Raw genomic sequence first — 226690 nt, forward strand, 5'->3', positions numbered from 1 at the left:
GCTCACCGCCGCGGCGGTGCTGCTGCTCACGCTCATGGGGCAGCACGACCGGCCGCTGCTGCTCACGGTGGGCTTCGTGCTGCTCGGCTTCGGCCTGCAGACCACGCTCTTCTCGGCGTACGAGTCGATGCTCAGCGAGGCGCCGCAGCGCAGCGCGGGCGGCGCGGCGGCGATCGGGGAGACCTCGTACCAGCTCGGCGCGGGCATGGGCATCGCGCTGCTCGGCAGTGTGATGAACGCGGCGTACGCCCCCGGTCTGGCCTCGGTCCCCGGGGTGCCCGCGGAGGCGAGCCGGGCCGCGGCGAACTCGCTCGGCGAGGCCTACAAGGTCGCCGATCAGCTCGGCGGTACGGCCGGTGACGCCCTGCACCAGGCCGCCCGGCACTCCTTCGTGACCGGTCTGCACGTCACGCTCTGTGTGAGCGCCGCGCTGCTGCTCGTCGGCGCGCTGATGGCCCGGCGGCTGCCCCGGGTCATGGAATGCCCGGTGGACCCGGAGGAGGCCTTCGACGCGCTGGAGCGCGAGGGCTCGACGGCGGCCCCGGAGGGCCTGGACCGGGATGCGGAGACCCGGGCCACGGCGGGGACGGTCGGGGCGGCGGAGAGTGCACCCGCTCCGTCCGAGCGGTCCGCGTCGCCGCGCGTGCCCGCGACGCGGGAAGCGATCGAGCCCGCCGGCTCGGGGCGTCCGGCGCACTGACCCGATCCCGTCGGGAGGCGCCCGGCCGGGCCGGCGGACTCGCTCAGCTCTGGTTGAAGAAACCGTCCTGCTGACGCCGGCCCGTCTCGCCGCTGACGATCTGGGTGTCGTGGGGGGTCAGCAGGAAGACCCGCGTCGCCACCCGCTCGATCGAGCCGCGCAGACCGAAGGCGAGACCCGCGGCGAAGTCGACCACGCGCTTGGCGTCGTTCCCCTCCATCGCGGTCAGGTTCACGATCACCGGAACCCCGTCCCGGAAGAGCTCGCCGATGCCCCGGGCGTCCCGGAAACCGTCGGGGGAGACGGTGGCGATCCGGCGGCCCCGCTCCTCGGCGGTGTCCGTGGCCACCCGGACCCGGGGGTCCGTCACCCAGGCGTCGCCGCCCTCGGCACCGTCGGCGTACTCGTCGTCGTAGTAACGCTCGTCGTTGTCCTCGACGAGTCCCAGCCAGGCACTTGCCTTGCGCACCGATCCCATGGACGCCTCCTTTCAGCGCGGTCACTTGTGGTTCCGCAATCCCTATCGTCGTCCATGATGCGGATCGCGCGCCAAGTGGATAGGCGCCGCGCAGGGGATTCGTGACGGTACTGGTGCAGAACGTGAGGGCCGTTTCCTGGCGATTCGTCAGGAAACTTGCGGTATGCGGGGCCTGACGGAGGGCCATGCAGCTGAAAATATGAAAGTCATGCCACAAGGGTGACGATGGGCGCGTACGGGTGAACGCCCCCGCTCGCTACGATGCCGCGGGGCCGCTCGGCGGACCTCCGCCCGCCACGGCCCACGACTCACGGGGGAGTCCTTGTTCGGAATCGTCAGACCCTGCACGCATCGGCTCACCGACGGCCTCAGGACCGAGTGGATGGCCCACCTCTGCGGCCTCTGTCTGGCGCTCCGCGCCGACCACGGACAGTTCGCCCGTGTCGTCACCAACTACGACGGGCTCATCGTCTCCGTCCTGACGGAGGCTCAGACCGGCGTGACCGGGGCGAGCCGCCGCACGGCCGGGCCCTGCGCGCTGCGCGCCATGCGGACCGCCCCCGTCGCCCGCGGCGAGGGCGCCAGGCTCGCCGCCGCCGTCTCCCTCGTCCTCGCCTCGGCGAAGGTACGGGACCACGTCGCCGACCGGGACGGCCTGTTGGCCCGTCGGCCCGTCGCCGTCGCGGCCCGCCGGGTCGCCCGCTCCTGGGACAAGGCCGGGGCCAGAACCGGCCGCGCCCTCGGCTTCGACACCGCCGTCCTCGTCGACGCCGTCGACCGCCAGACCGGCATCGAGGCCCTCGCGGGACCCGGCACCCCCCTGCTCACCGTCACCGAGCCGACCGAGACGGCGACGGCGGCCGCGTTCGCGCACACCGCCGTCCTCGCCGGCCGGCCGGGCAACGCCGCGCCGCTCGCCGAGGCGGGCCGCCTCTTCGGCCGCCTCGCCCACCTCCTCGACGCCGTCGAGGACCAGGCCGCCGACGCCGAGACCGGCGCGTGGAACCCGCTCACGGCCACCGGCACCTCCCGCGAGGAGGCCCGCCGGCTCGCCGACGACGCCCTCCACGGCATCCGCCTCGCCCTCAAGGACGCCGAGTTCGCCGACGGCAAGCTCGCCCACGTCCTCCTCGCCCACGAGCTGCGCAGCTCGGTCGACCGCGCCTTCGGCACGACGAGCTGCGCGCACGGGGCGCCGGGGCCGGGCCAGGGTCCGGTGCCGGGGAACCCGTACGCGGGCGGGGGCTCCGGCCCGTACAACCCCTACGGCGGCGGGAACCCCTACGGCGGCGGGCCGATGGGTCCCGGTGGTCCCGGCGGCCTCCCGCCGCAGTTCGGCGGCGGTGCGCCCCAGGCGCCCAAGCCGCGCGGCTTCCTCGCCGGCTGCGCCATGTTCACCTGGCTCTTCTGCACCTGCCAGATCTGCTGCGCCAAGGAGTACGAGGGCCCCTGGTCCCGCAAGAAGCGCGAGGGCTGCTGCCGGGACTGCGACTGCCCCGACGGCGGATGCTGCGACTGCGACTGCTGCTGCCCCTGCGACGGCTGCTGACACCCCGTCGGAATCCCGTGCGCCGCTGCTACTTCGTCGGCGCCGGGATCTCCGGCGGGGAGATCTCCGACCGCTCGATGCCCGAGGCGGTCACCCCCCACTTCTTCAGGATCCGGTCGTACGTCCCGTCGGCCTTCAGGCCGTTCACCGCCGCCTGGAAGGCCGGTGCCAGCGGGGTGCCCTTCTTGAAGGCGAAGCCGACGTCCAGGCGCCGGTACTCGTTGAGGAACTTCACGTTCTTCTGCTGCGTCACGGCGTACCGCACGCCGTTGATCGTGCTCATCACGACATCGCTGCGCCCCTGCTGGAGCGCCATCCAGACCGCCCCCGTCTCGCTGAAGACGTTCACCTCGTACGGCGGCTTCCCGGCCCCGGCGCACCGGCCCTTGTTCTGCTCCAGGGTCCGTTCGAAGGTGGTGCCGGCGCCCGTCGCGACCTTCAGGCCGCACAGCTGGGTGAGGTCGGTGACGGCCTTCAGCGGGGAGTCGGACCGGGTGGCGAAGCCCTGACCGTCGTTGACGTACGTGACGAAGTCGATGGTCCTGCGCCGCTCCTCGGTCACGCCGAAGTTGCCGGTGCCCACGTCGTACTTGCCGCTGCCGAGCGCCGGCAGGATCGCCTCGAAGCCGACCACCTCGCGCTTCAGCTCCAGACCGAGGGCCTTCGCCACGGCGGCCGAGAAGTCGGCGTCCGCCCCGACGACCGTCTTGCCGTCCGGCAGATAGGCGGAGCTCGGCGGGGTTCCCACCGAGGAGGCGATCGTGAGGCTGCCGCGCTGCCGCACATCGGCGGGGAGCAGCTTCGCCGCCGCCTCATTCTTCTGCACCGCCGCCACCACGTCCTCGGTCGGCAGAGCGCCCTGCGCTCCGGTGGCCCCGGCCGGGGCGGTCGCGGGCTCCCCGCCCGAGCAGGCGGTGAGGCCGAGCGCGGCCGCGGTGATCAGGGCGAAGGCGAGGGTGGTGCGTGCGGTGCCGGAACTCGTGCGCGTACTCATGGCTTCGGGTTCTCCAGGAATTTCTCGAACGGCAGCGGGCCGATCGACTCGGGATCGGCGGACACGTCGAAGAGCGGGCGGTAGCCGCCGGCCAGGTAGAGGCCCTTGGCCTCGGGCTGGCGCGGCCCCGTCGTGAGGTAGATCCGGGAGTAGCCGCGGGCGGCGGCCTCCCGTTCGAGGACGGTGAGGACGCGGCGGGCGAGGCCGCGTCTGCGGTGCGCCGAGTGCGTCCAGATCCTCTTCAGTTCGGCGGTGTTCTCGTCGTAGCGGCGGTAGGCGCCGCCCGCCACGGGCCTGCCCTGCTCAAGGAGGAGCAGGAAGGCGCCGTGCGGCGGGGCGAACTCCGCCGCCGGGTAGCGGCTCAGATCGTGCGCGTCGCCGTACCGGGTCGTGTACTCGTGGGCCAGCTCCTCCAGGAGCGGGCGGGCCAGGGGATCGGTGGTCGTGGTCCGGTGCACGGACAGCGCGAAGGTCATGACGGTCCTTCAGGGCGAAGGAAGGCGAAAGGACGGAACGGTGAGGGGAGAGTTCAGGCGCTCACGAGGGGCCTGGGTGTGAAGGCGCCGCGGAATACAGCACGCGGGCAGGGAGAAGCAGAGGGTCGGCTCAACAGGAAGAGGACCACACGCGACCGAAGTCGATGTGGGAGCGCGTGACCAGCTGCTGCGGATGCATGGCCCCAGTGGAACAGGCATCCGTTCCCGCGTCAACCACGGTGAGACGTACGGCTCACAGTGCGGACACCCTTGACAGCGGGGCGTGTTGACCGCATAGCCTCGAAGGGCGGATCGGGCTGAGGGGCCCGGATCCGCGGCTCAGCGCGTGTGAAGGCGCACCCCGTGTTCGATCCGCCCTCTGGCATCCACGGAGCCCTCTCATGTCCGCGACCCTCGTCAGAACCCCGTCCACGGCCCCGCCGGCCGAGCCGCCCCCGCGCATCGTCCCCACCCGCCGCACCGGCCAGTGGGCCGCCGCGGCCGTCGTCCTCGTCCTGCTCGCGCTCGCGCTCGTCTCGGTCGTCCGCAACAAGGCCTTCCAGTGGGACGTGGTCGCCGAGTACTTCACCTCCGCGTCCGTGCTGCGCGGCCTCGGCCTCACCCTGTGGCTGACCGCGCTCGTCATGGTCCTCGGCTTCGTCCTCGGCACCCTGCTCGCGGTCCTCAGACTCTCCGCCAACCCCGTGCTCCGCGCGGTCAGTTGGGGTTACGTCTGGTTCTTCAGGTCCACCCCGATCCTGGTCCAGCTGCTCTTCTGGTTCAACATCGGCGTGCTCTACCCCCAGATCCTCGGCGTGAACACGGTCAACCTCCTCGGCCCCGTCGCCGTCGCCGTCATCGGCCTCACCCTGCACGAGGCCGCCTACGCCGCCGAGGTCGTCCGCGGCGGCATCCTCTCCGTCGACCGGGGCCAGATCGAGGCCGCCGAGTCCCTCGGCCTCGGCCGGTGGCGCCGGCTCACCCGGATCGTGCTGCCGCAGGCCATGCGCGCGATCGTCCCGCCCGCCGGGAACATGCTGATCGGCACCCTCAAGGGCACCTCGATCGTCTCCGTCATCGCCGTCCAGGACCTGCTCTACTCGACCCAGCTCATCTACCACCGCACGTACGAGGTCGTCCCGCTGCTCCTCGTCGCCACGCTCTGGTACGTCGCCGTCACCTCGGTCCTCGGCATCGGCCAGTACTACGTCGAGCGGCACTACGCCCGCGGAACGGCCGGTGCGCGATGAGCCGCCACCCGTCGACCGCCCCGTCGATCGTGATCGTGGGCGCCGGGCCGCGGGGGACCGGCTTCCTCGAACGGCTCGCCGCCAACCTGCCCGAGCTGTACGGGGACGAGCCCCTCGACGTCCACCTCGTCGACCCGCACCCGCCCGGCCCCGGCCGGATCTGGCGCACCGAACAGTCCCCGCTGCTCTGGATGAACTCCCTGGCCGAGGACGTCACGATGTTCACCGACGAGACCGTCGCCCTCGACGGCCCCGTCCGCCCCGGACCCACCCTCGCCGAATGGGCCGGCATCGACGGCCGCACCTTCCCCACCCGCCCCCAGCAGGGCGCCTATCTGCGCTGGGTGTACGAACGGGCCCGCGACGCCCTGCCCGCCACCGTCACCGTCCACGAGCACCGCACCACCGTCCTGCGGATCGGCGGACCCCGCGAAGGACGCCAGCGCGTCTGGCTGGAGGGCAGCGCCGTGCCGCTCCTCGCCGACCTCGTCGTCCTCACCGTCGGCCACCTCGACGCCGAACCCGACCGGGAACAGCGGGAACTCGCCGGCTTCGCCGCCCGCCACCGGCTCGTCCACCTCCCTCCCGACTTCACCGCCGACGCCGACCTCGCCGCCCTGCCCGCCGGCGAACCCGTCCTCGTCCGCGGCTTCGGCCTCGCCTTCGTCGACCTGATGGTGCTGCTCACCGAGGGCCGCGGCGGACGGTACGAGGGCGAGGGCGACGAGCTCGTCTACGTGCCCTCCGGCAGGGAGCCGGTGCTGCACGTCGGATCACGCCGGGGCGTCCCGTACCACTCGAAGATCGGCTACGTCCTCGACGGCGAACGGCCCCCGCTGCCCCGCTTCTTCGGCGCCGCGCAGACCGACGCCCTGCTCGCCCGCCCCGGGCCGGTCCACTTCCGGCGCGATGTGTGGCCGCTCATCGACAAGGAACTCGGCTGGGCCCACTACCACCGGCTCTTCTCCGCCCACCCCGAGCGGACCGCGCTCGCCCGGAGGGACTTCGAGAAGGCCTACGAGCAGGCGCCGCCCCGCTCGGCCGAGCTCGGCGCGGTCGTCGCCGCCGCCGTCCCCGACCCCGCCGACCGGCTCGACCTCGACGCCCTCGACCACCCCCTGGACGGCATCCGCTACGACTCCGCGGAAGCCCTCCAGCAGGGCCTGCGCGACTACATCACCGACGACCTGACCCGCCGCCACGACCCCGCCCACAGCCCCGACGCGGCCGTCTTCGCCGGACTGCTCTCCGTCTACGGCCAGCTCCTGCGGCTCGGCGAGCGCCTGGAGTCCGACGGCTGGTGGCACGGATTCTTCAGCTATCTCGCCTCCGGGCCGCCCGGCCCCCGGCTGCGGCAGCTCCTCGCGCTCTCCCGCGCCGGCGTCGTCCGCTTCCTCGGCCCGCAGGTCACCGTCGAGGCCGACGAGGAGCGCGGCCTCTTCCGGGCCGCGTCCGCCGCCGCACCGGGGGAGTGGACCGAGGCCCGCGCCCTCGTCGAGGCCCGGATCCCCGACCCCACCCTGGAACTCACCGCCAGCCCGCTCCTCCGCGCCCTGCACGAGGAGGGGACCCGCACCACCACCGACGGCCTCCTCGTCGTCGACCCCGCCGACGGCCGGATCCTGGGGCACGACGGACGCCCCCACCCGCGCCGCTTCGCCCTCGGCCCGCACACCACCGGCCGCACCGGCAGCGGCTTCGCCCGGCCCCGTACCGGCGCGCCCGCCTTCGGACAGAACGACGTCACCGCGCGGACCGCCCTGACCTTCCTGCGCGACCGGGAGTGTCGCCTCCCCGCCCCGCTGAGCGCCTGATCCGCGCCTCCGTCTCCTCCCCGTGTCCCGTTCCCGAGGAACCGCCATGTCTCTCACCAGCGATCCGCCCGTCACGAAAGACCCGGTCGCCACGCCGTCCACGTCCGCCGCACTCGTCGTCGTCCCGGTGCGCCACCCCTGGCGCTGGGTGGCCGTCACGGTCACCGCCGTGCTGCTCGTCCAGTTCGTCCACGGGCTCGTCACCAATCCCGGCTGGGAATGGGACGTCTTCGCCGCCTTCTTCACCACCGAGACGATCCTCCGGGCCGTCTGGGTCACCCTCCAGCTCACCTTCTACGGCACCGCGCTCGGCTTCGCGATCGGCATCGTCCTCGCCTTCATGCGATTGTCCGCCAGCCCGTTCCTGCGATCGGTCGCCTTCGGCTACATCTGGGCCTTCCGGTCCATCCCGCTCATCGTCCAGCTGCTCTTCTGGTTCAACCTGGCCTACCTCTACAAGGAGCTCAGCATCGGCATCCCCTTCGGGCCGAGCTTCCTCTCCTTCGACACCATGGGCCTCGTCGGCGAGATGAGCGCCGCCGTCCTCGGGCTCGCCCTGCACCAGGCCGCCTACGCGGCGGAGATCGTCCGGGGCGGCGTCCTCGCCGTGGACGAGGGCCAGCTGGAGGCCGCGGCCTCCCTCGGCATCCCCCGGCTCCGGCAGGTGCGGAGGATCGTGCTGCCGCAGGCGATGCGCTCGATCCTGCCCAACGCCGCCAACGAGATCATCTCGCTCTTCAAGGGCACCTCGATCGTCTCCGTCATGGCGATCGGCGAGCTCTTCTACCAGGTCCAGGTCGTCTACGGCCGCAACGGCCGGGTCGTCCCGCTCCTCATGGTCGCCACCGCCTGGTACGTCCTGCTCACCACCGCGCTCTCCGTCGTCCAGCACTACGTCGAACGCCACTACGCGAAGGGGAGCGTCCGATGAGCTCCGTCACGAAGACCGCCGGGACCGCCGGGGACGCCACCACGGCGAAGGTCGAGATCCGCGCCGTCCACAAGCGCTTCGGTCCCCTCCATGTGCTGCGCGGCATCGACCTCGACGTCCGGGCCGGCGAGGTCACCGTCGTCCTCGGCCCCTCGGGCTCCGGCAAGTCCACCCTTCTGCGGACCATCAACCACCTGGAGAAGGTCGACAGCGGCACGGTCGGCGTGGACGGCGTCCTCGTCGGCTACCGCCGCTCCGGGAACAAGCTCTACGAGCTGCGCGAGCGCGAGATCCTCAAGCAGCGCACCCGGATCGGCTTCGTCTTCCAGAACTTCCACCTCTTCCCGCACCTCACCGTCCTGGAGAACATCGTCGAGGCGCCCGTCTCGGCCCTGAAGCGACCCCGCAAGGAAGCCGAGGCCACGGCCCTGGGCCTGCTGGAGCGCGTCGGCCTCGCCGAGAAGGCGGCGGCCTACCCCAAGCAGCTCTCCGGCGGACAGCAGCAGCGGGTGGCCATCGCCCGCGCGCTGGCCCTGGAGCCGAGCCTGCTCCTCTTCGACGAACCCACCTCCGCGCTCGACCCCGAACTCGTCGGCGAGGTCCTCGACGTCATCAAGGACCTGGCCGCCTCCGGCACCACCATGATCGTCGTCACCCACGAGATCGGCTTCGCCCGCGAGGTCGCCGACACCGTGGTCTTCATGGACGAGGGCCGGATCGTCGAGCAGGGCCCGCCGGCCGAGGTGCTCGACAGCCCGCGCCACGAGCGGACCCGCGCCTTCCTCTCCAAGGTTCTCTGACCACCCCTCACCCACCGCTCGCCCGCCCCTCACCCCAAGGAGCAGTACTGCCATGAAGACCCGTCGCACCGTCCTCACCGCCCTCGCCTCGCTCACCGCCCTCGGGCTGCTCACCGCCTGCGGCTCGGGCGACGCCGCCGTCGAGCAGATCAAGCCGGAGGGACAGAAGGACACCGGCATCAACGTCGGCCCGAACCAGAACCGTGTTCACACCGCCAAGGACGACGCCGTCGCCGCCAAGCTGCCCGAGGCCGTCCGCAAGAGAGGCACCCTGATCCTCGGCGTCTCCGCCAAGAGCAACCCGCCGCTCGCCTTCCGCGCCACCGACGACAAGACGCTGATCGGCGTCGAGGTCGACCTCGCCACCCTCGTCGCCGACACCCTCGGCCTGAAGCCCGAGTTCAACCCGGTCTCCTGGGAGAACCTCTTCGTCGGCCTGGACAGCGGCAAGTACGACGGCGTCTTCTCCAACGTCACCGTCACCGAGGAGCGCAAGGACAAGTACGACTTCGCGACCTACCGGCTCGACGACCTCGCCTTCGAGGCGAAGAAGGGATCCGGCTGGACGGTGAAGGGCCCCGAGGACGTGTCGGGCAAGCGGATCGCCGTCGGCAGCGGCACCAACCAGGAGAAGATCCTCGTGGACTGGTCCCGGCAGAACGAGAAGGCCGGCCGCGAGGGCGTCGACATCAAGTACTACGACAACACGACCGACTACTACCTCGCCCTGCAGTCCGGCCGCATCGACGGCTACCTCGGCCCCAACCCCACCGTCGCGTACCACGTGGCCTCCGCCGGGCAGACCGAGGCCGTCGGCAAGTTCTCCGGGGCGGGCGCCGGACTCCAGGGCAAGATCGCGGCCACCACGAAGAAGGACAGCGGCCTCGTCGCCGCCTACGCCGCCGCGATCGACCACATCGTCGAGAACGGCACCTACGCGCAGGTCCTGAAGCGGTGGGGGCTGAGCACCGAGGCCGTGCCGAAGTCGGAGATCAACCCGCCCGGTCTGCCCCGCACCAAGAACTGACCCGCCCCCCACCTGCTCCGAGAGAGACCGCATGACCAGCACCCGACCGCTCCACCTCGCCGCCGAGCTCGCCACGGGCTCCGGCCGGGCCGGCCCCGGCCCGGACACCGCCGCCCGTACCGTCGCACTCGCCCGGATCGCCGAGGCCGCCGCGCTCGACTTCCTCACCCACGACGACTCCTTCGCCGGGCCCGGCCTCGACGCGCTCGCCGTCCTCGCCCGGGTCGCCCCCGAGACCCGCTCCGTCGGTCTCGTGCCGACCGTGACCACCACCCACACCGAGCCCTTCCACGTCCAGGCCGCCGTCGCCACCCTCGACTGGGTGAGCCGGGGCCGGGCGGGCTGGCGGATCGCGGTCTCCCCGACCGGGGCCGAGGCCCGGCTCGTCGGCCGCCGTCCCGCGCCGCCCGCCGCCGAGCTCTGGCAGGAGGCCGGCGAGGTCGCCGAGGTCTCCCGGAAGCTGTGGGACAGCTGGGAGGACGACGCCGAGATACGGGACGTGGCCACCGGACGGTTCGTCGACCGCCGCAAGCTGCACCACGTGAACTTCCAGGGCGCGACCTTCTCGGTCAAGGGCCCCTCGATCGTGCCCCGGCCCCCGCAGGGCAACCCGGTGACCGTCGTCGACGCCACCCGCCCGGCCGCCCGGGACACCGCGGCCCACCACGCCGACGTCGCCCTGATCAGGGCCGCCTCGGCGGAGGAGGCCGCCGCCCTCCGCGCCGAACTCCATCAGGGGGCCCGCGCCCACGGCCGGGACCCCGGGCAGCTGCGCGTCCTGCTCTCGCTGACCGTCGACCTCGACGCGTACGAGGGCGGGCCGGGGGCGCTCGCCGGCCTGATCGCCGGCTGGCACGGCGGCGGCGCGGTCGACGGCTTCCACCTCGTGCCGGCCGTGCCGGAGCGGGACCTGGAGCGGTTCACCGCGGTGACCGTGGCCCGGCTCAGGGAGCGCGGCCTGTTCCGTACGGCCTACGAGGGCGCCACCCTCCGCGACCACCTGGGACTCGCCCGCCCGGTCAGCCAGTACGCGACGGCGGGGGCGGGCGCATGAGCCGGGGCCGGAAGCAGATCCATCTCGCCGCGCACTTCCCCGGCGTCAACTCCACCACCGTCTGGGCCGATCCGCGGTCCGGTTCGCAGATCGACTTCTCCTCCTTCGAGCATCTGGCGAGGACCGCGGAGCGCGGGCTCTTCGACTTCTTCTTCCTCGCCGAGGGGCTGCGGCTGCGCGAGCACGCGGGCCGCGTCCACGACCTGGACGTCGTCGGCCGGCCCGAGTCGATCACCGTCCTGAACGCCCTCGCGGCCGTCACCGGGCGGCTCGGCCTGGCCGCCACGGTCAACGCCACCTTCAACGAGCCGTACGAACTGGCCCGGCGGCTCGCCTCGCTCGACCACCTCAGCGCGGGCCGGGCCGCCTGGAACGTGGTCACCTCCTCGGACGCCTTCACCGGCGAGAACTTCCGGCGCGGCGGCTACCTGGACCGCGCCGACCGGTACACCCGGGCCGCCGAGTTCCTCGGCACGGTCCGGGGGCTGTGGGACTCCTGGACCCCGGACGGCGAGTCGAGGCCCTTCGCGCACGGCGGGCCGCAGTTCCGGATCGAGGGAGAGTTCCCCGTACCGCGCTCTCCGCAGGGGCAGCCGGTCGTCATCCAGGCCGGGGACTCCGCCGAGGGGCGGGAGTTCGCGGCCTCGGCCGCCGACGTGATCTTCACGCGGCACTCGACCCTGGAGGCCGGCCGGGAGTTCTACGCCGACGTCAAGGGGCGGCTCGCCCGGTACGGGAGGGACCCCGGCGACCTGAAGATCATGCCGGGGGTGACGTACGTCCTCGGCGACACCGACGCCGACGCGCGGGAGCGGGCGAACGTGATCCGCCGGCAGCAGGTCTCCCCGCAGAACGCGATCCTCGCGCTCGAACAGATCTGGGGCCGCGACCTGTCCGGCTACGACCCCGACGGGCCGCTTCCGGACGTCGACCCCGATCCGGACTCCACGCTCGTCCAGGGCCGGGTGCGGGTCGCGGACCCCGTCGCGGTGGCCAGGAAGTGGCGGGCGCTCTCCGAGGCCAAGGGTCTGTCGATCCGTCAGACGGTCATCGAGTCGACGACCCGGCAGTCGTTCGTGGGCTCCCCGGCGACGGTCGCGGCGGCCCTGGAGGAGTTCGTCGCCACGGACGCCGCCGACGGCTTCATCCTCGTGCCGCACCTCACCCCCGGCGGCCTCGACGAGTTCGTCGACCGGGTCGTCCCGCTGCTGCAGGAGCGCGGGGTCTTCCGTACGGAGTACGCGGGCACCACGCTGCGCTCGCACCTCGGGCTTCCCGAGCCCGTATGGAAAGGTGGAACACCATGAGCACGGATCCACAGCAGGACGCGCAGGACTGGCAGCACTGGCACGAGCAGCGCGAGGCGGCGGTCGCCTCCTCGTACGGCCCGCTCTCCCTCACGGGCACCCACTGGCTCGCGGACTTCCCCGAGGGGCGGCTTCCGGCCGTTCCCGGCGAGTGGCGGGAGGACGGTGACGAGGTGGTCCTGACGGCGGGCGCCGAGGACGGGCTCACCGTCGACGGCAAGCCCTTCGCCGGCACGGTCCGGCTCACCGCCGACCACGGCCCGATCCACGAGTCCCGGGTCGAGTCGGCGGGCCGGCGGCTCGTGGTGCTGCGGCGCGAAGGGCTGTGGGCCGTACGGGACTTCGACCCGGGTTCGGAGGCGCGCCGCGCCTTCCGGGGCATCGAGGCCACCCCGTACGACGAGCGCTGGGTGGTGCCCGGCGTGTTCCGTCCGTACGCGGAGACGCGCAGCGTACGGGTGGAGAACGCCGACGGCCGGGAGCGCGGCCTCGGGCTCTCCGGGGAGCTGGTCTTCGAACTGCACGGCGGCGAGCACGTCCTCAAGGTGGCCGTCGAGGACGACGGTTCCCTGTGGGCGGTCTTCGCGGACGCCACCAGCGGCCGGGACAGCTACCGCTTCCGTTTCCTGCGGCCCGAGGCCCCGGCGGCGGACGGCTCGGTGACGGTCGACTTCAACCGCGCGCTGCTGCCGCCGTGCGCCTTCGTGGACCACTTCATCTGCCCCTTCCCGCCGCCCGGGAACACGCTCGACACCGCGGTGGCGGCGGGCGAGCGGCGGCTGAACCAGGCCTGACCAGGGTTCTTCGCCCACGCGCGTAGATGACGGACGCCCCCGGCCACGACGGCCGGGGGCGTCCGTCCGTACGGCGGTCTTGTGCGTCCGCTCAGGGAGGGCCACTATCACTGGCGGTGCATGTCAGGAACACGTCACCTGACGGCGCCTCACGGGCCCCGCACCCGGGGCCCCTCCGCTTTCCCAGAAGGATGTGAGGAGCACTGTGAGGAACAAGCGCACCCGACTGCTCGCCGTCGCCGCCGGACTCGCGGCCGCCACCGCCCTCGGCCTCCCCGCCGCGCAGGCCACCCCGGCGCCCGGCCCGGCCGGAGCCGCGCAGCTCGCCCGCGCCGAGGCCGCCGTCGACGCCGCCGGAGTCGGCGGCACCGCCTGGTACGTCGACAGCGCCTCCGGACGGGTCGTCGTCACCGCCGACTCCACCGTCACCGACGCCGGACTCGCCGAGATCCGGAGAGCGGCCGGCGCCGACGCCGGGGCGCTCAAGGTCCAGCGCACCCCCGGCGTCTTCAAGCCGCTCCTCGGCGCCGGAGACGCCATCTACGGCGGCGGCTACCGCTGTTCGCTCGGCTTCAACGTGCGCAGCGGCTCCACGTACTACTTCCTGACCGCAGGCCACTGCGGCAACGTCGCCAACACCTGGTACACCAACTCGGCGCAGTCGACCCTGATCGGCGCCACCGTCGGCTCCAGCTTCCCGGGCAACGACTACGCCCTCGTCCGCTACGACAACACCTCGCTCACCCACCCCGGCGGCTTCACCGCGGCCGACGCCTACGTGGGCGAGTCCGTCAAGCGCTCCGGCTCCACCACCGGCACCCGCAGCGGCACGGTCACCGGCCTCAACGCCACCGTCCACTACTCCAGCGGCGGCACCGTGAAGGGCCTCATCCAGACCAACGTCTGCGCCGAGCCCGGCGATTCGGGCGGAGCGATGTACGACGGCACCAAGGCGCTCGGCCTCACCTCCGGAGGCAGCGGCAACTGCTCCACCGGCGGCACCACCTTCTTCCAGCCGGTGCCGGAGGCCCTCGCCAAGTACAACGTGAGCCTCTTCTGATCCCCGGGCTCCTCCGCTCCCCAGCCTCTTCTGATCCCCGCACGGACACCCACTGATCCCCCCACAGGAGGAACACGAAGTGACCACCCCCACGAAGAAGTTCCGGCTGCTCGCCCTCGGTGCCGGTCTCGTCGCCGCCGCCGCGACGCTCGGCGTCCCCACCGCCAGCGCCGACTCCGCGCAGACGTTCAGCGCCACCCAGCTCTCCGCCGCGAACGACGCCGTCCTCGCGGCCGACGTGGCCGGCACCGCCTGGCGCGTCGACAGCGCCACCGGCCAGGTCGTCGTCACCGCCGACTCCACCGTCTCCCCGGCCGAGATCGCCAAGATCAAGCGCCAGGCCGGGGCCAACGCCGGTGCGCTGCGCATCGAGCGCACCCCCGGCACCTTCAACAAGCTGATCTCCGGCGGCGACGCCATCTACGCGAGCAGCTGGCGCTGCTCGCTCGGCTTCAACGTCAAGGACAGTGCGGGGAACTACTACTTCCTCACCGCCGGCCACTGCACCGACGGCGCGGGGACCTGGTGGTCCAACTCCTCGCACACCACCGTCCTCGGCTCCACGGCCGGGTCGAGCTTCCCGACCAACGACTACGGCATCGTGCGCTACACCAACACCTCGATCACCAAGTCCGGCATGGTCGGCAGCGTCGACATCACCAGCGCCGGCAACGCCACCGTCGGCATGTCCGTCACCCGCCGCGGCTCCACCACCGGCATCCACAGCGGCACGGTGACCGGCCTGAACGCCACCGTGAACTACGGCGGCGGCGACATCGTCTACGGCATGATCCAGACCAACGTCTGCGCCGAGCCCGGCGACTCCGGCGGCTCGCTCTACTCGGGCAGCAAGGCGATCGGCCTCACCTCGGGCGGCAGCGGCAACTGCTCCTCGGGCGGGACGACCTTCTTCCAGCCCGTGACGGAGGCACTCAGCGCGTACGGGGTCAGCGTCTACTGATCCCGGGTCCGAAACCGGTCCCTCCGGCAGCCTCACGGCGGCCGGAGGGACCGCTCTTTCCAGGACCTTCGGCCGATTGCGGGCCCTACTCGGCCCCTTCCACGATCCCGCCGTCCGGCGGGGGCCTGCTCCGGGCCGGTGCTACGCCTTGGTCCCGTCCAGCTCCCCGGCGATCGGCTCCGCCTCCGGTGCGCGCTTCAGCGAGGACATCAGCAGCGTCACGGCCGAGCCGACCACCGCCCAGGCCGAGAGGACCAGCATCGAGGCGGTCATGTCGTTGCCCTTGAAGTACGCGATCGAGCGTGCCGCCCAGGTGCCGGCGCCCGGCGGCAGGGCGGGGCCGATCGCCTTCCAGAACGGCGGCAGCATCGGGAGCGGGAAGGCGCCGCCCGCGCTGGGGTTGCCCGCGACGACGATCAGCAGGATCGCGAGGCCGATGCCGACGATCCCGAAGACGGACTGGAGGGCGAGGGTGGCGGCGCCCACGGCGAAGACCACCAGGGTGCCGAGCCCCCACAGCGCCGGGATGCTGCCGGGCAGGGCTCCCAGGATCGGCCCGACGATCACCGCGCCGCAGATGCCGCTGAGCACCGAGTAGAGCGCGAGGACACCGAGCCGGATGACCGCCCGGTGGAGGTTCGCGGGGCGCGATCCCGCGCTGATCGCCAGGATCGCGGCGCAGATGTAGCCGCCGACGCACCAGCCGACGACGAGGTAGAAGGCCGAGAGCCCGTCGAAGTCCTCGGGCGAGGCGGGGGCCACGTCGACCGTCCGCACGGCGCGCCCCTGGGTCGCCTCCAGCGTGGTGAAGATCGAGTCCAGGGCGGAGGAGAGCACGGTGCCGCCGCCGGAGGCGACGAGCAGGGTGTCGGTGCGGCCGGTGACGTCGACGACGAGGGCGCCGTCGATGTCCCGGTTCATGATCTGCTGCCGGGCCTCGGCCTCGTCGGTGACCGTCCGCGGGTCGAGCGGGTCGCCGGGGAGCTTCCCCAGCTGTCCGGTCACCTGTTCGGCGACCCGCGGGGGCGCGACCACGCCGAACGGCACGTCCGTCGGCTTCGGGTGGTGCAGGGCCCCGACGTACGAGGTGATGAAGAGGAGCTGGAGGGCGAAGACGCCCACGACGAGCAGGAAGGCTCGGGGGGTGACGGCGCTTTTCAGTTCGTCGACGAAGCTCATGCCCCCCAGGCTCCGGGGCCGGGGACGTTTCCGCAGGTGGGATGGGCCCGAACGGGTTATCGCACGAACGTTCGAAAGTGAGCTAAGGTGGGGAGCGAGGGGGTGGGAACGTACGTACGAATTGTTGGCGCGGGAGCGCGGGAGGTGTGCCATGACGGGTTTCACGCACCTGCACACCGCCTCGGGCTACTCCCTGCGCTACGGCGCCTCGCACCCCGAGCGCCTCGCCGCCCGCGCCGCCGAGCGGGGCATGGACGCCCTCGCCCTGACCGACCGCGACACCCTCTCCGGCACCGTCCGCTTCGCCAAGGCGTGCGAGAAGGAGGGGATCCGGCCCCTGTTCGGCGTGGACCTCGCGTACGAGGCCCCCGGCGCCCCCGAACCCGAAGGCCGTGACTCCGCCGACCGCGGATCCGCCCGCCGGGTCCCCGTCCGGGGCGGGGCCTTCGTCGACGAGTCCGCACCCCGCGCCCTCTTCCTCGCCCGCTCCCGCACCGGCTGGGCCGCCCTCTGCGCGATGATCACCGCCGCCCACGCCGGAGGAGCGGAACACCCCCTGCTGCCCAGGACCGCCCTGGGCGGCGACGGTCTGTTCGTCCTGCTCGGGCCCGCCTCCGACGTCGGCCGCGCCCTCGCCGCCGGCCGCCCCGACCGGGCCGCCCGGCTGCTCGCCCCCTGGCGCGAGCGGTACGGCGACGCGCTCCGCCTGGAGGCCGTCCACCACGGGCGCACCGGCACCGGGCCCGGCTCCCTGCGGCTCGCCGCCCGTACCGTCGGCTTCGCCGCCGAGCAGGGCGTCCGGCCCGTCCTCACCAACGCCGTCCGGTACGCCGACCCCGGGCAGGGCCCGGTCGCCGACGTCCTCGACTCCGCCCGCCGCCTCGTCCCCGTCGACCCCCGCAAGGAGCTCGACAGCGGAGAGGCCTGGCTCAAGGGCGCCGAAGGACCCGACGGCATGCCGGCCGTCGCCGAGCGGATCGTCGAGGCCGCGGGCTTCCGCCGGGACGCCGCCCACCGGCTCCTCGACCGGACCGCGGAGGTCGCCGCCGGATGCCTGGTCGACCCCGAGGACGACCTCGGCATCGGCTCCGCGCACTTCCCGGAGCCGTACCTCGTCGGCGCGGAGCACCGCACCGCCCAGCGCGTCCTCACCTCCCGGGCCGCCGCCGGCATGGTCCTGAAGGGGTACGAGAAGCGGCGCGACTACTGGGACCGGATGCACCGCGAGCTGGACGTCATCGCCCACCACGGCTTCGCCACCTACTTCCTGACGGTCGCCCAGGTCGTCGACGACGTCCGGTCCATGGGGATCCGGGTCGCCGCCCGCGGCTCCGGCGCCGGCTCCCTCGTCAACCACCTCCTCGGCATCGCCCACGCCGACCCGGTCGAGCACGGCCTGCTGATGGAACGGTTCCTCTCCAAACGCCGCACCGCCCTGCCCGACATCGACATCGACGTGGAGTCCGCCCGCCGCCTGGAGGTCTACCGGGCGATCATCGACCGCTTCGGCACCGAACGGGTCGCCACCGTCTCCATGCCCGAGACCTACCGGGTCCGCCACGCCGTACGGGACGTGGGCGCCGCCCTCTCCCTGGACCCGGCCGAGACCGACCGGATCGCCAAGGCCTTCCCGCACATCCGCGCCCGGGACGCGCTCGCCGCCCTCGACGAACTGCCCGAAATGCGCGAACTCGCGGGCGAACGGGAGAAGTTCGGCCGCCTCTGGGAGCTGGTCGAGGCGCTCGACGCACTGCCGCGCGGCATCGCCATGCACCCCTGCGGCGTCCTGCTCTCGGACGCCTCGCTGCTCACCCGCACCCCCGTGGTCCCCACCAGCGGCGAGGGCTTCCCCATGTCCCAGTTCGACAAGGAGGACGTGGAGGACCTCGGACTGCTCAAGCTCGACGTCCTCGGCGTGCGCATGCAGTCCGCGATGGCCCACGCCGTCACCGAGGTCGAGCGCGCCACCGGCACCCGGCCGGACATCGACGCGGTCCCGGAGGGCGACCCCGAGACGTACCGGCTGATCCGCTCCACCGAGACCCTCGGCTGCTTCCAGATCGAGTCCCCGGGCCAGCGCGACCTGGTCGGCCGGCTCCAGCCCGCCACCTTCCACGACCTCGTCGTCGACATCTCGCTCTTCCGGCCGGGCCCGGTCGCCGCCGACATGGTCCGCCCCTTCATCGAGGCCCGGCACGGCCGCGCCCCCGTCCGCTACCCGCACCCCGACCTGGAGGAGACCCTGAAGGAGACGTACGGCGTGGTCGTCTTCCACGAGCAGATCATCGAGATCGTACGGATCATGACCGGCTGCGACCGGGCCGAGGCCGACCAGGTCCGGCGCGGGCTCTCGCACCCCGAGTCGCAGGGCCGGATCAAGCCCTGGTTCGCCGGACGGGCCTCGGCCCGGGGGTACGCCGACGAGGTCGTCGCCCGCACCTGGGAGATCGTCGAGGCCTTCGGCTCGTACGGCTTCTGCAAGGCGCACGCGGTGGCCTTCGCCGTGCCGACCTACCAGTCGGCCTGGCTCAAGGCGCACCACCCGGCCGCCTTCTACGCGGGGCTGCTCACCCACGACCCCGGCATGTACCCCAAGCGGCTGCTGCTCGCGGACGCCCGGCGGCGCGGGGTGCCGGTGCTGCCGCTGGACGTGAACAGGTCCGCGGTCGCCCACCGTATCGAACTGGTGTCCGAGAACCCTGTGGTGTGGGGCCTCCGGCTCGGCCTCGCCGACGTCCACGGCATCAGCGAGACCGAGAGCGCCCGCATCGAGAGCGGACAGCCCTACGCCTCCCTGCTCGACTTCTGGGAGCGGGCCCGCCCGCGCACCCCCGTCGCCGAACGGCTCGCCCAGGTCGGCGCCCTCGACGCCTTCGGCGCCAACCGCCGCGACCTGCTCCTCCACCTCACCGAACTCCGCCGCATCCACCGGGGAGCCGCCTCCCACGGCGGCCAGCTCCCGCTCGCCCAGGGCGGGAAGACCGCCCCCGTCGGACTGCCCGACCTCGACGACACCGAACGCCTCAGCGCCGAACTCGGCATCCTCGGCATGGACGCCTCCCGCCACCTCATGAGCGACCACCACGCCTTCCTCCGCGAACTCGGCGTCGTCTCCGCCCGGCGGCTGCGCTCCGTCGCCCACGGACAGACCGTCCTCGTCGCGGGCGCCAAGGCCGCCACCCAGACCCCGCCCATCCGCTCCGGGAAACGCGTCATCTTCAGCACCCTCGACGACGGCACCGGCCTGGTCGACCTCGCCTTCTTCGACGACGCCCACGCGGCGTGCGCCCACACCGTCTTCCACTCCTGGCTGCTGCTCGTCCGGGGCGTGGTGCAGCGGCGCGGCCCGCGCAGCCTCAGCGTCGTCGGCTCCGCCGCCTGGAACCTCGCCGAACTGGCCGAACTGCGGGCCTCCGGCGGCCTGGACGCGGTGGGGGAGCGACTGTCCGCACAGTCGCAGGAGAACGGCCCGGCCGACAGCGGCCGCCGGATCACGATGTCCACCGGCTACGAGATGAACCCCTGGGCCGACCTCCGGCCGGCCGGGGAAGGCTCCGCGACGCCGTCGCGGAAGCTGTGGCACAGCAGCCCGGGGAGCGCCGGATGATCCTCTGCGTACGTTTCCGCCTGGAGCCGACGTCCTTCGAAGGCGGCGGGGCCGAGGTGATGCTGCCCCGACTGGTCGACCTGCTCGGCGAGTTCACTCCCGTCGTCGAGGCCGCCCCGCCCTGCGAGGCGCTCGCCGACGTGCGCGGCGCGCTGCGCTACTTCGGCCGGGGCCCCGCCGAACTCGCCTCGGTCATCCGGGTCCGCGCGCTCGCCCTCCACGGCGTCGACTGCGTCATCGGCGCCGGACCCAACCCGATGCTGGCCCGGCTCGCGGCCCGCGAGGCCCGGCCCGGCGTCACCCTGGTCGTCGAGGACCCGGCGGCCTTCCTGCGCGACCGGCCGGTCGTCGCCCTCGACGGCGTCGGCCGCGCCACCGCCCGTACCCTCTGCGGCTACGGACTCGACTCCGCCGGCCGCGTCGCCGATGCGCCCCTCGCCGTGCTCCAGCGGCTCGTCGGCGCGAAGGCCGGCCGCGAGCTGTGGGAGAAGGCCCGGGGCATCGACCGCACCCCCGTCGTCCCGAACGCGACCTCCCGGTCGATGGCCGCCGAGCGCGCCTTCCCGCACGACGAGACCGACCGGACCGCACAGCGCAGGGCCCTCCTCTCCCTCGCCACGGAACTGGGCGCCCGACTGCGGACCGAGTCCCAGGTCTGCCGGGGACTCGCGGTCACCGTGCGGTACGCCGACCGCAGCACCACGACCCGCAGCCGCACCCTGCCCGAAGCGACCGCCCACTCGGCGGCGCTCACCGCCCTCGCGTACACGATCCACGACTCCTTCGGCCTCCAGCGGGCCCGGGTACGGGGCATCGCCCTGCGCGCCGAGGGCCTGAGGGACGCCGAGGGGGCCGCGCACCAGCTGTCCCTGGACCCGGTGGACGAGAAGACCCGGCGGATCGAGGCGGTGGCGGACCGGGCACGGGCGAAGTACGGGCCGCGGGCGATCCTCCCGGGCTCACTGGCGGCCTGAACGCGCCCTGTCGACGGCCCTGTCGACGCCCCTTCTGACGACACGGCACTTTTTACCGACGCGTAACTTCCCCCCGTGCGCTACCCGTGCGTAACTTGGCTGAAGAGCATCCCCACTTGTGGTCCGGACCGCAGGGCACAGCACCCCCACCTTCCCCTTGAGCCGCAAGGAGATCGCCCGATGCTGTCCGCGAAGTCCTGGAAGCGCACGGTCAGAGCGCTGTCCGTCCTGCTCCTCACCGCCGCCGCCACCCTCGCCCCCACCGCCGCCGCCCAGGCCGACACCGCCCCCAGCCGCGGCTGGAACGACTTCTCCTGCAAGCCGTCCGCCGAGCACCCGCGGCCCGTCGTCCTCGTCCACGGCACCTTCGGGAACTCCGTCGACAACTGGCTGGCCCTCGCCCCCTACCTGGTCAACCGGGGCTACTGCGTCTTCTCCCTCGACTACGGCCAGCTGCCGGGCGTACCACTCTTCAACGGGCTCGGCCCCATCGCCGCGTCCGCCGGACAGCTCGACACCTACGTCGACCGGGTCCTCGCCGCCACCGGCGCCCCCGAGGCCGACCTCGTCGGACACTCGCAGGGCGGCATGATGCCCCGCTGGTACCTCAAGTTCCTCGGCGGGGCCGAGAAGGTGAACACGCTCGTCGGCATCGCCCCCGACAACCACGGCACCACCCTGTCCGGCCTCACCAAGCTCCTGCCGTACTTCCCCGGCGCCGAGGACCTCATCAGCTCCACGACCCCGGGCCTCGCCGACCAGATCGCCGGCTCGGCCTTCATCACCAAGCTCAACGAGGGCGGCGACACCGTGCCCGGGGTCCGCTACCACGTCATCGCGAGCCAGTACGACGAGGTCGTCACCCCGTACCGCACCCAGTTCCTGACCGGACCGAACGTCACCAACGTCCTCATCCAGGACAAGTGCGCGCTCGACCTGTCCGAGCACGTGGCGATCGGCACGGTGGACCGGGTCACCTTCCACGAGGTGGCCAACGCCCTCGACCCGGCCCACGCGACCCCGACCACCTGCCTCTCGGTGATCGGCTAGCCGCGGGTCCGGCGCCGCCGGGCCGTCCCGAAGAGCACCGCCGCGCCGAGCGCGAGCACGGCGGCGCCACCGACCGCGAGATACGGGGTCGTGGCGTCGCCGCCCGTCTCGGCGAGCTCCACGCCGGAACCCGAACCGGCGGCGGGCGCGGGCGCGTTGGGCGCGGGATCCGTCGTACCGCCCGCAGCCCCGTGGCCGCCGTGGCCGCCGTGCTCGACGGTGGACTCGCCCTCACCGGCCCGGATCTGCTCGTCGGTGGGCGCGGAGGCGGTGGGCGCCGAGGAAGCCGGGGCGGCCGGGGCGGAAGTGGCCGGGGCGGGAGCGGTCGACGCCGGGGCCGTACCGCCGCCGTCCTGCCCGAACACCACGTCCGAGCAGGTGTAGAACGCCTCGGGGGAGTCGGACCGCTGCCAGATCGAGTAGATCAGATGACGGCCCGACTTCTTCGGCACGGTCCCCCGGAACACGTAGTCGCCGTCCTGCATCCCCGGGTCGGTCACCGTCACGAACGGCTGCGCCTCCAGGTCCGACCACTTCAGCGGCTTCGACGGGTCGTACCCGTCCTTCGTCACGTACAGCGCGAACGAGCCCCTGTGCGGGGCGGTCCCCTTGTACCGGAAGGTGTGGGACCCGGAACTCATGCGGCTCGCCGGCCAGTCGGCCCGCGCCAGGTCGAGCCCCCGGTACTTGTCGTTGCCCGCGCTGCACAGCTTGCCGTCCGGGATCAACTGCCGGTGCTGCCCTGCCGCGTTGGCGATGTTCACGGCGTTCCAGTCGTAGAACGCCTGCGCCCCGCTCGCCGCCACGGCCGCCTTGCACGCCGCCGACCTCGGCGCCTCGGGTCCCTCCGCGTAACAGGCCGCGACCCGGCTCACCGGATCGGTCATCGACCCGTGCGCGAAGGCCCCGGGCGCGACGGCGAGCCCGGACAGGACCAGCGCGGCGGTGGTGGTGGTGACGGTGGCTGTTGCCGTACGGCGAGAGGTCATGGGGGGACAACTCCTTCACGAGGGTGTGTGGGGGGTTGCCGAGCAAACTAGCCCTGGAGGAAGCACGGATCGCGGCCTTTAGGGCGGCGTTAAGGCGCAGGTAAGAGGCGGCTGAGGAACAGCTAGCCCAGCCGTCGGTAGCGGCGCTCCGGGCGGCCCGTTCCGCCGTAGCGGAGGGTGACCTCCGCGCGGCCCGTCTCCGCGAAGTACTCCAGGTAGCGACGGGCGCTCACGCGCGAGAGGGAGCCCGCTTCGGCGCATTCCGTGGCCGAGAGGCCCTCCGGGTGGGCGCGGAGGACCGAGTCGACCAGGTCGGCCGTGTGGGGCGCGAGGCCCTTCGGGAGTTCGCGGGAGCCGCGCGGGCGGGCGCCGAAGATCTGGTCGACGTCCTCCTGGCGGGCCTCGTCGAGTTCGTCGAGGCGGCTGCGGAGGGAGGCGACATGGCGCAGCTGCTCGTGCAGGGCGGCCTGGGTGAACGGCTTGATCAGATAGTGCAGGGCGCCCGCGCGGAGGGCCGAGCGGATCGTGCCCACGTCCCGCGCCGCCGTGATGAAGAGCGCGTCCATGCCCAGACCGGCCGCGCGCAGCTCCCGCAGCACCCGGACCCCGTCCATGTCGGGCAGGAAGACGTCGAGGAGGACGAGGTCGGGGCGGAGCCGCTCGGCCTGGCGGAGCGCCTCGGCGCCGCTGTGCGCGACCCCGGACACGGTGAACCCCGCCACCGCCGACACATAGCGGCAGTGCAGCTTGGCGACCATGAAGTCGTCGTCCACGACCAGCACCTTCGTCACGCCGACCCACGCTAGGTCCCGACCACAACGACCACAACGTCCGTTGATTGCGGAAGAGAGACAGCTTCTTAACGCGAGGGCAACATGTGGGCCACCTCACACCCCCATTTCCCTTCTACCTGAGAGGCGGCACACGTGCGGTTGCGCACCCCCTTCGCCCTCCTCGGGGCGGCTCTCCTGGTGCTCGTGGGCCCGCCGCTGCTCAGCCCGGGCACCGGCTCCGACACGGGCACCGCGATACCCGGCCTGCGCTTCATGGTCCCCAACACCCCCGGCGGCGGCTACGACATCACCGCGCGCACCGCCGCGAAGAACGTCGAGGAGGCCGGCCTCACCGGCGACGTCGAGGTCTTCAACCTGCCCGGCGCGGGCGGCACCGTCGGCCTCACCCGGCTCGTCGGCGAACGCGGCAACGGCCGCCTCGCCATGTCCATGGGCCTCGGTGTCGTCGGCGCCGTCCACACCAACAAGACGCCCAGGACCCTCGCCGACACCACCCCGATCGCCCGGCTCACCGAGGAGCAGGACATCGTCGTGGTCGGCAAGGACTCCCCGTACAAGACGATCCAGGAGCTGCTCGCGGCCTGGAGGAAGGACCCCGGCAAGCTGCCCGTCGGCGGCGGCTCCTCGCCCGGCGGCCCCGACCACCTCGCCCCGATGCTGATGGCCCAGGCCGCCGGGATCGCGCCGAAGGACGTCAACTACGTGCCCTTCGACGGCGGCGGCGAGCTCCTCGCCTCCATCCTCGGCAACAAGGTCGGCTTCGGCGTCTCCGGCGTCGGCGAGTACCTCGACCAGATCAAGGCGGGGGAGCTGCGCCTCCTCGCCGTCACCGGAGCGGAGCGGGTCCCCGGCCTCGACGCCCCCACACTCCGCGAGGCCGGCCTCGACACCGAGTTCACCAACTGGCGCGGCATCGTCGCCCCACCCGGCCTCTCCGACGCCGAGCGCGACAAGCTCGTCGCCCTCGTGACCGGCCTGCACGGCTCCCCGCAGTGGCGCGAGTCGCTCAAGACCCACGGCTGGAACGACGCCTTCCTGCCCGGCGCCGAGTTCGGCACCTTCCTCACCGAGCAGGACCGGCGGGTCGGCTCCGTCCTCAAGGAGCTGGGACTGTGACCACCGAGAAGACCACGGTGCGGACCACCGTGACGCCGACCGCGAAGACCTGGCTGCACGGACGCTCCGAACTCGGCGTCGGTGCCCTCCTGTTCCTCCTCGGCGTCCTCGTCCTCACCGACGCCCTCACCCTCGACGCCGACGTCTCGGGGCGCGGCCCCGTCGGCCCCGCGACGGTGCCCCTCGTCGTCGGCTGCGGCCTCCTCGCCGTCGCCGTCCTCCTCACCGTCGACGTGCTGCGCGGCGGCCGGGGCGAGGCCGAGAGCGGCGAGGACATCGACCTGACCGAACCCGCCGACTGGCGCACGGTCCTGCTCCTCACCGGCGTGTTCCTCGCCTTCGCCGTCCTCATCGGCCCCCTCGGCTTCCCGGTCGCCGGAGCCCTCCTCTTCTGGGGCGCGGCCTACGCCCTCGGCAGCCGCCACCTCCACCGCGACCCGCTGATCGCCGCCGCCCTCTCGCTCCTCACCTACGCCGTCTTCGACAAGCTGCTCGGCGTCCCGCTGCCCGGCGGCCCGCTGATGGGAGTGATCTGACCCATGGATTCCCTGAACTCCCTCATCGAGGGCTTCGGGACCGCCCTCACCCCGATGAACCTGCTGTGGGCCGCCATCGGCGTGCTCCTCGGCACCGCCATCGGCGTCCTGCCCGGCATCGGCCCCGCCATGGCCGTCGCCCTGCTGCTCCCGGTGACCTATGGCCTCGAACCGACCGGCGCGTTCATCATGTTCGCCGGCATCTACTACGGAGCCATGTTCGGCGGCTCCACCACCTCGATCCTCCTCAACACCCCCGGGGAGAGCGCGGCCGTCGTCGCCGCCATCGAGGGCAACCCGATGGCCAAGGCCGGGCGCGGCGCCCAGGCCCTCGCGGCCGCCGCCGTCGGCCACTTCGCCGGCGGCATGATCGGCACGATCCTGCTCGTCGTCCTCGCCCCGACCGTCGCCGCCCTCGCCGTCGACATCGGCGCCCCCGACTACCTCGCCCTCATGGTCCTCGCCTTCATCGCGGTGACCTCGGTCCTCGGCTCCTCCCGCATCCGCGGCCTCGCCTCGCTGCTCATCGGCCTCACCATCGGCCTGGTCGGGCTCGACCAGATGACCGGGCAGCAGCGCCTCACCTTCGGCTCGCTCCAGCTCGCCGACGGCGTCGACGTCGTCATCGTCGCGGTCGGTCTCTTCGCGATCGGCGAGGCCCTGTGGGTCGCCGCGCACCTGCGCCGCAGCTCGGGCGAGGCCATCCCGGTCGGCCGCCCCTGGCTCGGCAGGGACGACGTGCGCCGCACCTGGAAGTCCTGGCTGCGCGGTCCCCTCATCGGCTTCCCGTTCGGCGCGATCCCGGCCGGCGGCGCGGAGATCCCGACCTTCCTCTCGTACGTCACGGAGAAGCGTCTCTCGAAGCACAAGGACCAGTTCGGCAAGGGCGCCATCGAGGGCGTCGCCGGACCCGAGTCCGCCGCCTCGGCCTCCGCCGCCGGCACGCTCGTCTCCATGCTGACGCTGGGGCTGCCCACGACGGCCGTCGCCGCCGTGATGCTGGCCGCGTTCCAGCAGTACGGGATCCAGCCGGGACCGCTGCTCTTCGAGCGGGAACCCGAGCTGGTGTGGGGCCTCATCGCCTCGCTGTTCGTCGGCATGGTGCTGCTGCTCGCGCTCAACCTGCCGCTCGCGCCCGTCTGGGCCAAGCTGCTGCGCATCCCGCGCCCGTACCTGTACGCCGGCATCCTCTTCTTCGCCGCCGTCGGGGCGTACGCGGTGGGCGGCGAGGCGTTCGACCTGATCGTGCTGCTCGTCATCGGCCTGATCGGCCTCGGGATGCGGCGCTACGGCCTTCCGGTGCTGCCGGCCGTCATCGGCGTCATCCTCGGACCGGCCGCCGAACAGCAGCTGCGCCGCGCCCTCCAGATCAGCGACGGCTCCCTGACGGGCCTGGTGAACACCCCGTTCTCGGTCACCGTCTACACGGTCGTCCTGGTGCTGCTCGCCTGGCCGCTGGTGAGGAGGGCGACGACCGCCCGGCGCGCCGCGCACTGACCGTACGACGGTATGCGTACCGGCCCCCAACTCGCCCCCGATGGAGTGAGATTCGGAGGGTCGGCGGCCGGATCCGGTATCCCTGGCGGGCAGCGACTTCCCCCCCACCCCCGAAGGGACCCCGCCCATGCGCGTCCGCCTCGTCCTCGCCGCAGCGGCCCTGCTCACCGCCGCCGTCGCCCCTCTCGCCCACGCGGGAGGGGCCGACGGCCTGACCGTCGACACGTACGGCACCCTCGCCGCCGACGCGACGGTCACCGTCTCCGGCACGTACCGCTGCCTCGACGACAGCGAAGGTCCCGTCTTCGTCAGCTCCACCCTCAAGCAGGGGAGCCGCTCCACCGGAATCGGCGGCACCCGCGCCGTCTGCGACGGACACCTCCACACCTGGGCCAACAGCGCCGTCGTGAAGGAGCCCGCCTACAAGCCGGGCGCCGCGCGGGTGGAGGCCACCCTCCTGCAGCTCACGGCCGGCGAGTCGGGCCTGCCGCTGCCCGGCTTCCTCGCCGCCGAGCAGGCGGACGTCGAACTGCGCTGACCGAGCAGTTCGATCGGGTGGACGTCGAACCGCGCTGACCGAGCAGTTCGATCGGGCGCACGTCGAACCGCGTCAGCCCAGCAGGTCGATCAGGCCCTCCCGGCCGAGCACCTCCAGCTCGTCCAGGGCCACCACGGCACGGGCCGCCGCCTCCGGGTCGGAGGCGGCGAGACCGCTCGCCGCGAACTCGTCCTCGTCGAGCCGCAGCACCTCGCTGCCGTCCGCCGACACCCACAGGTCCAGGTCCAGGTCCTCGACGACCACCCCGGAACCGTCGATCACGGCGGGCCGGGTGATGTCGCAGTACCAGCCCTTCAGCGCCCCGTCGGCCGACCACACCTCCTTGACCGTGAACCAGCGGTCGCGCCAGTAGTGCTCGACGAACACGTCACCCGGCTCGAACCGCACGAAGCCGAAGTCCCGCACCCCTTCGGCCGCCCACGGGGCGCGCACCGAGAGCCGGGCACCCTCCTCCTTCAGCACCTCGGCCGGGTAACGGATCTTCGTCCGGCCCGCCTTCGTCAGGGTGATCTCAACCGATCGTCCGGACATGCCGCACCTCCGTCGCGCCGATCTCATAACCGAACCACTTGTTGATCGCGAGCATCGGCCCGTTGCCGGCGTCGTTGCTCGTGAACGCCTCCACGCAGCCCGCGGCCCTCGCCCGGTGCAGCGAGGCGTTCTTGGCGAGCTTCGCGAGGCCGCGCCCCCGGAACGCGGGCGCGGTGCCGGTCATCCCGGAGGAGTACCGGCCCAGACCGTCGGACTGCGCCGCGCTGAACGCCGCCGGCACCCCGTCGACCACCGCGACCGTCGTCAGCGCCCGGTCGAGCAGCGGGTGGTCCCAGGTGGTCTCCCGCCAGTGCGCGTAGTCGTCCAGCTCCGCGCCGACATCGCCCGGCTCGTCTGCCGTCGTCACCGCGTCCAGCTCGAACAGCGGCCGGGGATCGGCCGCGAAGTCCTCCGCCGTGCGCAGCTCGACACCGGCCGGGAGGTCCTCAAGCGGCGGCAGCTCGGCCGTCGTCAGGTCGAGCCGGAGGAAGTGGGCGCTGCGGCTGGGCGCGTACCCCCGCCGCTCCGCCCACGCACGGTTCGCCGGCTCGTCCAGGACCCAGCTGTACAGCGTGCGCGCGCCCCGCTCGACGAGGTGCTCCTCGGCGGCGCGCAGCAGCAGCGTCCCCGCGCCGAGCCCCTGGTGCGCGGGGTCCACGTAGACGTTGACGGAGCCGATCCCGGGCTCCGGAGCGTCGTGGGCGATCCTCAGCTGCACGGTCCCGATGATCATGCCGTCCTCGGTCACGGCGACGAGCGGGCGGGCGTGGCTGTCGGGGTGGGCGTGCGCCCAGTCGAAGGCGCACTGCTCGGCGGTGGCGAGCATGAAGGGCACAGCGGCCCGGCGTAACCGGGCGAAACCCTCGGCGTCTCGGGCCTGTACATCACGGACGATCACAGTCATGTGGTGGCACGCTACGGGCGCGGGCCGCACCGCCGCCTCCCATTTTCCGGCGGGGTGGGGGCAGAATCGGCGGGGTGACACTCACCATCGCCGTGGACCACGGATCCACCACCGCTCCCTACGAACAACTGCGAGCCCAGATCTCGGAGCGGGCCCGGTCGGGCAGACTGCCGGTCGGATACAAGCTGCCGACGGTACGGGGGCTCGCGGAGCAGCTCGGCCTCGCCGCGAACACGGTCGCCAAGGCGTACAAGGCCCTGGAGGCGGACGGAGTCATCGAGACGCGCGGGCGCCACGGCACCTTCGTCGCCGCCGCGGGTGACGCGGCGACCCGCCGCGCCGCCACCGCCGCCGCCCAGTTCGCGGAGGAGGCCCGCCGGCTGGGCCTCAGCCGCGAGGCCGCGGAAGCCGCGCTGAACGAGGCCCTGAGGGCGGCGTACGACAACTGACGGCCCACCCGTCAGAGATAGAGACCCGCCCCCGCCGTACGGGGCTCCGGGAGGTCCGCCGAGGGCGTGCCGCGGCGCAGTGCGAACAGCTCCGCCAGCGTCGCGCCCTCGCGTGGCACGTCCTCCGCGCGGCCGAGCCACTCCACCGACTCGGCCCGGCTCAGCGGCCCGACCTCGATGCGGGCGAGGCAGCGGCCCGGCCGGACCACCGCCGGGTGCAGCCGCTCCAGGTCCTCGTTGGTGGTGACCCCGACCAGGACGTTGCGGCCCTGGCCGAGCAGCCCGTCCGTCAGGTTCAGCAGCCGGGACAGGGCCTGCCCCGCGGTGTGCTTCGCCCCGCCGCGGATCAGCTCGTCGCAGTCCTCCAGGAGCAGCAGCCGCCAGCGCTCCTTCGAGGTGCCGTCGTCCTCGCCGATGGCGATGTCCATCAGATAGCCGATGTCGTTGAAGAGCCGCTCCGGGTCCAGGACGCAGTCCACCTGGCACCAGTCCTGCCACGCCCGGGCCAGCGTCCGCAGCGCCGAGGTCTTGCCCGTCCCCGGCGGGCCGTGGAGGAGCAGGAGCCGGCCGGCGATGTCCTCCGGGGTGACCTTCATCAGCCGGTCCATCGCGTCGGCCACCGGCGCCGAGTAGTTGGGCCGGACCTCCTCCCAGGTCCCGGCGCTGATCCGGCGGGTCATCCGGCGCGGGCCGCGCTGCGGAGCCACGTACCAGAAGCCCATCGTCACGTCCTCGGGCTCCGGCTCCGGCTCGTCCTTCGCCCCGTCCGTGGCCTCGTCGAGGATCCGCCTGGCCAGTTCCGGGTCGGTCGCGGTGACGGTCACGTCCGCGCGCCGGTTCCAGCGGGAGGAGAGGATCGTCCAGCCCTCGCCCTCGGCGAGGACCGAGCTGCGGTCGTCGTCCTTCGCGGCCCGCAGCACCCTGGCCCCCTCGGGGAGCAGGGTCGCGTCGGGCTTCGCCCGGTCCAGGGTGGTGCTGTGCGCGTGCGGTTGTTCCCCGGTCGCGAAGCGGTCGAGGAACAGGGCGTCCAGGACGTCCCCGGGTGAGTCGCTGTCGTCGAGGTTGACGATGACGGGCAGCGACGCGGTCGTCGGCTGCCGTGGGGTGGACGGTACGGCGGGGGTGTCGGACATGACGCCCATGATCGGGCAAGCGACAAGGTGGCGCACCGGGTTTTGCGGGCGTCCCGGTTGGCCGGATATCAACGGTCCCTGACGGAGGATCAGCCGTTGTTCACCCTCACTTTTGACATGAACACTTCCGGTGGGGCGGATCCGATGCTACTACCTGGTAACGCAGAGATCCTGCTACAGGGAGGTTCCATGAGACTGTCCCGTTTTGCCGCCCTTTCGTCCTCGCTCCTCCTCGGTGCCGTCCTCGCCCTCACCGGGGCGGGCGCCGCCCAGGCCGCCGAGACCGCCGCACTCGACTACGTGGCCCTGGGGGACTCGTACTCCTCCGGTGTCGGCTCCGGGAGTTACGACAGCGCCAGCGGCGACTGCAAGCGCTCCACGAAGGCGTACCCGGTCCTCTGGAAGAACGCGAACGCCCCCTCCTCGTTCGCCTTCACCGCCTGCTCGGGCGCCCGAACGGGTGATGTGACCGCCAATCAGCTCGGCCCCCTCTCGGCCGCCACCGACCTGGTCTCCATCACGATCGGGGGAAATGACGCCGGTTTCGCCGACGTCATGACGACCTGTGTGCTCCAGTCCGAGGCCACCTGCATCAACCGCGTGAATCAAGCCAAGGCCTACGTGGACTCCACGCTCCCCGGGAAGCTCGACTCCGTCTACAACGCCATCAGCAGCAAGGCGCCCTCCGCCCACGTCGTCGTCCTCGGCTACCCGCGCTTCTACCAACTGGGCGGCAGCTGCATCGCCGGCCTGAGCGAGAACGAGCGCAGCGCCATCAACGGCGCCTCCGACTACCTCAACGCGGCCACCGCCAAGCGTGCGGCCGACCACGGCTTCACCTTCGCCGGCGTGGTCCCCGCCTTCACCGGACACGAGATCTGCTCGAGCTCGTCCTGGCTGCACAGCGTCAACTGGCTCAACATCGGCGAGTCGTACCACCCGACCGCCGCCGGACAGTCCGGCGGCTACCTGCCGACGCTCAACGGGGCGCTGTAGCCGTCCCGCCGGGTCCCGCCGGAGCGGTGCTCGTGACACCGCCCGGTCCCGGCCCGGTGCCCGGCCCCTCGTCCCGCACCGCCTGATACGTCAACGCGCCCGCGATCAGCAGCGCCCCGACCAGCCCGGCCACCAGGACGGGCCCCCGTCGGGGCGCCGTGCGTGCCGGCCCCGGCCGCCGGGAAGGCGCGGGCGACGTCCCGCCACCGGCCTCGTCGCCCCCGTCCGTGCGGGGCGGGGCCGAAGCCTCCACCGGCACCTCCCCGGTCCTCGGTGTGCCGCCCGCCGCCACGCGGCGCAGCTCCCGCTCCACCTGATCGGCCGTCACGGCGAGCTCCTCGCCCGTCAGCTCGTCGATCAGGGCCCCCGCCGGCCCGGACCGGTCGTCCGCCGCAGCCTCCAGGAGCGCCCCGACGCCGCGCAGCTCCGCCGCCGGTCCCCCGTCCTCGTCCGGCGCGCCGCCGAAGCCGGTGACCACGACCCGCCCGTCGTTCGCGAGCAGCACCTGCCGGGGCGTCACGCCCCGGTGTCGTACGCCCGCCTCCCGCGCGGCCCGCAGACCGGCGAGGACCTCGGCGCCGACGCGCGCGGCCTCCCGCGCGGGCAGCGGGCCGGCCGCGTCGAGGGTCTCGGCGAGGGTGAGGCCGCGGACCAGCTCCGTCACGACCCAGGGCCGGCCGTCCTCGGTGACCACCCCGAGGACCCGTACGACGGAGGGGTGGGCGATCCGGGCGGCGGCCCGCGCCTCCCGCTCCCGCCGCGCGTGGAACAGGGGCACCTCGTCCGCAGGGAGTCCGGCCGGGGCGCGGAACTCCTTGAGGGCCACCTCGTGCCGGTCCGTCTCGTCCAGGGCGCGCCAGACGGTGCCCGTCGCCCCCTCGGCGAGGACGTCGAGAAGCCGGTAGCGACCCGCGATCACCGTCATGGATCCACGGTAGCCGAGCTGCGTCCGCACGGCTCCGGTCCTGCGCGGGGTGCCCGGCGGGCGGTCCGGACGATCTTGGTGGTGGAGATCACACCCGCCCTCGTGTCCGCGGATGACGGTCCGGGGTGCAGGATGGTTCGTGACGGTTCGGCAGGTGTTCGAGTGCTGTCCAACTCGCCCTGGAATCAGATGGATTCGCACAGTCACCGTCAACCCCCGTACGAGTGCGGTGAATCCCGCCGCCGGGATACACGGGTGTCACGATGGGGCGATAGGGTTAACCTGCCCGGGCCGGGTGCCCTTGTACGGGTGGGGAGTGACATGGAACAGATAGCAATGCGCAGCAGGCCGCGAGTGCCTGCCATCACCTGCGGGAGCAGCGCGACCAGTTCGCGGCTCGACCGCCATCTCGCGGTGCTCGGCGGCCCCGCCGTGCCCCAGCGCGACGTCGCCGAGGCGACGCTGCTCATGCGGGAACTGACGACGCGTACGCACGAGGCGCCGGTGCACGGTCACCGCAGCCGCAGCGCGCGGGTCTCGCTCTTCGCCCCGCTCCGCCGGCTGCGCCGCTCGCTCTTCGGCACGCGCCGCTAGCCCGGACCTCCCGGCCGCCCGTACGGCCCCGACCACGACCCCGCCGGACGTGTCCCCGCCCGTCCGGCGCTCCGTCGTACCCGGAGTGCCCCGAGCGGCTCGTACAGGGGGCGCGCGTCACGACACCCGCAGCGCGCCCGTACGAAGGCCGGCCCTGCTTCCCGGCAGGCGATCATCCCCGCGCCCCTCCCGGTCGGGCGATCACGCCCGCGCCCCTCCCCGGCAGGCGATCACGCCCGCGTCCCCTCGCCGTCGGGCGATCACGCCCGCGTCCCCTCGCCGTCGGGCGATCACGCCCGCGTCCCCTCCCCGTCGGGCGATCGCGCCCGCGTCCCCTCCCCGTCGGGCGATCGCGCCCGCGTCCCCTCCCCGTCAGGCGATCACGCCCGCGCTCCGCAGCTCCTTCAGCTCCGCCTCCGGCACCCCGAGCTCGGCGAGCACCTCGTCCGTGTCCTGGCCGAGCGCCGGGATCCGGTCCATCCGGGGCTCCGGCGCGTCCGGGAACACGATCGGCGGCAGCAGCGAACGCAGCGGCCCCACCGGCGACTCCACCGCCCGCCAGCGGTCACGGGCCGTCAGCTGCGGGTGGTCCGCGAGCTCCGCGACCGAGTTGAGCCGGGCGCAGGCGATGCCCGCCGCGTCGAGCCGGGCCAGCGCCTCGCCCGCCGTCAGCGGGGCGAGCGCCGCCGCGACGACGGCGTCCGTCGCCCCGCGCCCCGCCACCCGCGCCGTGTTCGTCGCGAACTCCGGGGCCTCGGCGAGCTCGGGCCGGCCGAGGACCTGTTCGGCGAGCCGCCGCCACTCCCGGTCGTTCTGCACGGAGAGCAGGACCAGACCGCCGTCCGCCGTCGGATAGGCGTCGTACGGGGCGATCACCGCGTGCGCGAGCCCCGTGCGCGCCGGGGGAGTGCCCCCGTGCATCCCGTGGTGCAGCGGATGCCCCATCCACTCGGCCAGCGAGTCGAGCAGGGAGACCTCCACCGGACCGCCCCGGCCGGTCGTGCCGCGCCGGACGAGGGCGGCGAGGACGCCGGAGAAGGCGTACATCCCGGCCGCGATGTCGGCGGCCGGGATCCCCGACTTGACGGGCTGCTCGGGCGTGCCGGTCACCGACACGAGCCCCGCCTCGCACTGGACGAGCATGTCGTAGGCCCGCTTGTGCGCGTACGGCCCCTCCGCCCCGTACCCCGAGACGTCCACCGCGATCAGCCACGGGTGCGCCGCGCACAGGGTGGCGGCGTCGAGGCCGAGGCGGGCCGCCGCGCCCTGCGCCAGGTTCTGCACGAAGACGTCGGCGCCGGCCACCATTCTCCGGACGAGCGCCAGGCCCCGGGGGTCCTTGAGGTCGACCGCCACCGACTCCTTGCCGCGGTTGCACCACACGAAGTGGGAGGCGAGCCCCTGGGCGGCGGTGTCGTACCCCCGGGCGAAGTCCCCGCCGTCGGGGCGCTCGATCTTGACGACCCGGGCGCCGAGGTCGGCGAGCTGGCGGGTGGCGAAGGGCGCGGCGACGGCCTGCTCGACGGCGACGACCGTGACTCCGGCGAGGGGGAGTGGCTGAGTGCTCATGACCGTCCTGCCTACCGTGCCCGGCCGGTCGTTGTCATCAGGGGGTGCGTCACCCCCGGGCGTATCTGCGCACCGCGAGCGGGGCGAAGACGGCGATCAGGCCGAGGGACCAGAGCAGCGCGCCCGCGACCGGGTGGGCCACCGGCCAGGCCGCGTCCGGGAGGATCGGCGCGTTGCCGAAGAGGTCCCGCACGGCTGTGGTGACCGCCGAGATGGGGTTCCACTCGGCGACCGTCCGCAGCCAGCCGGGCATGCCGTCTGTGGGGATGTACGCGTTGGAGAGCAGCGGCAGCATGAAGGTCGCGCTGCCCAGCTGCCCGGCCGCCTCCTCGCTCTTCGAGGCGAGGCCGAGCAGGATGCCGACCCAGGTCGTCGCGAAGCGGAAGAGGAGCAGCAGGCCGAAGGCGCCCAGGGCCTCCGGGAGCGTGCCCTCGATCCGCCAGCCCATGGCGAGGCCGACCAGGATCAGCGGGACCGTGCCGACGGCGCTCGCGAGGAGGTCGGCGAGGGCCTGCCCGAGGGGGACGGCGGCGCGGCTCACCGGCATGGTCCTGAAGCGGTCCATGACGCCGCGGTGCGAGTCCTGCGCGGCCTGGAACATGCCCGTCATCAGGCCGCCCGCCGCCGTCGCGACGAGCATGCCGGGCACCAGGAAGGCCCGGTACTCGGCGCCGGGCGCGGCGAGCGCGCTGCCGAAGACGTATCCGAAGAAGAGCAGGAAGACGATCGGCATCGTCTGGGTCATGACGGTGATCGCGGGCGCGTGCCGGATCCGCTGGAGGTGGCGGCCGAGGACGGCGGTCCCGTCGTGCGCGAGGGCGCTCACGCGACGAGCTCCTTCCGGTCGGTGAGGCGCAGGAACACCTCGTCGAGGGTGGGCGGGCGCAGGGAGGCGTCGACGAGGTGGACCCCGGCGGCGTCGATCTCGCGGACGATCCGGGGGAGGGTGAGCGTGGTGTCCGTGGTCACCGCGCCGACCGTGCGCCGCTCGGTGTCGAGGACCGGCGCGGAACCGGTCAGCTGGTCGAGGACGGCGGCTGCTGCTTCGAGGGCGGACGGGTCGGCGACGACGACCTCGGCGTAGCTGCCGACGAGCGCCTTGAGTTCGGCCGGGGTGCCGCGCTGCGCGGCCCGGCCCTCGTCGATGAGCACGATGTCGTCGGCGAGCTGGTCGGCCTCCTCCAGGTACTGGGTGGTCAGCAGCACGGTCGTGCCCTGCCCGGCCAGCTCCCGTACGGCGTCCCAGATCCCGTTCCGGCTGTGCGGGTCGAGTCCGGTCGTGGGCTCGTCGAGGAAGAGCACCCGCGGCGGCACGAGCAGGCTCGCGGCCAGGTCGAGGCGGCGGCGCATGCCGCCGGAGTAGGTGCGGGCGGGCCGTCCGGCCGCCGCGGTCAGGCCGAAGCGCTCCAGGAGCTCGTCGGCGCGGGAGCGCGGGGCGCGCAGGAGCCGGGCGAAGAGCCGCAGGTTCTCGGCGCCGGTGAGGTCGCCGTCGACGGAGGCGTACTGCCCGGTGACCGCGATCCGCTTCCGTACCCCCGCCGGGTCGCGCACCACGTCGTGGCCCGCGACCAGGGCGCTGCCCGCGTCGGGCCTGACCAGGGTGGTGAGGACGCGGACGGCGGTGGTCTTGCCGGCGCCGTTGGGGCCGAGGACGCCGCAGACCGTGCCCTCGGGGACGGCGAGGTCGAGGCCGCGGAGGGCGTGGACGTCGCCGTAGCGCTTCCGCAGACCTTCACTAAGTACAGCGTACGTAGTAGTCATGGCGTGACCATACCCCACTACGTACGGCGTACGTAACTACGATGGGGAGCGAGGTGATGATCCATGGCGGGCCGAGCGGCCGAACCGGAAGTGATCTGGGCGCGGCCCGAGCGCGCGGGCCGCGGCCCGAAACCGGCCTACAGCCGGCGGGACATCGTGGCCGCGGCCGTCCGCATCGCCGACGCCGACGGCATCGACGCGGTCTCCATGCGCCGCGTCGCCGCCGAACTCGGCTGCGGCACCATGTCGCTCTACAACTACGTCCCCCGCAAGGAGGACCTGTACGAGCTGATGGTCGACGCGGTCAGCGGCGAGTACGAGCTCCCGGAGGAGCCCAGCGGCGACTGGCGCGCCGACATGACCGCGATCGCCCACCAGAGCCGCGCCATCATGTACCGGCACCCCTGGCTCGCCAGGGTGATGACCACCGCCTACGGCTTCAGCCCCAACGCCCTGCGCTTCCTGGAGTGGTGCCTCGGCTGCCTCGCCCCCCTGGAACAGCCCGCCGGGCTCAAGATGCAGCTGATCGCCATGGTCAACGGCACGGTCATGGCGACCGTCGCCAACGAGCAGGCCATCGCCGAACGGGCCCGCGGACTGCCCTGGTCCGAGGCGGAGGAGCAGGCGGTGCGCGGCGCCTACCTCATGGGGCAGGTGGCGAGCGGCCGGTACCCGCAGCTCGCCGCACTGCTCGCCGAGGCCCCCGCGGCCCCCGTCGACGCGGACGAGATCTTCGCGATGACCATCGCCCGGCTCCTCGACTCCTTCGACCCGCCGGTCGCCGGAGCGCCCGTCACAGGAGCATGAACTGGCCCTCCGGACCCTCCTCCTGATGGTCCAGCACGGAGGCGGGGCGGCGGGACCAGGGCGGCGCGGGAAGGATCCCGGCCGCGTCGAGCTCCGCCCTCCCGACGCCTCCGGCGGGCAGCGCCGCGCGCTCCGGCTCCCGCGCACCGAGGAGCGCGAGCACCGTGACCAGCTCAAGGAGTTCCGAGGTCCACTCCTGTGGCCAGGCGGCCGGTCCGATCGCCTCCAGGGAACCGGGCTCCGCCGGGGCCGTCCGGTGCGCGAACCACTGCTCCAGGACCCGCACCCCGCCGACCCGGTACTCCCAGGCCTCCGCCGGCACCGGGGAGATCAGACCCCCGCCGACGTCGAGCGCCTCGGCCTCGGAGTCGTACGTCATCGTCGCCGGCCGCGCCGGGACCGCCGCCCGCACATAGGGCCGCCGCCCGCCCGGCAGCCGGGGCCTCGTCCCGCTCAGGGCGCCGCGCAGCTGCACATCGGCGAGCTCCCGGCCCAGCGCCACGCCCGCCGCCCACACCTCCGGGTCCGCGGTGAGCGGGACACGGCAGCCGGCGGGGGAGGGGAAGGCCGCGGCCGCCGTCCACGCCAGCCAGTCATGGGCGTCGACCTCGCACCCGTACCGCCTCCCGAGGAAGTCCAGGAGGCCGGGCGCGAGATTGGGCTCCCGGCCGCCGGGGCGCCGGAACAGCGGCCGGATGCGGCCCGGACGGCCCGCGGGGGAGCGGCCCTCCGGCAGCGCCGCCGTCACCAGGAGCGCGGGTCCCGCCGCCCCCGGCACCCACCCCTGTTCGACGGCGAACAACTGCGGCTCCCCGGCGACCCGCCACAGCTCCGGGCGGGCGGTGTCGATCAGCCGGTGGTCCGGCAGCAGCCACTGCTCGTCGAACGGCCCCTGTGCCACCCGCACCGGCTCCGGGCACGGCCCCGACTCGCGCGCGAACCGCGTGGTGCCGGTCCGCTGCCCGGGCAGCGCGCCCACCGCGCTCGCCTGGGTCCGCGCCCGGCTCGGCCGGAACAGCGCCTCCCGCTCGGGACCCTCGGCGGCCACGATCCGGTCCCAGCGGGTCCGCAGGGTGCGGGCGTCGGGGGCGACGATCCAGGACCGCCCGAACCGCAGCGGGGCCACGGACCACGGCATCAGCTCGTCGAGGAGGGGTGCGTCGTCGACAGCTCCGGGGGCTTCCGTCACGCCCCGCATGCTAACGACAGCCTTCAGTGCGCTTCCACCGTGACCGTGAAGGAGAAGCGGTCGCCGCGGTAGCGGATGCGGGCCACGTCGACGACCCGGCCGTCCTCGTCGTACGTCACGCCGGTGTAGTGGAGGATCGGGGAGAGCAGCGGGACCTGGAGCAGCCCCGCCGTCTCCGGGTCCGCGAGACGGGCCTCGACCGTGTCCGTGATGCGGCTGATCCGCACCCCGACCACGTCCCGCAGCACCTTCGTCATCGGCCAGCGCTCCAGGTCGGCCGGGTCGATCGCCGCGGCGAGCTCGGGCCGCACCGCGTTCTCCGCCCAGTTCGTGGGCTCGCCGCTCTCCCCGTCGCAGCGCAGCCGGCGGTACGCCACGACCTCAGGCACGTCGGGGAAGTACTCCGCGAGCTCCCCGGGCACCGGCTCCGTGCCGTGCCCGAGGACCGTCGTCCGCTCGCCCGACTGCTGGGCCACGATCGCGTCGATCGAGCCGAGCAGCCGGCGCGGGGTGGACCGCCGCGCGCCCGGCTCGATGAACGTGCCGCGCCGCCGGTGCCGGCTGATCAGGCCCTCCTCCTCCAGTTCCTTGAGGGCCTGGCGCATGGTCAGCACGCTCACGCCGTAGTGGGCGGCGAGCTGCTCCTCGGTGGGCAGCCGCAGCGAGGCGTCGGGCGTGCGGCCCAGTATCGAGGCGCGCAGCGACTGCGAGACCTGATACCAGAGCGGCAGCTTGCGGTTCAGGACCAGCGAGTCGGGAGCGAAGGCGGTCACGGGTTCTCCGTACGAAGGCTACGGGCTTACGGCCGAGACACTACGGCCGGAAGTGGCGCTCAAGACCCTGCCATACGTCGTCGTATGCCTTCTGCAGGTGGTCGGCGGTCGCGGCCTGCGGGGTCGCGGTCACCGGCCAGCGCGTCTCGAACATGAAGGCAAGGCCGTCGTCGATCTTCTGCGGCTTCAGCTCGGCGGCGCTCGCCCTGTCGAAGGTCTCCCGGTCGGGGCCGTGCGCGGACATCATGTTGTGCAGCGAGCCGCCGCCCGGCACGAAGCCCTCCGCCTTGGCGTCGTACGCGCCCTCGATGAGGCCCATGTACTCGCTCATCACGTTCCGGTGGAAGTACGGCGGGCGGAAGGTGTCCTCGCCGACCAGCCAGCGCGGCGCGAAGACGACGAAGTCGACGCCCGCGAGCCCCGGGGTGTCGGAGGGCGAGGTGAGGACCGTGAAGATCGACGGGTCCGGGTGGTCGTACGAGATGGTGCCGATGACGTTGAAACGACGCAGGTCGTAGACGTACGGGGTGTGGTTGCCGTGCCAGGCGACGACGTCGAGCGGCGAGTGGCCGTACGTCGCCGACCAGAGGTTGCCGCAGTACTTGTTGACCACCTCGACCGGGCCCTCGACGTCCTCGTAGGCGGCGACCGGGGCCCGGAAGTCACGCGCGTTGGCGAGACCGTTGGCGCCGATCGGGCCGAGGTCCGGGAGCTGGAAGGGGGCGCCGTAGTTCTCGCAGACGTAGCCGCGGGCCGTCTCGTCCAGGAGCTCGACGCGGAAGCGGACGCCGCGCGGGATCAGCGCCACCTCGCCCGGGTGGGCGGCGAGCAGGCCCAGCTCGGTGCGGAGGAGGAGGCCGCCGCGCTCCGGGACGATCAGCAGCTCGCCGTCGGCGTCGCCGAAGACCCGCTCCATGGAGGCGTTGGCGTGGTAGAGGTGCACGGCCATGCCGGTCCGCTGGGTCGCGTCGCCGTTGCCGCCGAGCGTCCACAGGCCGGCCAGCCAGTCGGTGCCGGGGGCGGGCTCGGGCAGCGGGTTCCAGCGCAGCCGGTTGGGGTCGGGCACGGTCTCGGTGAAGGGCGAGCCGACGAGGGCGCCGTTGTCGATCCGGGTGAACGGCGGATGCGCGGCCGAGGGGCGGATCCGGTAGAGCCAGGAGCGGCGGTTGTGGGACCGCGGCTCGGTGAAGGCGCTGCCGCTGAGCTGCTCGGCGTAGAGGCCGAGGGGGGCGCGCTGCGGCGAGTTACGGCCGTCCGGCAGTGCGCCGGGGACCGCCTCCGAGCTGTGCTCGTTGCCGAAACCGGTGCTGTAGGTGAGCGCCTCGGCCGTCTTCCTGGCCTGCTCCGTGGTCATCGACCGCTCCTGTCCTGAGCCCGCAAGGGAATCCTATGGATGACCGTAGGATTCCGCGCGCCCTACGTCAACGGGGCATCGGCCCCGGCCGGCCTTTTGGTCCGTGCACGAGGGGTCCAAAAAGGTGAACATTCCTCTACTCTCACGCGCATGTCGTGGACCTCGTGGACCCGAAGATTCGTCTCCGTGCTCTCGGTCGTGCTCGTGGCGCTCGCCGCGGCCCTGTTCACCGCTCCTCTCGCCCAGGCCCACGAGGAACGGCCCGTCACCCTCCCCGACGGAACCGGCACCGTGCCGACACTCCGCACCGGCGAACCCGACCTCCTCGTCTGCAAGACCGACCGGGCCGACTTCGCACGCCGGATCTCCGGCTTCCCGACCGCCCTCAAGGCCCGCAACCTCGCCCTCTTCGCGCGCTGCGCCACAAGCGGTTACCGCCACCTCCAGCAGGCCGTCGACGCCGTCGACCGCCCCGGCATGACCATCGCGATCCTCCCCGGCCTCTACGAGGAGGAGCCCTCCCTGCCGTCGCCCACCGGCGCCTGCGCCACCCTCAAGGCCCCCAAGTCCGCACTCGGCTACCAGATCCTCAGCTACGCCCAGCAGCGGCGGTGCCCGCACAACCAGAACCTCGTCGCGATCCTCGGCAAGAAGAACCTCCAGATCGAAGGCACCGGCGCCTCCCGCCTCGACGTCGTCGTCGACGCCAAGTACCAGAAGCTCAACGCCATCCGAGCCGACGGCTCCGACGGCGTCTACTTCCGCAACTTCACCGCCCAGCGCACCACCTTCAACTCCCTCTACATCCTCGCCGCCGACGGCTTCGTCATCGACGACGTCCTCACCCGCTGGAACGACGAGTACGGCTTCCTGACCTTCGCCTCCGACCACGGCCTCTACAAGAACTGCGAGTCCTACGGGAACGGCGACTCCGGCATCTACCCCGGCTCGGCCTCGAACATCAACGACGGCCGCGGCTACGACGTCCCCCGCTACTCCATCGAGATCACCGGCTGCCGCAGCCACCACAACATGGTCGGCTACTCCGGCACCGCCGGCGACTCCGTCTACGTCCACGACAACGAGCTCGACCACAACATGGGCGGCGCCTCCATGGACTCCGCCTTCCCCGGCCACCCCGGACTCCCGCAGAACCACGCCCGCTTCGAACGCAACCTCATCCACGACAACAACCAGAACTACTACCCGTACGTCGCCGACGGCACCTGCGCCAAGCCGCCCGTCGACCGCGGCTACGAACAGGGCGTCGTCTGCCCCCAGATCTCCATGCCGCCCGGCACCGGCATCATCACCGCGGGCGGCAACTGGAACCTCTACGAGAACAACTGGGTCTACGGCCACCAGCGCGCCGCCTTCTTCCTCAGCGCCGTCCCCGCCTTCATCCGCGGCGAGTCCGCCTGGGGCAAGCAGACCGACACCTCCCACCACAACCGCTACGCCGGCAACCACCTCGGCGTCGACAAGGCCAGCCACGCCCGCCCCAACCGCACCGACGTCTGGTGGGACGGCCAGGGCGACGGCAACTGCTGGCAGTCCGACGCCGGCGCCGCCACCCCCGGCGCCCCGCCCGCCTGCGGAGCCCGCCGCGGCGAGGTCTCCGGCAACACCGACCGGCTCGTCGGCGAACCCGTCAAACTCGCCCAGCTCCTCGTCTGCGCCGACTACAACGTCCAGGCCCGCCGCCTCCCGGCCGGCTGCGACTGGTACGGCGCCCGGGGCCTCCAGCGCGTCGAGACCCAGCTCGCCCTCGGCACCGCCCTCGTCCTCGCCCTCGTCGGCGGCGCCCTCTGGTGGCGCCGACTGCGCGGCAACCGCCTCGCCGGCGCGGCCACCCTCCTCGGCCTCCTGGGCCTCGCCCTCGACGTCGCCGCCTCCACCCTCGCCCTCACGCCCACCTCCCTCCCCGCCGTCGCGCTCCTCCTCATGGGCGCCTGGTGGACCCTCATCGGCCTCGCCCTGCGCCCCACCCGTCCCGTCCTCGCCTGGACCACGGTGGCCCTCGGCGCCCTCACCCTGCTCGACGCCTTCGACAAGGCGGTCCTCATGGTCCCGGGCATCCCCGTGAGCCCCGCCTGGCTCCGCCTCCTGCTCGGCGTCGTCTGGGTGCTGTGGGCAGTCATCGCATCCGGCCCCCGCCCGGCCAACCCCGCCCGCACCGCCCGCGCCGGCCGCACCGACCGCACCACCGACCCTTCGGCCGAGCCCCCGACCGACAGCCCGGAAGCGGTGACGACATGAGCCCGCGACGGGCCACCACCTCTCGGGCCACCACCTCTCGGGCCACCACCTCTCGGGCCGCCTCCCTTCCGGCCATGAGCTCTCCGGCCACAACCCCTCCGGCCGCCTCCCTTCCGGCCACCGGCCGTCAGGTGACGGCCCGCCGCGCGGGTCCGGGCCCGGTCGCGACCGGCCTGCCAGGCCCGCGCCTGGTCGCCGCCCGCTTGGTGGCCCTGGGCCCGGTCGGCTCCCGCCTGGCTGCCCCGCGCCCGTCCGCCACCGGCTTGGTGGCCCTGGGCCCGGTCGGCTCCCGCCTGGCTGCCCCGCGCCCGTCCGCCACCGGCTTGGTGGCCCTGGGCCCGGTCGGCTCCCGCCTGGCTGCCTCGCGCCCGTCCGCCACCCGCCTGGCGACCCCGGGCCCGGTCGCCGCCCGCCTGGCTGCTCCGCGCCAGCCCGTCGCCCGCCTCGCCGCCACCCGCCTCGCCGTCGCCCCTCTGGTCGCCGCCGTGACCGCCGCCGTGCTGCTCCTCGCCGGTTGCGGCGGGCGGGCCACCACCCACCACAAGCCCGGCACCAGCCACCAGGAGGCCACCGGCAGCAGCGGCACCCTGCTCCCCGCCCGGGACGAGGGGGGACACCGGCTCCGTGAACTCCCCGCGGCGGACGCGCCCACCGTCAGGGCCGAGGCACGCCCCGACTCCGAGGGCGGCTGGAACGTCCACCTCACGGTGGAGAGGTTCCGCTTCACCCCGGAGAGCACCGGCGGCGCGGCCCTCCCGGGCCGGGGCCACGCCCGCCTCCTCGTCGACGGCCGGGAGACCTCCCGCCTCTACGGCCCCTGGGGCTACGTGCCGCCCGGCGCCCACACCCTGACCGTCCGGCTCCACGCGGACGACCACACCGTCTGGGCCGTCGCCGGCGCCCCCGTCCAGGCCACGGTCCGCCTCGACGGAACACCCGCCGCCACCTCCCCTCCCGCTTCCGCGCCGTCGAGCCCCCGGCCCGCCGACCCCGGCCGGACCGTCACGCTCACCATCACCGGAACGACCGTCGAGCCACCTCCCTCCCGCATCGAGTTGAAGAAGGGCGAGCGCCTCACCCTCCGTGTCACCAGCGACCGCGCCGACACCCTCCACGTGCACGGCTACGACCGCGAACTCCCCCTCCCTCCCGGCACACCCGCGACCCTCACCCTCACCGCGGACCGCACCGGACTCTTCGAGGTCGAGACCCACGAGTCCGGACTCGTGCTGACCCAACTCGTCGTCCGATGACCACCCCTCCCACGGCCCAGGCCCCCGCCGGTCAGCTCGGGTTCACGCTCGCCCACGGCGTGGGCTCCCGGCACGACCTCCCCCTCTCTCCCTTCTACGCCTACGCCGGCGCCTTCACCGCCCTGCTCGTCTCCTTCCTCGCCCTCGGACTGCTCTGGTCCTCCTCCCGCTTCCGCGGCGACCTCTCCGGTCGCCCGCTCCCCGCCGCCCTCCAGCAGGTGGCCGACGCCCCGGCCACCCGAACCGCCCTCCGCCTCCTCGGCGCCGCCATCGCCCTGCTCTTCCTCCTCCACCTCCTCCTCGGCCCCGACGACCCCGACCGCAATCCCGCGCCCGGCGCCCTCTACGTCCTTCTCTGGGTCGGACTCGTCCCCGCCTCCCTCCTCCTCGGCCCCGTCTGGCGCCTCCTCAACCCCCTGCGGGCCCTCCACTCCCTCCGCCCGCCCGGGAACCCCCGTCCGCTGCCCGCCTCCCTCGGCATCCGGCCCGCCGCCGCGGGACTCCTCCTCTTCACCTGGCTGGAGCTCGTCGCCCCCGACAACGCCTCCACCACCACCCTCCTGATCGCCCTCGCCGCCCACACCGCCGTCCAACTCCTGGGCGCCGCCCGCCACGGCGACCGGTGGTTCGCCCACGCCGACCCCTTCGAGGTCTACTCCTCCCTTCTCGCCCGGCTCTCACCCCTCGGCCGCCGCGCCGACGGCCGCCTCGTCCTGCGCTCCCCCTTCCACGGCCTCGACTCCACCCCTCAGACCCCCGGCCTCGTCGCCACCGTCTGCGTCCTCCTCGGCTCCACCGCCTACGACGGCCTCTCCGACAACCCCCGCTGGATCACCACCCTCCAGACCTCCGCCCTCGGCCCCGTCCCCACCGCCACACTCGGCCTCCTCGCCGCCGTCGCCCTCGCCGCCGCCTGCTACGGCCTCTGCGCCGGCGCCCTGCGTCTGATGAACCCCGGACTCACCACTCCGCTCACCTCCTTCGCCCACTCGCTCCTGCCCATCGCCCTCGGCTATCTCGTGGCGCACTACTTCTCGCTTTTCGTGACCGAAGGACCACGTACAGTCATCATGGCAGCGGGCACTGACAACGCCCCCTCGCCCGCTCCACCACTGGGTCCCGGGGGCCTCGCCACTCTCCAGGTCGCCGCGATCGTCACCGGTCACGTCCTCGGTGTCGTCGCCGCGCACGACCGGTCCGTGCGCCTCTTCCCGCCCGCCCGGGCCGTCGCCGGCCAACTCCCGCTGTTCGTGCTGATGATCGCGTACACCCTCGGCGGCATCGGCCTGCTGATCGCCTGATCGCCTCCACCGGACCGGAGCGGCATCATGGACCCCGTGCCCCAGACCCACCGCCGAACCCAGCCGGCCCTCCGTCGTGCCCCCGTGCAGCAGCGGAGCGCCGAGCGGCTGGCCCGGATCCTCGACGCCTGTGCCGTACTCCTCGACGAGACCGGGTACGAGCAGTTGAGCACCCGCGCCGTCGCCGCCCGCGCCGGTGTCCCCATCGGCTCCGTCTACCGCTTCTTCGGCAACAAGCGGGCGATGGTCGCCGCCCTCGCCCACCGGAACCTCGACCGGTACGCCGAGCGGGTCTCGGACCGCCTCGCCGGGGCGCCGATCCTCGACGCGCACCGCGCCATCGACGGTGTCCTCGACGAGTTCATCGAGATGAAGCGGACCGTCCCGGGCTTCGCGCTCGTCGACTTCGGCGTGCCCGCCGCCGCCCCCGGAGAAGCCGCGGCGGACGGCCCGGCCGAGGCCGTCGTCGAGGACCCCAACCGGCTCGTCGCCGAACGGCTCTGCGCGCTCCTCGCCACCCATCTGGGCCGCACCGCCGACGAGGACCTGCACCGGAAGGTCCTCGTCGGCGTCGAGACCGCCGACGCCCTCGTCCGGCTCGCGTTCCGCGCGGACCCCGCCGGAGACCCGGCGCTCGTCGCCGAGACGCGGTGCCTGCTCCACGCCTATCTGGCGCCCTCGCTCTCGTGACCTTCCGCAGGCCCCTCCCGCCCGTGCCTACCGGTCGGTAGGCTCGGCGTCACCCGACGCACCCAGGGAGACGCCATGCCCACCGCCCTGCGCATCTGCCCCCTCTGTGAAGCGACCTGCGGACTCACCCTGACCCTCGACGGAAGCCGCGTCACCGGGGCGCGCGGTGACCGCGACGACGTCTTCAGCAAGGGGTTCATCTGCCCCAAAGGGGCCTCCTTCCCCGAGATAGACGCCGACCCCGACCGGCTGCGCACCCCGCTGGTCCGCAAGGACGGCAGACTCCAGGAGGCCACCTGGGCCGAGGCGTTCGACACCATCGCCGCCCGAATCCGTCCGCTCGTCGAGGAGTACGGGCCGGACTCGGTGGGTATCGTCCTGGGCAACCCCAACGCGCACACCATCGCCGGCGCCCTCTACCCGCCCCTGCTGATCGGCGCGTTGCGCACCAGGAACCTCTTCACCGCGTCGACGCTCGACCAGATGCCCAAGCACGTCTCCAGCGGACTCCTCTTCGGGGACCCCTTCGCCGTCCCCGTGCCGGACCTGGACCGCACCGACCACCTGCTGATCCTCGGAGCCAACCCGCTGGACTCCAACGGCAGCCTGTGCACCGCCCCCGACTTCCCGGGCAGGCTCAAGGCGCTGCGCCGGCGCGGCGGCACCCTCACCGTGGTCGACCCCCGGCGCACCCGCACCGCCCGCCTCGCCGACCGGCACGTCGCGATCCGCCCCGGCGCCGACGCGCTGCTCCTCGCCGCCCTCGTCCACACCCTCTACGACGAGGAGCTCACCGACCTCGGCCCGCTCGCCGCCCATGTGGAGGGCGTCGAGGAGGTACGGGCCGCGGTGCGGGAGTTCAGCCCCGAGGCGGTCGCCGCCGCCTGCGACGTGGACGCGGACACCATCCGTGCCCTCGCCCGGGAGCTCGCCGCCGCGCCCAGCGCCGCCGTGTACGGGCGGATGGGCAGCTCCACCGTGGCGTACGGCAGCCTCGCCAACTGGCTCGTCGACGTCCTCAACGTCCTCACCGGGAACCTCGACCGGCCCGGCGGCGCGCTCTTCCCGCTCTCCGCCACCGCGCCCGCCCCGCGTCCCGCCGGCCCCGGCAGGGGCTTCCCCCTCGGCCGCCGGCACAGCAGGGTCTCGCACCATCCCGAGGCCAAGGGCGAGCTGCCGCTCGTCGCCCTCGCCGAGGAGATCGAGACGCCGGGGGAGGGGCGCATCCGCGCCCTGATCACCGTCGCCGCCAACCCCGTCCTCTCCGCGCCCGACGGGGACCGCCTCGACGCGGCCCTCGGCTCCCTCGACCTGATGGTCGCCGTCGACCCGTACCTCAACGAGACCACCCGCCACGCCGACGTCCTGCTGCCCCCGCCGCCGCCCTCGCGGAGCGCCCACTTCGACTTCGCCTTCAACGCCTTCGCCGTCCGCGACCAGGCCCGCTACACGCCTGCGGCCGTTCCCCTCGAAGCGGACCGCATGGACGAGTGCGAGATCCACGCCCGGCTGATCCTCGCCGTCTCGGGGATGCACGGCGCCCCACCGTCCGCCGTCGACGACCTCGCCGTGGACACCACCCTCGCCAAGGCCGTGACGCAGGAGCACTCGCCGGCGTACGGCGCGGATCCCAAGGAGTTCGCCGCCCGGCTCACCGGGGCCACCGGGGCCGAGCGTCGACTCGACCTGATGCTGCGGCTCGGCCCGTACGGCCTCACCCTCGACGAGCTGAAGGCGCACCCCCACGGCATCGACCTCGGGCCCCTGAAGCCGCGCCTGCCGGCGCTCCTCAAGACCCGCAGCGGACGGATCGAACTGTTCCCGGAGCCCCTCGCCGCCGACCTGCCCCGGCTGCGTGCCGCCCTCGACGCCGTACCGGAGCCGGGGACCCTCCAGCTCGTCGGGCGCAGGCACCTGCGCTCCAACAACAGCTGGCTGCACAACACGCCGGCCCTGGGCGGCGGTTCGAACCGCTGCACCCTCCAGGTGCACCCCGAGGACGCGGAGCGGCTCCGGCTGGCCGACGGCGGGCTCGCCCGGATCAAGGGGGAGGGCGGTGAGCTGGAGGTGCCGGTGGAGGTGACCGACGGCGTGCGGCCGGGGGTCGTGAGCCTCCCGCACGGCTGGGGTCACGACCGGCCGGGCACCCGGCTCGCCGTCGCGTCCGCGCGTCCCGGCGTCAACGTCAACCAGCTGCTCGACGGGTCCCGGATCGACCCCCTGTCCGGGACCGCCGTCCTGAACGGTTTCCCGGTCGAGGTGTCGCCCCTGTAGCCCGGCTTTGAGCACCACCACCGCCGTGACCTGGGGTTTTGCTCGTATTGCTCACGCGTCAACATCTTGTTAACGGCAGAAGAGGGCACCTACCGTCATCCGCACCGCCGCTCGGCGGCAGTTCAAGGGTGAACGTGAGGTGTCCTCCATGCTGACCGTCCTCGGCTTCGCCATGATCGCGACCTTCCTGGTTCTGATCATGCTGAAAAAGATGTCGCCGATCGCGGCGCTCGTTTTGATTCCCGCGCTGTTCTGCGTCGCGGTCGGGCAGGGGGCCCAGCTCGGCGACTACGTCATCGAAGGCGTCGGCAAGCTGGCGCCGACCGCCGCGATGCTGATGTTCGCGATCGTCTACTTCGGCGTCATGATCGATGTCGGCCTCTTCGACCCGATCGTCCGGGGCATCCTGCGCTTCTGCAAGGCAGACCCCGTACGGGTCGTCGTGGGTACGGCGGTGCTCGCCGCGATCGTCTCCCTGGACGGCGACGGCTCCACCACGTTCATGATCACCGTCTCGGCGATGTATCCGCTCTACAAGCGGCTCAAGATGAGCCTGGTGGTCATGACGGGTGTCGCGGCCACGGCCAACGGCGTCATGAACACCCTCCCGTGGGGCGGCCCCACCGCCCGCGCCGCGACCGCGCTCAAGCTGGACGCCGGCGACATCTTCGTGCCGATGATCCCCGCGCTCGGCGTGGGCCTGCTCTTCGTCTTCGCCCTGGCGTACGTGCTGGGTCGCCGTGAGCGCAAGCGCATCGGCTACCTGACCCTCGACGAGGCCCTGGCCCCGGAGACCGACGCGGTGCTGGTCACGGCGGGCGGCGGCACGGGCGACAGCAAGAGCAAGAGCAAGAGCAAGAGCAACGGCCAGGCCGGGGGCGCGGCGGCGACGGGTGCCGCGGGCGGCACGGGTACGGGCGTCGGCGTCGGCGCCGGTGAGGGATTCCAGGGGCTCGACCCGAACCGTACGACGCTCCGGCCCAAGCTGTACTGGTTCAACGCCGGGCTCACGATCGCGCTGCTCACCGCGATGATCCTCGAACTGCTGCCGATCCCGGTGCTGTTCCTCCTCGGTGCCGCGCTCGCGCTCACCGTCAACTACCCGAAGATGGCCGAGCAGAAGGAGCGCATCGCTGCCCACGCGGACAACGTCCTCAACGTCACCGGCATGGTCTTCGCCGCCGCCGTCTTCACCGGGGTCCTCACCGGAACGGGCATGGTCAAGCACATGGCCGACTGGCTCGTCGGCGCCATCCCCGAGGGCATGGGCCCGCACATGGCCCTGGTCACCGGTGTGCTGAGCATTCCGCTCACCTACTTCATGTCGAACGACGGCTTCTACTTCGGCGTGCTGCCGGTCCTCGCCGAAGCGGGTGCGGCGCACGGCGTGTCGCCCCTGGAGATCGCCCGGGCCTCGCTGGTCGGCCAGGCCCTGCACATGTCGAGCCCGCTGGTGCCCGCCGTGTACGTGCTCGTCGGCATGGCGAAGGTGGAGTTCGGCGACCACACCAGGTTCACGGTGAAGTGGGCCGCGCTGACCTCGCTGGTCGTGCTCGCGGCCGGGATCCTCTTCGGAATCATCTGACCTGGTCCGGCGCACTCCCGGCCGCTCGTGGCCGGGAGTGCGCCGGACGGGTGGAAGACGGAGGGTGGCGACGCGTCGCCACCCTCCGTGTCCATGTCGTGACGGATAGTCGGATTATCGCACTAGGCGTCCGATGAGTTCACGACTGGAGGACTTTCCTCATGACGACACCCCCCACCCGCACCCTGCTCCGCGCCACGCTCGCCACCATGGCGCTCAGCGCCGTCACCCTCGGGGGTGCACAGGCGGCCTTCGCCGCGCCCGGCGACGACGGCGACGTCAAGGTCCACCAGTCGACGACGGCCGACACCAGCCCGGTCAACGAGCCCCGCGTCGACTGCCCCTTCCGCCTCGCCGCCCTCAACTTCGACGGCCTCCCGAGCATCGACTACGCCATCTACCCGCAGCCCGGCCCGCCCGGGAACAACCAGGGCAACCCGCTGCGGTCCGGGACCGTGGTCCTCAACACCAACGGTGACGGGGCCGCGGGACCGATCTCCCTGCCGATCGGCATGTACAAGGTCGAGTGGACCTGGGAGGGCAAGCTCGGCGCACCGAAGTCGAAGGTCTTCAACGTCATCAGCAACTGCCAGAACAACGGCAACGGTGGCAACGGCAATGGCGGCAACGGCAACGGAGGCAACGGCAACGGCGGCAACGGCAACGGCGGAAACGGCGGCCACGGCGGCCACGGTCACGGCAAGCCCCCGCACGGCCCGGTCGGCGCGGGCGGCGGCGGCAGCGCGCAGCTCGCCGCCGAGGACTCCTCCGCCTTCGGCGTCGGGGCGGCCGTCGCCGCCGGCCTCGCCGGCACGGCCGGACTGGTCCTGATCCGCCGCTCGCGCCGCCGCGGCAATGGCGCCGCGTAGGTCCCGCTTCACCCGCAGGCAGCGGCGCCTGCTCCGGCTCGCCAGGACCGTGGTCGTGACCACCGTCCTGGTGACCGGGGGCGTCTGGTGGGCCGGTGACGAGGAACCGGCCGCCCCGCCGCTCGCCGCAGGCCCCGCCGCTTCCGGCCGGGCGACGACGGCGGCCGGAGCACCCGCCGCCCTGGACCACAAGGCGAAGACCAGGGCACTGCCCAAGGCCACGCCCACGCCGCGGCCGGCACCCCCGCCCGCGCCGCTGGCCCGCTCGCGCCCCGTCACCGTCGCCGTCCCGGCCATCACCATCGAGGCCCCCGTGATCGAACTCGGCCTCGACGCCTCCGGCCGGCTCGGCACACCGCCCGTCGACGACCCCCGTGTCGTCGGCTGGTACGCCAAGGGGCCCGCCCCCGGCGAGCGCGGGACCGCCGTCGTCGTCGGCCACCGCGACACCCGCACCGGGCCCGCCGTCTTCCTCAACCTCAACTCGCTCAGCCCCGGCAACACCGTCCGGGTCGCCCGCGCCGACGGCAAGGTCGCCGTCTTCACGGTCGACCGGGTCCGGACGTTCGCCAAGAGCGACTTCCCCGACAAGGAGGTGTACGGAGACACCGGGCGGCCCGAACTCCGGCTGCTCACCTGTGGTGGGACCTTCGACCGAGGCAAGGGCTACGAGGCGAACATCGTCGTCTTCGCCCACCTGACCGAGATCGCCCAGAAGATCTGACCACCACCACGAACCCACGCCCCGGCCGACGGAATCCAGCCGCTCCGTCGGCCGGGGCGTGTCGGGGTCAGACCGCCCCGGGCGCGCCGTCCGTCCCTCTCACCCCGCGGGCCCACGCCACCCGGCGCGCGCCCGCCGGATACGGAAGTGCCTCCGCCAGAGCGGTCGCCCGGTCGAAGCCGGCCGCCGACTCCCGTTCCCGGCCGAGTGCCGCGAGCGCGGCGGCGTGCGCCGTACGGGCCTCCGTCTCCGCGAGCCGTTCCCCGGCCCGCTCCGCGCGCTCCACCTCGGCTCCCGCCGTCTCGGCGGCCTCCGCGGCCCGGCCGCACGCGAGGAGGGCCCAGGCCGTCAGATGCGCGGCACCGGTCTCCCGGCAGTCCGCGAGCAGCCGCAGCGCCTCCTCGGGCCTGCCCTCCCGTACGGCCAGTTCGGCGCGCGCCGACCGCACCTCGTACCCGGCCTGGTGGTCCCCCTGGGCCCGGGCCGTCCGCTCGGCCGGATCGAGGAGTTCCCCACCGCCCGGCTCGGCCGCCCGCATCCGCACCCGGGCGAGCGCCACCAGGGCGTACGGCGCGCACCACCCGGCGTGCGAACCGGTGTCCCGCACCGCCGTCTCGGCCAGCTCCCGCGCCTCCGCCACCTCCTCCACGAGAAGGTGGAGCTCCGCGAGGTTCGCCCGCTCGAAGACCGTCGCCGTCGGATCGCCCGAGCGCTCGGCCAGCGCGAGCGCCCGGCGGCCGGTGTCGATCGCCTCCCGCAGCCGCCCCGCCCGGCGGGCCGTCTCGCGCAGTACCGAGAGCACCGAGGCGAGCAGCTGCGGGTCGCCGTACGCCTCGGCGTGCGGCAGCGCCCGGTCCGCGACCGGCCCCGCCTGCCCGAAGCGGCCCGCGAGGCCCAGCGAGGTCGCCTGCGCCGCGAGCGCCCTGGCGAGCAGCCCGCGCCGCTCCGGTCCCGTCACCGCCTGCGCCGCGTCCTCCGCGGCCCGCGCGGCGACGACACCCTCCTCGTACCGGCCCGCGACGAAGCACAGCACCCCGCGGGAGAGATGGTGGGCGCTCGCCACCGCCGCCGGTGTGTCCGGAGCGGGCGGGCAGGAGTCGAGCAGCCGGAAGCCGTCCTCCGTGCCCCGCGTCTTCGGCATGAGCTCCGCGAGCCGCGCCGCCGCCAGGACACGGCCGTCCGCGTCCCCGCGCCGGCCCAGTTCCTCCAGCGCCTCGCCGAGCAGCCGCGCCGCCTCGTCGAAGCGGCCGAGCCGGCGCAGGACGGCGCTGCGGTCGATCCGTGCCCGGGCCGAGTCGGCGGCCAGCGCGTCGAGCCGGTCGGTGAGTTCGGCGTAGTAGCGGTCGGCCGTGTCGTTGGCGTAGAGCGCCGCCGCCCGCTCGGCGGCCTGCCGCAGATAGCCGGTGGCGCGCGGGTCGTCCGCCCGGGTCAGATGGGCGGCCAGCGTGTCCACGGCCTCCGGGCGGCGGCGGAGCACCGCCTCCGCGTACGCCGAGTGCAGCAGCCGGCGGCGGGCCGCCGACAGGCCCTCGTAGCAGGTGAGCCTCACCAGCGGATGCCGGAAGGCGAGTCCGGCGACCGGCCGGCCCTCGGAGACCACCTGCCGCTCCTCGACCACCGAGGCGGCGACGGCCGCCTCCACGGCCTCCGTGGCCTCGGCCGCCGAGAGCCGCGGATGCCCGCCGCGCCGGGCCACGTCGAGGACCTCGGTGAGGGCCGCGTCCTGACCGGCGACCGCGACCGCGTCGACCACCCGGCGGGCCCCGGGGCCGAGCCGGCCGAGGCGCTCGGCCACCAGCTGGCGCACTCCCTCGGGGGCGCCTGCCCGGCCGTCGCCGTCCCGGACCGCACGCGCCAGTTCGAGCGCGAACAGCGGGTTGCCGAGGGACAGTTCCCACACCCGCTCGGGGGCGGGGCTTCCGGTGCCCAGCGCGTCGGCCGTCAGGGCCAGACAGGCCTCGCGGGAGAGCCGGGGCAGTTCGACCGCGCCCGCCAGCGACTGGCGGACCAGCAGGTCGAGCACCTGGCGACGAGGGTCGGTGGCGGGAAGTTCCTCCGGGCGGACAGTGGCGAGAAATCGCCAAGCCCTTCCGGACTCCCTGGCCCGGCGGGCAAGATGGCCGAGGAGCTGGAACGAGCCCGCGTCCCCCGCGTGGAGGTCGTCCAGCACCACCATGACGGGCCGCTCCGCCGCCAGTTCACCGAGCAGCCCCGCCGTCGCCCGGAACAGCCGGTCCCGCTCCTCCTCGGGACTGCGCCCACCCCCGGCGGGCACCCGCCCCAAGGACGGCAGGAGTGCCGCCAGTTCGGGATACTCCGCCCCCGTCCTGGCCCGCTCGGCCGTCGGCCGGCCGGCAAGCCAGCCGTCCAGCGCCTCGGCGAACGGTCCGTACGGCGTGTGCCCCTCCGCGTCGTGCCCCGCGCCCCACAGCACGACCGTCCCCTCGGCGGCCGCCCGGCGGGCCACCTCCCCGGCCAGCCGTGTCTTGCCGAGCCCGGCCTCCCCGGTGAGCAGGAGTACGGGCGGGGAGCCGGCGGCGAGCAGTCGGGCGAGGAGCTCGTCCCGGCCGCGCAGCGGAGTGCCGGGCGGCCGGCGCACCACGGCCGGCAGCGTGGGCCCCACCGACCGGGAGGCCGGCGGGGTGGTGGCGAGGGCGGCCCGGTGCAGCCGCTCGGTCTCCGGTCCCGGCCGCACGCCGAACTCCGCGTCCAGCGCCTCCCGGCACAGGTGGTACTGGGCGACCGCCCGCCGGCGCAGCCCCTGCCGGACGTACGCCTCGATCAGCAGCCGGTGCGCCTCCTCCTCGGCGGGGGCCGCCACCAGGACCTGCTCGGCCGCCGCCACCGCCTCCTCGGGGCAGTCGGCCGCCAGATGGGCGGCGGCGAGGGCGACCAGGGTGCGTTCCCGCAGGGCGGTCAGCCGCTCGCGGCGGGCCTCCGCCCAGGGCGCGTACCGGTCCTCGGGCAGCAGATCGCCCGTGAACGCCTCCACGGCGGCCGCGAGTCCGGCGCGCCCGCCGTGGGCGAGCGCCGCCTCCGCCAGGGCCTCGGCCTCGTCGGCGTCGATCCGTACCGTCCGCGGATCGAGGCGCAGCAGCGCGCCCTCGCCCGTCAGATAGGAGGAGGCCGCCCGGGGCGCCAGCTCGGGTTCGATCGCCCGGCGGGCCGCGTGGAGCGCCACCCGCAGACTGCCGAGCGCGGCCTGCGGATCCGCGTCCGGCCAGCAGATCTCCAGCGCCTGCTCACGGTGGAGACTGTGCCCGGGGGAGACCGCGAGCAGCTTCACCAGCGTCCGGGCGCTCGGGCGCGGCCACCGCTCGGCGAGCGGCGGCCCGCCGTCCCGGTCCACCCGGAACCCGCCGAGGAGGTGCACCCGCAGCACCGGAGGTGCGCCCGGTGGTGCGTCCGCTGGTATGTCTGCGCTCATGAGGGCGCCCACTGTAATGGGTGCCCCGTGCACCGGAATGGGGCGGTCCAGGGGAAGCCGGGGACCCCCGGCCGGTGGTCCGGACGGGGGTCTCGGGGCAGTACGCGGGTTACTGGGCGGTCAGGCGGCCCGTCACCATGCCGTGCATCGCGTCGTCCTGGAGCAGATAGCGTCCGCCGGACAGCTCGATCGTCCGGTCGAAGCCGGTGTCGTCCTTGCCGAGTCCGACGAACTCGTCCACGCCGTCGCCGTCGAGGTCGGCGACGACCAGGTTCTGCGTCGCGTACCCGCCCAGCTTGGTGAGGTGGTTCGGGTAGTTCTGGCCGCCGGTGAGCACCGCCGGGTCCCACACGTAGGCCGCGCCCTCGGTGCCGCCGACGATCAGCCGCCGGCCGCCGGGGCCGGTCGCGAACTCCGCCCGGTGCAGGGTCGGCAGGGTGTAGATCCCGTACTCCTGGCCGTCCTTGGCGAAGGTGTGCAGCGAGGCGGTGCCGGCGAGGATCAGGCCCTCGTCGCCGGTGAACCAGTTGCCGAGCGTCCAGGCGCCGCCGCCGGTGCCGGTGCGCACCACCTTGCCCGTGCGGAGGTCGCGGAACTCGAAGTAGGTGGTCCAGAAGGCGCCCTCCCGCACGATCCAGGAGTACACGACCGCGTGCCCGTCGGCGTACGGGATGCCGGGCGAGGCGTACACCCCGTGGAAGAGCTGCGCCGCGTAGATCTTCGTGTCCGGGTCGCCGGTCCACGTCGGGTCCGCCGACCAGAGGACCTTGCCCGTACGGGCGTCGAGCGCCGTCCCGCCGACCACGGCGGTCCCGTCGTTCACGCCGCGCGTCTGGTACGAGCCGAGGACCTTGCCCTCGGCGACGGCGACGGCGAGGTCGGAGAAGGCCAGGCCGGGCGCGGGCGTGTACTCCCAGAGCGCGTGCCCGTCGCCGGCGTAGGCGCGCACCGCGTCGGTCGGCACGAGGATCTCGTCGTCGCCGTCCCCGTCGAGGTCCCCGACCGTCACGGAGCGGACGAACTGGCCCTTGCCGTCGATCGTCCTGCGGACCCGGCCGGTGCCGGAGTCGACGACCACCGTCGCCGTGTCGGCCGCGACGACGAGCTCGTCACGCCGGCCGTCGCCGTCGGTGTCGGCGATGCGGATGTCGCCCTGCACGGAACCCGGCAGGGTCGTCTGCCACAGCAGGCGGGGCTTCCCGGAGGCGAGGGAGGGGCCGTCGTAGGCCCACAGGCCCTGGGACTGGCCGCCGACGATCACGTCCTTGCGTCCGTCGCCGTTCACATCGGCGGCGAGGCCGGTGGTCAGGTTCGCCTGGAGGGGGGTGACGGAGGTCTGCCGCCCGCTGCCGAGTCCGTACGAGCGGATGTTCTGCTCGCTGTCGACGGTCCGGACCCGCCACTCGTCGCCCTCGCGGTACGGCTGGGCGTAGATCGGGGAGGCGTCCGCGCCCTTGTGCTGCCAGCGCACCTCCCCGTCCCGGCCGTTCAGCGCGGCCAGGGTGCCGAAGCGGGTGCCGCCCGGGTTCGCGGCGGTCTCCTTGCCCTCGGTGGTGAAGTACGAGGCGAGGACCTTGCCGTCGACGATCTTCAGGCCGAGCGCGGAGTCGCCGTCCTTGGCGTTGTCCGCACCGCGCTTCACGGTGCGGGACCACAGCTCGGCCGCGTCGCCGCCGTCCAGGGCGCGGACGGTCGCGGTGTTGACGTACAGGTACTCGTCGAGCGTCGACTCGCTGATCGCGTACTCCGGCGCCTCGTCCCCGCGCAGCTGGCCGATCCGCAACCCGATCCCGAGCGCGTTGACGCGGGTGTCGAGGACGGTGCGGGTGCCGTCGGCCGGGTCGTAGGCGGCGAGTTCGTACCGCACGCCGTCCCGGTAGTCCGCCTGCTCCAGGGCGACCAGACGCCCGCGGGCCGGGTCGTGGGCGAGCTGGCGGGAGTACAGGTCGTTGTCCGTCTGCCAGATCACCGAGCCGTCGGCCGTGTCGAGGACCATGGTGCGGCCCGTGGCGGGGGCCGTCGCCGTCTTCTTCACGTACCAGGAGACCGCGACGCGTCCGCCCCCGAGGGGGAGGGTGGAACCCCAACGGCCGTTGCGCTGAGCCGTCTCGTAGCTCCAGGTCGCCGAGGGGGAGAGCTTCCCGTCGGCGTACGAGAAGCGGAAGGCACGGAGGGCGGCGGTGGCGTCCTTCGCGGAGTTGAGGTTGGTCGAGGGCTGGTCGCCGACGAGCAGGGTGCCGTCGACGAGCGTGACCTGCTGGGCGTCGGCGAAGAGCTTCGACCACAGCGTCCGGCCGGTGGCCCCGTCGAGGACGGTGACGAAGGTGCCCGTGGTGAGCGTCGAGCCGGGGGAGGTGAAGGGGCGGTACGGGCTCGTGCCTACGTCGGCGGTGAAGACGACGTCCGCGACGCCGTCGCCGGTGAGGTCGCCCTGCGCCCAGCCCCGGTCGGAGCTGTCCGCGAAGGGGCTGTTGGCGTGGAAGCCGGTGGTGATCCGCGCCGGGTACGGCTCGGTCTGCCAGGGCCGGATGTTGGTGACCTGCCAGTCGGCGTAGAGCGAGGCGTTGTCCCGCTTCCAGACCGTGCGGCCGTCCGCGGGGAGCCGGGTGACGGTGCCGAGGCTGTGCACGGCGAGGAAGTCGCCGTGCCCGCCGTCGAGCTGGGCGGTGTCCGCCAGGCCCCGGTACGTCTCCAGGGCGGAGGCCTGGGTGACGCTCACGCCGGAGGCGGAACCGTCCTCGGCCGCCCCCGCGAGGGAGCCGGTGGACGGCTCGTTCTGCGGGGTGACGTCCAGGGGCCCCGGGGCCTCGGCGCGCTGCTCCAGGGCGTCGGCCTGGGCGTCGGTGAGGATGCGCGCGCCGTCGGGGGCGACGGGTTCGCCGACCGCGTGGGCGGCGGTCGCGGGGAGCGCGGTGAGGGCGAGGCCCGCCGCGACGAGGGCGGAGGCGAGGCGCACGCCGCGCCGGGAACGGTGGGTCATCACGCCGCCTTCGGGAAGATGCGGAGGGCCGAACGGTCCTTCAGGACCGCTTCGTTGAAGGAGTACTGCAGGGCGTCCGTCCCGGCCTGGTTCTCGATGCCGACGGTCGCGGAGCCGCCTGCCTCCAGGGCGTCGGCGCCGATCGACTGGTACTGGAGGACGATCGCGCCGGTCGCCTCCTCGAAGACGGCCTCGAAGGTGACGCGCTTGGTGGTGTCGGCGGCGAGGGCCGCGTTCTCCCAGAGGATCGTGAACCTGCGCTGTCCGGCGGTGCCGCTGGTCCCGGTCCTGACCGCCGACTTGGCGTCCAGGGTCAGGTCGTCCCAGTACGCGGCGAGGATGCCGTTCGGCTGGCCGGGGGAGGGCAGCGCGGTGTTGGCGTAGTCGCCGAGCCGCGGGGCCAGGAAGTTGACCAGGCCGTTGGTGGTGACGCTCGCCTGGTTGTACGTGACGCCGTAGAAGGAGACGGGGAACGGCAGGGCGATCGTCTTCGCGTTCTCGTCGCCGGAGAGCGCGAGCTTCGTCGACGCGGTGGTCCAGGCGTACGAGGCGGGCAGGCAGCCGTTGCCGGACGCGTCGGTACGGGCGGGCAGCGCGGCCGTCACGTTCTCGTCGCCGTCCACCGTGAGGACGGTCGTGGAGACGCCGTTGCACAGGACGGGCGCGGCCGGGGTCGCGGTGAGGGTGAAGGAGCCCTCGGCGACGGCCGGGAAGCGGAAGGCGCCGGAGGCGTCGGTGACGACCGGGGCGAGCGGCGCGTCCGTGAAGCGGACGGTGGCGCCCTTCAGGGGCTTTCCGGTGACGTCGAGGACGGTGCCGGTGACGGCGTGCGCGGGCACGGCCTCCAGGGCGAGGTCGTGGGAGAGGGCTTGGCCGGTGGCGACGGTGAGGCCGTTCTCGGTGAGGTCCCGGTATCCGTAGCCGCCGGCGGTGAGGGTGTACGTGCCGGCGGGGAGCGTCAGCCGGTAGGCGCCGGCCGCGTCGGTGGTCACCGTGCGCCGGGTCCCCTCGGTGGAGCCGGAGGCCGCGGCGGCCGTGACGGTGACTCCGGCGAGCGGGGAGCCGGAGGCGCGGTCGGTGACCGTGCCGGTGACGGTGGCCGCGGTGTGCGGGGCGCGGTCCACGGCGGCGAGGATGTCCAGCTTGCCCTCGCCCCACACGTTGTTGGCGGCCGCGGTGCCGCCGCAGTGGGTGTCGTCGACGTCACGGGCGGAGCCGTTCAGGGCGGCCCGGGTGGCGTCGATGTCGCCGATGAGGGAGGGCGCAGAGGACCAGAGCAGGGCGACGGCGCCGGCGACGTGCGGGGTCGCCATCGACGTACCGGAGATCGCCCGGTAGAGGCCGCCCGGCCAGGAGGAACGGACGTCGACGCCCGGGGCCGAGATGTTGGGCTTCATCGAGCCGTCGACGACGGAGGGACCGAAGCCGGAGAAGGAGGCGATCTTCCCGTTCACGTCGTAGGCGCCGACGCCGTAGGCCGGGGCCTGGGCGCCGGGGGCCTCGGTGGTGGAGCAGCTGACGCCGTTGCCGGAGTTGCCGGCCGCGAAGGCCTCGAAGATCCCGGCGGCGTTCCAGGAGGTGATGATGTCCTGGTAGAAGGTGGTGTTCCCGCCGCCCCAGGAGTTGTTGACGATGTCCGGGGCGAGGTCGGGGCGCGGGTTCTGACCGTTCCGGTCGGTCGGCGCGAGGATCCACTGGCCCGACTTCAGGAGCGCGGAGTCGGAGCAGCTGCGGGCCTCGCAGCCCTTGGCCGCGATCCACTTCGCCCCGGGGGCGACGCCGATGCCGCCCGCGCCGGCGATGGTGCCCATGGTGTGGGTGCCGTGGCCGTTGTTGTCGCAGGGCGTGCCGCCGGTGCACTGGCCGGTCGGGTCGTACCAGTTGTAGTCGTGGCTGAAGGTGCCGTCGCCGAGGTTGCCCCGGTAGTTGCCCTTCAGGGCGGGGTGGTCGAACTGCACGCCCGAGTCGACGTTCGCGACGACGATGCCCTCGCCGCGGTTGTCGTACTGCGACCAGACCTGGTCGGCCTTGATGTCCTTGACGCCCCACTCGGGGGTCACGGCCTCCTCGGCGGCCGTGGAGCTCTGCTCGACGGCGTCGAGGGCGTAGTGCCGCTCCTGACGGAGGGCCGCCACGTCGGGGCGGGCGGAGAGCTGCTCGACGAGGGCCTTGCCGCCGGTGACCTTGACGGCGTTGGCGATCCAGTACGACTCGTAGCCGACCTTGGCCCGGTCGAGGAAGCGGGTGAGGGAGGCCTGGCTGCGGCCGGCCTCGGCGCGCAGGGTCTCGAAGGCCGTCCGGGCCTTGTTCTCGTGACCGCGCTGGGCGCGGGCCCGGGAGAGGTCGGCGCGCTCGGCGAGGACCACGAAGAACGTCGCCTCGCCGCCCGCGTCGACGGTCGCGGTGACACCGGGGTCGACGGTGGCGTGGGGTGACGGCGCGGAGGCCGGTGCCGCGGTCGCGGTCGCGGCGGGCGCCGCGAGCAGGGCCGCGGCGGTGGCGGCGGCCGCGGCCCAGGCGGTGGTTCCGCGCCGGAGGGGTGACCGGAGCGGTGAGCGGGGCGGGTGCATGTGGGTGGCTCCTCCATCGCTGGTACGGGGGAAGCCGGCGCCCCTCCGTCCCGGGGCCTCGGGGGAAGGTCCTGGTGGGTGATGGGGCGGGCTTGGTCGGGGACGCTAGGACCGGGGCGTTACTGGGGAATTACTGGCCCGGCCCGCACCCCCGCCGCCCGCTGCGGCCTGCGCTTCCGCGCCCCGTTGCGGGCGCTGGTCCCGCCGGGGCGATGCCCCCGCCCACCCCCGTTGTGGGCAGGCGTTCCGCAAGGGGCGATGGGGGTCCCCCCTGCTCGAGCGGAGCCGAGAGCTTGGGGGAGGGTGGGCACACGGGACGGCGCCCTTGCCGGCGCCAGAGGCTTCCGTGCCCTGACGCGCACCACGATGGGCGCTGCCCTGGGGGTGCGGGTCCAGGCTCGGAACGCGGAGGCGCCGCTAGAGGGCGCCGTCCCGTGTGCCCACCCGTCCCGCCCCAGCGGGACGATTGCCCACACGGGGGTGGGCGGGGGCACCGCCCCGGCCGGGCGCGGGCCCACACGGGGGGTGGGTGGGGGGCGCCGCCCCGGACGGGCGAGGGTGCACACGGGCGGGTGGGCGCCGCCCCGTCGGGCGTGGGCCCACACGGGGGGTGGGTGGGGGCGGCGGCGCGGGACCGGCAAGGGGGGTTCCGCCAGTTCCCGTCGCGTACCCCTGTGCAGGACCGACGTGGACAGTGCGCCGGCCCGGGCGGCACGATCGAGCGGGGCCGTGGCGCGCCGCCGGGTGAGACCGGGGGCACTCCGGCGGACCCTGGCGCCCGAAAACTAACAGCGCTAGTTTGGGTCGGACGAGGAAGCGGCAACGCAGAGGAGAGAGCGGATGAAGGCCCACGACGCGATGTACATCGGCGGGGAGTGGCGCCCCGCCTCCTCCACGGACACCATCCCGGTGATCAACCCGGCGGACGAGCGGGTCATCGGCCACGTCCCGGCCGGCACCGCCGAGGACGTCGACGCCGCCGTCCGCGCCGCCCGCGCCGCGCTCCCCGGCTGGGCCGCCACGCCGCCCGCCGAGCGCGGAGCCCGGATCGCCGCCCTCCGCGACGCGCTCGCCGCCCGCGCGGAGGAGATCGCCGCCACCGTCACCGCCGAGCTCGGCGCCCCGCCGCAGCTCGCCGCCGCGGTCCACGCCGGACTGCCGATCGCCGTGGCCGGCTCGTACGCCGAACTCGCCGCCACCCACCCCTTCGAGGAGAAGGTCGGCAACTCCACCGTCTACGCCGAGCCGGTCGGCGTCGTCGCCGCGATCACCCCCTGGAACTACCCGCTCCACCAGATCGTCGCCAAGGTCGCCCCGGCCCTCGCCGCCGGCTGCACCACGGTCCTCAAGCCCGCCGAGGACACCCCGCTCACCGCCCAGCTCTTCGCCGAGGCCGTCCACGAGGCCGGCCTGCCCGCCGGCGTCTTCAACCTGGTCACCGGCCTCGGCCCGGTCGCCGGGCAGGCGCTCGCCGAGCACCCCGACGTGGACCTCGTCTCCTTCACCGGCTCCACCGCTGTGGGAAAGAGGATCGGCGCCCTCGCGGGCGGGGCGGTCAAGCGGGTCGCGCTCGAACTCGGCGGCAAGTCCGCCAACGTGATCCTGCCGAGCGCGGACCTCGCCAAGGCCGTCGCCGTCGGCATCGGCAACGTCATGTCCAACTCCGGCCAGACGTGCAGCGCCTGGACCCGGATGCTGATCCCCGCCGACCGGTACGAGGAGGCGGTGGCGCTCGCCGCCGAGGCCGTCGCCAAGTACGTCCCCGGCGAGCGCGTCGGCCCGCTCGTCAACGCCAAGCAGCAGCAGCGGGTGCGCGGCTACATCGAGAAGGGGATCGAGGAGGGCGCCCGGCTGGTCGCCGGCGGCCCCGAGGCCCCGCGCGAGACCGGCTACTACGTCTCCCCGACCGTCTTCGCCGACGTCACGCCCGACATGACCATCGCCCAGGAGGAGATCTTCGGCCCCGTCGTCTCGCTCCTGAGGTACGAGGACGAGGACGAGGCCCTCGCCCTCGCCAACGGCACCGTCTACGGCCTCGGCGGAGCCGTCTGGGGCGAGCAGGCCGAGGCCGTCGCCTTCGCCCGCCGCATGGACACCGGCCAGGTCGACATCAACGGCGGCCGCTTCAACCCGCTGGCCCCCTTCGGCGGGTACAAGCAGTCCGGCGTCGGCCGGGAGCTCGGCGCGCACGGCCTCGCCGAGTACCTCCAGACCAAGTCCCTGCAGTTCTGAGCGCAGAAGGAGCGAACAGCGTGATCCGCGCCGCCGTCCTGCCCGCCGTCGGCTCTCCGCTGGAGATCACCGGCATCGAACTCCCCGAGCCCGGACCCGGTCAGGTCCGGGTCCGGCTCGCCGCCGCCGGGGTCTGCCACTCCGACCTCTCCCTCTCGAACGGCACCATGCGCGTGCCGGTCCCGGCCGTCCTCGGCCACGAGGGAGCGGGCACCGTCCTCTCCGTCGGCGAGGGCGTCACCCATGTCGCCCCCGGCGACGGCGTCGTCCTCAACTGGGCGCCGTCCTGCGGCAGCTGCCACCCCTGCTCGCTCGGCGAGGTCTGGCTCTGTGCGAACGCCCTGACCGGCGCCGCGAACATCCACGCCCGCACCGAGGACGGCACCGAGCTCCACCCCGGACTCAACGTCGCCGCCTTCGCCGAGGAGACGGTCGTCGCCGCGAACTGCGTCCTCCCCGTCCCCGACGGGGTGCCGCTCGCCGACGCCGCCCTGCTCGGCTGCGCCGTCCTCACCGGCTGGGGCGCGGTCCACCACTCCGCCAGGGTCCGGGAGGGCGAGACCGTCGCCGTCTTCGGCGTCGGCGGGGTCGGCCTCGCCACGCTCCAGGCCGCCCGGATCGCGGGCGCGTCGACGATCGTCGCCGTGGACGTCTCCCCGGAGAAGGAGGCGCTCGCGAGGGCGGCGGGCGCCACCGAGTACGTCGTGGCCTCCGAGACCACGGCCAAGGACATCCGGAAGCTGACCGGGGGCCAGGGCGTCGACGTGGCCGTCGAGTGCGTCGGCCGGGCCGTCACCATCCGCACCGCCTGGGAGTCCACCCGGCGCGGCGGCCGCACCACGGTCGTCGGCATCGGCGGCAAGGACCAGCAGGTCACCTTCAACGCCCTGGAGCTCTTCCACTGGGGCCGCACCCTGGCGGGCTGCGTCTACGGCAACTCGAACCCGGCCGAGGACCTGCCGGTGCTCGCGGAGCACATCCGGGCCGGCCGGCTCGACCTGGGCGCCCTCGTCACCGAGCGGATCACCCTGGACGGCATCCCGGGCGCCTTCGAGAACATGCTCGCGGGCAAGGGCGGCCGCGCCCTGGTCGTCTTCGACTGACAGCGCCAGGAAGCCCGTACCGGCGCACCGGCCGGTACGGGCTTCCCCATGTCAGAGATCGAGCACGAGGCGGGGGCCGCACGACCGCCCCACGCAGATCATCATCGTCGTCCCCGAGGCCTTCTCGTCCTCGCCGAGGACGGAGTCGTGGTGCTCGGGCGTCCCGGCGAGCACCTTCGTCTCACAGGTGCCGCACCAGCCCTCCTCGCAGGAGTACGCCACCCCCGGCACCACCTCGCGCACGGCGTCGAGCAGGGTCCGGCCGGGCTCCACCCGCAGGGTCCGGCCGCTGCGCCGCAGCTCCACCTCGAAGCCGTCCTCGCCGACGGGCCTCTCCGCCGGAGCCGCCCCGAACCGCTCCGTGTGCAGCGGTCCCGGCCACCGTTCCTCCACCGCCCGCAGCAGCCCCTCCGGGCCGCAGCAGTACACGGCCGTCCCGGCGGGCTGCCGGGCCAGGACGGCGTCCAGGTCGGGCAGCCCCTCCGTGTCCTGCGGGACGAGCGTGACCCCGGGGAGTACGGAGAGCTCCTCGCGGTACGCCATGGAGGCCAGGCTCCGGCCGCCGTACAGCAGCGTCCACGTCCCCGGCGGCAGGGAGCGGATCATCGGCAGCAGCGGGGTGATGCCGATGCCGCCCGCGACGAAGAGGTACCGCTCGGCGGGCACCAGCGGGAACCGGTTGAACGGACCCCGCACCCCCAGGAGCGTGCCCTCCCCGACGGCCGTGTGGAGCTCCTCGGAGCCTCCCCGGCCCGCCGGTTCGCGCAGCACCCCGATCCGGTACGTGCTCCGCTCCGCCGGGTCGCCGCAGAGCGAGTAGTGCCGGACCGTCCCGGACGGCAGCGTGACCTCGAGGTGCGCACCGGGCTCCCAGGGCGGGAGTTCGGCGCCCTCGGGATCCGCCAGGAGCAGCCCCCGTACGCCGTCCGCCTCCTCGACGGCCGACCGGACCGTCAGCCGGCTCGTGGGCATCGACATGGCATCACCTCGACGTTCGTGACGGCGGAAGCAGCGGCTCCGGCCACAACCGGCACAGCGCCCCGTACAGCACGGCGGCGACCACGAAGGACGCCGGCAGGCTCAGGTCCACTCCGCCCGTGAGGCCGGTCAACGGGCCGGTGTACAGGGGGTTGTTGACCCACAGGACGCCCACGAAGGAGCCCGCGGCGAAGGCCGTGACGGCCCTCGCGTTGACCCCGCCCGTGTACCAGTACCGCCCGCCGCCGCCGGTGGTGAACGCGCGCAGCGCCTCCGCGTCGTACCGGCCCCGGTGGAACACGTACCCGACGGAGAGCACGGCCGCCCACGGGGCCACGACCGTGAGCAGCAGCGTCACGAACGCCGACATCGCGTCCATGGCGTCGTACACCACCGCCCCCAGGTACAGCACGGCCGCCGCGAGCAGCGCGACGACGGTGGTCACGGCGGCCCGCGAGGAGCGCCAGAACACCGAGTTGGCGGAGAGCCCGGCCGCGTACAGACAGAGCCCGGCCTGCGGCAGGGTGCCCGCGAAGCCGAACACGACCACCGCCACCGCGAACCAGCCCGGCACCGCGTCCGTCAGGCCCTGCAGCCACGGCTCGTCGGGCACGGGGAACAGCGTCGTCACGTACGCGCCGGTGAGCAGCGCCGCGAGACTGCTCAGGAACATCGAGATCCCGCTCGCCCGCACCACCCGGCCGGTGGGGGTCGAGGCCGGCATGTAGCGGGTGTAGTCGCCCTGGAACGTGGCATACGACAGGGGCACCGTGGCGGACGCGGTCGCCGCGAGGAGCCAGGTGTGGAGGGTGCTGTCGAGTGCGAGGGCCCCGCCGGAGTACCCCGCGTCGAACTTCGGCGCGAGCACGAGCGCGGTGCCGAGCAGGACCGCCCCGCCCGTGACCGCCGTGATCCGGTACGTGCGGACCAGCGTCTCGTGACCGCGCACGGCGACGAGGGCGACCGCCGCCGCCGTCACGAACATCGCGACGGTCAGCGCGCCCGGACCCGTCGGCGTGGACAGCAGCCGGTGCCCGGCGACCATCACGGCCGTGCCGCCCGTCCACACCGCGATCGCGAAGAAGCCGAGCGCCGTCACCACCGTGATGAGGTTGCCGACGACCCGGCCCCGCACGCCGAAGTGCGCCCCGCTCGCCACCGGATCGTTGGTGCCGGTGCGGACCCCGAACCGGGCGAGCGGCGCGAGCAGCGCCGTCCCGACGGCGACGCCCGCCGCGATCGCGCTCGCCGACGCCCACCAGCCCAGGCCGAAGACCACGGGCAGCGCGCCCAGCACCACCGTGCCGAACGAGAACTGCGCGGAGGGCCAGATCCAGCCGAAGTCGCCCGGCGTCGAGGTGCGCTCCGCGTCGGGCACCGGCGCGATGCCGTCGTGGTCGAGCGCCGCACGGGGCGGCGTCACGGTGGACGCCGCCCCGGTCGGTGTGGTGGTCATGAGGCGCCCCCGGCGAGGTCCTCGGGACCGTCCTGGCCGGGCAGCACGTCGACCACCCGGAGGGCGGCGCAGGCCGCCCCCGAGGTGCGTTCGCCGCTGGTCAGGTCGAAGGTCGTGTGGTGCAGGGGGCAGGTGATCCGCAGCCTGTCCCCGTCGACCCTGCCGTACTTGAGCCGGCCCCCGCGGTGGGGGCAGACGGCGGCCGCGAGGACCTTGCGGCCGCCGACCTCGACCAGTACCAGGTCCTCGGTCACCTGGCGGACGGTGGGCTCGCCGGAGCCCCGCCGCGCGGCGGGCACGGCCGTCATGCGACGGTCTCCCGCGCCCGCGCGATCGCCGCCTCCGTGGCCTCGCCCACGATGTCGGAGGTCAGCCGCACGCCCGCCCAGATCTTCGCGAAGTCCGGCTCGTCGAGCGCGCGGATCGCCGTCCGCATGTGATTGGAGTGGTACGAGTCGATGTACAGGTGCTCGGTGTAGTAGGCGTCGTGGACGATCCCGAGCCGCCGCGCCGCGCGGGCGAAGCTCTGGAAGGCGTACAGGACGCTGGTCTCGAAGTAGGCGTACGCCCCGAGGAAGTACTGCGGGGACGGAGCCCGGCTCGCCAGCCAGTGGAACATGTTGACGTACGCGTAGCACTCCGGGGTCGTCTCGTCGAGGTAGTCGTCGAGCTCCAGGCTCATGCCGAACTCGGTGAGCAGGTCCCGGTAGAGCTGGGAGTGCGCCTTCTCCTCGTTGCCGCAGCCGAGTTCGTCGATGAGGACCCGGAAGACCGCCATCGCCGAGCGGTACGGCAGCCGGGGGACGACCGGCAGCAGCGACTCGGACTCGGTGAGCCCGTCGAGCGCGAACTGCCGCACGATCACCTTGAACTGGTCGAGCGTGGCGTGCTCGGCGAGGAAGGTCGCGCTCTCCGGGAGCGCGGCCTCCTCCTCGGCGAGGAACTCCTTGAGCGCCTGGAGCAGTTCGCCGGCCGAGCCGAAGCGGGGCGCGGAGGCCTCGTACGCGCGGGCCTTCGGCAGGATCCACCGCTCCTCGATCGCGGTCATGGAGCCGTAGTCGCCGAGGTTGGGGACCCGCCGGTAGAGGGCGTGGAGTTCGCGCTGGGCGGTCGCCGCCGGGGCCGCGATCGAGTGCGCGGCCACCGGGACGGCGGAGGCGGTGGGGGAGGCGGGGGTGGTGCTCATGCCGCCTCGACCTCCTCGTGCGTGGTGGGGGAGCTGATCACACCGCGCGCGTGCAGCTCCTTCTTGACCCACCGGTACCAGTCGTCCTTGAAGACGCCGTACTTCTCGCAGACGGTGTTGATCTCGGCCTGGCGGTCCGGGGTCGGGTCGACCAGCATCGCGTTGCACAGACCGGGTTCGAGGTTGGCCAGCGGGCCGATGAAGCCCTGGATGCCGCGGGCGTCGACGAGGAGGTTCTCCCAGCCCTCGAAGACCGGGATGCCGGTGCCGGCCTCGGCCATCCGGCGGGTGAAGGCGGCGTCGCCGCTCGACTCCTTGATGCCGACGATCCCGGGGATCTCCTTGCAGATCCGGATCAGGGTCTCGAACTCGATGCGATTGCCCGACAGCGCCTCCTCGTTGTAGAGGAAGATCGGTATGTCGAGGGCAGCGCGGATCGCCCGGTAGTGCTCGACGATCTGGTCCTGCGTCACGTCGGCGCCGAAGGGCGTGGTGACGACGACGGCGTCGGCGCCGATCTCGGCGGCCGTGCGGGCCCGGTCGACCACGGAGGCGGTGTCGGGGAGCTGGATCCCGGCGAGCACCGGGAGGCCGGCGGCGTGCTTGACCGTGTACGTGACGACGTCCTGCCACTGCCGGGCGTCGAGCTTCCAACCCTCGCCGGAGGTCAGCGCCGGCATGAGGCCCGTGACCTCGGCCCGGATGTGGTCGAGGAGCCGGACGACGCTCTGCTCGTCGACGGTGCCGTGCTCGTCGAGGGGGGTGATCAGCGGGACGACGGTCCCGGAGTAGGTGTCAGGCATGAGTGGGGTGCCCTTCGCAAGGTGTTCAGAGGGTGTCGGAGTCGACCGTCAGCACCAGCGAGCGCTGGTAGAGGTCCTCCAGGTACGAGGGGAACGAGGGCTCCGCGCCGCCGCCGAGCGGCAGGACGGGCAGACCGTCGGCCGCCTTGAGCAGCCGGGGGCTCGCGGTGTGCAGCACGCCCCCGCGGCCGATGACCTGGGCGAGCAGCAGGCGCTCGTGCGCCGGCAGCCCGTCGAGCGCGGGGTCGGTGAAGGCCCGCCGGACGTCGTCCTCGTCGTACGGGACCCGGTCGATGGCCAGGTCGGTGTGGAGGACGTCCATGAACGGGTAGTAGTCGTCCTGGACGCCCCGCTCGTAGCCCCACACCAGGTCGTCGCAGCGGCCGACCTGCTCCCAGTTCATGACGACCCGGCCGGCTTCCCCGGCGGCGAGACGGGCCGCGAAGAAGGCCTTGGCGGCGACGCGGACGGTGTCGTCCTTGCTGTGCATGCCCATGAAGAGGGTGGCGTCGATGAACACCGTGGGGGCGTGCTCGACGGCCTCGGGGGTGGCGTCAGCCGGCATAGCGCTCGAGCACCTTCCGCATCCGCTCCATCGCGCCGGCGAACACCTCGGGCTCGCGGGCCAGGGCCAGGCGGACGAAGCGCTCGCCCTTCTCCTTGGTGTTCCAGTAGAAGAAGGTGCCCGGCAGGACGTACACCTCCTCGTCGAAGAGGACGGCCTGGAGCTGGGTGGCGGTCAGGTGCTCCGGCTTGATGCGGAACCAGGCGACGCTGGTGCCGACGACCGGCTCCTGGAACTCCAGGATGGTGCCGTCGAGGGCGGCGCGGGCGGCCTCGCCGTTGGTCTTGATGATGTCGCGGACGGAGGTGAAGCCGTCCGCGATGGAGTCCTCGATGTACTGCGTGACCATGTTGAGGACGAACGGCGAGACGTTCAGGAGGACGCTGGTGTGGAGGTTGTAGACCTCCTCCTGGATGTCCCGGCTGGCGGTGATCATGGCGCACTTGGCGTCCTGGATCGGCCAGGTCTTGCCGGTGTCCTCCATGACCATGTAGGTGACGCCGGACTCCTCCAGGAGCTTGTAGATGTCGACGCGGCCGATGCCCTCGTCGCACAGCGCGAAGGAGGCGAAGCAGAAGTCCATCACCAGGACCTTGTCGTGGTCCACGCAGTAGCGCACGACCTCGGCGAAGCCCTCCAGCTTCTCGGCGAGCAGGGTGAACCCGGTCGGGTTGTTGGGGTCGACCAGGTAGATGGCATCGGCGTCGATCGACTCGACGAGGCGCTCGTAGATGGCGTCCTTGTCGTGCAGCACCGACTCGTCGACCGGCCCGAGCGGCACCTGCATGTTGCGCAGCAGGTCGACCAGGTTGTCGAAGCAGGGCTCCACCAGCTGCACGGACATCCCGCGCTGCTTGAGGAACATGCCGGCCACCATCGTGGAGACGCTGGCGGAGTACGAAAGGAGCGTGCGGTCCATCGCCCGGGCGGTGGGCTGCTGGTGCAGACGGAAGAAGGCGTTGATGAACTGGCGCTCGAAGTGGGCCTGCTGCTTCGACTCGGACTCGTGCCAGAGCTCGGGGAGCCGGGAGACGATCCGCTCCTGCGAGGCGGACTGCCGCTGGTGCGTGTGGGCGTCGGCCAGGTTGAACCGGGTCTTCAGGGCCTCGATCTCGTGCTGGGTGAGGTCGACGAAGGTGCTGACGTCTGCCTTGTCGGTCAACGACATGAAGAACTCCCGCTGTCGATACGAAACTCGTCCGGAATTCCGGCGGCGCAAACGACTGTAGGAGGTTCGAGCGGCCTTGCGAATAACGGCCGGGTCACGCAATTAATAATCACCGCGATGTTCTGCGGAAGGAAAAAAGGAACGACGGCCAGGCATTCCTCGAATAGGAATGCCTGGCCGTCGTCAGTGTTGTTCGGCCGCCTTGGCGGCTTGTTCTGCTATTCCGTGGCGGCCCGCAGCAGGATGTCTTCGTACACCTTCGGGTCGTCCGAGGCGATGACCGGCCAGCCGATGCCGTAGGCGCCCTCCCAGCCCACGTCGATGCCGGGGTTGGCGTGGTCGGAGCCGTCGGGCAGGAACAGGTGGGGGCTGCAGTTCACGCGGTCGCTCTTCGACAGCGCGGCCTGGTCGGCCAGGGACCGGCGGGCACGCCCGTCGTCCAGCGCCTCGGTGAGGGCGTCGACGTCGACGGCGCCCGTCTCCGCGGCCACGTCCAGGATCACCTTGCGGTGGCTGATGCAGCGCGACTCGGCCCAGAAGGCCCGGCGGAGCCCCAGGTCGAGCTGCTCCGAGGCGTTCAGGCTCTGCTCCTTCGCGGCGAGCACCGCCTCCAGGGCCGGCAGCGTCGTCGAGGGGTACAGCCAGTCCTTGGCCTGCCACAGCTGCCAGCCGGCGGCCGGCTCCAGGCTGGCCATCCGGGCGACCTCGCTGTCCGTGCCGGGGCGCGGGCTCGGGGCGTCGTTCAGCAGTTCCAGGGGGAAGGCGCGCAGGTCGAAGGAGACCTGCTCCTCCAGGCCGAGGCGGGCCCGGGTGGTGTGCAGCCGGTGGATGGCGATGTGCGCGAAGGAACACCAGATGTCGGAGAAGACGGTGACGACTCCGCGCGGCGGGGTCAGGTCGGCGGTGGTCGGGTCGGACATGGTTCTCCTCGGTTCGGGTGCGGGCGGAGCGGGCTCAGCCGGCGGTGGACTCGTGGGCGTCCAGCGCCGCCTCGAGGTCGAGGTCGGCGTCGGGCAGCCAGGCGGGCAGGGACGGGATGCGGGCCATCGCGCCGAAGAGACGGGGTACGGCGGCCTCCTCGACGGTCGGTCCGTGGGCGCTGAGCAGCCGCGCGGGGCGCAGTGCGGCCAGTTCGTGCACGGGGCGGAGGAACTTCGCCTCGTCGACCAGGGCGGTCCACGGGGCTATTGCACGGTTCAGTACCTCGAAGCCGTGGAAGAATTCCTCCTCGGAAAGCTCGGTGAAGTCTTGGCGAATTTCTTCGACGACGGTGCCGAAGCTGTCGGAGCTGTAGAGCGTGCCATCGGAATGGTCGAAGACGGCGAGGGTGCCGGGTGAATCGAATGTGGGCGGCCGGTGAAAACTCAGCTCACGATCGCCGACTTTCACGCGACTTCCCGGGTTGGCGGTTACTACCCGATCCTGCGGAATGCTGAACTCTTCCGATATTCGCGTCACTGATATCGCGTTGGCGAGCACCTTCGCGTGCGGCGCCTCCGCCAGGATCCGGGCGAGGGCGCCGGTGTGGTCGCGGTCGTCGTGGGTGACGACGACCCAGCGCAGGTCGGCCGGGTCGATCAGCGACCAGAGGGAGTCCAGGAAGCCCTCACGGTCCACGGGCATGCCGGTGTCCACGAGGAGCGGCTGTCCGGACCGTACGAGGAAGGCGTTCACCGGCTGGTCGCCGAGACCGGGGATGGGCAGGGCCGAGGGGAGGACGTGGATGTCCGGCCCGGCGGTGTAGGACGTCTTCATGATCAGCCTTTCACGAGGCACCGAGCGGGCCGGGGGTCCCCCGGGCGGGGGCCCGGGGGAGGCGCCGGCCCCCGTCAGACGAGCTGGATGGTCAGGGAGCCGGCGATCAGCAGGGCGAGGCCCAGGGCGCGCGGCTTGGTCAGGGAGCGCTGCGGGAGCTTGAACAGGCCCTTGTGGTCGATCAGCGCCGAGGTCAGCTGCTGCCCGGTCACGGTCAGGGCGATGGTCACGGCCGCGCCGATGGTGGGGATGAGCAGGAAGGTGCCGGTGACGTACGCGGCGGCGCAGGCGCCACCGAGCCAGCCCCACCAGGGCATCTTCTTCAGCGGTGCGATCTTGGGCTTCGGGGTCTTCCGGGTCGCGTAGAGGACGAGCAGGACGACGGCGATGGTGAAGGTCGCGACGGCGAAGCTGATCACGGCGACGGTGATGGGCTCCTTGAGCTGGGCGCGCAGCTGGGCGTTGACCGCGCCCTGCACCGGCAGGACGCCGCCGGCGACGATGCCGAGGGCGAGCCAGCCGATGCGGCCGGCGCTGGACATCTTGGGGGCACCGGGAGGGGCCGCGGCCTTCATGCCCCGGATGATCACGACGATGCCCGCGAGGACGGCGAGGGCGCCCAGGACGATGCCGGCGCTCAGGTCCTTCTGCTTCAGGCCGAGGAGGCCGAAGAGGTCGAGGGCGAGCGAGGAGAACATCTGGCCGGTGACGAAGAGTCCGACGGCGGCGAGGGCGCCGAGCCGTGGGAACAGCAGGATGCCGCTGGTGATGTAGAGGGGGCTGGCGAGTCCGCCGAGCAGCTGCCACCACTCCACGTCGGGCAGCTTGCCGAGCGCGCCGAGCGCGCCGGCCGCCACCGCGAGCACGACGAGCAGCGTGGTCGCGACGCCGAGCTGGATGGTCGAAGCGCCGTACGGGGTGCCGACGGCCGAGTTGAGCTGGAGGTTCACCGAGGCCTGGACGGCCAGGAGGCAGCCGACCAGCAGGGCCGCGGCGAGGAGCGCGGTGTGCATCTGGATCTCCCTGGGGCGGGATGGCGAGCGGATAAGTGGACACTGAGTCCGTTTAGCATGCCACGCAACATGGCAAACGGACAAGGTGTCCACTTAGCCCCGGGGGAAGTAAGGTCTGATTCATGAGCGAGGAAGAGCAGCGAGGTCGGGGAGCCGCCTCCGTGCACCGGGTCGGCGGGCTCCTCGGTGATCTTCAGGCCGCGGACGAGCAGCCGGTCGCCCCGCGCAGACGCGCGGACGCGGAGCGCAACCGTGCCCAGATCCTGGCCGCGGCCGAGCGGCTCTTCGCCGAGCAGGACCCGCGGTCGGTCACCATGGACCGGATCGCCAAGGCCGCGGGCGTGGGCCGCGCCACGCTCTACCGGAGCTTCCCCGATCCGTCCTCGGTCGCCGTGGCGCTGCTCGACGAGCACGAGCGCCGGCTGCAGGGGCAGCTCATCTACGGACCGCCGCCGCTCGGCCCCGGCGCACCGGCGGGGGAGCGGCTCGCCGCGTTCTATCTGGCGATGCTCGATCTGCTCGAACGGCATCTGCCGCTGGCCCTGGGGGCGGAGACGGGCCCCGCGCGCTTCCGGACGGGCGCGTACGGCTTCTGGCGCGTCCATGTCCGGACGCTGCTCGTCGACCACGGGGTCGGGGACCCCGACCCCCTGATCGACATCGCGCTCAGTCCGCTGTCGCCCGAGCTCTTCCAGTTCCAGCGGCATCAACTCGGCCTGTCGGCCGAGCGCATCGGGCGTTCACTGACGGCCTTCGCCCGTGAGCTCCTCGCGTCAGGAGGCGGTCGCTGACCTCCCCTGCGAGGTCGCCTTCGAGGCCTCCCGGGCCGCCTGGGCGGAGGGGTCGACGAGCCCCGGCAGGATCAACTCCCAGATGCGGCGCAGCCGTTCCTCGGCCGGATTGTGCAGGGCGGCCGGGTTGTGCGGGGCCCCGGTGCTGTGCGGGGCGTTCGTGCCGTGCGGGCCACCGCTGCTGTGCGGGGCGTTCGTGCCGTGCGGGCCACCGGTGCTGTGCGGGGCGCCCGCGCCGTGCGGGGCGGTCGTACCGTGCGGGGTGGCGCTCTCGGTGGGCCAGAGCTCGTCGGCCGGCGCGCTCGGGGCGCGCATCTCCAGCTCCACCCCGGTGATCACGTAACCGATCAGCGCCGCCACGGCCGTCGCGTCCACGCCCGGCCGCAGGGCCTTCTCCGCCACCGCGGACCGCGCGAGCCGGCCCACCTCGCGCCGCCAGGGGCAGTCCTGCCCGGGCCCGGGGTCCGTCGACTGCAGCTCGCGGGCGAGGCGTTCGCCGGCGCGCGCCACGGGGTCGGTCTCGAAGAGCCGGATCAGCGCGTGGGTGGTGATGACCAGCTTGTCGATCGCGGTGCCGCCGACGCCCTCCGTGGACAGGCAGGCCGACTCGACCGTGATCCGGGTGACCGCCCGGGCGCGCCCGCGCACCGCGGTCGCCAGCTCCGACTTGGTCGCGAAGTGGAAGACCAGGGCGCCGGTCGTCACCCGGGCCTCGCCGGCGATCCGCGCCAGGGAAGCCCGTTCGTAGCCCACTCTGTCGAACACCCGCGCGGCCGAGGACAGGATCTCCTGCCTCGTGCGTTCCGCCCGCTGCTGAATCGCCATGAGCTCCCCCGTGAACTCGCGAGAAGGGCCGGAGCGTTGTCTTCCGGCCCGCGCTGTGACCGACTCGAAACTATCCGGCCGGGGGGCGGCGAAACGTGCCTTCTTGGCCGTCCGGCCGGAACTGAGGCTTGACGCGCGTCTTCCTCCCAGGTCGCGGGCGCCCACCCCGCCGGGGACGCCCGCGAACTGACCGGAACCGGGGGTATGCCCTGTCAGGTGGATTCGGCCGTTCCGGCGGTCAGGGACGCACGTGCCCGGGAGCGGGATACGGCCACGCCCGCGAGGCACAGCGCACCCCCGGCGAGCGTCAGCAGGCCCGGCAGTTCCCCCAGGAACACCCACGCGAGGACCACGACGAGGGCGGGCACGGCGTACGTCGTCGCGCCCATCCGGCCCGCGGTCGTACGGGCCAGGGCGTAGGCCCACGTCGTGAACGCGAGCGCCGTGGGGAACACGCCCAGGTAGACCATGTTGAGGGTCGCCGACAGCGGCGCCCGGCCCGCCTCCTCGACCAGCTGCCCCGCGAACGGCAGGCAGGCCGCGGCCCCCACCAGGCACCCGAAGGTCGTCACCTGGAGCGCGCTGCCGTGCGCGAGCGCCGGCTTCTGGGCGACGACCCCGCCCGCGTACGCCATCGCCGCGAGCAGGCAGAGGACCACCCCGAGCACGGAGGCGTGTCCGCCGGAGCCGCCGCCGGACATCGACAGGCCTACGGTCACCGCGCCCGCGAAGGAGACCGCCATGCCCGCGAGCAGCCGGGGCGGCAGCGACTCCTTGAGGAACCGCGCGCCGAGCAGGGCGATCAGGATCGGCCCTATGTTCACGATCATCGCCGCCGTGCCCGCGTCGACCTCCTGCTCGCCCCAGTTCAGGACCACCATGTACACCCCGAACCAGAGCAGCCCGGAGACCAGGATCCCCGGCCAGGCCGCCCGGGGCGGCAGACCCTCGCGCCGCACCAGGAGCACGGCGCCGAGGACCAGCGACCCGGCGAGCAGCCGGCCGAGCGCGAGCGCGCCGGGGGAGTAGGCCGCCCCGGCGCTGCGGATGGAGACGAAGGCGGAGGCCCACAGGACGACGGTGACGCCGGCGGCGGCGAACGCGAGCCGGGAGGATTGCTTCTGCATGTCCCGACGGTAGGGCGCGAACCCTTCGGTGCTCACCGCAATATCGAGGGGCGGGACGGTGGGCCCGAAGGGCTCAGCGCAGAGCGTCCGCCGTGATGCCCAGGCTCGCCGCCAGGGCCGTCTCGCCCTCCGGCGTGACCTTCACCGCCCGCTCCGATCCGATCCGGACGCACCACCCGGCATCGAGCGCGTGCCGGCAGAGCGCGGCGCCGGCGGTCCCCGCGAGGTGAGGGCGCCGCTCGGTCCAGTCGAGGCAGCCGCGCGCGACGGGCCGCCGCCCCTTCCGTACGAGGGGGATGCCCTGCTCGTCGAACCAGGCCAGGCCCCGGTCCGTGAGCGCGAACCCGGTGTCCTGGCGCAGCAGTCCGCGGTCCGTCATCGCCTCGGTGATCGCGATGCCGAGCCGTCCGGCGAGGTGGTCGTAGCAGGTACGGCCGCGCGCCATCGCCTGCCCGGCGCTCGCGGCCCGCAGCGAGCGCGGCGGCGGGGGCACCTCGGGTTCGGAGCGGGCGGCGAGGTCCTCGACGAGGTGCGCGACCCCGGGGTCGGCGAGGCGCACGTACCGGTGTCTGCCCTGCCGCTCCTCGGCCAGCACCCCGCCCGCGACCAGCTTCCCGAGGTGCTCGCTGGCGGTGGACGGCGCCACCCCGGCGTGCCGGGCGAGCTCCCCGGCGGTCCAGGCCCGCCCGTCGAGCAGGGCGAGCAGGAACGCGGCGCGGCTCTCGTCCGCGAAGAGCGCCGCGAGCGCGGCGAGATCACTGGCTGCCATACGGCAAGCCTCCCCCACTCACGCTTCGGCGGTGGCCGAACCGTGAGCTGCGCCCCGGCGGGGCGGGATCGCCTCGTACTGGAGCCGCAGACCGTCGAGCAGCGCCCGCAGGCCCGTCTCGAAGGCGCCCTCGTCGACCTTCTGGCGGTGCTCCGCGAGGAGGTGGGCCCGGCCGAGGTGGGGGTAGTCGGCGGGGTCGTAGGCGGTCTCGTCGTCCACGAAGCCGCGGGCGAAGGAGCCGAGGGCGGAGCCGGTGATGAAGTACCGCATCAGGGCGCCGATGGAGGTGGCCTGGGCCGGGGGCCAGCCGGCCCGGACCATCGCGCCGAAGACCGCGTCGGCGACCTTCAGGCCCGCCGGGCGGCGGCCGGGTCCCTGGGCGAGGACGGGGACGATGTGCGGGTGGTCGGCGAGGGCGGCGCGGTAGGAGACGGCCCAGTCGTGCAGCGCGGTCCGCCAGTCCCGGCCGTCGTCCTCCTCGAACATCGACAGGTCGATCTTCGCGCTCACCGCGTCCGCGATCGCGTCGAGGATCTCGTCCTTCGTGCGGAAGTGGTTGTAGAGCGAGGGTCCGCTCACCCCGAGTTCGGCGGCGAGCCGCCGGGTGGAGAGCGCGGCGAGCCCCTCCGCGTCCACGAGCGCGCCCGCCGTCTCGACGATGCGTTCTCGGCTGAGCAGGGGCTTGCGCGGTCGGGCCATGGCGCACATAGTAGGCCCGCTACAAGAAAACTAGCAGTGGTAATTAAATGGCCGAGTGGGGTGGCATCGCATGAATCTGGAACTGAGCGAGGAGCAGGAGGCCGTGCGGCGGCTCGCCGAGGACTTCGTCGCGCGCGAGGTCACCCCGCACGCGACCGCGTGGGACCGCGCCGAGGAGGTCGACCGGGGCATCGTGAAGAAGCTCGGTGCCGTCGGCTTCCTCGGGCTCACCATCCCGGAGGAGTACGGGGGCTCGGGCGGCGACCACCTCGCGTACTGCCTCGTCACCGAGGAGCTGGGGCGCGGCGACTCCTCCGTGCGCGGCATCGTCTCCGTCTCCCTCGGCCTGGTCGCCAAGACCATCGCCTCCTGGGGCAGCGAGGAGCAGAAGCGGGCATGGCTGCCCCGGCTCGCGGCCGGCGAGGCGCTGGGCTGCTTCGGCCTCACCGAGCCCGGCACCGGCTCCGACGCCGGGAACCTGGCCACCCGCGCCGTGCGCGACGGCGACACGTACGTCGTCAACGGCAGCAAGATGTTCATCACCAACGGCACCTGGGCCGATGTCGTCCTGCTCTTCGCGCGCACCAACGACACCCCCGGCCACAAGGGCGTCTCCGCCTTCCTCGTCCCCACCGACAGCCCCGGCCTCACCCGTCGCCCCGTTCACGGCAAGCTCGGCCTGCGCGGCCAGGCCACCGCCGAACTGGTCCTGGAGGACGTCCGCGTCCCCGCCGCCGCGATGCTCGGCCCCGAGGGCAAGGGCTTCGCCGTCGCCATGTCCGCCCTCGCCAAGGGGCGCATGTCGGTCGCCGCCGGCTGCGTCGGCATCGCGCAGGCCGCCCTCGACGCCGCCGTGCGGTACGCGGGGGAGCGCGAGCAGTTCGGAAAGCCCATCGCCTCGTACCAGCTGGTCCAGGAGCTCCTCAGCGACATCGCCGTCGACGTGGACGCCGCCCGGCTGCTCACCTGGCGGGTCGCCGATCTGATCGACCGGGGCCAGGACTTCGCCACCGCCGCCTCCAAGGCCAAGTTGTACGCCTCCGAGGCCGCCGTCCGCGCCGCGAACAACGCCCTCCAGGTCTTCGGCGGCTACGGCTACATCGACGAGTACCCGGTCGGGAAGCTGGTCCGCGACGCCCGCGTCATGACCCTGTACGAGGGCACCAGCCAGATCCAGAAGCTCATCATCGGCCGGGCGCTGACCGGGGTCTCGGCCTTCTGAGTACCTCGCTGAGTACGCGGACGGATGTGGCGCCGGCCACATCCGTCCGATGCTGTCCGGCATGAGCGACACACCGGTCAAGCAGCAGAACACCGCCGCCTACTACATGCAGGCCGTCATCTCCTTCGGCATCGCGATCGCGGCCGTGGGCATCGGCATCTTCCAGCTCGACGCCAGCGCCTGGGTCCGCGCCTTCCTCGCGATCTCGGTCCTCTACCTCACGACCTCGGCCTTCACCCTCGCCAAGGTCGTCCGCGACCGCCAGGAGGCCGGTCAGATCGTCAGCCGGGTCGACCAGGCCCGCCTGGAGAAGCTCCTCGCCGAGCACGACCCCTTCCAGAAGCTGGGATGAGCCCCCGCAGGATCTAAGCGCTTGCTCACCTTCGTTGTATGGTGTTCGTCCTGACGGGGTCCGAGAGGGAGTGCGGGATGAGTGCGGCGGAGGAGACGCCCAAGGCCGAGGACATGGCCTGGGGCGAGGTCACGCCCGAGGCGGCCCGGCGGTTGCTCGTGGCCGCCGTCGAGGCGTTCGCCGAGCGCGGCTACCACGCCACCACCACCCGCGACATCGCGGGCCGCGCCGGGATGAGCCCCGCCGCGCTCTACATCCACTACAAGACGAAGGAAGAGCTGCTCCACCGGATCAGCCGCATCGGCCACGACAAGGCCCTGGAGATCCTCCGGGCCGCGGCCGACCGCGACGGCACCGCCGCCGAGCGCCTCGCCGACGCCGTGCGCTCCTTCGTCCGCTGGCACGCCGAGCGCCACACGACCGCGCGCGTCGTCCAGTACGAGCTCGACGCCCTCGGCCCCGAGCACCGCGCCGAGATCGTGGAGCTGCGCCGCGAGTCCGAGGCCGTCATCCGCCGCATCATCAACGAGGGCGTGGCCGCGGGCGAGTTCGAGGTGGCGGACGTGCCCGGCACCACCGTCGCCGTGCTCTCGCTCTGCATCGACGTCTCGCGCTGGTTCAACACGCAGGGCCGCCGGACGGCCGACGAGGTCGGCGCGCTCTACGCCGACCTCGTCCTCCGGATGGCCGGCGCTCAGAAGTAGTAGCGGGAGACCGACTCGGCCACGCAGACCGGCTTCTCGGAGCCCTCGCGCTCCACGGTCACGGCCGCCGTCACCTGCACACCGCCGCCCGCCTCCTCGACCTTCGTCAGGACGGCGGTGGCGCGGAGCCGCGAGCCCACCGGGACCGGGGCGGGGAAGCGCACCTTCTCCGTCCCGTAGTTCAGGCCCATCTTCATGCCCTCGACCCGCAGCACCTGCGGGACGAAGAGCGGCAGCAGCGACAGCGTCAGATAGCCGTGCGCGATCGTCGTGCCGAACGGGCCGGCGGCGGCGCGCTCCGGGTCCACATGGATCCACTGGTGGTCGCCGGTCGCCTCCGCGAAGAGGTCGATCCGCTTCTGGTCGATCTCCACCCAGTCGCTGTGTCCCAGCTGCTCGCCGACCCCCGCGCGCAGCTCCTCGGCGGAGGTGAAGATCCTCGGCTCGGCCATGTTCCTCGTCCCTTCTGGTACGGCATTGCGGCATACCCAATGGTCGGTATCCAAGCGCTTGCTCAGCATGTGGGGTGCGGGGGCCGCTGTCAACGGCCGCCGGTGACGGACCAGTAGGGTTCGACGGGTGCCGCAGATTCCAGAGAAGATCCACGAACTCACCGTCGGCCAGCTCTCCGCCCGTAGCGGGGCCGCGGTCTCCGCCCTGCACTTCTACGAGGCGAAGGGGCTCATCAGCAGCCGCCGCACCAGCGGCAACCAGCGCCGCTACGGCCGCGACACGCTCCGCCGGGTCGCCTTCGTCCGCGCCGCGCAGCGGGTCGGCATCCCGCTGGCCACCATCCGGGAGGCCCTGGCGCAGCTCCCCGAGGAGCGCACCCCCACGAACGAGGACTGGGCCCGGCTCTCCGCGGCCTGGCGCACCGAACTCGACGAGCGCATCAAGCAGCTCGGCCGGCTCCGGGACCATCTGACGGACTGCATCGGCTGCGGCTGCCTCTCCCTGGAGACCTGCGTCCTGTCCAACCCCGACGACCGTCTCGGCGAACAGATGACGGGCTCCCGCCTCCTCCCCGTACGCCGCCCGGCGGAGGAGACCACCGCCTAGTCCGCCAGGGCCGCCGCGACCAGCTCGGCGTTGGAGCGCGCCCGGGTGCCGTCCGGCAGGAACAAGGTGTCCTCCAGACCGATCCGGGCATCCGTGCCCAGGCGGCGGGCCAACCGCAGCACCGGCCAGGCGCCGCCCTCCTCGCCGTGCAGCAGCACCGGCACCCCGGCCGGGACGGCGAGCGCCGAGAGCAGGGCCTGGGCGGTGGCCAGGGGATCGTCGTCCGGTCCCGCGACCTTCGCGAGGACCCGCCGCACCCTCGGCGCCAGCGGGGAGCGCGCGAACCGGGCCGGGCCCTCCGTGCCGGACCACAGCGCGGCCTCGACCCCGACCCCGCGCTCCAGGAGGGCCGTCGCCACCTCCTCGGCACCCGGCGCGTGCCAGTCGACCGACACCAGACCGGGGAGCACCGTCCAGGAACGGATCCGCTCCACCCGGCGTCCGGGGTCGGGCTCGGCGGAAGCCGTCGTCGTGATCCGCACCGGAGTCTCCACCGCCGCCCCGATCGCCCTCAGGACCGGCCCGAGCACCCGTGGCGACAACGACGTGCCGCCGCACGGCGTACGGGGATGCACCCGCACCTCCCGGGCCCCCGCCGCCACGGCCCGCGCCGCGGACTCCGCCAGGGACTCCGGTGTCATCGGGACCGCCGCCGAGTCCCCGGGCCCCCGAGACCCGTTGAGACACACCTGGAGCACCGCGCGCGAAGCGCTCACGCCGCCGAGGCCAGCGGCCGGCGCCGGTCCCCGCGCGCCCGGGCCAGCGCCCCCGAGGTCAGCACCGCCCGCGGGACGCCCACCCCGCAGTCCCCGCACACGGGACCCAGCCACGGCTCGTACGGGTCACCCGGCCCCGCCCACTCGATCCGCGGCCCCGAGCACACCGGGCACGCCTCGCCCGGCCCCCGCTCCAGGGCGCCGATCAGCCGCCGCAGCACCTCCGGCAGCGGGTCCGAGGGATGCACCGCCGGGTCGCCGCAGCGGACCACGCCGTTGCCGCCCCAGACCCGCCGGTGCCAGTCGTCGAGCGCGCCGAGCCCGCGCAGCCCCTCGTGCTTCTCGCGCCGCCGCCGGGCGGCGAACCGCTCCTCGTACGCGAGCCACACGGCCCGCGCCTCCTCCAGCTCGTCGAGCGCCGCCACGAGGCGCCCCGGGTCGAGCTCCCGGTCCTCGGGACCGAACCTGTGCCGCCGGCACAGATGGTCCCAGGTCGCGCGGTGCCCGTACGGCGCGAACCTCTCCAGACACTTGCGCAGTGAGTATCTGCGCAGCGCCGTGTCGCACCCCGGATCGCGCACCTGTCTCGCGAGACTCCGGAAACCGGCCATACCTCGCCACCTCCGCCGCTGGTCCTTCCGCGCTATCAGAGGGACGAACGGGAACCCCGCCGTGTTCCATCGAAATTCCGATGGCAGCCATCAACGGGGTGGAAGAGACGCCCGTCACCCGACGGAACCAGCGCGTCCGGTGGGTTTGGGGGGTGCCCGGGACTACCGGCCCACCCGGGCCGCCGCGACCACGACCCGGGCCAGCTCGGGACGGCGGATGTCGCTGTGCGAGAGGACCACCTGGGCCGCGTCCACACTCACGCACCCGGAGTCCGGCACCCCGTCGCGCAGGGCCTCCGCGAGGCCCAGCCGCACCGCCCCGGGCACGGCCTGCACGCCGTCGTGCCCGATCGCGCCCCAGCGCGGGTCGTCCGCGCCGAGCAGCTCCACGGCCGTCCCGGCCAGCGACTCGGAGTCGTTCGCGAGCCGGGACGCCAGCGGGTACATCACCCCGAGCGCCGAGTCGTGCCGCGAGTAGCAGGCCACCACCGGCCCCCGGACCCGGTTCTGCAGATCGCGGAGCGAGCCGGACCGCCCTGGGTCGTGCGGCAGCCGCGCCGCGAACGCGTAGTGCGAGAAGGCGCCCTGGAGGAGCGTCACGGAGGCGACCGGCCGGGCCCCGCCGGGCAGCCCCCGCAGCGCGTACGCGACGAGCCGGGCGCCCATGCTGTGGCCCACGAGGTGGACGCGGAGCCCGGGGGCGACGCGCGCGACCTCGCCGAGCAGCGGCCCGAGCCCGTGCTCGCCCACCTGCCCGGCCCGCTTCTTCATCACGTAGTACGTGGCCTGCCGCAGCGCCTCCCTGGCGCCCTTCCAGTACTTCTTCAGCCCCGCGCCGAAGGCTTCCTCCGGGACCGCTCCGTCGGATTCGAGGGCTTCCGTGAACCGGGCGCACACCGCCACCGGGTCCGCGACCAGGAACTCCGGCACCGGCTCCGCGACGGCCACGGACTCCACGTCCACGTCCGTCAACTCCCGCAGCAGCGACCCGAACTCCTCGAACGCCGCCTCCGACGCCGGCGCCGCGTCAAGGAGCTCCGTGAGCCGCCCGATGACCGGCTCCTTCTCGGGGAGGACCGTCACCAGGGCCCGGTAGTCGGGCACCGGCTCGTCCGTGAACATCATCGAGGGCCAGACGAGCCCCGCGTACCCCGCCTCCACCCCGGGGGCGAGCAGCCCCGGGAAGGGGGCGAAGAAGTCGGAGCAGAGCCGGGTGGCGCCGGACGGGGAGCTGTTCCACCCGTGCGCGAACACCACCAGCTCGCCGACGCCCTGCCGGGCCAGCGCGGCCAGCTCGGAGGCCTGGCCCGGCGGCCCGTCGCCGTCCTTGTCGAAGGAGATCTCCCGGTACGGCTCCACACTCATCCCGGTCACGACCAGACCCGTCCCTCCACGTCGAGGGGGCCGCAGCGCCGAGTGCGCCCCGTGCGCGGGCGGCGGCTCCTCCGCAAGGATGCCCGCGCACGGCCCCGTCCAGACCTGCACGACGCGCGGCTTCTCCACGGGGCGGGCGTGGTCGGCGGGACGACCGGAGGACATCCCGCCGACCCCCGTCACCGGTACAGCAGATACTCCTCGCGCACCGCCCGGAAGGCCGCCAGGTCCGTCTCCCACGCCCCGACGACCTCGTCGACGCCCGCACCGGCGTCGACCAGGGTCCGTACCCGGGTCGAGCCGGTCAGTTTGTCGATCCAGTTGTCCGCCCGCCAGGCGAAGCCGGACCAGGAGCTCCGGGCCGTGACGAGCAGTCCGATCCCGGTCCGTACCGGGTCGAAGGACTCCCGGTCGTGGACGTGCAGCTGCACCCCGCCCACCGTCTTCCCCTGGAACTTGGAGAAGGTCGGGGCGAAGTACGCCTCGCGGAACCGCACTCCGGGCAGGCCGAGGGCGTTCGCCGCCTCCGCCCACCGCCGGTCGACGCCCTCGGCGCCGAGGAGTTCGAAGGGGCGGGTGGTGCCCCGGCCCTCGGAGAGGTTCGTGCCCTCGAAGAGGCAGGTGCCGGAGTAGACGAGGGCGGTCTCCGGCGTCGGCATGTTCGGGCTGGGCGGCACCCACGGCAGCCCGGTCGCGTCGAAGAACTCCGACCGCCGCCACCCCGTCATCGTCACGGTCTCCAGGGCGACGGGCGCGGCCAGGAACTCGCCGTTGAAGAGACCGGCCAGCTCGGCCACCGTCATGCCGTGCGCCTGCGCGATCGGCTCCCGCCCGACGAAGGTCGCGAACGCCCGGTCCAGGACGGGCCCGAGCGCCGCCCGCCCCGTCGCCGGGTTCGGCCGGTCCAGGACGACGAACCGCTTCCCGGCGAGGGCGGCGGCCGCCATGCAGTCGTACAGCGTCCAGATGTACGTGTAGAAGCGGGCGCCGACGTCCTGGATGTCGAAGACGACCGTGTCCACCCCGGAGGCGGTGAAGACGTCCGCGAGCGGCTGCCCGCTCTTCAGATACGTGTCGTAGACGGGCAGTCCGGTCGCCGGATCGTCGTACCGGCCCTCGGAGCCGCCCGCCTGGGCGGTGCCCCGGAAGCCGTGCTCGGGCCCGAAGACGGCGACCAGGTCCACCCGTTCGTCGGCGTGCATCACGTCCACGACGTGGCGCGCGTCCGGGGTGATGCCGGTGGGGTTGGTGACGACGCCGACCCGCTCGCCCGCGAGGAGCGCGTATCCGTCGGCCGCGAGCCGCTCGAAGCCCGTCCGCACCCGGCCGTGGCCCCCCGCGGCGGACGCGGCGCCGGCCGTCGCCGCCACCCCGAGCGCGCCGCCTCCCGCGGCCAGCAGACTCCGTCGCGACAGGCTCATGCGGGACCTCCTCGCCAGTGACATGGGCACGCACGCTAGCGCTCCTGACGGCCCCGGGGAACGAGGCGTGCGGAACGGGTCTTCCGCCGCTCCATACCGACCGGTTAGTCTGTCCGGGTCGTCACGGCCCAGAGCCGTCACAGCCGAGAGGTGGGTCCATGACCGCGGACACGAACGGACTCCGGGGCGCCGGCGTCGTCGTCACCGGAGCGGGCGGCGGCATCGGCGCCGCCCTCGCCCGCCGCTTCGCCGCCGAGGGCGCCCGGGTCGTCGTCAACGACCTCGACCCCGGGCGCACCAAGGCCGTAGCCGAGGAGATCGGCGCCGTCGCCGTCCCCGGCGACGCCTCCGCCGTCGTCGACGAGGCCCGCGAGGCCCTCGGCGGCACCGTCGACATCTGGTGCGCCAACGCCGGACTCTCCTCGCCCGGGGACGCCTTCGCCGACGAGGACGTCTGGGCCGCCGCCTGGGACGTCAACGTCATGGCCCACGTCCGCGCGGCCCGCGCCCTCCTCCCGGAGTGGCTGGAGCGCGGCAGCGGCCGCTTCGTCTCCACCGTCTCCGCCGCCGGACTGCTCACCATGATCGGCGCCGCGCCGTACAGCGTCTCCAAGCACGGCGCGTACGCCTTCGCCGAATGGCTCTCCCTCACCTACCGCCACCGCGGCCTGAAGGTCCACGCCATCTGCCCGCAGGGCGTGCGTACGGACATGCTCACCGCCGCCGGATCGGCCGGCGAGCTCGTCCTCGCCCCCACGGCCATCGAGCCCGAGGACGTCGCCGACGCGCTCCTCGACGCCATCGCCGCCGACCGCTTCCTCGTCCTGCCCCACCCCGAGGTCGCCGGCTACTACCGCAATCGCGCCACCGACCCCGAACGCTGGCTCGGCACGATGAACCACGTCCAGCAGACCTGGGAGACGGGCACCCGTCAGCCGTAGGCCCGGACGGATGGGAAGATCTACCGACGGGAACGCGTTCCCGTGACCGAAAACGATCATCGAGGAAGGCGGCGGAGCATGGCCAGGACGACGGACGGGAACGGCGCTCCCGTCCCCCAGAGACTCCTCGCCGCCGCCACCCGGCTCTTCGCGGAGCAGGGCTACGACCGCACCTCCGTCCAGGAGATCGTCGAGGCCGCCGGGGTCACCAAGGGCGCGCTCTACCACTACTTCGGTTCCAAGGAGGACCTCCTCCAGGAGGTCTACTCCCGCGTCCTGCGCCTCCAGCAGGAACGGCTCGACGCCTTCGCGGACGCCGACGAGCCCATCGAGGACCGGCTGCGCGCCGCCGCCGCCGACGTCGTCGTCACCACGATCGAGAACCTCGACGACGCCGCCATCTTCTTCCGCTCGATGCACCACCTGAGCCCCGAGAAGAACAAGCAGGTGCGGTCCGAGCGGCGCCACTACCACGAGCGCTTCCGGGCCCTGATCGAGGAAGGCCAGCGGGCGGGCGTCTTCTCCTCCGCCACGCCCGCCGACCTCGTCGTGGACTACCACTTCGGCTCCGTGCACCACCTGTCGACGTGGTACCGCCCGGACGGCCCGCTCACCCCGCAGCAGGTGGCCGACCACCTGGCCGACCTCCTGCTGCGGGCCCTGCGCCCGTAAGGGACCCCTCCTAGAGGTACTTCTTCAGCTCCCGCCGCGCCAGCGACCGCTGGTGCACCTCGTCCGGCCCGTCCGCCAGCTTCAGCGTCCGCGCAGCCGCCCACAGTTCGGCCAGCGGGAAGTCCTGCGAGACACCGCCGGCCCCGTGCGCCTGCACGGCCTTGTCGATGATGTCGACGACGGCACGCGGGGTCGCGATCTTGATGGCCTGGATCTCGGTGTGCGCGCCCCGGTTGCCGACGGTGTCCATCAGCCAGGCCGTCTTGAGGACGAGCAGCCGCAGCTGCTCGATGGTCACCCGGGCGTCGGCGATCCAGTTCTGCACGACGCCCTGCTGGGCGAGCGCCTTGCCGAAGGCGGTACGGGAGACGGCGCGCCGGCACATCAGCTCGACCGCACGCTCCGCCATGCCGATGAGCCGCATGCAGTGGTGGATGCGGCCGGGGCCCAGCCGGGCCTGTGCGATGGCGAAGCCGCCGCCCTCGTCGCCGACGATGTTCGCGGCCGGGACCCGGACCCCGTCGAAGATCACCTCGGCGTGGCCGCCGTGGTAGTGGTCCTCGTACCCGTACACCTGCATCGCGCGCCGGACCTCGACGCCCGGGGTGTCGCGCGGCACGAGGATCATCGACTGCCGGCGGCGGAGGTCCGGCCCGTCGGGGTCGGTCTTGCCCATGACGATGAAGATCCTGCAGTCGGGGTTCATCGCCCCGGAGATGTACCACTTGTGGCCGTCGACGACGTACTCGTCGCCGTCCCGCCGGATCCGGGTCTCGATGTTGGTCGCGTCGGACGAGGCGACCTCCGGCTCGGTCATCGCGAAGGCCGAGCGGATCTCGCCGGCGAGGAGCGGCTCCAGCCACTGCTTCTTCTGGGCCTCGTCGCCGAACTGGGCGAGCAGCTCCATGTTCCCGGTGTCCGGGGCGGCGCAGTTGAGGGCGGTCGGGGCGAGCTGCGGGCTGCGGCCGGTGATCTCGGCCAGCGGCGCGTACTGGAGGTTGGTGAGCCCCGCTCCGTACTCCGCGTCGGGAAGGAAGAGGTTCCAGAGGCCCTGCCGCTTGGCCTCGGCCTTGAGGTCGTCCACGACCTGTGGGGTGTCCCAGGGCGAGGCGAGCAGGGCGCGCTGCTCCTCGGCGACGGCCTCGGCCGGGTAGACGTGCTCGTCCATGAAGGCGAGGAGCTTCGCGCGCAGTTCCTCGGTGCGCGCGTCGTAGGCGAAGTCCATGGTGGTTCAGCCCTCCTGAAGGGTGGTCAGGCCGTGGTCGATGAAGACGGGGACGAGTTCGCCGATGCGGTCGAAGCCGGCGCCGACCGTCTGGCCGAGGGTCCAGCGGTAGTGGATGCCCTCCAGGATCACCGCGAGCTTGAACCAGGCGAACGCCGTGTACCAGGCGAGGCCGGAGGTGTCGCGGCCCGAGCGGGCGGCGTAGCGCTCGACCAGCTCGGCGACGCTCGGATGTCCGGCGGCCGCGGCGGTGGTGGAGACGGGGGAGTCCGGGAGATCGAGCGGCGTGCTGTACATGACGAGGAGGCCGAGGTCGGTGAGCGGGTCGCCGAGGGTGGACATCTCCCAGTCGAGGACGGCCCGGATCCGGTCGTCCTCGCCGACGAGGACGTTGTCCAGCCGGTAGTCGCCGTGGATCACGGTCGGGGCGGGCGAGACGGGCAGCGCGCGCCCGAGGGCGGCGTGCAGCTCGTCGATGCCGGGCAGCTCGCGGCCGCGCGAGGCGTCGAGCTGCTTGCCCCAGCGGCGCAGCTGCCGGTCGAGGAAGCCCTCCGGGCGCCCGAAGTCGCCGAGGCCGACCGCCTCCGGGTCGACGGCGTGCAGGTCGACGAGCGTGTCGACGAGACCGAGGACGGCCGTACGGGTGCGCTCGGGGCCGAGCGGGGCGAGCTGGCGGGCCGAGCGGTACGGCGTCCCGTCGACGAACTCCATGACGTAGAACGGCGCGCCGAGCACGGATTCGTCCGCGCAGAACAGGACCGTCCCCGGGACGGGCACACCCGTTCCGGCCAGGGCGCTGATGACCCGGTGCTCGCGCCGCATGTCGTGGGCGGTGGCGAGGACGTGGCCGAGCGGGGGCCGGCGGACCACCCAGCGGCCGGTGCCGTCGCTCACGACATACGTCAGGTTCGACCGGCCGCCCTCGATCAGCCGGGCTTCGAGGGGGCCGGACACAAGGCCGGGCCGCTCGCGGTCGAGGAATCGGCGCAGCTGCTCGGGGTCGAGTCCTGGCGGCGGGGCGGAGCTCATACGTGCGTACCTCCGGATCGGCTTCGGTCGGCGTTCATGATGACCGACCAGTCGGTATGTCGTCCAGAGGGGCACGGGGAAAGCGCCGTCGGCCCTCTGGTCTCCGATCGCATCCATAAATAGGGTTCACATATGGATGCGAAGCTGATCGTCGACGAAGTCCGGCTGACCCCGATCCTCATCTCCGACCCGCCTCTCCTCAACACCCAGGGCGTCCACCAGCCCTACACGCCCCGACTCGTGGTGGAAGTCGTCACGAGGGGAGGGGTGAGCGGCCTCGGCGAGACGTACGGCGACGCCGTCTATCTGGACCTCGCCCGCCGGCTGGCCGAGGAACTCCCGGGCCGATCGGTCACGGACGTGAACGGACTCTTCGCTCTGGCGGCGGAGACCGGGAGCGTGCCGCACCCGGACACGGACGAGGGGGTCGACGCGAGCGGCCTGCGCGGAGTCCGCACGGCCGAGAAGCTCCGCCTCTCCGTCGTCTCCGCCTTCGAGACCGCCTGCCTCGACGCGCTCGGCAAGACCCTCGGCCTGCCCGTCCACGCGCTCCTCGGCGGCAAGGTCCGCGACGAGGTCGAGTACAGCGCGTACCTCTTCTACAAGTGGGCCGGTACGGACGAGTGGGGCCCGGCCCTCGACCCGGCCGGCATCGTCGCCCAGGCGCGCCGCTTCGACCGGGAGTACGGCTTCCGTTCCTTCAAGCTGAAGGGCGGGGTCTTCGAGCCCGAGCAGGAGATCGCCGCCGTCCGGGCCCTCGCGCGGGAGTTCCCCTGCCGCCCGCTGCGCCTCGACCCCAACGGCGCCTGGTCCGTGGAGACCTCGCTCGCCGTCGCGCGCGAACTCGAGGACGTCCTGGAGTACCTGGAGGACCCGGCGCGCGGCACGGCGGAGATGGCGGCGGTCGCCGCGGGCACGGACGTACCGCTCGCCACCAACATGTGCGTCACCACCTTCGAGGAGGTCCCTGAGGCCTTCGCCGAGGGGGCGGTACGGATCGTGCTCTGCGACCACCACTACTGGGGCGGACTCCACCGCACCCGCGAACTGGCCGCGCTCTGCCGGACGTACGGCGTCGGGCTCTCCATGCACTCCAACACCCACCTGGGCATCAGCCTCGCCGCCATGACCCAGGTCGCGGCCACCCTGCCGGGCCTCCACCACGCCTGCGACACGCACTACCCGTGGCAGACGGAGGACGTCGTCACGACCCGCCCCGTCTTCCGCGAGGGCCGCCTGGCGGTCTCCGACGCGCCGGGCCTGGGCGTGCACCTCGACCGCGGGGCGCTCGCCGGCTTGCACGACCGCTGGCTGAAGGACGACGGGACGTACCGGAACAGGGACGACACGGCGGCGATGCGCACGGTGACCCCGACCTGGACCCCGCCCCGCTGGTAGCGCCCCCCCGTTGCGGGCCCGCACCTCCGCTGGGCGGTACCCCCGCCCGTGTGGGCCCGCGCCCCGCCCGTGTGGGCAATCGTCCCGCACCCCACCCACCCCCCCGTGTGGGCAATCGTCCCGCTGGGCGGGACGGGTGGGCACACGGGACGGCGCGCCTGGCCGCGCCCCCGCCTTCCGCGCCTGGACCCGCAGCTCAGCGGCGGCGCACAACGTGGTGCGGGTCAGGGCGCGGAAGCCTCTGGCGCCGGCAAGGGCGCCGTTCCGTTGTGCCCACCGGTTCCGCCCCGGCGGAACGCATGCCCACAACGGCGGCGGAAGCGCGCCCACAACGGGCCGCCGCGGCTACGCGTGGCAGGACACCGGCACCCCGCCGTTCATCGCCGCCATGTCCCCGAACACCGCCACCGGATCCAGCGGCGACCCCTCCGGCAGCCCCTCCAGTTCCGCGTACGCCCGGTGCAGGTTCGCCACCAGCCGCTCGCTCTCCCGCCACGCGGCGAACTCGCCGAGCTCGGCCCGCCGCGCCGTCTCCAGCGGCGTCGCCCCCTTCGCGTACCCCTCGGCGGCCAGCTCCGCCACCCACCGCAGGTACCGCTCCGTGGTGTCGTACGCCGAGGGGTCGGTCACCCGCCCGTGCCCGGGCACGACCGTCGGCGCGTCGAGGGACCGCAGCAGGTCGAGCGCGCGCAGCGAACCGGCGAGCGAACCCATCGGCAGGAACGGCGTCCCGCCGTGGAAGACGAGGTCGCCGGTGAAGACGACGCCCTGCTCCGGGAGATGGACGATGGAGTCGCCGGTGGTGTGCGCGGCGCCCGGGTGCAGCACCCGCACCTCGATCCCGGCGACGTACAGGGTGAGCCGCTCGCTGTACGTGAGGGACGGCGGCAGGATGTCGACCCGCCCGAAGTCGGTCTGCGGCCACAGCAGATGGAGCTGGTGCCCGGCCGCGAGCTGCTCGGACCGGCAGTTCTCGTGGCCCACGATCCGCGCCTCGGGGCTGAACACCCCGTTGCCGTAGGTGTGGTCGCCGTGGTGGTGGGTGGAGACGATGGTCCGCGGCAGCGGCAGCCCCTCGGCGAGCACCGCCTCGCGCAGCAGCCGCGCCCGGCGCTCGGTGGCGGCGGTGTCGACGAGCAGCGACTCCTCGGCGTCGCCGAGGAAGCCGGCGTTGTTCAGGCACCAGCCGCCGTCGGGCTGGACGAAGGCGTGCACCTGCGGAGCGAGCGTGACCACATAGGGATCGGTGGACGTGGCAGACAAAGGGATTCCCCCGGATGAGAGCCCGACTGGACAGGGGAAGAGTGCCAGTCGGCCCCGGCCGGGCGGAAGTCGGAACGGCCTACTCCGCGTCCCACCCCTGCGCCGCCACGAACGCGTCCCCGTACTCCGCCGACCACCGCCCCAACGCCTCGATCGGCCCGAGCAGCGAAAGCCCCAGCGCGGTCAGCGCGTACTCGACCCGGGGCGGCGTCTCCTCGTACGCCCGCCGTTCCACGAGCGCGTACCCCTCAAGGCGCCGCAGCGTCTCCGTCAGCACCTTCGCGCTGATCCCGCCGATCGCCGTCCGCAGCTCACCGGGCCGGCGCGGACCGTCCCCGAGCGCGTACAGGACGACCCCGTTCCAGGTGTGGGAGAGCAGGTCGAAGCCCAGCCGCGCCCGGCAGTCCGCGAGGACCCGGTCGGGAACCATCCGGTAAGTCACCCCCCGCCTACGGTCGTTCATGTCAGCACGCACAACGGTACGTGAGGGAGGACGCCCCATGCGGGTGGGAGTACTGGGTACGGGAGCGATGGCACGGGCGCTCGGCGGAGGATGGGTGAGGGCGGGCCACGAGGTGCTCGTCGGCGGCCGGGACGCGGAACGGACCGCCGCGCTCGCCGCGCGCACCGGGGCCCGGCCGGGCACCCTCGCCGAGGCGGCCCGCTTCGGCGAGGCGACCGTCCTGGCCCTGCCGTACGACGCGGTACTGCCGGCCCTGGAAACGGTGGGCCCCGTCGGCTCGTTCGGCGGACGGATCCTGATCGACTGCACCAACGCGGTGGGACCGGGCCCGGTCCTCACCACCGGCGAGGGCCCCGGCGCCGCCCGTATCCTCGCCGCCGCGACGGGCGCCCGGGTGGTGAAGGCCTTCAACCACGTCACGCCGGCGGTGTGGAGCCGTACTCCGCCCGTCTTCGCGGACGGACCGCTGGCCGTCCCCCTCTGCGGGGACGACGAGGCGGCCCTCGCCCTCGTCTCGACCCTCGCCGCCGACCTGGGCTGCGCCCCCTTCGTCGCCGGCCCACTGGCGCACGCGGACCTCCTGGAGGCGACCACCGCCTTCCTCATCGGCCTCTGGACCTCGGGCCGCGACCCGCGCGCCATGCTCCCGCCGCCGGTGGCGCTCGGCGGCTGACGCGGGCGACCTGCGCCCCGGCTTGCGGGCCGGCCCGGTCGCACCGAGGGTCGGGGGTATGAAGGCGATCAGCTACAGCCGGTACGGCGGCCCCGAGGTCCTGGAGTACGGCGAGCTGCCCGAGCCCAAGATCGGACCGGACGCGGTCCTGATCGAGGTGCGGGCGGCCGCCGTCAACCCGGTCGACTGGAAGTGCCAGGCCGGATACCTCGACGGCATGATGGACGCGGTCTTCCCGGTCGTCCCCGGCTGGGACGTCTCCGGTGTCGTCGTCCGGCTCGGCCTCTCCGTCCCCGAGTTCGCCGTGGGCGACGAGGTCATGGGATACGTCCGCGAGGACTTCCTCTCCCGGGGCACCTTCGCCGAGTACGTCGCCGCCCCCGTCCGCACCCTCGCCCGCAAGCCCCGCACCTTCGACTTCGAGGAGGCCGCGGCCCTCCCGCTCGCCGGTCTCACCGCGTACCAGGCGCTCCATCGGGCCCTCGCGGTACGGCCCGGGGACACCGTCCTCGTCCACGCGGCGGCCGGCGGCGTCGGCTCGATGGCCGTGCAGATCGCCCGCCACCTCGGCTGCCGGGTCATCGGCGCGGCCAGGGACGCGGGGCTGGAACGGGTCGCGGAGCTCGGCGCCGACCCCGTCCGCTACGACGAGGCGACCTTCACCGACCAGGTCCGCGCCCTCGCCCCGCAGGGCGTGGACGCCGTCCTCGACACCATCGGGGGCCCGTTCCTGAAGCTCTCCGCCCCGCTCCTCGCCCCGCAGGGCCGCCTGGCGTCGATCGCCGACGGCGAGGTCCTCGCCCTCGGCGGCACCTATTTCTGGACCCGCCCCGACGCCGCCGACCTCGCGGCCCTCGCCGACCTGGCCGACGCGGGCGTCCTCACCGTACGGGTGGCCAGGTCGTTCCCGCTGGAACGGGCCGCCGAGGCCCAGCGCGCCAACGCGGAGGGCGGCCTCAACGGCAAGGTCGTGGTCACGGTGCCCTGAGGCCGTGTCCGGAAAGTCCCCCCTGGCCCGGCCTAGAGGCCCGGGATCACCAGATCACCGCCGCCCCGAAGACGGCGAGCGCGATCGTGCACCCCGCCGCGAGCAGCGCGCCCCGGTGGGAGAGCGGGAGCGGCCGGGCCGCGCCCAGGGAGCGGATCCGCCGGTGCGCCACGGCCAGGAAGGCGACCCACACCAGGGACGACAGCGCGAACCCGGTCAGTTCCTTCGCGGTGATCTCGTCGCTGACGGTCAGTTTCATGGCGAGCACCGCGACGACCGTGCACGACAGGGTCGTACGCCGCCACGCGAGCCGGGTCCGCTCGGGCTGGAGCCCCGGGTCCCGGGTCTCGGCGGCCTCGGTCACCGCCCGGCCCAGCCGAAGACGACGAGCACCACCATCGCGAGCGCCACCGCGGCCACCGCGAGGCTGAGCACCGCGGGGAACCTGGACACCGGCAGGTCCTCGCCGCGCCGCATGGCCCGCTCGCAGCGCACCCAGTGGTTCACCGCGCGCAGGGCGCACAGCACTCCGGCGGCGAGCAGCGCGAGCGCGAGCCCGACGCGCACGCCCCAGCGCAGGTCCGGCAGGAACTGGTCGACGGCGAAGCCACCGCCGACGAGGGCGAGCGCGGTCCGGATCCAGGCGAGGAAGGTCCGCTCGTTGGCCAGGGAGAAGCGGTAGTCGGGGGTCTCGCCCTCGTCCCTGATCCGCCGCGGCGCGAACCACAGCCGCAGGCTCTGCACGAATTCGCTCACCCGTGCACCCTAACGGCCGGTTGATCAGCCCGCCCCGTGGCCGCCCCGCGCCCGCAGCATCTCGTACGCGGCGAGGCCGTCCGGCACCCAGTCCCAGGCGCCGGCCGTCCCGGGGAGGCGTTCCGCCAGCTCCCGGTCCGTGAGGAAGCCGTGCCAGGCGACCTCCTCCACCTGCGGGCTGACCGGCAGCTCGCAGCGGACCTCGTAGACCGCCGACCACCACTTCCCGGCCACGCCCCCGGAGTCGTACAGGAACCGCAGCACCGGCTCGGGGCGGGGCAGCCCGGACACCCCGAGCTCCTCCTCGGCCTCCCGCAGCGCGGCCTCGTCGTAGGACTCGCCCGCGCCGACGACCCCGCCGACGAACATGTCGTACATCGAGGGGAAGACCAGTTTCGTCGGCGTCCTGCGGTGGACGAAGACCCTGCCCCCGGCGTCCCGGACCCGGATGAAGACGCAGCGATGGATCAGGCCCCGCGCGTACACCTCACCGCGCGGGGCCTGTCCGACGACCCGGTCGTGCTCGTCGACGACGTCGAGGATCTCTTCAGAGGCGCTCATGCGCCCATGAAATCACTGCCCCGAACATCACTGCCCCATGACGTACTTGACGGTCGGACCGGTCGTCCAGCCGCCGTCCACGGCGAGCTCCGCGCCCGTCACGTACGAGGCGGCGTCGGAGAGCAGGAAGACCACCGCGCCGGCGATCTCGTCGGCCTCGCCGACCCGGCCCATCGGCGTGTTCGGGTACTTGCCCTCGCCCCGCTCGATGCCGACGGAGGCCGTCATCGGGGTGTAGGTCATGCCGGGGTGGACGGAGTTGACGCGGATCTTCGCCGTGCCGAGCTCCACCGCGCCGATCTTCGTCAGGCCGCGCACGCCCCACTTCGAGGCGCCGTACCCGGCGGTGAGGGCCAGGCCCATCAGGCCCGCGGCCGACGAGATGTTGACGATCGAGCCGCCGCCGGCCTCCTTCATCGCCGGGATCGCGGCCTTCATGCCGATGAAGACACCGGTCAGGTTGATGTCGAGGACCTTGCGGAAGTGCTCCACGGACTCGGTCTCCAGGAACGCGCCGGTGGAGATGCCGGCGTTGTTCACCAGACCGTGCAGCCCGCCGAACTCCGCCACCGCGAAGGCGACGGCCGCCGCCCACTCCTCCTCGGAGGTCACGTCGTGGTGGAAGAACCGGGCCCGCTCGCCGAGCGCGTCGGCCGTGGCCTTGCCGTCCTCGTCGAGGACGTCGGTGATCACGACGTTCGCGCCGGAGGCGACGGCCAGCCGGGCGGCCTCGGCGCCCAGGCCGCGGGCGCCGCCGGTGATGAGCACGGTCTTGCCGGTGAGGTCGTTCATGGAAGGTCCCTTCGGGGTCTTCGGGGGGCTGTTCAGACGCTCCGGGGCTGTGCGGCCCGGAGGAGCGCGGTGGTGGTCTCGACGAGATCGGCGAGGAAGAGCGGCTCGTCCGTGAGCGGCTCGGTGCCGTCGAGGTACTGCCGGGCCCGGTCCGCCATGGCCGCGCCCACCACGGTCAGCGCCAGGTCGAGGCGCTCCAGGAGCAGCGGCTCGGGGAGCCCGCCGGCGGCGAGACGGTCCGCGATCCGCTCGATCAGGCGCCAGTAGACGGTGCCGGCGAGCGTGGGGTGGGGGGTGCGGGTGCGGACGCCGCTCTCGTGGCTGAGCTGCGCGGAGATCCGCAGGCAGCGGCGGCCCCGGTCGGTGCGCAGCTCACTGGCCTCGGCGGTGACGAGCGCGGCGACCAGCCGCCGGAGTTCGTCTTCGGCGCCGGCGAGGAGGGCGCCGGCGAGGAGAGCGGTCTCGAAGAGGGGCGCGAGCACCTGTTCCGTACGGGTCTGGCGGCCGGCCATGACCGCGTCGAGCAGTCCGGCGCGCGAGCCGAAGTGGTACTGGACCGCAGAGGGGTTGGCCTGCCCGGCCAGGGCCACGACGTCCCGCAGCTGCGCGCCGTGGACGCCCTGTGCGGCGAAGAGCTCCTCGGCCGCGCGGATCAGTTTCTCCCGGGTCTCGGGCCCTGACGTCCTTGCCATACCGTCATATTAATGCTCGACATTAGAAAACGGAAACGTCCCGAGAGGGCTCGGACGGTTGACTCGATACATCCGTGTATCCAAGATGCGGTCCATGTCCTACGACGCTGATGTGATCGTGATCGGGGCGGGCCTCGCCGGCCTCGTCGCCACCGCCGAGCTGGTCGACGCCGGCCGCTCCGTGATCCTCCTCGACCAGGAACCGGAGCAGTCCCTCGGCGGCCAGGCCCACTGGTCCTTCGGCGGCCTGTTCCTCGTCGACTCGCCCGAACAGCGCAGGATGCGCGTCAAGGACAGCCACGCCCTCGCCCTCCAGGACTGGTTCGGCACCGCAGGCTTCGACCGCACCGAGGACCACTGGCCGAGGAAATGGGCCGAGGCGTACGTCGACTTCGCCGCCGGCGAGAAGCGCGCCTGGCTCCACGCGCGCGGGGTGCGCTTCTTCCCCGTCGTCGGCTGGGCCGAGCGCGGCGGCTACGACGCCAACGGCCACGGCAACTCCGTACCCCGCTTCCACATCACCTGGGGCACCGGACCCGGTCTCGTCGCCCCCTTCGAGCGCAAGGTCCGCGAGGGCGCCGCCCGCGGCCTGGTCGACCTCCGCTTCCGCCACCGCGTCACCGGACTCGGCCGCACGGCCGGAACCGTCGACACGGTCTCCGGCGAGATCCTGGCCCCCTCCACCGCCGCCCGCGGCACCGCGTCGAGCCGCGAGGCCACCGGCGCCTTCGAACTGCGGGCCCAGGCCGTGATCGTCACCTCCGGCGGCATCGGCGGCAACCACGACCTCGTCCGCGCGCAGTGGCCCGCCCGGCTCGGCACCCCACCCGCCAAGCTGCTCTCCGGCGTCCCCGCCCACGTCGACGGACTGATGCTCGGCATCGCCGAGAAGGCGGGCGCCCACCACATCAACCGCGACCGGATGTGGCACTACACCGAGGGCATCGAGAACTGGAACCCCATCTGGGCCCGCCACGGCATCCGCATCCTGCCGGGCCCGTCCAGCCTCTGGCTCGACGCCACGGGCAAGCGGCTGCCCGTCCCGCTCTTCCCCGGCTTCGACACCCTGGGCACCCTCGAACACATCATGCGGACCGGCCACGACCACACCTGGTTCGTCCTCGACAAGCGCATCATCGGCAAGGAGTTCGCGCTCTCCGGCTCCGAACAGAACCCCGACCTCACCGGCAAGTCCGTCCGTGACGTCCTCGGCCGCGCCCGCGCCGACGTACCGGCACCCGTCCGGGCCTTCATGGACCACGGCGTCGACTTCGTCGTCGAGAACGACCTCAACGCCCTCGTCCGCGGCATGAACGCGCTCACCGACGAGCCCCTGATCGACGAGGCCGCGCTGCGCCGCGAGATCACCGCCCGCGACCGCGAGATCGCCAACCCCTTCACCAAGGACCTCCAGGTCACGGCGATCCGGGGCGCACGCAAGTACCTGGGCGACAAGCTGATCCGCACGGCGTCCCCGCACCGCATCCTCGACCCGAAGGCCGGCCCGCTGATCGCCGTACGCCTCAACATCCTCACCCGCAAGTCCCTCGGCGGCCTGGAGACCGACCTCGACTCCCGGGTCCTGACGGAGGGCGGCGAGCCCCTGGACGGTGTGTACGCGGCGGGCGAGGCGGCCGGCTTCGGCGGCGGCGGAGTCCACGGCTACCGCTCCCTCGAAGGGACCTTCCTCGGCGGCTGCGTCTTCTCCGGCCGGGCGGCGGGCCGGGCGGCGGCGAAGGCGGTCGGCTGACCGCCACGCCGCGCATGTGGCGCGGGTCACAGGCCCGGCTCTTCGTGTCGCGGGCCGACCCGCTGCCCAGGATGAGGCCATGGACATAGGCATCGCTCTGCCGCAGTACGGCACCCACGCCCGCGCCGACCTCGTCGCCGCCTTCGCGCGGGACGCCGAGGAGGCCGGATTCGACTCGCTCTGGGTCGGCGACCGCGCCCTCACCCCGGTCGCCCCCAGCGACCTCTATCCGGGACACACCCCGGAGAACCCGTACCCCCACCAGTACAAGACCTTCCTCGACCCGCTCACCGTCCTCACCGTCGCCGCCACCGCGACCGGCCGCGCCCGGCTCGGCACGAGCACCCTCAACGGCCCCTGGTACCCGCCGGTCCTCCTCGCGCGCTCGCTCACCTCGCTCGACCGGGTGAGCGAGGGCCGCCTCGACGTCGGACTCGGCATCGGCTGGCTCCGCGACGAGTACACCGCCACCGGCGCCGACTTCCGCCGCCGCGGCGCCCTCCTCGACGAGCTCCTCGACGTCCTCCACGGCATCTGGACCGAGGAGGAGTTCGGCCACGAGGGGCCGCACTGGACCATCCCCACCTCGTACGTCGGCCTGCGCCCCGTCCGGCCGGCCGGCCCGCCCGTCTACCTGGGCGGCTTCAGCCCCGCCGCCCTGCGCCGGGTCGGCCGCCGGGCCGCCGGCTGGGTCGGCGCCGTCATGCCGCCCGGCGTGGCCGGGCACCTGTGGGACGAGGCCCGGCGCGCCGCCGAGGAGGCCGGCCGGGACCCCGGCGCCCTGCGCCGCGAGATCCGCCACAACCCGGCCCCGGGCGCGACGGCGGACGCGATCGCCGCCGTCCTCGCGGGGGTGCGGGACACCGGTGCCGAAGGCTGCTTCGTCGACCTCCAGCAGTGTGTGGACGAGCCGGGCGAGGCCCTGGAGCTGGGCGTGAAGGTCCTGTCGCTGCTGCGGGGCTGAACGCACGGGAGCCCCGGACGTCCAGAAGGACCTCCGGGGCTCCCGCACCTGCCCGGCCGCCTACAGCACCAGCGACAGCAGCAGCACGAACACGATGCCGACGACCGAGATGATCGTCTCCATCACCGACCAGGTCTTGACCGTCTGGCCGACGCTCATGCCGAAGTACTCCTTCACCAGCCAGAACCCGGCGTCGTTGACGTGGCTGAAGAAGAGCGAACCGGCACCGATGGCGAGGACGAGCAGCGACATCTCACCGGTCGACATGCCCTCGGCGAGCGGGGCGACCAGGCCGGCCGCCGAGATCGTCGCCACCGTGGCGGAACCGGTCGCGAGCCGGATCGCGACCGCGATCAGCCAGGCCAGCAGCAGGGCCGGGATCGACCAGTCCTTCGAGAAGTCGAGGATCATCTGGCCGACGCCGATGTCGATCAGGGTCTGCTTGAAGCCGCCGCCCGCGCCGACGATCAGAAGGATGCCGGCGATGGGGGCGAGGGACTTCTCGACGGTCCGGTTCAGCCGCTCATTGGTGAAGCCGGCCGCGCGGCCCAGCGTGAACATGCCGACTATGACGGCCGCGAGCAGGGCGATCAGCGGCGAGCCGATGACGTCGGTGACGGTCTGCACGCCGTTCTCGGGGTCGTCGACCACGATGTCGACGAGCGCCTTGACCAGCATCAGGACGACGGGCAGCAGGATGGTCGCGACGGTGGCGCCGAAGCCGGGGCGCTTCTCCAGGTCCTCGGAGGGGCGGGCCGGGATCATCGCCTCGGGCGCCTGGATGTCCACCCAGCGGGCGGCGTACCTGGAGAAGACCGGACCGGCGATGATCACGGTGGGGATGGCGACGACCAGGCCGAGCGCGAGGGTCACGCCCAGGTTGGCGCCGACCGCGTCGATCGCGACGAGCGGGCCGGGGTGCGGCGGGATCAGGCCGTGCATCACGGACAGACCGGCCAGCGCCGGGATGCCGATCCGCATCAGCGAGTAGTTGCCGCGCTTGGCGACCATGAGGACCACCGGGATCAGCAGCACGATGCCGACCTCGAAGAAGAGCGGCAGTCCGATCACGGAGGCGATCAGGACCATCGCCCACGGCATGGCCCGCTTGCCGGTCTTCGCCAGGATCGTGTCCACGATCTGGTCGGCGCCGCCGGAGTCGGCGAGCAGCTTGCCGAGGATCGCGCCGAGCGCGATGAGCACGCCCACACCGGCCACGGTGTTGCCGAGTCCGGTGCTGAACGACTTGATGGTGTCCGCGAGCGGGGCACCCGCGAACGCGCCGAGCGCCAGCGACCCGATGGTCAGGGCCAGGAACGCGTGCAGCTTGAACTTGGTGATGAGCAGGACGATGACGGCGATGCCGGCGAGCACGGCGATCCCGAGCTGGGCGTTGCCTGCCGAGGTGATCGGTTCGGCGGCGTCCGCTGCCAGGGTCTCGACGCTGAGACTGGTCACGGTGGTGTCCTTCGTACGGGCAGGAAGGGGTACGGGGGTGCGGGGGTACGGAGGAGAGGTCAGCCGGCCAGGCCGCGCAGGGCGGCGACGGCGCGGGCGGTGATCTCCTCGGGGGTGCCGGAGACGTCGACGGCGACGCCGGCCTCGTCGTCCTGCAGCGGCTGCAGGGTGGCGAACTGGGAGTCGAGGAGCGCGGTGGGCATGAAGTGGCCCTTGCGCGCGGCCATCCGCCCCTCGATCAGCTCCCGGTCACCGGTCAGATGCAGGAAGACGACCCCGGGCGCGGCGGCACGCAGCCGGTCCCGGTAGATCCGCTTGAGCGCGGAGCTGCTCACGACCCCGCCGAGTCCGGCCCGGCCGTGCGCCCACTCCCCGATGGCGTCGAGCCACGGCCCCCGGTCGCTGTCGTCCAGCGGGACGCCGGCCGACATCTTGGCGACGTTGGCCGCCGGGTGGAAGTCGTCGCCCTCGGCGTACGGCAGGCCGAGCGCCTCCGCGACCAGCGGACCGATGGTGGTCTTGCCGGTCCCGGCGACGCCCATCACGACGACGACCGGGGGAGCGGAGAGGGGGGTGGTGCTCATGGGGGGTGCCTCGCTGTCTTCTTCGACATCGATTCGGTGAATCCGTCGCGCTCATGAAACCCATTGGGTACGACGTATTCAAGAGTCTGTGACATAAAAGTCGTACTTTTAATTCCCGGGTGTGATCACACGCGTCCGCGCGCATAGGCTGATCGCCATGACGACACCGGCCCAGGGGCTCCACTCACACGTCCTGGCCACCCTGGGTCTCGCGATCACCGCCGGCGAGTACCCGCCGGGCACCGTGCTGCGCACCGACGAGCTCGCCCAGCGCTTCGACGTCTCCCGGACCGTGGTCCGCGAGGTCGTCCGGGTCCTGGAGTCCATGCACCTCGTCGAGTCCCGCCGCCGCGTCGGCGTGACCGTGCTCCCCACCGCCAGCTGGAACGTGTACGACCCCCAGGTCATCCGCTGGCGGCTCGCCGGCGCCGACCGCCCCCGTCAGCTCCGCTCGCTCACCGTGCTCCGCTCGGCCGTCGAACCGGTCGCCGCCGGCCTGGCCGCCCTGAACGCCACTCCCGAGCAGTGCCGTGAGCTCACCGAGCAGGCCCTCGGCATGGTCGCCACCTCGCGCGGCCGGCGCCTGGAGGAGTACCTCGTCCACGACATCGCCTTCCACCGGGTCGTGCTCAACGCCTCCGGGAACGAGATGTTCGCCCGCCTCGGCGACGTCGTCGCCGAGGTGCTCACCGGCCGCACCCACCACCACGTGATGTTCGAGGACCCCGACCCGGCCGCCGTCACCCTCCACGTCCAGGTCGCCGAGGCCGTACGGGAGCGGGACGCGGCCCGCGCCGAGGAGCTCACCCGTCAGATCGCGGTCGGCGCCCTGCGGGAACTTGACGTCCTCGCTCCGTAGTTCACCTGCTGTTACCCGCCCGTAAAGCTCTGAACTAGCTCAAATATGGGCGTTCAGTGATATGCGCCACAGTCAGTGGGGCGCCGTTGCCGTGAGGATGTGCGCTGGCCGTGCCGGGGACACCCTCCCCCGTCATGGGGACACCCCCCACACCAGGTACGGCCGGGCACCGCACAGCTCCCCCTCACGAAGGCGAACAACTCCATGAGTGACCGCGTCATCGCGGCCGAGCCGCTGTCCGCCGCACAGGCGAACACGGCCGCCTCCCCCCACGTGGACGCCGGCGACGCCGGATACCGCAAGGACCTCAAGTCCCGGCACATCAACATGATCGCCATCGGCGGCGCCATCGGCACCGGCCTCTTCCTGGGCGCCGGCGGCCGCATGTCCCAGGCGGGCCCGTCCCTCTTCATCGCGTACGCCGTCTGCGGCGTCTTCGCCTTCTTCGTGGTGCGCGCCCTCGGCGAACTGGTGCTCTACCGTCCCTCCTCCGGCGCCTTCGTCTCCTACGCCCGTGAGTTCATGGGCGAGAAGGGCGCCTACACGGCCGGCTGGCTCTACTTCCTCAACTGGTCGACCACCGCCGTCGCCGACATCACCGCGGCCGCCACCTACGCCCACTTCTGGGCCATGTTCAGCGACATCCCGCAGTGGGTCCTCGCCCTGATCGCCCTCGCGGTCGTCCTCACCGCCAACCTCATCTCCGTGAAGTACTTCGGCGAGATGGAGTTCTGGTTCGCGATCATCAAGGTCGCCGCGCTGGTCGCCTTCATGCTCGTCGGCATCTTCCTCGTCGTCACCTCGCACGAGGTCGGCGGCCACACCCCCGGCCTCGCCAACATCACCGAGAACGGCGGCATCTTCCCCAACGGCATGATGCCGATGCTGCTGCTCATCCAGGGCGTCGTCTTCGCCTACGCCTCCGTCGAGCTCTGCGGCGTCGCCGCCGGCGAGACCGAGAACCCCGAGAAGATCATGCCGAAGGCGATCAACTCGATCATGTGGCGCGTCGGCCTCTTCTACGTCGGCTCGGTGATCCTGCTCGCGGTGATCCTCCCGTACACCGCGTACTCCGGCGACCAGAGCCCCTTCGTCACCGTCTTCGACAAGCTGGGCATCCCCGGCGCCGCCGGCGTGATGAACCTCGTCGTCCTCACCGCCGCCCTCTCCAGCCTCAACTCGGGCCTCTACTCCACCGGCCGCATCCTGCGCTCCATGTCGCTCTCCGGCTCCGCGCCGAAGTTCACCGGCGTCATGAACAAGGGCGGCGTCCCCTACGGCGGCATCCTCCTCACCGCGGGCTTCGGCGTCCTCGGCGTCGCCCTCAACTACGTCATGCCCGGCGAGGCCTTCGAACTGGTCCTCAACTTCGCCTCCATCGGCATCATCGGCACCTGGGCCATGATCATGGTCTGCTCGCTGCTGTTCGTCCGCCGCGCCGAGCAGGGCAAGGTCACCCGCCCCGGCTACCAGCTGCCCTGGGCCCCGTACACCCAGATCGTGACCCTGGGCTTCCTCGCCTCCGTTCTCGTCCTCATGTGGATGGACGGCGGCATCAGCCGCACCACCGTGAACTGCCTGCCGCTCATCGCGGCCGCGCTCACCGGCGGCTGGTTCCTGGTCCGCCGCCGGGTCCGCGCGACCTCCGCGGCCCAGCAGGACTGATACTCCCCCCACGGGAGACGGCGGGACCCCCACAGGCACGGCCTGCGGGGGTCTCGCCTTTTGTCAGGAGATAGTGGTACGCAAGAGCCTTACAAGATCCCTTGCAAGATCCGTTCGGAGAAAAGGAAGTTCGCGATGCCGCAGCACGTCCAGGGGGTCATCGCCCCCGGCAGGAACGAACCGGTACGGGTCGAGACGATCGTCATCCCCGACCCCGGCCCCGGCGAGGCCGTCGTGAAGATCCAGGCCTGCGGCGTCTGTCACACCGACCTCCACTACAAGCAGGGCGCGATCAACGACGAGTTCCCCTTCCTGCTCGGCCACGAGGCCGCCGGAATCGTCGAGTCCGTCGGCGAGGGCGTCACCGACGTCACCCCCGGCGACTTCGTGATCCTCAACTGGCGCGCCGTCTGCGGCACCTGCCGCGCCTGCACCCGCGGCCGCCCCTGGTACTGCTTCGCCACCCACAACGCCAAGCAGAAGATGACCCTGCTCGACGGCACGGAGCTCTCCCCGGCCCTCGGCATCGGCGCCTTCGCCGAGAAGACCCTCGTCGCCGCCGGCCAGTGCACCAAGGTCGACCCGGCCGTCGCCCCCGAGGTCGCGGGCCTCCTCGGCTGCGGCGTGATGGCCGGCATCGGCGCCGCGATCAACACCGGCAACGTCGGCCGCGGCGACACCGTCGCCGTCATCGGCTGCGGCGGCGTCGGCGACGCGGCCGTCGTCGGCTCCCGCCTCGCCGGAGCCGCGAAGATCATCGCCGTGGACATCGACGACCGCAAGCTGGCCAAGGCGAAGGAGATGGGCGCCACCCACACCGTCAACTCCCGCACCGCCGACGCCGTCGAGGCGATCCGCGAGCTCACCGGCGGCTTCGGCGCCGACGTCGTCATCGAGGCCGTCGGCCGCCCCGAGACGTACGAGCAGGCCTTCTACGCCCGCGACCTCGCCGGCACGGTCGTCCTGGTCGGCGTCCCCAGCCCGGAGATGCGACTCGACCTGCCCCTCCTCGACGTCTTCGGCCGCGGCGGCGCGCTCAAGTCCTCCTGGTACGGGGACTGCCTGCCGTCCCGCGACTTCCCGATGCTCATCGACCTGCACCAGCAGGGCCGCATCGACCTCGCCGCCTTCGTCACCGAGACCATCGGCCTCGGCGACGTCGAGAAGGCCTTCGCCCGCATGCACGAGGGCGACGTCCTCCGCTCGGTGGTGGTCCTCCGATGACCGCCCGCATCGACCACCTGGTCACCTCCGGCACCTTCAGCCTCGACGGCGGCACCTGGGACGTCGACAACAACGTCTGGATCGTCGGCGACGACACCGAGGCCATCGTCATCGACGCCGCCCACGACGCCGGGGCGATCCTCGCCGCGCTCGACGGCCGCGCCCTGCGCGCCATCGTCTGCACCCACGCCCACGACGACCACATCGACGCCGCCCCGGCCCTCGCGGCCGCCACCGGCGCCCGCATCCTGCTCCACCCGGCCGACCAGCCGCTGTGGAAGCTGACCCACCCGGACCACACCCCGGACGGAGAACTCGCCGACGGTCAGGTCCTCACCATCGCGGGCACCGACCTGAAGGTCCTCCACACCCCCGGCCACGCCCCCGGCGCGGTCTCCCTGTACGCCCCCGACCTGGGCACCGTCTTCACCGGCGACACCCTCTTCCAGGGCGGCCCGGGCGCCACCGGCCGGTCCTACTCGGACTTCCCGACGATCGTCGACTCGATCCGCGAGAAGCTCCTCGGCCTCCCGCCGGAGACGGTCGTCCGCACGGGCCACGGCGACACGACCACGATCGGCACGGAGGCCCCCCACCTCCAGGAGTGGATCAACCGAGGCCACTGAGCGCCAGCCGGCTCTCGAAACGCCTCTCCCCACCCGTGAACGGGTCGGTGAACTCCAGCGTCCGCGCCAGCAGTTGCAGCGGCCGCCCGAAGTCCTCCGGCCCGTCCTCACGCACCACCGGATACACCGGATCGTGCAGGATCGGCAGCCCGAGACCGTTCATGTGCACCCGCAGCTGATGCGTCCGCCCGGTCACCGGCACCAGCCGGTACCGCCCGAGGCCGCCCCCGTGCTCCACCAGCTCGATCCGGCTCTCGGCATTCGGCTCACCCGCCACCTCGCGGGCCGCCATCACCCCGCGCTCCTTCTCGATCCGGCTCCGCACCGTCACCGGCAGCTCCACCCCGGGATCGTACGGAGCCACCGCCTCGTACTCCTTGCGCACGGCCCGGTCCCGGAACAGCGTCTGGTACGCCCCCCGGTCCTCCTCCCGCACGACGAACAGCACGAGCCCCGCCGTCAGCCGGTCAAGACGGTGCGCGGGCTGCAGCAGCGGCACCCCCAGCTCCCGCCGCAGCCGCGCCATGGCCGTCTGCGTCACGTGCCGGCCCCGGGGCATCGTCGCCAGGAAATGCGGCTTGTCCACGACCAGGATCCGCTCGTCGCGGTGGACCACTCCGATCGGGAACGGCACCGGGGTCTCCACCGGAAAGTCCCGGTGGAACCAGAGGTACCGCCCCACGGTGTACGGCTCGTCGCCGCCCACGGGGCCGTCCACCCCCATGAAACGGCCGCTCAGCAGCATCTCCTCGACCTGCCCGGCCCCGATCGCGCCCGCGTACCGGTCGCGCAGATGCGCGCCCACGGTTCCCCAGACCCCCTCGGGGTCCTCGGGCAGCCGCACCCGCACCGGATCGATCCCGTCCCGCTGGGGGAGGGGGGAGAGGGGGGCCTTCGTTCTGCGTCGCACCGGGTCCTACTGCCGTAACGAGAAAGGCCCCACATGATGTGGGGCCTTTCGCTGGTGTCCGAGGGGGGACTTGAACCCCCACGCCCGATAAAGGGCACTAGCACCTCAAGCTAGCGCGTCTGCCATTCCGCCACCCGGACAAGGTGTCTGTCCTCCGGGCCGCTCGGCCCTTCCGACGAACAGAACAATAGCAAAGATCTGAGCGGGTCGATCACCACCCCCGTTCGGCCCCCGGCACGTGACAGCGGCGTGTCGGGCCCCCCGGCGCCCTTGGGCGGTGAGGGGGCCACGCGGGAGGATGGGGGAGATCACAAGGAAGCACGTGGGGCACGTAGTGGGAGGAAGCAGCGTGAGCGAGTCGAACACGACCCGGAGCGTCAGCGGCGAGGACGAGGTGGTGGACCTCTGTCGTGACCTCATCCGCATCGACACCAGCAACTACGGCGACCACTCCGGTCCGGGGGAGCGGGCGGCGGCCGAGTACGTCGCCGAGAAGCTCGCGGAGGTGGGACTCGAGCCGAAGATCATCGAGTCGCACAAGGGCAGGGCCTCCACCGTCGCCCGGATCGAGGGCGAGGACCCTTCGCGTCCGGCCCTGCTCATCCACGGCCACACCGACGTCGTCCCGGCCAACGCCGAGGACTGGACCCACCACCCGTTCTCCGGCGAGATCGCCGACGGCTGCGTCTGGGGCCGCGGTGCCGTCGACATGAAGGACATGGACGCGATGACCCTCGCGGTCGTCCGGGACCGGCTGCGCAGCGGCCGCAAGCCCCCGCGCGACATCGTCCTCGCCTTCCTCGCCGACGAGGAGGCCGGTGGCACCTACGGCGCCCGGCACCTGGTCGACAAGCACCGCGACCTCTTCGACGGGGTCACGGAGGCGATCGGCGAGGTCGGCGGCTTCTCCTTCACCGTCAACGAGAACCTGCGGCTCTACCTGGTCGAGACGGCCCAGAAGGGCATGCACTGGATGCGGCTGACCGTCGAGGGCACCGCCGGCCACGGCTCCATGACCAATGACGACAACGCCATCACGGAGCTCTGCGAGGCCGTGGGCCGCCTCGGCCGCCACCAGTGGCCGGTGCGGGTCACCAAGACCGTGCGGTCCTTCCTGGACGAGCTCTCGGACGCCCTGGGCACCCCGCTCGACCCCGAGGACATGGACGGCACCCTCGCCAAGCTCGGCGGCATCGCCAAGATGGTCGGCGCCACCCTCCGCAACTCGGCCGCCCCCACCATGCTGGGCGCCGGCTACAAGGTGAACGTGATCCCGGGCCAGGCCACGGCGCACGTCGACGGCCGCTTCCTGCCCGGGTACGAGCAGGAGTTCCTGGCCGACCTCGACCGGATCCTCGGCCCCCGCGTGAAGCGCGAGGACGTGCACGGCGACAAGGCCCTGGAGACCAGCTTCGACGGCGCGCTGGTCGACGCCATGCAGCTGGCGCTGCGCGCCGAGGACCCGATCGCCCGTGCCGTGCCGTACATGCTCTCCGGCGGCACCGACGCCAAGTCCTTCGACGACCTCGGCATCCGCTGCTTCGGCTTCGCGCCGCTCCAGCTGCCGCCCGAGCTCGACTTCGCCGGCATGTTCCACGGCGTGGACGAGCGGGTCCCGGTGGACGGCCTCAAGTTCGGCGTCCGGGTCCTGGACCGTTTCCTCGACGCCTGCTGAGGGCCACAGGATCCGCTTCGAATTCGTCCGCCCGTTTGCATGTGACCGGAAAGAGTGAATGCGCGTGGGGGCTCGTAGCCCTCACCATTCCCCCTCGTTACAGGTGATGCGGTCCGCGGCTGGGGCCGCATTGCCAACTAGGAGGAATAATGATCAAGAAGGTCGTCGCTGCTGCGGCTGCCACCGGCGGTCTCGTTCTCGCGGGTGCGGGCATGGCCGTTGCCGACGCGGGTGCCCAGGGTGCGGCCATCGGTTCCCCCGGTGTCCTCTCGGGCAACGTCGTCCAGGTGCCGGTCCACGTTCCCGTCAACGTGTGCGGCAACACCGTGTCCGTCATCGGGCTGCTGAACCCCGCCTTCGGCAACACCTGCGTCAACGCCTGACGTTGCGCCTCGCCCCTTGAGGGTGTGAGCCGGTCCGGCCTCGGAGTGCGTGCCATGCACTCCGGGGCCGGTGGCCATTCCGCCCCGGGCCGACCGCCCGGTGGCACTCTTTCTCAGCCGAGCAGGCAGGAACAAGCTATGCGACAGGTCACGCGCAAGGGCCTTATCACCGTCGCGGCCGCGGGAGGCGTTTTCGCCGCCGTCGGTGGCGGATATGCGCACGCCGATTCCGGCGCGAACGGTACGGCCATGAATTCCCCGGGCGTCGCGTCCGGAAATTCCGTCCAGGTCCCGGTGCACGTACCGGTGAACGCCTGCGGAAACACCGTCAATGTCGTCGGAGTACTCAATCCGGCCTTTGGCAATACGTGCGCCAACACCTCCTCGTCCGGGAGCGGCTCCTCCGCCGGCGGGCACACGAGCAACTCTCCGGGCGTGGGCTCCGGCAACAACGTGCAGGTCCCGGTCGACGTCCCGGTGAACGTCTGCGGCAACAACGTCACGGGCGTAGGCCTGGGCAACGCCGTCACGGGCAACGACTGCGCCAACGGCGGCGACACGGGGTACGGCGAGGAGGGGCCGGGCACTCCTGGGAATCCGGGTAACCCGGGCAACCCTGGGAACCCGGGCAACCCTGGGAACCCCGGTAACCCGGGCAACCCCGGCAACCCCGGGAATCCTGGTAACCCCGGCACCCCCGGTAACCCTGGCACTCCCGGTAACCCTGGCACCCCGGGTAACCCCGGTACGCCCGGCCACCCTGGCACCCCCGGCACCCCTGGCACTCCCGGCACCCCGGGTACCCCCGGCAGCGAGGGCGGGCCGAACACTCCCGGTGCCCAGATCGTCACCCCGCCCCGCGCCGTCGAGGAGCTCGCCGAGACCGGCTCCGGTCCGCTCGGCGTGATCGTCCCCGCCGGTGCCGGACTGCTGCTCGCCGGCTCGCTGATCTACCGCCGCGCCCGCAGCGCCGCCTGAGCCGCCGCGGTCACGCACCACGCACAGGGGCCCCGCACACCGCGGGGCCCCTTCTCGTTTCTCGTCGGACTGCTTCCGGCTACCAGGTCGCCCGGACCTGGCGGATGATCCGCCGCTTCAGCCGCACTCTGCGGCTCCCGTCCCGGTGGAGGCTCAGACGGTCCAACTCCCAGTGTCCGTACTCGGCATGGTCGGTCAGGAGCCGCGTCGCCTCCTTGCGGGAGACACCGCGCGGCACGTACACGTCGACAAATTCGTATTCCGGCATCGCATCTATTGTGCGGGCACGGGCCCGGTACGGATAGCGTCTGTCCCATGTCTGATGCTGCGCAGCCCACCGCTGCCGAGGTACGTGCCGCCGCCGAGGCGGTCAAGACCGCACTGGACCGTCACCTCGCGGCGGTCGAACGCCGCACGGGAGACGACGACACGGCCGTCTACGAAGCCTTCAACGCCCTCGCCTCGGCGGCCGAGGCGTACGACGAGCTCCTCTACGACCGCTACGACGAGGTCACCCCCTTCGAGATCCCGGGAGCCGACGGCAACCTGCCGCCGTACACCGGACCTGACGAACCTCACGCCGTCAGCCTCCTGATCCGCCGCGACTACGCCGTGGCGGAACCACAACGCCTGCTCGCCCAGGCCCGCCGCGTCGCCGAGCTCGGCGACGACGCGGACACGGCGGCGGCCGCCAAGGCCGGTGTCTCGCCGCTCGCCGCGCTCGGCGTGCTCTTCGGCGAGTACGAACCGGACGAGATCGCCTCCCGGCACAAGGAGTTCGGCCTGGAGGAGGGGGACTCCACGCTCTGGGTCACCGCCGCCGAGGAGCTCCCCGAACCGGGGGAGTGGCTCGGCGCCCCGTTCGACCACGCCGATCCCGAGCGGATCGTCTGCCGCTTCGACGTCAGTTCCGTCTTCGACGAGGAGGAGGACGAGGACGAGCCGGTGGACGTGGCGGCCGGCGGCGCGGGCGTCTGACGCCTCGATGCCCGACGCCTGACCTCCGACCGGCCTCCCAGGGGACGCGAGGGGGCCGGGACACCGACTGCGGTGTCCCGGCCCCCTCCTTCGTCCCGTGCCGCTACTTCTCCTCGTCGGCGGCGAGCAGCCCCTCCAGGAGCGGCCGCAGTCGCGTCGTGCGCTCCGGGGCCACCCCCTCGGCCACCGCGCGGGCCAGCGCCTGGTCCACGCCGTGCACGACCGACAGATGGCGCTCGGCCCGGCCGAAGGCCGTGTACACCCACGGCCGGCTCAGGCCGCCCGCGGCGTCCCCGGGGAGCACCACGACCACCGCGGGCCAGCGCGCCCCGGCCGCCTGGTGCGCGGTGAGCGCCCAGCCGTGCCGCAGCGCCGACTCCACCCGCTCCTTCGGTACGAGGAGCTCGTCGTCCCCGCAGCGCAGCCGCAGTCCCTCGGCGTCGGCCGAGAGGACCGTGCCGGTCACCGTGCGTCCCGGCACGGGCGCGTACGCCACCCGGTCCCTGGGGTCGTAGCCCCCGAACCGGCCGGGGCCGGGGTTCAGCCGCTGCTTGAGGGCGGCGTTCAGCGCGCGCGTGCCGGCCGAGCCGCCGTGGCCGACCGTGACGACCTGCGTCTGCTCGGACGGCACCCCGATCGCCCGGGGCACCGAGTCCGCCACCAGCTGGACCGTACGGTGCACGGCCTCGCCCGCGTCCCGCACCGGGACGATCACGACCTCCTTGCCGGGGGCCTCGACCTGGTGCAGCTCGCCGACGCCGATGCCCGACACCAGCTCGCCGAGCGGCCCCGGGTCGGGGACGCGGGAGGCGATCCTCGGGCACACACGGGCCGCGCGCACGTCCGCGAAGACCCGGCCCGCGCCCGGCGCGCCGAGCACCTCGGGGTCGCCGCTCAGCACGAGACGGCAGCCGTCCGGCAGGGACTCCACCAGCATCGCGCCGGTCTCCACGTCCAGCTGCGGCGCGTCGAGGACCACGAGCAGGTCCAGAGCGAAGGCGCCGTCCTCGTCCCGGCCGGGGCCCGCGGCCCCGGACAGCAGGGCGGCGACCGTCACCGCGTCCGCCCCGGCGGCCTGGCGCCCGGCGTCCGCGTGGACGGCCACCAGGGTGCGCAGCCCGCGCTCACGGGCCGCCGCGGCCAGCGCCACCGGCTCGGCGCGCGAGGCCTCTCCGCCGGTGTGCAGGACGAGGCCGTGCTCCCCGGCGGCACGCTCGAGCTCGGCGCCCTCCCAGGTGGCGGGCGTCGCCGTCCTGACCAGCCGGGCGAGACCGTCCGCGAGGCTCTCCTCCGCGAGCGCGTACCGGTCGAGTCCGAGGAGGACGGGAGTGGCGGGCTCCTGCTCCGCGGCGGGTGCGGGCGCCTCCTCGTCGTCCTCGTCGTCCTCGCCGTCGTAGGGCTCCTCCGCCGTCTCCTCCTCCTGGAAGACGAGGACCGCGCCCTCGGAGACGGCCGTCTCGACCGCCTGCTCGGGGTCGGGCACCGCGTGTCCGGCGAGTCCGGCGCGCACGGTCCCGATCTCCAGGGCCGTGTGCCCCTGGAGGGCGGCCCGCTCCAGGAGCCACACGGTCAGGGCGACGGTGCGGCGCGGGTCGCCGGGGCCGCACGCGGGGCCGAGCAGCGCCCGCGCGAAACCGTCGGCCTGCTCGGGCCGGACCCCGGCCACGGCGAGCAGCTGCCACGGGTCCTCGCGCAGCGCGGTGGCCGCGCCCTCGCCGAGCGCGGCGGCGACCTGGACGGCCAGCGCCTCGGGGGCGCCGCCCTCGGCGAGGACCTCCCGGACGGCGGCCGTGGTGCCGGGCGCCGGCGCCGCAGGCCGCTCCGGTGCGGGGGGCCGCACGGTCATCGCCGGGGCCGCCTCGGCGGCGGGGCGGCGGGGCTCGGGTGCCGCCTCGTAGAACGTGCTGCCCGAGCCGGCGCCGCCCTCCACGGCCCGGACGGCCGCGAGGAGGTCGGCGGCCGTGCCGCTCAGCTTGGCTCCGCTCACCACGGGGCCGCTCTTCTCGGCCTTCCGCGCCTCGATCTTCGCCCGCAGCTCCCGCTGCGCGGCAAGCTCGGCCTGAGCCTCGCTCAACTCACCCGCACCGGCCCCCTCGGCGGCCCCGCCCGCGCCGGGCTCGCCGTCCGCCTCGGGCTGTTCGTCCGCGCCGGGCTCGCCGTCCGCCCCGGACTTCTCGTCCGCGCCGGGCTCTTCGCTCGCCTCGGGCTTCTCGTTCACATCCGGCTCTTCGGGCGTCCCCGCCTCTTCGGCGGTACCCGGCTTCTCGTCCCCGCCCGGCTCTGCGTCCGTTCCCGGCTCTTCGGCCGTCCCCGGCCGGTCGGCGGGCTCCACGGCCTCGGGCGCGGTCTCCCCGGAAGGCTCGGTCACAAGGTGCTCCAGTCGTGATCCGGATAGCGGTGCACGGGCGCCGACACATCGTCCAGCGCCCGACAGATCTCGTCAGGAAGACTAAGGGCCTCCACTGACAACGCGGCCGTGAGCTGCCGCGCCGTGCGCGCGCCCACGATCGGCGCGGTCACTCCGGGCCGGTCCCGGACCCAGGCGAGGGCCACGTGGAGCGGGGTCGTCGCGAGCCCGTCCGCCGCCGTCGCCACGGCGTCCACGATCCGGCTCGCCGCCTCGTCCAGGTACGGCTCCACGAAGGGCGCCATCGTCTCGGAGGCGCCCCGCGAGTCCGTCGGCGTGCCGCTGCGGTACTTCCCCGTCAGGACCCCCCGCCCCAGCGGGGAGGAGGGCAGCAGGCCTATGCCGAGGTCCATCGCGGCCGGCAGCACCTCCCGCTCGACGCCCCGCTGGAGCAGCGAGTACTCCAGCTGGGCGCCCGCGAGCCGGGTCCGGTCGCCGCCGAGCTGCCAGGTGCCCGCCTTGGCGAGCTGCCAGCCGCAGAAGTTGGCCACGCCCGCGTACCGCGCCCGGCCGCTGCGTACGGCGATGTCGAGGGCCTGGAGCGACTCCTCCAGGGGCGTGTACGGGTCGAAGGCGTGCAGCTGCCACAGGTCCACGTGGTCGGTGCCGAGCCGGGCGAGGGAGGCGTCGAGCGCGGCGAGCAGGTGCCCGCGCGAGCCGTCCGTACGCCGGTCGGGGTCCGGGACGCTGCCGGCCTTGGTCGACAGGACGAGGTCCTGCCGGGGCACCAGGCGCTCCATCAGGCGGCCGAGCAGATACTCCGCCTCGCCCCCGCCGTACACGTCGGCGGTGTCCACGAGCGTGCCGCCCGCGTCCCAGAACGCCTTCAACTGCTCGGCGGCGTCGTGCTCGTCGGTGTCCCGTCCCCAGGTGAGGGTGCCGAGTCCGATGCGCGACACACGCAGGCCGGTACGTCCGAGATGCCTCTGCTCCATGGGCGCGAGAGTACTGGCCAGGGCACCACGCGGAGAGAGCCTGTGGACAACCACGTCCTGACGGATGGCCCACGCGCGCGCTAGAGTCCGGCCAAACAGACGTTACCGATGGGTAAGGGGTGCGTGGAATGCGGCTCGGCATCAACCTCGGCTACTGGGGCGCCGGCATGGACGGCGACAACCTCGCCGTCGCCCAGGAGGCGGACCGCCTCGGCTACGACGTCTGCTGGGCCGCCGAGGCCTACGGCTCCGACGCCCCCACCGTCCTCTCCTGGGTGGCGGCGCAGACCGAGCGGATCGACGTCGGCTCCGCGATCATGCAGATCCCGGCCCGTCAGCCCGCCATGACGGCGATGACGGCCGCCACCCTGGACTCGCTCACCGGCGGCCGCTTCCGCCTCGGCCTCGGCGTCTCCGGACCGCAGGTCTCCGAGGGCTGGTACGGCGTGAAGTTCGACAAGCCGCTCGCCCGGACCCGCGAGTACGTCGAGATCGTCCGCAAGGCAATGACCCGTGAGCGGCTCAGCTACGACGGCGAGCACTGGACCCTGCCGCTCCCCGGCGGCCCCGGCAAGCCCATCAAGCTCACCGTCCACCCGCAGCGCGAGCACATCCCGCTCTACATCGCCGCGATCGGGCCGAAGAACCTGGAGCAGACCGGCGAGATCGCCGACGGCGCCCTGCTGATCTTCCCCTCCGCCGAGCACCTGGAGGAGACCGCGCTCCGGCACCTGCGCGCGGGCCGCGAGAAGGCCGGCCTGACCATGGACGGCTTCGACGTCTGTCCCACCCTGCCGCTCGCCCTCGGCGACGACGTGAACGCGCTCGCCGACGTGTTCCGCCCGTACACCGCGCTGTACGTCGGCGGAATGGGCAGCCGCAAGCAGAACTTCTACAACCAGCTCGCCCAGCGCATGGGGTACGAGAAGGAGGCCGCCGAGGTCCAGGACAAGTACCTGGCCGGCGACAAGGCCGGAGCCGCGGCCGCCGTGCCCCACTCGCTGATCGACCAGACGACGCTGCTGGGCTCCGTCGAGCGGATCGCCGAGCGGATGACGGCCTACGCGGAGGCCGGGGTCACCACCCTCACCCTCGCCCCGGCCGGCTTCACCCTGGACGAGCGGGTGGCGGCCCTGCGGGCGGGCGTCGAGGCGATGGAGCGGGCGGGGCTCGCGTAACCGTGTGGCGTGGCGCCGGACCCGACGGACGGAGTCCGGCGCAGGGGCTCGAAGCCCGTGAGGCCCCTGGGGCCTCACGGTGCGAGGGCCCCGTCAAGGAAGGGTGGCCTGCGGCCGTGGTGGGGGCTCGGGGGTCTTCCCCGCCACGGCCGTCGTGCAGCACAACGGGTTCGCGGTGCCTTCGGTTACGCCCCCGCGGCTCACTCTTTCGGCCGAGTGGTCACGCCCTCCTGTTGCCCGATGCCCCGGACCGCATTTGACTCGTTGCTCCGGGGGCGTACGGAGGTGGCGGCGATGCTCACGGCCAAGGGCCTGTTCCAGGAAATCATCGACAACGACGAGTCCTTCCGGCTCTTCTGTTCCATCGCCGCGAGCGGCGAGTCCCAGGGAGGCTGGGAGAACGCCCGGATCGCGGCCCTCGTCGCGCCCGGCATGCGTGCCCTCGCACCCAAGATCACCCGGCACGGCGCCGACGAGGACAAGCACGGCCGGATCTTCAACGCGCTGATGAAGAAGCGCGGTCTCGAACCCGTCCCCGTGCCCCCCGACACCGACTACACGATGCTGCTCGAACAGCGCGGCATCGGACTCGCGCACGAGAAGCTCCGCGCCGACCGGCCGCTCACCGAGGAGGACGTGGTCGTCTACCTCGCGCACAGCAGGGTCACCGAGGAGCGCGCCGCCGACCAGATGCAGCTGCTCGTGAAGCACTTCGGCGACCACCCGGAGCTCGGCAGGGCCATCCGGATGATCTGCAACGACGAGGACAACCACCTCGCCTACTGCCACGAGGAGCTGCTCCGGCTCGCCCGCCAGGGCCACGGCCGGCTCATCCAGCGGACCCTGCGCGCATCCGCCCTGGCCGAGATCCAGGTCTACCGCGACGTGAGTCTCGCCGTGATGCGCCACATGGGCCGCATCCTGAACTGGCCGAAGCCCAAGGCGGCCGTCCTCGCCGCCGGGATCCACGCCGTGTACGTGTACGAGCGCGCCGCCGGCTGGCACAGGATGGTCGACCTGCGGATGCCCGAGCGGCTGAACGCCCTCGGCGGGCCCGCGACCCCCGCCCCCGCCTTCTGAGCGGGCCGCCGGGGGCCTACATCCAGCCGCGCCGCTTGAAGACCCGGTACAGGGCGACGACGATGCCCGCCATCACCACGATCACCACCGGGTACGAGCCCTCCCAGTGCAGCTCCGGCATGTGCTCGAAGTTCATCCCGTAGATCCCCGCGACCATCGTGGGGACCGCGGCCATGGCCGCCCAGGCCGAGATCTTCCGCATGTCGTCGTTCTGCCGGACGCCCATCTGCGCGAGATGGGCCGACAGCACGTCGGACAGGAGCCGGTCGAGGCCCTCCACCTGCTCGTTGGAGCGCAGCAGATGGTCGTTGACGTCACGGAAGAAGGGCTGGGCGTGCTCGTTCACGAACGGCACCGAACCGGTCGTCAGCCGGGCCATCGGCCCGGCCAGCGGGCCGCTCGCCCGCCGGAACTCCAGGACCTGCCGCTTCGCCGTGTAGATCCGTTCCGCGGTGTTGGACGGATTGCCGCCGCTGGGCGCGAAGACGTCCGCCTCCAGCTCCTCCAGGTCGACCTGGAGCTCGGCCGCCACGTCGAGGTAGTGGTCCACGATCGCGTCGCTCACCGCGTACAGCACCGCCGTGGGCCCGTGCTTGAGGACCTCCCGCTCGGCCTCCAGACGCCGGCGGACCTCCGCGAGGGGAGCGCCCTCGCCGTGCCGGACCGTCACCACGAACGAGTCGCCCATGAACACCATGAGCTCGCCGGAGGAGACCCGGTCGCTCTCCGGCTCGTACACGATCGGCTTGAGCACCACGAAGAGCGAGTCGTCGTAGACCTCCAGCTTGGGCCGCTGATGGGCCTTCAAGGCGTCCTCGACGGCCAGCGGGTGCAGCGCGAACTCCGAGGCGACATGCGCGAACTCCGCCTCCGAGGGCTCGTGAAGCCCCACCCACAGGAACGCGTCGCCCGTCGCCCGCGCCTCCTCCAGGGCGTCGGAGAGGTCGGCGGGGCCGTCCGTGCGGCGCCCGTCCCGGTAGATGGCAGAGTCCACGATCACGCCGCGCATTCTCCCTCGAACGGCCCCGACACGCACGCGTGCGGCAGCCTAGGCTGGCCCGCATGGCCACCCTGATCCTCGTCCGGCACGGACGCTCCACCGCCAACACCTCCGGGGTCCTCGCCGGGCGCACGCCCGGGATCGCGCTCGACGAGCGCGGGGCCGCCCAGGCCGCCGCGCTCCCCGGGCGCCTCGCGGACGTCCCGCTCGCCGCGGTCGTCACCAGCCCCCTCCAGCGCTGCCGGGAGACCCTGCGGCCGCTCCTGGAGGCCCGCCCCGGCCTCCCGGTCCACGTCGAGGACCGGATCAACGAGTGCGACTACGGCGACTGGTCCGGCCGCAAGCTGGCCGAGCTGGGCGACGAGCCCCTGATGGAGATCGTCCAGGCGCACGCCTCCGCCGCCGAGTTCCCCGGCGGCGAGTCCATGCGCGCCATGCAGAACCGAGCCGTCGAGGCCGTGCGCGACTGGAACGCCCGCGTCGAGGCCGAGCACGGCGAGGACGCCACGTACCTCATGTGCTCCCACGGGGACATCGTGAAGGCGATCGTCGCCGACGCCCTCGGGCTCCACCTGGACCTCTTCCAGCGCATCCACGTCGACCCCTGCTCGGTCACCGCGATCCGCTACACGCGCGTGCGTCCCTTCCTCCTCCGCCTCGGCGACACCGGGGACTTCGCCGGATTCGCCCCCCGGGAGCACCCCGACAGCAGCGGGACCGCTGAGGTCGGTGGTGGTGCGGGCGCACCGTGATCCGCTCGCGCAGTAGGGTGGACGCGCCGCTGTAGTACGACTGTCGAGACTCAAGGGAGCCGGGAACGTGTCCCGTCAGGTGTTCCTCTACGACCCACCGGAGCGTTTCGTGGCCGGCACGGTCGGGCTGCCTGGCCGCCGTACGTTCTTCCTGCAGGCGTCCGCCGGCGGCCGGGTCACCAGCGTCGCCCTGGAGAAGACCCAGGTCGCCGCCCTCGCCGAGCGCATCGACGAACTCCTCGACGAGGTCGTGCGCCGCACCGGGGGCAACGCGCCCGTGCCGGCGGTCGCCCCCGCGGAGATCGCGGACACCGCCCCCCTCGACGTGCCCGTCGAGGAGGAGTTCCGGGTCGGCACCATGGCCCTCGCCTGGGACGGCGAGGAGCAGCGCATGATCGTCGAGGCGCAGGCGCTCGTCGAGCTCGACGTGGACTCCGAGGAGGACCTCGCCGAGGCCGAGGAGCGGCTACTCCAGGACGAGGAGAACGGTCCGCCGATGCTCCGGGTCCGGCTCAGCGGGGCCCAGGCCCGGGCCTTCGCCAAGCGCGCCCTGGACGTCGTCAACGCCGGCCGGCCGCCCTGCCCGCTGTGCAGCCTGCCGCTGGACCCCGAGGGGCACGTCTGCCCGCGCCAGAACGGATACCGCCGCGGAGCATGAGCAGCCCCGAGAGCCCGCGCGACACGGAGCTGCTCGCGCGCGGTGAGCTGACCGTGCGCGGCCGGGTCCGCGAGGCGTCCAACGCGGTGCTGTACTGCTCCGTCGCCCACGAGGGCCGGGAAGCCGCCTGCGTCTACAAGCCCGTCGCGGGGGAGCAGCCCCTGTGGGACTTCCCCGACGGCACCCTCGCCCAGCGCGAGGTCGCCGCGTACGAGATCTCCGAGGCCACCGGCTGGGGCCTGATCCCGCCGACCGTGCTCCGTGACGGGCCGTACGGGGAGGGCATGGTCCAGCTGTGGATCGAGGCCGACCCCGGGGCGCGGCTCCTGGCCCTCACCGAGGACGAGGAGCCGGGCGAGGGCTGGAAGGCCGTGGGACCCGCCCAGATCGACGAGGACCGCACCGCGCTCCTCGTCCACGCCGACACGCCCGAGCTGCGCCGGCTCGCCGTCCTGGACGCCGTCATCAACAACGGCGACCGCAAGGGCGGGCATCTGCTGCCGGCCCCGGGCGGGCGGCTCTACGGCATCGACCACGGGGTGACCTTCCACGTCGAGGACAAGCTGCGCACCCTGCTGTGGGGCTGGGCGGGCGAGGAGCTGCCCGCCGAGGCGGCCGGGGTGCTCGACGCGCTCGACCGGTCCCTGGTCCCGGGAGCGCCGCTCGTCACCCGACTGGAGGAACTCCTGACCGGAGCCGAGGTCGCGGCCGTACGCGCCCGCGTGGAGGCGCTGCGCGCCACCGGGCGGCATCCGGAGCCCTCGGGTCAGTGGCCGGCGATTCCCTGGCCGCCCGTCTGAGGTCTCCCCGGCCGTCGGTCCGGCCCCCGGCCGCCCGCCTGCGGCGTCGGTCACAGCAGCGACCGAAGATTTTCGGCCACATCCCCCGGGGGGCCTTGGACCCCTGGGGGGTATGCACGCACGCCTCCGACCCGCAAGAGCGCCTAATCGGTCAAGATCCCGGATCCGGTTCGTATCCGGAACACCTGTCCGGTTACGCTCGGGTCATGCATGCCTGGCCCGCTTCTGAGGTCCCCGCCCTTCCCGGCAAGGGCCGCGACCTCCGGATCCACGACACCGCGACCGGTGGACGAGTGACCCTCGCCCCCGGCCCCGTCGCCCGTATCTACGTCTGCGGCATCACGCCGTACGACGCGACCCACATGGGTCACGCGGCGACCTACAACGCGTTCGACCTCGTTCAGCGCGTGTGGCTCGACACCAAGCGGCAGGTGCACTACGTCCAGAACGTGACGGACGTGGACGACCCGCTCCTGGAGCGCGCGATCCGTGACGGCATCGACTGGGTGGGCCTCGCCGAGCGCGAGACCGCCCTCTTCCGCGAGGACATGACCGCCCTGCGGATGCTGCCCCCGCAGCACTACATCGGCGCGGTCGAGGCCATACCGGGCATCATCCCGCTGGTCGAACGCCTCCGGGACTCCGGCGCCGCCTACGAGCTCGAAGGGGACATCTACTTCTCCGTCGAGTCCGACCCGCACTTCGGCCAGGTGTCGAACTACGACACCGAGCTGATGCGCCACCTCTCCGCCGAGCGCGGCGGCGACCCGGACCGCCCGGGCAAGAAGAACCCGCTCGACCCGATGCTCTGGATGGCCGCCCGTGAGGGCGAGCCGAGCTGGGACGGCGGCAGCCTGGGTGCCGGCCGCCCCGGCTGGCACATCGAGTGCGTCGCCATCGCCCTCGACCACCTCGGCATGGGCTTCGACGTGCAGGGCGGCGGCTCCGACCTGATCTTCCCGCACCACGAGATGGGCGCCTCCCACGCCCAGACCCTCACGGGCGAGTTCCCCATGGCCAAGGCGTACGTCCACGCCGGCATGGTCGCCCTGCACGGCGAGAAGATGTCGAAGTCCAAGGGCAACCTGGTCTTCGTCTCCAAGCTCCGCCGCGACGGCGTCGACCCGGCCGCCATCCGGCTCGCGCTCCTCTCGCACCGCTACCGCGACGACTGGGAGTGGACCGACCAGGTCCTGGAGACGGCCGTGGAGCGGCTCGGCCGCTGGCGTGCCGCCGTCTCGCGCCCCGACGGCCCGTCCGCCGACGCGCTCGTCGAGGAGCTCCGCGAGGCGCTCTCCGACGACCTCGACACGCCCACCGCGCTCGCCGCGGTGGACCGCTGGGCCGCGCTCCAGACGGCCGAGGGCGGCACGGACGAGTCCGCCCCCGGTCTCGTCTCGCGCGCTGTCGACGCACTGCTCGGTGTCGCCCTGTAACGAGCAGGACCGCACAACTCCCTTTCAGGCAACCGCCCTCGGACTTCTCGTCGAAGTCCGAGGGCGGTTCCGTTTTGTCCTGGCGGGATTGCTCGTTCCTGCGCTAAACAACCTCCATGCAATCATCATCACGCATGAAAGTTGCACTCGCCGGAGCCGTCCTCGGGCTCTTCGCGGCCTTCGCGGGACCCGGCTCCACCGCGTCGGCCACACCCACCGACACCACCGTCGGCGACATCACGGGCTTCGCCGCCGACGGGGCCGTCTACCGGCTCACCGCCGGCCACACCGAGGCCCGCGTCTCCTTCGTCACCGCCGACACCTTCCGTATCGAACTCGCCCCCGACGGCAGGTTCACCGACCCCACCGGCACCGACATCACGCTGCCCCAGGGACCGCCCCCGGCGACCCGCTGGCGCGACCTCGGCGACCGGTACGAACTCGCCACCGCCAAGGTGACCCTGCGCGCCACCAAGTCACCGCTGCGCTTCTCGGCCGTGCGCGCCGACGGCACCCCGCTCTGGACAGAGACCCAGGGCCTCACCTGGAACCAGGACCGCACCGTCCAGACCCTCGCCCGCGGCGCCGACGAGCAGTTCTACGGCGCCGGCATGCAGAACGGCCGCGGCAACACCTCCCACCGCGGCAAGACCGTCGAGGTCGGCGTCGACTACAACTGGAACGACGGCGGCCACCCCAACTCCGTCCCGTTCTACCTCTCCTCCGCCGGCTACGGCGTCTACCGCAACACCTACGCGCCCAACACCTACGCCTTCACCGACCCCGTCACCACCAGCGCGAAGGAACAGCGCTTCGACGCCTACTACTTCGCCGGCAGCGGCACCGGCGCCCTCAAGGACGTCATCGGCCAGTACACCCGGCTCACCGGCAAGCCCTTCCTGCCGCCCGTCTACGGCCTGGAGATCGGCGACTCCGACTGCTACCTCCACAACGCCAACCGGGGCGAGCGCCACACCCTCGACGCCCTGAAGGTCGCCGACGGCTACGTCGCGAACGACATGCCGAACGGCTGGATGCTCGTCAACGACGGCTACGGCTGCGGCTACGAGAACCTCGCCGAGACCTCCGCCGGCCTCGCGGAGCGCGACATGAAGCTCGGCCTGTGGACCGAGGACGGCATCGACAAGCTCGCCGACCAGGTCAAGGCCGGCCAGCGCGTCGCCAAGCTCGACGTCGCCTGGGTCGGCTCCGGCTACAAGTTCGCCCTCGACGGCTGCAAGGACGCCCACGCCGGCATCGAGGCCAACAGCGACGCCCGCGGCTTCACCTGGGCCCCCGAGAGCTGGTCCGGTGCCCAGCGCTGCGGCGTCCAGTGGTCCGGCGACCAGTCCGGCAGCTGGGAGTACATCCGCTGGCAGATACCCACGTACGCGGGCGCGTCCATGTCCGGACTCGCGTACACCACCGGTGACGTCGACGGCATCTTCGGCGGCAGCGCCAAGACGTACACCCGCGACCTCCAGTGGAAGTCCTTCCTGCCCGTCACCATGACCATGGACGGCTGGGCCGCCAACGACAAGCAGCCCTTCCGGTACGGCGAGCCGTACACCGCCGTCAACCGCGCCTCGCTCAAGCTCCACGAGGCCCTGCTCCCGTACATCTACAGCCACGCCCACCAGGCGACGAAGACCGGCGTCGGCCTCGCCCGGCCGCTCGCCCTCGAATACCCGGACGACCCGAAGGCCGCGACCGACGCCGCGAAGTACGAGTTCCTCAGCGGCGAGGACTTCCTCGTCGCCCCCGTCTACCAGGACGCGGTGGAGCGCGACGGCATCTACCTCCCCGAGGGCACCTGGATCGACTACTGGAACGGCCGCACCTACCAGGGCCCCGTCACCGTCGACGACTACAGCGCCCCGCTCGACACCCTGCCCCTCTTCGTCCGGGCCGGGGCGGCCGTCCCCATGTGGCCCGGCTCCATCCGCTCCTACCAGGACCGCGCCCCCGGCGACCCGATCGCCTGGGACGTCTACCCGAAGGGCAGCTCCTCCTTCGAGCTGTACGAGGACGACGGCGTCACCCGCGAGCACCGCACCGGGAAGTACACCACCCAGCGCGCCGAGGTCGACGCCCCGCAGTCCGGCCCCGGCGACGTCACCGTCCGACTGGGCGCCGCCACCGGCTCGTACACCGGCAAGCCCGCCGCCCGGCCGTACGCCTTCACCGTCCACACCGGCGACGCGCCCGGCACGGTGAAGCTCGACGGACGCCCGCTGCCCGCCCTCACCTCCCGCGCCGCCTTCGACGCGGCCGCCCAGGGCTGGTGGTACGACCGCGACGAACGCGGGGGAGTGGTCCGGATCAAGACCGCCGCCCTGTCCACCGACCGCGCCTTCGAGCTGCGCCTGACCGACACCAGCGCCGTCGGCGGGGCCGTCCCCGGCGCCTCCGCCGCCCTCGCCGCCCCCACCGGGCAGGAGCTCGGCGCCGGCACCCCCGGCACCGTCGCCGTGGACGTCACCGCCGGCACCCGGGACGCCACCGACGTACGGGTCTCCCTCGACGCCCCCGCCGGCTGGACGGTCACCCCGGCCGCCCCGATCGCCCGCGTCCCGGCCGGCACCACCCGCCGGGTCGAGGTCGCCGTCACCCCGGCGGCGGACGCCAAGCCCGGCGAGGCCACCCTCACGGCCACCACCCGGTACCGCGCCGCGGGCACCGACCGCACCGCCGTCCAGCGGTTCGCGATCGGGGTGATGCCCCCGGCACCGACGGCCGACGCCTGGGCGAGCGACCTCGCGTGGCTGCGCGCGACCAACGGCTGGGGACCGCCGGAGCGCGACCGCTCCAACGGCGAGTCCGGCGCCTCCGACGGCCACACGCTCACCCTGGCCGGAACGACCTACGAGAAGGGCATCGGCGCCCACGCCGACTCCGACATCGAGGTCTACCTCGGCGGCCGCTGCACCAGCTTCACCGCCGACGTCGGCATCGACGACGAGATCAACGGCTACGGGGACGTGGCCTTCTCCGTCGAGGCCGACGGCCGGGTCCTGTGGACCTCGCCCCGGCTGACCGGCGCCTCCGCGACCCTGCCCGTGAACGTCGACGTGACCGGCGCCCGGCACGTCCGGCTGAAGATCACGGACACCAACGGGTCGAAGAGCGGCGACCACGGCGACTGGGCGGCGGCCCGCTTCGGCTGCGCCTGACGCACGAACGGGAGGGGCGCCCTCGGGCACCCCTCCCGTTCCGTCCTCTACTCTCCGGTCGCGCCGTCGGGTCCTCCGGACCCTTCGGGCCCGTCGCCGGATCCCTCGGGTCCGTCGCCGGATCCCTCGGGTCCGTCGCCGGTCTCCGCGCCGCCGTCCCCGCCCGGGACCGACTCGGGCCCCGGCTGCTCCGGCTTCGGCGGCCGGGTCCGGCCGCTGCCGGGGTCCCGCAGGAACGAGGTCTCGCCGCCCTCCGTCGCCACCCCGGGGTCGCGCCGCCGCAGATACCGCTCGAACTCGCGGGCGATCGCCTCGCCGGAGGCCTCCGGAAGCTCCGCCGTGTCCCGCGCCTCCTCCAGCGTCTGCACGTACTCGGCGACCTCGCTGTCCTCGGCGGCCAGCTGGTCCACGCCCAGCTGCCAGGCCCGCGCGTCCTCGGGCAGCTCGCCCAGCGGGATGCGCAGCCCGATCAGGTCCTCCAGACGGTTGAGGAGCGCCAGCGTCGCCTTCGGGTTCGGCGGCTGCGACACATAGTGCGGCACCGCCGCCCACAGGCTCACCGCCGGCACGCCCGCGTGCGTGCACGCCTCCTGGAGGATGCCCACGATGCCCGTCGGGCCCTCGTACCGGGTCTCCTCCAGGTCCATCGTCCGCGCCAGGTCCGGATCGGAGGTCACTCCGCTGACCGGGACCGGCCGGGTGTGCGGGGTGTCCCCGAGCAGCGCGCCCAGGATCACCACCATCTCCACACCCAGCTCGTGCGCGAAGGCGAGCAGCTCGTTGCAGAACGAGCGCCAGCGCATCGAGGGCTCGATCCCGCGCACGAGCACCAGGTCGCGGGGCTTCTCGCCGCCGACCCTGACCACCGAGAGCCGGGTCGTCGGCCAGGTGATCTTTCTGACCCCGTTGTCCAGGAAGACCGTGGGGCGGTTGACCTGGAAGTCGTAGTAGTCCTCGGCGTCGAGCGCCGCGAACACTTCGCCCTTCCATTCCCGGTCGAGATGGGCGACCGCGGTGGAGGCGGCGTCGCCGGCGTCGTTCCAGCCCTCGAACGCGGCCACCATGACCGGGTCGATCAGCTCGGGTACCCCCTCGAGCTCGATCACCCAGCGCCTCCTTATTCGAAGTTCCTGTCGTACGGCCCCACCTTACGGCTTTCCGGTGGTCCGCCCGCAGTCCCCGGACATCCCCGAAAACCCGTGCGGCCTTGATCGACTACCCAGGAACTCGCCTCCGCACACGGCGGAGTCACTCCTCCCACAGGGTGCTGGGCGCCTCCCTCCGCACGACGGGCGCGATCTCCTCCGCGAAGCGCTGGAGCGTCTCGGTCTGCTCGGCCGTCGACTGGCCGAACGTGTCGACCGTGACGGACTGCAGGTCGTGCCCGTAGTGCTCGTGGTAGCCGAGGATCTTGTCGATGATCTGCTGCGGCGAGCCGATCAGCTGGGGGCCGTCCGCGATCGCGTCCTCGATCGTGCGGAAGGGGGTGTTGTACCCGGCCCTGCCCTCCAGGTGCGGCTTGAAGCTCTGCCGCACCTTCGCCTCGTACAGCTCCTTGTACCGGCCGACCGCCTGCCCGGGAGTGTCGGCGATCAGCAGCCCGCCGGAACCGGCCGCCACGCGCGCGTGGGCCGGATCGTGGCCGTACTCCTCGAACTTCTCGCGGTAGTGGGTGATGAGCTTCGCGTACGCCTCGCGCGGCTGGATCGCGTTGGCCGTGAACAGCGGATCGCCGTGCTTCGCCGCCAGCTCGGGGGAGTTGAGGCTGGTGGCCGAGCCGTGCCAGATCCTGGGCGGACCGGCGTACGGCCGCGGGACCGTGGTCACGTTCTTCAGCGGCGGCCGGAACTCGCCCTCCCAGTCGACGCCCTCCTCCGTCCAGAGCCGGCGCAGCAGCTCGTACTTCTCCTTCTGGAGGTCCCACTGCCGCTCCTCGTCCAGGCCGAAGAGGTCGAAGTGGCCGGCCTCGGCGCCCTTGCCGACGACGAGTTCGAGCCGGCCCCGGGAGAGCTGGTCGAGCGTGGCGTAGTCCTCGGCGACCCGGACCGGGTCGAGGATCGCGACCACGGTGACGCCGGTGAGCAGCCGGATCCGGCGGGTGCGGGCGGCGAGCGCGGCGAGCAGGACGGTCGGGGCCGAGGAGAGGAACGCGCCCGCGTGCCGCTCGCCGACCGCGTACGCGTCGAAGCCGAGCCGTTCGGCGGTCTCGCCGAGCGTGACGACCTGCTCCAACCGGTCCGCGGCGGAGAGCAGTTCGCCGGTGAGCGGGTGCGGGGAGTGGTGGACGATCGTGAGCACCTGAAACTTCATGTCCCCACTCTGCGCGCCGAGTGTTGCGGGGGTGTGGCGGGCGCATGGCACGCGTCAGGGGCGGCTCCCCCGAGGAGGAACCGCCCCTGTGCACCGTGGAGTTACTTCCGCAGCATCGACTCGACCTCGGCGCGGATCTCGTCCGTCGCGAGACCGCGGATGGTCAGCGTCGTACGGCGGCGCAGCACGTCGTCCGCCGTCTCGGCCCACTCGTGGTCGCGGGCGTAGGCGACCTGCGCCCAGATCTCCGGGGCGTCCGGGTGGATCCGGCGGGCGAGTTCCGGGTTCTCGTTCGCCATCCGGGCGATGTCGAAGGAGAGCGAGCCGTAGTGCGTGGCCAGGTGCTTGGCGGTGTCGGCGGCCATCCGGGGGCCGGGCGCCGGACCGTCGACGAGCAGCCGGTGGGCGACCGCGTTCGGGTTGGCTATGCCGGGCAGCGGCAGCCGCTTCGGCAGCGCGGACACCGGCTCGTAGTCCTCGCCGAGCGGGTGGCCGGGGAGCTGCTCCAGCTTCTTCATCACCGTGCGGCCGATGTGGCGGAAGGTCGTCCACTTGCCGCCGGCCACCGACAGCATGCCGCCGCGGCCCTCGGTGACGACGGTCTCGCGCTTGGCCTTGGAGGTGTCGCCGGGGCCGCCGGGGAGCACCCGCAGGCCGGCGAAGGAGTACGTGATCAGGTCGCGCGAGAGCTGCTGGTCGCGGATGGAGAAGGCGGCCTCGTCCAGGATCTGGGCGGTGTCCTTCTCGGTGACCTCGACCTGGCCGGGGTCGCCCTCGTACTCCTCGTCGGTGGTGCCGAGGAGCAGCATGTCCTCCCAGGGGAGGGCGAAGGTGATGCGGTACTTGTCGATCGGGGTGGCCAGCGCGGCCTTCCACGGCGAGGTCCGCTTGAGGACCAGGTGCGCGCCCTTGGAGAGGCGGATGGAGGGGGCCGCGTTGGGGTCCTCCATCCTGCGCAGGTGGTCGACCCACGGGCCGGTGGCGTTGAGCACGAGGCGGGCGTTCACGCCGAACTCGTCGCCGGTGGTGCGGTCCTTCAGGTCCGCTCCGGTGACCCGGCCGCGGGTGAAGCGCAGCCCGGTGACCTCGGCGTGGTTGAGGACGGTGGCGCCGGCGTCGACGGCGGCGCGGACCGTCATCAGCGCCATGCGGGCGTCGTTCATCTGGTCGTCGCCGTAGACGGCGACGGCCTTGAGGTTGTCGGTGCGCAGCTCCGGCACGTCCTGCGCGGCCTTGGCGGGGGAGAGCAGGTGTCCGACGCCGTCGCCGAAGGCCGAGAGGGCGCTGTAGGCGAAGACACCGGCGCCGAGCTTGGCCGCGCCGTGCGGGCCGCCCTTGTAGACGGGCAGGTAGAAGGTGAGCGGGTTGGCGAGGTGCGGTGCCACCTGGCGGGAGACCGCACGCCGCTCGAAGTGGTTCTCCGCCACCAGCTTCACCGCGCCGGTCTGCAGGTAGCGCAGACCGCCGTGGAGCAGCTTGGAGGAGGCGGACGAGGTGGCGCCGGCGAAGTCGCCGGCGTCCACCAGGGCCACCCGCAGGCCCGACTGTGCGGCGTGCCAGGCGGTGGAGATGCCCAGGATGCCGCCGCCGATCACCAGGAGGTCGTACGTCGCCTTGGAAAGCTGGTCCCGGGTCTCGGCGCGGCTCGGCAGGGAACCGGCAGCCGGGTGCGTCCCGAGGGCAGGGACGCTCTGCAGGGTGGTCATCTCGTATTACTCCTCGTCCTCGATCCAGCCCATGGTCCGCTCGACGGCCTTGAGCCAGCTCTTGTACTCGCTGTCACGCTTGTCGGCGTCCATGCGAGGGGTCCATTCCGCCGCCCGGCGCCAGTTGGCGCGCAGCGCGTCGGTGTCCGGCCAGAAGCCGACGGCGAGACCGGCGGCGTAGGCGGCGCCGAGGCAGGTGGTCTCGGCGACCATCGGACGCACGACGGGCGCGTCCAGGAAGTCCGAGAGGGTCTGCATCAGCAGGTTGTTGGAGGTCATGCCGCCGTCGACCTTGAGCGCGGTCAGCTCGACGCCGGAGTCCTTCGTCATGGCGTCGGTGATCTCGCGGGTCTGCCAGGCGGTGGCCTCCAGGACGGCGCGGGCGATGTGCGCCTTGGTGACGTACCGGGTGAGGCCGGCGATGACACCGCGCGCGTCGGAGCGCCAGTACGGGGCGAACAGGCCGGAGAAGGCCGGCACGAAGTAGGCGCCGCCGTTGTCCTCGACCGAGGACGCGAGGGTCTCGATCTCGGCGGCGGACTTGATCAGGCCCATCTGGTCGCGCATCCACTGCACCAGCGAGCCGGTGACGGCGATCGAGCCCTCCAGGGCGTAGACCGGCTTGGCGTCGCCGATCTGGTAGCCGACCGTGGTCAGCAGGCCGCTGTAGGAGTTGATGATCTTGTCACCGGTGTTCATCAGCATGAAGGTGCCGGTGCCGTACGTGGACTTGGCCTCGCCCTCGGCGAAACACGTCTGGCCGAACAGGGCGGCCTGCTGGTCGCCGAGCGCGGAGGCGACCGGGACGCCGTCGAGGATGCCGCCCTTGACCGTGCCGTACACCTCGGCGGAGGAGCGGATCTCCGGCAGCACGGTGGCCGGGATCTCCATGGACTGCAGGATCTTCTCGTCCCAGGCCATGGTGTGGAGGTTCATGAGCATGGTGCGGGAGGCGTTGGTGACGTCGGTGACGTGGTGGCCGCCGTCGACGCCGCCCGTGAGGTTCCAGATGACCCAGGAGTCCATGGTGCCGAAGAGGATGTCGCCGCGCTCGGCGCGCTCGCGCAGGCCCTCGACGTTGTCGAGCAGCCAGCGGACCTTCGGGCCGGAGAAGTAGCTCGCGAGGGGGAGGCCGGTCTCGCGGCGGAAGCGGTCCTGGCCGACGTTGCGGCCGAGCTCCTTGCAGAGGGCGTCGGTGCGGGTGTCCTGCCAGACGAGGGCGTTGTGGACGGGCTCACCGGTGTTCTTGTCCCAGAGCAGCGTGGTCTCGCGCTGGTTGGTGATGCCGATGGCCTTGACGTCGGCGGCGGTGATGTTGGCCTTCTCGAGCGCGCCGGCGACGACCTCCTGGACGTTGGTCCAGATCTCGGCGGCGTCGTGCTCGACCCAGCCCGGCTTCGGGAAGATCTGCTCGTGCTCCTTCTGGTCGACCGAGACGATCCGGCCGTCCTTGTCGAAGACGATGCAGCGCGAGGAGGTGGTGCCCTGGTCGATGGCCGCGATGAACGGGCCGGAGGTGTGTGCGTCGGTCACGGTGTGCTCCAAGGGAAGTCTGGAAGAAGGACGGCTCAGGCGAACGCGATGTTGTAGATACCCGCGGCGAGGGCGCCACCGATCAGCGGACCGGCGACCGGGATCCAGGCGTAGCTCCAGTCGGAGCCGCCCTTGTTCGGCAGCGGGAGCAGGGCGTGCACGATGCGCGGGCCGAGGTCACGGGCCGGGTTGATGGCGTAACCGGTCGGGCCGCCGAGCGAGAGGCCGATGGAGACCACGACGAACGCGGTGATCAGGGCGCCGATGACGCCGAGGCCCTTGCCGCTGTCGTTGAGGCCCTGGGTGAGCACGGCCAGGACCAGCACGACGGTGCCGATGATCTCGGTGGCCAGGTTCTGCCAGGTGTTACGGATCTCGGGGCCCGTGGAGAAGATGCCGAGCACCGGGCCGGGGCCCTCGATCGGCTTCTCGCCGATGGTCTCCGGGTCCGTGAGGTGGGCCTGGAACTGGCCGTAGTAGGCCACCCAGACCAGCGCCGCGCCGATCATCGCGCCGAGCATCTGGCCGGCGATGTAGACCGGGACGTTGCTCCAGTCCCCGTCCTTGATCGCGATGCCGACCGTGACGGCGGGGTTCAGATGGGCTCCCGAGAGGGAAGCGGTCATGTAGACGGCCGTCATGACGGCGAAGCCCCACCCGAAGGTGATCGCGAGCCAGCCCGCGTTGCGGGCCTTGGAGCTCTTGAGCGTGACGGCGGCACACACACCGCCGCCGAGCAGAATGAGTACGGCGGTACCGATGGTCTCGCCGAGGAAGATGTCGGAGCTGGACACCCGCGACTCCTTTGTCCTTCGTCCAGGGGAAGGCGAACCACGGGTCACTCCGGTGGTCCGCGCCCTCGTGTGAGGGCGTTGCCGGCCCTTGGCACTGTGACACCTTAGCGCGATTGCCGGTAGGTGTTCGACAATGCCGACCGATGAACGGAAGTTTTGCCCCGGGGTTAACAGCGCGTCAAGGGTTCGGGAAGTGAAAAACCCGCCGATAACGCGATCGTTACCGGCGGGTTCTGTTGCCTGGCGGGCGGTCCGTGACCGAGCCCGCACGCGCGGTCAGAAGCGGTTCGCCCCCAGGTCCCTGGAGACGGCGCGGGCGCAGTCCCGCACGGCGGCCACCAGCTCCGGACGGAGCTCCCCGCCCGGACAGACCCGCTCCACGGCGCCCGTGACCGCCACCGCGCCCACCGGCATCCGCCGCCGGTCGTGGATCGGCGCCGCCACCGACGCCACGCCCTCCCAGGTCTCCTCCACGTCCGCCGCCCAGCCGCGGGCCCGCGTCATGTCGAGCAGCGACTCGAAGTCGCCGAGCTCCGTGGTCGTCCGGGGCGTGAACGCCTCGCGCTCGATCTCCAGCACCTCGCTGTGCGCCACCGGGTCGTACGCCGACAGCACCTTGCCCAGCGCCGTGGAGTGCAGCGGCTGCATGGCCCCCACCTCCAGGACCTGCCGGCTGTCGTCCGGCCGGAAGACGTGGTGCACGATCAGCACGCCCCGCTGGTGCAGCACCCCCAGGTGCACGCTCTCGCCGCTGGACCGCGCCAGGTCGTCCGTCCAGACCAGGGCGCGCGCCCGCAGCTCGTGCACGTCCAGATAGCTGTTGCCGAGCCGCAGCAGCTCCGCGCCCAGCTGGTAGCGGCCCGAGGCCGCGTCCTGCTCCACGAAGCCCTCCGCCTGGAGGGTGCGCAGGATGCCGTGGGCCGTGCCCTTGGCGAGTCCGAGGGAGGACGCGATGTCGGACAGTCCGAGCCGGCGCTCGCCGCCCGCGAGCAGTCGCAGCATGGCCGCCGCTCTTTCAAGCGACTGGATGTTCTTCGCCATCGCCCGGCCCCTCACCCTTCTCACACTGTTCGACAATGCTGAACACTATCGGTCGATGCCGACCTCGCGTCACACCACACAGTGTCGGCCAAGGAGGGGCAGGACCGGGAGTCCCCGCACACAGGATGCCGTCCGGCCCGTGGGACGCCGTGTCCACCCCGGGCCGAGCGCGGTTACGCTGGCCCCGTGCACCCTCCCCCGAGGGCGCAAAGCCGACAGCCGTCGCATCCCAGGGAGCTCATCCATGGCCTCGTTGCCGACCCCTTCCGCTGACAGCCGGAACCGCGCCGCCGCCCTCCGCGAGGCACTCGCCAGCCGAGTCGTCGTCGCCGACGGAGCCATGGGCACCATGCTCCAGGCCCAGGACCCCACCCTCGAGGACTTCCAGAACCTCGAAGGATGCAACGAGATCCTCAACGTCACCCGGCCCGACATCGTCCGTTCGGTGCACGAGGCGTACTTCGAGGTCGGGGTCGACTGCGTCGAGACCAACACGTTCGGCTCCAACCACTCGGCCGCCGGCGAGTACGAGATCGCCGACCGGATCTTCGAGCTCTCCGAGGCCGGCGCCCGGATCGCCCGCGAGGTCGCCGACGAGTTCGGCGCCAAGGACGGCCGCCAGCGCTGGGTGCTCGGCTCGATCGGCCCCGGCACCAAGCTGCCCTCGCTCGGCCACATCGCGTACGACGTGCTGCGCGACGGCTACCAGCAGAACGCCGAGGGCCTCCTCGCCGGCGGCGCCGACGCCCTGATCGTCGAGACCACCCAGGACCTGCTGCAGACCAAGTCCAGCCTCATCGGCGCGCGCCGCGCGATGGACGCCCTGGGCGTGGACGTCCCCCTGATCTGCTCCCTCGCCTTCGAGACGACCGGCGTCATGCTGCTCGGCTCCGAGATCGGCGCCGCGCTGACCGCCCTGGAGCCCCTCGGCATCGACCTGATCGGCCTGAACTGTTCCACCGGCCCCGCCGAGATGAGCGAGCACCTGCGCTACCTCGCCCGCCACTCCCGTACGCCCCTCATGTGCATGCCGAACGCCGGCCTGCCCGTGCTCACCAAGGACGGCGCGTACTTCCCGCTCACCGCCTCCGAGATGGCCGACGCGCAGGAGAACTTCGTCCGCGACTACGGCCTCTCCCTGGTCGGCGGCTGCTGCGGCTCCACGCCCGAGCACCTGCGCCAGGTCGTCGAGCGGGTCCAGGGCCTCACGCCCCCCGAGCGCTCCCCGCGCCCCGAGCCCGGCGCCGCCTCGCTCTACCAGACCGTGCCGTTCCGCCAGGACACCTCGTACCTGGCGATCGGCGAGCGGACCAACGCCAACGGCTCGAAGAAGTTCCGCGAGGCCATGCTCGAAGGCCGCTGGGACGACTGCGTGGAGATGGCCCGCGACCAGATCCGCGAGGGCGCGCACATGCTCGACCTCTGCGTCGACTACGTGGGCCGCGACGGCGTCGCCGACATGGAGGAACTCGCCGGCCGCTTCGCCACCGCCTCCACCCTGCCGATCGTCCTCGACTCCACCGAGGTGGAGGTCCTGCGGGCCGGCCTGGAGAAGCTGGGCGGCCGGGCCGTCATCAACTCGGTCAACTACGAGGACGGCGACGGACCCGAGTCCCGCTTCGCGAAGGTCACCCGACTGGCCCAGGAGCACGGCGCCGCCCTCATCGCCCTCACCATCGACGAGGAGGGCCAGGCCCGTACGGCCGAGCACAAGGTCGCCGTCGCCGAGCGCCTCATCGAGGACCTCACCGGCAACTGGGGCATCCACGAGTCGGACATCCTCATCGACGCCCTCACCTTCACGATCTGCACGGGCCAGGAGGAGTCGCGGAAGGACGGCATCGCGACGATCGAGGCGATCCGCGAGCTGAAGCGCCGCCACCCGGACGTCCAGACCACGCTGGGCCTCTCCAACATCTCCTTCGGCCTCAACCCGGCCGCCCGCATCCTCCTCAACTCGGTCTTCCTCGACGAGTGCGTCAAGGCGGGCCTCGACTCGGCGATCGTCCACGCCTCGAAGATCCTGCCGATCGCCCGCTTCGACGAGGAGCAGGTCACCACCGCCCTCGACCTGACCTACGACCGGCGCGCCGAGGGCTACGACCCGCTGCAGAAGCTGATGGCCCTCTTCGAGGGCGCGACGGCGAAGTCCCTGAAGGCGGGGAAGGCGGAGGAGCTGCTCGCCCTGCCCCTGGACGAGCGCCTCAAGCGCCGCATCGTCGACGGCGAGAAGAACGGCCTGGAGGCCGACCTCGACGAGGCCCTGGAGACCCGCCCGGCCCTCGACATCGTCAACGACACCCTGCTCGACGGCATGAAGACCGTCGGTGAGCTCTTCGGCTCCGGCCAGATGCAGCTGCCGTTCGTGCTCCAGTCCGCCGAGGTCATGAAGACGGCGGTCGCCCACCTCGAACCGCACATGGAGAAGTCCGAGGCCGAGGGCAAGGGCACGATCGTGCTCGCCACCGTCCGCGGCGACGTCCACGACATCGGCAAGAACCTCGTCGACATCATCCTCTCCAACAACGGCTACAACGTCGTCAACATCGGCATCAAGCAGCCGGTCTCCGCGATCCTGGAGGCCGCCGAGGAGCACAACGCCGACGTCATCGGCATGTCCGGCCTCCTCGTGAAGTCCACGGTGATCATGAAGGAGAACCTGGAGGAGCTGAACCAGCGCGAGCTGGCCGCCAAGTACCCGGTGATCCTCGGCGGCGCCGCCCTCACCCGCGCCTACGTCGAGCAGGACCTCCACGAGATCTACCAGGGCGAGGTCCGCTACGCCCGCGACGCCTTCGAGGGCCTGCGCCTCATGGACGCCCTCATCGGCGTCAAGCGCGGCGTCCCCGGAGCCGTACTCCCCGAGCTCAAGCAGCGCCGGGTCGCCAAGAGCGCCACCGCCACCCTCCAGGTCGACGAGCCGGAGCCCGGCGGCCGCTCCGACGTGGCCACCGACAACCCGGTGCCGACCCCGCCCTTCTGGGGCACCCGCGTCGTCAAGGGCATCCCGCTGAAGGACTACGCGTCCTGGCTCGACGAGGGCGCCCTCTTCAAGGGCCAGTGGGGCCTCAAGCAGAACCGGGCCGGCGACGGACCGGCGTACGAGGAGCTCGTCGAGACCGAGGGCCGGCCGCGGCTGCGCGGCTGGCTGGAGCGCCTCCACACCGAGAACCTCCTGGAGGCGGCCGTCGTCCACGGCTACTTCCCCTGCGTCTCCAAGGGCGACGACCTGATCATCCTGGACGAGGAGGGCAACGAGCGGACCCGCTTCTCCTTCCCGCGCCAGCGCCGCGGCCGCCGTCTCTGCCTCGCGGACTTCTTCCGCCCGGAGGAGTCCGGCGAGACCGACGTCGTCGGCCTCCAGGTCGTCACCGTCGGCTCGAGGATCGGCGAGGCCACGGCCAAGCTCTTCGAGTCCGACTCCTACCGCGACTACCTGGAGCTGCACGGCCTCTCCGTCCAGCTCGCCGAGGCCCTCGCCGAGTACTGGCACGCCCGCGTCCGCGCCGAGCTCGGCTTCGGCGGGGAGGACCCGGCGAACGTCGAGGACATGTTCGCGCTGAAGTACCGCGGCGCCCGCTTCTCGCTGGGTTACGGCGCCTGCCCCGACCTGGAGGACCGCGCCAAGATCGCGGACCTGCTGCGTCCGGAGCGGATCGGCGTCCACCTCTCCGAGGAGTTCCAGCTCCACCCCGAGCAGTCCACCGACGCCATCGTCATCCACCACCCCGAGGCGAAGTACTTCAACGCACGGTGACCGCGCGGTGACCGCGTGCGGTAAATACACGCGTTCCTTGTGATCGCGACGTACACTTGTCGGTCCAGTGCAGGCCGGTCTTCCTCCCCGTACCGGGGAGGGGGGCCGGCCTTCTCGTCCCTCCATGGAGGTGTGCCGGATGACCAGTACGGTCCCCGCGTCCCTGTTCCGTACGAACGGCAGCTCCGCCCTGCAGGCGGTCTTCCTCGACATGGACGGGACCCTCGTCGACACGGAGGGGTTCTGGTGGGACGCCGAGGTCGAGGTCTTCGCGGACCTCGGGCACCGGCTGGACGAGGCCTGGCGGGACATCGTCGTCGGCGGCCCGATGACCCGCAGCGCGGGCTACCTCATCGAGTCCACCGGCGCCGACATCACCCTCGAAGAGCTGACCGTGCTGCTCAACGAGAAGTTCGAGCAGCGCATCGACCGGGGTGTCCCCCTCATGCCGGGCGCCGAGCGGCTGCTCGCCGAGCTCGCCCGGCACTCCATCCCCACCGCCCTGGTCTCCGCCTCGCACCGGCGGATCATCGACCGGGTCCTCGCCTCGCTCGGCCGCGACCGCTTCACCCTCACCGTCGCCGGCGACGAGGTCGTCCGCACCAAGCCGCACCCCGAGCCCTATCTGACGGCCGCCCAGGGCGTCGGCGCCGACCCCGCGCTCTGCGCCGTCATCGAGGACACCGCGACCGGTGTGGCGGCCGCCGAGGCGGCGGGCTGCCGCGTCGTCGCGGTGCCCTCCGTCGCCCCGATCGCGCCCTCCCCGGGCCGGGTGGTCGTGCGCTCTCTCGAAGAGGTCGACGTGCCGTTCCTGCGGACCTTGATCACGGGAATTTGAGCTTTATCTGAGGAAGGCGATCAGGCGAAAGCAGCCGGGCCATTCACCGAAAAGCACCTACGTGACCTTGGTCACTCAGAGTGCCGGGCGGTGGGTGGCCCGTTCTCGTTCCGTGTCTCAAAAGCGGATGTTTCGGCGCCCCCTGTGTCCCGATTGAGTAAGCGTCGTCCGCAACGTCCGGCGCATGGTTATCGAGACTCATGCATTCATGATCACTCTGCGATTACGCCCCTGTACGGCCCCGGTCAAGGGGTACCGGCGCCGCGCACTAATCTTTCGCGAGTACTTCGCCGCATAAACCGCGTGTACCGGCGCATACCCAAGTCGCCGTGAACACAGGACCGATCGCAACACCCGGCCCGATCGCTCCCGCCCCGACCGGGCGGCAGTCGGCGGAGTTTTCACTGACCGCTGTACCCAGTGCCGGATGAGGAGATCGTCCCTGATGAACCGCAAGACCCTGGTGCTGCCGGCCGTGGCCGGACTGCTCGCCCCCCTGCTCGTCGCCTGCGGCGGCGCCGAGGAAGGCAGAGCGATCGTCGTCGGCACCACGGACCAGTTCATCGCCACCGAGGACGCCCCCGCCCCGCTCGACCCGGCCTTCGCCTACGACACCGGCGCCTGGAACATCCTGCGCCAGACCGTCCAGACCCTGCTGCACGTGCCCCGCGGCGGCGGCGAGCCCGTCCCCGAGGCGGCCAAGAGCTGCGGATTCTCCGACAAGGCCAGCGAGAGCTACCGCTGCACGCTCCGCGAGGGCCTCACCTTCGCCGACGGCACCCCCGTCACCGCCGAGGACGTCAAGTACTCCATCGAGCGCGTCCTGAAGATCAAGTCGGACAACGGCACGGCCGCCCTCCTCGCGAACATCGACACCGTCGAGACCCAGGGCACCGACGGGATCGTCTTCCACCTCAAGACCCCCGACGCCACCTTCCCGTACAAGCTGTCCACCCCCGTCGCCGGCATCCTGAGCAAGGACAAGTACGCCGCCGACCAGCTCCGCGACGGCTTCGACGTCGACGGCTCGGGCCCGTACACCATGAAGGTCGAGCGCGAGGGCGACAAGGCCACCCGCTTCGTCTTCACCAAGAACCCCGCCTACAAGGGCGACATCACCCTGCGCAACGACCGGGTCGAACTGCGTCCCTACGCCGACGCCGGCGCCATGGGCGCGGCCCTGGAGAGCGACGACATCGACATGATGGCCCGCTCCCTGTCGCAGAAGCAGATCAAGGACCTCACCGAGACGCCCAAGGACGGCATCCGCGTCACCGAGGTCCCCGGCCTCGAGATCCGCTACCTCGGCTTCAACACCAAGGCCCCCTCCGTCGAGGAGAAGGCCGTGCGCCAGGCCATGGCCGCCGTCGTCGACCGGGGCGCCCTCGTCAACCTCGTCTACGGACCCACCGCCGAGCCGCTGTACTCGCTGATCCCCTCCAGCATCACCGGTCACGCCACCCCCTTCTTCGACGCGTACGGCGAGCCCGACCCGGACCGCGCCGCGAAGATCCTCAAGGACGCGGGCGTCAAGACGCCGGTCAAGGTGACCCTGAACTACACCACCGACCACTACGGCGCCGAGACCGCCCAGGAGTTCGAGGCGCTCAAGAAGCAGCTCATCGCCAGCGAGCTCTTCGACGCCAGCGTCAAGGGCGCCGAGTGGTCCAAGTTCCGCACCGCCCAGAAGCGCGGCGACTACGCCGTCTACGGCCTCGGCTGGTTCCCGGACTACCCGGACCCGGACAACTACATCGCGCCGTTCCTCGACAGCGACAACTTCCTCAACACCCCCTACGTGAACAAGACCGTTCGCGAGAAGCTCATCCCGCGCTCGCGCCGCCAGGCCGACCGCAACGCCGCAAGCCCCGTCTACGCGCAGATCCAGAAGATCGTCGCCGAGGACGTCCCCGTCCTGCCGCTGTGGCAGGGCAAGCAGTACGTCGCCGCCCGCGACGACCTCAACGGAGTCGAGTACGCGCTCAACACCTCCTCCGACCTGCTGCTGTGGGAACTGGGCCGAGGCACCGCCTGACCCCTTCGTTGTCCCGGCCGCGCGCCCCGCGCGGCCGGCCTGACAAGAGATCAAGAGGCAAGTTCTGTGAAGGCAACCAACAAGTGGCTGACGGCTCCGCTCGCCGCGGGCCTGTCCGCCGCCCTACTCAGCGGCTGCGGCACCGAGCAGGGAAGCGGCTCCGGAGGCTCCGGAGGCGGCGTGCGCGTCGGCATGTCCGACGAGATCCTCGCCACCGACCCCGCCGCCGGCTACGACCCCGGCTCCTGGCTGCTGTTCAACAACGTCTTCCAGTCCCTCCTCGCCTTCCCCAAGGGCGGCTCCGAGCCCGAGCCCGATGCCGCCGACAAGTGCGACTTCTCCGCCGGCAGCAAGGTCTACACCTGCACCCTGCGCGAGGGCCTCACCTTCTCCAACGGCAACAAGCTGACCTCGGAGGACGTCAAGTTCTCCTTCGAGCGGGCCCTCAAGATCGCGGACCCCTCCGGCCCGGCGCCGCTGCTCTCCACCATCGACACCATCGAGACCCCCGACGAGCGGACCGTCGTCTTCCGCCTGAAGGTCCCGGACGCCACCTTCCCCAGCAAGATCGCCTCCGGCGCCGGCTCGATCGTCGACCACCGCGACTACCCCGCCGACGCCCTGCGCACCGACGGCAAGGCCACCGGCTCCGGCCCGTACAAGCTGGACTCCTTCAGCGACAGCGAGGCCACCTTCTCCGTCAACACCGGCTACAAGGGCGACGCCAAGGCGAAGAACGGCGCGGTCACCCTCAAGCTCTACCGCGGCGACCGCGTCGCGCTCTCCAAGGCCTTCGCCGACGGCGACATAGACGTGGCCTACCGAGGCCTCTCCGCCGACGACATCGCCGCCCTGGAGAACTCCGCCACGACGTCCGACAAGGGCATCGAGGTCGTCCCGGGCAGCAGCGCCGAGGTCCAGCACCTCGTCTTCAACGTGGAGGACCCGGTCGTCGGCAAGCTCGGCGTCCGCAAGGCCATCGCCCACCTCGTCGACCGCGAGGCCCTCGTCGAGAACGTCTACAAGTCGACGGCCACCCCGCTCTACTCGATCGTCCCGGCCGGCATCGCCGGACACAACACCGCCTTCTTCGACACCTACGGCACCCCCGACAAGGCCAAGGCCAAGAAGGCCCTCCGCGCCGCCGGCATCACCGAGAAGGTGAAGCTCACCCTCTGGTCCACGCCCAGCCGCTACGGCCCGGCCACCGACCAGGAGCTCAAGGCCATCGCCGAACAGCTCAACGCGAGCGGCCTCTTCGACGCCGACGTCAAGTCCGTCGCCTTCGAGCAGTACGAGAAGGACATCGCCGCCGGGAAGTACGGCGTCTACGTCAAGGGCTGGGTCCCCGACTACCCCGACGCCGACAACTTCACCAGCCCCTTCTTCGGCGAGGGCAACGTCCTCGACAACCGGTACGAGAACACCACCATCACCGGCACCCTCATCCCGAAGACCGCCGCCATCGCCGACCGCGCCGCCACCGCCGACGAGTACGGCAAGCTCCAGGACCTCGTCGCCGAGGAGCTCCCGGTGCTGCCGCTGTGGCAGGGCAAGCAGTACGCCGTCGCCCGCGACGACGTCACCGGCCTCGAATGGACCCTCGACGCCTCGACCGTCTTCCGCTTCTGGGAGATCCGCAAGGGCTGACACCCCCGCTCCACACACACGAGGGCCCGGTGCGCATCCCGCGCACCGGGCCCTCGTCCGTCCTCGCCGCGCCCGGGGCCCTACTGGCCGCCGGCCCCCGGCCGCACCAGACCGCTCTCGTACGCGTACACCGCGGCCTGCACCCGGTCCCGGAGGCCCAGCTTCGTCAGCACATGACCCACATGGGTCTTCACCGTCGTCTCGCTGACGAACAGGTCCGCCGCGATCTCCGCGTTCGACAGGCCGCGCGCCACCAGCTTCAGCACCTCCACCTCACGGTCGGTCAAGGTGTTCAGCGTGTCCGGAACCTGCTCCTCGCCCGTCGGCAGATGCGCCGAGTACTTGTCGAGCAGCCGGCGCGTGATCGACGGAGCCAGCATCGCCTCGCCCGCCGCCACCACACGGATCGCCTGCACCAGCTCGTTCGCCGGAGCGTCCTTCAGGAGGAAGCCGCTCGCCCCCGCCCGCAGCGCCTCCACCACGTACTCGTCCAGATCGAAGGTCGTCAGCACCAGCACCTTCGCCGGACCGTCCCGCCCCGGACCCGTGATCTGCCGGGTCGCCTCCACCCCGTCCATCCGCGGCATCCGGATGTCCATCAGCACCACGTCCGGCTGCAGCGCGCGCACCTGCTCCTGCGCCTGCAGACCGTCCCCGGCCTCACCCACCACCGCGATGTCCTGCTCCGCCTCCAGAATCATCCGGAAGCCGGTCCGCAGCAGCGGCTGATCGTCGACCAACAGGACGCGGATCGTCACAAGGGCTCCTTCACGGGACTGAGCTCACGAGGTGCGCCCACGTCGGCGCGGGCGGTGCTCAGGAAGACGGCTGGGCCGGGTCCATTCTGCCCTGCCCGGATTCACCCGACTCCGGCGGGCGCGCGGAAACGATCTTCAGCGGATAGACCGGGGGAGTCCCGCCGAACTCCGGACAGACCGCCTGATGGTCGCACCAACCGCACAGCTTCGTCGGCCGCGGCCGCCAGTCGCCCGACTCCGTCGCCAGCCGGATCGCGTCCCACAGCGCGTGCAGCTTCCGCTCCACCCGCAGCAGATCCGCCTCCACCGGGTCGTACGTCAGCACCTCCCCGCTGCCCAGGTACACCAGCTGCAGCCGCCGCGGGATCACCCGCTTCAGCCGCCACACCACCAGCGCGTAGAACGTCATCTGGAACAGCGCGCCGTCCCGGTACTCGGGCCGCGGCGCCTTCCCCGTCTTGTAGTCGACGATCCGCACCTCGCCCGAGGGCGCCACGTCGACCCGGTCGATCACTCCGCGCAGCCGCAGCCCCGACTCCAGCTCCGTCTCCACGAACAGCTCACGCTCGGCCGGCTCCAGACGCGTCGGATCCTCAAGGGTGAACCACCGCTCGACCAGCTTCTCCGCCTCGGCCAGCCAGCCCGCGAGCCGCTCCCCGTCCGGATCCTCCGCGAACAGCTCACCCAGCTCCGGCTTCGACTCCAGAAGACGGTCCCACTGCCCCGGCACCATCGACTTCGCCCGCGGCGCCGTCCGCTCCACCGCCGGATCGTCGAAGAGCCGCTCCAGGACCGCGTGCACCAGCGTGCCCCGCGTCGCCGCCGCGCTCGGCTTCTCCGGCAGCCGGTCGATCACCCGGAACCGGTACAGCAACGGACACTGCATGAAATCGCTCGCCCGCGAGGGCGACAACGACATGGGCGCCCGCGGCTCCGCCGGCGGCTGCTCGCTCGTACTCATGACGAAGACCCTACGACCCGCCACCGACATCGCGCGGCATACCATCGACCTGGGACCCCGTCGCACTGCATGATCGAACCGTGACGCACCGACGCGGGTCACACCACGCGACGAAAGGAACCCGTGAACCAGGACGAGCCCAAGCCGCAGCGGACCGAGGAGCCCGGCGGCGGGATCCTCATGGGACGGCCCTTCGGCGTGCCCGTCTACGTCGCCCCCAGCTGGTTCGTCGTCGCCGCCCTCATCACCTGGGTCTTCGGCGACCAGATCGACCGCGTCCTGCCCGAGCTCGGCGCCGCCCGCTACCTCGTCTCCCTCTTCTTCGCCGTCGCCTTCTACGCCTCCGTGCTCGTCCACGAACTGGCCCACACCCTCGCCGCGCTCCGCTTCAAACTCCCGGTGCGCCGCATCCAGCTCCAGTTCTTCGGCGGCGTCTCCGAGATCGAGAAGGAGACCGAGACCCCCGGCCGCGAATTCGTCCTCGCCTTCGTCGGCCCCCTCCTCTCCCTCGTCCTCGCCGGCGTGTTCTACCTCTCCCTGTACGCCGTCGAGCCCGGCACCGTCCCCGGCGTCCTCCTCGGCGGCCTGATGATCTCCAACCTGATCGTCGCGATCTTCAACCTGCTCCCCGGCCTGCCCCTCGACGGCGGCCGGATGCTCCGCGCCGCCGTCTGGAAGATCACCGGCAAGCCCATGAGCGGCACCGTCGCCGCCGCCTGGGTCGGCCGCGCCCTCGCCGTCCTCGTCCTCGTCGGCCTGCCCCTGCTCACCCGCACCGGACTCCTCGGCAACTCCACCGACGACATCAGCGGCTTCGAGACCGTCACCGACGCCCTCCTCGCCGCGATCCTCGCCGCCATCATCTGGACCGGCGCCGGCAACAGCCTCCGCATGGCCCGCCTCCGCGAGCACCTCCCCGAGCTCCGCGCCCGCGCCCTCACCCGCCGCGCCATCCCCGTCGAACCCACCACGCCGCTCTCCGAGGCCCTCCGCCGCGCCAACGAGGCCGGCGCCCGCGCCCTCGTCGTCGTCGACGGCGCCGGCGAACCCACCGGCATCGTCCGCGAGGCCGCCATCGCCGCCGTGCCCCAGCACCGCCGCCCCTGGGTCGCCGTCAGCACCCTCGCCCAGGACCTCACCGACGGCATGCGGGTCCCCGCCGAACTCACCGGCCAGCCCCTGCTCGACCACCTCCGCGCCAGCCCCGCCACCGAGTACCTCGTCATCGAGGAGACCGGCGAGATCTACGGCGTCCTCGCCACCACCGACGTCGAGCGGGCCTTCGTCCGGGCCATGGCACGACCCTCCTCCTGACCCCGGTACTCTGGTCACATGTCCGAACCGACCGGTGCCGCCCGCCGACGCGGGCCCTTCAAGGTCGGGGACCAGGTTCAGCTGACCGACCCCAAGGGCCGTCACTACACGTTCACGCTCGAAGAGGGAAAGAACTTCCACACCCACAAGGGTTCTTTCCCGCACGACGAACTGATCGGCGCCCCCGAGGGCAGCGTTGTCCGTACCACCGGAAACGTCGCCTACCTCGCGCTGCGCCCCCTGCTCCCCGACTACGTCCTGTCCATGCCCCGCGGCGCAGCCGTGGTCTACCCCAAGGACGCGGGGCAGATCCTGGCCTTCGCCGACATCTTCCCCGGCGCGCGCGTCGTGGAGGCCGGGGTGGGCTCGGGCTCGCTGAGCAGCTTCCTCCTGCGCGCCATCGGAGACAGCGGCATGCTGCACTCCTACGAGCGCCGCGAGGACTTCGCCGAGATCGCGAAGGGCAACGTCGAGCGTTACTTCGGCGGCCCCCACCCGGCCTGGCAGCTGACCGTCGGCGACCTCCAGGACAACCTGTCCGACACCGACGTCGACCGCGTCATCCTGGACATGCTCGCGCCCTGGGAGTGCCTGGAGGCCGTCTCCAAGGCCCTGGTCCCCGGCGGCATCCTCTGCTGCTACGTGGCGACCACCACCCAGCTCGCCCGCACCGTGGAGTCCATCCGCGAGTTCGGCTGCTACGCCGAGCCGCAGCCCTGGGAGTCCATGATCCGCAACTGGCACGTCGAGGGCCTCGCCGTCCGCCCCGATCACCGCATGATCGGCCACACCGGCTTCCTCGTCACCGCCCGTCGCCTCGCGGACGGCGTGGAGCCCCCGATGCGCCGCCGCCGCCCCGCCAAGGGCGCCTACGGCGAGGACTACGAGGGCCCCAACAAGGGCTGACGTTCCGACATTCACACCGCGCCGCCGTCGAGTTCCCCGCCCACGCGGGAGAACTCGACGGCGGCGTCCTCATGTTCGCCGCCGCGAAGACCGGCCGGACGACCCCGACCCCAGCTGTTCCGTCCCCCTGTGACGTGTGGCACGATGCCGGGAACCCCGTCGCACCACCCCACAGGAGACGTCTCGCGTGCAGCACTCCGCCGCCCCGGACCTCGCGGACCTCGCCCACACCGACGCCCGGCCGGCCCACTGGCTGGCCACCGCCACCGCGACCGCCGCGGTCGTCGCCCTCGCCGGACTGCTCCAGCCCGGCCCCGCCGGAGCCACCGGCGCACCGGCCGCCGCCCCGCGCCCGGCACCCGCCCCCGAGGCCGCCGGAGCCGACTACCCGCTGGAGTGCGGGGGAGGCCCCCGTACGGTCGCGAAGCGGGCCACCGGAGACCTCGACGGCGACGGGAACCCCGAGACGATCGCAGTCGTGCACTGCGAAGCCGGCTCCGGCACCCCGCCGAGCGGCGTCTACGTCCTCACCCGCGGCAAGGAGAACGGCAGCCCCGCGCGCGTGGTCGCCACGCTCGTCGCGCCGGACCAGCACCGGAGCGTCACCGAGCTCGCCGTCCGCGACGGGGCCGTGCGCGCCACCCTGCTCGGCTACTCGTCCCCCGAGGTGCCCAGCTGCTGCCCCGACGAGAAGGAGCAGGTCAGCTGGCGCTGGCAGGGCGGCGCCTTCGTCCGCGGCGGCCAGTCCGAAGCCCGCGGCGTCTGAGGGCCTTCCGGCGGATCAGGCCCCGGCCGTCACTCGGCGTCGGGGCCGTACACCTCGACCTTGTCCGCGACCCGGCGGACATGGATGCAGTCGCCCGGGCACTCCTTCGCGGAGTCCACCACGTCCTGGAGGAGCGGCAGCGGCACCGGCGTGGTGGCGCCCGCGTCCTGGAGCAGCTCGTCGTCGGCGCTCTTCACGTACGCGAGCCCGTCGATGTCGAGCTCGAAGACCTCGGGAGCGTACTGCGCGCAGATCCCGTCCCCGGTGCACAGGTCCTGGTCGATCCAGACCTCAAGCGCCTCCTCGGCGCCCGATGCGGGGGCCTCGTGCTGCACGGTCATATCTCCTGCCGTTTCTGCTTCGCGCGATAAGTCGGGCCACCCCTGACGGGTGTTGACCAATGACGACGATACAACCGCCCGCTTTCAAGCGGTGAAGGGTGGGTATTCCCCTGGCGAGAGGGGAAGCGCAAGGGTGAAGATCGGACACACCCCGGAGTCTTTTTGATCTAGGGGTTTCAATCACCACCCACGCAGGTAGGGTCAGGAAGCGTCCAGCTCCCCTTGGAGGAGGTGAGGACCGTGGCAGCCCACGACGACGACATCAACCGCGGCATCCGGCCGGGGCGGGGGTCTGAAGACCCCGCCGGTCAGGTTGCCTATCTCGAGCAGGAAATCGCCGTCCTGCGCCGCAAGCTCGCCGACTCTCCGCGCCACACGAGGATTCTCGAAGAGCGGATCGTCGAGCTGCAGACCAACCTGGCCGGCGTGTCCGCGCAGAACGAACGTCTGGCGAACACGCTCCGTGAGGCCCGCGACCAGATCGTGGCCCTCAAGGAGGAGGTCGACCGGCTCGCGCAGCCGCCGGCCGGCTTCGGTGTCTTCCTGCAGGCGAACGAGGACGGCACGTGCGACATCTTCACCGGGGGCCGCAAGCTCCGGGTGAACGTCAGCCCGAGCATCGAGCTCGAAGAGCTCAAGCGCGGCCAGGAAGTCATGCTCAACGAAGCGCTCAACGTGGTCGAGGCCATGGAGTTCGAGCGCGCCGGGGACATCGTCACCCTCAAGGAGATCCTCGAGGACGGCGAGCGCGCCCTGGTGGTGGGGCACACCGACGAGGAGCGGGTGGTGAGGCTCGCCGAGCCTCTGCTGGACGTCACCATCCGCGCCGGCGACGCCCTGCTGCTCGACTCCAGGTCCGGCTACGTCTACGAAGTGGTCCCCAAGAGCGAGGTCGAAGAGCTCGTTCTCGAAGAGGTCCCGGACGTCGACTACGACAAGATCGGCGGTCTGGGCAACCAGATCGAGCTGATCCGCGACGCGGTCGAGCTCCCCTACCTCTACCCGGACCTCTTCAAGGAGCACGAACTGCGGCCGCCCAAGGGCATCCTGCTCTACGGCCCGCCCGGCTGCGGCAAGACGCTGATCGCGAAGGCCGTGGCCAACTCCCTGGCCAAGAAGGTCGCCGAGGTGACCGGCCAGCCCGCGGGGAAGTCCTACTTCCTCAACATCAAGGGCCCCGAGCTCCTCAACAAGTACGTCGGCGAGACCGAGCGGCACATCCGCCTCGTCTTCCAGCGTGCCCGGGAGAAGGCGAGCGAGGGCACCCCCGTCATCGTCTTCTTCGACGAGATGGAATCCCTCTTCCGCACCCGCGGATCCGGTGTCAGCTCGGACGTGGAGAACACCATCGTCCCGCAGCTGCTCGCCGAGATCGACGGCGTGGAAGGCCTGGAGAACGTCATCGTCATCGGCGCCTCCAACCGCGAGGACATGATCGACCCGGCGATCCTGCGGCCCGGCCGCCTCGACGTCAAGATCAAGATCGAGCGTCCGGACGCGGAGGCCGCGAAGGACATCTTCGCGAAGTACCTCACGGCCAACCTGCCGCTCCACTCGGACGACATCTCCGAGCACAGCGGCTCGAAGGCCGCCGCCGCCCACGGAATGATCCAGTCCGTCGTCGAGCAGATGTACGCGGAATCCGAGGAGAACCGCTTCCTCGAAGTCACGTACGCCAACGGCGACAAGGAAGTCCTGTACTTCAAGGACTTCAACTCCGGCGCGATGATCCAGAACATCGTCGACCGGGCCAAGAAGATGGCCATCAAGGCCTTCCTCGACCACAACCAGAAGGGCATCCGGGTCTCCCACCTCCTCCAGGCGTGCGTGGACGAGTTCAAGGAGAACGAGGACCTGCCCAACACCACCAACCCCGACGACTGGGCCCGGATCTCCGGAAAGAAGGGCGAGCGGATCGTGTTCATCCGCACGCTCGTCACCGGAAAGCAGGGCGCGGACACCGGACGCTCCATCGACACGGTGGCCAATACCGGTCAGTACCTGTAAAACGCCCACCGGCTGCGGATGTCCGGAAACCGGGCATCCGCAGCCGACGCATTCCATCCAGCATTTCCCCCGGCATCACAGGGAAACAGGAAATACTGCAACTGATCTCCCCACCAGCGCGGAGCCGCTCTAGGCTCATCGGTACCGCCGAGTCGCGCACAGTGAGCGCCGCCGGGCAAGGAGGGCCGCATGACCGTACGGCGAGTAATGGGCATCGAGACGGAGTACGGGATCTCCGTCCCCGGACACCCGAACGCCAATGCCATGCTCACCTCGTCCCAGATCGTCAACGCCTACGCGGCGGCGATGCACCGGGCGCGCCGCGCCCGCTGGGACTTCGAGGAGGAGAACCCGCTGCGGGACGCCCGCGGCTTCGACCTCGCCCGCGAGGCCGCCGACTCCAGCCAGCTCACCGACGAGGACATCGGCCTGGCCAACGTGATCCTCACCAACGGGGCCCGGCTCTACGTGGACCACGCCCACCCCGAGTACAGCGCCCCCGAGGTCACCAACCCGCGCGACGCCGTCCTCTGGGACAAGGCCGGCGAGCGGATCATGGCGGAGGCGGCCGAGCGCGCCGCCCAGCTCCCCGGGGCCCAGCCCATCCACCTCTACAAGAACAACACCGACAACAAGGGCGCCTCCTACGGCACGCACGAGAACTACCTGATGAAGCGGGAGACCCCCTTCTCGGACATCGTGCGCCACCTGACCCCCTTCTTCGTCTCCCGCCAGGTCGTCACCGGCGCGGGACGGGTCGGCATCGGCCAGGACGGCCGGGAGAACGGCTTCCAGCTCAGCCAGCGCGCCGACTACTTCGAGGTCGAGGTGGGCCTGGAGACGACGCTCAAGCGGCCCATCATCAACACCCGGGACGAGCCGCACGCCGACGCCGAGAAGTACCGCCGCCTGCACGTGATCATCGGCGACGCGAACCTCTCGGAGATCTCCACCTACCTCAAGCTCGGCACCACCGCCCTCGTCCTCTCCATGATCGAGGACGGCTTCATCACCGTCGACCTCGCCGTCGACCAACCGGTCCGCACCCTGCACCAGGTCTCGCACGACCCGACCCTCCAGTACCTGATCACGCTCCGCAGCGGCCGGACACTCACCGGGGTGCAGCTCCAGATGGAGTACTTCGAGCTGGCCAGGAAGTACGTGGAGGAGCGGTACGGCTCGGACGCGGACGAGCAGACCATGGACGTCCTCACGCGCTGGGAGGACACCCTGGGCCGCCTGGAGACCGATCCGATGAGCCTCGCCGGCGAGCTGGACTGGGTCGCCAAGCGGGAGCTCATGGAGGGCTACCGGCGCCGCGACGGCCTGGACTGGGACGCGGCCCGGCTGCACCTGGTGGACCTCCAGTACGCGGACGTACGCCCCGAGAAGGGCCTCTACAACCGCCTGGTGGCGCGCGGGCGCATGAAGCGGCTCCTGGACGAGCACGAGGTGGAGCGGGCCGAGACGGCGCCTCCCGAGGACACCAGGGCCTACTTCCGCGGCCGCTGCCTGGAGCAGTACGCCGACGACGTCGCCGCGGCCTCCTGGGACTCGGTGATCTTCGACCTGCCCGGCCGGGACTCGCTCCAGCGCGTCCCGACCCTGGAGCCGCTGCGGGGCACCAAGGCGCACGTGAAATCGCTCCTGGACCGCTGCCGGACGGCGGAGGAACTGGTGCGGGTCCTTTCGGGGGGCTGAACCAGGGGCCTGCCAGGGGCCTGAAATACCCCGGCACTGGGAATCATGGAATCAGTGCCCGGGCGTTGTGGAAACTGCGGGGCCGAAGTCAGACCCGACCTATAGGGTCTGATCTTGTACGGACTCAACCGAGCGGGCCGATTCGAGCGGGGTGAGGGATATGGCGACCAAGGACACCGGCGGCGGACAGCAGAAGGCGACGCGATCCACGGAGGAGGTCGAGGAGACCACCACCGAGGCGAGCTCCGACCTCAAGGAACGCCAGGAGAAGCTGAGCGACGACGTGGACTCCGTCCTGGACGAGATCGACGACGTACTCGAGGAGAACGCCGAGGACTTCGTTCGAAGCTTCGTTCAGAAGGGCGGCGAGTAGCCGCCCCACGCGCCTGTCGACCTCCGTCCCCGGAGCCCCGGAGAAAGCCGTGGGTCCGGGGACGGATGACAAGCGGTGGCACGGGTAAGGTCCGTGCACAGTACGCAAGATCGCCCCGCGCTTCCCACGGCGGGCCGACTCTCCCACCCGGAAGGAATCGCGTGGAAGCCAACCCTCGTAGCACCGGGCGTCTGCCGGCGGCCTTCCTGACGCCGGGCTCGTCCTCGTTCATGGACTTCCTGGCGGATCACTCGCCGGAGCTGCTCCCGGGGAACCGGAAGCTGCCGGAGGGGATCGTCGAGGCGCCGCACGGCACCACCATCGTGGCCGCCACGTTCCCCGGTGGCGTCGTGCTCGCCGGTGACCGGCGGGCGACCATGGGGAACATGATCGCGCAGCGGGACATCGAGAAGGTGTTCCCGGCCGACGAGTACTCCGCCGTCGGCATCGCCGGCACCGCCGGCCTCGCCGTGGAGATGGTCAAGCTGTTCCAGCTGGAGCTGGAGCACTTCGAGAAGGTGGAGGGCGCGACGCTCTCCCTGGAGGGCAAGGCGAACCGTCTCTCCACCATGATCCGGGGCAACCTGGGCATGGCCATGCAGGGCCTCGCCGTCGTGCCGCTCTTCGCGGGCTGGGACGAGGGCAAGGAGAAGGGCCGGATCTTCTCGTACGACGTGACCGGCGGCCGCTCCGAGGAGCACGGCTTCGCCGCCACCGGCTCCGGCTCGATCTTCGCGCGCGGTTCGATGAAGAAGCTGTACCGCGCCGACCTGACCGAGGAGCAGGCCACCACACTGGTGGTGCAGGCGCTGTACGACGCGGCGGACGACGACTCGGCGACCGGCGGTCCCGACATGGCCCGCCGGATCTTCCCGATCGTCACCGTCATCACCGACGAGGGCTTCCGCAGGCTCACCGAGGCGGAATCCTCCGAGCTGGCCCGATCGGTCACCGAGCGGCGTCTGGAGCAGCCCGACGGGCCGCGCGCCGCCCTGCTCTGACCCGTCGTCGCCCGTAGAAGCCCTTCAGACCGGAAGAAAGGGACGGTAGCCGGTGTCCACGCCGTTCTATGTCTCACCCCAGCAGGCCATGGCCGACCGGGCCGAGTACGCCCGCAAGGGCATCGCCCGCGGCCGCAGCCTGGTCGTCCTCCAGTACACCGACGGCATCGTCTTCGTCGGTGAGAACCCGTCCCGTGCCCTGCACAAGTTCAGCGAGATCTACGACCGGATCGGCTTCGCGGCCGCCGGCAAGTACAACGAGTACGAGAACCTCCGCATCGGCGGCGTGCGCTACGCCGACCTGCGGGGCTACACCTACGACCGGGACGACGTCACCGCGCGCGGCCTGGCCAACGTCTACGCCCAGACCCTCGGCACGATCTTCTCCAGCGCGGGGGAGAAGCCGTACGAGGTGGAGCTGGTCGTCGCCGAGGTCGGCTCCGAGCCCGAGGGCGACCAGATCTACCGGCTCCCGCACGACGGCTCGATCGTGGACGAGCACGGCTCGGTCGCGGTCGGCGGGAACGCCGAGCAGATCAGCTCCTTCCTGGACCAGCGGCACCGGGACGGCATGACGCTCGCCGAGGCCCTGAAGCTGGCCGTGCAGGCGCTGTCGCGGGACACCAACGGCACCGAGCGGGAGATCCCCGCGGAGCGTCTGGAGGTGGCGGTCCTGGACCGCACGCGTCCGCAGCAGCGCAAGTTCAAGCGGATCGTCGGCCGTCAGCTGTCGCGCCTCCTGGAGGCGGACAACGCGGCGGCGGCGAAGACGGACGAGCCCTCGGACGAGGCTCCCGAGGAGTAGTCGGTTCCGCCCCGAGGGGCCCCGGTCCGCACGGACCGGGGCCCCTCGGGCGTTTCCGGGCTCAGGAGGCCGGTGCGGGGCCCGAGGAGCCGCGGGGGACGAGGGCGACGGGCAGGGAGACCGGCTCGGGCCGTTCGCCCGCGAGAACGGCGAGGAGAGCCTCCATGCCCCGCCGGCCGAACTCCTCGGCGGGCAGCCGGACCGTGGTCAGCTCGGGCTCCAGCACGGTGGCCAGGGCCATGTCGTCGAAGCCGGTGACCGAGAGGTCCTCGGGGACCCGCAGCCCGAGCCGGCGTGCGGCCTTGCAGACGCCGGCCGCGAGGATGTCGTCGTCGCAGATCACCGCCGTGGGCCGGGCGCCGGGAGCGGCGAGGGCGGTCCCGGCGGCCTCCCAGGCGTCCGCGGCGTTCAGCGGGGATCGCACGGTGCGCACGTCCGCGCCGCGCAGGGCGTGGGAGAGCACCTCGGCCCGTACGTCGAAGGTCCAGGACGGGGCCGCGGACGCGAGGTGGAGGAAGCGGCGGTGGCCGAGGGCGAGCAGGTGGTCGGTGACCCGGCGCATGCCGTCGGCGACGTCGAGGTTCACATGGGCGGCGGCGCCCGGGTCGGCGGGGTCGCTGTCGAGCATGACCAGCGGGAGGTCGCCGCCCCGGAAGGCCTCCAGGGCGTCGGTCGCCATCGAGGAGGCGATGACGCCGTCGAGGGCGGCCTGCGCGGAGGCGAAGGGGTCGCGGGCGGGGCCCACGCCGTCGGGGGAGGGGTAGAGCACGACGCCGAATCCGTGCTCGGCCGCGGCGGCCGCGGCGCCCGTGTAGACGTGGGCGAAGAACTCGTTGGTGAGGGCCGGGACGACCAGCAGGGCCGTGCGCGTGCGTCCGAGCCGGAGGTTGCGGGCGGCCAGGTTGGGCCGGTAGCCGAGCTCGGACGCGGCCTCCCGCACGGCCCCGGCGGTGCGCTCGGAGACGCGTCCGCGCCACTTGTCGCCGAGGACCAGGGAGACGGTGGCCTGGGAGACCCCCGCGACCCGTGCCACGTCCCGGCTGGTGGGGCGGGTGCCGCCGATGGGTTCCGGGGTCTGCACACAAGCCTCCGCGTCGGACGTTCCGGGGCGCGGGGTGGACCCGCGTACAGCCGTCATGGTACGTATGACTCAGGACGTTATACGTAAAACCTCGGCGGGGCCGGGGCGGAGGGGAGACCCACATGGCCACCGAGGCCACGGCACGCGGCGGCTATCTCGACATACTCCGGGCACCGCACGCCGCCCGGCTGCTCGCCGGAACGCTCGTCGGGCGCCTGCCCAACGGCACCGGGCCCATCGCCATGACCCTGTTCGTCCGGGACCAGGGCGGCAGCTACACCCTGGCCGGCGGCCTGATCGCGGCCTACGGCGTCTCCAACGCCGTCGGGCAGCCGCTCCTCGGCCGCGCCGTCGACCTCAGGGGCCAGCCCCGCGTCCAGCTGCCCGCCGCCGTGCTCTCCGCCCTCGGCATGGCCCTGTTCGCCCTCACCGGCATCGGTCACCTGGCCCTCGCGTACGCCGCCGTCGTCGTGGCCGGGCTCTTCACCCCGCCCCTCGAAGGCGGCCTGCGCGCCCTGTGGCCGAGCGTCCTCGGCCGCGAGGACCGGGTCCACCGGGCGTACGCGCTGGACGCCGTCGCCCAGGAGGTCATGTTCACCGTCGGCCCGCTCCTGGTGACCCTCCTCGTCGCCCTGCGCTCGCCCGCGGCCGCCCTCGTCGTCATCAACGTCCTGGGGGTGCTCGGCGCCCTCGCCGTCGTCCTCTCCGAGCCGTCCCGGACCTGGCGCTCCGCCGCCCGCGAGGCCCACTGGCTGGGGGCCCTGCGCTCGCCCGGGCTCCTCGCCCTCCTCGGCTCGTTCTTCTTCGTCGGCCTCGCCCTCGGCTCCATCACGGTCGCCGCCGTCGCCTACGCCGACGACCGGGGCACGCCGTCCGTGTACGGCTGGCTGATGGCCGCCCTCGGCCTCGGCGCGCTGGCCGGCGGTGTCCTGTACGGCGCCCGGCAGTGGTCCGGGGCGCCCGAGCGGCGGCTGAGGGTCCTCGTGGGCCTCCTCGCGGTCTGCTACCTGCCGCTCATGCTGACCCCCGGCCCCGTCGCCATGACCGCCCTGACGGTGCTCTCCGGGTTCTTCCTGGCCCCCGTCCTCGCCTGCGCGTTCATCGTGGTCGACCGGCACGCCCCGAGCGGCACCGTCACCGAGGCCTTCTCCTGGCTCGTCACCACCTTCACCGTCGGCGCGGCCCTGGGCTCCGCCGCGGCGGGACCCGCGATCGAACTGGCCGGAACGGTGGCCGGGTTCGCCGTGGCCGGCGCGGGCGGCCTCGTCGCGCTGCTCGTCCTGCTGGCCACGGGCCGTGTCCTCGCCGCCCCCGCGGTCGCCGGCGGTGTCGTGCGACACGCCGACGGAGAGACGGTCCCCACCGCCGTACACGCCGAAAAGAACGCGCACTGATCGGAAAATGATCGCAACGGGAACGCCCAACCCGGTTTCAGCGCACGCCGTCAGGCGTAATGTTCAGACATGGACCGCCGCATTTTCGGGCTGGAGAACGAGTACGGCGTCACGTGCACGTTCAGGGGACAGCGCCGACTGTCTCCTGACGAAGTGGCGCGCTACCTCTTCCGCCGTGTCGTGTCATGGGGCCGCAGCAGCAATGTCTTCCTGCGGAACGGCGCCCGCCTGTACCTCGACGTGGGTTCGCATCCGGAATACGCCACACCGGAATGCGACAACGTGACCGAACTGGTCACCCACGACAAGGCCGGCGAGCGCATTCTCGAGGGCCTGCTCGTCGACGCCGAACGCCGCCTGCACGAGGAGGGAATCGCGGGCGACGTCTACCTCTTCAAGAACAACACCGACTCGGCCGGAAACTCCTACGGCTGCCACGAGAACTATCTCGTCGCCCGCCACGGGGAGTTCTCCCGGCTCGCGGACATCCTCATTCCGTTCCTCGTGACGCGGCAGCTCATCTGCGGCGCGGGAAAGGTCCTCCAGACCCCGCGTGGCGCGGTCTACTGCGTCTCCCAGCGTGCCGAGCACATCTGGGAGGGCGTCAGCTCGGCCACCACCCGCTCGCGGCCCATCATCAACACCCGGGACGAGCCGCACGCCGACGCCGAGCGCTACCGCCGGCTGCACGTCATCGTCGGCGACTCCAACATGTCCGAGACGACCATGCTGCTCAAGGTCGGCGCCACCGACCTGGTGCTCCGCATGATCGAGGCGGGCACGGTGATGCGCGACCTGACCCTGGAGAACCCCATCCGGGCGATCCGCGAGGTCAGCCACGACATCACGGGCCAGCGCAAGGTCCGGCTCGCCAGCGGCCGGGAGGCCTCCGCCCTGGAGGTCCAGCGCGAGTACTACGAGAAGGCCGTGGACTTCGTCGACCGGCGCGGCATCCGCTCCGGCACCGTCGCCCAGGTCCTGGAGCTCTGGGGCCGTACGCTCGACGCGATCGAGAGCGAGCAGCTCGACCGGATCGAGACCGAGATCGACTGGGTCATGAAGCACCGGCTCATCGAGCGCTACCGGGCCAAGCACAACATGACCATGTCGAACCCGAGGGTCGCGCAGATAGACCTCGCCTACCACGACATCCACCGTCGTCGCGGGCTGTACTACCTGCTCCAGAAGAACGGGCAGGCGGCCCGCATCTGCAACGACCTGAAGATCTTCGAGGGCAAGTCGGTGCCCCCGCAGACCACTCGGGCCCGGCTGCGCGGCGACTTCATCCGCCGTGCGCAGGAGCAGCGGCGGGACTTCACCGTCGACTGGGTCCACCTCAAGCTCAACGACCAGGCGCAGCGCACGGTGTTGTGCAAGGACCCGTTCCGCTCCGTCGACGACCGGGTGGAAAAGCTGATCGCCGGAATGTAGGCAGGTCGTACCGACCGGCAGGGCCCCGCACGTTCGGCGTGCGGGGCCCTCGACGTGACAGGAGGAACGCCTAGAGTGTCGGCACAACTACTGTGCCGTCTGAGATCTGAGGAACACGTGCGCCGACTTGCCGGCCTTCTCGTCGTCCCGCTGCTGCTGCTCTCCACAGCGGCGTGCGGCAGCGACGACAAGGGCTCCGATTCCGCCTCGATGAAGAACGGACTCCCCGCCATCACCGCGGGCGAGAAGTTCGGGGAGAAGCCGACCCTCTCCAAGGGCGAGGGCGACCCGCCCAAGGAACTGAAGGTCAACGTCATCAGCGAGGGCACGGGCCCGGTGACGAAGAAGGGCGACGCGCTCCAGGTGAACTACCTGGGCCAGGCGTGGGACTCCACCACCCCCTTCGACAACAGCTTCGACCGCGGTCAGCCCTTCGACCTCACGCTGGGCGCCGGTCAGGTCATCAAGGGCTGGGACCAGGCCCTGGAGGGCCAGAAGGTCGGCAGCCGCCTCGAGATCGGCATCCCGCCGGAGCTCGGTTACGGTGCGCAGGGCCAGGGCGACATCAAGCCCAACGCCACCCTCGTCTTCGTCGTGGACATCCTGAAGGCCGTGACGATCCCGAAGTCCGCCACGGGCACCGTGGTCGCCCAGGACGACAAGGACCTGCCGAAGGTCGGTACGAACACCGACGGCAAGGCCCCCTCGCTGACGGTCCCGAAGACCGACCCGCCGACCAAGCTCGTCTCGAACTACGTGCTGGAGGCCAACGGCGAGGCCGTGAAGGCCACCGACACGGTCGTCGTGAACTACGTCGCCGCCCTGTGGAAGGACGGCAAGGTCTTCGACTCGACGTACACCACCGGCAAGCCCGCGAACTTCCCGCTCCCGCAGCTGACGCTGAAGGGCCTCAAGGACGGTCTCGTCGGCAAGAAGATCGGCAGCCGTGTCCTGATCGTCGCCCCGCCGTCGGAGGCGTTCGGCAACGAGGAGAAGCAGGGGATTCCCAAGAACTCCACGCTCGTCTTCGCCGTGGACATCCTGACGAAGATGTAAGACTGTCCCGTTCGCGCGGTTCATCATCGCGCAGTTCATCGGTTTGAGGAGCAGTTCAGTGAGCATCGAGAAGCCCGAGATCGACTTCCCGGGTGGCGAGCCGCCGAAGGACCTGGAGATCAAGGACCTCTGGGAGGGTGACGGCGAGGTCGCCAAGGCCGGCCAGTTCGTGCAGGTCCACTACGTGGGTGTGGCCTTCTCCACCGGCGAGGAGTTCGACGCCTCCTGGAACCGCGGCACCCCGCTCGAGTTCAAGCTCGGCGTCGGCCAGGTCATCGCGGGCTGGGACACGGGCGTCCAGGGCATGAAGGTCGGCGGCCGCCGCCAGCTGATCATCCCCGCGCACCTCGCCTACGGCGACCGTGGCGCCGGCAACGCGATCGCCCCGGGCGAGACGCTGATCTTCGTCTGCGACCTCGTGGCCGTGAAGTAGCACCGACCCGATCCAGGTCGTTCCGGGGCCCCCGCCGTCCATGGCGGGGGCCCTCGGCTTTGGTCCCCGACACCCCGGGGCGGTACGGTCGGACGTCCGAGAAGTGGATCCGGCGGAAGGGTGCGGGGCGTCGATGGCGATTGCCAAGTCCGAGCGGCTGATGAATCTCGCGCTGTGTCTGCTCGGGACGCGCCGGCCGCTGAGCAAGCGGGAGCTCCGCGGCTCCATCGAGGCGTACCTCGAAGCGAGCGGTGACGACGCCTTCAACCGCATGTTCGAGCGGGACAAGGACGATCTCCGCGAGCTCGGTCTGGTCATCGAGACCGTCGAGAACCTGGACGGCGAGACCGGCTACCTCGCCCGCCGCGACTCCAACCGGCTGCCGCCGATCACCCTCGACGCCGAGGAGGCCGCCGCGCTCGGCCTCGCCGCCAAGGTGTGGCAGCAGGCCCGCCTCGCCGGGGCCGCCAGCGGCGCCCTGCAGAAGCTCCGCGCCGCCGGCATGCCCGAGGCGGGGGACTCGTACGAGACCCAGCCCAGCGCCCTCGAACCGCGCATCCCGGTCCACGAGGCCGCCTTCGAGCCGCTCATGCTGGCCTGCCGCGACCGCAGGCCCGTCGTCTTCGACTACCGCAAGGCCAACGCCGCCCGACCGGAGACCCGCCAGGTCGAGCCCTGGACCCTCGAGTGCTGGCGCGGACACTGGTACCTGGCCGGCTGGGACCGCGACCGCGGTGCCGAGCGCGTCTTCCGGCTCTCCCGCATCACCGGCAAGGTCCGCTCCCGGGCCGGCGCCTTCACCGCGCCCGTGCCCGACGTCGTGACCGTCCGGGAGACCGTCGAGAGCTGGGCCGGCGAGACCGCCACCCGCTCCGCCCGCATCCGGCTGCGCGCCGGCTGCGGCTACCCGCTGCGGGCCCGCGCCCAGGCGGTGACCGAGGGTGACGACGGCTGGGACGAGCTGGAGATCCCGTACGGGCACGGGCTCGACGCCTGGCTCGTCGAGTTCGGCCCCGACGTCGTCGTACTGGAACCCGCCGATCTGCGGGCCGATGTGGTGGAGCGGCTGCGCGCCGTGGCCAAGGGCTGAGGGGGAGACGTACCGCATGGCTGCCAACGCGATCGACCAGACGAGGCGGATGCTCTCCCTCGTCACCTACCTCCGTGAGCGCCCCGGCGCCCACGTCGCCGACGTGGCGCGCGCCTTCGGGATCACCGAGGACGAGCTGATCTCCGACCTGGACGTGCTGCCCATGTGCGGCACCAGCTTCCGGGGCGGCGACCTCCTCGACATCGACACCGACGGCGACCGGATCTGGTGGCACAACCCCGACGACGTCGCCGAGCCGCTGCGGCTCGCCGCCGACGAGGCCACCGCGCTGCTCGTCGCCGCCCGGGCCGTCGCCACCCTCCCGGGGCTCCGCGAGAGCGACCGGGACGCCCTGCTGCGCGCCACCGCCAAGCTGGAGGCGGCGGCCGGCGAGGCCGCCGGGGCCAGCGCCCGGCTCTCGGTGACCTTCGAGTCCGAGGGCGGGGTCTTCGCCGAGGTCGACCGGGCCATCTCGGAGCGCAAGCGGCTGTGGGTGCGGTACTACTCGCCCGCCCGCGACGAGCTCACCGAGCGCGAGGTCGACCCGATCCGCCTCTTCGCCGTCGGCCACACCTATATGGAGGCGTGGTGCCGGCTCTCCGAGGCGCGCCGCACCTTCCGGCTCGACCGGGTCGCCGAGATCCGGATCCTCGACGAGCACGCGGCGCCGCCGGAGCTGGAGCTGCGCGACCTCTCCGAGGGCCTGGTCCACCCGTCGGCCGACGACCCGGAGGTCGTGGTCGAGGTGGGGCCCGGCGGGCGCTGGGTCGCCGAGTACTACCCGCACGACCGGGCCGAGGAGCTCCCCGACGGCGGGCTGCGGATCACGCTGCGGACGCCGGACCCGGCCTCGCTGCGCAGGCTCGCGCTGCGGCTGGGCAGCGACGGGCGGATCGTCGCGCCGGCGGAGCTGGCCGACAGCGCGCGCACGGCGGCGGCCGCCGCGCTCGCCGCGTACGAGGGTGTGTGACGTTCCCCGCTCCCGGGACGCTGTTGCTCACGTGACCGCGCCCGGGACGTCGTCACCGCTGTGACCGTGCGACAGGTCACTGTCGCCGAAGTGATGCCAGAGTCGAGAGAGATGAGGGAGATGTCCGTGATGCAGGGTCTTGCGGCGTCCGTGGCCCCGGTCCTCTTCAAGGCCGCCTGCCCCGACTGCCGCGCGCGCTTCGAACTCTCCGCGAGCGCCCTGCGCCTCGCCATCGGGGCGAGTCGGCGCACCACCTTCTACTCCTTCACCTGCCCCGAGTGCGGCAGCTCCGTCCGCAAGCCCGCGGGCGAACGCATCGTCGAACTCCTCACCGGCGGCGGCGTGCGCACCCTGCGCCTGCACACCACCGTCTGAACGATCCGTACGCGCCAACGTCTAGGCTCAGCACATGTTCTGGCCCATGCTCGCCATCGCCCTCGGCTTCCTCGGTCTCGCCGTCCTCGGCGGCCTCGCCGTCAAGGTCTTCCTGGAGGTCCAGCGCCTCGGCCGTCAAGTGGCCCACACCACACAGCGGATACAGCAGGCCGCCGAGGAGCTCGAAACGGCCGCCGTCGGACTCGCCAGGACCGGCGAGACGCTCCGCTGAGGCCGTACCGTACGCTGCACGAAGGGCCCGGTCAGGGCCCGTGGGACGCAATCCGGAGTATGCACGGGCATTGCCCCGCGTTTACTCCTGCGGGTTACGATCGCAGGCAGCGCGGTGGCCGGACGCATGTCCGACCCGCCGGGCACGCACTCCATGTCGCCTCGGTGAAGAAGGTAAACAGCTATGGGTAGGCTCGGCCCCACCGAGATCATTCTGATCCTCGTCGTCGTGATCCTCCTGTTCGGCGCCAAGAAGCTCCCGGACATGGCCCGCTCGCTGGGCAAGTCGGCCCGCATCCTCAAGAGCGAGGCCAAGGCGATGAAGGCGGACGACCAGCAGAGCGCCCCCGCCGACCCGCCGCACGCCGGGACGCAGGAGCCCGCCCCCCGCACCATCCAGGCCGCTCCCGGCGACGTGACCAGCGCGCGTCCCGTGACCGAGCCCTCGGACACCACCAAGCGCTGACCCGGTCCGCCGCGGCCGCCGCACCGTGCGGCGGCTGCCGCACGAGATGAGGACGTGGGTTGCCCAAGTCTGCCCGCAAGCAGGAGAAGGATCCCGAGGGCCGGATGCCCCTCGTGGAGCACCTGCGTGAACTCCGCAACAGACTGGCGAAGGGTCTCCTCGCCATCACAGCAGTGACGATCGTGGCCCTCGTGTACAGCGAGGAGCTCCTGCAGTTCCTGTCGAGGTCGGTGCCGACCTGCGCCAAGGGCGTCACCAGCGACGGCGGCAACTGCGCGGTCGTCACCTTCAACACGCTGATGGCCCCCTTCAGCACGACGATCCAGGTGTCCCTGACGGCGGGTCTCGTCGTCGCCAGCCCGATCTGGCTCTACCAGCTCTGGGCCTTCATCGCGCCCGGGCTGCACAAGAACGAGAAGAGGTACACGTACGCCTTCGTCGGCGCGGCCGTGCCGCTGTTCGCCGCCGGCGCCTACCTCGCGTACCTCATCCTCCCCGTCAGCGTGAAGGTCCTCATCAGCCTCACGCCCGAGGGCTCCGCGAACCTCCTGTCGCTGAACGACGTCCTCGACTTCACCCTGCGCATGGTGCTCGTGTTCGGCCTCGCCTTCGAGCTCCCGCTCGTCCTGGTGATGCTCAACCTCACCGGAGTCCTCACGGGCCGCCGCATGGCCGGCTGGTGGCGCGGCGTGATCATGGGCGTCTTCATCTTCGGCGCCGTCATCACCCCGACCACCGACCCCGTCGGCATGATCGCCCTCGCCGGGCCGATCACCATCCTGTACTTCGGAGCGGTCGGGTTCTCCCTCCTCAACGACCGGCGGCGCAGGCGCGGCAACCCCGACGCCGAGCTGGACGACGACGAGGCCTCCTCGCTCGACCTCACCCCCGAGGCCGTCGGGGCCGTCGAGCCCGTGAGCGCCGCCCGTGCCCTGCCCGAGCAGGCCACCGGGGAGCACGGCGGAGCGAGCGCACAGCGGCTCAACGGGTACGACGACATCACCTGATCCTGCAGAGTCATCCTGCAGAGTCCCCCCGGACCGAGTCCGGGGGGACTTTCGCATGACCGGCGACGTCCTCGCCCCGGCACCCCCGGAATCAGGCCCTCCGCATCCCCTCGATAAAGATCGCGTCACTGTCAGAGGTGGCGGGTAGGCTCGAGAACAAGATGACAGAGGACCTCACACCAGCCCAGGCGTACGCGGCCGCCCTCGCCCGCAACGCCGAGCAGGCCACCGCACTGGCCCCCTTCCGCGAGCTGTACGACTTCGGTCTGGACCCCTTCCAGATCGAGGCGTGCCAGGCACTCGAAGCGGGGAAGGGCGTACTCGTCGCCGCGCCCACGGGCTCCGGCAAGACCATCGTCGGCGAGTTCGCCGTCCACCTCGCCCTCACCCAGGGCCGCAAGTGCTTCTACACGACACCCATCAAGGCGCTGTCGAACCAGAAGTACGCCGACCTCGTCAAGCGGTACGGCGCCGACAAGGTCGGCCTGCTCACCGGTGACAACAGCGTCAACGGCGACGCCCCGATCGTCGTCATGACCACCGAAGTCCTCCGCAACATGCTCTACGCCGGGTCCCAGGCCCTCTCCGGCCTCGGATACGTCGTGATGGACGAGGTCCACTACCTCTCCGACCGCTTCCGCGGCGCCGTCTGGGAGGAAGTGATCATCCACCTCCCCGAATCCGTCACCCTCGTCTCGCTCTCCGCGACCGTGTCCAACGCCGAGGAGTTCGGCGACTGGCTCGACACCGTCCGCGGCGACACCGAGGTCATCGTCTCGGAGAGCCGCCCCGTACCCCTCTGGCAGCACGTCCTCGCCGGACGCCGGATGTACGACCTCTTCGAGGAGGAGACCGACCACGGCGGCCGCGGCGTCTCCCGGCGCGAGCTCAACCCCGACCTCCTCCGCCTCGCCCGCACCGAGAACACGCGCACGTACAACCCGCGCGACCGGCGGCGCGGCAAGATGGTCCGCGAGGCCGACCGCGAGCGCGAGCGCCGCCAGCGCTCCCGGATCTGGACCCCCGGCCGCCCCGAGGTGATCGAGCGCCTCGACGCCGAAGGGCTCCTGCCCGCCATCACCTTCATCTTCAGCCGCGCCGGCTGCGAGGCCGCCGTCCAGCAGTGCCTCTACGCCGGACTCCGGCTCAACGACGACGAGGCGCGGCTGCGCGTCCGCGAGATCGTCGAGGCGCGCACGGCCGCGATCCCCACCGAGGACCTCCACGTCCTCGGCTACTACGAGTGGCTCGAAGCACTGGAGCGGGGCATCGCCGCCCACCACGCCGGCATGCTCCCGACCTTCAAGGAGGTCGTCGAGGAGCTCTTCGTCCGCGGCCTCGTCAAGGCCGTCTTCGCCACCGAGACCCTCGCCCTCGGCATCAACATGCCCGCGCGCACCGTCATCCTCGAGAAGCTCGTCAAGTGGAACGGCGAGCAGCACGCGGACATCACCCCCGGCGAGTACACCCAGCTCACCGGCCGTGCCGGCCGCCGCGGCATCGACGTCGAGGGCCACGCCGTCGTCCTCTGGCAGCGCGCTCTCGACCCGGAGCACCTCGCCGGACTCGCCGGCACGCGCACGTACCCCCTGCGCTCCAGCTTCAAGCCCTCGTACAACATGGCGGTCAACCTCGTCGAGGGCTTCGGCCGGCACCGCTCCCGCGAGCTGCTCGAAACCTCCTTCGCCCAGTTCCAGGCCGACCGCTCCGTCGTGGGCATCTCGCGCCAGGTCCAGCGGAACGAGGAGGGACTCCAGGGCTACCGCGAGGGCATGACCTGTCACCTCGGGGACTTCGAGGAGTACGCGCGGCTCCGCCGCGACCTCAAGGACCGCGAGACGGAACTGGCCCGGCAGGGCGCCGCCCAGCGCCGCGCCCAGGCCGCCGACTCCCTGGAGAAGCTCAAGCCCGGCGACGTCATCCACGTCCCCACCGGCAAGTTCGCGGGCCTCGCCCTCGTCCTCGACCCGGGCATCCCGGCCGGCCGCACCAACGGCCACCGCGGCTTCGAGCACCACGACGGGCCGCGCCCCCTCGTCCTCACCGCCGAGCGGCAGGTCAAGAGGCTCGCCTCGATCGACTTCCCGGTCCCGGTCGAGGCACTGGAGCGCATGAGGATCCCCAAGTCCTTCAACCCGCGCTCCCCGCAGTCCCGCCGCGACCTGGCCTCCGCCCTGCGGAGCAAGGCCGGGCACATCAACCCCGAGCGCCACCGGCGGCAGCGCGCCGCCGCGGCCGACGACCGCGAGATCGCCCGGCTGCGCACCGAGATCCGCGCGCACCCCTGCCACGGCTGCGACGAGCGCGAGGACCACGCCCGCTGGGCCGAGCGCTACCACCGTCTCCAGCGCGACACCCAGCAGCTGGAGCGGCGCATCGAGGGCCGTACGAACACCATCGCCCGCACCTTCGACCGGATCGTCGCGCTCCTCACCGAGCTCGACTATCTGCGCGGCGACGATGTCACCGACAACGGCAAGCGGCTCGCCCGGCTCTACGGCGAGCTCGACCTGCTGGCCAGCGAATGCCTCCGCGACCGCGTCTGGGAGGGCCTCACCCCGGCCGAACTCGCCGCCTGCGTCTCGGCGCTGGTGTTCGAGGCGCGGCAGGCCGACGACGCCGTCGCGCCCAAGCTGCCCGCGGGCAACGCCAAGGTGGCGCTCGGCGAGATGGTCCGGATCTGGGGCCGTCTGGACGCCCTCGAAGAGGAGTTCAAGATCAACCAGGCGGAGGGTGTCGGCCAGCGCGAGCCGGACCTCGGCTTCGCCTGGGCCGCCTACCAGTGGGCCTCCGACAAGAGCCTCGACGAGGTGCTGCGCGAGGCGGAGATGCCCGCGGGCGACTTCGTCCGCTGGTGCAAGCAGGTGATCGACGTCCTCGGACAGATCGCCGCGGCGGCGCCCAAGGAGAACAGCACGGTCGCCAAGAACGCCCGAAAGGCCGTGGACGCGCTGCTGCGCGGCGTCGTCGCGTACAGCTCGGTCGGCTGACGGTTCGACGGTTCCGGAGGGGCCCGTGGCGCACACGCCACAGGCCCCTTGGCATGCCGCCGACAGGGGTTGTCCACAGGTCGTCGTCCACAGGGGTGGCGCGGGGGCCGGGGCTTCCGCTTGCATGGACTCGCAAGCAGGGGAAGTCGGTTGGGGAGGGGAACGCGGATGACCACGCAGGCCGGCCCGGACGCCGGGGCGCGAGACGGAGAACAGCCGGCGGAGGCGCCGGGCGACGGGGGACCGGTGGGCGGAGGGGCGAGCGACGGGGGGCCTGCCGCTGGGGGACCGGCCGGCCGGGCGTCGGCTCCGGTCTTCGTCGACGGGCCGCGAGGTGTGCCCCTCCTCGGCAACCTCCCCGCCTTCGGCAAGGACCCCCTCGCCTTCTTCGAACAGCTCCGGGAGCGCGGGGACTTCGTCCGCTGGCGCTTCGGCCGCGGTCCCGCCCTCTTCATCGCCCACCCGGAGAACATCGGCGAGCTGCTCACCGAGGTCGAGCGCACCTTCGACCAGCCCGACCTCGGCATCGCCTTCCGCACGCTGCTCGGCAACGGCGTGGTCGTCGCGAAGGGCGAGGACTGGCGGCGCAAGCGGTCCCTGGTCCAGCCGTCCGTGCGCCCCAAGCAGGTGCGGTCCTACGCGGCGACGATGGCCGAGTGTGCCGTCGACCTCGCCGACCGCTGGACCGACGGGCAGCAGGTCGACATCAAGAAGGAGATGGCCGCTCTCACCCAACTCGTCGCCGTCCGCACCATCTTCGGCGTCGACACCGCCGCCGACGCCGAATCCATCGGCCGCGCGATGGATGTCGCGCAGAAGGAGATCGGCGCCGAGTTCAGCGGCATCGGCGCCCTGCTGCCCGACTGGGTCCCCACCCCCGGACGTGCCCGGATCAAGCGGGCCACCGCCGTCATCGACGCCGAGGTCTCCCGGGTGGTCTCCCGCCACCGGGACGGCGACACCGACCGTCCGGACCTCCTCAGCCGGCTCCTCGCCGCCCGCGACGAGACCGGGGCCAGCCTCTCCGACCAGGAGATCCGCGACGAGACGGTCACCCTCTACATCGGCGGCCACGAGACGACCAGCTCCACCCTCGTCTGGGCCTGGTACCTGCTGTCGCACAACCCCCGGGTCCGCGACGCCCTCACCGGGGAACTCGACCGGGTCCTCGCCGACCACGAGCCCGGCTACGACGACTACGCCTCCCTCACCTACACCCAGGCGGTCATCAAGGAAACCCTCCGCCTGTACCCGACGATCTGGCTCCTCACCGGCATAGCCAAGGAGGGCGCAACCCTCGGCGGCACCCCCGTCCCGGCCGGGACCCGCGTCTGGTCCAGCCAGTGGGCCACCCACCGCGACCCCCGCTGGTACGGCGATCCCGAGGCGTTCCGCCCCGAGCGCTGGCTCACGGGAGAGGACGGCGAACCGGCCGAGCAGATACCGGAGTACGCCTGGTACCCCTTCGGCGGCGGGCCCCGCGTCTGCCTGGGCACCCGCTTCGCTCTCGTCGAGGCCGTCCTCGTCCTCGCGGTCCTCGCCCGCCGCTACCACCTCGACCTCACGACCGACGGCATACGCCCGGTCCCGAGCCTCACGCTCCAGCCGGACCGGGACGTCCTGGCCACGGTCCGGGCCCGGAACTGAGACCCGGTGGGGCGTGCGGCTATCGTCGCGGAATGGCTCAGGATCCCGAGAAGTTCGACGCCGCGATGGCCACCTGGCAGGAATGGCAGGACGCCCCCTGGGGCCGCCTCCGGTACACGCTCGCCGAGGCGAACCTCATGCGCCACCTCGACGACGGCTCCGGGGGCGGGCCGCTGCGGATCCTCGACCTCGCGGGCGGCGACGGCGGTGACGCGATGCGGCTCGCCGCGCGGGGCCACCACGTCACCGTGGTCGACCTCGCGCCGGCGATGCTGGCCGCGGCCGGGGCGCGTGCCGCGGAGAGGGGGCTGTCGGAACGGGTGACCTGTGTCCGGGCGGATGTGCACGCACTGCCGGCGGAGATCGCCGGGGGCGGCTTCGACGTGGTGCTGTGCCACAACCTCCTGCAGTACGTGGACGACGTGCCCGGCACCCTGGCGACGGCACTCGCCCCGCTGAAGGAGGGAGGGCTCCTGTCCGTGATGGCGATCAACCGGCACTCGGCGCCCCTGAACATCGCCGTCCGGGAACGGGACCCTGCCGCCGCCCTGGCGGCACTCGACAGCGACCTGCTCCGGAACGAGATGTTCGACTCCGAGCTGACCCTCCACACGGCGGAGGAGATCATCCCGGTCCTCGGGGACCTCGGCTGCCGGGACGTGGGGCACTACGGCATCCGGAGCTTCTGCGACTATCTGACCGACGACGCGCGCAAGTACGACCCGGCGTACTACGCGGACCTGGAGCGGCTCGAGCTCGCCACGACGGCGCGCGCTCCCTACATGCACACCGCACGCCTCTTCCAGCTCACGGCCCGCAAACGAACGACCGCCTGACGGCCGGTGCCTACCCACCGCCGTTGTGGGCAGGCGTTCCGCAAGGGGCGATGGGGCCCCCCTGCTCGAGCGAAGCCGAGAGCTTGGGGGAGGGTGGGCACAACGGACGGCGCCCTTGCCGGCGTCAGAGGCTCCCGCGCCCTGACCCGCACCACGTTGTGCGCCGCCGCTGGGGTGCGGGTCCAGGCGCGGAACGCGGAGGCGCCGCTGAAGGGCGCCGTCCCGTGTGCCCGCCCTCCCGCAAGCTCTCGGCTTCGCTCGGGACGATCGCCCACACGGGGGGCACCCGGGCATCGGGCCGTCATGCCGGTGCGGGCACCGGCCGGCGCTTCGTCGAGGTCGTCCGGATCGCGCGGACGGCCAGGAAGAGGGGCAGTCCGAGCGGGGAGAGCAGGATGGTCAGGAGGAGCACGGGGGCCATCAGGAGCGGCGGGATCGAGAGACGGCGGGCCTCGCGGTACATCCACTGGCCGAGGAGGAGGTCCCAGGCGATGACCTGGGCCCAGAGGGCGCTCGCGCCGTTCGCGAGGACGGTGAGGTCGCGGAAGGTGTCGATGTCGGGGCTGCTGACCGCCGCCCACAGTTCGGGCAGGACGGGGACGGCGAACACCGCCCAGAGGACCAGGAGCGGCAGCACGGTCAGGGGTGAGGCGGCCATGCGCTCGGTTCCCCGCCAGTTCGGCGCGAAGATCATGAGCAGCCAGAACGGCGCCGCGAGGAAGAACGTCAGCTCGAAGAGGAAGCCGGTCATGCCGTGATCTCCTCGGTACGCGCGGGGGCGGGGGAGTCGGTGCCGGTGCGGGTACGGAGGGAGAGCGCCGCGGCGGCACCCCCGAGCAGGACGATCGCTCCCGCGCCCGCGAGCGTCGCCCCGTCCGGGGCGAACAGCGCCTGGCCGCGCAGTGCCTGCCAGGTCAGCAGGACGAAGGTTGCCGCGTACGCCGCCGAGGCCGTGAGCGTGAGGCGCAGCCGTACCCGCTCGTCCGTCAGGCGGGCGAGGGCCGGGAAGCGGGCGGAGCGCGCGGCGAGGGCGGAGAGGACGATCAGCAGCAGCGGGAGCAGCTGGAGCGCGTGCATGCCGAAGAAGTGGGGGATGCGCAGGTCGCCGCCGGTGGTCGCCCAGCCGGTGACCGGCAGCGACGGGCCGCCGTCGGGGACGCCGACGCTGTGGGCGCCGATGAGCGGAGGGTTGTCGGCGGCCAGCTGCTCCGGTGTCGGACGGACCATCAGGAAGCCGACGGCCGCGCCCGCCAGGGCGATCAGGGAGGACAGCCGGACGGCCCAGGCCATGGCCCGGTCGAGGATCCGGGCGCGGAGCAGGAGCACCGCGATGACCAGGGCGCTCAGCCACAGCACGGCGACGGTGGCGCCCATGATCTGGAAGACGGCCGCGTCGAAGGGGGTCTGCTGGTTGAAGTGGCTCTGGGTGCCCCGGATCACCTGGAGGGTGATGAGCACCATCTCGACGACACTGGCGATCGTGAGGACCGTCCCGGCCCACCAGCCGACCCGCCGGCCGCGGGGGAGCAGCGAGAGCATCCAGGCCAGTGAGAGCCCGTAGGCGACGAACGAGACCGAGAACTTGAACGGCTTGGTCCAGATGGGGACGCCGACCAGCATCCGGTCGTCGACGACGATGCCGATGGCGGAGACGACGGCGAGGACGCCCATCGAGGCGGCGAACCAGACCAGGGGGCGGTGCAGCCGCGCCGGTGGCGCGACCGAGGTGTGCGGGCTGGACGAAGACATACGAATCCCCCCGTGGGAGTGTATGGATAGTGGCACTTGCCGCTATCTGATAGCGCCACTATCTATGATGGGGATGTCGGTCGGCAAGGCCGGAGAAGGAACTGGAAGGTGAACGCACTGTGCGCATCGGAGAGTTGAGTCGCAGGACCGGGGTGTCGGTGCCGACGATCAAGTTCTACGTACGGGAAGGGCTCCTGCCCGCGGGAGAGCTGACAAGCCCGAACCAGGCCTCGTACGGGGAGACGCATGTGCAGCGGCTCCGCCTGATCCGGGCGCTCCTCGATGTGGGCGGCCTGTCGGTGGCGGGGATCCGCGGCGTGGTCACGGCGGTCGACGACCCGGAGCGGCCGGTGCACGACGTGCTGGGCGCGGCGACCAAGCCGTTGGTGCCGCGCTACGAGGGCGAACCCGGAGACGGCATCGAGGAGGCGCGGAAGACGGTCGCCGGGCTGATCGAGGCACGCGGCTGGCACGCCGACCCCTCCGGACCGGCGTCGGAGGCCCTCGCGACGGCCCTCGTGGCGCTCGACGAACTCGGCCACGGGCGGTTCGTCGAAGTCCTGGACACGTACGCCGACGCGGCGGAGCAGGTGGCGCGAGCCGATCTGGACTACGTGGCGCGCCACGTGGCGCGGGAGGAGCTCGTGGAGAGCGCGGTCGTCGGCACGGTCCTCGGCGACGTGATCTTCTCCGCGCTGCGCCGCCTGGCCCACATGGACGCCTCGGAGAGCACGTTCGGCCGGGCGCGGGACGTGGGAGCGGGGTGACGAAAGGGCCCGGGGCTTTCGCCGCCCCGGGCCCTTTCGTCGCGGTTCGATCCTCCGCTCGCGTCAGTTCTCCTGCTCGCGCTCCACCTGGTCGTTCCACTCGCGCTTGATCGCGCGCCACGCCTCGTCCGACTTGCCCAGGCGCCAGTAGCCCGAGATCGACAGGCGCTCGCGCCCCACGCCCCGGTCGATCCGCAGGTGCCGGCGGAGCTCCTTCACGAAGCCGGCCTCGCCGTGGACGAAGGCGTGCACGTCACCCGCCGGGAAGTCCAGGGCCGTGACCGCCTCGACGAGCGCCTCGCCCGTCGGCCGGTCGCCGCGGTGCAGCCAGGTGACCTCGATGCCCGTCGCCGTCGCCAGCTTCTGCTCCTCGGCCGCGTCCGAGACCTCGACGAGCACGTGCGCCCTCGCCCCCTCGGGCAGCTGCTCCAGGGCCACCGCGATCGCCGGAAGGGCGCTCTCGTCGCCCGCGAGCAGGTGCCAGTCCGCCGCCGGGTCCGGCGTGTAGCCGCCGCCGGGGCCGAGGAAGCGGACCGTCTCGCCCGCCTGGGCGCGCGCCGCCCACGGGCCTGCCAGGCCCTCGTCGCCGTGGACCACGAAGTCGATGGTCAGCTCGCGGTGGACCGGGTCCCAGGCCCGCACGGTGTACGTCCGCGTCGTCGGCCACTGGTCCCGGGGGAACTCCGCCCGGATCCGCTCCATGTCGAACGGCTCCGGGTAGGTGACCCCCTCGGGGGCGAACAGGAGCTTCACGTAGTGGTCGGTGTACGTGTCCGCCGCGAAGCCGTCGAGCCCGGGCCCGCCCAGCACGACGCGCACCATGTGCGGGGTGATCCGCTCGGTGTGGACCACACGCGCTTCGGTGGCCTTCGGTGCCTTGCGGGCCGGCTGCTCTGCCACGAGGGGCTCTCCTGACTCTGCGTACTTAGGTATGCCTAAGCTAGCATCCCGAGGCAAGAAAGGCCCGGGCGAGTGCTGATCGCCCGGGATTCACGCGGTCCGCGGCCCCCGTCAGCGCTCCAGGACCGGCAGCAGGCGCCCCACCGCACCGCCCAGGTTCCAGCGCTTCACCAGCGCCTCCAGGGCGGCCGGGTCGCGGGGAGCGGCCGGCAGGGCCGGGTCGAACTCCGGAAGCGGTGCGTCGGCGGCGACCCGCACCACCGTCGGCGCCACGTCCAGGTACGCCGCCGCCTCCACGATCCCGCGCCGCTTCGCCGGCGTCAGCTTCGACGTGCGGTCCTCCGCCGCCGCCCGGACGCCCGCCAGGTCCCCGTACTCCGTGATCAGCTGCGCCGCCGTCTTCTCGCCGATGCCCTTCACCCCGGGCAGGCCGTCGCTCGCGTCCCCGCGCAGCGCCGCGAAGTCCGCGTACTGATCGGGCCGCACCCCGTACTTGGTGCGGATCAGCTCCGCGTCCACCAGGTCGCAGTCCCCGACGCCCTTGCGCGGGTACAGCACGCGGACGCCCCGCGCGTCGTCGACCAGCTGGAACAGGTCGCGGTCGCCGGTGACGATGTCCACGGGCCCCCCGGCGCGGCCGGCCAGCGTCCCGATCACGTCGTCCGCCTCGTACCCCGCCGACCCGACCCGTGCGATGCCCAGCGCCGCGAGGACCTCCTCGATCACCGGCACCTGCGGGGACAGGGTGTCCGGGATCTCCTCCACGTCCGGGCCCGTCTCCGTCTCCACGGCCACGCGGTGCGCCTTGTACGAGGGGATCAGGTCCACCCGCCACTGCGGCCGCCAGTCCTCGTCCCAGCAGGCCACCAGATCGTCGGGGTGGTGGTCCTGGACGAGCCGGGTGATGAAGTCGAGCAGCCCGCGCACGGCGTTCACCGGGGTGCCGTCCGGCGCCCGGACGGAGTCCGGCACGCCGAAGTACGCGCGGAAGTAGAGGCTGGCGGTGTCGAGGAGCATCAGGCGTCGCGTCACACCCCGATCATGCCGCACCCCACCGACAGGACCCCCCGTTCCCCGCGCCGGGCCCGTCCGGAGCCACGCCGGGCCCCTCCGGAGTCCGCGCCGGGCCCCTCCGGAGCCGCGCCGGGCCCCTCCGGAGTCCGCGCCGGGCCCCTCCGGAGCCGCGCCGAGCCCTTCGGGAGTCCGCGCGGGGCCCCTCCGGAGTCCGCGCCGGGCCCCTCCGGAGCCGCGCCGAGCCCTTCGGGAGTCCGCGCCGAGCCCCACCGGAGTCCACGCCGGCCTCCACCGGAGTCCGCGCAGGACCTCTCCGAAGCCCTCGCGTGACCCCCGTCACCTTTGCGTTTGCACCCTGTGAAGCCGGGCAGGCGCGAGCCCGGAGCGGAACCCGGTACGGGATTCAACGACAAGGATCCCCGTACGCGACGGGCCCGCGGGCCGATCCCGCCCGCTCCACGGCCGGCCACGCGGGGGTGGTGGGGCCGTTCTTCATTTCTACCCGTGAGGTGTATGTGTCCAGGCTCCAGGCCGACCATCTGTACAAGGTGTTCGGCAGACGACCCGACGAAGCCGTCCGCAGGCTCGCCGACGGCGCCGACCGCGACGAGCTGCGCGCCGAAGGGACGACCGCCGCGGTCGTCGATGCCGGCTTCACCGTCGAACCCGGCCAGATCTTCGTCGTGATGGGCCTGTCCGGTTCCGGGAAGTCCACCCTCCTCCGCATGCTCAACGGCCTGCTCGAACCCACCGCGGGCCGGGTCCTCTACGACGGCCACGACCTCACCGCGCTCTCCCCCCGCGAGCTGCGCGAGGTCCGCTCCACCAAGATCAGCATGGTCTTCCAGCACTTCGCGCTCTTCCCGCACCGAAACGTCCTGGAGAACGCCGCCTACGGCCTGGAGGTCCAGGGCGTGCCCCGCGCCGAGCGCGAGACCCGCGCCGCCGAGGCCCTCGAACTGTGCGGCCTCGCCGGTTGGGAGAAGTCCTGGCCCGACGAGCTCTCCGGTGGCATGCAGCAGCGCGTCGGCCTCGCCCGCGCCCTCGCCACCGACGCCGACCTGCTCCTGATGGACGAGTCGTTCAGCGCGCTCGACCCGCTGATCCGCCGCGACATGCAGGACCAGCTCCTCGTGCTCCAGCAGCGGCTGAAGAAGACCATCGTCTTCATCACCCACGACCTCAACGAGGCCATGCGCCTCGGCGACCGGATCGCCGTCATGCGTGACGGCAGGATCGTCCAGCTCGGCACCGCCGAGGACATCCTTGTCCGCCCCGCCGACGACTACGTCGCCTCCTTCATCCAGGACGTCGACCGCTCCCGGGTGCTCACCGCGGCCGCCGTCATGACGGACGCCGTCGCCCCGGTCGACTGCCCCGAGCACTGCGCCTGCCGGGCCGTCGGACCCGACACGCTCGTCGCCGACCTGTGCGCCGTGGCCGCCCTGGCCCCGCACCCCGTGACCGTCGAGGACGCCGACGGCTCCGTCCTCGGAGTCGTACCGACGGAACGCCTGCTCGCCGTCATGGGCGGTGTCGCCGCGACGAACGCCCCGATCACCGAGGTCCAGGAGGTGACCGCCCGTGCCTAGGCTCCCCCTCGGCCAGTGGGTCGACAGCTCCGTCGACTGGCTCCAGGCCCAGTTCTCCTGGCTGTTCGACGCCGTCAGCACCGGTGTGACCGGCCTGTACGACGGCATCGACGCCGTCCTGTCCGCGCCCCAGCCGCTGCTCTTCGCCGGCATCCTCGCCGTCGTCGCCTGGTGGCTGCGCGGTCTCGCCGCCGGCGCCCTGGCCTTCGCGGGCTTCGCGCTCGTCGACTCGGTCCAGCTGTGGGACGAGGCGATGTCGACGCTCTCGCTCGTCCTCGTCGCCACCCTCGTCACCCTGGTGATCGCCGTCCCGCTCGGCATCTGGGCGGCCCGCTCGAAGACCGTCAGCGCCGTCCTGCGGCCCGTCCTCGACTTCATGCAGACCATGCCGGCGATGGTCTACCTCATCCCCGGCATCATCTTCTTCGGCGTCGGCGTCGTCCCCGGCATCATCGCCACCATCGTCTTCGCGCTGCCCCCGGGCGTGCGCATGACCGAGCTCGGCATCCGCCAGGTCGACGGCGAACTCGTCGAGGCCGCCGAGGCGTTCGGCACCACCCCGCGCAACACGCTGCTGCGCGTGCAGCTGCCGCTCGCCCTGCCGACGATCATGGCCGGCGTCAACCAGGTCATCATGCTCGGCCTCTCCATGGTCGTCATCGCCGGCATGGTCGGCGGCGGTGGGCTCGGCGGAGCCGTCTACCGCGCCATCGGCAACGTCGACATCGGCCTCGGCTTCGAGGCCGGCGTCTCCATCGTCGTCCTCGCCATGTACCTGGACCGGATGACCGGCGCCCTCGGCCGCCAGGTCTCCCCGCTGGGCCGCCGCGCCGCCGCCAAGGCCCGCGCCGCGCTCGGCGCGAAGCGGGCCGGCGCGAAGCTGTGGGCCCACCGCCCGCAGCCCGTCACCGCCCTCGTCGGCGTCGTCGTCCTCGCCCTCGCGGCCGGCGGCATGGGCTTCCTCGGCGGCTCCGGCGGCGCGACCTCCACCACGGCCTCCGGTACGAACGGCGGCCACGGCAAGAAGGTCAGCATCGGCTACATCCCCTGGGACGAGGGCATCGCCTCCACGTACCTGTGGAAGGAGCTCCTGGAGCGCCGCGGCTACGAGGTCGAGACCAAGCAGCTGGAGGCCGGCGCCCTCTACACCGGCCTGGCCGGCGGGCAGCTCGACTTCCAGACCGACGCCTGGCTCCCCGTCACGCACCAGCAGTACTGGGAGAAGTACAAGAACAAGCTGGAGGACCTCGGCTCCTGGTACGGCCCCACCTCGCTGGAGCTCTCCGTCCCCTCGTACGTGAAGGGCGTCGACTCCCTCGCCGACCTCAAGGGGAAGGCCGGACAGTTCAAGGGCCGCATCGTCGGCATCGAGCCCAGCGCCGGAATGATGGGCATCCTCAAGGACAAGGTCCTCAAGGAGTACGGCCTGGAGGGTGAGTACAAGGTCGTCGACGGCTCCACGCCCGGCATGCTCGCCGAGCTGAAGCGCGCCTACGAGCGCAAGGAACCCGTCGTCGTCACCCTCTGGTCCCCGCACTGGGCCTACTCCGCCCACGACCTGAAGAAGCTCGACGACCCCAAGGGCTCCTGGGGCAAGGGCGACGGCGTCCACACCCTGGCCCGCAAGGGCTTCGCCGCCGAGAACCCCGAGGTCGGCGCCTGGCTGAAGAACTTCTCGCTGACCGAGAAGCAGCTCACGGACCTCGAAGCCGTCATCCAGGAGACCGGCAAGGGCAAGGAGCAGGAGGCCGTCCGGACCTGGCTCGACCGGAACCCGGGCCTCGCGGAGAAGCTCGCCCCGCAGTAGGGGCCCTTCCCTCACTGGCCGAAAAGGGGTGGTCGCCGAGCGTGTTCGGCGACCACCCCTTTTCGTCACGACGCGAAACCCCGGCCCAAAGCTGCGTAAGGTTCAGGTAACCGACCGGTACGAGCAGAGGGAGGGAGCCGACATGGACGAGAAGGAAGCACCCCGCGTGGGCGCGGCCGTCAAGCGGCGCCGCAGAGCGCTCCAGCTGACCCTGGCTGTCGTCGCCTCCCGCAGCGGCCTCTCCGTGCCCTTCCTCAGCCAGGTCGAGAACGAGCGCGCCCGCCCCAGCCGCCGCTCCCTCGAACTCGTCGCCGAGGCCCTGGAGACCACCGCGGGCGAACTCCTCGCCGCCGCCGAGGCCTCCCGCACCGTCGACGTCGTACGGGCCGGGGAGCGCACCCCGGGCATGCCCGCCGGCGTACGGGCCCTGGTCCGCGGCCGCCACCAGCTGCACGCCCTGGAGTTCACCGGCGAGCAGGACGCCGGACGCGAGTTCCAGCACCGGAACGACGAACTCCTCTACGTGGCCGACGGCGCCGCCGAGGTCGAGGCCGAGGGCCGCGCCCACCGCCTCGGCCGCGGCGACACGCTCTACCTCTCCGGCGGCGTACGGCACCGCTGGCGCGCCACCGAGCCCGGCACCCGGCTCCTCGTCGTCGCCATCGGCGACCACGTCGAGGCCGAGGTGGAATGACGGCCGTCCGGGGGACCGCGCCGAGGGTCGTCTCCCTCGTGCCCTCCCTCACCGAGGCCGTCGCCGTCACCGCGCCCGGCCTCCTCGTCGGCGCGACGGACTGGTGCGGTCACTGGGGCGAAGGTACCGGCGATGTCCGTGCTTGGCCGGCGCCGGAGGGGCCCGGACCGGTGGGGGCTGCTCCGGTCGGGCCCGAGCCGGTGTCCGTGACCTCGGGTGCGCTCGCCACCCCCGCCGGGCTCGACGTCGTCCGTATCGGCGGCACCAAGAACCCCGACGTCGCCGCGATCGCCGCACTCCGGCCCGACCTCGTCCTCGCCAACGAGGAGGAGAACCGCGCCCCCGACCTCGCCGCCCTGCGCGCCGCCGGGCTCGACGTCCTCGTCACCGAGATCCGCACCCTCGACCAGGGACTGCGGGAACTGGAGCGGGTTCTCGCCGCCTGCGGCGCGCCCCGGCGGCCCCGCTGGCTGGTGGCGGCCGAGGCCGCCTGGGAGGCCGTGACCCCGCCCGCGCCCCGCACCGCCGTCGTACCGATCTGGCGGCGGCCCTGGATGGTCCTCGGCTCCGACACCTTCGCCGGCGACCTGCTCGCCCGCCTCGGCGTCCGGAACGTCTACGCGGACCATCCCGACCGCTATCCGAAGATCCCCCTGGACGAGCTGCGCGCCGCCGGACCCGAGCTCGTCGTCCTGCCCGACGAGCCCTACCGCTTCACGCGCGACGACGGCCCCGAGGCCTTCCCCGGGACCGCCGCGGCCCTCGTCGACGGGCGCATGCTCACCTGGTACGGGCCGTCACTGGCCGAGGCCCCGCAGGCACTGGCCCGGGCCCTGCGAGCAGCGCACCGCTGAACAGCCCGCGCAGGGTGTGGAAACCGGCCACCAGCCAGGCCGCCACGAGCAGCACGTACAGGCCGATCGCGAGCCACCGGAACGCGTCCAGACCGGTGTGCTGCGCCAGTCCCTCGGCGCCGGTCACACAGGTCCCGACCGGGAAGGTGAACGCCCAGAAGGTCATCGCGAAACCCATGCCCCGCCGCCGCGCCCGCAGCACCATCGCCCCCGCGAGCGCCAGCCACAGCAGCGCGAAACCCATCACGGGCACCCCGTAGAGGACGGCGAAGGCGGCGAAGCCGTGCGCGTACGGGGCGGGCAGCACGCCCGCGGCCGTGTCGGCGAACTTGTTCGCGGCGGTCGTCGACTGGCCCAGCGGGCCGAGGACCAGGAAGAGCGTGGGCGTCAGCGCGAGCGGCAGCGGGCCGCCCGTGACCAGCCGCCCGAAGACCAGCGGCAGCATGACCAGGGTGGCGAGCAGACTGACGCCGAACAGCGCGTAGCAGCCGATCAGCAGCGTCTGCTGCGCCTGCCCGGCGGGCAGATGGGGCACGAGCAGCGGGCCGAGCGCCGCGGAGACCATGGGGGCGACGACGGGAAGCAGCCACACCGGCGACGCGCCCTCGATCCGGTGGTGCACGACCATCAGGTACGGGACGGCCACCGCGGCCACCAGGCCGATCACCGTGCCGGCGGTGAACAGGACGGTGTCGAGGGCGACGGCCGCCGGGAGCCCGATCCAGTCCCGGCCCACGATCACCGCCCCGCCGCCGACCGCGAGCAGCGCCATCGACAGACAGCCGTAGAACGGCGCCATCGCCGGGTCCATGAGATGGGCCCTGGCCTGGTCCCCGTGACGGGCCCAGTGCACGGCCCGGGCGGCGAGCAGGGCGAGCAGCATCGCCAGCGACAGGACCCAGACGGCGGCGCAGGCCGTACGGAGGCCCGGGACGTCCACGGGGAGGGCGGCGCCCGCGTTGGCGACGATGGCCGTACCCATCACGGAGGCGTACCAGTTGGGTCCGAGGTGACGGACGGAACGGGTCGCCGGGGCGCCGGGGGTGGTGGCGCGGAGGGCGGGAAGAGAAGGTGCGAGGCTTGCCATGGCCCGATCGTTTCGCGCCGGAACGGCCCCCACCAGGGACGTTGTGGCTATGAGGCCATAAGCTGCCTTTATGAGCAGCGAGCAGGGCGAGACGCCGAACCCCCTCCACCACCGGGTCCCCGACCTCGGCGCGCTCGAACTGCTCCTCGCCGTCGCCCGGCACGGAAGCCTCGGCGCGGCGGCCCGCGAGATCGGCATCACCCAGCCCGCCGCCAGCAGCCGGATCCGCTCCATGGAACGGCAGCTCGGCGTCGCCCTGCTCGACCGCTCCCCGCGCGGCTCCCGGCTCACCGACGCGGGCGCCCTCGTCACCGACTGGGCACGGCGGATCGTGGAGGCCGCGGAGGCCTTCGACGCGGGCGCGCAGGCGCTGCGCGGGCGGCGGGACTCGCGGCTGCGGGTGGCCGCGTCCATGACGATCGCCGAGTACCTGCTGCCGGGCTGGCTGATCGCGCTGCGCGCCGAGCGGCCCGACACGGCGGTGTCGCTCCAGGCCGGGAACTCCGCCGCCGTCGCGGAACGGCTCCTCGCCGGCGAGGCCGACGTCGGCTTCGTCGAAGGGCTCGCCGTGCCGGACGGCCTCGACGGGGTCGTCGTCGCACACGACCGGCTCGCCGTCGTCGCCGCGCCCTCGCATCCCTGGGCCCGGCGCCGGGCCCCGCTCGACCCGGCGGAACTGGCCGCGACCCCGCTCGTCCTGCGGGAACGCGGCTCGGGCACCCGGCAGGTCCTGGACGCGGCGCTCTCCGCGTACGGCGGGCTCGCGCAGCCGCTCCTCGAACTCGCCTCCACGACCGCGGTGAAGGCCGCGGCGGTGAGTGGGGCCGGGCCGGCGGTCCTCAGTGAGCTCGCGATCACGGAGGAGCTGGCGTCGCGGCGCCTCGTCGCGATCCCGGTGGAGGGGGTGCTGCTCCGGCGCGACCTCCGCGCGGTCTGGCCGACGGGCCCCCGCCCGACGGGCCCGGCCCGAGACCTCCTGTCCCTGACCCGAGGCTGACCCCCACCCCCGCGGGGCCGACGCCTCCCGTGCGAACCCGCACCCGGCGGGGCGGTGCCCCCGCCCGTGTGGGCAATCGCCCCTTGCGGAACGCCTGCCCACAACGGGGGTGGGCGCCGCCCCGGCGAGATCGGCGCCCGCAGCGGGGTGGGCGAGGCGCCGCACCGGTTGCCCCGCAACGGGGGACGTCAGGCGTCCGTGGCTCGGAACGTCACCCGTCCCGACACCGCCGTCAGCCGGACCGGGACGTCCGGCAGTTCCGTCGACGCCGTCGTCAGCGGGTCCGCCCCCAGCGCCGTCAGGTCCCCCCGGTACCCCACCGCGAGCCGCCCCGCCTCCCGCTCCTCGCCCGCCGCGTACGCCGCCGCCGTCGTCATGCCCCGCAGCGCCTCCAGCGGCGTGAGCGCCTGCTCCGGTCCGTGCGGCGCCTGCCCGAGGTCACGGCTCGGCCGCCGGTGCCGCGCCCCCGCCATCACCCCCAGCGGCGGGAACGGCGCGATCGGCCAGTCCGAGCCCAGCACCACCGTGGCACCCGAATCCGACAGGTCCCGGCAGCGCCACGCGCGCGCGGCGCGTTCCTCGCCGAGCCGCCGCGACCAGTTGTCCGTGTGGTCGGCGCGCGTGAAGTCGCAGCAGTGCGTGGGCTGCATCGACGCCAGGACGCCCAGGTCCGCGAACCGGCGCAGCGTGTCGTCCGGCACCGTCTCGATGTGCTCCACCCGGTGCCGTACCTCGCCCCCTCCGGCCCGTGCCTTCTCGACGGAGTCGAGGACGTGCCGTACCGCCGCGTCACCGATGGCGTGCGTCGCCGTCGGCACACCCGCCCGGTGCAGCTCCCCGATGATCCGCGTGTACGCCTCCGGGTCCGGCCAGAACGCGTGCGTCGACTCGCCGTGGCAGTCCGGGCGCTCCAGCCACGCCGTCCCGTTGTCGATCGTCCCGTCCATGAAGAGCTTCACACCGGCGACCTGCCACAGCTCGCCCCCGGAGCCCTGCAGCGCGATCAGTTCCCGTACCCCGCGCTCGTCCGTCCCCGGCTGGCACCACGGCGCCACCCGGAGCCGCAACGGCAGCTCACCCGCCGCGTCGAGCTCCCCGTACAGGGCGAGGCTCTCCCCGTTGGCGTCCATGGCGTGACCGCCGGTGAGCCCCGCCGCCGCCATGGACCGCAGCGCCGTGGCGAGCCGCTCCCGGCTCTCCTCGCGCGTCGGCCGAGGCGCGACCCGCTCGACCAGCTCGCACGCCGCGTCCTCCTGGAGCAGCCCGGTCGGGCGCCCGTCGGCATCGCAGACGACCTCCGCCGACGCCTGGTCGAAGGTGCGGGGGCCGTCGACCCCGGCGAGTTCGAGGGCCCGGCGGCTGGCCAGGGCCGAGTGGGCGTCGAAGAGCAGCAGGAAGGCCGGCACGCCGTCGAGCACGGTGTCGAAGGGCGCGGTGCCGACCGGCTGGCCGCCGAAGACGTTCGGGTCGAGACCCCAGCCGAACAGCCACTGGCCGCGGTCCAGGCTCCGCACCTCGCGCGCCAGCGCCTCCCGTACGTCGTCGAGGTCGGCGCAGTACGACAGGTCGAGGCCGTGGGTGAGTTCGGCGCCCGACACCGGGTGCAGGTGGCCGTCGACGAGGCCGGGGGTGACGACGGCCCCCTTGAGGTCGACGACGGTGGTCTCCGTACCGGCCAGCGCCCGGATCTCGCGGTCGTCGCCCAGGGCGGAGATCCGGCCGTCCTCGGAGACGGCGAGCGCGGTCTCCGGCAGGAACACCCCCGTGCCGGGGTCGAGCAGTCGGGCGGAGAGCAGGGCGAGTCGGGTGCGCACGGTGGCTCCAGGAAGAGTGCGAGAGGGGTAGGGGTCGGGGTGGAGGGGTGGGTGGGACGGGTTGGGAGGGTGGATGTCCGCTCGGCCCGCGGGCGCCGGTCGGGGCCGCCGCGGGCGCCGGTCGGGGCCGGCTGCCTCAGCGAGCCTCGGCGGCGCCGATCGCGATCGGCGAGGGACAGCCGGCGATCCCGCCGTCAGTGCGGCTCGGTCGGATCCGTCGGCTTGACCGCCTCCGCGGGCTCCGCCGGCTCCGTCGGCTCGGTCGACGCGACCGCCTCGTTCGGTTCCGTGGGCTCCGCCGACGCGACCGCCTCCGCCGCCTCGACGCTCTCCCCCCGCCCCGCCGGCAGCCTCACATCCGTCAGCGCCCCCCGCGCCAGCCCCAGTTCCCGTTCCGCCGTCGTCACCGCCATGCGCGTCACCGCCTCCGGGCGGTTGCTGCGGTCCGTGTTGGCGTGGGCTCCGAGGCCGTCGAGGACCACCAGGATCTGGATGGCCGTGGCGCGCGGGTCGTCCGTGCGGAACTCGCCCCGCTCGACGCCCTCGCGGATGAGTTCTTCGAGGCGGTCGTCGGAGGCGAGCTCCTGCTCGCGGACCCGGTCGCGCAGGACGGGCCGGTAGCGGCTGAGGTGCCGGGCGTTGATCCACAGGCGGCTGATGTCGTCGTACGCCTCTCCGGCCGAGAGGGCGAAGTAGCGCGCGAGGTACTGCGTCGGGGTCCCGTCGGGACGGTCCGCGGGCAGCAGGGCGTCGAGTTCGCCGGTGGACGCGACGCTGAACGCCTCGGCGACCAGATCCTCCGCCGAGGGGAAGTAGTGGCTGATCAGACCGGGTCGTACGGCGAGCTCGTCGGCGATCCGCCGGAGCGTGACGCACTCCAGGCCCTCGGTCAGGGCGACCCGGGCCGCGGTCTCCACGATCTCTGCCCTACGGGCTTCGGGCGTTTTCCGAATTCTCTTGCGCTGGACGCTTGACGGCATACCGGCGATGCTATTGAGTGTGCGACCAATAAGCAACCAGGTGGGCACGACAGCATCCGGAGGGCCGCATGGCTTCCACGATCCCCGACCCCGGCGCCGCCCGCGCCGAGGTCACCCCGCCGGCCACCGACCGGCCCGGCCGCATCGAGGCCCACGGCATCGATCACATCCCCGACACCGAGCGCCACGGGCATCCCCGCGAGCTCTTCTCCGTCTGGGCCGCCGCGAACGTCAACTACCTCAGCCTCGTCATCGGCGGCGCTCTCGTCCTGATGGGCCTGAGCCTGTGGCAGGCCGTGGCCGTCACCGTCGTGGGCAACCTCTTCTGGATCCTGACCGGGCTCCTCGCCACCTCCGGACCCGCCGCGGGTGCGCCCAGCGAGGTGATCACCCGCGCCCTGTACGGCGTCATCGGCAACCGGGTGAACAACGCGATCGGCGGCTGGCTGGTCTCCGTCTGCTACTTCGCGCTCAACCTCGCCGCCGCCGCGACCGCCGCGTTCGCGCTCGTCGAGAAGGCCGGCATCACCGCGAACACCCCCGTCAAGGTGGCCGTGATCGTGGCGATCGCCGCCCTCACGCTGGCCATCAGCGTCTACGGCCACGCCCTGATCATCAAGCTGTACCTGCCGATCACCCTGGCCCTGGCGGGCGCGTTCACCGTCGTCGCCCTCTCGGTCTTCCGGCACGCCGACTTCTCGTACACGCCGGCCGAGCCGCTGACCGGTGTCGGCCTCTGGGCGGTGATCATCGCGGGCACCACGATGGTCGCCTCGGGCCCGCTCTCGTACACGACGAGCGCCGACTTCTCCCGCTACCTGCCCCGTACGGCCTCGCCGAAGGCGATCGCCGGCTGGACCGCGCTCGGCGCCTTCGTCCCCAGCATCGTCGTCGGCTCGCTCGGCGCCTTCGCCGCGACCGCAGTCGACATGACCGACCCTCAGAACGCGCTCCAGGAGATCCTGCCGGGCTGGTTCGTGCCCGTCTTCCTGCTCGCCCTCGTGCTCGGCACGATCTCCATCAACGCCCTGACCGCGTACAGCGCGGGCCTCGCCCTCCAGGCCGTCGGCCTGCGCATCCGACGCACCGTCAGCGTCCTCTTCGACGGCACCGTCGCCGTCGCCGCCACCCTCTACGGCCTGCTGGTCTCCAACTTCCTGGACACCGTCAGCAACGCCCTCCAGGTGATCGTGGTCCTGATCGGCCCCCTCATGGCCGTGTACGCCACCGACGTCGTGCTGCGCCGGAACCGGTACGACGGCCGCACGCTCGCGGACGAGACCCCCGGCAGCCCCTTCTGGTTCACCGGTGGCGTCAACTGGGCGGGCGCCCTCTCCCTGATCCTGGGCGTGGCCTCGGCCGCCCTCTGCGTCAACACCCTCTACACCGGCCCCGTCGCGTCGGCGCTCGGCGGGATCGACCTCTCCATGCCGGTCGGCATGATCGTCGCCTCCGGCCTGTACGTGCTGCTCGGCCGCCGTGCGGTGGCGGCGACCAGCCTCTGACCGGCGGGGGGTGGGCCCCACAGGCCCTGCCCCCTGCCCATCGGGCCGTGAGGGCCGCGGTCCCCCTCACGCCCGAGCCCGGAGGGGGCGGAGTTCCGCCGCCCCCTCCGGGCTCACCCCCCCGAAGCGCGGGGCGGCCGGATGCCCACCCCGGCCGCCCCGCTTCTCCTCCCGTTCTCCCGCGCGCTCCTAGCGCGCCGCCGCCTCCACCAGGCCCCGCATCACCCGCAGGTCCTCGCCCATCTCCGGGTGCCACTGCACACCGAGGACCCACCCCGGGCCGTCCGTCTCCACGGCCTCCACCGTGCCGTCCTCCGCGTGGGCCGAGGCCGTGAGGCCCGCGCCCAGGCGGTTCACGGCCTGGTGGTGGTAGGTCGGGACCTCGGCGAGCTCCGGCACCAGCGAGGCGTACCGGGTGCCCGGCACCGGCTTCACCGCGTGCCGGCCGATCACCCCGACCGCCTCCACGTGCCCGTCCAGGTGCTGGATCAGCGTGCCGCCGAGGGCGACGTTCAGGAGCTGCATGCCCCGGCAGATGCCGAGCAGCGGAGTGCCGGAGGCCAGGGCCGCGTCGATCAGGGCCAGCTCCCAGGTGTCCCGGGCCCGGGCCGGCGGGCCGGTACGGGGGTCGGGCTCGGCCCCGTACCGTACGGGCTCGACGTCCGCCCCGCCCGCGACGACCAGGCCGTCCAGCCGGGCCACGACCGCCGCCGCGTCCTCGGGCCCGCCCGGCGGGAGCATCACCGCGAGCCCGCCGCTCTCCCGTACGAGACGCGGGTACTGCGCGGGAAGCAGCGCGGCGGTCATGTCCCACACGCCCCAGCGCGCCTGGTCCAGGTAGGTGGTCACGCCGATCAGCGGCTTGGTCACGGAACTTCCTCCAGAGGTGCGGAGAGTCGGGTGGATCAGTCGCGTTCGAGCTCGGCCTCGGCCGCGGCGAGCGCCGCGAACTCCTCCTCGGGCGCGCTGGCCACCAGATGGTGCCGACTGTAGAACGCGAAGTAGGCGAGGGCGATCACGTACACCCCGAGCGCCATGAACGCCGCCGTCCGGTCCACCAGGAAGGTCGCGACCAGCGCCGAGAGGGCCAGGACGAAGGCCACCGACGAGGTCACGATCCCGCCGGGCGTGCGGTACGGCCGGTGCAGGCCCGGCTCCCGGCGGCGCAGCACGATGTGGGAGAGCGCCATCAGGGCGTACGAGATGGTGGCGCCGAAGACCGCGATGTTCAGCATCCGCGCCCCGTTCCCGGTCCCGGCGGCGAGGGCGAAGCCGATGGCGCCGGGGATGAGCAGTCCCAGGTACGGCGACTTGCGGCGGCTGGTCAGGGAGAGGAACCGGGGCAGATAGCCCGCCCGGGAGAGGGCGAACAGCTGGCGCGAGCCGGCGTAGATGAGGGAGAAGAAGGAGGCGACCAGGCCCGCGAGGCCCGCGTAGTTCACGAAGCGGCTGAGCGCGGTCGGCTCCCCGTCGCCCTGGAGCGCCACGACCAGCGGGTTCCCGGCCTCCTGGACGGCGGCCGCACCGCGCGCCCCGGTGGCGGCGAAGAAGGTCATGACGGCGAGCAGCACCAGGATCCCCATGGAGATCGCCAGGGCCTTCGGCATCGACCGCACCGGGTCCTTGGCCTCCTCGGCGGCGAGCGGCACGCCCTCGACGCCCAGGAAGAACCACATGCCGAAGGGGAAGGCGGCCCAGATCCCGAGGAGCCCGAAGGGCAGCCAGGAGTTCGACCCGAGGGCCCCGCCGTCGACCGGGATGTCGTTCAGGCCGTCCACGTGGAAGTCGGTGAACGCGCCGAGCGCGAAGACGATCAGGGCCGCGACCGCGATCGCCGTCACGATCAGGCTGAAACGCAGCGCCTCGCCCACGCCCCACAGGTGGATGCCGATGAAGAGAGCGAAGCAGACCAGATAGACCGGCCAGCCGGACTCCAGGCCGAAGAGTCCCAGGGACTCCACGTAGTCGCCGATGAAGATGGAGATCGCGGCGGGGGCCAGGATGTACTCGATGAGGATCGCGGTGCCGGTCAGGAAGCCGCCCCAGGTGCCGAGCGCCCGGCGCGCGAAGCCGTAGCCGCCGCCCGCGGTGGGCAGGATGGCGGAGAGCTCGGCGAGCGCGAAGACCAGACAGGCGTACATCGCGCCCATCAGGACGGTGGCGACGGCGAGCCCGCCGAAGCCGCCCTTCGACAGGCCGATGTTCCAGCCGGAGAAGTCCCCCGACACGACGTACGCCACGCCGAGGCCGGTCAGCAGCAGCCAGCCGGCGCTGCCGCGGCGCAGGGCCCGGCGCTCCAGATAGTCGTCCTTCGTCGGCGTGGTGTCTTCGAGCGTCATGGCAGCGTCAGCTCCCCGCAACGGGCCCAATGGAATGGATCCATACCTTTGCGGTGGCCGACGGGGGAGCGCAACCCCCGTGCGTTACTTTCGGGTTACGCCGCCGTCCGCCTTCCCGTCACGTCAGGAAGCCCCGCAGCAGCGCCGCCGTGCCCGCGCAGTGCTCCCGCATCACCTCGCGCGCCGCGTCCGCGTCCCCGTCGAGCACCGCCTCCACCAGGGCGGTGTGCTGGTGCTGGGAGTGCTCCAGATTGCGTACGAGCAGGGGGATGCAGTCCAGGAGGTCGTTCACCGTCGCGCGGACGGCGGCGTACTGGGCCGTCAGCGTCGGCGAGCCGGAGAGCTCCGCGAGGGTGAGGTGGAGCAGGGTGTCCTGACGGCGGTAATCGGCCAGCGGGGCGTCATGGGTCGCCGCCACGGCCGTCCGCAGCCGCTCGGCGCCCGCCGCGTCGAGACCGTGGGCCGCGCACAGCCCGGCGGCCCCCACCTCGAGCACCTCACGGAAGCGGAGGGTGTCCTCCATGTCGACCGTGGCGATCCGGCGGCGCAGCTCGTCCTCGTCGGCCGTCTGTGTCCGGGGCAGCACGAACGTTCCGCCGTACCGGCCGCGCCGGCTCTCCACGAGCCCCTGCTCCTGGAGGACCTTGAGGACCTCGCGCAGGGTCACCCGGCTGATCCCCATCCGGTCCGCGAGCTCCCGCTCGGCGGGCAGCCGCTCCCCGCCGGGCACCAGACCGAGCCGCACCACCTGGAGGATCTGCTCCAGGGCCTCCTCGAATCCGTTGCCCGCCCGCACCGGCCGCAGCACGGGCGTCAGCCGGTCCGCCGATTCACTCGTACTGGCCACGTTCTCGTTTCCCTTTCTCCAGCACTTCCCAAGCAATGGTCTTCCGCAATACCTTATGGCTCCCGGCAGGCCGAAGGAGGAGCAATCCCGTGGCAGACCGCACACCCCCGCTCACCGTCGAGGAGCTCCGCGCCCTCGTCGCGAGCGGCGAGATCGACACCGTTGTCCTGGCTTTCCCCGACATGCAGGGACGACTCCAGGGCAAGCGGTTCGCCGCACCGTTCTTCCTGGACGAGGTCCTCGGCCACGGCACCGAGGGCTGCAACTACCTCCTCGCCGTCGACACCGAGATGAACACCGTCGACGGCTACGAGATGTCCTCCTGGGACCGCGGCTACGGCGACTTCGCGATGCACCCCGACCTCACCACCCTCCGCCGCCTCCCCTGGAACGACGCCACCGCCATGGTGACGGCCGACCTCGCCTGGGCCGACGGCACCCCGGTCGTCGCCGCGCCCCGCCAGATCCTCCGCCGCCAGCTGGAGCGCCTCGCGGAGCTCGGCCTCACCGCCCACGTCGGCACCGAGCTCGAGTTCATCGTCTTCAAGGACAGCTACGAGCAGGCCTGGGACGCGAACTACCGCGGCCTCACCCCCGCCAACCAGTACAACATCGACTACTCCGTCCTCGGTACCGGACGCATCGAACCCCTCCTGCGCCGCATCCGCAACGAGATGACCGGCGCCGGACTCACCGTCGAGTCCGCCAAGGGCGAGTGCAACCCCGGCCAGCACGAGATCGCCTTCAAGTACGACGAGGCCCTCGTCACCTGCGACCAGCACGCCGTCTACAAGACGGGCGCCAAGGAGATCGCCGCCCAGGAGGGCTGCTCGCTCACCTTCATGGCGAAGTACAACGAGCGCGAGGGCAACTCCTGTCACATCCACCTCTCCCTCCAGGACGCCGAGGGACACAACGTGATGGCCGGGGACGACGCCCACGGCATGTCCGAGACCATGCGGCACTTCCTCGCAGGACAGCTCGCCGCCCTCCGTGACTTCTCCCTCCTCTACGCCCCGAACATCAACTCCTACAAGCGGTTCCAGCCCGGCTCCTTCGCGCCCACCGCCGTCGCCTGGGGCCACGACAACCGCACCTGCTCGCTCCGGGTCGTCGGCCACGGCCGCTCCACCCGCTTCGAGAACCGCCTCCCCGGCGGCGACGTCAACCCCTACCTCGCCGTCGCCGGCCTGGTCGCCGCCGGCCTGTACGGCATCGAGCAGCGCCTCGAACTGCCCCCGCCCTGCACCGGGAACGCGTACACCGCCGAGTACGCGCACGTCCCCACCACCCTGCGCGAGGCCGCCGAACTCTGGGAGACCAGCGAGATCGCCAAGGCCGCCTTCGGCGCCGAGGTCGTCGCCCACTACCGCAACATGGCCCGCGTCGAACTCGACGCCTTCGACGCGGCGGTGACCGACTGGGAGCTGCGCCGCTCCTTCGAACGCCTCTGAGAACCACACCTGCGACACGTGAGAGGAACGAGTTGCTCCAGGTACTGAACCCGGCGACCGAGGAACCGGTCGCCACCGTCCCGGCCGCCACCCCCGCCGACGTCAACGCCGCCGTCGCCCGCGCCACCGCCGCCCAGCGCGGCTGGGCCGCCGCCGCGCCCGCCGACCGGGCCCGGCTGCTGCGCCGCTTCGCGGCCGTCGTCGACGACCACATCGAGGAGCTCGCGCGCCTGGAGGTCACCGAGGCCGGCCACACCATCGGCAACGCCCGCTGGGAGGCCGGCAACGTCCGCGACCTGCTCGACTTCGCCGCCGGGGGAGTGGAGCGGCTCAACGGCCGCCAGATCCCGGTGGCCGGCGGCCTCGACATCACGATCCTCGAACCCCTCGGGGTGGTCGGCGTCATCGCCCCCTGGAACTTCCCCATGCCGATCGCCGCCTGGGCCACCGCGCCCGCCCTCGCCGCCGGCAACGCCGTCCTCCTCAAGCCGGCCGAGACCACCCCCCTCACCGCGCTCCGCCTCGCCGAACTCGCCCTGGAGGCCGGCCTTCCCGAAGGCCTCTTCCAGGTCCTCCCCGGTACCGGACCCGTCGCCGGGAACGCCCTCGTCGAACACCCCGGCATCGCCAAGATCGTCTTCACCGGCTCCACCCGGGTCGGAAAGTCGATCATGGCGAAGTGCGCCGACCAGGTGAAGCGGGTCACCCTCGAACTCGGCGGCAAGAGCCCCAACATCGTCTTCGCCGACGCGGACCTGGAGGCCGCGGCGGCGGCCGCCCCGATGTCCTTCCTCGACAACAGCGGCCAGGACTGCTGCGCCCGCACCCGCATCCTCGTCCAGCGGAGCGCGTACGACCGCTTCCTGGAGCTCCTCACCCCCGCCATCGAGGAGATCGTCGTCGGCGACCCGAACGACGAGCGCACCCAGATGGGCCCGCTCATCTCCCGCGCCCAGCTCGACCGGGTGCGCTCCTACGTCACCGACGATCTCGAAGGGATCCGCGGCAAGGCCCCCGAGGGACCCGGCTTCTGGTTCCCGCCGACCGTCCTCACCGGCGTCCCCGAGACCGCCCCCTGCGCCGTCGAGGAGATCTTCGGACCCGTCGCCGTCGTCCTCCCCTTCGAGGACGAGGCCGACGCGATCCGCCTCGCCAACGCCACCGAGTACGGCCTGTCCGGCTCGATCTGGACCCGTGACGTCGGCCGCGCCCTGCGCGCCTCCCGCGCCGTCCGGGCCGGCAACCTCTCCGTCAACTCCCACTCCAGCGTCCGCTACTGGACCCCGTTCGGCGGCTACCAGCAGTCCGGCCTCGGCCGGGAACTCGGCCCCGACGCCCTGACCGCCTTCACCGAAACCAAGAACGTCTTCATCAGCACGGAGGCCTGACCCCCATGACCACCGAAGAGAACATCTGCCGCCGCCTCGTCGGCCGTACCGCCGTCATCACCGGAGCCGGCAGCGGCATCGGCCTCGCCACCGCCCGCCGCCTCGCCTCCGAAGGCGCCAACGTCGTCTGCGGCGACATCGACGAGACCGCCGGCAAGGCGGCCGCGGAAGAGGTCGGCGGCACCTTCGTGCAGGTCGACGTCACGGACCCCGAGGAGGTCGAGAACCTCTTCAAGGTCGCCTTCGACACGTACGGCTCCGTCGACATCGCCTTCAACAACGCCGGCATCTCGCCCCCCGACGACGACTCCATCCTGGAGACCGGCCTGGAGGCCTGGAAGCGCGTCCAGGACGTCAACCTGACCTCCGTGTACCTCTGCTGCAAGGCCGCGCTGCCCTACATGCGCCGCCAGGGCAAGGGCTCCATCATCAACACCGCCTCCTTCGTCGCCATCATGGGCGCGGCCACCAGCCAGATCTCGTACACCGCGTCCAAGGGCGGCGTCCTCGCCATGTCCCGCGAACTGGGCGTCCAGTTCGCCCGCGAGGGCATCCGCGTCAACGCCCTGTGCCCCGGGCCGGTCAACACCCCGCTGCTCCAGGAGCTGTTCGCCAAGGACCCCGAGCGGGCCGCGCGCCGCCTCGTCCACATCCCCGTCGGCCGCTTCGCCGAGGCCGAGGAGATCGCCGCCGCCGTCGCCTTCCTCGCGAGCGACGACTCCTCCTTCGTCAACGCCAGCGACTTCCTCGTCGACGGCGGCATCTCCGGCGCGTACGTGACCCCGCTCTAACCGTTCACCTCGAATCCCCCCACCCGACAGCCGGGCGTCGCAAGGCGCCCGGCTGTCCTGCGTACACCCAGGAGGGTGTTCATGAACGACAAGCTCCGCACCACCGCCGCCGCGGCCGCCCTCGCCCTCGCCGCCACCGGCCTCCTCCCCGCGGCCAACGCCGAGGCGAAGCCCGCCGAGTGCCCCACCCTGAACAGCTCCGAGGGCTGGTACGGCGACAACAAGGCCCGCATCGACGCCCTGATCGCCGACCACTGCGAGGACCGCCACAAGGGCGGGAAGAAGCCCGTCGCGGTCTTCGACTGGGACAACACCGTCATCAAGAACGACGTCGGCGACGCCACCTTCTACTGGCTCCTCCGCAACGACCGCGTCCGGGCGCCCGAGGACGGCGACTGGGCCACCACCAGCCGCTACCTCACCCCCGAGGCCGCGACCGCCCTCGGCGAGGCCTGCCCCACCGGCGTCCGCACCCTCCCCACCGCCACCGACGCCCGCTGCGCCGACGAACTCCTCTCCGTGTACGGATCGGGCGCCACCACCGGCGGGAAGACCGCCTTCGCCGGATACGACCACCGCCGCATGGAGCCCCAGTACGCCTGGCTCGCCCAGCTCCTGCACGGCTGGACCACCCGCCAGGCCGCCTCCTTCGCGGCCGCCGCCCGCGCCGAGAACCTCGCCGCGCCGCAGGGCGCCACCCAGCAGGTCGGCACCTCCCGCGTCACCGGCTGGGTCCGCTACTACGACCAGCAGCGGGACCTGATCCGCACCCTCCAGGACGGCGGCTTCGACGTCTGGATCGTCTCCGCCTCGCCCGAGCCCGTCGTCGACGTCTGGGCGAAGGGCGTCGGCATCGACCCCTCCCACGCCCTCGGCATCCGCAACACCACCGACCACGGCCGCCTCACCAGCCACCTCAAGGGCTGCGGCAGCGTCCGGGACGGCGAGGACGCTCTGATCACCTACATCGACGGCAAGCGCTGCTGGATCAACCAGGAGATCCTCGGCGTCCAGGGCCCCGCCGCCGAGCGCGTCCAGCCCGCCGCCCGCCGCCAGGTCTTCGCCGCGGGCGACTCCGACACGGACATCTCGTTCCTGCGCGACGCCACCGGACTGCGCCTCGTCCTCAACCGCAACAAGAACGAACTCATGTGCCGGGCGTACGAGAACGGCGACGGGCGCTGGCTGGTGAACCCCATGTTCATCGAGCCGAAGAAGCGGAAGACCAGCGCGTACCCCTGCTCGACGACCGGCTACACGGCGAGCGACGGCACGGCCCAGCCGGTCCGGCGCACGGACGGCAGCATCGTCCCGGACCAGCTGGACACGGTCTTCTAGTTCCTACAGGAACGTCATGCCCTCGCCCCGATAGGTGGGCACGGTCGCCGTGACGCGATCGCCCTCGACCAGGTGCAGGCTCTCGAACCGTTCGCACAGCTCCCCGGCCTTCGCGTGCCGGAACCAGACCTTGTCGCCGATGCGCAGATCGTCGGCCGGGGAGCCCAGCAGCGGCGTCTGCACCTCGCCCGGACCCTCCTGAGGGTCGTACCTGAGCCCCTCCGGCAGGTACGGGACGGGCAGCCGGTCCGGGCCGGCGGCACCGGAGGCCGGGTAACCGCCCCCGAGCACCGTCACCACGCCCACACCGGGGCGGCGGACGACCGGCTGCGCGAAGAGAGCGGCGGGGCGGCCGCTGAAGGACGTGTAGTTGTCGAAGAGACGCGGCACGAAGAGGCCGGACCCGGCGGCGATCTCCGTCACCGCGTCCTCGGCGGCCGTGTGCTGCACGCTTCCGGTGCCGCCGCCGTTCACGAACTCCAGGTCCGGCGCCACCGCCCGGACGGCCCGCACCACGGCCGCGCGGCGCTCGGCGAGCTCCTTGCGGGCGGCGGACTGCATGAGCCGGATCGCCCGAGACCTCAGCGGCCTGCCCGAGACCGCGTCCCCGACCCCGGCGACGTGCCCCTCGTACGCCATGATCCCGACGAGCCGGAAACCCGGCCGCCGCACGACGGAGCGGGCCAGCTCGGCCAGGTCGGCCGGGGTCCGCAGCGGGGATCGCCGGGCCCCGACCCTGATCCGCCCGCCGAACAGATGCAGCGCGGTGTCCAGCTCCAGACAGACCCGCACCTCCTCGGTCCCGCCGGCCCGTGCGGCGTCGATCAGATCGAGCTGCGCCACGTCGTCGACCATCACGGTGACCGCGGCGGCGAGCTTCGGATCCCGCACGAGCTCGCCGAACCCGGCACGGTCCGCCGAGGGGTACGCGAGCAGGACGTCCTCGAACCCGGCCCGCGCCAGCCACAGCGACTCGTCGAGCGTGAACGACATGATCCCGGCGAAGCCGTCCCGCGCGAGGACCCGTTCGAGCAGCGCCCGGCACCGCACGGACTTGCTCGCCACCCGGACCGGCTTGCCCCCGGCCCGGCGCACGAGGTCCGCCGCGTTGGCGTCGAAGGCCTCCAGATCGACGATCGCCACGGGCGCGTCGAGATGGGCGGTGGCCCGGTCGTATCGGGCCCGGTCGGCGGCACGGGGAGTCATGGCCCGAGCTTGCCAGACCGGTTTGGGGGTGGGTAGCCCCTGGGTTCCCGCACGCGGGGGAACAGCCCGTAGAGTGACGGGCATTGTCGACACGAGCGGGGGGACGGGGATGACGGTCGAGCACGACCCCACGACCTCCCGCATCACGGACGCCCTGCTGCCGGCGGGGGAAACCGCGGACCTCACGCCGAAGGACGCCGCGCACCTCGGGCCCCGGGAGGCCAGGGCCCTTCCGCAGCGGGAGACCACGGACCGCCAGCTGGCGGGGGCGATGGACCTCGCGCCGAGGGAGGCGACGGCCCTCGTGTCGAGCGACGCCACGGACCGCCAGCCGGTAGGGACCATGGACCTCGCGCCGCGGGAGGCGACGGCCCTCCCCCCGAGGGACGCCACGGACCGCCAGCCGGCGGGGGCGATGGGCCTCGCGCCGCGGGAGGCGACGGACCTCGTGTCGAGCGACGCCACGGACCTCGCCCCGCGGGACGCCGCGGACCTCCGACCGAGGGACGCCACGGAGCTCCCGCCGGTGGAGACGACCACCCGCCTCCGCCCGATCACCCCGACGGCCCCCAACCCGGCCGCCCCGCTGCCCGCCCCGGCCGCGCCGACACCGGCGCCCACCGGGCCGCCGGAGTTCGGCGTCCGACCCCGGACTGCCCCCGCCCGGCCGACGACGACCCCTGCCCGCTCAGCGGGCGGACCCGCCCGGCCGGTGGTGGCCCCTGCCCGCTCGGGCGGACTCGCCCGGCCGACGACGACCCCTGCCCGCTCAGCGGGCGGACCCGCCCGGCCGGCGGTGGCCCCTGCCCAGCCCGTGGGCGGACCCACCGGGCCCGCAGTCGCCCCCGTCCCACCCACGACCGCCCCCGCCTCCCCGCAGTCGCACGCCCTCCCCCCGTACCGCCACTCCTACCGGCCCGGGGCCCTGCCGCCCGAGATGCCCGTCGAGGTGACCACGCGGCTGCGGCCCGTGCGGGCGCGGCGGGGCGGGCGGAGTGTCGTCGTCGCGGTCTGCGCCGTGCTCGGGTTCGGGCTCGTCGGCGGGGCTCTCACCGGAGTCTGGCTGGCCGCCGCCGAGCCCGGGAAGCCCGCCGAACCCGTCGGGTACACCGAGGCCCAGGACCTCTGGCACAACGCCCCCGTCGACACCCTCTTCCCCCGCACCCTGGCGGGACCTGACGCCGGCCCCGGCGGCGCCGACCGCACCTGGACCCGGATCGTCGTCGCCCCGGACGCCCCCTGCACGCCCGCCGTCCTCGCCAAGGGCCTCCTCGCAACCGTCCAGCCCCTCGGCTGCGAGCGCGTCCTGCGCGCCACGTACACCGACGCCACCGCCAGCAGCGTGATCACCGTCGGTCTCGTCTTCACGCGAGCCGACGCCTCCACCCAGCGCACCCTCGGTCAGGGCCTCACCGCCCGACTCGGCGCCGACGTTCCGCCGGCCCTCGCCGGCCCCGGCACCGTCGCCGCACGCTTCGGCGCCCCGCAGCGCGCCGCCTGGTGGCTGAACGCCCCCGCCGACCTCCCCGTCGTCGTCACCGCCGTCTCCGGCTTCGCCGACGGCCGGAAGACCGAGAGCGGGCCCGTGCCCGCGGACCAGGCCATGGCCGCGAACCGTATCGACGCCACCGCCCAGTCCGGCCTCGGCCACGAGGCCAAGGGCATCACCGAACGCCTCGTACGACTGCTGCGCACGGCCGCCACCACGGCCGCCAAGGAGAACGCCCGGTGACCCGACCCGCCCACCGCCGGACCAGGGGCGGCGCGGTCGCCCTGCTCGCCGCCGCGTTCTCCGTCCTGCCCGCCACCACCGCCCCCGCGCACGCCGACACCATCCGGGCCCGCCAGTGGGGCCTCGAAGCCCTCCACACCACGGAGGCCTGGCGCACCACCAAGGGCGGGGGCGTCACCGTCGCCGTCCTCGACACCGGCGTCGACGCCGACCACCCGGACCTCGCCGGCTCGGTCCTCACCGGACGCGACCTCGTCGGCTTCGGCGCGTCGAAGGGCGACCGCGCCTGGGCCCGGCACGGCACCGCCATGGCCGGCATCATCGCCGGACACGGCCACGGCCCGGGCGCCCAGGACGGTGTGCTCGGCGTCGCTCCGGACGTCCGGATCCTGCCCGTACGGGTCATCCTGGAGTCCACCGACAAGGCCCGCGACAAGGCCCGCAAGACCCGCGGCTCGGCCCTCGCGGAGGGCATCCGCTGGGCCGCCGACCACGGCGCCGACGTCATCAACCTCTCCCTCGGCGACGACTCCAAGTCCGCCCACCCCGACGCGGGCGAGGACGCCGCCGTCCAGTACGCCCTCGCCAAGGGCGTCACCGTCGTCGCCTCCGCCGGCAACGGCGGCGAGAAGGGCGACCACATCTCGTACCCCGCCGCCTACCCCGGCGTCATCGCGGTCGCCGCCGTCGACCGCTACGGCACCCACGCCTCCTTCTCCACCCGCCGCTGGTACGCCACCGTCAGCGCCCCCGGCGACGACATCGTCATCGCCGACCCCGACCGCCGCTACTACGAGGGCTGGGGCACCAGCGCCGCCGCCGCGTTCGTCTCCGGTGCCGTCGCCCTCGTCCGCGCCGCGCACCCCGACCTCACCCCCGCCCAGGTCAAGCGGCTCCTCGTCGACACCGCCCGCAACCGGCCGAAGGGCGGACGCAGCGACGCCAAGGGCTACGGGACGGTCGACCCGGCCGCCGCGATCGCCGCCGGGGGCCGGATCAAGGGCGGCGACCCCAAGAACACCGCCACCGGCTACCAGGGCCGGTACTTCGGCCCCGGCCCCGTCCCCGCCGCGGAGGAGAGCCGCCCCCTCGGCCTCCTCGCCCCCGTCGCCGGCGGACTCGGCGCCCTGCTGCTCCTCACCGCCGTGATCCTCCGCCGCGCCCACCGGACCCCGTAGGGGCCTGTCCGGCCGCCCCGGCCCGGCGGTTAGGCTCGGTGCGTGGAGCTCAAGAACATTCCGGACCCCGGTTTCTCCGACGACGACGGCACCGCCGACCCGCGGCTCGCCGCGGCCCTCGCGGCCTGGGCGGAGGACCGGACCGCTCACGGCCCCGTCCTCGAAGCCCTGAAGGAGGCCCGGCTGCTCGTCCCCGTGGTCGCCGTCCTCGGCGAGGTCGAGATCGACCCCGAGACGGGCCTGAAGCAGGAGAAGACGAGCGACATGGCCGTCCCCACCCTCACGGCCGGCGACCGGCGGGCCCTGCCGGCCTTCACCTCGATCGCCTCGCTCGCCCTCTGGGACCCGGAGGCCCGCCCCGTGGCCGTCCCGACCCGGCAGGCGCTCGCCGCGCTCGTCCACGAGAAGGCGGACACCCTCGTCCTGGACATGGCGGGACCCGTGCCGTACCAGGTGACCGGCTCCGCCCTGCTCGCCCTCGCCGAGGGCCGGTCCAGCGCCGATCCGCTCGACGACCCGGCCGTACGGGAGGCCGTGCGCGCCGTCGTCGCCGCCGAGCCCGCGGTCCTCCGCGCCCACCTGGGACCCGGTACCGCCGACGGCACCGTCGCCCTGGTCCTCGCCGAGGACGCCTCCCCGGCGGAGGCCGCCCAGCGCGTGGCCCGCGCGCTGGCCGCCGACGAAACACTGAGGGCCCGCCTGGTGCGGGGCCTCGACCTGGCACTCCTGCCGGCCTCGGCCACGCCTCCGGGCGAGCCCTTCTACGTCAAGCACTAAAGGCTTCCAGCCGTACACCGGCCCCGTGGCTGCTGTCTCCCGGGGGCGACCCCCGTACACCCGCGGCCCGGCGGACCCGAGCGGCTTCTAGCCGTACACCGGCCCGGTGTACTTCTCGCCCGGTCCCTGGCCCGGCTCGTCCGGGATCAGGGACGCCTCGCGGAAGGCGAGCTGGAGGGACTTCAGGCCGTCCCGCAGCGGCGCCGCGTGGAAGGAGGAGACCTCCGTCGCGCCGGCGTCCAGGAGGCCCGCGAGCGCGTGGATCAGCTTCCGCGCCTCGTCGAGGTCCTTGTGCTTCTCGCCCTCCTCGGTGAGCCCGAGCTTCACCGCGGCGGCGCTCATCAGGTTGACGGCGACCGTCACGATCACCTCGACCGCCGGGACCTCCGCGATGTCGCGGGTCATGCTTTCGAAGTCGGGGGTGTCCGTGGACTCGTTCTGGGGCGTCTCGCTCATGCCCACACGATAAGCGGACGTACGGTTCGCGCCGACCGCCGGGTCCTGCTAACCTTGTGTAACGACCGGCCGGACATCTCTGTGTCCGGCCCACAAGTGGAGGCTCCGTACTCCCACCTGACCACCCTCACGGGTGGCGGGTCACCGGTCAGGTGGCGCCCATCGTTCCGTACGGACGATGGAGCCGCCCGATGTGCGCCCCGCGGTTCACCGTGGTGGTGCTCCGGTTTTCCGTGGAGCCCCGCCTGTGTACCGTCCGGGGCATTTTTCATGTGCCGGCCCGGTTGGTCTCAACTGTTTCACGTGACGTGTCCGTCCGCCAAGGCGGTCGCGTGGTGCTACCGAGGAGGATCCATCAGCGCCGAGCCCCGCATCAACGAGCGGATTCGCGTTCCCGAGGTGCGTCTTGTCGGCCCCAGTGGCGAGCAGGTGGGCATCGTCCCCCTTGCCAAGGCCCTGGAGCTCGCTCAGGAGTACGACCTCGACCTGGTCGAGGTCGCGGCGAACGCCCGCCCGCCCGTGTGCAAGCTCATGGACTACGGGAAGTTCAAGTACGAGTCGGCCATGAAGGCCCGTGAGGCGCGCAAGAACCAGGCGCACACGGTCATCAAGGAGATGAAGCTCCGGCCGAAGATCGACCCGCACGACTATGACACCAAGAAGGGTCACGTCGTCCGGTTCCTCAAGCAGGGCGACAAGGTCAAGATCACGATCATGTTCCGTGGTCGTGAGCAGTCCCGCCCGGAGCTCGGTTACCGACTTCTGCAGCGCCTCGCCGAGGACGTCCAGGAGCTTGGATTCATCGAGTCCAACCCGAAGCAGGACGGCCGGAACATGATCATGGTTCTCGGTCCGCACAAGAAGAAGACCGAGGCCATGGCCGAGGCTCGCGAGGCCCAGGCCGCGCGCAAGGCGGAGCGCCAGGGCGGTACGTCCGAGGCCCCCGTCGAGGCCGCTGCCGAGGAGACCTCGACCGAGGAGACCCCGGCCGAGAACGCCGAGGCGTGATCCGTGGGGGCTGCCTCCGGCAGCCCCCGGATTCCGTCCGGTTCCACCCAATCGAAGAATGACGCTCCCGGTCGACCGGTGCCCGCACCGGGGGGAGCGCCACTGACGAGGAGAGAACGGCGCTATGCCGAAGAACAAGACGCACTCCGGTGCCAAGAAGCGCTTCAAGGTCACCGGCTCCGGCAAGATCCTGCGCGAGCGCGCCGGTAAGCGCCACCTGCTCGAGCACAAGTCGTCCAAGCTGACGCGTCGCCTCACCGGCAACGCCGAGATGGCCCCGGGTGACTCCGCCAAGATCAAGAAGATGCTGGGCATCTGATCTGATCTCCCGCCCTCGGCGACGAGGGCATCCGGCACAGACCGGGACCCATCCGTTTTTCGGGTCGTGTGAGGACCACCACGACCCCGCTACAAGGAGTTAAGAAGTGGCACGCGTCAAGCGGGCAGTCAACGCCCACAAGAAGCGCCGGGCGATCCTCGAGGCGGCCTCCGGCTACCGCGGTCAGCGTTCGCGCCTGTACCGCAAGGCCAAGGAGCAGGTCACCCACTCGCTGGTCTACAACTACAACGACCGCAAGAAGCGCAAGGGCGACTTCCGTCAGCTGTGGATCCAGCGCATCAACGCCGCTGCCCGCCAGAACGGCATGACGTACAACCGCCTCATCCAGGGTCTGAAGGCCGCCAACATCGAGGTGGACCGCAAGATCCTCGCCGAGCTGGCCGTCAACGACATCAACGCGTTCGCCGCGCTGGTCGAGGTCGCGCAGAAGGCCCTCCCGGCCGACGTCAACGCCCCGAAGGTCGCCGCCTGATCTTCCAGGCCGCAGTACTTCCGCCCGGACCCGCAAGCGCGCTCGCGCCTGCGGGTCCGGGTGCGTCGGCCCCCGAAAACCCGTAGTCCCGGCACCGAAGAGAGAACCGCCGCACCTCATGGTCACCCCCGAGCTGATCTCCCCGCGTTCCCCGCGCGTCGTCGCCGCCCGGCGGCTCGCCAAGCGCAACTTCCGGGGCAAGGACCGCCTCTTCATCGCCGAAGGCCCCCAGGCCGTCCGCGAGGCCGTCGAGCACCGCGGCAGCGGCGGGGAGCCGACCCTCGTCGAGCTGTTCACCACCGTCGAGGCCGCCGAGCGCTACACCGCGATCGTCGACGCCGCCCGCGCCGCCGGCGCCCGCGTCCACCACGCCTCCGACGCCGTCCTCGCCGAGGTCTCCCAGACCGTCACCCCGCAGGGCCTCGTCGGCGTCTGCCGGTTCCTCGACTCGCCGTTCGAGGAGATCATCGCCGCCAGGCCCAAGCTGGTCGCCGTCCTCGCGCACGTCCGCGACCCCGGGAACGCCGGCACCGTGCTGCGCTGCGCCGACGCGGCCGGCGCCGACGCCGTCGTCCTCACCGACGCCTCCGTCGACCTCTACAACCCCAAGTCCGTCCGCGCCTCCGTCGGCTCCCTCTTCCACCTGCCGGTGGCCGTCGGCGTCCCCGTCGAGCAGGCCGTCGCCGGACTGAAGGGCGCGGGCGTACGGATCCTCGCCGCCGACGGGGCCGGCCAGGACGACCTCGACGACGAGCTCGACGCCGGCACCATGGGCGGGCCCACCGCCTGGATCTTCGGCAACGAGGCCTGGGGGCTGCCCGAGGAGACCCGGGCGCTCGCCGACGCCGTCGTCCGCGTCCCGATCCACGGCAAGGCCGAGAGCCTCAACCTCGCCACCGCCGCCGCGGTCTGCCTGTACGCCTCCGCCCGCGCCCAGCGCCCCCGAACCTCCGCCTGAGGGGTCCATTCCGCCCTCCACGCCCAGTAGAGTGACGCACTCGGGGGCCCACTGCGCTACACGGAGGGGTGGGGAACGGGGATGACGGTCGGCACGGACAGTCCCGCACAGGCACGGAGTGCTGCGCCGCACGCCCCGAAGTCGCCCGCCTCCGCGGCGGACGGCTTCGCCGGACTCGATCCCGACGACCTGCCCGACGGTCTCGTCGTCGCCGACGAGACCGGCCGCGTCGTCTGCTTCAACGCCGCCGCCGGCCGCATCACCGCCGTCCCCGCTGACCGGGCCCTCGGCCTCCCCCTCGACGAGGCGCTGCCCCTGGAGGACCTCAAGGGACGCCGCTGGTGGGCCCTGACCGATCCGTACGGCGGCCTCTCCATCCGCCGCGGCCAGCCCGAGCGCAACCTGCTGCTCCCCGGCGGCCGCGAGGTCCTCGTCTCCGCCCGGTACGTCCGCGAGCACCCCACGGGACCCGTCCGCCGGGTCGTGGTCTCCCTGCGCGGCACCGAGGCGCGCCGCCGCACCGAGCGCAGCCACGCCGAGCTCATCGCCACCGTCGCCCACGAGCTGCGCTCCCCGCTCACCTCCGTGAAGGGGTTCACCGCCACCCTCCTCGACAAGTGGGAGCGGTTCAACGACGAGCAGAAGCGGCTCATGCTGGAGACCGTCGACGCCGACGCGGGCCGCATCAAGCGGCTCATCGCCGAACTCCTCGACATCTCCCGGATCGACTCCGGCCGCCTCGAAGTGCGCCGCCAGCCCGTCGACATCGCCGCCGCCGTCGGCCGGCACATCCAGGTGCACACCACCGGCGGCCAGTCCCCGGACCGTTTCTTCGTACGGATCAGGCCCCGGCTGCCCGCGCTCTGGGCCGACCCCGACAAGATCGACCAGATCCTCGGGAACCTCCTCGAAAATGCGGTGCGCCACGGCGAGGGAACCGTCACCATCGAGGTGGCACCCACCACGCTGGGCGACGACGGAGAAGAGGGGACGGAGGTCACCGTGAGCGACGAGGGACCCGGCATCCCCGAAGCGTCGATGAGCCGTGTCTTCACCCGCTTCTGGCGGGGCAGCAAGCGCGGCGGCACCGGCCTCGGCCTCTACATCGTCAAGGGCGTCGTCGAGGCCCACGGCGGCACCATCACCGTCGGACGGGGCCCCCGTGGCGGGGCCGAGTTCCGATTTATCCTGCCCGTCGGCACCCCGGCCCACCTTCTCTGACGTCTCAGCAGTCGAGACCGTACGAGATCCGGAGCCGCGCGGCCTGCCCACGGGCTCATTCGCGTCCCCCGGCCCCGTTAGACTCGTCCTTTGGCACGTTTGCGCCCTTGACGTCGAGCGGGGCCGCCCAGCCAGCCAACGGAAGCACGGGAAGAGATGTCCGCACCCAATAAGTCGTACGACCCGGTTGAGGTCGAGGCACTGAAACCGGAAGAGATCGAGCGCATGCGGGACGAGGCGCTCGCCGCCTTCGCCGCCGCGGGCGACCTCGACGCGCTCGCGCACGCGAAGACGGCGCACACCGGTGGCACCTCGCCGCTGGCGCTCGCCAACCGGGAGATCGGTGCCCTGCCGCCGCAGGCCAAGGCCGCCGCCGGAAAGCTCGTGGGCCAGGCCCGCGGCATCGTCTCCAAGGCGCTCGCCGCCCGGCAGACCGAGCTGGAGGCCGAGCGCGACGCGCGCGTCCTCGTCGAGGAGGCCGTCGACGTCACCCTGCCGTACGACCGCGTCCCGGCCGGTGCCCGCCACCCGCTGACCACGCTCATGGAGCGCGTCGCCGACGTGTTCGTCTCCATGGGGTACGAGGTCGCCGAGGGTCCCGAGGTCGAGGCGGAGTGGTTCAACTTCGACGCCCTCAACTTCGTCCCGGACCACCCGGCGCGCCAGATGCAGGACACCTTCTTCGTCCAGGGAACCACCCCGGAGGGAACGGGTGTCACCACGGGCGACGAGTCCGGCGTCGTGCTCCGTACGCACACCTCGCCGGTCCAGGCCCGCACCCTCATCGACCGGGAGCCCCCGGTCTACGTCGTGTGCCCCGGCCGCGTCTACCGCACCGACGAGCTCGACGCCACGCACACCCCGGTCTTCCACCAGATCGAGCTGCTCGCCGTCGACGAGGGCCTCACCATGGCCGACCTCAAGGGCACCCTCGACCACATGGTCCAGGCGCTCTTCGGCCCGGACATGAAGACCCGGCTGCGGCCGAACTTCTTCCCCTTCACCGAGCCGTCCGCAGAGATGGACATGCTCTGCTACGTCTGCCGCGGCGAGTCCGTCGGCAACCCGGACCGTCCCTGCCGCACCTGCGGCAGCGAGGGCTGGATCGAGCTCGGCGGCTGCGGCATGGTCAACCCGAAGGTGCTCGTCGCCTGCGGTGTGGACCCCGAGAAGTACAGCGGATTCGCCTTCGGGTTCGGCATCGAGCGGATGCTGATGTTCCGCCACAACGTCGAAGACATGCGAGACATGGTCGAGGGTGACGTCCGGTTCACCCGGCCGTTCGGGATGGAGATCTGATGCGGGTCCCGCTTTCTTGGCTGCGGGAGTACGTCGACCTGCCGGCGACGGAGACCGGGCGTGACGTCCAGGCCAAGCTCATTTCGGCAGGCCTCGAGGTCGAGACCGTCGAGCAGCTCGGCGCCGGCCTGACCGGCCCGCTGGTGGTCGGCAAGGTCCTCACCATCGAGGAGCTGACGGACTTCAAGAAGCCCATCCGCTTCTGCACCGTCGACGTCGGCCAGGCCAACGGCACCGGCGAGCCCCAGGAGATCATCTGCGGCGCCCGTAACTTCGCCGAGGGCGACAAGGTCGTCGTGGCCCTGCCCGGCGCCGTGCTGCCCGGAGACTTCCGGATCGCCGAGCGCAAGACGTACGGCCGGGTCTCCCGGGGCATGATCTGCTCCGGCGACGAGCTCGGCATGGGCGACGACGGCACGCACGGCATCATCGTGCTGCCGCCGGAGCACGAGGTCGGCACCGACGCCACGGTCCTCCTGGAGCTCTTCGACGAGGTCCTCGACATCGCCGTCACCCCGGACCGCGGCTACTGCCTCTCGATCCGTGGCGTCGCCCGCGAGACGGCCACCGCCTACGGCCTGCCGCTGCGCGACCCGGCGCTCCTCGACGTGCCCGCGCCCAACTCGTACGGCTACCCGCTCCAGATCGCCGACCCCATCGGCTGCGACCGCTTCACGGCCCGTACGGTCGTCGGCCTCGACCCCGAGGCCCGCAGCCCGATCTGGCTGCAGCGCCGCCTGCAGAAGGTCGGCATGCGCCCGATCTCGCTCGCCGTCGACATCACCAACTACGTGATGATCGAACTCGGCCAGCCGCTGCACGCCTACGACCGCAGCCGCATCGACGGCCCCATCGGGGTCCGCCGTGCCGCCGCCGGCGAGAAGTTCACCACCCTCGACGGCACCGCGCGCGTCCTCGACTCCGGGGACCTGGTCATCACCGACAACCGCGGGCCGATCGGCCTCGCCGGTGTCATGGGCGGCGCCAACACCGAGATCGCCGATCCGGTCACCGACCCGGAGACCGGCATCGTCACCGGCACCACCGAGGTCGTCATCGAGGCCGCGCACTTCGACGCGATCTCGATCGCCCGCACGGCCCGCCGCCACAAGCTGTCCTCCGAGGCGTCCAAGCGCTTCGAGCGCGGCGTCGACCCGCAGGCCGCCGCCGCGGCGGCGCAGCGCACGGTCGACCTGCTCGTGCTCCTCGCGGGCGGCACCGCCGAGGCCGGCGTCACCGAGGTCGCCGCCCCCTCCGCGCCGCACGCCATCACCATGCCGGCGAACCACCCCGACAAGGTCGCGGGCGTCGACTACGGCCGCGAGATCGTCGTCCGCCGCCTCCAGGAGGTCGGCTGCGACGTCTACGGCCAGGACGAGCTCGTCGTCACCGTCCCGTCGTGGCGTCCCGACCTCTACGTGCCGAACGACCTGGCCGAAGAGGTCATCCGCCTGGAGGGCTACGAGAACCTGCCCTCCACGCTGCCGAAGCCCCCGGCCGGCCGCGGGCTCACCGAGCGCCAGCGCACCCACCGCCGGGTGGGCCGCGTCCTGGCCGGCGCCGGCTACGTCGAGGCGCTGAACTACCCGTTCATCGGCGAGCAGGCCCTCGACCACCTCGGTCTCGACGCGGACGACGCCCGTCGCCGCCTCGTGAAGCTGGTCAACCCGCTCTCCGACGAGGAGCCCGCGCTCCGTACGACGCTGCTCCCCGGCCTGCTCGGCGCGCTCCGCCGCAACGACAGCCGCGGCAGCCACGACCTGGCGCTCTTCGAGACCGGTCTGGTGTTCCGGCCCATCGAGGGCCAGCCGGGCGTCGCCGTCCGGCTGCCCGTCGACCGGCGCCCCTCCGACGAGCAGATCGCCTCGGTCAACGCCGCGCTGCCCGAGCAGCCGCGCCGCGCCGCCGTCGTCCTCGCCGGTGCGCGCGAGCAGGCCGGCTGGTGGGGCAAGGGCCGCCCGTCCGACTGGGCGGACGCCATCGAGGCCGGCCGGGCCGTGGCCGCCGAGGCCGGGGTCGAGCTGATCATCAGCGCCGACCAGCACGCGCCCTGGCACCCGGGCCGCTGCGCCGCCTTCCACGTCGAGGTGGACGGCGAGAAGGTCCTCGTCGGTCACGCCGGCGAGCTCCACCCGCGCGTGGTGAAGGCGTTCGGCCTGCCGGCCCGCGCCTGCGCGATGGAGATCGACCTGGACCTCCTGGAGAAGGCGAACGAGGGTCCCGTGAAGGCCCCGGGCATCTCCTCCTTCCCGGTCGCCACCCAGGACGTCGCCCTGGTCGTCGCCTCCGGCGTCCCGGCCGCCGAGGTCGAGGCCGCCCTCGTCGAGGGCGCGGGTGAACTCCTGGAGTCCATCCGGCTGTTCGACGTCTACACCGGCGACCAGCTCGGTGAGGGCAGCAAGTCCCTGGCGTACGCCCTGAAGTTCCGTGCCGCGGACCGCACCCTGACCGTCGACGAGGCCAGCGCGGCCCGTGACGCCGCGGTGGCCCTGGCCGCCGAGCGCACGGGCGCCGTCCTGCGCGGCGCGTAACGCGCACACCCCAGGAGGGGCCGGTCCGGAAGACTCCGGGCCGGCCCCTCCGGCATGATCCGGCCTGACAAGCCCGCGGCCGTGCGGTGCAATGGTCGTGGGAGGCGCGTCATGGACGTGGCTGCGGAACTCGAACGGGCCCGGGACGCCTTCGCCCGCCAGGAGTGGTGGGACGCCTACACCGGGTTCTCGGGCGCCGACGGCGGACAGCCGCTCGGGCCCGACGACCTCGTGCGCTGGGCGACCGCCGCCTACCTGGTCGGATGCGACGCGGAGTGCGTCGCGGCGACCGAGCGGGCCCATCACGCGTATCTGAGCCTCGGCGACACGGCGCGGGCGGTCCGCTGCGCCTTCTGGATGGCCCTGCCGCTCCTCCTGCAGGGCGAGAGAGCGCGGGGCGGCGGCTGGCTCGCCCGGGCCCAGCGGCTGCTCGACGACACCCGGCTCGACTGCGTGGAACAGGGCTATCTGCTGTTCCCCCAGGGCCTGCGGCTCGCGCACAAGGACCACCAGGCGGCGTACGCCGCGTTCAGCGAGGCCGTCGCGATCGGGGAGCGCTTCGCGGACCCGGACCTCGTGGCCCTGGCCCGGCACGGCCAGGGCCGGGCCCTGATCTACGGTGGCGAGACCGCCGCCGGGGTGGCCCTGCTCGACGAGGTCATGGTCGCGGTCAGCGCCGGCGAGGTGTCGCCGCTGGTGACCGGGATGGTCTACTGCAGTGTCATCGAGGCCTGCCAGGAGATCTTCGACCTGCGGCGGGCGCAGGAGTGGACCGCGGCGCTGTCCGACTGGTGCGCCGCCCAGCCGGATCTCGTGCCCTACCGCGGCCAGTGCCTGGTCCACCGCTCCCAGGTGCTGCAGACACGGGGTGCGTGGCCGGACGCGCTGGACGAGGCGCGGCAGGCGTGCGAGCGGCTCTCCGAGCCGCTGAACCGGGCGGCGCTCGGCATGGCCCGCTACCAGCAGGCCGAGCTGCACCGGGTGCGCGGCACCTTCGCCAGGGCCGAGGAGGACTACCGCCGGGCCGGTGAGTGCGGGCACCCCGCCCAGCCCGGACTGGCGCAGCTGTGGCTGGCCCAGGGGCGGGTGGACGAGGCCGTCGCGGCGATCCGGGGCCTCGCGGACGAGACGCCGGACCGGCTGCGCCGGGCGACGGTGCTGGCCGCGTACGTGGAGATCATGCTGGCCGCCGGGGACGTGCCCCGGTCCCGGGCCGCCTCCGACGAGCTGGCGAGGACCGCCGACGACATCGGCGCCCCGCTGCTGCGCGCCGTCGCCGCCCACGCGCGCGGGGCCGTCCTCCTCGCCGAGGGCGATGCCGCGGCGGCGCTGGACGCCCTGCTCGACGCGTGCCGGACCTGGGCGGACCTGGAGGCCCCCTACGACGGGGCGCGCTCCCGCGAGCTGCTCGGCCTGGCCCGGCAGCGGCTGGGGGACACCGGCACGGCCCGGCTGGAGCTGGACTCGGCCCGTCAGGTGTACCGGCGGCTCGGCGCGGCCCCCGACCTGGCCCGGCTCGACGCGCTCACCCGCGAGCGGCCCCGGGAGGACGCCGGGCTCAGCCCCCGCGAGATCGAGGTCCTGCGGCTCGTCGCCACCGGTCGTACCAACCACGCGATCGCCGCCGAGCTGGTCCTCAGCGAGAAGACGGTGGCCCGGCACCTGAGCAACATCTTCGGCAAGCTGGGCCTCTCCTCCCGGTCCGCGGCCACGGCGTACGCCTACGAGCACGACCTGGTCGGGGAGCGGCACGCCGGGTAGGCGGCGGTCCGCCGATGGGCAGAACGACCCATCGCCGTCGCGCCGCACGATTGGGGCGTTCTCCCGAAGCGGGTCCCACCCCCGCGTTCCTAGTGTCGGAACCACGGAACGAACGAGGAGGCCGACGATGAACGCCAACGACGGGACGGAACGCATCGAGACGGTCGTCATCGGAGCCGGTCAGGCGGGACTCGCCACCGGATACCACCTCGCCCGGCGCGGCCGGCCGTTCGTGATCCTGGACGGCGGGGACCGGGTCGGCGACAACTGGCGCTGCCACTGGGACTCGCTGCGCCTGTTCAGCCCGGCGCGGGTCGCCTCGCTGCCCGGGATGCGCTTTCCCGCGCCGCCGGCGTCCTTTCCCACCAAGGACGAGATGGCCGACTTCCTGGAGACGTACGCCGGGACCTTCGGGCTGCCCGTCCGCACCGGGCAGCGCGTCACCCGGGTGGGACGGGAGGACGGCGGATACGTCGTGGAGACGGGCACATCGGCCTATGTGTGCGACCACGTCGTCGTCGCGTCGGGAACGTTCGGCCGGACCCCGTACGTCCCCGGCTTCGCGGCCGGACTCGACCCGCGCGTCAACCAGCTGCACTCCAGCGCCTACAAGAACCCGGCGCAGCTGCGGCCCGGCGGCGTGCTGGTGGTCGGCGCCTCGCACTCCGGCGGGGACATCGCCTACGAGGTGGGCGCGGCGGGCCATCCGGCCGTGCTCAGCGGCACGATCCACGGTGAGATCCCGTTCGACATCGAGGGCGGGCCGGCCCACGCGATCTTCCCGGTGCTCTGGTTCGTGGCACAGCACGTGCTGACGCTCCGGACACCGATCGGCCGCAGGATCCGTCCGGACGTCCGGGCGCACGGCGGGCCGCTGATCCGGGTCAAGCGGGCCGATCTCTCCCGCGTCGGCGTCGAGCTGGCCCCGGAGCGGACCGTCGGTGTGCGCGGCGGCCTCCCGGTCCTCGACGGCGGCCGGGTCCTCGACGTCGCGAACGTCGTCTGGTGCACGGGATTCCGGCAGGACTTCTCCTGGATCGACATCCCGGTCACGGGGGAGGACGGCTGGCCGCTGGAGCGGCGCGGCGTGGTGGACTCGTCGCCGGGGCTGTACTTCGTGGGCCTGGCCTTCCAGTACGCCTTCGCGTCGATGCTCATCGGCGGCGCGGGCCGGGACGCGGAACACGTCGTGAACCACCTGGTGAAGCACCGGGCCGGGGACACCGCGGGCCGCCCGGCCGAGGCGACCGTCTCCGCCCGGCGCTCCTGAGGCGGGCATCGTGGACGCGACGGCACGGCGGCGGGGGCGCCGGCATCTGGCGCGCGCACGACGGTACGGGGCCGAGGGCCGGTACGCCGAGGCCGAGCGCGAGCTGCGCGCGGCCCTCCGGCTGGCCCGCGGCACGGCCGGCCCCTTCTCCGCCGAGGCGGCCGAGGCGGCGTCGGCCCTGGGGATCCTGCTCGAAGCGCTGGGCCGGCCCGCCGAGGCGGAAGAGGCCCTGCGGTTCGCGGTGCACCTCTACGAACGGGCCTACGGTCCCGACGATCCCCGCCTCACTCCGCCGCTGAACGCCCTGGGCGCCATCCGGCAGCGGCGCGGCGACCTGACCGGGGCCGAACGGCTCTACGCGCGGGTCATGGGCATCGCGGCCGGTACGGCGGCCTGACCGGCCCGCGCGCCCGTGCGGGATTCCCGTATCCGTGTACGGGGATCCCGTGTCTGTGCGGGTGGCGCGGTGGTGGCGAGGGGCGGCGCGGGTATGGCGCTCACTCCTTCGGGTGAGAACTCTGGCGGATGTTCCCCCGTGACCGGGACCGTCGACAGAATCGACGCGGCCGCAGGGGCGGGCCTGCGCGCTGTAGGGCCTCAAGGAGGGCCGTGCATGATCCGTACCAGGTCGTTGCTCGCCGAGGGCTCCCGGCTCCGCCGGCCGGCCCCCCTCGTCCTTCCCGTCGCCTGGGGCGGCGTGGCCGTGGCGTGGAAGTTCGGCTGTCCGCTGGCCCGGCAGCCGGGGCTGCCCATGCGGATCGCCACCAGCGTCGTCTTCCTCACCGTCGGCGTCGGTCTGGTCCTCGGCATCCGCCACGGACTCGTCCGGGAACTGGCCCGGGCCCGGGCCGTCGCGGCCGCCACCCAGCGGGTCCTGCTGCGCCCGCCGCCGGCCCGTCTCGACGGCCTCGCGCTGGCCGCCGGGCAGCTGTCCGCCTCCCGGGGAGCCTCCGTCGGAGGGGACCTGTACGAGGCGGTGGCCACCCCGTACGGGGTGCGGATCGTCATCGGGGACGTCCGGGGCCACGGGCTCGCCGCGCTGGGCGCGGTCGTCGCGGTGCTCGGCAGCTTCCGCGAGGCCGCCCACGACGAAGCCGAACTCGCGGGTGTGCTGCGGCGGTTGGAGCGGGCGCTGGAGCGCCATCTGCGGGAGCGGGCGCGGGACGAGCATCCGGCGCGGGCCGGAGCGGAGCCCGAGCATCCGGTGGCCGAGGAGTTCGTCACCCTGCTGCTGGTGGAGGTCCGCTCCGACGGGCGCCTGGCCGTCCTCAACTGCGGTCACCCCGGCCCGTACCGCCTCGGACAGCGGGTGGAGCGGCTCCCGGTCGGGGACCCGCTGCCCCCGCTCGGGGTGCTGCCGCTGCCCGCCGGAATCGCCCCGTACACGGCGGCCCGGCTCCTGCCCGGCGAGACGCTGGTCCTGCACACCGACGGCGCGGAGGAGGCCCGCGACCACCGGGGCCGGTTCTTCGCGCTCGACGCCGCGCTCGCCGGGGTGCCCGGAGAGGCGCCCGCCGCCCTGGTCCACCGGGTCCACGCGGCGCTGCTGCACCACACGGGCGGCCGGCTCGCCGACGACATCGCGCTCCTCGTCGTACGCAACGACCGTGTCCGGGTGCCGGCGCAGCCCGCCGAACCCGGGCTGCGCCGCCCCCGGCCCGCCCCCTCCTCCCACTGTTGAGCGGAGGGGGCCGGGACCGGCGTCGCCCGCCCCGCCACGGAGTGTCGGGCAGATCAGCGGGGCGGGCGACGCGGACCGGGCGGCCGCACTGTACGAGGGGGAGCCGGCGGCCCGGTCGTCGCCTTGCGGCGAGAAGCACAGTCAACCGGGGCCGGGACGAGCGTGGCAGAGTACGCGGACCGGGAGAACGGGTACTTCGTTCACACCCCGTGCGAAATCGGCCACCGCTACGCTGAGTTCACCGTGCGGGCGGAGCGGCCTCACGAACGAGCGGAGCGGCCATGCGAGCGACCGGAGCGGCCATGCAGCCCAACACCCTGCTCGACGCCCTGCTCGACGAAGCGGGCGTCTCGAACGCCGGCCTGGCCGCCCATGTGAACCGGGCGGGCCGGGCCAGGGGTCTCGCCCTGCGGTACGAACACACCGCCGTGGCCCGCTGGTTGAAGGGCCAGCGGCCGCGCGGCCAGGTGCCGGACCTGATCTGCGAGGTGCTGGCCGCCCGGCTGCACCGGCAGGTGACCCTGGACGACATCGGCCTCGGGGTGCCGGGCGGCCCGCCGCCGGCGGCCGGTTCGCCGCTGTCCGGCTTCGTGGAACGGGCGGCCGCCCTGTGGCGCTCCGACGAGCAGCAGCGGCCGCACATAGTCGCCGCCCCCGCCGTCACCGGCACTCCGGCGGTGATGCCGGTGTGGGAGTGGGAGAACCCGCCGGAGGACGTGGACGTCTCCCGCACGGGCCGGACGACGGTCTCGGCGGCCGACATCACGGTCCTGAGCGCCGCCCGCTCGCACTACGAGCAGATGTACCGCAGGGCCGGCGGCATCGCGACCCGGGCCCGGATCGTCGGCTTCCTCAACACCGAGACGGCGCCGCTGCTCCGGGGTGCGTACAGCGACGCGCTCGGCCGGCGGCTGCACCGGGCCACCGGCGGGCTCGTCGCGGTGGCCGGGATCTGCGCGTACGACGCGGACGCGCACGGGCTGGCCCAGCGCTACTTCCACCAGGCGCTGCGGCTCGCGAAGGCGAGCGGGGACCGGGGGCTGGGCGCGTATGTGATCGCCCTCCTCGTCAACCAGTCGCTGTTCATGGGGGAGTACCGGCAGGCGGTGGCGTTCGCGGAGGCGGCGCTGCGGGCGGCCGGGCGGCAGATCACCCCGGCGCTCGCCGCCGATCTGACGGCGATGCAGGCGAAGGCGTACGCGCATCTGGGCGACGGGGCGGCCGCGTTGGCCTGCATCCGGCGGGCCGAGACGGCGGCGGAGCGGATCAGCCCGGGGGAGGAGCCGGTGGAGACCGGGTACGTCCAGCCGGGGTTCGTCAATGTGCAGGTGGCGGAGGCCCTCCTCGGTCTGGGTGAACTCGACGCCGCCCACGAGCACGCGTCGGCGGCGGTCGGGATGCCCTCGCACGACCGGGGCCGGGTGCACCGGCTCGCCATGCTGTGCCAGATCGAGCTGCGACAGGGGGAGGCCGACGGGGCGGCGCGCACGGCGGTGGAGATGACGGAGCGGGCACGGGGGATGGAGTCGCGGCGGCTGCGGGACCGTCTCACGCAGGTGCGGGGGCATCTCCTCGCGAGCGGCGGCGGGGACGCCCGGGAGGCGGCCGCTCTGATCGAAGGGGCGCTACGCGTTCCCCTGTGAGCCGTCAACTGCTGCGATATTGCCACCAAACAAGCACCGACCGATCGGAAGGTGGCAAGAACGTGCAGTGGACGAAACTGAGCGAACGCTCCGTCTATGAGAATCGCTGGTTCCGAGTGAACCTCGCGGACGTCGAACTCCCGGACGGCCGCCACCTCGACCACTATCTGATCCGGCTCCGCCCGGTCGCCGTCGCGACAGCCGTCAACGAGGCCGACGAAGTCCTGATGCTCTGGCGCCACCGTTTCATCACCGACAGCTGGGGCTGGGAGCTGGCCGCCGGCGTCGTCGAGGACGGCGAGGACGTCGAGGCCGCCGCCGCCCGCGAGATGGAGGAGGAGACCGGCTGGCGGCCGGGGCCGCTGCGCCATCTCCTCACCGTCGAACCGTCGAACGGCCTGACGGACGCCCGCCACCACCTCTACTGGGCGGAACGGGCCACGTACACGGGGCCGCCGGAGGACGCGTTCGAGTCCTCACGGCGGGCCTGGATCCCGCTGAAACAGATCCCCGACATGATCGCCCGGGGCGAGATCCCGGCCGCCAACATGGCTGCCGGACTGCTGATGCTCCACCATCTGCGCCTCGGCTGAGACGGGGGGAGCCAAGTGCCGGACGGCCCGTACCTGTGCGGGTGTACGGGCCGTCCGGCCGGAGTGACGGCGTCAGGGGTCGGACGCCGGACTCCGGGTCTGGGGGGCCTGGGGTCAGCTGTACGGGTAGAAGCCCGAGCCCGTCTTCCGGCCCAGCCGGCCCGCGTCCACCATGCGCTGGAGCAGCGGGGGAGCGGCGTACAGCGGCTCCTTGAACTCGGAGTACATCGAGTCGGCGATCGACGCGATGGTGTCCAGGCCGATCAGGTCGGAGAGCTTCAGCGGGCCCATCGGGTGGGCGCAGCCGAACTCCATGCCGTTGTCGATGTCCTCGCGGCTCGCGATGCCCGACTCGAACATCCGGATCGCCGAGAGCAGGTACGGCACGAGCAGCGCGTTGACCACGAAGCCGGAGCGGTCCTGGGCGCGGATCGCGTGCTTGCCGAGCACCTTCTCCGCGAAGGCCTGGGCCCGGCTGATCGTGCCCTCGGAGGTGGTGAGGGCCGGGATCAGCTCGACGAGCTTCTGCACCGGGGCCGGGTTGAAGAAGTGGATGCCGATGACCTGGTCGGGGCGGGAGGTCGCCACCGCCAGCTTCACCAGCGGGATGGAGGAGGTGTTCGAGGCCAGGATCGCGTCCGGCCGGGTGATCACCTGGTCGAGGACCTGGAAGATCTCGGTCTTGACCTGCTCGTTCTCCACGACCGCCTCGATGACGAGGTCGCGGTCGGCGAACTCGCCCAGGTCGGTGGTGAAGCTGAGACGGGCGAGCGTGGCGTCCCGCTCCTCCTCGCTGATCTTGCCGCGTTCGGCGGCCTTGTTCAGCGAGTTGTAGAGCCGCGTGCGGCCGATCTCCAGCGCCTCGCCGGTGGTCTCGGCCACCTTCACGTCAAGGCCGCTCCGGGCACACACCTCTGCGATGCCCGCGCCCATCTGGCCGCAGCCCACCACTCCGACGCGCTCAATGTCGGCCATGGAGTCCGTCACCTCGTGCCTTTCGCTCTTCTCCGGCGGCGGGGGGCCCGTGTGATTCCGGGTGCGTCCGCCTCTACCCCCACGACGTTACCGCTCATTAACCGATGATCGATCGTCCGGGGCGGGCATGCTGTCCGGGTGCGTGTGACGTATCCGACAGAGGAGGGGTACAAGTGCGGCCTATCGGCAGAAGAGGGTTCGTGGCCGGCGCCACCGGAGCGGCGCTCGCCGTGACGGGAACGACAGTGGCGTCCGCGGCCGGCGCCGAGCAGTCGTTACGGGCGAAGCCGCGCCCGGCGCCCGGGACGTCGCACCGCCGGCGGGAGTTCCGCGGGATGTGGCTGGCGACGGTCGCCAACCGCGACTGGCCCTCCCGGGCCGGTCTGACCGCCGAGCAGCAGCGCGCCGAGCTCCTCCGCCACCTGGACACGGCGGTCGAGCGCCGGCTCAACACGGTGGTGCTCCAGGTCCGTCCGACCGCCGACGCGATCTGGCCCTCGCCGTACGAGCCGTGGGCGCAGTACCTGACCGGCACGCAGGGCCGCGATCCCGGCTGGGACCCGCTGGGCACGGCCGTCGACGAGGCCCATGCCCGGGGGCTCCAACTGCACGCCTGGTTCAACCCGTACCGCGTGGCGAATCACACGGATCCCAGCCGGCTCGTCCCCGGCCATCCGGCCCGGCTCCACCCGGAATGGGTGCTGCCCCACGGCGGGAAGCTCTACTACAACCCGGGGCTGCCCGAGGTCCGGGGCTTCGTCCAGGACGCGATGCTGGACGCGCTGCGCCGCTACGACATCGACGCCGTGCACTGGGACGACTACTTCTATCCGTACCCGGTGGCGGGGCAGGTCTTCGCCGACGACGAGGCGTACGCACGGTACGGCGGGGACTTCCCCGACAAGGCGTCCTGGCGGCGGAACAACACCGATCTGCTGGTCTCGGAGATGGCCGCCCGGATCAAGGAGACCAGGAAGCACACGGCCTTCGGCATCAGCCCCTTCGGGGTCTGGCGGAACATCGCCACCGACCCGGAGGGCTCGGACACCCGCGCCGGTGTCCAGACGTACGACGATCTGTACGCCGACACCCGGAAGTGGATCCGGGAGGGCTGGATCGACTACGTGATCCCCCAGCTGTACTGGAACATCGGGCTGCCGGCCGCCGACTACGCCAAGCTGCTGCCCTGGTGGGACGCGGTGGTCCGGGACACGGGCGTCGGCCTCTACATCGGCGAGGCGCTCTACAAGGCGGGCGATCCCGCCCAGCCCGCGGCCTGGCAGGACCCGCGGGAACTCTCACGCCACCTGGCGCTGGCCCGCACGTACCCCTCGGTCGGTGGCCACTGCTTCTTCTCCGCGAAGGAGGTCGCCGCGGACCCGATCGGGGCGATGACCACCGTGGTGGCCGATCACTACCCGACCGGGGTCCGTCCGCCGAAGTAGGGGCTCGGCCGGTGGTGGGGCCTCAGCGGGTCCCCATCTCGGGACGGTGGCGTACGACGGTGTCGGGGCCCGGCGACATCAGGGCCTCGTGGCCGTCGTCGTCGAACTTGACGCGGTACGGGGGAGTGCCGTTCTCCCCCAGTACCTGAAGGACCTCGGCCGTGCGGTCGTGATGACCGACGGTCCGGCCGTGTACCAGCAGCTTGTCGCCCACGCTCGCCTGCATCGGGCTGACCTCCTCGCGACCGGGCTTGTCCTGTCCTGCGCAGGTCTCTGACTGCCATTGTGACCCGTTCCGCCCGGATTCGTCGCGTCAGCTCTTCGCCCGCTGGGTGACCGCGATGCAGACCAGGACCGCCACCGCCGCGACCGGCGCCGCGAGCGGCAGGGTCTCGCCGAGGAGGAAGACCGACCAGAAGAGGGTGAGCAGCGGCTGGGCGAGCTGGAGCTGGCTGGCCTTGGGGATGCCGATCGCGGCCATGCCGCGGTACCAGACGTACAGGCCGAAGAAGGTGGAGCCTGCGGCGACCCAGGCGAGGCCGATGACTCCGTGCGCGTTCAGATGGACCGGCTCGATCGACAGCGTCACGGCCGAGGCGGCCACCATCAGCGGCAGGCAGAGGACCAGGGCCCAGCCGATGACCTGCCAGCCCGGCATGAGCGCCGCGAGCCGGCCCCCCTCGGTGTATCCGGCCGCGCACACGAGCAGCGCCCCGAAGAGGTACAGGTCGCCCGTGGAGAACGAGCCGCCGCTCTCCTTGAGCGTGAAGCCCAGTACCACCAGGGCGCCGGAGACGGCCGCGAACCAGAAGGTACGGGACGGCCGGCGGCCGGTCCGCACGGCTGCCAGGGTCGCGGTGGTGAGCGGCAGCAGCCCCACGACGACGGCGGCGTGCGAGGTGGTGGAGGTCTGCAGGGCCAGCGTGGTCAGGAGCGGGAAGCCGATGACGACACCGCAGGCGACCACCGCGAGGCCCGCCCAGTGGCGGCGCTCGGGCAGCGGCACCCGGCCCGCGAGGAGGAAGGCGCCGGCGATGAGCGCGGCGAGGGTGGAGCGCACGGCCACCAGCGACCAGGGGCCGAAGCTCTCCAGGCCCCAGACGGTCGAGGGGAAGGTGAGGGAGAAGGAGATCACGCCGAGCCCGGCGAGCAGGGTGCCGCTGGTCCTGGGGGAGGAGGCGGCGGGGGTCGCGCCGGCGGCCGGGGTCGCGACCCCGGCCGCAGCCGGGGCGGCGGTGCCGGTGGACCCGGTCCGGGAGGATCCGGTAGCAGTGACCGCTATCGTGGTCGAGGCAGTAGCGCTATCCTGTGTTCTCATGCATGAGCGTAGCAGTGTCGCGGAACTGGCGAAATCCCTGAGAGCGGAACTCGACCGCTACTCTCCCGGTGGAAAACTGCCATCGAGCAGGGCGCTCGTCGAGCGCTACCACGTCTCCCCGGTCACCGTCACCCGGGCCCTCGCCCAGCTCGCCGCCGAAGGCCTCGTCGTCACCCGCCCAGGCGCCGGCGCCTTCCGCGCCGAACCGCGCACCCCCACACCGGTCGCCGGGGACACCTCCTGGCAGGAGGTCGCGCTCAGCGCCGACACCGCCACCGAACTCGTCCCCCGGGCCGTCGACGCCTCCGGTGTCCTCGTCACCCTCTCCGCACCCCCGCCCGGCGTGATCGAGTTCAACGGCGGCTACCTCCACCCCTCCCTCCAGCCCGAGAGCGCCCTCGCCGCGGCCCTCGCCCGGGCCGGCCGCCGCCCCGGCGCCTGGGGCAGACCGCCCACCGACGGCCTGCCCGAACTGCGCGAATGGTTCGCCCGCGAGATCGGCGGCAGCATCACCGCCGCCGACGTCCTGGTCACCGCCGGCGGCCAGTCCGCGATCACCACGGCCCTGCGCGCCCTCGCCCCGCCCGGCACCCCCGTCCTCGTCGAATCGCCCACCTACCCCGGCATGCTCGCCGTCGCCCGCGCCGCCGGACTCCGCCCCGTCCCCGTGCCGACCGACGCCGACGGAGTCCGCCCCGAACTCCTCGAAGCCGCCTTCCGCGCCACCGGCGCCCGCGTCTTCGTCAGCCAGCCGCTCTTCCAGAACCCGACCGGGACCACGCTGAGCCCCGAACGCCGCCGCGACGTCGTCCGCATCGCCCGCGCCGCCGGGGCCTTCGTCGTCGAGGACGACTTCGCCCGCCGCCTCGTCCACGCGGACGCGGGGCCGCTCCCCGCGCCGCTCGTCGCCGACGACCCCGACGGCGTCGTCGTCCACGTCCGCTCGCTCACCAAGATCACCTCGGCGAGCCTCCGCGTGGGTGCCCTCGCCGCCCGCGGGCCCGTCCTCGAACGACTGCGCGCCATCCAGGTCGTCGACAGCTTCTTCGTCCCCCGGCCCCTCCAGGAGGCCGCGCTCGAACTCGTCGGCTCCCCGGCCTGGCCCCGCCACCTCCGGGCCGTCGCCCAGGAGCTCAAGAGCCGCCGGGACGTCATGACCGGCGCCCTCGCCCTCCACCTCCCCGAACTCGCCCTGCCGTACGTGCCCTCCGGCGGCTACCAGCTCTGGCTGCGCCTCCCCGAGACCCTCCCCGAGGCCTCCCTCCTCGCCGCCGCCCTGCGGGCCGGGGTCACCGCCGCCCCCGGCCGCCCCTACTTCTGCGCCGAACCCCCCGCCGGCCACATCCGGCTGAGTTTCGCGGGTGTCGCGGGCCCCACGGAGATCGTCGAGGGCGTGCGCCGCCTGCGGACGGCGATCGACGAACTCACCGGCTGACCCCGGGGGCCGGGCCGCACCCGCCGTCGGCGCGGCCCCGCCCCCGTCCCTGGCCCGGGGCAAATTCGCCTGACAAGCCCGCGCGCCCCTGGAAGCCTTCGCGCATGAGCGACAGCACCGCCACCGACACCCCCGTCATGCACGGGGCGTACGAGATCTCAGCCGACCCCGCCAGGATCGACGCGGCCCGCGTCCACCACTGGCTGTCCACCGACGCCTACTGGGCCCTCGGCCGACCTCGGGAGAAGCAGGACCGGGCCATCGCCGGCTCGCTGAACCTCGGCGCCTACCACCGCGAGACCGGCGAGATGAGCGCCTACGCGCGCGTCGTCACCGACTACGCCACCTTCGCCTGGCTCTGCGACGTCTACGTCGACCGCCCGGCCCGCGGCACCGGCCTCGGCACCGCGCTCGTCACCGCCGTCCGCGACCACCTCGCACCGTACGGACTGCGCCGCATCATGCTCGCCACCGCCGACGCGCACGGCGTGTACGAGAAGGTGGGTTTCACGCCACTGCAGAATCCGGACAAGTGGATGGCTCTCGGGCAGCAGTGAGCCCGACCCCCTCCGACCCCACCCCATGACCCCTTGACCAGCGGCGCCACCGGCCTCACCATCGCGGCCATGAGTCTTCGGGTGACGCTCGTCACGGCGGCACGCAGCTCCTCCCTGCTCGCCGAACGCTTCGACGACGACCGGCCGCTCGACGAGGCCGGCTGGTACGAGGTGCAGCAGGCCGCGCCCGCGCTCATCCCGCTCGGCGCGGCCGAACTGCGCTACTGCTCCCCGACCCCGCGCAGCCGCGCCACCGGCACCGCCCTCGGCTACGCGCCGCTCGCCCAGCCCGCCCTCCGCGACTGCGACATGGGCCGCTGGCGGGGCCTCACCCTCGCCGAGGTCGCCGCCCTCGAACCGGCCGCCGTCGACGCCTGGCTCACCGACGCCCGCACGGCCCCGCACGGCGGCGAACCACTCCTCGCCTTCATCACCCGGATAGGGAACTGGCTCGACACGCGCCCCGCCGAGGACGGCTCCATCGTCGCCGTCGCCGAACCCTCCGTCGTACGGGCCGCCCTCGTGTACGCCCTCAAGGCACCGCCCGCCACCTACTGGAACGTCGACGTCCGCCCCCTCTCCACGGTCACCCTCACCGGCCGCCCCGGCCTCTGGCACCTCCAGCTCGCCACCGCCCCGTGCTGACGGCCCCCCGCGGGCGCGGCTGACGGCCCCCCGCGGGCGCGCGAAGGTGGGGAACCGGGCCCCCGACCGGCTAGCCTGAGACCACGATGAACCGTTTGAGCACGTCATGGGGCGCCTTCACGCTGACCCGCTTCCCCGAGGACCCGCGCGACCAGCTCCGCGCCTGGGACGCGTCCGACGAGTACCTCCTCGGGCACCTCGCCGAGACCGGCACCGACCTCTCCGGCACCGTCGCCGTCCTCGGCGACCGCTGGGGAGCCCTCGTCACCGCGCTCCAGGCCGCGGGACCCCGAGAACTCGTCCAGATCACCGACTCGTACCTCGGCGGGCAGGCCACCCGGGCCAACCTCGCGCGCGCCGGGGCCGCCCCGGACTCCGTCCGGCTCCTCACCACCCAGGACCCGCCGCCCGAGCGGATCGACGTGCTCCTCGTCCGCGTCCCCAAGAGCCTCGCGCTCCTGGAGGACCAGCTCCACCGGCTCGCGCCCGCCGTGCACGAGGACACCGTGATCGTCGGCACGGGCATGGTCAAGGACATCCACACCTCCACGCTCAAGCTCTTCGAGCGGATCCTCGGCCCCACCCGCACCTCGCTCGCGGTGAAGAAGGCCCGGCTGATCCACACCACCCCCGATCCGTCCCTCACGCCCGGGCCGAACCCGTGGCCCCTGCGGTACGCCCTCCCGGCGGACACCCCCGCGCCCGGCCTCCCCGGACTCACCGTCACCAACCACGCCGGCGTGTTCTGCGCCGACCGCCTCGACATCGGCACCCGCTTCTTCCTCGCGAACCTGCCGGGCGGTCTCGGCCGGGCCCGCGTCGCCGACCTCGGCTGCGGCAACGGCGTCGTCGGCCTCGCCATCGCCCTCCACGAACCCGAGGCGGAACTGGTCTTCACCGACGAGTCGTACCCGGCGGTCGCCTCGGCCGAGGAGAACTTCCGCGCCCACGTGGGCCCGGACCGCAAGGCCGAGTTCCTCGTCGGCGACGGCCTCACCGAACTCGCCCCCGGCTCGATGGACCTCGTCCTCAACAACCCGCCGTTCCACAGCCACCAGGCCACCACCGACCGCACCGCCCGCCGGATGTTCACCGACGCACGGCGCGCGCTGCGGCCCGGCGGCGAACTGTGGGTCATCGGCAACCGGCACCTCGGGTACCACGTCACGCTGCGCAGGATCTTCGGCAACAGCGAACTCGTCGCCAGCGACGCGAAGTTCGTGGTGCTGCGCGCCGTCAAGAGGGGCTGAGGCTCACCGGCCCCAGGATCTGGAACAGAGCACGAGCCGGTATCCGTCGGGGTCGGCGACCGTGACGCCCCACTCGTCCCAGTACGGGTTGTGCGCCGGCACCCGGGTCCCGCCGGCGGCGAGCAGCCGCTCCACCTGCTCCTCCTCGACGGGCGCGCCGAGGTAGACGACGAACAGGTCGTCGACGGTCGGGGTGGGCTCCAGCGGACGCTCGGGGTCATGGGTCAGCTCGAAGTGCCAGCTGCCGTCCGGGGGCCCGACCATGAGCAGGTCGTGCTTCCCGGGCACCCGCTCGGTGCTCCGCCACTGCACGTCGAGGCCGAGCCCGTCCACGTAGAACCGCTCGGCGGCGGCCAGATCCCGCGAAGGGCGGGCGACCCGTACCCGGGTCTCAGCATGGATGATCATGCCTCCAGGCTAGGACGTCCCGGTCGCCGCCGCCCTCGGGGATCTCCCTCGCCCACCACGGACTTGACCCTGACGCGCGGGTCAGGGTTTACGGTCCCGCCGACCCGACCGACCTCCTCCTGGAGCGCCCCCATGGCCACCCACCGCGAGATCCGGCTGCGCACCCGACCCGAGCGCGGCCTCCCGGCACCCGAGCACCTCGCACTCGTCCACGCCGCCCTGCCCGTCCCGGCCCCCGGCGAAGTCCTCGTCAGGAACCGCTGGTTCGCGGTCTCCGCCGCGCTGCGGACCCTGATCGGCGGGGGAGTGAAGGGCGCGCCCTTCCCGCCCGTCGAACCCGGCGACCCCCTCTTCGGCGCGGCCGTCGGCGAGGTCGTGTCCGCCCCCGACGGCAGCGGCCTGCGCCCCGGAGACCTCGTCTCCCACTGGCAGGGCTGGCGCGAGTACGCCGCCGTGTCCGCGGCCGGCTGCACGCCCCTCGGCGACACCCTGCCCGACCCCGTCGCCCACCTCTCCCAGGGCTGGACCGCGTACGCCGCCCTCACCCGCGGCACCGGGATACGCGCCGGGGACACGGTCCTCGTCACCGGCGGGGCCGGCGCCGTCGGCACGATGGCCGGGCAGATCGCCCGGCTCCTCGGCGCGGGCCGGGTGATCGGCAGCACCGGCTCACCGGCCAAGGCCGAGCGGCTCGTCACCGAACTCGGCTACGACGCCGCCGTCGTCCGGGGCGCCGCCGCACCCTTCGCCGCGCAGCTCGCCGAAGCCGCACCCGAGGGCGTCGACGTCCTCCTCGACACGGTCGGCGGCGAGCAGCTGAGCGCGGCGGTCGCCGCCGCCCGCCCCGGCGCGCGGGCCGTCCTCGTCGGCGCCCTGTCCGGCCAGCTCGATCCGGAGGGGAGCGGAGCCACCGCGCGCGTGGAGCTCGATTCGTACCCGCTCGTCCTCAAGCGGGTCTCCCTGCGCGGCTTCAGCCCGCTCGACCACCCGGAGACGGAGGCCGAGTGGCGGGGCAGGTTCGGCGACTGGCTGCGCGCCGGGGAGATCACCTTCCCGCACGTCAGGGTGGCGGGCATGGATCGGGCCGCAGAGGCGTTGCGGGAGGTGATGGAGGGACGGCATCTCGGCGCGGTCGTGGTCGAGTTGCCGTGACGGCGACGGCGGTGACCGGGACGGCGGTGACCGGGACGGCGACGGCGGTGACCGGGACGGCGATGACGGTGACCGGGACGGCGACGGCGGTGACCGGGACGGCGACGGCGGTGACCGGGACGGCGACGGCGGTGACCGGGACGGCGACGGCGGTGACCGGGACGGCGACGGCGGTGACTGGGACGGCGAGGCGACGGGGGCGACGACGGTGCCGGCGGCGGCGAGGCGACGGGGGCGACCACGGTGCCGGCGGCTGGCGCGCCCCCGGCGATCGTCGCGGCCGCGGCGACGGTCGCGCCCCCGTTCCACGGCCGCGACCGTCCCCACGACGAAGGGCGGACGGCATGCGGATCGGTGACGCGGCGGCAGCGGCGGGGACCACACCCCGGGCCCTGCGCCTCTACGAGCAGCGGGGCCTCCTCCCGCCGCCCGACCGCACCCCCACCGGCCAGCGGCGCTACGGACCGGACGACGTGGCCCGCGTCCGGGTCGTGCGGGAACTCCTCGCCCTCGGCCTGACGATCGAGGACGTACGCGCGTGCGTGGACCGCCTGCCCCTCCTCGACGTGGACGCGATCCGCTCCCGCCGGGTCCCCGAGGGCGTCTGCGTGCGGGCGTCCCCGGTCGTGAGCCGCCGGCTCGCGGCCCTCGACGCGGAGATCGCCCGCCTCACACGTCAGCGCGACGAACTGGCGGCCCGCTCGGCGCCCCCGCCGCACCCGGAAACCCCGGCCGCCGCGACCGGCTGAGGGGTACTCACGCCAGGGCGACCAGCTCCCGGTACTCCGCGTTCCACAGGTCCTCGTCCGCGTCCGGGAGCAGCAGGACCCGCTCGGGGCGCAGCGCGTCGATCGCGCCCTCGTCGTGCGTGACCATCACGATCGCGCCCGGATACGTGCCCACGGCCGCCAGGACCTCGTCGCGCGACGCGGGATCGAGGTTGTTGGTGGGCTCGTCCAGGAGCAGCACGTTCGCTCCGGAGTGGACCAGGGCGGCCAGCGCGAGCCGTGTCTTCTCCCCGCCGGAGAGCACCCCGGCCGGCTTGTCGGCGTCGTCGCCCCGGAACAGGAACGCGCCGAGCACGGACCGTACCTCTCCGTCCGTCAGGTGCGGAGCGGCCGCCGCGAGGTTCTCGCGGACCGTGCGCGACGGGTCGAGCGTCTCGTGCTCCTGGGCGAAGTAGCCGAGCCGCAGCCCGTGCCCGCGCACCACCCGCCCCGCGTCGGGAGCCTCCTGTCCGGCGAGGAGCCGCAGCAGGGTCGTCTTGCCGGCGCCGTTGAGCCCGAGGACGACGAGCCGGCTGCCCCGGTCGACGGCCAGGTCCACCCCGTCGAGCACCGGCCGCTCCCCGTACGCCTTGGTGAGCGACACGGCGCCCAGCGGTGTCCGGCCGCAGGGAGCAGGCTCGGGCAGCCGGATACGGGCGACCCGCTCGGCCTGTCGCGCCGGGTCGAGCCCGGCGAGCATCCGGTCGGCCCGGCGGGCCATGCTGCGGGCCGTCGTCGCCGTCGCCACGCGGGACTTCATGCGGTCCGCCTGCGCGTGCAGGGCGGCCGCCTTCCGTTCGGCGCTGGCGCGCTCGCGCACCCGGCGCCGCTCGTCGGCGTCCCGCTGCGCGAGGTACGCGTCCCAGCCGGTGTTGTGGACGTCGAGCGAGGCCCGCTGCGGGTCGAGACGGAAGACCCGGTTCACGGTGTCGGCCAGGAGCCGCAGGTCGTGGCTGATCAGCACGAGTCCGCCCCGGTGGGCGGCGAGGTGGCCGCGCAGCCAGCCGATCGAGTCGGCGTCCAGGTGGTTGGTCGGCTCGTCGAGCAGCAGCGTGCCCTCCCGCCCGTGTCCGGCGAAGAGGATGCGGGCCAGCTCGACCCGGCGCTTCTGGCCGCCGGACAGCCGGCCGACGGGCCGGTCCATGAGCTCGACGGGCAGGCCGAGGCCGGCCGCGACCCGGGCGGCCTCCGCCTCCGCCGCGTAACCGCCGCCCGCCTCGAAGGCGGTCTCGGCGGCGTCGTACGCGGCGAGCGCCCGCGCGTCGGGCGCCTCGCCGAGCCGGCGGGCGGCCTCCGCGAGCCGCCGGACCGCCCGGTCGAGGCCGCGCGCGGAGAGGATCCGGTCGGTGACGGTCACGGAGGGGTCGGCGGCCCGCGAGTCCTGCGCGAGATGGCCGACGGAGCCGGTACGGGTGACGGTGCCGGCGGCCGGGGCACGCAGCCCGGCCAGGGTGTCGAGGAGGGTGGTCTTGCCGGCGCCGTTGCGGCCGACCAGGCCGATCCGGTCGCCGGGGGCGACGTGGCAGGAGACGCCGGACAGCAGGAGCCGGGCGCCGACGCGCACGTCGGCACCACGAACGGTGATCATGGGATAACGCTCCGAACAGGCTTGAGGACACACGGGTGGCGTGGGTGCGGGTCCTCAGCTAGGAGATTCGGGGCGTAGACATGCCGTCGAGGCTAACGGAACGGACTCCCGGACGCACCGGGATTTCGCCCCGCCCGCGCCTCGGGAGCCGGGAAGGCCCGGCGCCTCAGGAGTCGGGAAACCAAACGCCTCAGGAGCCGGGACGGCCCCGCGCCCCGGGATCCGGGAAGCCCCGAGCCTCAGGAGTCGGGAAAGGCCAGGTCGAGGCCGCGCACCCGGTCCTCCCCGGTGGTGAGCGAGAGGGTGACGATCCGGTCCCGCCGCAGGGTGGCCGCGAAGGCCGAGACCGGCCGGCCGGCGGCGAACCCGACCGCGCCGACGGCCCCGTCGACCAGCGCCGGCCGGGACACGTCCGTGCTCCGGGCGAAGGCGGCGGCCGTCTCGGCGACCGCGGCGACCCCGTGCACCGGACCGCCCTCGGAGTAGGCGACGACCTCCGGGTCGAGGACGCCCACCAGTGCGCGGACATCACGCGCGCGTACGGCCGCGAGGAACCGGTCCACCACGGCGCGCTGCCGCCCCTGCTCCCCCTCGGTACGGTCCGCCCCGCCGCCCCGGATCCGCTCCCGTGCCCGCTGCGCGAGCCGAGCGGCGGCCTCGGGCGAACCGCCGGTGATCCGGGCGGTCTCGTGCGCCGGCAACCCGAACGCATCGTGCAGGACATAGGCCAGCCGCTCCTCGCCCTTGAGCCGCTCCAGCATCGCGAGCAACGCCAGCCACAGGGAGTCGACCCCGGCATCCCCCGAAGCGGGGGACTCGCCGGGACGATCGGCCCCGCCTGGCCCGGGCGCCCCACCGGAACTCCCGGCGTCGTCGCACCGCCCCGGCCCCCACCCCCGGGCCTCGCGCTCCTGGAGCCTTCGCACGCAGGCCTCGCCCACCGCTGCCGTCAGCCACGCGCGCACCGTCGCACCGTCGTCCTGCCGGAGCCCCGCCCGGGCCACCGCGAGCGCCTCCTCGGCCTCAGCGGGCGACCCCGTGATCCGCAGGGCGACGGCCCGCAACTGCTCCTCGTGGGCGTCGAACCGCCCGGTCAGGGCGGTCAGAAACGTGTCGTCGTGCATGGCGCCTCACTCCTCGTCGGTTCCGTCACCGCGTTGACGAGAGGGCCCGCCGGTATGTGACAGGGCTCGGCACAGCGGAAAGGCCGGCCCGACACCGAGGTGTCGAACCGGCCTTTCCGTGGTGGGGGCGCGGTGCGTCAGTCCGTGCCGAACTCCATCGCGGCCCGGTCCAGCATCTCCTCGTCCTCGGAGACCTCGCCGCGGGAGGCGATGGCCTCGGCGCCGCCCTCGGGCAGCTGCGTCATGGTGCCGATCAGGCCGGTCGCGGCCGCCTGGGCGGCGCCGATGGACGGGCTGCCGGTGCCGATCAGGCCGAGGCCTGCGTACTGCTCCAGCTTGGCGCGCGAGTCGGCGATGTCGAGGTTGCGCATGGTGAGCTGGCCGATCCGGTCCACCGGGCCGAAGGCCGAGTCCTCGGTGCGCTCCATGGACAGCTTGTCCGGGTGGTAGCTGAACGCCGGGCCCGTGGTGTCGAGGATCGAGTAGTCCTCGCCGCGCCGCAGGCGCAGCGTGACCTCGCCGGTGACGGCCGCGCCGACCCAGCGCTGGAGCGACTCGCGGACCATGAGGGCCTGCGGGTCCAGCCACCGGCCCTCGTACATGAGCCGGCCGAGGCGGCGGCCCTCGTTGTGGTACTGGGCGAGGGTGTCCTCGTTGTGGATCGCGTTGACCAGGCGCTCGTACGCGGCGTGCAGCAGCGCCATGCCCGGGGCCTCGTAGATGCCGCGGCTCTTGGCCTCGATGATCCGGTTCTCGATCTGGTCGGACATGCCCATGCCGTGGCGGCCGCCGATGGCGTTGGCCTCCATGACCAGGTCGACGGCGGAGTGGAACTCCTTGCCGTTGATCGTCACCGGGCGGCCCTGCTCGAAGCCGATCGTGACGTCCTCGGTGGCGATCTCGACCGACGGGTCCCAGAACTTCACGCCCATGATCGGGTCGACGGTCTCGACGCCCGTGTCCAGGTGCTCCAGGGTCTTGGCCTCGTGGGTGGCGCCCCAGATGTTGGCGTCGGTGGAGTACGCCTTCTCGGTGCTGTCCCGGTAGGGGAGGTCGTGGGCGAGCAGCCACTCCGACATCTCCTTGCGGCCGCCGAGCTCGGTCACGAAGTCCGCGTCCAGCCAGGGCTTGTAGATCCGCAGGTGCGGGTTGGCGAGCAGGCCGTAGCGGTAGAACCGCTCGATGTCGTTGCCCTTGAAGGTCGAGCCGTCGCCCCAGATCTGGACGTTGTCCTCGAGCATCGCCCGGACCAGCAGGGTGCCGGTGACGGCGCGGCCGAGCGGGGTGGTGTTGAAGTAGGCGCGGCCGCCCGAGCGGATGTGGAACGCGCCGCAGGTGAGCGCGGCCAGGCCTTCCTCGACCAGCGCGGCGCGGCAGTCGACCAGGCGCGCGATCTCGGCACCGTAGGTCTTCGCGCGGCCGGGCACCGAGGCGATGTCGGGCTCGTCGTACTGGCCGATGTCGGCGGTGTAGGTGCAGGGGATGGCGCCCTTGTCGCGCATCCATGCGACGGCGACGGACGTGTCGAGGCCGCCGGAGAAGGCGATGCCGACGCGCTCGCCGGCGGGCAGGGAGGTGAGGACCTTGGACATGGGAAGAGTATGCATCATCTCGCATGGTCATGCAAAGGGGTGCTCCCCCGAAGGTGCGCACCCCCACATTCCGATCCTCCGGCAGTTCCCCCGGCCCGGCCACCGGAAGCCGCCGCCGCGCCCTCATTGCGGTACGTCTCCCTCGAAAAGCACACTTCAAGTAGTAAAGAGGGAATATCCTCCCGCCGAGAGCGTGTCGTTGTATAAAAGTTCGGCAGCACGTATAGTCATGCCATCCATGAGGAGGGTTTCGATGACGGTACGAGTAGCTGTGGCGGGTGCGAGCGGATACGCGGGCGGAGAGCTCCTGCGTCTCCTCGTCGCCCACCCCCACGTGGAGATCGGGACACTGACCGGCCACTCCAACGCCGGCCAGCGCCTCGGGGCCCTCCAGCCCCACCTGCTCCCGCTCGCCGACCGCGTCCTCGCGCCCACCACCGCCGAGGAGCTCGCCGGACACGACGTGGTCTTCCTCGCGCTGCCGCACGGCCAGTCCGCCGCCGTCGCCGAGCAGCTCGGGCCCGACGTCCTCGTCGTCGACATGGGCGCCGACTTCCGCCTCAAGGACCCGACCGACTGGGAGACGTACTACGGCTCCCCGCACGCCGGGACCTGGCCCTACGGCCTCCCCGAACTGCCGGGCGCCCGCGCCGCCCTCGAGGGGTCCAAGCGGGTCGCGGTCCCCGGCTGCTACCCGACCGCCGTCTCGCTCGCGCTCTTCCCGGCGTACGCGGAGGGGCTCGCCGAGCCCGAGGCCGTGATCGTCGCCGCCTCCGGCACCTCCGGCGCGGGCAAGGCCGCCAAGCCGCACCTGCTCGGCAGCGAGGTCATGGGCAACATGTCCCCGTACGGCGTCGGAGGCGGGCACCGCCACACGCCCGAGATGATCCAGAACCTCAGCGGACCGGCGGGGGAGCGGGTCACCGTCTCCTTCACGCCCACCCTGGCGCCGATGCCCCGCGGCATCCTCGCCACCTGCACCGCCACCGCGAAGCCCGGAGTCACCGCCGAGACCGTACGGGCCGCGTACGAGAAGGCCTACGCGGACGAGCCCTTCGTCCACCTGCTCCCCGAGGGGCAGTGGCCCGCCACGTCGTCCGTCTACGGTTCCAACGCCGTTCAGGTGCAGGTCGCGTACGACGCGAACGCGAACCGGATCATCGCCATCAGCGCCATCGACAACCTCACCAAGGGCACCGCCGGCGGTGCGGTGCAGAGCATGAACATCGCCCTCGGGCTTCCCGAGGCCACCGGACTTTCCACGATTGGAGTCGCTCCATGAGCGTCACCGCAGCGAAGGGATTCACGGCAGCGGGCATCGCCGCCGGGATCAAGTCGAACGGCAACCCGGACCTGGCCCTCGTGGTCAACACCGGGCCCCGCCGCGCCGCCGCGGGAGTCTTCACCTCCAACCGCGTCAAGGCCGCGCCCGTCGTCTGGTCCCAGCAGGTCCTCGCCGACGGCGAGCTCACCGCGGTCGTCCTCAACTCCGGCGGCGCCAACGCCTGCACCGGCCCCCAGGGCTTCCAGGACACCCACGCCACCGCCGAGAAGGTCGCCGAGGCCCTGAGCGCGCAGGGCACGGAGGTCGGCGCCGGCGAGATTGCCGTGGCCTCCACCGGCCTCATCGGCGTCCTGCTCCCCATGGACAAGCTGCTCCCCGGAGTCGAGACGGCCGCCGCCGAACTCTCCGAGCACGGCGGCGAGAAGGCCGCCATCGCCATCAAGACCACCGACACCGTCCACAAGACCTCCGTGGTCACCAAGGACGGCTGGACCGTCGGCGGCATGGCCAAGGGCGCGGGCATGCTCGCCCCCGGCCTCGCCACCATGCTCGTCGTCCTCACCACCGACGCGGACGTCGACGCCAAGGGCCTCGACGCCGCCCTGCGGACCGCCACCCGGCTCACGTTCGACCGCGTGGACTCCGACGGCTGCATGTCCACCAACGACACCGTCCTCCTCCTCGCCTCCGGCGCCGCCGGCGTCACCCCCGCGCAGGACGAGTTCGCCGAGGCCGTACGGACCGTCTGCGACGACCTCGCCCGGCAGCTCATCGGCGACGCCGAGGGCGCCAGCAAGGACATCCGCATCGAGGTGATCAACGCCGCGACCGAGGACGACGCCGTCGAGGTGGGCCGCTCCATCGCCCGCAACAACCTCCTCAAGTGCGCCATCCACGGCGAGGACCCCAACTGGGGCCGGGTGCTCTCCGCCATCGGCACCACGAAGGCGGCCTTCGAGCCCGACCGGCTCAACGTCGCCATCAACGGCGTCTGGGTCTGCAAGAACGGCTCCGTCGGCGAGGACCGCGACCTGGTCGACATGCGCTACCGGGAGGTCACCATCACCGCCGACCTCGCCGCCGGCACCGAGTCCGCCGTCATCTGGGCGAACGACCTCACCGCGGACTACGTCCACGAGAACAGCGCGTACTCGTCATGACCAACACCGCGCGGAAGCACACCGCCCTCCCGAAGGCGCAGACCTTGATCGAGGCACTGCCCTGGCTCACCCGCCACCACGGCAAGACCGTCGTCATCAAGTTCGGCGGCAACGCCATGATCGACGAGGACCTCAAGGCCGCCTTCGCCCAGGACATCGTCTTCCTGCACCACGCCGGCCTCAAGCCGGTCGTCGTGCACGGCGGCGGCCCCCAGATCAACGCCGCCCTCGACCAGGCAGGCCTGGTCAGCGAGTTCAAGGCGGGCCTGCGGGTCACCACCCCCGAGGCGATGGACGTCGTCCGGATGGTGCTCGCGGGCCAGGTCCAGCGCGAACTCGTCGGCCTGCTCAACCAGCATGGCCCGCTCGCCATCGGCCTCACCGGCGAGGACGCCCACACCATGACCGCCACCAAGCACCAGCCGGTGATAAACGGCGAGACGATCGACATCGGCCGCGTCGGCGAGATCACCGCCATCGACACCGGCGCCATCAAGGCACTCCTGGAGGACGGCCGGATCCCGGTCATCTCCTCCATCGCCCGCTCCCAGGACGACGGACATGTCTACAACGTCAATGCTGATACGGCGGCTGCGGCACTCGCTGCGGCGCTGGGTGCCGAGACCCTGATGGTCCTGACCGACGTCGAGGGCCTCTACGAGGACTGGCCCAACAGCGACGAGGTCATCAGCAGGCTCACCGCGAGCCAGCTGGAGAAGCTGCTGCCCGAGCTCTCCAGCGGCATGGTCCCCAAGATGGAGGGCTGCCTGCACGCCGTACGGAACGGGGTCACCACGGCCCGCGTCATCGACGGCCGGGTCCAGCACTCGATCCTGCTGGAGATCTTCACGGACGAGGGCATCGGCACGATGGTCGTGCCGGACGGGACGACGGGGGAGTCGTGATGAGCAACACGGAGCTGACCGAGCGCTGGCAGGGCTCGCTCATGAACAACTACGGCACCCCCCGGCTGCCGCTCGTCCGCGGTGAGGGCGCCAAGGTCTGGGACGCGGACGGCAAGGAGTACCTGGACTTCGTCGGCGGCATCGCCGTCAACGCCCTCGGACACGCCCA

At 72.7% G+C, this 226690-nt stretch carries 205 protein-coding genes, 1 tRNA gene and 1 pseudogene (2 of these 207 only partly in view); 123 read left to right on the forward strand and 84 right to left on the reverse strand.

Annotated elements, in window-relative coordinates; all coding sequences use genetic code 11:
- On the forward strand, positions 1–700 hold the 3' end of the coding sequence (locus ACF07V_RS14850; RefSeq protein WP_392154288.1) for an MFS transporter. It extends 1052 nt beyond the left edge of the window; 700 of the gene's 1752 nt are visible here — the last part of the coding sequence; its start codon lies off the left edge, out of view; it ends in the stop codon at positions 698–700.
- 43 nt (positions 701–743) lie between these two features.
- Here ACF07V_RS14850 and ACF07V_RS14855 read toward each other — a convergent pair whose 3' ends face one another.
- Positions 744–1178: a cell division protein SepF gene (locus tag ACF07V_RS14855; RefSeq protein WP_392154290.1), complete on the reverse strand. Its 435-nt coding sequence runs from the start codon at positions 1176–1178 to the stop codon at positions 744–746.
- A gap of 322 nt (positions 1179–1500) precedes the next feature.
- On the opposite strand from ACF07V_RS14855, the gene ACF07V_RS14860 reads away from it, so the two are divergent.
- Positions 1501–2727, forward strand: a complete 1227-nt coding sequence (locus ACF07V_RS14860) for a DUF5685 family protein (RefSeq protein WP_392154291.1) — start codon at positions 1501–1503, stop codon at positions 2725–2727.
- 28 nt (positions 2728–2755) lie between these two features.
- Here ACF07V_RS14860 and ACF07V_RS14865 read toward each other — a convergent pair whose 3' ends face one another.
- Together ACF07V_RS14865 and ACF07V_RS14870 are read right to left on the reverse strand one after the other, a co-directional pair.
- Positions 2756–3721 (reverse strand): ABC transporter substrate-binding protein, encoded by a 966-nt coding sequence (locus ACF07V_RS14865; RefSeq protein WP_392154292.1) that lies wholly within the window; start codon positions 3719–3721, stop codon positions 2756–2758.
- Entirely contained in the window at positions 3718–4197 is a 480-nt protein-coding gene (locus tag ACF07V_RS14870; RefSeq protein WP_392154294.1) for a GNAT family N-acetyltransferase, read from the reverse strand. Before ACF07V_RS14870 ends, ACF07V_RS14865 begins: the two co-directional genes overlap by 4 nt.
- A gap of 401 nt (positions 4198–4598) precedes the next feature.
- Here ACF07V_RS14870 and ACF07V_RS14875 point away from each other — a divergent pair, with 401 nt between their 5' ends.
- The 10 genes from ACF07V_RS14875 to ACF07V_RS14920 all read left to right on the forward strand — a co-directional run bounded on the left by ACF07V_RS14875 (position 4599) and on the right by ACF07V_RS14920 (position 15195).
- Positions 4599–5447: an amino acid ABC transporter permease gene (locus ACF07V_RS14875; protein ID WP_392154296.1), complete on the forward strand. Its 849-nt coding sequence runs from the start codon at positions 4599–4601 to the stop codon at positions 5445–5447.
- Positions 5444–7261 carry an FAD/NAD(P)-binding protein gene (locus tag ACF07V_RS14880; protein ID WP_392154297.1) on the forward strand — a complete coding sequence of 606 codons (1818 nt, stop codon included), beginning with the start codon at positions 5444–5446 and terminating at the stop codon, positions 7259–7261. Before ACF07V_RS14875 ends, ACF07V_RS14880 begins: the two co-directional genes overlap by 4 nt.
- Before the next feature lie 46 nt (positions 7262–7307).
- Complete coding sequence (locus ACF07V_RS14885) at positions 7308–8192, forward strand: amino acid ABC transporter permease (protein ID WP_392154298.1); 885 nt, start codon at positions 7308–7310, stop codon at positions 8190–8192.
- Positions 8189–8992 (forward strand): amino acid ABC transporter ATP-binding protein, encoded by an 804-nt coding sequence (locus tag ACF07V_RS14890; RefSeq protein ID WP_392154300.1) that lies wholly within the window; start codon positions 8189–8191, stop codon positions 8990–8992. Before ACF07V_RS14885 ends, ACF07V_RS14890 begins: the two co-directional genes overlap by 4 nt.
- Positions 8993–9044: 52 nt before the next feature.
- Positions 9045–10019 (forward strand): ABC transporter substrate-binding protein, encoded by a 975-nt coding sequence (locus ACF07V_RS14895; RefSeq protein ID WP_392154302.1) that lies wholly within the window; start codon positions 9045–9047, stop codon positions 10017–10019.
- Between the two features lie 31 nt (positions 10020–10050).
- Positions 10051–11073, forward strand: coding sequence for an LLM class flavin-dependent oxidoreductase (locus tag ACF07V_RS14900; RefSeq protein WP_392154303.1), 1023 nt, complete (start codon positions 10051–10053; stop codon positions 11071–11073).
- On the forward strand, positions 11070–12380 hold the full coding sequence (locus ACF07V_RS14905) for an NtaA/DmoA family FMN-dependent monooxygenase (RefSeq protein ID WP_392154305.1): 1311 nt from the start codon (positions 11070–11072) through the stop codon (positions 12378–12380). Before ACF07V_RS14900 ends, ACF07V_RS14905 begins: the two co-directional genes overlap by 4 nt.
- Complete coding sequence (locus tag ACF07V_RS14910) at positions 12377–13174, forward strand: DUF1684 domain-containing protein (RefSeq protein WP_392154307.1); 798 nt, start codon at positions 12377–12379, stop codon at positions 13172–13174. Before ACF07V_RS14905 ends, ACF07V_RS14910 begins: the two co-directional genes overlap by 4 nt.
- Before the next feature lie 205 nt (positions 13175–13379).
- The gene (locus ACF07V_RS14915) at positions 13380–14234 is read left to right on the forward strand and encodes a S1 family peptidase (protein WP_392154309.1); all 855 of its coding nucleotides are present in this window, start codon (positions 13380–13382) and stop codon (positions 14232–14234) included.
- 79 nt (positions 14235–14313) lie between these two features.
- Complete coding sequence (locus ACF07V_RS14920) at positions 14314–15195, forward strand: S1 family peptidase (RefSeq protein ID WP_392154310.1); 882 nt, start codon at positions 14314–14316, stop codon at positions 15193–15195.
- Positions 15196–15336: 141 nt separating this feature from the next.
- Here ACF07V_RS14920 and ACF07V_RS14925 read toward each other — a convergent pair whose 3' ends face one another.
- Positions 15337–16374, reverse strand: a complete 1038-nt coding sequence (locus ACF07V_RS14925) for a DUF3533 domain-containing protein (RefSeq protein ID WP_392154311.1) — start codon at positions 16372–16374, stop codon at positions 15337–15339.
- 151 nt (positions 16375–16525) lie between these two features.
- Here ACF07V_RS14925 and ACF07V_RS14930 point away from each other — a divergent pair, with 151 nt between their 5' ends.
- The 3 genes from ACF07V_RS14930 to ACF07V_RS14940 all read left to right on the forward strand — a co-directional run bounded on the left by ACF07V_RS14930 (position 16526) and on the right by ACF07V_RS14940 (position 22005).
- A complete protein-coding gene (locus tag ACF07V_RS14930) occupies positions 16526–19981 on the forward strand; it encodes a DNA polymerase III subunit alpha (RefSeq protein WP_392154313.1) in 3456 nt (1151 codons plus the stop codon).
- On the forward strand, positions 19978–20955 hold the full coding sequence (locus tag ACF07V_RS14935; RefSeq protein ID WP_392154315.1) for a hypothetical protein: 978 nt from the start codon (positions 19978–19980) through the stop codon (positions 20953–20955). The genes ACF07V_RS14930 and ACF07V_RS14935 overlap by 4 nt, the downstream gene beginning before the upstream one ends.
- 180 nt (positions 20956–21135) lie before the next feature.
- A complete protein-coding gene (locus ACF07V_RS14940) occupies positions 21136–22005 on the forward strand; it encodes an esterase/lipase family protein (RefSeq protein WP_392154316.1) in 870 nt (289 codons plus the stop codon).
- Here ACF07V_RS14940 and ACF07V_RS14945 read toward each other — a convergent pair.
- Both ACF07V_RS14945 and ACF07V_RS14950 read right to left on the reverse strand, forming a co-directional pair.
- Positions 22002–22994 carry a lytic polysaccharide monooxygenase gene (locus tag ACF07V_RS14945; protein ID WP_392154318.1) on the reverse strand — a complete coding sequence of 331 codons (993 nt, stop codon included), beginning with the start codon at positions 22992–22994 and terminating at the stop codon, positions 22002–22004. The two genes, ACF07V_RS14940 and ACF07V_RS14945, sit on opposite strands and share 4 nt — an antisense overlap.
- Before the next feature lie 122 nt (positions 22995–23116).
- Complete coding sequence (locus ACF07V_RS14950; RefSeq protein WP_392154319.1) at positions 23117–23785, reverse strand: response regulator; 669 nt, start codon at positions 23783–23785, stop codon at positions 23117–23119.
- A 135-nt stretch (positions 23786–23920) separates the two neighbouring features.
- Between ACF07V_RS14950 and ACF07V_RS14955 the strand changes: the two genes are divergently transcribed.
- From ACF07V_RS14955 to ACF07V_RS14970, 4 genes are all read left to right on the forward strand, one after another.
- A complete protein-coding gene (locus tag ACF07V_RS14955; protein WP_392154321.1) occupies positions 23921–24904 on the forward strand; it encodes a Bug family tripartite tricarboxylate transporter substrate binding protein in 984 nt (327 codons plus the stop codon).
- Entirely contained in the window at positions 24901–25440 is a 540-nt protein-coding gene (locus ACF07V_RS14960; RefSeq protein WP_392154323.1) for a tripartite tricarboxylate transporter TctB family protein, read from the forward strand. The genes ACF07V_RS14955 and ACF07V_RS14960 overlap by 4 nt, the downstream gene beginning before the upstream one ends.
- A 3-nt stretch (positions 25441–25443) precedes the next feature.
- A complete protein-coding gene (locus ACF07V_RS14965) occupies positions 25444–26937 on the forward strand; it encodes a tripartite tricarboxylate transporter permease (protein ID WP_392154325.1) in 1494 nt (497 codons plus the stop codon).
- Positions 26938–27064: 127 nt separating this feature from the next.
- The gene (locus tag ACF07V_RS14970) at positions 27065–27475 is read left to right on the forward strand and encodes a DUF6299 family protein (RefSeq protein WP_392154327.1); all 411 of its coding nucleotides are present in this window, start codon (positions 27065–27067) and stop codon (positions 27473–27475) included.
- A 72-nt stretch (positions 27476–27547) separates the two neighbouring features.
- Here the strand turns inward: ACF07V_RS14970 and ACF07V_RS14975 are convergent, their stop codons facing one another.
- Complete coding sequence (locus ACF07V_RS14975) at positions 27548–28027, reverse strand: DUF402 domain-containing protein (protein WP_392154329.1); 480 nt, start codon at positions 28025–28027, stop codon at positions 27548–27550.
- Positions 28008–28931, reverse strand: coding sequence for a GNAT family N-acetyltransferase (locus tag ACF07V_RS14980; RefSeq protein ID WP_392154330.1), 924 nt, complete (start codon positions 28929–28931; stop codon positions 28008–28010). The genes ACF07V_RS14975 and ACF07V_RS14980 overlap by 20 nt, the downstream gene beginning before the upstream one ends.
- Positions 28932–29005: 74 nt before the next feature.
- Here ACF07V_RS14980 and ACF07V_RS14985 point away from each other — a divergent pair, with 74 nt between their 5' ends.
- Entirely contained in the window at positions 29006–29380 is a 375-nt protein-coding gene (locus ACF07V_RS14985) for a GntR family transcriptional regulator (RefSeq protein ID WP_392154332.1), read from the forward strand.
- Positions 29381–29391: 11 nt separating this feature from the next.
- Here ACF07V_RS14985 and ACF07V_RS14990 read toward each other — a convergent pair whose 3' ends face one another.
- Positions 29392–30522: a DUF5925 domain-containing protein gene (locus ACF07V_RS14990; protein WP_392154334.1), complete on the reverse strand. Its 1131-nt coding sequence runs from the start codon at positions 30520–30522 to the stop codon at positions 29392–29394.
- A gap of 180 nt (positions 30523–30702) precedes the next feature.
- Between ACF07V_RS14990 and ACF07V_RS14995 the strand changes: the two genes are divergently transcribed.
- Positions 30703–31509 carry an SGNH/GDSL hydrolase family protein gene (locus tag ACF07V_RS14995; RefSeq protein ID WP_392154335.1) on the forward strand — a complete coding sequence of 269 codons (807 nt, stop codon included), beginning with the start codon at positions 30703–30705 and terminating at the stop codon, positions 31507–31509.
- Here the strand turns inward: ACF07V_RS14995 and ACF07V_RS15000 are convergent.
- Positions 31493–32434 carry a protein kinase gene (locus ACF07V_RS15000; RefSeq protein ID WP_392154337.1) on the reverse strand — a complete coding sequence of 314 codons (942 nt, stop codon included), beginning with the start codon at positions 32432–32434 and terminating at the stop codon, positions 31493–31495. The two genes, ACF07V_RS14995 and ACF07V_RS15000, sit on opposite strands and share 17 nt — an antisense overlap.
- A gap of 321 nt (positions 32435–32755) precedes the next feature.
- Between ACF07V_RS15000 and ACF07V_RS15005 the strand changes: the two genes are divergently transcribed.
- Positions 32756–33028: a hypothetical protein gene (locus ACF07V_RS15005; RefSeq protein ID WP_351190512.1), complete on the forward strand. Its 273-nt coding sequence runs from the start codon at positions 32756–32758 to the stop codon at positions 33026–33028.
- A gap of 372 nt (positions 33029–33400) precedes the next feature.
- On the opposite strand, the gene ACF07V_RS15010 is transcribed toward ACF07V_RS15005, so the two are convergent.
- The 3 genes from ACF07V_RS15010 to ACF07V_RS15020 are packed head-to-tail and all read right to left on the reverse strand — an operon-like array spanning position 33401 to position 36358.
- Positions 33401–34597, reverse strand: coding sequence for a CaiB/BaiF CoA transferase family protein (locus ACF07V_RS15010; RefSeq protein WP_392154338.1), 1197 nt, complete (start codon positions 34595–34597; stop codon positions 33401–33403).
- Positions 34598–34646: 49 nt separating this feature from the next.
- Positions 34647–35423 carry an ABC transporter permease gene (locus ACF07V_RS15015; protein WP_392154340.1) on the reverse strand — a complete coding sequence of 259 codons (777 nt, stop codon included), beginning with the start codon at positions 35421–35423 and terminating at the stop codon, positions 34647–34649.
- The gene (locus ACF07V_RS15020; protein WP_392154341.1) at positions 35420–36358 is read right to left on the reverse strand and encodes an ATP-binding cassette domain-containing protein; all 939 of its coding nucleotides are present in this window, start codon (positions 36356–36358) and stop codon (positions 35420–35422) included. Before ACF07V_RS15020 ends, ACF07V_RS15015 begins: the two co-directional genes overlap by 4 nt.
- Before the next feature lie 63 nt (positions 36359–36421).
- On the opposite strand from ACF07V_RS15020, the gene ACF07V_RS15025 reads away from it, so the two are divergent.
- Positions 36422–37165, forward strand: coding sequence for a TetR/AcrR family transcriptional regulator (locus tag ACF07V_RS15025; protein WP_392154343.1), 744 nt, complete (start codon positions 36422–36424; stop codon positions 37163–37165).
- Here the strand turns inward: ACF07V_RS15025 and ACF07V_RS15030 are convergent.
- The 3 genes from ACF07V_RS15030 to hmgA are packed head-to-tail and all read right to left on the reverse strand — an operon-like array spanning position 37152 to position 40481.
- The gene (locus ACF07V_RS15030) at positions 37152–38363 is read right to left on the reverse strand and encodes a type ISP restriction/modification enzyme (RefSeq protein ID WP_392154345.1); all 1212 of its coding nucleotides are present in this window, start codon (positions 38361–38363) and stop codon (positions 37152–37154) included. The genes ACF07V_RS15025 and ACF07V_RS15030 overlap by 14 nt on opposite strands.
- Before the next feature lie 14 nt (positions 38364–38377).
- Positions 38378–39127: a GntR family transcriptional regulator gene (locus tag ACF07V_RS15035; protein WP_392154346.1), complete on the reverse strand. Its 750-nt coding sequence runs from the start codon at positions 39125–39127 to the stop codon at positions 38378–38380.
- A 40-nt stretch (positions 39128–39167) separates the two neighbouring features.
- Positions 39168–40481: a homogentisate 1,2-dioxygenase gene (gene hmgA, locus ACF07V_RS15040; protein WP_392154348.1), complete on the reverse strand. Its 1314-nt coding sequence runs from the start codon at positions 40479–40481 to the stop codon at positions 39168–39170.
- Between the two features lie 150 nt (positions 40482–40631).
- On the opposite strand from hmgA, the gene ACF07V_RS15045 reads away from it, so the two are divergent.
- The 8 genes from ACF07V_RS15045 to ACF07V_RS15080 all read left to right on the forward strand — a co-directional run bounded on the left by ACF07V_RS15045 (position 40632) and on the right by ACF07V_RS15080 (position 51436).
- A complete protein-coding gene (locus tag ACF07V_RS15045; RefSeq protein WP_392154350.1) occupies positions 40632–42740 on the forward strand; it encodes a right-handed parallel beta-helix repeat-containing protein in 2109 nt (702 codons plus the stop codon).
- A gap of 74 nt (positions 42741–42814) precedes the next feature.
- On the forward strand, positions 42815–43993 hold the full coding sequence (locus ACF07V_RS15050) for a hypothetical protein (RefSeq protein WP_392154351.1): 1179 nt from the start codon (positions 42815–42817) through the stop codon (positions 43991–43993).
- The gene (locus ACF07V_RS15055) at positions 43990–45294 is read left to right on the forward strand and encodes a hypothetical protein (RefSeq protein ID WP_392154353.1); all 1305 of its coding nucleotides are present in this window, start codon (positions 43990–43992) and stop codon (positions 45292–45294) included. Before ACF07V_RS15050 ends, ACF07V_RS15055 begins: the two co-directional genes overlap by 4 nt.
- A 27-nt stretch (positions 45295–45321) precedes the next feature.
- A complete protein-coding gene (locus ACF07V_RS15060) occupies positions 45322–45984 on the forward strand; it encodes a TetR/AcrR family transcriptional regulator (protein WP_392154355.1) in 663 nt (220 codons plus the stop codon).
- 75 nt (positions 45985–46059) lie between these two features.
- The gene (locus ACF07V_RS15065; RefSeq protein WP_392154356.1) at positions 46060–48258 is read left to right on the forward strand and encodes a molybdopterin-dependent oxidoreductase; all 2199 of its coding nucleotides are present in this window, start codon (positions 46060–46062) and stop codon (positions 48256–48258) included.
- 148 nt (positions 48259–48406) lie between these two features.
- Entirely contained in the window at positions 48407–49843 is a 1437-nt protein-coding gene (locus ACF07V_RS15070; protein ID WP_392154357.1) for a CitMHS family transporter, read from the forward strand.
- Between the two features lie 161 nt (positions 49844–50004).
- On the forward strand, positions 50005–50712 hold the full coding sequence (locus ACF07V_RS15075) for a hypothetical protein (protein WP_392154359.1): 708 nt from the start codon (positions 50005–50007) through the stop codon (positions 50710–50712).
- The gene (locus ACF07V_RS15080) at positions 50699–51436 is read left to right on the forward strand and encodes a class F sortase (protein WP_392154360.1); all 738 of its coding nucleotides are present in this window, start codon (positions 50699–50701) and stop codon (positions 51434–51436) included. Before ACF07V_RS15075 ends, ACF07V_RS15080 begins: the two co-directional genes overlap by 14 nt.
- 67 nt (positions 51437–51503) lie before the next feature.
- Here ACF07V_RS15080 and ACF07V_RS15085 read toward each other — a convergent pair whose 3' ends face one another.
- The 3 genes from ACF07V_RS15085 to ACF07V_RS15095 form a co-directional block, all read right to left on the reverse strand.
- On the reverse strand, positions 51504–54863 hold the full coding sequence (locus ACF07V_RS15085) for an ATP-binding protein (protein ID WP_392154362.1): 3360 nt from the start codon (positions 54861–54863) through the stop codon (positions 51504–51506).
- Positions 54864–54972: 109 nt separating this feature from the next.
- A complete protein-coding gene (locus ACF07V_RS15090) occupies positions 54973–57843 on the reverse strand; it encodes an FG-GAP-like repeat-containing protein (RefSeq protein ID WP_392154364.1) in 2871 nt (956 codons plus the stop codon).
- Positions 57843–60413, reverse strand: coding sequence for a S8 family serine peptidase (locus ACF07V_RS15095; RefSeq protein ID WP_392154366.1), 2571 nt, complete (start codon positions 60411–60413; stop codon positions 57843–57845). Before ACF07V_RS15095 ends, ACF07V_RS15090 begins: the two co-directional genes overlap by 1 nt.
- Before the next feature lie 840 nt (positions 60414–61253).
- Here ACF07V_RS15095 and ACF07V_RS15100 point away from each other — a divergent pair.
- Entirely contained in the window at positions 61254–62645 is a 1392-nt protein-coding gene (locus ACF07V_RS15100; RefSeq protein WP_392154367.1) for an aldehyde dehydrogenase family protein, read from the forward strand.
- 20 nt (positions 62646–62665) lie between these two features.
- Positions 62666–63748 carry a Zn-dependent alcohol dehydrogenase gene (locus ACF07V_RS15105; RefSeq protein WP_392154368.1) on the forward strand — a complete coding sequence of 361 codons (1083 nt, stop codon included), beginning with the start codon at positions 62666–62668 and terminating at the stop codon, positions 63746–63748.
- Between the two features lie 51 nt (positions 63749–63799).
- Here ACF07V_RS15105 and ACF07V_RS15110 read toward each other — a convergent pair whose 3' ends face one another.
- The 10 genes from ACF07V_RS15110 to ACF07V_RS15155 form a co-directional block, all read right to left on the reverse strand.
- Positions 63800–64726, reverse strand: coding sequence for a PDR/VanB family oxidoreductase (locus tag ACF07V_RS15110; protein ID WP_392154369.1), 927 nt, complete (start codon positions 64724–64726; stop codon positions 63800–63802).
- Between the two features lie 4 nt (positions 64727–64730).
- Positions 64731–66182: a purine-cytosine permease family protein gene (locus ACF07V_RS15115; RefSeq protein ID WP_392154370.1), complete on the reverse strand. Its 1452-nt coding sequence runs from the start codon at positions 66180–66182 to the stop codon at positions 64731–64733.
- Positions 66179–66490, reverse strand: coding sequence for a Rieske (2Fe-2S) protein (locus tag ACF07V_RS15120; RefSeq protein WP_392154372.1), 312 nt, complete (start codon positions 66488–66490; stop codon positions 66179–66181). Before ACF07V_RS15120 ends, ACF07V_RS15115 begins: the two co-directional genes overlap by 4 nt.
- The gene (locus tag ACF07V_RS15125) at positions 66487–67368 is read right to left on the reverse strand and encodes an iron-containing redox enzyme family protein (RefSeq protein ID WP_392154373.1); all 882 of its coding nucleotides are present in this window, start codon (positions 67366–67368) and stop codon (positions 66487–66489) included. Before ACF07V_RS15125 ends, ACF07V_RS15120 begins: the two co-directional genes overlap by 4 nt.
- Positions 67365–68171, reverse strand: a complete 807-nt coding sequence (locus ACF07V_RS15130; RefSeq protein ID WP_392154375.1) for a dihydrodipicolinate synthase family protein — start codon at positions 68169–68171, stop codon at positions 67365–67367. The genes ACF07V_RS15125 and ACF07V_RS15130 overlap by 4 nt, the downstream gene beginning before the upstream one ends.
- Positions 68172–68196: 25 nt before the next feature.
- Positions 68197–68736 carry a DUF6190 family protein gene (locus ACF07V_RS15135; protein WP_392154377.1) on the reverse strand — a complete coding sequence of 180 codons (540 nt, stop codon included), beginning with the start codon at positions 68734–68736 and terminating at the stop codon, positions 68197–68199.
- Positions 68726–69904, reverse strand: coding sequence for a pyridoxal phosphate-dependent aminotransferase (locus tag ACF07V_RS15140; RefSeq protein WP_392154379.1), 1179 nt, complete (start codon positions 69902–69904; stop codon positions 68726–68728). Before ACF07V_RS15140 ends, ACF07V_RS15135 begins: the two co-directional genes overlap by 11 nt.
- A 218-nt stretch (positions 69905–70122) precedes the next feature.
- Complete coding sequence (locus tag ACF07V_RS15145) at positions 70123–70824, reverse strand: DsbA family protein (RefSeq protein ID WP_392154381.1); 702 nt, start codon at positions 70822–70824, stop codon at positions 70123–70125.
- A gap of 34 nt (positions 70825–70858) precedes the next feature.
- On the reverse strand, positions 70859–71659 hold the full coding sequence (locus ACF07V_RS15150; RefSeq protein ID WP_392154382.1) for an MBL fold metallo-hydrolase: 801 nt from the start codon (positions 71657–71659) through the stop codon (positions 70859–70861).
- Positions 71660–71733: 74 nt separating this feature from the next.
- Entirely contained in the window at positions 71734–72672 is a 939-nt protein-coding gene (locus ACF07V_RS15155; protein WP_392154384.1) for a DMT family transporter, read from the reverse strand.
- Between the two features lie 122 nt (positions 72673–72794).
- Between ACF07V_RS15155 and ACF07V_RS15160 the strand changes: the two genes are divergently transcribed.
- Positions 72795–73463 carry a TetR/AcrR family transcriptional regulator gene (locus ACF07V_RS15160; protein WP_392154386.1) on the forward strand — a complete coding sequence of 223 codons (669 nt, stop codon included), beginning with the start codon at positions 72795–72797 and terminating at the stop codon, positions 73461–73463.
- Here ACF07V_RS15160 and ACF07V_RS15165 read toward each other — a convergent pair.
- From ACF07V_RS15165 to ACF07V_RS15180, 4 genes are all read right to left on the reverse strand, one after another.
- On the reverse strand, positions 73446–74288 hold the full coding sequence (locus ACF07V_RS15165; protein ID WP_392154388.1) for a TetR family transcriptional regulator: 843 nt from the start codon (positions 74286–74288) through the stop codon (positions 73446–73448). The two genes, ACF07V_RS15160 and ACF07V_RS15165, sit on opposite strands and share 18 nt — an antisense overlap.
- Positions 74289–74500: 212 nt before the next feature.
- Entirely contained in the window at positions 74501–75415 is a 915-nt protein-coding gene (locus tag ACF07V_RS15170; RefSeq protein WP_392154389.1) for a DMT family transporter, read from the reverse strand.
- 73 nt (positions 75416–75488) lie between these two features.
- On the reverse strand, positions 75489–76184 hold the full coding sequence (locus ACF07V_RS15175; protein WP_392154390.1) for an ArsR/SmtB family transcription factor: 696 nt from the start codon (positions 76182–76184) through the stop codon (positions 75489–75491).
- A gap of 18 nt (positions 76185–76202) precedes the next feature.
- Positions 76203–76892: a TetR/AcrR family transcriptional regulator gene (locus ACF07V_RS15180; RefSeq protein WP_392154392.1), complete on the reverse strand. Its 690-nt coding sequence runs from the start codon at positions 76890–76892 to the stop codon at positions 76203–76205.
- 61 nt (positions 76893–76953) lie between these two features.
- Between ACF07V_RS15180 and ACF07V_RS15185 the strand changes: the two genes are divergently transcribed.
- The 3 genes from ACF07V_RS15185 to ACF07V_RS15195 all read left to right on the forward strand — a co-directional run bounded on the left by ACF07V_RS15185 (position 76954) and on the right by ACF07V_RS15195 (position 79161).
- Positions 76954–78105 carry an acyl-CoA dehydrogenase family protein gene (locus ACF07V_RS15185; protein WP_392154394.1) on the forward strand — a complete coding sequence of 384 codons (1152 nt, stop codon included), beginning with the start codon at positions 76954–76956 and terminating at the stop codon, positions 78103–78105.
- A 61-nt stretch (positions 78106–78166) separates the two neighbouring features.
- A complete protein-coding gene (locus ACF07V_RS15190; RefSeq protein ID WP_392154396.1) occupies positions 78167–78457 on the forward strand; it encodes a YiaA/YiaB family inner membrane protein in 291 nt (96 codons plus the stop codon).
- Between the two features lie 77 nt (positions 78458–78534).
- Entirely contained in the window at positions 78535–79161 is a 627-nt protein-coding gene (locus ACF07V_RS15195) for a TetR/AcrR family transcriptional regulator (protein WP_392154397.1), read from the forward strand.
- Here the strand turns inward: ACF07V_RS15195 and ACF07V_RS15200 are convergent.
- A complete protein-coding gene (locus ACF07V_RS15200; RefSeq protein WP_150159851.1) occupies positions 79152–79613 on the reverse strand; it encodes a MaoC family dehydratase in 462 nt (153 codons plus the stop codon). The two genes, ACF07V_RS15195 and ACF07V_RS15200, sit on opposite strands and share 10 nt — an antisense overlap.
- Before the next feature lie 127 nt (positions 79614–79740).
- Between ACF07V_RS15200 and soxR the strand changes: the two genes are divergently transcribed.
- Positions 79741–80220, forward strand: a complete 480-nt coding sequence (soxR, locus tag ACF07V_RS15205; RefSeq protein WP_392154400.1) for a redox-sensitive transcriptional activator SoxR — start codon at positions 79741–79743, stop codon at positions 80218–80220.
- Here the strand turns inward: soxR and ACF07V_RS15210 are convergent.
- The 4 genes from ACF07V_RS15210 to ACF07V_RS15225 all read right to left on the reverse strand — a co-directional run bounded on the left by ACF07V_RS15210 (position 80217) and on the right by ACF07V_RS15225 (position 84342).
- Positions 80217–80918, reverse strand: coding sequence for a 3-keto-5-aminohexanoate cleavage protein (locus ACF07V_RS15210; RefSeq protein WP_392154909.1), 702 nt, complete (start codon positions 80916–80918; stop codon positions 80217–80219). The genes soxR and ACF07V_RS15210 overlap by 4 nt on opposite strands.
- Positions 80919–80932: 14 nt before the next feature.
- Positions 80933–81547, reverse strand: a complete 615-nt coding sequence (locus tag ACF07V_RS15215; protein WP_392154401.1) for a hypothetical protein — start codon at positions 81545–81547, stop codon at positions 80933–80935.
- Positions 81548–81709: 162 nt separating this feature from the next.
- Complete coding sequence (locus ACF07V_RS15220) at positions 81710–82912, reverse strand: serine-threonine protein kinase (protein ID WP_392154910.1); 1203 nt, start codon at positions 82910–82912, stop codon at positions 81710–81712.
- Between the two features lie 188 nt (positions 82913–83100).
- The gene (locus ACF07V_RS15225; protein ID WP_392154403.1) at positions 83101–84342 is read right to left on the reverse strand and encodes an exo-beta-N-acetylmuramidase NamZ domain-containing protein; all 1242 of its coding nucleotides are present in this window, start codon (positions 84340–84342) and stop codon (positions 83101–83103) included.
- 158 nt (positions 84343–84500) lie between these two features.
- On the opposite strand from ACF07V_RS15225, the gene ACF07V_RS15230 reads away from it, so the two are divergent.
- Both ACF07V_RS15230 and ACF07V_RS15235 read left to right on the forward strand, forming a co-directional pair.
- Entirely contained in the window at positions 84501–85283 is a 783-nt protein-coding gene (locus tag ACF07V_RS15230; RefSeq protein WP_392154405.1) for an SDR family oxidoreductase, read from the forward strand.
- A gap of 78 nt (positions 85284–85361) precedes the next feature.
- Positions 85362–85955, forward strand: a complete 594-nt coding sequence (locus tag ACF07V_RS15235; RefSeq protein ID WP_392154406.1) for a TetR/AcrR family transcriptional regulator — start codon at positions 85362–85364, stop codon at positions 85953–85955.
- Positions 85956–85965: 10 nt separating this feature from the next.
- On the opposite strand, the gene ACF07V_RS15240 is transcribed toward ACF07V_RS15235, so the two are convergent.
- Both ACF07V_RS15240 and ACF07V_RS15245 read right to left on the reverse strand, forming a co-directional pair.
- On the reverse strand, positions 85966–87180 hold the full coding sequence (locus tag ACF07V_RS15240; RefSeq protein ID WP_392154407.1) for an acyl-CoA dehydrogenase family protein: 1215 nt from the start codon (positions 87178–87180) through the stop codon (positions 85966–85968).
- Positions 87181–87186: 6 nt separating this feature from the next.
- Positions 87187–88209 (reverse strand): phosphotransferase, encoded by a 1023-nt coding sequence (locus ACF07V_RS15245; protein WP_392154409.1) that lies wholly within the window; start codon positions 88207–88209, stop codon positions 87187–87189.
- A gap of 132 nt (positions 88210–88341) precedes the next feature.
- Between ACF07V_RS15245 and ACF07V_RS15250 the strand changes: the two genes are divergently transcribed.
- Positions 88342–89607, forward strand: a complete 1266-nt coding sequence (locus tag ACF07V_RS15250) for an enolase C-terminal domain-like protein (protein WP_392154411.1) — start codon at positions 88342–88344, stop codon at positions 89605–89607.
- A gap of 345 nt (positions 89608–89952) precedes the next feature.
- Here the strand turns inward: ACF07V_RS15250 and ACF07V_RS15255 are convergent, their stop codons facing one another.
- Positions 89953–90870 carry an MBL fold metallo-hydrolase gene (locus ACF07V_RS15255; RefSeq protein WP_392154413.1) on the reverse strand — a complete coding sequence of 306 codons (918 nt, stop codon included), beginning with the start codon at positions 90868–90870 and terminating at the stop codon, positions 89953–89955.
- A 79-nt stretch (positions 90871–90949) separates the two neighbouring features.
- Positions 90950–91300, reverse strand: coding sequence for a winged helix-turn-helix transcriptional regulator (locus tag ACF07V_RS15260; protein ID WP_392154911.1), 351 nt, complete (start codon positions 91298–91300; stop codon positions 90950–90952).
- Positions 91301–91370: 70 nt separating this feature from the next.
- Here ACF07V_RS15260 and ACF07V_RS15265 point away from each other — a divergent pair, with 70 nt between their 5' ends.
- Together ACF07V_RS15265 and ACF07V_RS15270 are read left to right on the forward strand one after the other, a co-directional pair.
- Complete coding sequence (locus ACF07V_RS15265) at positions 91371–92006, forward strand: NADPH-dependent F420 reductase (RefSeq protein WP_392154415.1); 636 nt, start codon at positions 91371–91373, stop codon at positions 92004–92006.
- Positions 92007–92064: 58 nt separating this feature from the next.
- A complete protein-coding gene (locus ACF07V_RS15270) occupies positions 92065–92994 on the forward strand; it encodes an NADP-dependent oxidoreductase (RefSeq protein WP_392154417.1) in 930 nt (309 codons plus the stop codon).
- 46 nt (positions 92995–93040) lie between these two features.
- Here the strand turns inward: ACF07V_RS15270 and ACF07V_RS15275 are convergent, their stop codons facing one another.
- The 5 genes from ACF07V_RS15275 to ACF07V_RS15295 are packed head-to-tail and all read right to left on the reverse strand — an operon-like array spanning position 93041 to position 95795.
- Positions 93041–93358 (reverse strand): DUF202 domain-containing protein, encoded by a 318-nt coding sequence (locus ACF07V_RS15275; protein WP_392154419.1) that lies wholly within the window; start codon positions 93356–93358, stop codon positions 93041–93043.
- Positions 93355–93750, reverse strand: a complete 396-nt coding sequence (locus ACF07V_RS15280) for a YidH family protein (protein WP_392154420.1) — start codon at positions 93748–93750, stop codon at positions 93355–93357. The genes ACF07V_RS15275 and ACF07V_RS15280 overlap by 4 nt, the downstream gene beginning before the upstream one ends.
- Positions 93751–93774: 24 nt before the next feature.
- Positions 93775–94311 carry an NUDIX domain-containing protein gene (locus ACF07V_RS15285; protein ID WP_392154421.1) on the reverse strand — a complete coding sequence of 179 codons (537 nt, stop codon included), beginning with the start codon at positions 94309–94311 and terminating at the stop codon, positions 93775–93777.
- A gap of 27 nt (positions 94312–94338) precedes the next feature.
- The gene (locus ACF07V_RS15290; protein WP_392154423.1) at positions 94339–95103 is read right to left on the reverse strand and encodes a glucose 1-dehydrogenase; all 765 of its coding nucleotides are present in this window, start codon (positions 95101–95103) and stop codon (positions 94339–94341) included.
- Positions 95104–95135: 32 nt separating this feature from the next.
- A complete protein-coding gene (locus ACF07V_RS15295) occupies positions 95136–95795 on the reverse strand; it encodes a TetR/AcrR family transcriptional regulator (protein WP_392154425.1) in 660 nt (219 codons plus the stop codon).
- A gap of 94 nt (positions 95796–95889) precedes the next feature.
- Between ACF07V_RS15295 and ACF07V_RS15300 the strand changes: the two genes are divergently transcribed.
- Positions 95890–97545, forward strand: coding sequence for an FAD-binding dehydrogenase (locus tag ACF07V_RS15300; RefSeq protein ID WP_392154426.1), 1656 nt, complete (start codon positions 95890–95892; stop codon positions 97543–97545).
- Between the two features lie 79 nt (positions 97546–97624).
- Positions 97625–98509: a TIGR03619 family F420-dependent LLM class oxidoreductase gene (locus ACF07V_RS15305; RefSeq protein ID WP_392154427.1), complete on the forward strand. Its 885-nt coding sequence runs from the start codon at positions 97625–97627 to the stop codon at positions 98507–98509.
- A 60-nt stretch (positions 98510–98569) separates the two neighbouring features.
- Here ACF07V_RS15305 and ACF07V_RS15310 read toward each other — a convergent pair whose 3' ends face one another.
- Together ACF07V_RS15310 and ACF07V_RS15315 are read right to left on the reverse strand one after the other, a co-directional pair.
- Positions 98570–99967, reverse strand: coding sequence for a gluconate:H+ symporter (locus tag ACF07V_RS15310; protein WP_392154428.1), 1398 nt, complete (start codon positions 99965–99967; stop codon positions 98570–98572).
- Between the two features lie 59 nt (positions 99968–100026).
- Positions 100027–100551 (reverse strand): gluconokinase, encoded by a 525-nt coding sequence (locus ACF07V_RS15315; protein WP_392154430.1) that lies wholly within the window; start codon positions 100549–100551, stop codon positions 100027–100029.
- A 157-nt stretch (positions 100552–100708) separates the two neighbouring features.
- Between ACF07V_RS15315 and ACF07V_RS15320 the strand changes: the two genes are divergently transcribed.
- The 4 genes from ACF07V_RS15320 to ACF07V_RS15335 all read left to right on the forward strand — a co-directional run bounded on the left by ACF07V_RS15320 (position 100709) and on the right by ACF07V_RS15335 (position 104925).
- Positions 100709–101410 (forward strand): FadR/GntR family transcriptional regulator, encoded by a 702-nt coding sequence (locus tag ACF07V_RS15320; protein WP_392154432.1) that lies wholly within the window; start codon positions 100709–100711, stop codon positions 101408–101410.
- A 204-nt stretch (positions 101411–101614) separates the two neighbouring features.
- Positions 101615–103075, forward strand: coding sequence for an amino acid permease (locus tag ACF07V_RS15325; RefSeq protein WP_392154434.1), 1461 nt, complete (start codon positions 101615–101617; stop codon positions 103073–103075).
- Between the two features lie 135 nt (positions 103076–103210).
- Positions 103211–104299 (forward strand): S-(hydroxymethyl)mycothiol dehydrogenase, encoded by a 1089-nt coding sequence (locus ACF07V_RS15330; protein ID WP_392154436.1) that lies wholly within the window; start codon positions 103211–103213, stop codon positions 104297–104299.
- On the forward strand, positions 104296–104925 hold the full coding sequence (locus ACF07V_RS15335) for an MBL fold metallo-hydrolase (RefSeq protein ID WP_392154438.1): 630 nt from the start codon (positions 104296–104298) through the stop codon (positions 104923–104925). The genes ACF07V_RS15330 and ACF07V_RS15335 overlap by 4 nt, the downstream gene beginning before the upstream one ends.
- On the opposite strand, the gene ACF07V_RS15340 is transcribed toward ACF07V_RS15335, so the two are convergent.
- Positions 104909–105835 carry a pseudouridine synthase gene (locus ACF07V_RS15340; RefSeq protein ID WP_392154440.1) on the reverse strand — a complete coding sequence of 309 codons (927 nt, stop codon included), beginning with the start codon at positions 105833–105835 and terminating at the stop codon, positions 104909–104911. The two genes, ACF07V_RS15335 and ACF07V_RS15340, sit on opposite strands and share 17 nt — an antisense overlap.
- A gap of 52 nt (positions 105836–105887) precedes the next feature.
- Positions 105888–105975 (reverse strand) — tRNA-Leu (locus ACF07V_RS15345).
- Positions 105976–106184: 209 nt separating this feature from the next.
- Between ACF07V_RS15345 and ACF07V_RS15350 the strand changes: the two genes are divergently transcribed.
- From ACF07V_RS15350 to ACF07V_RS15360, 3 genes are all read left to right on the forward strand, one after another.
- Positions 106185–107510: a M20/M25/M40 family metallo-hydrolase gene (locus tag ACF07V_RS15350; RefSeq protein ID WP_392154442.1), complete on the forward strand. Its 1326-nt coding sequence runs from the start codon at positions 106185–106187 to the stop codon at positions 107508–107510.
- A gap of 149 nt (positions 107511–107659) precedes the next feature.
- Complete coding sequence (gene chpH, locus ACF07V_RS15355; protein WP_015032475.1) at positions 107660–107893, forward strand: chaplin ChpH; 234 nt, start codon at positions 107660–107662, stop codon at positions 107891–107893.
- 138 nt (positions 107894–108031) lie between these two features.
- Complete coding sequence (locus tag ACF07V_RS15360) at positions 108032–108871, forward strand: chaplin (protein WP_392154445.1); 840 nt, start codon at positions 108032–108034, stop codon at positions 108869–108871.
- A 79-nt stretch (positions 108872–108950) separates the two neighbouring features.
- Here ACF07V_RS15360 and ACF07V_RS15365 read toward each other — a convergent pair whose 3' ends face one another.
- Positions 108951–109139, reverse strand: coding sequence for a DUF5703 family protein (locus ACF07V_RS15365; protein ID WP_015032473.1), 189 nt, complete (start codon positions 109137–109139; stop codon positions 108951–108953).
- 47 nt (positions 109140–109186) lie between these two features.
- On the opposite strand from ACF07V_RS15365, the gene ACF07V_RS15370 reads away from it, so the two are divergent.
- Positions 109187–109849, forward strand: a complete 663-nt coding sequence (locus ACF07V_RS15370) for a hypothetical protein (RefSeq protein WP_392154447.1) — start codon at positions 109187–109189, stop codon at positions 109847–109849.
- A 103-nt stretch (positions 109850–109952) separates the two neighbouring features.
- Here ACF07V_RS15370 and ACF07V_RS15375 read toward each other — a convergent pair whose 3' ends face one another.
- Together ACF07V_RS15375 and ACF07V_RS15380 are read right to left on the reverse strand one after the other, a co-directional pair.
- The gene (locus tag ACF07V_RS15375) at positions 109953–112217 is read right to left on the reverse strand and encodes a helix-hairpin-helix domain-containing protein (RefSeq protein ID WP_392154449.1); all 2265 of its coding nucleotides are present in this window, start codon (positions 112215–112217) and stop codon (positions 109953–109955) included.
- Positions 112214–113191, reverse strand: a complete 978-nt coding sequence (locus tag ACF07V_RS15380; protein ID WP_392154451.1) for an aldo/keto reductase — start codon at positions 113189–113191, stop codon at positions 112214–112216. Before ACF07V_RS15380 ends, ACF07V_RS15375 begins: the two co-directional genes overlap by 4 nt.
- Before the next feature lie 128 nt (positions 113192–113319).
- On the opposite strand from ACF07V_RS15380, the gene ACF07V_RS15385 reads away from it, so the two are divergent.
- Positions 113320–114369, forward strand: a complete 1050-nt coding sequence (locus ACF07V_RS15385; RefSeq protein ID WP_392154453.1) for an LLM class F420-dependent oxidoreductase — start codon at positions 113320–113322, stop codon at positions 114367–114369.
- A 294-nt stretch (positions 114370–114663) separates the two neighbouring features.
- Positions 114664–115449 carry a ferritin-like domain-containing protein gene (locus tag ACF07V_RS15390; protein WP_392154455.1) on the forward strand — a complete coding sequence of 262 codons (786 nt, stop codon included), beginning with the start codon at positions 114664–114666 and terminating at the stop codon, positions 115447–115449.
- A gap of 16 nt (positions 115450–115465) precedes the next feature.
- On the opposite strand, the gene ACF07V_RS15395 is transcribed toward ACF07V_RS15390, so the two are convergent.
- A complete protein-coding gene (locus ACF07V_RS15395; protein ID WP_392154457.1) occupies positions 115466–116458 on the reverse strand; it encodes a magnesium and cobalt transport protein CorA in 993 nt (330 codons plus the stop codon).
- 53 nt (positions 116459–116511) lie between these two features.
- Here ACF07V_RS15395 and ACF07V_RS15400 point away from each other — a divergent pair, with 53 nt between their 5' ends.
- The 5 genes from ACF07V_RS15400 to ACF07V_RS15420 all read left to right on the forward strand — a co-directional run bounded on the left by ACF07V_RS15400 (position 116512) and on the right by ACF07V_RS15420 (position 123268).
- Positions 116512–117201: a histidine phosphatase family protein gene (locus tag ACF07V_RS15400; protein WP_392154459.1), complete on the forward strand. Its 690-nt coding sequence runs from the start codon at positions 116512–116514 to the stop codon at positions 117199–117201.
- 67 nt (positions 117202–117268) lie between these two features.
- The gene (locus tag ACF07V_RS15405) at positions 117269–117859 is read left to right on the forward strand and encodes a DUF3090 domain-containing protein (protein WP_093876934.1); all 591 of its coding nucleotides are present in this window, start codon (positions 117269–117271) and stop codon (positions 117857–117859) included.
- Positions 117823–118659: an SCO1664 family protein gene (locus tag ACF07V_RS15410; protein ID WP_392154912.1), complete on the forward strand. Its 837-nt coding sequence runs from the start codon at positions 117823–117825 to the stop codon at positions 118657–118659. The genes ACF07V_RS15405 and ACF07V_RS15410 overlap by 37 nt, the downstream gene beginning before the upstream one ends.
- 206 nt (positions 118660–118865) lie before the next feature.
- A complete protein-coding gene (gene mshC, locus ACF07V_RS15415) occupies positions 118866–120095 on the forward strand; it encodes a cysteine--1-D-myo-inosityl 2-amino-2-deoxy-alpha-D-glucopyranoside ligase (protein ID WP_392154462.1) in 1230 nt (409 codons plus the stop codon).
- A gap of 116 nt (positions 120096–120211) precedes the next feature.
- Positions 120212–123268, forward strand: coding sequence for an NPCBM/NEW2 domain-containing protein (locus tag ACF07V_RS15420; RefSeq protein ID WP_392154464.1), 3057 nt, complete (start codon positions 120212–120214; stop codon positions 123266–123268).
- A gap of 47 nt (positions 123269–123315) precedes the next feature.
- Here the strand turns inward: ACF07V_RS15420 and ACF07V_RS15425 are convergent, their stop codons facing one another.
- The 6 genes from ACF07V_RS15425 to ACF07V_RS15450 form a co-directional block, all read right to left on the reverse strand.
- Positions 123316–124374 (reverse strand): PAC2 family protein, encoded by a 1059-nt coding sequence (locus ACF07V_RS15425; RefSeq protein WP_392154466.1) that lies wholly within the window; start codon positions 124372–124374, stop codon positions 123316–123318.
- Positions 124375–124516: 142 nt separating this feature from the next.
- On the reverse strand, positions 124517–125578 hold the full coding sequence (locus ACF07V_RS15430) for an LLM class flavin-dependent oxidoreductase (RefSeq protein ID WP_392154468.1): 1062 nt from the start codon (positions 125576–125578) through the stop codon (positions 124517–124519).
- A gap of 101 nt (positions 125579–125679) precedes the next feature.
- Positions 125680–127284 (reverse strand): FAD-dependent oxidoreductase, encoded by a 1605-nt coding sequence (locus tag ACF07V_RS15435; protein ID WP_392154469.1) that lies wholly within the window; start codon positions 127282–127284, stop codon positions 125680–125682.
- Positions 127285–127290: 6 nt separating this feature from the next.
- Positions 127291–128817 carry a glycerol kinase GlpK gene (gene glpK / locus ACF07V_RS15440; protein ID WP_369143303.1) on the reverse strand — a complete coding sequence of 509 codons (1527 nt, stop codon included), beginning with the start codon at positions 128815–128817 and terminating at the stop codon, positions 127291–127293.
- 35 nt (positions 128818–128852) lie between these two features.
- Positions 128853–129611 carry an MIP/aquaporin family protein gene (locus tag ACF07V_RS15445; RefSeq protein WP_392154472.1) on the reverse strand — a complete coding sequence of 253 codons (759 nt, stop codon included), beginning with the start codon at positions 129609–129611 and terminating at the stop codon, positions 128853–128855.
- A gap of 276 nt (positions 129612–129887) precedes the next feature.
- A complete protein-coding gene (locus tag ACF07V_RS15450) occupies positions 129888–130652 on the reverse strand; it encodes an IclR family transcriptional regulator (RefSeq protein WP_392154474.1) in 765 nt (254 codons plus the stop codon).
- Between the two features lie 244 nt (positions 130653–130896).
- Here ACF07V_RS15450 and metH point away from each other — a divergent pair, with 244 nt between their 5' ends.
- From metH to ACF07V_RS15470, 4 genes are all read left to right on the forward strand, one after another.
- Complete coding sequence (gene metH, locus ACF07V_RS15455; RefSeq protein ID WP_392154476.1) at positions 130897–134409, forward strand: methionine synthase; 3513 nt, start codon at positions 130897–130899, stop codon at positions 134407–134409.
- A gap of 139 nt (positions 134410–134548) precedes the next feature.
- A complete protein-coding gene (locus ACF07V_RS15460; protein ID WP_392154477.1) occupies positions 134549–135247 on the forward strand; it encodes an HAD family hydrolase in 699 nt (232 codons plus the stop codon).
- A gap of 445 nt (positions 135248–135692) precedes the next feature.
- The gene (locus tag ACF07V_RS15465) at positions 135693–137282 is read left to right on the forward strand and encodes an ABC transporter substrate-binding protein (protein ID WP_392154478.1); all 1590 of its coding nucleotides are present in this window, start codon (positions 135693–135695) and stop codon (positions 137280–137282) included.
- Positions 137283–137348: 66 nt separating this feature from the next.
- Positions 137349–138932 carry an ABC transporter substrate-binding protein gene (locus ACF07V_RS15470; RefSeq protein WP_392154480.1) on the forward strand — a complete coding sequence of 528 codons (1584 nt, stop codon included), beginning with the start codon at positions 137349–137351 and terminating at the stop codon, positions 138930–138932.
- Positions 138933–139012: 80 nt separating this feature from the next.
- On the opposite strand, the gene ACF07V_RS15475 is transcribed toward ACF07V_RS15470, so the two are convergent.
- Together ACF07V_RS15475 and ACF07V_RS15480 are read right to left on the reverse strand one after the other, a co-directional pair.
- Positions 139013–139690, reverse strand: coding sequence for a response regulator transcription factor (locus ACF07V_RS15475; protein WP_030691890.1), 678 nt, complete (start codon positions 139688–139690; stop codon positions 139013–139015).
- Between the two features lie 58 nt (positions 139691–139748).
- The gene (locus ACF07V_RS15480; RefSeq protein ID WP_392154481.1) at positions 139749–140651 is read right to left on the reverse strand and encodes a RecB family exonuclease; all 903 of its coding nucleotides are present in this window, start codon (positions 140649–140651) and stop codon (positions 139749–139751) included.
- A 180-nt stretch (positions 140652–140831) separates the two neighbouring features.
- On the opposite strand from ACF07V_RS15480, the gene ACF07V_RS15485 reads away from it, so the two are divergent.
- From ACF07V_RS15485 to ACF07V_RS15495, 3 genes are all read left to right on the forward strand, one after another.
- Positions 140832–141965, forward strand: coding sequence for a site-2 protease family protein (locus ACF07V_RS15485; RefSeq protein WP_392154913.1), 1134 nt, complete (start codon positions 140832–140834; stop codon positions 141963–141965).
- An 18-nt stretch (positions 141966–141983) separates the two neighbouring features.
- Positions 141984–142871 (forward strand): tRNA (adenine-N1)-methyltransferase, encoded by an 888-nt coding sequence (locus ACF07V_RS15490; RefSeq protein WP_015032448.1) that lies wholly within the window; start codon positions 141984–141986, stop codon positions 142869–142871.
- Between the two features lie 187 nt (positions 142872–143058).
- Complete coding sequence (locus tag ACF07V_RS15495) at positions 143059–143637, forward strand: hypothetical protein (RefSeq protein WP_392154483.1); 579 nt, start codon at positions 143059–143061, stop codon at positions 143635–143637.
- A gap of 29 nt (positions 143638–143666) precedes the next feature.
- On the opposite strand, the gene ACF07V_RS15500 is transcribed toward ACF07V_RS15495, so the two are convergent.
- Entirely contained in the window at positions 143667–143978 is a 312-nt protein-coding gene (locus ACF07V_RS15500) for a ferredoxin (RefSeq protein WP_392154485.1), read from the reverse strand.
- Between the two features lie 240 nt (positions 143979–144218).
- Between ACF07V_RS15500 and arc the strand changes: the two genes are divergently transcribed.
- From arc to prcA, 5 genes are all read left to right on the forward strand, one after another.
- Positions 144219–145985: a proteasome ATPase gene (arc, locus tag ACF07V_RS15505; RefSeq protein ID WP_351193257.1), complete on the forward strand. Its 1767-nt coding sequence runs from the start codon at positions 144219–144221 to the stop codon at positions 145983–145985.
- A gap of 189 nt (positions 145986–146174) precedes the next feature.
- Positions 146175–147686, forward strand: coding sequence for a depupylase/deamidase Dop (gene dop, locus ACF07V_RS15510; protein ID WP_392154487.1), 1512 nt, complete (start codon positions 146175–146177; stop codon positions 147684–147686).
- 160 nt (positions 147687–147846) lie between these two features.
- On the forward strand, positions 147847–148059 hold the full coding sequence (locus tag ACF07V_RS15515) for a ubiquitin-like protein Pup (RefSeq protein WP_015032443.1): 213 nt from the start codon (positions 147847–147849) through the stop codon (positions 148057–148059).
- A gap of 161 nt (positions 148060–148220) precedes the next feature.
- A complete protein-coding gene (gene prcB / locus ACF07V_RS15520) occupies positions 148221–149060 on the forward strand; it encodes a proteasome subunit beta (protein WP_352024549.1) in 840 nt (279 codons plus the stop codon).
- A 52-nt stretch (positions 149061–149112) separates the two neighbouring features.
- The gene (prcA, locus tag ACF07V_RS15525) at positions 149113–149865 is read left to right on the forward strand and encodes a proteasome subunit alpha (protein WP_093876954.1); all 753 of its coding nucleotides are present in this window, start codon (positions 149113–149115) and stop codon (positions 149863–149865) included.
- A 61-nt stretch (positions 149866–149926) separates the two neighbouring features.
- On the opposite strand, the gene ACF07V_RS15530 is transcribed toward prcA, so the two are convergent.
- On the reverse strand, positions 149927–150946 hold the full coding sequence (locus tag ACF07V_RS15530; RefSeq protein ID WP_392154489.1) for a LacI family DNA-binding transcriptional regulator: 1020 nt from the start codon (positions 150944–150946) through the stop codon (positions 149927–149929).
- A gap of 122 nt (positions 150947–151068) precedes the next feature.
- Between ACF07V_RS15530 and ACF07V_RS15535 the strand changes: the two genes are divergently transcribed.
- The 13 genes from ACF07V_RS15535 (at position 151069) to ACF07V_RS15595 (ending at position 164872) form a co-directional block, all read left to right on the forward strand.
- The gene (locus ACF07V_RS15535; RefSeq protein WP_392154491.1) at positions 151069–152340 is read left to right on the forward strand and encodes an MFS transporter; all 1272 of its coding nucleotides are present in this window, start codon (positions 151069–151071) and stop codon (positions 152338–152340) included.
- 69 nt (positions 152341–152409) lie between these two features.
- The gene (pafA, locus tag ACF07V_RS15540) at positions 152410–153771 is read left to right on the forward strand and encodes a Pup--protein ligase (protein WP_116161892.1); all 1362 of its coding nucleotides are present in this window, start codon (positions 152410–152412) and stop codon (positions 153769–153771) included.
- Between the two features lie 117 nt (positions 153772–153888).
- On the forward strand, positions 153889–154827 hold the full coding sequence (locus ACF07V_RS15545; RefSeq protein ID WP_392154492.1) for an FKBP-type peptidyl-prolyl cis-trans isomerase: 939 nt from the start codon (positions 153889–153891) through the stop codon (positions 154825–154827).
- 58 nt (positions 154828–154885) lie between these two features.
- On the forward strand, positions 154886–155260 hold the full coding sequence (locus ACF07V_RS15550; protein ID WP_392154494.1) for an FKBP-type peptidyl-prolyl cis-trans isomerase: 375 nt from the start codon (positions 154886–154888) through the stop codon (positions 155258–155260).
- Positions 155261–155393: 133 nt separating this feature from the next.
- Positions 155394–156350 carry a helix-turn-helix transcriptional regulator gene (locus ACF07V_RS15555; protein ID WP_392154496.1) on the forward strand — a complete coding sequence of 319 codons (957 nt, stop codon included), beginning with the start codon at positions 155394–155396 and terminating at the stop codon, positions 156348–156350.
- 16 nt (positions 156351–156366) lie between these two features.
- Positions 156367–157320, forward strand: a complete 954-nt coding sequence (locus ACF07V_RS15560) for a helix-turn-helix transcriptional regulator (protein WP_392154497.1) — start codon at positions 156367–156369, stop codon at positions 157318–157320.
- Between the two features lie 111 nt (positions 157321–157431).
- Entirely contained in the window at positions 157432–157695 is a 264-nt protein-coding gene (locus ACF07V_RS15565) for a hypothetical protein (RefSeq protein ID WP_392154498.1), read from the forward strand.
- A 34-nt stretch (positions 157696–157729) separates the two neighbouring features.
- On the forward strand, positions 157730–157927 hold the full coding sequence (locus ACF07V_RS15570; protein WP_392154500.1) for a hypothetical protein: 198 nt from the start codon (positions 157730–157732) through the stop codon (positions 157925–157927).
- A 183-nt stretch (positions 157928–158110) separates the two neighbouring features.
- Positions 158111–158392 (forward strand): Sec-independent protein translocase subunit TatA, encoded by a 282-nt coding sequence (gene tatA, locus ACF07V_RS15575; RefSeq protein WP_041128368.1) that lies wholly within the window; start codon positions 158111–158113, stop codon positions 158390–158392.
- Between the two features lie 104 nt (positions 158393–158496).
- Complete coding sequence (tatC, locus tag ACF07V_RS15580; protein ID WP_392154915.1) at positions 158497–159399, forward strand: twin-arginine translocase subunit TatC; 903 nt, start codon at positions 158497–158499, stop codon at positions 159397–159399.
- 161 nt (positions 159400–159560) lie between these two features.
- Positions 159561–162389, forward strand: a complete 2829-nt coding sequence (locus ACF07V_RS15585) for a DEAD/DEAH box helicase (RefSeq protein ID WP_392154501.1) — start codon at positions 159561–159563, stop codon at positions 162387–162389.
- A gap of 168 nt (positions 162390–162557) precedes the next feature.
- Positions 162558–164036 (forward strand): cytochrome P450, encoded by a 1479-nt coding sequence (locus ACF07V_RS15590; RefSeq protein WP_392154503.1) that lies wholly within the window; start codon positions 162558–162560, stop codon positions 164034–164036.
- A 32-nt stretch (positions 164037–164068) separates the two neighbouring features.
- Positions 164069–164872 carry a class I SAM-dependent methyltransferase gene (locus ACF07V_RS15595; protein ID WP_392154505.1) on the forward strand — a complete coding sequence of 268 codons (804 nt, stop codon included), beginning with the start codon at positions 164069–164071 and terminating at the stop codon, positions 164870–164872.
- A 301-nt stretch (positions 164873–165173) separates the two neighbouring features.
- Here ACF07V_RS15595 and ACF07V_RS15600 read toward each other — a convergent pair whose 3' ends face one another.
- Positions 165174–165623 carry an ABA4-like family protein gene (locus ACF07V_RS15600; protein WP_392154507.1) on the reverse strand — a complete coding sequence of 150 codons (450 nt, stop codon included), beginning with the start codon at positions 165621–165623 and terminating at the stop codon, positions 165174–165176.
- Positions 165620–166543: a hypothetical protein gene (locus tag ACF07V_RS15605; RefSeq protein WP_392154916.1), complete on the reverse strand. Its 924-nt coding sequence runs from the start codon at positions 166541–166543 to the stop codon at positions 165620–165622. Before ACF07V_RS15605 ends, ACF07V_RS15600 begins: the two co-directional genes overlap by 4 nt.
- Before the next feature lie 197 nt (positions 166544–166740).
- On the opposite strand from ACF07V_RS15605, the gene ACF07V_RS15610 reads away from it, so the two are divergent.
- On the forward strand, positions 166741–167388 hold the full coding sequence (locus tag ACF07V_RS15610; protein WP_392154509.1) for a MerR family transcriptional regulator: 648 nt from the start codon (positions 166741–166743) through the stop codon (positions 167386–167388).
- Positions 167389–167451: 63 nt separating this feature from the next.
- Here ACF07V_RS15610 and ACF07V_RS15615 read toward each other — a convergent pair whose 3' ends face one another.
- On the reverse strand, positions 167452–168288 hold the full coding sequence (locus tag ACF07V_RS15615) for a siderophore-interacting protein (protein WP_392154510.1): 837 nt from the start codon (positions 168286–168288) through the stop codon (positions 167452–167454).
- A 111-nt stretch (positions 168289–168399) separates the two neighbouring features.
- Complete coding sequence (locus ACF07V_RS15620; protein ID WP_392154918.1) at positions 168400–169305, reverse strand: 5'-3' exonuclease H3TH domain-containing protein; 906 nt, start codon at positions 169303–169305, stop codon at positions 168400–168402.
- A 512-nt stretch (positions 169306–169817) separates the two neighbouring features.
- Here ACF07V_RS15620 and ACF07V_RS15625 point away from each other — a divergent pair.
- From ACF07V_RS15625 to ACF07V_RS15640, 4 genes are all read left to right on the forward strand, one after another.
- A complete protein-coding gene (locus tag ACF07V_RS15625; protein ID WP_392154512.1) occupies positions 169818–170894 on the forward strand; it encodes a glycine betaine/L-proline ABC transporter ATP-binding protein in 1077 nt (358 codons plus the stop codon).
- A complete protein-coding gene (locus ACF07V_RS15630; RefSeq protein WP_392154514.1) occupies positions 170887–172701 on the forward strand; it encodes an ABC transporter permease/substrate binding protein in 1815 nt (604 codons plus the stop codon). Before ACF07V_RS15625 ends, ACF07V_RS15630 begins: the two co-directional genes overlap by 8 nt.
- 142 nt (positions 172702–172843) lie before the next feature.
- Complete coding sequence (locus ACF07V_RS15635) at positions 172844–173395, forward strand: helix-turn-helix domain-containing protein (RefSeq protein WP_392154516.1); 552 nt, start codon at positions 172844–172846, stop codon at positions 173393–173395.
- Positions 173392–174249 carry a helical backbone metal receptor gene (locus ACF07V_RS15640; protein WP_392154518.1) on the forward strand — a complete coding sequence of 286 codons (858 nt, stop codon included), beginning with the start codon at positions 173392–173394 and terminating at the stop codon, positions 174247–174249. Before ACF07V_RS15635 ends, ACF07V_RS15640 begins: the two co-directional genes overlap by 4 nt.
- Here the strand turns inward: ACF07V_RS15640 and ACF07V_RS15645 are convergent.
- A complete protein-coding gene (locus tag ACF07V_RS15645) occupies positions 174176–175336 on the reverse strand; it encodes a TDT family transporter (protein ID WP_392154519.1) in 1161 nt (386 codons plus the stop codon). The two genes, ACF07V_RS15640 and ACF07V_RS15645, sit on opposite strands and share 74 nt — an antisense overlap.
- A 70-nt stretch (positions 175337–175406) precedes the next feature.
- Here ACF07V_RS15645 and ACF07V_RS15650 point away from each other — a divergent pair, with 70 nt between their 5' ends.
- Positions 175407–176333, forward strand: a complete 927-nt coding sequence (locus ACF07V_RS15650) for a LysR family transcriptional regulator (protein ID WP_392154520.1) — start codon at positions 175407–175409, stop codon at positions 176331–176333.
- Between the two features lie 188 nt (positions 176334–176521).
- On the opposite strand, the gene ACF07V_RS15655 is transcribed toward ACF07V_RS15650, so the two are convergent.
- Together ACF07V_RS15655 and ACF07V_RS15660 are read right to left on the reverse strand one after the other, a co-directional pair.
- Complete coding sequence (locus ACF07V_RS15655) at positions 176522–178147, reverse strand: amidohydrolase (protein ID WP_392154522.1); 1626 nt, start codon at positions 178145–178147, stop codon at positions 176522–176524.
- A gap of 359 nt (positions 178148–178506) precedes the next feature.
- Positions 178507–179127 (reverse strand): annotated as a pseudogene (locus tag ACF07V_RS15660) (TetR/AcrR family transcriptional regulator); the annotation flags it as partial.
- Positions 179128–179195: 68 nt separating this feature from the next.
- Here ACF07V_RS15660 and ACF07V_RS15665 point away from each other — a divergent pair.
- Complete coding sequence (locus ACF07V_RS15665; RefSeq protein WP_392154524.1) at positions 179196–180632, forward strand: purine-cytosine permease family protein; 1437 nt, start codon at positions 179196–179198, stop codon at positions 180630–180632.
- A 189-nt stretch (positions 180633–180821) separates the two neighbouring features.
- Here the strand turns inward: ACF07V_RS15665 and ACF07V_RS15670 are convergent, their stop codons facing one another.
- From ACF07V_RS15670 to ACF07V_RS15680, 3 genes are all read right to left on the reverse strand, one after another.
- Positions 180822–181502 (reverse strand): gamma-glutamyl-gamma-aminobutyrate hydrolase family protein, encoded by a 681-nt coding sequence (locus tag ACF07V_RS15670; protein WP_392154526.1) that lies wholly within the window; start codon positions 181500–181502, stop codon positions 180822–180824.
- Positions 181503–181537: 35 nt separating this feature from the next.
- Entirely contained in the window at positions 181538–182971 is a 1434-nt protein-coding gene (gene eat, locus ACF07V_RS15675; protein WP_392154527.1) for an ethanolamine permease, read from the reverse strand.
- A 118-nt stretch (positions 182972–183089) separates the two neighbouring features.
- Complete coding sequence (locus tag ACF07V_RS15680) at positions 183090–183818, reverse strand: FadR/GntR family transcriptional regulator (RefSeq protein ID WP_189804500.1); 729 nt, start codon at positions 183816–183818, stop codon at positions 183090–183092.
- Positions 183819–183907: 89 nt separating this feature from the next.
- On the opposite strand from ACF07V_RS15680, the gene ACF07V_RS15685 reads away from it, so the two are divergent.
- The 4 genes from ACF07V_RS15685 to ACF07V_RS15700 all read left to right on the forward strand — a co-directional run bounded on the left by ACF07V_RS15685 (position 183908) and on the right by ACF07V_RS15700 (position 188789).
- Positions 183908–185272, forward strand: a complete 1365-nt coding sequence (locus ACF07V_RS15685) for a glutamine synthetase family protein (protein ID WP_352020530.1) — start codon at positions 183908–183910, stop codon at positions 185270–185272.
- 32 nt (positions 185273–185304) lie between these two features.
- Complete coding sequence (locus ACF07V_RS15690; protein ID WP_392154529.1) at positions 185305–186660, forward strand: aldehyde dehydrogenase family protein; 1356 nt, start codon at positions 185305–185307, stop codon at positions 186658–186660.
- A 5-nt stretch (positions 186661–186665) separates the two neighbouring features.
- Positions 186666–187451 (forward strand): 3-oxoacyl-ACP reductase, encoded by a 786-nt coding sequence (locus ACF07V_RS15695; RefSeq protein WP_392154531.1) that lies wholly within the window; start codon positions 186666–186668, stop codon positions 187449–187451.
- 81 nt (positions 187452–187532) lie between these two features.
- A complete protein-coding gene (locus ACF07V_RS15700) occupies positions 187533–188789 on the forward strand; it encodes a haloacid dehalogenase-like hydrolase (protein ID WP_392154532.1) in 1257 nt (418 codons plus the stop codon).
- A gap of 3 nt (positions 188790–188792) precedes the next feature.
- Here ACF07V_RS15700 and ACF07V_RS15705 read toward each other — a convergent pair whose 3' ends face one another.
- Positions 188793–189995: an amino acid deaminase/aldolase gene (locus tag ACF07V_RS15705; protein WP_392154534.1), complete on the reverse strand. Its 1203-nt coding sequence runs from the start codon at positions 189993–189995 to the stop codon at positions 188793–188795.
- Between the two features lie 109 nt (positions 189996–190104).
- Between ACF07V_RS15705 and ACF07V_RS15710 the strand changes: the two genes are divergently transcribed.
- From ACF07V_RS15710 to ACF07V_RS15720, 3 genes are read left to right on the forward strand one after another with little or no spacing between them, the layout of a single operon-like run.
- The gene (locus ACF07V_RS15710) at positions 190105–191727 is read left to right on the forward strand and encodes a hypothetical protein (RefSeq protein ID WP_392154536.1); all 1623 of its coding nucleotides are present in this window, start codon (positions 190105–190107) and stop codon (positions 191725–191727) included.
- Positions 191724–192905 carry a type VII secretion-associated serine protease mycosin gene (mycP, locus tag ACF07V_RS15715; protein ID WP_392154538.1) on the forward strand — a complete coding sequence of 394 codons (1182 nt, stop codon included), beginning with the start codon at positions 191724–191726 and terminating at the stop codon, positions 192903–192905. The genes ACF07V_RS15710 and mycP overlap by 4 nt, the downstream gene beginning before the upstream one ends.
- Positions 192906–192947: 42 nt before the next feature.
- Positions 192948–193682, forward strand: coding sequence for an SseB family protein (locus ACF07V_RS15720; protein WP_392154540.1), 735 nt, complete (start codon positions 192948–192950; stop codon positions 193680–193682).
- 87 nt (positions 193683–193769) lie between these two features.
- Here the strand turns inward: ACF07V_RS15720 and ACF07V_RS15725 are convergent, their stop codons facing one another.
- Positions 193770–194138 carry a DUF1844 domain-containing protein gene (locus ACF07V_RS15725; RefSeq protein ID WP_041128341.1) on the reverse strand — a complete coding sequence of 123 codons (369 nt, stop codon included), beginning with the start codon at positions 194136–194138 and terminating at the stop codon, positions 193770–193772.
- A 270-nt stretch (positions 194139–194408) separates the two neighbouring features.
- On the opposite strand from ACF07V_RS15725, the gene infC reads away from it, so the two are divergent.
- The 13 genes from infC to ACF07V_RS15790 all read left to right on the forward strand — a co-directional run bounded on the left by infC (position 194409) and on the right by ACF07V_RS15790 (position 208915).
- The gene (gene infC, locus ACF07V_RS15730) at positions 194409–195146 is read left to right on the forward strand and encodes a translation initiation factor IF-3 (protein WP_392154542.1); all 738 of its coding nucleotides are present in this window, start codon (positions 194409–194411) and stop codon (positions 195144–195146) included.
- Positions 195147–195270: 124 nt separating this feature from the next.
- Positions 195271–195465 carry a 50S ribosomal protein L35 gene (gene rpmI / locus ACF07V_RS15735; RefSeq protein WP_041128339.1) on the forward strand — a complete coding sequence of 65 codons (195 nt, stop codon included), beginning with the start codon at positions 195271–195273 and terminating at the stop codon, positions 195463–195465.
- A 106-nt stretch (positions 195466–195571) separates the two neighbouring features.
- Entirely contained in the window at positions 195572–195958 is a 387-nt protein-coding gene (gene rplT / locus ACF07V_RS15740) for a 50S ribosomal protein L20 (protein ID WP_056566486.1), read from the forward strand.
- Positions 195959–196076: 118 nt separating this feature from the next.
- On the forward strand, positions 196077–196916 hold the full coding sequence (locus tag ACF07V_RS15745; RefSeq protein ID WP_392154543.1) for a TrmH family RNA methyltransferase: 840 nt from the start codon (positions 196077–196079) through the stop codon (positions 196914–196916).
- Positions 196917–196997: 81 nt separating this feature from the next.
- Entirely contained in the window at positions 196998–198137 is a 1140-nt protein-coding gene (locus ACF07V_RS15750; protein ID WP_392154544.1) for an ATP-binding protein, read from the forward strand.
- Between the two features lie 156 nt (positions 198138–198293).
- Positions 198294–199436, forward strand: coding sequence for a phenylalanine--tRNA ligase subunit alpha (gene pheS, locus ACF07V_RS15755; RefSeq protein ID WP_362647006.1), 1143 nt, complete (start codon positions 198294–198296; stop codon positions 199434–199436).
- Positions 199436–201967 (forward strand): phenylalanine--tRNA ligase subunit beta, encoded by a 2532-nt coding sequence (gene pheT, locus ACF07V_RS15760; RefSeq protein ID WP_392154545.1) that lies wholly within the window; start codon positions 199436–199438, stop codon positions 201965–201967. The genes pheS and pheT overlap by 1 nt, the downstream gene beginning before the upstream one ends.
- A 111-nt stretch (positions 201968–202078) precedes the next feature.
- Positions 202079–203728: a LuxR C-terminal-related transcriptional regulator gene (locus tag ACF07V_RS15765; RefSeq protein WP_392154546.1), complete on the forward strand. Its 1650-nt coding sequence runs from the start codon at positions 202079–202081 to the stop codon at positions 203726–203728.
- A 127-nt stretch (positions 203729–203855) separates the two neighbouring features.
- Positions 203856–204998, forward strand: a complete 1143-nt coding sequence (locus ACF07V_RS15770) for a flavin-containing monooxygenase (protein ID WP_392154548.1) — start codon at positions 203856–203858, stop codon at positions 204996–204998.
- Between the two features lie 10 nt (positions 204999–205008).
- Entirely contained in the window at positions 205009–205395 is a 387-nt protein-coding gene (locus ACF07V_RS15775) for a tetratricopeptide repeat protein (protein ID WP_392154550.1), read from the forward strand.
- Between the two features lie 216 nt (positions 205396–205611).
- Positions 205612–206679 (forward strand): PP2C family protein-serine/threonine phosphatase, encoded by a 1068-nt coding sequence (locus ACF07V_RS15780; protein ID WP_392154551.1) that lies wholly within the window; start codon positions 205612–205614, stop codon positions 206677–206679.
- A 302-nt stretch (positions 206680–206981) separates the two neighbouring features.
- The gene (locus tag ACF07V_RS15785) at positions 206982–208322 is read left to right on the forward strand and encodes a transcriptional regulator (RefSeq protein WP_392154919.1); all 1341 of its coding nucleotides are present in this window, start codon (positions 206982–206984) and stop codon (positions 208320–208322) included.
- 62 nt (positions 208323–208384) lie between these two features.
- Complete coding sequence (locus ACF07V_RS15790; RefSeq protein ID WP_369143242.1) at positions 208385–208915, forward strand: NUDIX hydrolase; 531 nt, start codon at positions 208385–208387, stop codon at positions 208913–208915.
- A 114-nt stretch (positions 208916–209029) separates the two neighbouring features.
- Here the strand turns inward: ACF07V_RS15790 and ACF07V_RS15795 are convergent, their stop codons facing one another.
- Positions 209030–209890, reverse strand: coding sequence for a 3-hydroxybutyryl-CoA dehydrogenase (locus tag ACF07V_RS15795; protein WP_392154553.1), 861 nt, complete (start codon positions 209888–209890; stop codon positions 209030–209032).
- A gap of 200 nt (positions 209891–210090) precedes the next feature.
- Here ACF07V_RS15795 and ACF07V_RS15800 point away from each other — a divergent pair, with 200 nt between their 5' ends.
- The gene (locus tag ACF07V_RS15800) at positions 210091–211335 is read left to right on the forward strand and encodes a glycoside hydrolase family 10 protein (RefSeq protein ID WP_392154555.1); all 1245 of its coding nucleotides are present in this window, start codon (positions 210091–210093) and stop codon (positions 211333–211335) included.
- Between the two features lie 22 nt (positions 211336–211357).
- On the opposite strand, the gene ACF07V_RS15805 is transcribed toward ACF07V_RS15800, so the two are convergent.
- Together ACF07V_RS15805 and ACF07V_RS15810 are read right to left on the reverse strand one after the other, a co-directional pair.
- Positions 211358–211561: a DUF1918 domain-containing protein gene (locus ACF07V_RS15805; protein WP_392154556.1), complete on the reverse strand. Its 204-nt coding sequence runs from the start codon at positions 211559–211561 to the stop codon at positions 211358–211360.
- 87 nt (positions 211562–211648) lie between these two features.
- Entirely contained in the window at positions 211649–212653 is a 1005-nt protein-coding gene (locus tag ACF07V_RS15810) for a DMT family transporter (protein WP_392154558.1), read from the reverse strand.
- Here ACF07V_RS15810 and ACF07V_RS15815 point away from each other — a divergent pair.
- The 4 genes from ACF07V_RS15815 (at position 212652) to ACF07V_RS15830 (ending at position 216540) form a co-directional block, all read left to right on the forward strand.
- Positions 212652–214088, forward strand: a complete 1437-nt coding sequence (locus tag ACF07V_RS15815; protein WP_392154560.1) for a PLP-dependent aminotransferase family protein — start codon at positions 212652–212654, stop codon at positions 214086–214088. The two genes, ACF07V_RS15810 and ACF07V_RS15815, sit on opposite strands and share 2 nt — an antisense overlap.
- 104 nt (positions 214089–214192) lie before the next feature.
- Entirely contained in the window at positions 214193–214645 is a 453-nt protein-coding gene (locus tag ACF07V_RS15820; protein ID WP_392154561.1) for a GNAT family N-acetyltransferase, read from the forward strand.
- A gap of 69 nt (positions 214646–214714) precedes the next feature.
- Positions 214715–215290 (forward strand): histidine phosphatase family protein, encoded by a 576-nt coding sequence (locus ACF07V_RS15825; protein ID WP_392154921.1) that lies wholly within the window; start codon positions 214715–214717, stop codon positions 215288–215290.
- Between the two features lie 86 nt (positions 215291–215376).
- The gene (locus ACF07V_RS15830) at positions 215377–216540 is read left to right on the forward strand and encodes a methyltransferase (RefSeq protein WP_392154563.1); all 1164 of its coding nucleotides are present in this window, start codon (positions 215377–215379) and stop codon (positions 216538–216540) included.
- Positions 216541–216543: 3 nt separating this feature from the next.
- Here the strand turns inward: ACF07V_RS15830 and ACF07V_RS15835 are convergent, their stop codons facing one another.
- Positions 216544–216948, reverse strand: coding sequence for a VOC family protein (locus ACF07V_RS15835; RefSeq protein ID WP_392154565.1), 405 nt, complete (start codon positions 216946–216948; stop codon positions 216544–216546).
- Between the two features lie 132 nt (positions 216949–217080).
- Between ACF07V_RS15835 and ACF07V_RS15840 the strand changes: the two genes are divergently transcribed.
- Both ACF07V_RS15840 and ACF07V_RS15845 read left to right on the forward strand, forming a co-directional pair.
- The gene (locus tag ACF07V_RS15840; RefSeq protein ID WP_392154567.1) at positions 217081–218100 is read left to right on the forward strand and encodes an MDR family NADP-dependent oxidoreductase; all 1020 of its coding nucleotides are present in this window, start codon (positions 217081–217083) and stop codon (positions 218098–218100) included.
- Positions 218101–218444: 344 nt separating this feature from the next.
- The gene (locus tag ACF07V_RS15845) at positions 218445–218849 is read left to right on the forward strand and encodes a MerR family transcriptional regulator (protein ID WP_392154569.1); all 405 of its coding nucleotides are present in this window, start codon (positions 218445–218447) and stop codon (positions 218847–218849) included.
- A gap of 7 nt (positions 218850–218856) precedes the next feature.
- Here the strand turns inward: ACF07V_RS15845 and ACF07V_RS15850 are convergent, their stop codons facing one another.
- The 3 genes from ACF07V_RS15850 to argG form a co-directional block, all read right to left on the reverse strand.
- Positions 218857–220455, reverse strand: a complete 1599-nt coding sequence (locus ACF07V_RS15850; protein WP_392154571.1) for an ABC-F family ATP-binding cassette domain-containing protein — start codon at positions 220453–220455, stop codon at positions 218857–218859.
- A 239-nt stretch (positions 220456–220694) separates the two neighbouring features.
- Positions 220695–221579 (reverse strand): sigma factor-like helix-turn-helix DNA-binding protein, encoded by an 885-nt coding sequence (locus ACF07V_RS15855; protein WP_392154572.1) that lies wholly within the window; start codon positions 221577–221579, stop codon positions 220695–220697.
- Between the two features lie 137 nt (positions 221580–221716).
- A complete protein-coding gene (gene argG / locus ACF07V_RS15860; RefSeq protein WP_392154573.1) occupies positions 221717–223171 on the reverse strand; it encodes an argininosuccinate synthase in 1455 nt (484 codons plus the stop codon).
- A 253-nt stretch (positions 223172–223424) separates the two neighbouring features.
- On the opposite strand from argG, the gene argC reads away from it, so the two are divergent.
- The 4 genes in view from argC to ACF07V_RS15880 are tightly spaced (each overlapping or abutting the next) and all read left to right on the forward strand, a layout consistent with a single transcriptional unit that may run on beyond the window.
- Positions 223425–224453, forward strand: coding sequence for an N-acetyl-gamma-glutamyl-phosphate reductase (argC, locus tag ACF07V_RS15865; RefSeq protein WP_392154575.1), 1029 nt, complete (start codon positions 223425–223427; stop codon positions 224451–224453).
- Positions 224450–225616, forward strand: coding sequence for a bifunctional glutamate N-acetyltransferase/amino-acid acetyltransferase ArgJ (argJ, locus tag ACF07V_RS15870; RefSeq protein ID WP_392154577.1), 1167 nt, complete (start codon positions 224450–224452; stop codon positions 225614–225616). The genes argC and argJ overlap by 4 nt, the downstream gene beginning before the upstream one ends.
- Complete coding sequence (gene argB, locus ACF07V_RS15875; protein ID WP_392154579.1) at positions 225613–226521, forward strand: acetylglutamate kinase; 909 nt, start codon at positions 225613–225615, stop codon at positions 226519–226521. Before argJ ends, argB begins: the two co-directional genes overlap by 4 nt.
- Positions 226521–226690: the 5' portion of an acetylornithine transaminase gene (locus ACF07V_RS15880; RefSeq protein WP_392154580.1), read on the forward strand. 1027 nt of this gene lie beyond the right edge of the window; only the first 170 of its 1197 coding nucleotides appear in the window; the start codon lies at positions 226521–226523; the stop codon falls past the right edge of the window. The genes argB and ACF07V_RS15880 overlap by 1 nt, the downstream gene beginning before the upstream one ends.

Origin of the sequence: Streptomyces sp. NPDC015661 (assembly GCF_043077765.1) — a bacterium.
Lineage (GTDB): Bacteria > Actinomycetota > Actinomycetes > Streptomycetales > Streptomycetaceae > Streptomyces.

Bases quoted from the DNA above. Each gene is read 5' to 3' on its own strand.
- ACF07V_RS15250 (WP_392154411.1), top strand. From the start codon at position 88,342: ATGGATGCGAAGCTGATCGTCGACGAAGTCCGGCTGACCCCGATCCTC.
- ACF07V_RS15075 (WP_392154359.1), top strand. From the start codon at position 50,005: ATGACGACACCCCCCACCCGCACCCTGCTCCGCGCCACGCTCGCCACC.
- ACF07V_RS15400 (WP_392154459.1), top strand. From the start codon at position 116,512: ATGGCCACCCTGATCCTCGTCCGGCACGGACGCTCCACCGCCAACACC.
- ACF07V_RS15365 (WP_015032473.1), bottom strand. From the start codon at position 109,139: ATGCCGGAATACGAATTTGTCGACGTGTACGTGCCGCGCGGTGTCTCC.
- ACF07V_RS15595 (WP_392154505.1), top strand. From the start codon at position 164,069: ATGGCTCAGGATCCCGAGAAGTTCGACGCCGCGATGGCCACCTGGCAG.
- ACF07V_RS15570 (WP_392154500.1), top strand. From the start codon at position 157,730: ATGTTCTGGCCCATGCTCGCCATCGCCCTCGGCTTCCTCGGTCTCGCC.
- ACF07V_RS15480 (WP_392154481.1), bottom strand. From the start codon at position 140,651: ATGAGTACGAGCGAGCAGCCGCCGGCGGAGCCGCGGGCGCCCATGTCG.
- ACF07V_RS14935 (WP_392154315.1), top strand. From the start codon at position 19,978: ATGATCCTCTGCGTACGTTTCCGCCTGGAGCCGACGTCCTTCGAAGGC.
- ACF07V_RS15590 (WP_392154503.1), top strand. From the start codon at position 162,558: ATGACCACGCAGGCCGGCCCGGACGCCGGGGCGCGAGACGGAGAACAG.
- ACF07V_RS15420 (WP_392154464.1), top strand. From the start codon at position 120,212: ATGCAATCATCATCACGCATGAAAGTTGCACTCGCCGGAGCCGTCCTC.
- ACF07V_RS15465 (WP_392154478.1), top strand. From the start codon at position 135,693: ATGAACCGCAAGACCCTGGTGCTGCCGGCCGTGGCCGGACTGCTCGCC.
- ACF07V_RS14995 (WP_392154335.1), top strand. From the start codon at position 30,703: ATGAGACTGTCCCGTTTTGCCGCCCTTTCGTCCTCGCTCCTCCTCGGT.
- ACF07V_RS14910 (WP_392154307.1), top strand. From the start codon at position 12,377: ATGAGCACGGATCCACAGCAGGACGCGCAGGACTGGCAGCACTGGCAC.
- ACF07V_RS15600 (WP_392154507.1), bottom strand. From the start codon at position 165,623: ATGACCGGCTTCCTCTTCGAGCTGACGTTCTTCCTCGCGGCGCCGTTC.
- ACF07V_RS15100 (WP_392154367.1), top strand. From the start codon at position 61,254: ATGAAGGCCCACGACGCGATGTACATCGGCGGGGAGTGGCGCCCCGCC.
- ACF07V_RS15085 (WP_392154362.1), bottom strand. From the start codon at position 54,863: ATGAGCGCAGACATACCAGCGGACGCACCACCGGGCGCACCTCCGGTG.
- dop (WP_392154487.1), top strand. From the start codon at position 146,175: ATGACCGTACGGCGAGTAATGGGCATCGAGACGGAGTACGGGATCTCC.
- ACF07V_RS15725 (WP_041128341.1), bottom strand. From the start codon at position 194,138: ATGAGCGAGACGCCCCAGAACGAGTCCACGGACACCCCCGACTTCGAA.
- ACF07V_RS15695 (WP_392154531.1), top strand. From the start codon at position 186,666: ATGACCACCGAAGAGAACATCTGCCGCCGCCTCGTCGGCCGTACCGCC.
- ACF07V_RS15710 (WP_392154536.1), top strand. From the start codon at position 190,105: ATGACGGTCGAGCACGACCCCACGACCTCCCGCATCACGGACGCCCTG.
- ACF07V_RS15025 (WP_392154343.1), top strand. From the start codon at position 36,422: ATGGCGGGCCGAGCGGCCGAACCGGAAGTGATCTGGGCGCGGCCCGAG.
- ACF07V_RS15805 (WP_392154556.1), bottom strand. From the start codon at position 211,561: ATGCAGGCGAGCGTGGGCGACAAGCTGCTGGTACACGGCCGGACCGTC.
- ACF07V_RS15585 (WP_392154501.1), top strand. From the start codon at position 159,561: ATGACAGAGGACCTCACACCAGCCCAGGCGTACGCGGCCGCCCTCGCC.
- ACF07V_RS14970 (WP_392154327.1), top strand. From the start codon at position 27,065: ATGCGCGTCCGCCTCGTCCTCGCCGCAGCGGCCCTGCTCACCGCCGCC.
- ACF07V_RS15315 (WP_392154430.1), bottom strand. From the start codon at position 100,551: ATGAGCACCACCCCCCTCTCCGCTCCCCCGGTCGTCGTCGTGATGGGC.
- ACF07V_RS15395 (WP_392154457.1), bottom strand. From the start codon at position 116,458: ATGCGCGGCGTGATCGTGGACTCTGCCATCTACCGGGACGGGCGCCGC.
- ACF07V_RS15535 (WP_392154491.1), top strand. From the start codon at position 151,069: ATGGCCACCGAGGCCACGGCACGCGGCGGCTATCTCGACATACTCCGG.
- pheT (WP_392154545.1), top strand. From the start codon at position 199,436: ATGCGGGTCCCGCTTTCTTGGCTGCGGGAGTACGTCGACCTGCCGGCG.
- ACF07V_RS15235 (WP_392154406.1), top strand. From the start codon at position 85,362: ATGGCCAGGACGACGGACGGGAACGGCGCTCCCGTCCCCCAGAGACTC.
- ACF07V_RS15165 (WP_392154388.1), bottom strand. From the start codon at position 74,288: ATGGCGATTCAGCAGCGGGCGGAACGCACGAGGCAGGAGATCCTGTCC.
- ACF07V_RS15485 (WP_392154913.1), top strand. From the start codon at position 140,832: ATGGGACGGCCCTTCGGCGTGCCCGTCTACGTCGCCCCCAGCTGGTTC.
- pheS (WP_362647006.1), top strand. From the start codon at position 198,294: ATGTCCGCACCCAATAAGTCGTACGACCCGGTTGAGGTCGAGGCACTG.
- argJ (WP_392154577.1), top strand. From the start codon at position 224,450: ATGAGCGTCACCGCAGCGAAGGGATTCACGGCAGCGGGCATCGCCGCC.
- ACF07V_RS15490 (WP_015032448.1), top strand. From the start codon at position 141,984: ATGTCCGAACCGACCGGTGCCGCCCGCCGACGCGGGCCCTTCAAGGTC.
- ACF07V_RS14925 (WP_392154311.1), bottom strand. From the start codon at position 16,374: ATGAGCTTCGTCGACGAACTGAAAAGCGCCGTCACCCCCCGAGCCTTC.
- ACF07V_RS15320 (WP_392154432.1), top strand. From the start codon at position 100,709: ATGACGACACCGGCCCAGGGGCTCCACTCACACGTCCTGGCCACCCTG.
- ACF07V_RS15830 (WP_392154563.1), top strand. From the start codon at position 215,377: ATGAACCGTTTGAGCACGTCATGGGGCGCCTTCACGCTGACCCGCTTC.
- ACF07V_RS15180 (WP_392154392.1), bottom strand. From the start codon at position 76,892: ATGTGCGCCATGGCCCGACCGCGCAAGCCCCTGCTCAGCCGAGAACGC.
- ACF07V_RS15335 (WP_392154438.1), top strand. From the start codon at position 104,296: ATGACCGCCCGCATCGACCACCTGGTCACCTCCGGCACCTTCAGCCTC.
- ACF07V_RS15515 (WP_015032443.1), top strand. From the start codon at position 147,847: ATGGCGACCAAGGACACCGGCGGCGGACAGCAGAAGGCGACGCGATCC.
- ACF07V_RS15200 (WP_150159851.1), bottom strand. From the start codon at position 79,613: ATGGCCGAGCCGAGGATCTTCACCTCCGCCGAGGAGCTGCGCGCGGGG.
- ACF07V_RS15555 (WP_392154496.1), top strand. From the start codon at position 155,394: ATGGCGATTGCCAAGTCCGAGCGGCTGATGAATCTCGCGCTGTGTCTG.
- ACF07V_RS15785 (WP_392154919.1), top strand. From the start codon at position 206,982: ATGCAGCCCAACACCCTGCTCGACGCCCTGCTCGACGAAGCGGGCGTC.
- ACF07V_RS15045 (WP_392154350.1), top strand. From the start codon at position 40,632: ATGTCGTGGACCTCGTGGACCCGAAGATTCGTCTCCGTGCTCTCGGTC.
- rpmI (WP_041128339.1), top strand. From the start codon at position 195,271: ATGCCGAAGAACAAGACGCACTCCGGTGCCAAGAAGCGCTTCAAGGTC.
- ACF07V_RS15765 (WP_392154546.1), top strand. From the start codon at position 202,079: ATGGACGTGGCTGCGGAACTCGAACGGGCCCGGGACGCCTTCGCCCGC.
- ACF07V_RS14965 (WP_392154325.1), top strand. From the start codon at position 25,444: ATGGATTCCCTGAACTCCCTCATCGAGGGCTTCGGGACCGCCCTCACC.
- ACF07V_RS15030 (WP_392154345.1), bottom strand. From the start codon at position 38,363: ATGCGGGGCGTGACGGAAGCCCCCGGAGCTGTCGACGACGCACCCCTC.
- ACF07V_RS14945 (WP_392154318.1), bottom strand. From the start codon at position 22,994: ATGACCTCTCGCCGTACGGCAACAGCCACCGTCACCACCACCACCGCC.
- ACF07V_RS15115 (WP_392154370.1), bottom strand. From the start codon at position 66,182: ATGACCACCACACCGACCGGGGCGGCGTCCACCGTGACGCCGCCCCGT.
- ACF07V_RS15605 (WP_392154916.1), bottom strand. From the start codon at position 166,543: ATGGGCGTCCTCGCCGTCGTCTCCGCCATCGGCATCGTCGTCGACGAC.
- ACF07V_RS15290 (WP_392154423.1), bottom strand. From the start codon at position 95,103: ATGAACGACCTCACCGGCAAGACCGTGCTCATCACCGGCGGCGCCCGC.
- ACF07V_RS15435 (WP_392154469.1), bottom strand. From the start codon at position 127,284: ATGACCACCCTGCAGAGCGTCCCTGCCCTCGGGACGCACCCGGCTGCC.
- ACF07V_RS15745 (WP_392154543.1), top strand. From the start codon at position 196,077: ATGGTCACCCCCGAGCTGATCTCCCCGCGTTCCCCGCGCGTCGTCGCC.
- ACF07V_RS15795 (WP_392154553.1), bottom strand. From the start codon at position 209,890: ATGGCCGACATTGAGCGCGTCGGAGTGGTGGGCTGCGGCCAGATGGGC.
- ACF07V_RS15840 (WP_392154567.1), top strand. From the start codon at position 217,081: ATGGCCACCCACCGCGAGATCCGGCTGCGCACCCGACCCGAGCGCGGC.
- ACF07V_RS15780 (WP_392154551.1), top strand. From the start codon at position 205,612: ATGATCCGTACCAGGTCGTTGCTCGCCGAGGGCTCCCGGCTCCGCCGG.
- ACF07V_RS15195 (WP_392154397.1), top strand. From the start codon at position 78,535: ATGAGTGCGGCGGAGGAGACGCCCAAGGCCGAGGACATGGCCTGGGGC.
- ACF07V_RS15295 (WP_392154425.1), bottom strand. From the start codon at position 95,795: ATGGCAAGGACGTCAGGGCCCGAGACCCGGGAGAAACTGATCCGCGCG.
- ACF07V_RS15230 (WP_392154405.1), top strand. From the start codon at position 84,501: ATGACCGCGGACACGAACGGACTCCGGGGCGCCGGCGTCGTCGTCACC.
- ACF07V_RS15360 (WP_392154445.1), top strand. From the start codon at position 108,032: ATGCGACAGGTCACGCGCAAGGGCCTTATCACCGTCGCGGCCGCGGGA.
- ACF07V_RS15120 (WP_392154372.1), bottom strand. From the start codon at position 66,490: ATGACGGCCGTGCCCGCCGCGCGGCGGGGCTCCGGCGAGCCCACCGTC.
- ACF07V_RS15055 (WP_392154353.1), top strand. From the start codon at position 43,990: ATGACCACCCCTCCCACGGCCCAGGCCCCCGCCGGTCAGCTCGGGTTC.
- argG (WP_392154573.1), bottom strand. From the start codon at position 223,171: ATGTCCAAGGTCCTCACCTCCCTGCCCGCCGGCGAGCGCGTCGGCATC.
- ACF07V_RS15325 (WP_392154434.1), top strand. From the start codon at position 101,615: ATGAGTGACCGCGTCATCGCGGCCGAGCCGCTGTCCGCCGCACAGGCG.
- ACF07V_RS14900 (WP_392154303.1), top strand. From the start codon at position 10,051: ATGACCAGCACCCGACCGCTCCACCTCGCCGCCGAGCTCGCCACGGGC.
- ACF07V_RS15845 (WP_392154569.1), top strand. From the start codon at position 218,445: ATGCGGATCGGTGACGCGGCGGCAGCGGCGGGGACCACACCCCGGGCC.
- ACF07V_RS15305 (WP_392154427.1), top strand. From the start codon at position 97,625: ATGGACATAGGCATCGCTCTGCCGCAGTACGGCACCCACGCCCGCGCC.
- ACF07V_RS14905 (WP_392154305.1), top strand. From the start codon at position 11,070: ATGAGCCGGGGCCGGAAGCAGATCCATCTCGCCGCGCACTTCCCCGGC.
- hmgA (WP_392154348.1), bottom strand. From the start codon at position 40,481: ATGACCACGGAGCAGGCCAGGAAGACGGCCGAGGCGCTCACCTACAGC.
- ACF07V_RS15125 (WP_392154373.1), bottom strand. From the start codon at position 67,368: ATGAGCACCACCCCCGCCTCCCCCACCGCCTCCGCCGTCCCGGTGGCC.
- ACF07V_RS15215 (WP_392154401.1), bottom strand. From the start codon at position 81,547: ATGGCCGGTTTCCGGAGTCTCGCGAGACAGGTGCGCGATCCGGGGTGC.
- ACF07V_RS15820 (WP_392154561.1), top strand. From the start codon at position 214,193: ATGAGCGACAGCACCGCCACCGACACCCCCGTCATGCACGGGGCGTAC.
- ACF07V_RS15000 (WP_392154337.1), bottom strand. From the start codon at position 32,434: ATGACGGTGATCGCGGGTCGCTACCGGCTTCTCGACGTCCTCGCCGAG.
- ACF07V_RS14890 (WP_392154300.1), top strand. From the start codon at position 8,189: ATGAGCTCCGTCACGAAGACCGCCGGGACCGCCGGGGACGCCACCACG.
- ACF07V_RS15330 (WP_392154436.1), top strand. From the start codon at position 103,211: ATGCCGCAGCACGTCCAGGGGGTCATCGCCCCCGGCAGGAACGAACCG.
- ACF07V_RS15635 (WP_392154516.1), top strand. From the start codon at position 172,844: ATGGACGAGAAGGAAGCACCCCGCGTGGGCGCGGCCGTCAAGCGGCGC.
- ACF07V_RS15135 (WP_392154377.1), bottom strand. From the start codon at position 68,736: ATGCCGGCTGACGCCACCCCCGAGGCCGTCGAGCACGCCCCCACGGTG.
- ACF07V_RS15385 (WP_392154453.1), top strand. From the start codon at position 113,320: ATGCGGCTCGGCATCAACCTCGGCTACTGGGGCGCCGGCATGGACGGC.
- ACF07V_RS15240 (WP_392154407.1), bottom strand. From the start codon at position 87,180: ATGGACTTCGCCTACGACGCGCGCACCGAGGAACTGCGCGCGAAGCTC.
- argB (WP_392154579.1), top strand. From the start codon at position 225,613: ATGACCAACACCGCGCGGAAGCACACCGCCCTCCCGAAGGCGCAGACC.
- ACF07V_RS15815 (WP_392154560.1), top strand. From the start codon at position 212,652: ATGCATGAGCGTAGCAGTGTCGCGGAACTGGCGAAATCCCTGAGAGCG.
- ACF07V_RS15220 (WP_392154910.1), bottom strand. From the start codon at position 82,912: ATGAGTGTGGAGCCGTACCGGGAGATCTCCTTCGACAAGGACGGCGAC.
- ACF07V_RS15185 (WP_392154394.1), top strand. From the start codon at position 76,954: ATGAATCTGGAACTGAGCGAGGAGCAGGAGGCCGTGCGGCGGCTCGCC.
- ACF07V_RS15260 (WP_392154911.1), bottom strand. From the start codon at position 91,300: ATGGTTCCCGACCGGGTCCTCGCGGACTGCCGGGCGCGGCTGGGCTTC.
- ACF07V_RS15190 (WP_392154396.1), top strand. From the start codon at position 78,167: ATGAGCGACACACCGGTCAAGCAGCAGAACACCGCCGCCTACTACATG.
- ACF07V_RS15380 (WP_392154451.1), bottom strand. From the start codon at position 113,191: ATGGAGCAGAGGCATCTCGGACGTACCGGCCTGCGTGTGTCGCGCATC.
- ACF07V_RS14895 (WP_392154302.1), top strand. From the start codon at position 9,045: ATGAAGACCCGTCGCACCGTCCTCACCGCCCTCGCCTCGCTCACCGCC.
- ACF07V_RS14865 (WP_392154292.1), bottom strand. From the start codon at position 3,721: ATGAGTACGCGCACGAGTTCCGGCACCGCACGCACCACCCTCGCCTTC.
- ACF07V_RS15005 (WP_351190512.1), top strand. From the start codon at position 32,756: ATGGAACAGATAGCAATGCGCAGCAGGCCGCGAGTGCCTGCCATCACC.
- ACF07V_RS15285 (WP_392154421.1), bottom strand. From the start codon at position 94,311: ATGAGCGCCTCTGAAGAGATCCTCGACGTCGTCGACGAGCACGACCGG.
- ACF07V_RS15070 (WP_392154357.1), top strand. From the start codon at position 48,407: ATGCTGACCGTCCTCGGCTTCGCCATGATCGCGACCTTCCTGGTTCTG.
- argC (WP_392154575.1), top strand. From the start codon at position 223,425: ATGACGGTACGAGTAGCTGTGGCGGGTGCGAGCGGATACGCGGGCGGA.
- ACF07V_RS15145 (WP_392154381.1), bottom strand. From the start codon at position 70,824: ATGTCCGACCCGACCACCGCCGACCTGACCCCGCCGCGCGGAGTCGTC.
- ACF07V_RS15150 (WP_392154382.1), bottom strand. From the start codon at position 71,659: ATGAAGACGTCCTACACCGCCGGGCCGGACATCCACGTCCTCCCCTCG.
- ACF07V_RS15080 (WP_392154360.1), top strand. From the start codon at position 50,699: ATGGCGCCGCGTAGGTCCCGCTTCACCCGCAGGCAGCGGCGCCTGCTC.
- ACF07V_RS15640 (WP_392154518.1), top strand. From the start codon at position 173,392: ATGACGGCCGTCCGGGGGACCGCGCCGAGGGTCGTCTCCCTCGTGCCC.
- ACF07V_RS15270 (WP_392154417.1), top strand. From the start codon at position 92,065: ATGAAGGCGATCAGCTACAGCCGGTACGGCGGCCCCGAGGTCCTGGAG.
- ACF07V_RS15090 (WP_392154364.1), bottom strand. From the start codon at position 57,843: ATGACCCACCGTTCCCGGCGCGGCGTGCGCCTCGCCTCCGCCCTCGTC.
- ACF07V_RS15300 (WP_392154426.1), top strand. From the start codon at position 95,890: ATGTCCTACGACGCTGATGTGATCGTGATCGGGGCGGGCCTCGCCGGC.
- ACF07V_RS15645 (WP_392154519.1), bottom strand. From the start codon at position 175,336: ATGGCAAGCCTCGCACCTTCTCTTCCCGCCCTCCGCGCCACCACCCCC.
- ACF07V_RS15160 (WP_392154386.1), top strand. From the start codon at position 72,795: ATGAGCGAGGAAGAGCAGCGAGGTCGGGGAGCCGCCTCCGTGCACCGG.
- ACF07V_RS15060 (WP_392154355.1), top strand. From the start codon at position 45,322: ATGGACCCCGTGCCCCAGACCCACCGCCGAACCCAGCCGGCCCTCCGT.
- ACF07V_RS15705 (WP_392154534.1), bottom strand. From the start codon at position 189,995: ATGACTCCCCGTGCCGCCGACCGGGCCCGATACGACCGGGCCACCGCC.
- ACF07V_RS15700 (WP_392154532.1), top strand. From the start codon at position 187,533: ATGAACGACAAGCTCCGCACCACCGCCGCCGCGGCCGCCCTCGCCCTC.
- ACF07V_RS15450 (WP_392154474.1), bottom strand. From the start codon at position 130,652: ATGGCGAAGAACATCCAGTCGCTTGAAAGAGCGGCGGCCATGCTGCGA.
- ACF07V_RS15835 (WP_392154565.1), bottom strand. From the start codon at position 216,948: ATGATCATCCATGCTGAGACCCGGGTACGGGTCGCCCGCCCTTCGCGG.
- ACF07V_RS15560 (WP_392154497.1), top strand. From the start codon at position 156,367: ATGGCTGCCAACGCGATCGACCAGACGAGGCGGATGCTCTCCCTCGTC.
- ACF07V_RS15430 (WP_392154468.1), bottom strand. From the start codon at position 125,578: ATGAAGTTTCAGGTGCTCACGATCGTCCACCACTCCCCGCACCCGCTC.
- ACF07V_RS15010 (WP_392154338.1), bottom strand. From the start codon at position 34,597: ATGAGCACTCAGCCACTCCCCCTCGCCGGAGTCACGGTCGTCGCCGTC.
- ACF07V_RS15650 (WP_392154520.1), top strand. From the start codon at position 175,407: ATGAGCAGCGAGCAGGGCGAGACGCCGAACCCCCTCCACCACCGGGTC.
- ACF07V_RS15460 (WP_392154477.1), top strand. From the start codon at position 134,549: ATGACCAGTACGGTCCCCGCGTCCCTGTTCCGTACGAACGGCAGCTCC.
- ACF07V_RS14855 (WP_392154290.1), bottom strand. From the start codon at position 1,178: ATGGGATCGGTGCGCAAGGCAAGTGCCTGGCTGGGACTCGTCGAGGAC.
- ACF07V_RS15565 (WP_392154498.1), top strand. From the start codon at position 157,432: ATGAGGGAGATGTCCGTGATGCAGGGTCTTGCGGCGTCCGTGGCCCCG.
- ACF07V_RS14875 (WP_392154296.1), top strand. From the start codon at position 4,599: ATGTCCGCGACCCTCGTCAGAACCCCGTCCACGGCCCCGCCGGCCGAG.
- ACF07V_RS15020 (WP_392154341.1), bottom strand. From the start codon at position 36,358: ATGACTACTACGTACGCTGTACTTAGTGAAGGTCTGCGGAAGCGCTAC.
- ACF07V_RS15110 (WP_392154369.1), bottom strand. From the start codon at position 64,726: ATGTCGATGCCCACGAGCCGGCTGACGGTCCGGTCGGCCGTCGAGGAG.
- ACF07V_RS15825 (WP_392154921.1), top strand. From the start codon at position 214,715: ATGAGTCTTCGGGTGACGCTCGTCACGGCGGCACGCAGCTCCTCCCTG.
- ACF07V_RS15770 (WP_392154548.1), top strand. From the start codon at position 203,856: ATGAACGCCAACGACGGGACGGAACGCATCGAGACGGTCGTCATCGGA.
- ACF07V_RS15390 (WP_392154455.1), top strand. From the start codon at position 114,664: ATGCTCACGGCCAAGGGCCTGTTCCAGGAAATCATCGACAACGACGAG.
- ACF07V_RS15265 (WP_392154415.1), top strand. From the start codon at position 91,371: ATGCGGGTGGGAGTACTGGGTACGGGAGCGATGGCACGGGCGCTCGGC.
- ACF07V_RS15155 (WP_392154384.1), bottom strand. From the start codon at position 72,672: ATGCACACCGCGCTCCTCGCCGCGGCCCTGCTGGTCGGCTGCCTCCTG.
- infC (WP_392154542.1), top strand. From the start codon at position 194,409: ATGTGCCGGCCCGGTTGGTCTCAACTGTTTCACGTGACGTGTCCGTCC.
- chpH (WP_015032475.1), top strand. From the start codon at position 107,660: ATGATCAAGAAGGTCGTCGCTGCTGCGGCTGCCACCGGCGGTCTCGTT.
- ACF07V_RS15620 (WP_392154918.1), bottom strand. From the start codon at position 169,305: ATGCTCCTCGACACCGCCAGCCTCTACTTCCGCGCGTACTTCGGCGTG.
- ACF07V_RS15170 (WP_392154389.1), bottom strand. From the start codon at position 75,415: ATGCAGAAGCAATCCTCCCGGCTCGCGTTCGCCGCCGCCGGCGTCACC.
- ACF07V_RS14870 (WP_392154294.1), bottom strand. From the start codon at position 4,197: ATGACCTTCGCGCTGTCCGTGCACCGGACCACGACCACCGATCCCCTG.
- ACF07V_RS15500 (WP_392154485.1), bottom strand. From the start codon at position 143,978: ATGACCGTGCAGCACGAGGCCCCCGCATCGGGCGCCGAGGAGGCGCTT.
- ACF07V_RS15850 (WP_392154571.1), bottom strand. From the start codon at position 220,455: ATGATCACCGTTCGTGGTGCCGACGTGCGCGTCGGCGCCCGGCTCCTG.
- ACF07V_RS14930 (WP_392154313.1), top strand. From the start codon at position 16,526: ATGACGGGTTTCACGCACCTGCACACCGCCTCGGGCTACTCCCTGCGC.
- ACF07V_RS14880 (WP_392154297.1), top strand. From the start codon at position 5,444: ATGAGCCGCCACCCGTCGACCGCCCCGTCGATCGTGATCGTGGGCGCC.
- eat (WP_392154527.1), bottom strand. From the start codon at position 182,971: ATGACGCTCGAAGACACCACGCCGACGAAGGACGACTATCTGGAGCGC.
- ACF07V_RS15665 (WP_392154524.1), top strand. From the start codon at position 179,196: ATGGCTTCCACGATCCCCGACCCCGGCGCCGCCCGCGCCGAGGTCACC.
- ACF07V_RS14885 (WP_392154298.1), top strand. From the start codon at position 7,308: ATGTCTCTCACCAGCGATCCGCCCGTCACGAAAGACCCGGTCGCCACG.
- ACF07V_RS15225 (WP_392154403.1), bottom strand. From the start codon at position 84,342: ATGAGCCTGTCGCGACGGAGTCTGCTGGCCGCGGGAGGCGGCGCGCTC.
- tatA (WP_041128368.1), top strand. From the start codon at position 158,111: ATGGGTAGGCTCGGCCCCACCGAGATCATTCTGATCCTCGTCGTCGTG.
- ACF07V_RS15050 (WP_392154351.1), top strand. From the start codon at position 42,815: ATGAGCTCTCCGGCCACAACCCCTCCGGCCGCCTCCCTTCCGGCCACC.
- ACF07V_RS15095 (WP_392154366.1), bottom strand. From the start codon at position 60,413: ATGCACCCGCCCCGCTCACCGCTCCGGTCACCCCTCCGGCGCGGAACC.
- ACF07V_RS15065 (WP_392154356.1), top strand. From the start codon at position 46,060: ATGCCCACCGCCCTGCGCATCTGCCCCCTCTGTGAAGCGACCTGCGGA.
- ACF07V_RS15130 (WP_392154375.1), bottom strand. From the start codon at position 68,171: ATGCCTGACACCTACTCCGGGACCGTCGTCCCGCTGATCACCCCCCTC.
- ACF07V_RS15750 (WP_392154544.1), top strand. From the start codon at position 196,998: ATGACGGTCGGCACGGACAGTCCCGCACAGGCACGGAGTGCTGCGCCG.
- mshC (WP_392154462.1), top strand. From the start codon at position 118,866: ATGCATGCCTGGCCCGCTTCTGAGGTCCCCGCCCTTCCCGGCAAGGGC.
- ACF07V_RS15855 (WP_392154572.1), bottom strand. From the start codon at position 221,579: ATGCACGACGACACGTTTCTGACCGCCCTGACCGGGCGGTTCGACGCC.
- ACF07V_RS15245 (WP_392154409.1), bottom strand. From the start codon at position 88,209: ATGAGCTCCGCCCCGCCGCCAGGACTCGACCCCGAGCAGCTGCGCCGA.
- ACF07V_RS14940 (WP_392154316.1), top strand. From the start codon at position 21,136: ATGCTGTCCGCGAAGTCCTGGAAGCGCACGGTCAGAGCGCTGTCCGTC.
- ACF07V_RS15370 (WP_392154447.1), top strand. From the start codon at position 109,187: ATGTCTGATGCTGCGCAGCCCACCGCTGCCGAGGTACGTGCCGCCGCC.
- ACF07V_RS15175 (WP_392154390.1), bottom strand. From the start codon at position 76,184: ATGGCAGCCAGTGATCTCGCCGCGCTCGCGGCGCTCTTCGCGGACGAG.
- ACF07V_RS15140 (WP_392154379.1), bottom strand. From the start codon at position 69,904: ATGTCGTTGACCGACAAGGCAGACGTCAGCACCTTCGTCGACCTCACC.
- pafA (WP_116161892.1), top strand. From the start codon at position 152,410: ATGGACCGCCGCATTTTCGGGCTGGAGAACGAGTACGGCGTCACGTGC.
- ACF07V_RS14980 (WP_392154330.1), bottom strand. From the start codon at position 28,931: ATGACTGTGATCGTCCGTGATGTACAGGCCCGAGACGCCGAGGGTTTC.
- ACF07V_RS14990 (WP_392154334.1), bottom strand. From the start codon at position 30,522: ATGGGCGTCATGTCCGACACCCCCGCCGTACCGTCCACCCCACGGCAG.
- tatC (WP_392154915.1), top strand. From the start codon at position 158,497: ATGCCCCTCGTGGAGCACCTGCGTGAACTCCGCAACAGACTGGCGAAG.
- ACF07V_RS14975 (WP_392154329.1), bottom strand. From the start codon at position 28,027: ATGTCCGGACGATCGGTTGAGATCACCCTGACGAAGGCGGGCCGGACG.
- metH (WP_392154476.1), top strand. From the start codon at position 130,897: ATGGCCTCGTTGCCGACCCCTTCCGCTGACAGCCGGAACCGCGCCGCC.
- ACF07V_RS15810 (WP_392154558.1), bottom strand. From the start codon at position 212,653: ATGAGAACACAGGATAGCGCTACTGCCTCGACCACGATAGCGGTCACT.